Consider the following 230,686-nt stretch of genomic DNA (forward strand, 5'->3'; position numbering starts at 1 on the left):
AGCTAGAGCATGTTGTAGCTGATTTTACTACCCTATTATTATTGGAAGTTGATAGTGAAATTCCTCAACATTTTTTAGCATTTATGAAAAGTTTACAACAGCAATTTCATCAAGATTTAAACTATACTGCTTATTCAGGTGTGAAAATTCAACGGGATTTGGCTAAGTATTATCCAGATGAAAAAGTGTTTGCTCCAATAGTTTTTTCATGTAATTTAGGTGTACCACTTATTAATGAAGAGTTTAAAGATGCATTTGGTACTATTCATTATATGATTTCACAAACGCCACAAGTTTGGTTAGATTTCCAAATGTTTGATATGGATGATGGTTTGTTATGTATTTGGGATGGTTTAGATGATTTATTCCCTTCGGGTTTGCTGGATGAAATGTTTGAACTGTTTATCAAAACTATTCATTGGTTAATTGAAGATGAACAGCATTGGCTCCAACAGCCAACTATCGAAACAAAAGCACAAGAAGTAAGACGTCAATTAATTGATAATGCCACAATAGAAGATAATGCTCAATGCTTGCACACGTCTTTCTTCGAAAAGGCAAAGCAACAGCCACAAGCTATAGCGCTTATAGATGGTATAAGTCATAAAGAAGTCAGTTATAAGACGCTGTCATTACAAGCGGAAAAGGTTGCAACGACCCTATTACATAATGGTTTTAAACAAGGTGATCGAGTAGCGATTTCATTGCCAAGGGGATTAGAGCAAATACAAGCGATTTTAGGAGTACTAGCTATTGGAGGTTGTTATGTTCCTGTACATGTGACACAGCCGAGTGACCGTTATAAAAAAATTATTGAGAAGGCAAATGTTTCTTTTATTCTAACAACGGCCTCCTACGAAGAAAAGTACAAAGATATTGAACAAGTACAAGTTATTATGATGGAACAGATCCATCAATTTGGTCATGTGAAGTTGCCAAAAGTAGACGTAAACAGTTCTGCTTATATTATTTTTACATCAGGTTCAACGGGAGAACCAAAAGGTGTAGAAATTAGTCATAAGGCCGCTTGGAATACAATTGCAGATATTAATAAAAAATATGCCATAAGCAAAGAAGATCGTATTCTAGCATTATCATCATTAGATTTTGATTTATCTGTATATGATATATTTGGTCTTTTAAGTGTTGGTGGCAGCCTTGTCCTTATATCAGACGATACAGCTCGAAACGCTGATATTTGGTTAAAGTTATTATGTAATTACCGTATTACATTATGGAATTCCGTACCTGCTTTATTGAAGATGTTTTTAATAGAGGCCGAGAGCGTAAATATGATTTGTCAAAATTTACGTATTGTGATGTTGTCAGGGGATTGGATTAGTGTAGATATTCCTGAAAGACTGTTAAAAATAGCACCGAAAGGGTTATTAGTAGCAATGGGTGGTGCGACAGAAGCGGCAATTTGGTCCAATTATTATGATGTCAATCATCCAATACCAGCAAGTTGGCATTCAATACCTTATGGAAGACCACTGAAAAATCAGTTTTATAGAATTATTGATAGAAATGGGGAAGACTGTCCGAGTTGGAAAGCAGGAGAGCTGTGGATAGGAGGCGCCGGTGTAGCCAAAGGATACGTAGGAGAGCCACAATTAACAACTGAACGCTTTATAGAAGAGAAAGGTACTCGTTGGTATAAAACTGGGGATATCGGTCGATTTTGGAACAACGGTCTTATCGAGTTTTTAGGAAGAAATGATTCACAGGTAAAGGTACGGGGGCACCGTATTGAATTAGGTGAAATCGAAAGTGCTATTAGAAGTTATGAGATAGTTGAGGATGCTGCTGTCACGGTAAGAGGAGAGAAAACCCAATATTTAGCCGCTTATATTGTAAGTAGTTCTGAAAAAGAACAAGCGCAAACTATTAAATATAATAAACCAATGATTGATTGGTCTTATATTATTCAATTAAAAGAGAATGGGTACTTTACTAAAATTCGTAGTGAGAATGAAAATCATTATCGATTATTGAAGGATTATTGTGAATATCTTACTATGGAAACGATTTGTAAAATACTTGCCAAATTAGGGTTTTCGATAGAAAAAGATGTTCGTTACAATATTTTAAAAATAATAGAGCGAGAAAAAGTTAACAGTAGATATCAAAGTTTAATATATCAATGGTTTAGTTTTTTAGAAAAAAACGATTTAGTATCTTGTGAAGGATCTACTATTCATAATAAACAATGCTTAATCGTTAATAGTGAAGAACGGTTTAGTAGTTTAGAGAAAATGCAAACAACATATATAAGGGATTTTATTTCTGACTTTTTCGAAAAAAGCTATGCGCTTTTAACTGGTGAACTAGAGCCTTTAGAATTATTGCTTCATCATAACATACATCCTTTAGAACAATTGATAGAAACTGCGTCTGGTGGAAAAAACCAGCAGGAATTAATAGCGACTCTGATTCAAACTGTTTTAAATAATCGAATAGAACGTCAAGCACCACTCAAAATATTAGAGGTTGGGGTGCGTCATACGAACACACTTCGTATGCTAGCAGAGACTTTTTCAATAGATGAGATTCATTATACCGCTACAGATGAGTCTAACTACTTTTTAAATCGTGCTAAAAAAATAGTAGGTTTACAGCCCAATATCCATTTTAAAGTACTTGATATAAATAAATGTCCAATTTCTCAAGGCTTTATAGATGGAGAATATGATTTGATTGTGGCGTCTCACTCTTTGCATAGAGCAGCCCATATTAGAAATTCACTTAAAGATCTAAAGAAGCTATTAAAGCATGGTGGACTATTCATTAATTTAGAAATGACAGAGAATAATCCTTTGCAATTAGTCAGTACAGCATTTTTAGAAGATGGTTTTACACATTTTAAGGACGAACGGGAAAAGACATGTCTTCCATTACTATCGGAAGAACGTTGGCTTGCTATTTTTAAAGAGGAGGACTTCACAAATATTAAGTTACAGCCTAATGATACAGCCTTTACTCAGTATTTATTTGTAGCTCAAGTTGAAAGACAATCACTTTCAGAATTCCAGCTAGAGCCACTTAAACATTATTTAGAAAAGCGATTACCAAGTTACATGATTCCGCATGTAATTATTCCATTAGAGGAGTTACCTATTACGGCCAATGGCAAGGTGAATCGAGCGGCATTACCAATCCATGAGATTGAGAAAGTCAATTTAGCTACAAAAGAATTTATTGCACCAGCAACCTCAATCGAACTAAGGTTAGCAGAAATATGGACCGAAGTATTAGGGATAGATGCAATTAGCATACGTGATCATTACTTTGAGCTAGGTGGGGATTCATTATTAGCTACTCAGCTGAGTGCAAAAATAAAAGAGAAATTTGCTGTCAAAATAAGCTTAGAAGCAATCTTCAATCAACCTGTGTTTCAACAGATGGCACTGTTATTAGAGGAGTTGGTGCATCAAAAGATAAACGTGGGAACGGAGAAAAAGCTACCAACTTTAGTGCCTAATGAGCAGGATCGTTTCGAGCCATTTCCATTAACAGAAGTTCAACAAGCATATTGGCTAGGTCGTAGTGGTATTTATGCGTACGGTGATGTATCCACCCACTGCTATTTTGAAATGGATTGCCCAGCTCTAAATCATGTAAGAGTGGAACAAATATGGAATCGACTTATACAATATCATGATATGATGAGGGCCGTCATTTTAAATGATGGACAACATCAACAAGTCCAAGAGTTTGTAGAGTATTATTCCATTGCATCGTACAATCTTACAAATCTTTCAATAGAACAGCAAAAAGAACAGCTTACATTAGTACGAAGGGAGATGGAGCATCAAACATTTAACCCAAGTGAGTGGCCATTGTTTGATATTCGAATATCGACTATTAATGAATATAAAACAAGACTACATATTAGTTTTGACAATATTATTTTTGATGGCTTTAGTATGTTCTATTTATTTAAAGAGTGGAAGCGACTATACGATGATTCTTCAGCAAAACTACAAGCGCTTCAAACTACATTCAGAGATTATATATTGGCTTATGAAAAAATTCAGGAGACAGAAATGTATGAGCAGGATATGCAATATTGGCATCAACGTATTGATCATATGTACCCTGCACCAGATTTACCGCTACTTGATTATAAAGAAGATTTATCTAACTGTAAGTTTACTAGATATGAAGAGAAACTATCTTCACAACAATGGCTAGCCTTAAAGCAATTGGCTGCCAAAATGAACTTGTCGCCAGCCTCTTTGTTAATCGCTGCTTATGCTGAAACTTTAGCAAGGTGGAGTAGTCAACCAAAATTTACAATAAATCTTACTCGTTTCCATCGTGTGCTATTCGAACCGGATGTAGAACAGCTTATAGGAGACTTTACATCGCTTAATCTTTTATCTATTGATATGTCAAAAGGAGAATCTTTTCTAGAACGTGCTAGAAATATTCAAAAGCAACTATTACATGATTTAGAGCATCCTTATGTGAGTGGTGTATATGTAGAGCGTGCACTAGCAAAAAAGTGGAATCGTCAAATGGGCATCATGATGCCATTTGTCTTTACAAGTGGATTAGGGCTGGAAAAAAATAATGGGGCTACAACAATGGGTGGCTATTTAGGAGATATTGTATATGGATTATCTCAAACTCCCCAAGTTTGGCTTGATCATCAAGTTTCAGAGCAAAAAGGTGAACTATGGTTAAGCTGGGACGCAATAGAAGAGCTTTTCCCACAGCATTTAGTCCGTGACATGTTTGAAGCATACAGTAGCATTTTAATAGAACTTGCTACGAAGGAAGATTTATGGAAACAACGAATTGGAAGTCTTGTACGTTTACCATCTCAAGAGCAAGTAGGAAAAATTAAAGGGCAGGACACAGCAATATCAAATGAGACGTTATTAAGTCTTGTTGAAAAACAAATAGCTGAAAATCCTACTAATATCGCAGTGTTCTCAGAAGAAAAAACTATTACGTATCAACAGCTAAGTCATTTAAAAAATCATACTGCTCAATCATTACTTGCACGGGATGGTACTAAAGGGAAATTAGTTGCTATTGTTATGGAAAAAGGATGGGAACAAATAGTTGCTACATTGGGGATTATTAAAGCAGGGAAGGCATATTTACCGATTGATTGTACAACGCCAATTGAACGGATGGAATTTCTTTTAAGAGAGGGAGAAGTTCAATCCATAGTAACACAAGCACATTTACTCACACAGCTACCCTTCCTAAATGATTACCATGTGACGGTCGTTGATTCGGAATGGGCACATCAAGAATGCCTAGTCGATAGTCCTGACTTGTTGCCTTCAGATTTAGCGTATGTCATTTATACTTCGGGTTCTACTGGTAAGCCGAAGGGTGTCATGATTGATCATAGAGGTGCAGTAAATACGGTATTAGATATTAATTATCGACTTGCTGTTTGTACGGAGGATCGTATTCTTGCGTTATCTAACCTAACGTTTGATTTATCCGTATATGATATTTTTGGCATACTTGCTGCTGGGGGTGGAATTGTTATACCACAAGATGAGCATGTAAAAGAACCTGCATATTGGAAAAAATTAATACAAAATCATCACATCTCCATTTGGAATACAGTGCCAGCCTTTATGCAAATGTTGACAGAATATAGTAGAAATATAGAGTCTGCTCAATATCCAACACTAAGGGCTGTGTTGTTGAGCGGTGACTGGATTCCATTAAGCTTACCTACAGATGTTTGGGAAATCGCGCCGAAGACACGGATTTTAGGACTAGGTGGTGCGACGGAGGCGTCTATATGGTCAAATATTTTCGATATACAAACAGTAAATAGGAATTGGAAGAGCATACCTTATGGCAAACCTTTAGCAAATCAATATTACTATATATTAAATGATCAAATGGCAGCCTGTCCTGTGAATGTGCCAGGGAATTTGTATATCGGAGGATTGGGACTTGCTATGGGATATTGGAAAAATGAAGAGCGGACAAATGAGCAATTTTTAATTCACCCAATTACAAAAGAACGTCTATATGCTACAGGAGATTTAGGGCGATATTTACCTGATGGCAATATTGAATTTTTAGGAAGAGCAGATTCACAAATTAAATTAAATGGTTATCGGGTTGAAATAGGTGAAATAGATTATCACCTAGCTAGATTGCCTAATGTGAAGGAAGCGGCAACAATTGTTCTCAAACGTAATGGAGCGACATTATTAGTGGCATATGTAGTATTAGAAGATGAACAAAGTGGTCTAGCTATTGAACAAATCAAAAATTTATTGACACAAAAATTACCTAATTACCTGTTACCTACTGTGTACAAAAATATTGATAAAATGCCACTGTCAGAGAACGGGAAAGTTAACCGTAAACTTTTACAACAGTTACCTTTAGATGAGCAAGAGATGTCACCAAAATATAGAGCACCTTTTACAGAGATGCAAAAAGAAATAGCGAAAATTTGGGAAGCAATATTGTCTTATTCGCATCCTGGAATTGATGATGATTTCTTCGCATATGGAGGTAATTCTTTAATGGCCATTCAAATTATCGGAAAAATAAAGGAGAAATTTAATATAGCACTTTCTATTCAAACATTATTCACTCATTCACGTCTTGAACAACTAGCAGCATTCGTTGAGGAAAACAGTGTCACTATGGAGGAAGGTGCTCTATGATACAATATCACCTTTCTCGAATATTTTTTATGATTGTCATTATGGCCTTTATAAGTGGGTGTAGTGAGGATACAAAAATGACCAACCGTCCTTCACTAAAAATAGGTGTGTTGCGTATCGATGATAGTCTCCCTCTTTATGTTGCAGAGAAGGATCAGCTTTTTCAAAAATATGGTGCCGATGTCGAGCTTATAGAGTTTGGCAGTGCCTCTGATCAATCGAAGGCAATGGAGGCTGATGAGCTAGATGGAATGATGACTGATATGATCGTCCAAAATTTAATAAAAAAGGGGGGCATTGATGTTAAAACGATTGCATTAGCATTAGGTGCGACGGAGAAGGAAGGAAGATTTTTAGTCGTTTCTTCTCCACATAGCTCTATTGTTGAACCAAAGCAGCTAGTAGGGCAATCTGTCATGATCTCTGAAAATACAATGATGGATTATTTAATGGAGCAATATGAACGTCATTTAAAATTAGATTCTTCCGAAATAACGAAAATTCATCTTCCGAATCTTTCATTACGTGTAGATACAGTATTAGCTGGAAAAGAAGCGCAAGTGGCCATATTACCTGAGCCATTGGCAAGCTATGCTGTTGCACAAGGTGCAAATATCGTCATTGATGATACAACACTTGGAGAGAACTTGTCTCAATCAGTCATCGTTATGACACAAAAAAACATAACAGAAAATAGAGCTGTAATTGAAAAATTCCTAAGAGGTTACAACGAAGCAATTAAACAGTTAAATCAGCACCCAGAAAAATACTTTGAACTTGCTTTAAAAGTGTCAAACGTACCGGGAATTTTAAAAGGGCATTATACAGTTCCAGTCTTTACTCCTAATCGTGTGCCAGCACAAGAAAATGTCGAGCGTATATCTGATTGGTTAGTTTCTAGAGGATTATTGGACAAAGCTTTTCCATATGAAGAGCTAGTAGAAACGTCATTGGAAGAACGATAAAAGGGGGATATGTCGTGTATAGAATTCAGCATGTTGACTTAGCGTACAAGACAGCCTCAAGTATGGTAACTGTCCTGCAAAACATTAATTTTCATATATCTTCTGGTGAATGTGTAGCTATTGTTGGTGTTTCAGGTAGTGGAAAATCCTCTTTATTAAAAATTGTAGCTGGCTTGGAGAAACCGAGTAATGGAACCGTTTATTTTGATGGTAAAGAATTGAAAGGGCCACAGCAGGAGATAGCGATTATTTTTCAAAATTACGGCTTGTTTCCATGGAAAAGGGTGAAAGATAATATAGCTCTACCTTTAAAGCTTGCCAAACGACCTAAGCAGGAACGGGAAAGAGAGACACAATTTATTTTATCGCAATTGAATATTCACAATCAGCAGTACAGTTATCCTTTTCAACTATCCGGGGGACAGCAGCAACGGGTTGCAATAGGAAGAGCATTAATCCAAAAGCCAAAAGTTTTGTTAATGGACGAGCCATTTTCAGCGTTAGATATTTTAACGAAGGAGCAATTAATACAGACATTGCAGAAAATACGTCATGAAAGAAATTTAACGATACTATTTGTAACACATAACATTGATGAAGCGTTGATGATGAGCGATCGCATAGTCGTATTTCACGCGAATGGAAAAACAATTGCAGGTACTATTGAGAACGATTATCAAATGGATAAGCGCCACAATCCTGCATTCATGTATCGCCAACAACAACGGATTAAACAATTGTTAAAGGGAGAGCCATGTGAAGAAGACATATAGTATAGTTATCGCTGCCATCATCATTATTTCATTATGGCATCTATCTAGTATCGCATTGAATAAAGCTTTTTTACCTACACCTTTTGAAGCGGGACAATCATTTTTAACAGTCGTAATGAACGGTGAATTAACACAACATTTTGTCATCAGTAGTTATAGAGTTGTTATCGGTATATGCTGTGCTCTCTTATTAGCGATTCCTACTGGATTACTTATGGGATGGAATAAAAGTATAGATCTTTTATTAAGTCCTTTATTATATGTGCTTTATCCTATCCCGAAGGTTGTTTTTTTACCGATTATTCTAGTGCTATTTGGGTTAGGGGATGTTCCAAAAATCATGTTAATTGCCTTTGTTCTTTATTTTCAATTGGTGGTAGTAATTCGTGATGCCGCAAAAGGAATTCCTTATGCTCAGAAACAAGTCATTCAATCATTAAATGCTACAAAACTACAAACACTGTGCCATTTGACACTACCCTATTGCTTACCGAGTGTAATGACTTCCTTGCGAGCTTCATTAGGAACAGCATTAGCAATCCTATTTATAGCAGAAACCTTTGCATCATTTAGTGGATTAGGATATTACATTTTAAATCGAATGGATAGTAGAGATTATTTAGCTATGTATGCAGGTGTAATAGGACTAGCTTTATTAGGTGGAGGGCTATATGCCCTTATTAATATCGCAGAAAACACTAGTTGTAGATGGTATAAATTGATGGCAGATAGCAGCGGTAATTAATAAGGAGATTAACTATGGATATACAAGAAAGTATGATACGTTCAACAATTCAAGGCTTTTCTACTTCTTATTTGCTATATACAGCTTGTGAATTAGGGATATTTGAAGCTTTATTCGATGAACGAAAGCATGTAACGCTATTGGCACAGGAATTATCACTTGACGAAGAAATGCTCTTTCGTTTTATGAGACCATTAGTAGCTTTGAATTATATGGAGGAAGAAAATAATTATTTTAAATTACTTCCTTTAGGAGAAAAATTATCAGGACAAGCAAACGATTCATTAAAGGATTTTCTATTATTCACAGGCAGACAGGCAATGCCTTATTGGTCGAAGCTTTGTGAAGCAATGAAAACGAAGAAAATCCCTTATCAATTAGTAGAGCAACAGTCTTATTTTCAAGCGCAAGTACAGCAAAATGAAAAATTTGAAGTGTTTAATAATATGATGAGTAAAACAAGTGAAGGGCTTCAACTAGAAGCATATTTTGCAGAAAAAAAGGATTGGTACTGCATCAAAAAAATTATCGATGTTGGTGGAGGATCTGGAGAGATAATTGCGAAATTTTTGGAATTTTATCGCAATGCTCAAGGAGTTGTAATAGATCTGCAACATGTACAACAAAAGGCAGAAGAAAAATTGGAGCTTTACGGCATCAACAGTCGATGTACATTTCAGGTAGGAGACTTTTTTCAAGAGATACCTAAATCGGGTGATCTTTATATTCTATCGCGGATTCTCCATGATTGGGAGGATGAAGCAGCAATCACAATTTTAAGTAATATCGCTCAAAGTATGGGCCGAAGTTCTGCACTAACTATTATTGAAAAATTATTACCAGAGGTTATTGAAGGAAATGCCTCGCATTTATATATGACGGATTTAAATATTTGGACGATGTGTGGAGGTAAGGAAAGAACACAATCCCAATTTGAGGCGCTATTTCATCAAAGTGGATTAACGATCAAAGCACTTTATCCATTAAAAGAAGATGACTATCTAATAGAAGTTGTGAAAAAGGACTTCGAATATCAGGAGGGAATATTATAATATGAAAAAATTATTAGAGGAGTATAGCGAGCTGGGAGTGAATCTTTGGGTAGAAGATGGAAAATTACATTTTAAGGCTCCAACTGGTGTACTTACAAATGAACGTAAAGAACGATTAAAAGAATATAAAGAGCAACTTCTTGATTATTTACAGAAAGAACAGCAACCAATTATCCATGATACTGAAAAACGCTATGATTCCTTTCCGCTTACTGATATTCAATCAGCCTATTTAGTAGGTAGAAGCAACAATTATCGTTATGGCGGAGTAGGTTGTAAAGTATATGCAGAACTAGTTGGCACTACTTTTGATCCTACACGGCTTGAAAAGGCATGGCACCAAGTCATAAAGCGACATGATATGCTCCGTGCGATAGTGCATCAGGAAGGTTATCAGCAAGTATTAAAAAACGTAGAGCTCCCAGCTATACAAGTTATTGATTTATCAGATGGAATACCTGAAGTAGCCAATCAACGATTATTACATGTAAGAAATGAGCTATCTGTTAAGCAATATGATCCTGATAAATGGCCGTTATATGACCTAATTCTTACACAGCAAAAAAATCGAAGTATTGTTCATCTATCTATTGATATGTTAATTGCTGATTTTGTCAGTATCAATGTATTAATAGCAGAATTAGAACACTATTACTATACAGAAAATACTCCATTACCAGCTTTAGATATTCAATATAGAGATGTCATGATACAACAATATGAACAAAAACAACACCATCATCGCTCAACTGCCTATGAAAAAGCTAAAAATTATTGGACTAGTCGTTTAGAGACTTTCCCAGAGGCGCCAGAGTTACCCGTTCTAAGCGACAAAATTGATAGCAATACAGTTCGTTTTGAACAATTTAATTTCCTGTTACCTAATCATAAATGGAAGTATTTAAGTCAGAAGGCAAAAGATTATCGGCTAACTCCTTCCAGTATTATTTTGACAGCTTTTGCTGAAATTATTGGCTTATGGTCAAAACAATCTCACTATTGTATGAATATAACGATGCTTAATCGACCTAATATTCATGCTCAAATTCATGATGTAATTGGAGATTTTACGACCATCAATCTGTTAGAAATACATGCAAAAAAAGATAGAGCTTTTTATGAGCATGCGGCTGAAATACAACAGCAGCTATGGACAGACTTAGAGTATCGCGATTTTTCAGGAATTGAAGTATTGCGTGAATTAAAGCGACATCGTAATCGTGATGTTATTATACCGGTAGTTTATACAAGTACATTAGGTGCAGATATGAATAGTCACATGTCTGAAAATGAGCCTAAGTTGAAATTAGCATATAAAATTAGTCAAACACCCCAAGTATGGATTGATTGTCAAGTATCTGAACAACAAGATGGAATATTAATAAATTGGGATGTACGTGAAGGTATTTTTCCAAATGGGTTAATCAATGCAGCCTTTCAATTTTTTGTGGATCACTTAACAAAACTTGCAATTAACGAAACAGCATGGACAGAACGTCAATTATTAGGTTTACCTGAAGCAATGCAAAAGGTTAGAAATGAAGTAAATAAAACAACGATTGATTTACCTAAAGGGTTACTCTATGACAATGTGCTAGATGCTATTGCACAATATCCTAAAAATAGAGCTATTTACGTAGATGGTAAATGTTTTACATATGAGGAGCTCGGTCGTTATGTCTATGCCATTCAACAGGCATTGATTAATAAGGGTGTGCGACAGGGGGATTTTGTAGCAATTGATTTACAGAAGGGTATTTGGCAAATTGCTGCTGTAATAGGAACGTTAACAGCAGGTGGCGTGTATTTACCTTTAGATATTGATCAACCGATTGCTCGTAAAAAAAATATAATAAGCGAATCGCAAACCACTTTTATTTTAGGTCATGCTATCCATAGTGATTTATACGAACAAGAATCTCTTTCCTTTATTGGGGTCGAGCAATTAAACACTGCTTTAGAAGCACAGTTAATTCCTGTACGTGTAGATGTAGAACAGCCAGCTTATATTATTCATACGTCTGGCAGTACAGGAAAAGCGAAAGGCGTTATTGTCAGTCATAGAGCAGCACTGAATACAATACTAGATATGAATCATCGTTTCCATGTAACAGAGCATGATCGAGTTGTAGCAATTGCCAATTTAGCTTTTGATTTATCGGTATACGATATTTTTGGATTATTAAGTGTTGGTGGTAGCGTTATATTACCAGAGCATAAACGTCTTAAAGATCCAAAACATTGGTTGGAGCTTTTAACATCTCATCAAGCCACTATTTGGAACTCAGTACCAGCCCAATTGCAACTTCTTCATGCATACATGCAGGATACGACAACAACTCTTCATAAAAAATTACGTTTAGTATTTTTATCTGGAGATTGGATACCTGTTACATTACCAAAACAAATGGCACATTATTTTGAACAAGCGAAATTTATCAGCCTTGGTGGAGCAACAGAAGCAGCAATCTGGTCTATTTATTATCCAATAGATATAAATACTACCTATAAGAACAGTATTCCTTATGGTAAGCCATTAGCAAATCAATATTTTTATGTGTTGAATAAGGAGCTAGAGCTATGCCCTGATTGGACAATTGGTGATTTATATATTGGGGGAGATGGGCTTGCCACTGGCTACCTACAGGATGAAATAAATACTGCAGCAAAATTTATTGTCCATCCTTACACAGGAGAGCGTTTATATGCAACTGGAGATATAGGGAGATTCCTGCCAGATGGTGTGATTGAGTTTTTAGGTAGAGAGGATACTCAAGTAAAAATTAATGGGCATCGGATTGAGTTAAGTGAAATAGAAAGTTCTATGCAACGTATGCAACAGATAGAGCATGCAGCGGTTATTGCAAGTAAAGAATTTAATATTTCAGCATTCGTGCAAGCAAGGAAAAATACAAATCAAGTAAAAACATTGGTTTCTTCAGAAAGATTAGCACCTGTAGTGAAAAAAGCTGGAGATCAAGCAACTCATAATGTAGATCGAGAGCTATTTGCACAATGGTCAACAATTTCAAATTGGACAGCTGTCCTAGATATTATGAAAACATTCCAAGACTTAGATGTTTTTATAGATGATCGAGAGTTTTCTTTAAGTGAAATACAGCAAATAGTCAAAGTACATCCATACTACCATCAGCTACTAAGAAGATGGCTGAATGTTTTATGTAAAGAAAATCTTATTGAGCAAAATCCAGCAACGTCTAACTATTATCTAATCAATAAAGATTTACCATACAATGCTTCTGAAATCTCATGGCTAAAATGGAGAGAAATTGAAGAAAAAATGCAGTATGGAAAAAAGCTTGTGGATTACTTTGAAGATTCAAGTAAGCATCTTTTAGGTCTACTTCGTGGGGAGATTGATTCGTTAGATTTATTTTTCCCAAAAGGAAGCTTTGATATTGCTTTAGCGGCATACAAAGACAACCTAATTAGTCGTTCATTAAATCAAGTTACAATTCAAGCTGTCCATACAATTGTAGATGAATTTAGAAAGGCTTATCCAGATAAACCGTTCCGAATTTTAGAGGTAGGAGCTGGCGTAGGCGGTGTAAGTTTAGAGTTAATACCAACATTAGATCATAAAAATGTAGAATATGTTTTTACAGATTTATCACAATTCTTTTTAAATGAAGCGCGAAAATCGTTTGAACCTTATAAGTGGGTTACATATGGTTTGTATGATATCAATCAATCCTATTGGTCTCAAGGAATTCAAGCATCTTCCTTTGATCTGATTTTATGTAATAATGTTTTACACAACGCTAAGAAAGCTCCACAAGTGTTACAAACCTTTAAGGAAATGACAGTTGAAGGTGGAGCATTAATAGTAGCAGATACGACTGGGGAAAACTATTCACTTCTTACATCAATGGAATTTCATGCTGGTCTAAATGATTTTGAAGATTTTAGAAAAAACAATGATCAAGTATTTTTCAATCGTGAACAGTGGCATGAGTTATTTGTAGCAACAGAGGTGGAGATAGCCGGTGTATATCCTACAAAAAATGATCCATTATCGGCTGCAAATCAGGCAGTATTTGTCGGTCAGTTTATAGGTGAACGTAAGAGACTTTATGCAAGTGAGGTTCAGCAGCATTTAGAAAGACAACTACCAAAATATATGATACCAGCGCATATTGAAGTGCTTTGTGAACTACCGTTATCTGAAAACGGCAAAGTGGATCGAGGTGCATTACAAAGTCGACTAGAAGCATCCAATCCATTTATCGCACAATCCGGTGAATGTCCGCAGGGTGACTTAGAGAAAAGAATTGCAGAAATTTGGGCGAAAGCACTAAATAGAGAAAGTATTTGGCGCAATGAAAACTTCTATCAAGCAGGTGGCGATTCATTACTAGTTGCACAAGTTGTGGCAGCAATGAGAGACACTCTTTCAGAGGTAGGGCACTGGGAGTGGGATCAGTTAATGGTAGAAATTTTACAAACGCCGACAATTGCAGAGATTGCAGAAAAGATAAGTCACTCGCTTGAAAATCATCAAACCGTGCAGGGTGAAACGGCCTCAGATACAAAAACATCTTTCGTTATTTTAGCTGAAGGAGAAGTTGGCGGAAAAATTAAAGTACTATTCCATGATGGAACTGGGACACTAACACCTTACAATCAATTGCTGCCTTATTTAATAGAAGAACCTGCCCGTAAAGATACGATAGTAGGATTTATTTTTGGCGATGAGGCAGATTATTTAGCCTATACACCAGAAACGCTCATTCAAAATTTAGGGCAAAAATATGCACAACAATTGTTAAAGCTAAACGCTTCAAGCTTTGAATTAGTAGGCTACTGTATGGGTGGGCTAATTGCAATTGAAACGGCAAAGGTGTTACTTGCAGAAGGTGTTCAAGTTGAACCAGTCATTACAATAGATACTACGCCTTGTGATGCAAAGCTTCGAAATGATCTATTAATGGAAAGAACATTTGGTTTATTAATAGGTGCTGATCTTGTAAAAAGCGGTCATGATATCGAGGATGAATTACTTAAAAAAGCATTACATGGTTTGATCAAAAAAGAAGCGAATAATATTACAATTGAAGTTTTATGTAATTTAACCGGAGAGTTTGCACCAATTGCACAATGTTATCAAAAGCTTGCTAGTAAGTCTTCTGAACAGAGATTGGTAGATTTATATACTACCGTTCCAGCTTTGCAAGGTGATATTTCAGCATTTCAAAAGCAACGAATGGAAACGTTATATCAAATTTTCTGTCAAAGCTTTAAGGGTGTTGTATCGTATGGAACCGAGCCTTTCATGGGAGATGTAGTTGCATTTAGCTGTAAAGATAAAACATCTTCTTTTTTACCAGTAATGGGAACAAAAAATGAAGAATTTTGGAAGGAGATTACATTTGGGTATTTGAATATCATTCCTATAAATGGTAATCACATTACGTGCTTGCAGGAGCCAAATGTGAAAGAGACCGCTCAATTGCTGCTTAAAGGAGTATGTCATGAACCATCAATTTAAAATTGGAATTATTGGCTACAATGGGACTGTTGGACAAGCAGCTGTACGATATTTAAAAGATAAATATCCACTTCGCTGTGGTAGTAGAAGTGAGCATAAAGAACATTCTCAATCATATAAATTTATGGAATATATGCAGGTAGATATATATGACCAAATAGCGCTAGAGACATTTTGTACAGGTTGTACAATCGTGTTAAATTGTGCAGGCCCTTCGTATAGCATTATTGATAGAGTGGCACAGGCTGCAAAAAAAACTGGAGCCCATTATGTCGATGCATTTGGTGCAGATTTGTTGGAGAAGAAATTTATGCAGCAGGAGTCAACTAATATAATGATTCTTTCAGCAGGAAGTTTTCCCGGTTTATCTGGGATTCTTCCCTGCCTATTAGCCCAGGAAGGATTTGATCAAATAGATAATATAATTGGCTATGCAGGTGGAGAAGAAGCATATAGTAAAGGCGCAGCTGCCGATATAATGCTTAGTTCCATCTATGGTTTTGGTACAGCGAATGCTTTTTATAAGGATGAAAAAATAGTACGTGATATAGCACAGACGGAAAAAATAAATGTAACAATTAATGGTGAGGAAAATGCAGTTTATGCTCAAAGGTATATAACAAATGAAACAATTCGCCTTGCGAAAAAGCTACATATACCTGAAGCACATTGGCATAATATTTATCCAAATAAGGCTGTTTTTTCGCTATTACAACAGGCGTGTATACTATTAGCGATGAAAAATACGCCAGAGCATTTACACCAAATTGTAGATGATTTGATGGCAAAACTAACTATTTTTCCTGTGCGACAAACATGGTACACGCTTGTCATTGAGATGATTGGAAAGTATCAACAACAGCCAATACGACGACAAGCTCAATTACTTTGTCAAAATAGCTTTACGATTAGTGGAATTATTTGTGCACTATCAGTCGAAGCAATTATAGAAGGGATGATTCAGGAAAGTGGGATTTATTGGGCTTGTGACATATTGAATCCTAGTATTGTCATGCGAGAATTGCATGAGCAGTGTGCGATAGAAGATTTCATCATCACTTCACATACAGAAAATGATGTAAGCTTGGAGGAAGGGATATTATGAGGCCTTTAAGAGTAGTCGTTTGTGGTACGAAATTTGGTGCGTATTATTTGCGGGCAATCTTAAATTTACCATCTCATTATAGGCTTGTAGGTATTTTATCTAAGGGGAGTAAACAGTCGCAAGACTTCGCCAATACATTGAATGTTCCACTTTACACAACTGTAGAAGATATAACAAATGAGCAGGTGGATGTTGCATGCGTTGTTGTTAAATCAACTATCGTGGGTGGAGAAGGGACAAGTATAGCACAAGCATTTTTAGAGAAAGGTATACATGTTATACAGGAGCATCCTGTTCATGAAGATGACTATGTAAAGCTAATTAAAAGTGCGAAAGTAGGTAATTGTAAGTATCACTTAAATAGTTTTTATCCAAATGTAGATGCCGTACATGCCTTTTTACAAACGGCGAAAACATTAAGAGAAGCTAGTGATATTATTTATTTAGAGGCGGCTTGTAGTATCCAAGTATTATTTCCAATGTTAGATATTATAGGGCAAGCCCTTGGTAGTTTACAAACCTGTATACTTGAACCAGTTAATAATCCTACAGAGCATGATCCTTTTTATACGCTATCTGGAAAAATGCGGGATATCCCTGTGACGTTACGTGTTTTCAATCAAATGGACTTAGCTAATCCAGAAAGTAACATTTATTTATTGCACAGAGTGACCTTGGGAACGAATAGAGGGACATTGTATTTGCCGGACCCTCATGGTTCAGTGCATTGGATGCCGTGCATGAGTTCATCATTAAACGAGTCGGCTTTATTAAATAAGAGAATAGACAATCAATTTTTAAGCTACCCCGTAGAGGAAATTGTTTTTACTGCGCAAAACAATAGCTTCGAAGATTTATATAAAAAGATATGGCCTAAAAGCGTCGAACGCTCACTTCTAACATTTTATGAAGATATTCGGAGTCGTACTTACTTTGACCGAACAACACAATACTATTTAACAGCTTGTAAATTATGGAATGATATTGGCAAAAAAATAGGGCCCTCTCAAAAAGTTTGCATTAGGGAACGAGAACCATTAAGAATGAAGGATTTGAAGGAGGATGAAGAATGGGTGTGATGGATGTTAAAAGATGGTTCCCTTTTGTGGACGAGTTAGATTACGAACATAGTAATAAGCTTTTCTGCTTCCATCATGCTGGAGGCAGTGCAGCTGCCTTTAGAAATTGGAAAACATGGGAGCAGAACTTAGCTGTATTTCCGATAGAGCTACCTGGTAAATCAACAAGAATAAAAGAACAGTATATTACAGATTATCTTTATGTGATGCCACAAATTGCAGAAGCAATTCACAAAGTAACACATCAAACGCAAATATATTTTTATGGCCATAGCATGGGAGCTATTCTTGCTTTTAAAACAGCCTGTTTGCTAGAAGAAAAATATAAGAAAAAAGTGAATTTATTAATAGTAGCCGGTCGCCATGCACCTCAAGATCATTTCCCTGATGACTATCAAACATATATGGATGATAGTGAACTAGTTAAAGAATTAATACGAGTAGGGGGTACCCCCAAAGAGCTGTTGGAAAATAAAGAGGTTTTACAATATATTCTACCTATTGTGAAAAATGATTATCGTTTAAATGAGTCTTTTGATTATCGTAATGAATTATTTCATGGTCCGATTGTTGCTCATTGCGGAACTAATGATCCAGACGCATCAGCAAGCGTTATGAAAAATTGGGGAAATGTGACGGCAAATTCCTTTCATTTGAAAGAGTTTTTAGGAAATCACTTTTTCCCATATGAAAATAAACAGGATTATTATAAGGCTTTAGAGCAGGCCTGTATGCAGAGTTCTACTAAGATTTTTATTTAGTAAAAAATACTTTAAAAATGAGGGTATCTTAAAATTAGAGATACCCCGTTTTGTATTCATATAAAGTATCTATTTATTTTGTAAAAGCTGTAATATATCTTTACCAATTTGACCAGGGTTTGACGCCAATATAGGAGAGCGATAATTTGATAAAACAACGACACCTGTTTGTTGCGTTTTATTAAACCCTAGATAACTAGAAAAAGCTTTCGTCGAACCGTTATGCCAAATGATATTGTCCTCAAGAAGCCATCCTAGACCAATACCCATATGTTCCGAAAAAGTTTCAGTAGCTTGATGTGATAATGTATAACCTAAATTTTCATCACTTAAATGTACTTTCATAAATTTTAAAAGATCATTGACAGTTGAACGGACTGCCCCTGCTGCCATAAAGTCATTCATTTCGAGCGGAGGCTTTTTATGTCCAAGAATCGTGTATCCTTGCAATACTGCCTCAGCTTGATCAGAAGGGATAGAGATAAATGTATTTGGCATATCTAAAGGATCTGTTAATCTTTGTTTGATAGCTGTTTCATAATCAGTATGAAGCGTATCGGCTAAAATATATCCTAAAAGTCCCATTCCTACATTAGAATATCTAAATTTAACTTTTGGCTCGTCTGTGTGCGTTTTAAAATAATGTATAGTCTCGTCCAGTGAATATTGACAAAAAGGATCGCGGGGTGTTTGTGCGTCAAAAAGATTGGAAATGTTCTTCAGCACACCTAATCCCGGTAGTCCAGAAGTATGATTTGCTAAACGTTTGAGTGTAACAGGGTGATTATCGGGAATTTCAGAAAAGTATTTGCCAATAGAATCTTCTACATGTACTTTTCCCTCCTGAATCATTTCCCCTAATATGGATGTAGTAAAAACTTTAGAAATCGAACCAACTTCATATATATAAGGCTTTTCTTCCAGCATAAAATTCGAGCCACCGAAAGTAAAAGTAGCTTCTTGGTCTTGAGAAATGATACCGATGGATAAAGCAACATTTGGACGGGTTTTTATATAGGGATAAGCAATTTTAAATATGTCCTTTTTTAAATCATGTAAATCCACAATAATACCTCCATTAAGAACGCTTATTTTTTTCCTGCTCCTCTGAAATAATAAAATGTAATTTCGAAAGTAAATCCTTTAATTGTAACAAGTCCTCTCTATTGAGCTTTGTATAATATTTATAAATAATAGCAAGCTCAATTTCCTCCTGTTTTTGAAAATAAAGATGTCCTCGTTCATCTAGCTCTATAATAACCTCTCTACGATCCTTTTTACTCATGGTTCTTTTTATATAACCTTCTTGCTCCAGCCTATTTACTAGTTGGCTAACAGCACTTGCAGATGTACCCATTAACTTTGCTAATTCATAGGTTTGAAGGGGACCCTTTGTTTGAAGTAGACTTAAAAATACTGCTTGTTTTGTAGTTAATGTTTCATCCAGCAATGAGGAAAATTCTTCGGTTAACTTTAAATTGGTTTCATAATCAACTCGATTAATCTCCTTAATAAGATGTACCAATTCCTTATCCATTCGTTTTACCACCTAAATAATTAATATGTATTAATTATAAATATGTATTAACAATAATGCAATTTTCTTAAATATGCGATTGTAGTTGAAATATGCATAAATATTCGATTGTTCGCATTTTTGACACATCGGAAGATAAAATTCTAATTTTTTAAAATAAACATAAAAATTCAGTTGATTTTATATTTATGCATTTGTTATACTAATCCCAACAGCAACTAAACAAGGAGCGAAGGCTATGAAATTACTCGAGGAAGTACAGTTGAAGTTAGTGTCTAGCTTAAAAGGTAAGGACCTATTAACCTTGCTAGACTATACAAGTGAAGAGGTTCAGCAGTTAGTTGAATTAGCGACACAGCTGAAAATGATTACTAAAGAAGGGAAATGTCCGAAGCTGCTAGAAGGTAAGACACTCGGTATGATTTTTGAAAAACATTCAACTCGTACTCGTATTTCATTTGAAGTAGGTATGAACCAATTGGGCGGCAAAGGTATGTTTATGCATGCACGTGATTTACAGATTGGTCGCGGAGAATCGATTTATGATACAGCACATGTGTTATCAGGTTATTTAGATGGGATTATGATTCGCGCAAATTCTCATGCAATGGTGAAGGAGCTTGCAGAGCATGCATCTATACCGGTTATCAATGGCTTAACGGATATTTATCATCCATGCCAAGCTTTAGCGGATTTAGAAACGATCGCTGAAAATAAAGGTCATCTAAAAGGACTAAAAATTGCATATGTTGGAGATGGCAACAACGTGGCGCACTCATTAGTAGTCGCTTCTGCTCATGTAGGAATGAACGTGGCAGTAGCAACACCAGTTGGCTATGAATGTGATGCAGATGTTATCGCAAAAGCACAGGCTATCGCAGAAGCAAATGGTAGTACTATTATAATTACAAACGATCCTATAGATGCAGTTATAAACGCGGATGTAGTATACGCTGATGTATGGACGTCGATGGGGCAAGAAGAGGAAACTGCAAAACGTCTAGAAGATTTTGCAGGTTATCAAATTAATGATGAACTTGTCGCATACGCAAAACCGAATTATATGTTCTTGCACTGTTTACCAGCTCATCGTGAAGAAGAAGTAGCGTCATCTGTTATTGATGGCCCAAATTCCTACATCTTTGAGCAAGCAGAAAATAGACTCCATGCCCAAAAAGCAGTGCTAGCATCAATTCTAGCTTAATGCAATGAAGTGAACTTTTCGAGCAAGCTAAGCGCTCGAAAACTGACGCCAAGTATTATACTTCTCAGTTAGAGAAATACTATATAGATAGAGTTCATATTGACAACAGGGGGTGTCAATGTGAATGGCATAACAGTGGTTGCAGACAGAGGGATGTAAGCCACGCGTGATGTATGTTATCAAGATGGATGACCACATCGCTACATAATAAAGTAACCTGGGAGACGCTAGGTTACTTTTTTTCTTGTTGCACTGCCTTTCGTGGGTATTTACTTAATTCAGATACATAAGTAAAATATAATACCTAGTTTTCCAATCTTTTATAGAGAATTAAGACAATTATCTATATAATAGGATAAATAAGTAATTTGAGGAGGTCATCAGATGAATATTGACCATATCGAAGCATTTTTATATGTAGTGCATTATAAAAGTATTCATAAGGCCGCAAATGCATTGTTTTTATCTCAACCGACTGTAACGGCGCGTATTAAATCATTGGAACGAGAGTTAAATGTAGAGTTATTTCATCGCGATGGGCGAAGTGTAATATTATCGGATAAAGGCAAGGATTTTGTACCGTTTGCGACACAGATTGTGCAAACCTTCGAACGGGGAAAGAAACAATTAGAGGAAACGAAGGAGTCTGACGAGGTGTGCATTGGTACAAATGGAGTCACAGCACAATATTTTTTAGCTTATGCATTGCCAAAATGGAAGGAAGATTTTCCTCATTTGCGCTTTCAGATTATCACAGGTTCAACAGCAGTGATTTTAGAGAAATTGCAAAGTCATCAAATCCATCTTGGACTAATTCAATACGTACATAGAGAAGGAATTTGCAATGAGCTATTGCTAAGTAATGCTGTTAAACTTGTGATGCATCGCGAGCACCCCTTTATACAACAAAATCTAATGAAAGCAAAGGAACTGGCACAACAGAAAATGGTGTTTTTTGAATGTGGGGCTTTTGATTGGAATTATGTGCATAAAATGTTTGAGGTAGAGGGCGTATCAGCAAATATTGAAGTGCGAACAGATCATTTAGAAGTAGCGAAAGAATTTATTCGTACGAAAGAGTATATGAGCTTCTTACCACACCTTTGTGTAAAAAAGGAGCTTGAAAGTGGGGAATTTGTTGAGATTGATGTTAAGCATTTACTGGATATGAATCAACATATTTTTTTAACGTATAAAAATAAAGAGACGCTGGCACCAGCCTTTTTGAAAACAATATTTGATACAGCTGTGGAATTCGAAAGTATTCAAGAAAATTCGAATTGATAAAATATTTTATAAGAAAGTAAATTTTTTTCTATTATGTAGCCTATTGCAAATTGGATAAATGAACTGTATTATCTTCCTCAATCCTATTTTATTTATAGAAACTATAAATAAAGTATTTTTTTAATCATAAAACATACTTAACCACTATGTTTAGTAAAAATAAAATTTGAGGAGGAACAAATATGGTGAGACAGGACAAAATTCGATTCGGGGCTATTATTCATGGTGTAGGTGGCAATATTTCAGGTTGGCGACATCCTAAGGTGGCTAGCAATCAAAGTGTAAGCTTGCCTTTTTATATTCAGCAGGCACAAAAGGCAGAGCAGGGGAAATTTGATGTTGCTTTTATTGCAGATGGTTTGTTCATCAATGAAAAATCTATTCCCCATTTTTTAAATCGTTTCGAGCCAATAACTATTCTTTCGGCGCTAGCAGTAGCAACTAAAAACATCGGGTTAGTGGGTACTGTATCAACCTCCTATAGCGAACCATTTACAGTTGCACGCCAATTTGCCTCTTTGGATCATATTAGCGGGGGGCGTGCAGGGTGGAATGTCGTAACGACACCATTAGAAAGCACTGCCTTGAACTATAATAAAACAATTGAGCAGCATCCTAGTCACGCAGAGCGCTATCAAATTGCTGAAGAATATTTAGAAGTAGCAAAGGGCTTGTGGGATTCCTGGGAAGATGATGCTTTCGTTGCAGATGTAGAAAATGATGTATTTTTCAATCCTGATAAGTTGCACACATTAAATCATCAGGGTAACTATTTTTCAGTACAAGGTCCGCTAAATATTGCACGCTCTAAGCAGGGGCAGCCCGTTATTTTCCAAGCGGGTTCTTCAGATGCAGGTATTCGATTAGCAGCAAAGGATGCAGACGCGATTTTTACGCACGGTGCGTCGTTAGAAGAGTCACAGAAATTTTATAAAAGGGTAAAGACTGAGGTCGCGGCGTTTGGACGCAATCCAGATGAAGTTAAAATTTTCCCAGGAATCTCTCCGATTATTGGAGATACGCTTGAGGAAGCGGAAGCGAAGTATCAGGAAATCGTTGAGCTTGTTTCGATAGAGCGTGCACTTGCGTATCTTGGTCGATATTTCGATCATCATGATTTTACACAATATGATGTAGATGCTCCGTTCCCAGAGCTTGGTGATATTGGAGCGAACAGTTTTAGAAGTACGACTGATTATATTAAAAAATATGCCAAGCAAGAAGGGCTAACATTGCGACAAGTTGCATTACGAGAAGCAACCCCAAAAACAGCATTCTTTGGTACAGCAGAGCAAGTTGCTGACCTCGTGCAGGAATGGTTTGAGCAAGAGGCGGCTGATGGCTTTATTATAGGCGTTACTGTACCTGGAGCATTGGAGGACTTTGTTGATAAGGTTGTGCCAATTTTACAAGCAAGAGGGCTATACCGTGAAGAATATGAGGCAGACACATTACGAGGTAACTTAGGTTTGCCATTTAAAGAAAGCCATTATGTCAAACAGTCTGTCTAAAAACCTAGTAAATATATAAGAATAAGTGTAATTAAGGAGGCAATGTATGAGCTATTCATTAGGCATATTAGATCAAAGCCCTATTATTGAGGATGCAACAAACGAGCAGACTTTACAAAAAACAGTGGCTCTAGCACAAAAAGCAGAGCAATTGGGCTACTCACGTTTTTGGGTGTCAGAGCACCATAGTACAGATACATTAGCGGGGTCATCTCCAGAGGTATTAGTATCTTACCTCCTTGCTAAAACAAAGTCTATCAATATTGGGTCGGGTGGAGTGATGCTACAGCACTACAGCCCTTACAAGGTAGCAGAAAATTTCCACGTTCTCGCATCGTTGGAGCCAGGGCGAGTTGATTTAGGCATAGGGAAAGCACCGGGTGGTTTACCCCTCTCTACGAAGGCGTTGCAATATGGCACGCTCAATAAAGGCGAAGATTTTGAGGAAAGATTAACATTTTTACAGCAATTAATTGAACAAACAGTACCAGCAGAGCACGAGTTATATGGAATACAGGCAACACCGATTCCAAAGGTAAAGCCAGCATTGTTTTTACTTGGGGCAAGTCCTCAAAGTGCCGCTCTTGCAGGCACACTAGGCATTGCGTTTGTCTTTGCGCGATTTATTAATAGTGATAACGACGTATTAGCACAAGCAGCTACAGCCTATCGCAAGCATCATCCAAACGGTCATTTTGCCGTTTCCATCGCAGCCCTTGCAGCCCCTACAAAAGAGGAGGCGAAAGAGCTTATTGGTGATCAAAAAATTACGAAGGTTCATTTAGCAAGTGGCAAAAGCCTAACATTACAATCGGTAGAGCTAGCAGAGAAATTTGGTCAGGAATCTGGAGAAACATTTACGGTAAAGCAATATGATGCAGATATTTTATATGGTACTCCGGAAGATATTAAAACGATATTAAATGACTATCATGTGCGCTATCAAATTGATGAGTTTATTTTGCATACGCCTGTATTGAAGGAATTTGAACGGGAAAGATCATTTGAGCTATTAAGTCCAATCAATTTACATTTGCAACAAAAAGAAGCGGTAAGCTAAGGAGGAAATAAACATGGCAAAAAATATAGAAGTAATTGTTTGGTCAAAGCAAGGCTGTAGTTATTGTGATGAAGTGAAAACATATTTACCTTCTTTCAGCGGGTATTCAAACACCCGCTGAAAGAAGGTAAAGCCCCCGGCGGATGTCACGGAATCGAAAAGGAGTTCTTAAAGGATGTTAGCCTAAAACCATCGCATCCATGCGATAACGGCTAACTGACCTGCATCGTGCAGGCCTAAGCACAAAGCCGATTCCGGACGCAATTATGCCGAGGCATAATTGATAACAACAAGGAATTTCTTACAAAACAGTGGATGTAACACATAATGACGCATTCCGTGACATCTTAGAAGCAAAATATGGTGTCCGTTATGTTCCGGTTGTCGAAATTGGATCAAATGGTGTCTTTAAAGCAGTAACAGAGATTGGATTGGAGCATTTAAAAGCAGCACTTGCTGTTGATATATCGTCGCATGCATAAGAAGAGAGGGATTTTATGAAAAAATTATCGTTTTATTTACTATTATTGCTAGCTTTACTTTTAACAGCTTGTACAAGTACGGAAAAGTCCGAAGGTGATACTAATGAAAATAATGCAGCACAAGGTGGAAAGGGCGTTCAAAAAATTATTGTTGGTACAGGAACCCAATTTCCAAATATCTGCTTCATTGATGACAAGGGGAATTTAACCGGTTATGATGTGGAGCTTGTTCGCGCCATTGATGAGAAGCTACCAGAATATGAGTTTGAATTTAAAACAATGGAATTTTCAAATTTATTACTAAGTTTAGAGACAAGGAAAATTGACTTTATTGCCCATCAAATGGAAGTCAATAGTGAACGAGAAGAGAAATTCCTCTTTAATAAAGAGCCTTATAATGTATTCCCATTAAAAGTAACAGTCAATGCAAAAAACGATTTTATTCAATCCATTGATGATTTGAAGGGGAAAAACGTTAGTGTTTCACCAACTAGTAACTCTGCTGTCTATATAGAGAAATACAATAAGGAACATAATTTAGGTGCTAATATTGTCTATTCGTCAGGCTCGGTTGATGTTCATAATCAACTTGCAACAGGTCGAATCGATGCAATCATTACAACACCATTTGCAGTAAAGTACTATAACGAAAGCAATAAGGCACAGGAGAAGGTAGTAGGAGATGCTTTATTAAATTCAAAAGTTTACTTCCTATTAAATAAAGACGAGGCTGTCTTACAGGAGCGACTTGATGATGCTATTCGAGAATTGAGGGCAGAAGGCGTCATTAGTAAGCTAAGTAAGAAATGGCTTGGTGACGATTATACGGTAGACTTCTAAATGAATAGGAGAGGGAGAAAGAAGTATGGCTAATGACTTTGACTTCACGCTAATCGCAAAAGTACTTCCAATATTGCTTCAGTATTTACCAGTAACACTCGAAATTTTAGTGTTCGCAACCTTTTTTGGTATGCTGCTTGGTATAGTAATCGCTATACCAAAGCTGCTACACATACCTGTTTTGAAGCAAATTATAACGATTTATATTTCGTTTATTCGAGGTACTCCGATTTTAGTGCAATTGTTTTTAGTATTTTATGGTATACCAGCGTTATTAAAGCTTGTGCATATTGATGTAACAAGAATGGATGCTATGTACTTCGTAATTATTACTTATATGTTGAGCAATGCTGCATCGTTTGCTGAGATTTTTAGAGCGGCTATTTTAACAGTTGATCGCGGACAAATGGAGGCAGCTTATTCAGTTGGATTAAATGGAATACAGTCCTTTCTACGTATTGTTCTCCCTCAGGCGATTCGTGTTGCCTTTCCAAATATGACAAATACGATGATTAGTTCATTAAAGGATACCTCTTTAGCATTTTCAATTGGTGTCATGGATATGGTGGGACGTGGAGAAACACTTATTGCTTCAACGACAAGAGCGCTGGAGATATATTTGGCGCTGTCCATCGTTTATTATGTCATTGTTATGCTGTTAGAAAAGGGTTTAAAGCGAAATGAACGATATCTTAATCGATATATGCCAAAGGAAGCTGCATCTAGCTAGGGGGATATGCTATGACGATAGATTTTGCTTTTATTTTTGAAGCTTTAATAGAAATTAGTAAAGTATTGCCGTTAACTTTGTTCATGGCAGTTACGCCTGTCTTATTGGGCATATTAATCGGCATAATAGTTGCTTTTGTGCGGATACAACAAACGAAAATTCTAGCACCATTGTTGAATTTTTACGTATCTTTTTTTAGAGGAACACCAATCATTATGCATATTATGCTTGTTTATTTTGGCATACCAATTGTGGTTGATGTCATTGCAAAAGCTTTCAAGTTAGAGTTTCAATCAAGCTCTATTCCCATTTTATTTTTTGTTATTTTGGCTTTGACGCTAAGTGCAGGAGCTTATGCCTCCGAAATAATTCGGTCCGGTATTTTAAGTGTACCTAAGGGACAGCTAGAGGCAGCTTATGCAGTCGGTTTAACATTTTCACAGGCGATGCGACGTTATATTTTACCGCAAGCATTTAGTAAATCCATTCCTAACTTCACAAATGTCTTTATAGGTTTCTTACATGCAACGTCACTAGCTTTTTTTCTTTCAGTTAAAGAGTTAACAGGAGTCGCGAATATCATTGCTTCGATTAATTTGAAATTTCTGGAGGCATTTATCGCTGTTGGGTTAATTTATTGGGGTGTTTCAGCTATCGTTGAATGGTTGGCACATCGTATTGAAAAAAGAGTAACTGCCTATAGTAAGGGTGCATTTAAATAGAGTTGATTAAATAGAAAGGGGATAGAACGATGACAGTAGCTGAAATAGTGATTGAGCATTTGAAAGAGGAAGACTATGCAAGTTATTTAGAGGTTCTAGTAGAGAGTTACGCACAATATGAAAAAGAATATGAAAACCCAGAGGACTGGGGTTCATACCTAAGTGATATTCGGGCATCTGTTGGTAATCCTAATGCAGAAACAATTTTAGTGGCAAAGCGTGGCGATGAGATTTTAGGGGGACTGCAATTATTTACAGATTCTGAAAAAGCGTATGGTTTGCCAGAGCTTAACATACAGTCTACCATTGTGCGCTTACTTGGCGTACATCCTAAAGGAAGAGGGCTAGGTGTTGCTAAAAAATTATTGCACGAAAGCTTCGCCTTTGCACGCAATCGTCAGGATCAAGCATTATATTTGCACTCAGGTGATATTATGCAGGCCGCTATTAATCTTTACTTATCGCTGGGCTTTGTAAGAGATGAATCAAAGGAATTTTATAAAGGACAGAAGCTAGTAAAAAGCTTCCGCTATGATTTATAAATAAAGCATAGTAAGTTGTTTATTAAGCGTAATTTCTCGTTTATATGCCATAGGAAAAGGATTTATTGGCCCCTTTTTCTATGGCATTTGCTTTTAAATCAGAGCTTGTGAAATTTTTCCAAAGGCTAAGTATGGGAAAAAGCCTTCAAGGAATCGCTCAGTTGCTGGCATAAAGTAAGAGCCGAAATGGAAATCAGGATCTAATGTCGTAATGATCCATGTTCCGCCGGTAGAGGCGGTATCAATATATAAAACTGCACCACCATCTTCCGTTGTTATTAAAATATCTGCATTCTCAGGAGGCCAGAAAACTCCATGTTGATGCCATGTGCAGTCAGCAAGTGTTAAATAACCGTTAAACAGAGGATGTTCTGGTTTTTGTAATACTAGACCACTTGAAGCATCTTTTTCAAGCCACCACCAAAAATTTGTTGGTCGTTCTTCCCACTGTTGTGCAGGTAGCCAATTCCATGGCTGTGGTCCAAATGCAACTACAATTCCACCTTTTTCAGCAAACGAGTGTATTTTTGACACGCTAGCGAGTAAAAGTTTGTTGTTTAATTGAGAGGGAACAATCAGTACATCTAAGTCGTCGATGTCCGTTTCTAGGAAATCATGGTGATAAATTAATTTTTTTATATATTGATTGAATTTTGGTTCATGAAATGTACGATAATGTGACTCATTACCACTATATATAACACCGATTCTTCTCATAGTTCTGTGCTCTCCTTTAATGATTGTACTTCTGCTTCAAGCCATGTTAAAAATTGTGGGCGAATAAGGTCAGTTGATTTGTTTTCATTAGCATAGCCCAGTAAATCACGTCCTGCATGGACTAAAATAGTACCTTTTGTTGTAGTACGATCTACATATGTAACGGCTTTACCGTTTGAAAAAGTAAGTAATATATCTGCATCTTCTGGTGCATGATGAAAACCACGTGCAAAAAAGCCAGCAACTCCTTTTTTAAATGTCATATCTTCAGTAGTTACATCTTGAAAAATAGCTGAATCTGCAGTTGGAAAAACCTCATAGTCTTTATAATTACGAATAAGCTGTGGCATGAATGGACCACAACCTGGTAGCCATTCACGGAATAGATGGCCACAATACACTACGATTTTCTTCTCTTCCAAAAAGGCAGCAATCTTCTCACGTTGACTGTACAAAAATTCTTGATCAATAAAATTGGGTATTAGGATAACATCCACTTTTTCTAATTTTGCGTATGCAAAATCATATTGATCAATTATTTTTGCCTCATTACCTGTATCTTTTTGCATACGACCATTCACACCGAAAGCATGTCCAGGGTCTAGTTTTAGTATCGAAATTGGGACACTCATATTGATTCCTCCAAAAATAAAAGTTAAGTAATAAATTATATTGAAAAAATATTTTATGCTCTTTGAATAATGTGCAATATTTTCTTAATATATTGGAAACAAAAGGAAGTGCATAAAACTAGTTTGACAATGATAATCATTATCACTATACTGTAGTATGTATTTAGATGCAAATGATAATCATTATCAATGAAATTAAGATAGAAAGAAGGGTTCTCTTTGAAACCAATTGCTTATGTTGGTATTGATATACAATTTTCGAGACTGACAGATGAGGATCGAAGGCGAGGATTAACGTTTTTATATTTATATGATTTACCGTATACCGATTTGCGTGCCTATGCAGGCTTAATTATTACTAATTTAGTAGAAGAGCAATTTTTATTAGATCATAAAAATGTTTTGGATCAATATTTGTCTCAGGGTGGCGTTATTTTTTCACTTACAGAGACATCATTACCTTGGTTAGCGGGAGTTCCTAACTGGAAACGTTCTCCGATTCCATTAAAGGATCGTGAAATAATTATAAAAGAGCCTATACATCCATTGTTTGTAGGTATTGATGCATATGACATTAACTACCGTAAAGGAGTTAGAGGATTTTTTTCTCGTGGTTATTTTGAAAAAACTCCATTACATGCTGAGGTACTTGTGACGGATCAAAGTGGTGCAACTATCATTTATGTGGATCGTGATTCGACCAATGGCACAATTTTTGCTGGTGCAGGGACGGATATCTATCGAGTATTTATTAATGAAGAAAATTCCTCTCGTTATTTAAGTTTGCAAATGCTTTCTTGTATCCGAGAAGAGTACGAGCGCAATCAAGTGAATGGAGTGAAGGAATAATGATTGGTATCGTAACAAATGGATTACCCTTTCAAAAGCGATTTTTTGCAGAGCAGGAATTTCATTATTTATATGATGATATTTTACATATTCGTGAATTGCATCGATATAATTTAGAAAATTATGACATTTTGATTTTATCATGTCGTCTAGATATTCCTCATTTGAAGCGTTATCAATCTCAACTTCTCACATTTATTGAATCAGGTAAGCGACTCATTATGTTTGGTGAGATTTTAGATAATTGGTTTCCTACAATCGATTGGGAGGATTCGGAAGTTAATTTTAGCTGGTGGGTGCGCGACGGTGGCGATTTACCAATGAGTGAGCAAAATATAACACATCCATTATTTAAATTTATAACGCTTGGTGATATGAAGTGGCATTATCATGGTTCATTTTTACCACCAGCTGGTGCTCAATCATTACTCGATATTCCAGGCGGTCGCTCTCTATTTTATATCGACAATGTAAGTTTTAAAGGCGAATTAGTTGTCACAACGCTTGATCCAATGTTTCATATTGGGCTTGGTTTTATCGATCAGTCGAAGCCCTTTTTACATGGAATAGCAAAATGGTTAAGAGAGGAAGAAAATAAATGAAAAAATATGGTTATTTAGCAACGTTAGCATTAACTGCAATGCTAGCAGCCTGTGGCAATCAAGATGGAGGATCAGCATCTAATCAATCTGCTGAAACTTCAAAATCGGAGGTTCAGACAACAGCGGAGGAAAAAATTGTGACGGATCAGCTTGGGCGTGAAGTAAAAGTACCAGGCACAATTGAGCGTGTCGTGACAGGGGGTATTTTACCTTATTTCTCCACATGGTATGTCGCTACAAACTCAACGAAAGAAATTGTTGGTATGCACCCAAATTCGTATAATGCCGCGAAAAATTCAATTTTAGCAAAAATCTCACCAGATGTTTTAAAAGCAGAAACATCCTTTGTACAAAACGGGGAAGTAAATGTAGAAGAATTAATGAAAATAAATCCTCAGCTCTACGTAGAAATTGCAACAGATGAGAATTCAATTAACAAAATCTCTGAAGCAGGAATTCCTGTTGTTGCTGTAAAAGCTATTGATGCAGCAGCTGCTGAGCCTCTAGCAACATTTAATAGTTGGTTGACTTTAACGAGTCAAATAACAGGAACAACTGATCGTGCTGACCACTTCTTAGATGAAGGTAAAAAAGTACAGTCCGAACTTAATGCTAAATTGAAGGATGTTGTCACACAGGACAAGCCACGAGCGATGATTTTACATATGCATAATGATAAATCAATTACTGTCGGTGGTAGAAATTTCTTTGGAAATCAATGGCTTAATGCAACTGGAGCTATAGATGTAGCTGAAAATGATGTAGACGGAAGAAAAGAAGTAAATATGGAGCAAATCTATGCTTGGAATCCAGATATCATTTATATCACCAACTTTACTGAAACGCAGCCAGAGGACTTACTTGAAAACAAGGTGAGTGGACAGGATTGGAGTCAAGTGAAGGCTGTTCAAGAGGGCAAAGTTTATAAAATTCCATTAGGTATTTATCGCTGGTTCCCACCAAGTGGCGATGCGCCATTAATGCTAAAATGGATGGCACAAAAAAATCATCCAACATTATTTGATTATAAAATAGAAGATGAGATTAAAGCGTATTACAAGGACTTCTACGAATTCGATATTTCGGATGATGAAATCCATTCTATCTTAAATCCTTCTTCAGATGCAGCAAAATATTAAGGGTGATTGTAATTATGAAGAAATGGAAAATTGCGCTTTTATGGTTGCTACCGATTTTGGTAGCAATCGTTTCTCTTGGGATTGGTCGATTTGAAGTAGGTTTAGAGCAGATCATTAAAATACTGGCTTCTAAAGTAATTACTGTCGAGCAGACATGGACGCAGATGGAAGAAACTGTAGTTCTGAATATTCGTTTGCCAAGAATTTTACTAGCTTTACTAATTGGTGGTGGTTTATCTATTGCAGGTGCGGGATTCGGGGCTTCACTTGGGATATTATTATTTGGTCAAAATATTTATGCGCAAATGTTGGCACTTATCTTTGGATTAGGAGCGATTGGTTTTACGTATTTAATTGCTGGTGCAAAAAAGAATGCCCCTATTTTTATGTTTGTGTTAGCTGGTGTTGTGACTTCCGCACTTTTTAATGCATTAATATCGTTAACAAAATTTGTGGCCGATCCGGAGGAAAAATTACCGGCAATTACTTACTGGTTAATGGGAAGTCTTAGCACGGCAACCTACAAGGATTTATTTATTGGTGGTCCGCTAATTTTAATTGGAATCATATTACTGTATTTACTACGATGGAGGTTAAATATTTTAACATTGCCTGAAGATGAAGCAAAGTCAATGGGAATTCCAGTTACACGTTTAAAATGGTTAGTCATTTTCGGAGCAACTTTAATTACAGCTGCATCCGTAGCTGTTGCTGGTATTGTTGGTTGGGTTGGTTTAATTATTCCACATGTTGCACGTATGCTTGTCGGAAATAATAATCAATTTGTATTACCGATATCTGTGGCTATTGGTAGTGTTTATCTATTAATAATTGATGATTTAGCTCGTTCATTAACAGCAACGGAAATACCTTTATCTATTTTAACAGCAATTATTGGAGCGCCTTTCTTTGCTTATTTATTACGCCGTTCAGGAGGTGGCTGGGCATGAAAATTGAAGTTATAAACGGTAATTATCATTATGAAAGAAGAAGAAAAAAATTACCTGATTTATATGCACAAGACATCAATTTCTCATTGGAGCCTGGTGAAATAATGGCTATTCTAGGTCCGAACGGAGCAGGGAAAACGACGATGTTAAAATGTATAACAGGGTTACTTGAATGGAAAAAAGGAAAGACTTTAATCGACGACAAACCACTTGCAACATTAAATCGTAAAGAACTATGGAAACGTGTTGGTTATGTACCTCAAGCACATAAAATGGTATTTGGATTTTCAGTAGAAGAGCTTGTCGTAATGGGAAGGGCTCCGTATATTAGCACGCTAGCCCAGCCATCTGTGAAGGATTTGGAAGCCGCTCATCAAGCACTGAAGACGATTGATATTTTACATCTTGCTAAAAAATCATGCAATGAAATTAGCGGTGGTGAGTTGCAGTTAGCTTTAATCGCAAGAACTCTTGTTTCTGAGCCAGAAGTTTTGATTTTAGATGAACCAGAGTCGCATTTGGATATTCAAAAACAAATAGTTATTTTACAAACTATTAAGCGTTTATCAAAGGAACGTGGTATTTCTTGCATCATCAATACCCATTATCCAAATCATGCATTTTATCTAGCAGATCGAGTCTTAATGACAGCAAAAGAAAAAGGGGTCATTTACGGTAACGTACAGGAAGTAATGACAGAAGCAAGGATGAAGGAATTTTTTAATATTGAATTGAAGAAAATTATCTTTGAAGAAGAAGATTATCTGGTCGAAACGATGATACCACGTGCTCTTGGTACGGAGCGTAACAGTCGTTATGATAATCTACAATAATAAACACGGTCTCTCCATTCATGGTGAGATCGTGTTTATATTTAAGTATCTACATTACATGCTGAAAATTTTCCCTGGATTCATAATATTATGTGGATCAAGTGCTGCCTTTATGCTCTTCATCACTAATAGAGATGTTCCGTGCTCTGTAGACTGATATTTCATTTTTCCAATACCAACACCATGTTCACCAGTACAAGTGCCACCACGCAGTAAAGCAAAGTGCACAATATGTTCATTGAAACGATTGGCTTTTGCTTGATCCTCGACATCGTTTGGATCTAACATTAGCAAAGCATGGAAGTTACCGTCTCCAACATGACCTACAATTCCGCCTGGAAGACCAACTTCCTCAAGCTGTTCACGTGCATATATTACGGATTCAGCAAGCATAGATATCGGCACACAAACATCAGTCGACATAAGCTTTTTCCCTGGATAGGCATGGATATATGCATAGGCCAATGAATGACGCGCCTCCCAGAGCTTATTCCGTGCTGCATTGTCTTGTTCAAATTCAACAGTAAGACAGCCAAAGTCCTCAAAAATTTCTCTAGCGAATTCTATATCAGCATGCATACCTGCTTCATTTCCGTGAAATTCTAAAAATAGTGTTGGTTTTTCATCATAGAATGTTTCATTATAAATATTTGCTTGTTTGATAGAGGCTTCATCGACCAGCTCAACACGGCCAATTGAAATGCCCGCTTGTAACAATGCGGTTACTGTACTGACAGCATCGCCAACTGTCGCAAAAACTGCACGTCCCGCCGTTACAAATTCGGGTATACCATAGACTTGTAAAGTTAATTCTGTAAAGCAACCTAGCGTACCCTCAGAGCCAACGAAAAGGCCATTCAAGTGATAACCAGAAGAAGATTTTGCTGCTAAGCTACCGGTATGAATGACTGAACCGTCTGCGAGTACAACCTCTAAATCTCGTACTTGATCGCGCATAACACCATAACGCACTGCTGTTGTACCGCTGGCATTAGTTGCGGCCATTCCACCAAGTGTAGCATCAGCACCAGGGTCAACTGTGAATTGAAGTCCATGTTTTTTTAATTCTTTATTCAATTGGGCACGTGTTACACCCGGTTGTACTTTCACAAGCAGGTCATCTGGTCGAATTTCTAAAATAGCATTCATTTCAGAGAAATCGATAGAAATGCCATTTGCAATGGGAATTGCATTTCCTTCCAAGCTTGAGCCAACACCAAAAGGTACGACTGGTACACGTTCCGTATGCGCAATTCTCAAGATGGCACTGACATCGCCCGTGGAACGAGGAAAGACAACGATATCTGGTAAGCTCATTGTATGATGAGATTCGTCCCTTCCATGTAGCTGTCGCACCGTTTCGTTTGTTGACACCTGTTCTTCAGTTAAAACCTTTTTTAGTTGATTTACTATTAATTCTACAGCAACAGTCATTCCAATCCCTCCTAATTTTCTGATAAGTTAAACTTTATCATGCATTTATTGGAAATGGAATGAACTGTCTATAAAAAATTAGTGAGCAAAGGCTTTTTCAAGTTTTTGAACAAATGCATCCTGCTCAGTAGAACTAGATTGCTGCCACCATTTTTCGAAAAACACACCAAGCCCTGGAAGTAAATGCTCTTCACCACGGCTAATTGCGTCTTCGACAATATCCTTAAATTCGGCCGCTGATTGACCATGTACGTTTGTCGTAATCGCATCTCTTATTTGAAAATTCATCTATTTCGCCTCCTTAATAGTAATTTGTCCAACCTTTTAAGAAATATGTATAGAATTACAGTTAAAAGGTATGATTTTTGAAATATCATATTGTTGTTATGTATAAATATTAAAAAGGACTTATAAAAACTTTCTCATCATATTGACAAAAGGGCTGTTCGACATCCTCGTAGTATAATAACTAAGATAGAGGCACCTAGGAATAATGGATTGTGCACAGTCGATAGGACAATAGGATGACAACACAGCATAATAAACAGTTATCACCTGACCAACCATTTGATGAAGTATTAGAATTAGTCCAGCCGATGATAACGTCGATTTTGTTAAGGTGCCACATTTATAAGGATTTTGAGTATTATCGTCATATAGCATCCATAGCCGTGTGGGAGGCTTGGCGTAAAGCAGATCAATCAAAAGGGCTGTTTTCTGCTTATATTTATACAACCGTTAAAGGAAAAATTTTAAAAGAGCTTTCAAAGGAAAAGAGCTTTGAAAATATGAACACACCTATGGATAATGAAACGATAAATTATATTCGAGATCATGAAATGATTGAAAGAAGTCCAGTTCTTATAGAATGTATTATGTCTCATTTAAAATTTGAAGAAAGAAAAATTTTACTACTTTTTTATGTAGAAGGTTATAGTTATTTGGAAATAGCTAAAGAACTAGGTTTATCTGTGGACGCTGTTAAAAAAAGACGCACAAGAATAATGATTAAACTTCGCGAGTTGTTATATTCTACAGACGAATAGAGCGTTAAAGCATTAAAGGTATGCTAATTTCAAAAAAAATGAATATTGGCATACTTTTTATATTTGCATACAAATTCCAATAAAAATGCTATGATTTGTAATAAGTCAAAAAAAAATACAATTTTTAATTTGATTTTTCCTTTAGATAGATCATATTGCCTATCTAATTTGATATATATTGGTACGGAGGGTTTCTGTTGGAGACAAGGTTGAATCAATTAGAGATAGAAAAGAAAGAGATTTGGTATATAGTATTGCCACTATTGCTAGTCATGCCACTATTAGGTTTAAGTAATCAGGTATTTGGATCTTTTAAGGAAGAAAGTTACATTTGTTTGAATTTGATTATACAAGTACTAATTATTGTTTTTACAATGGCAATTGCTATTCAATCTTGGCTCGTTTTTTCACACATATTATCGAATCAAACATTATACATAGGTAATTTATTTTTTATCATCGCTTTGTTTGAATTAGTGAACTTGGTTATCGCTCAAAATCCAATGGCTGAAACATTATATTTGGAAATATGGTTGGATTTAATAATGCGTTTATGCTTATCAATCGGTTTTCTCTTTATTATTTTAAAGCCAAAAAAACGCTTAACGATGAATGATCGTAATTATACATATAGCAGTTCCTTATTATTTGTACTACTGAGCCTTTTTCTAGTGTATTTCTCTTCAAAAAATTTTTTACTTGAAGAACAATTGTTACTTAAAGCAAACGCTATTGTTCATTTATTGTCTGCTGTCTTACAAGGTGTAACGATAGTGATTTTAAGTAAATATAAAAAAAGGTTGCCTAAACGAGTTATGTGGCTTATTAGCGCAGCAGTTTATTTAATTATTAGTGATATTTTCTTTGCATTCATCAAAGATTTGAAATCAATTTGGGGCTTTTCAGCATTAATTTATCAATTTTTAGCCTTCTACTTTTTCCTAAAAGCAATCTACTATACAACTGTTGAAAGACCATATCAGCAACTTTTAAAAACAAAGCGAGATCTTGAGCATTCACAGCAGGAGCTCCATTTTCAAGCTTATCATGATGATATTACTAAGCTTCCAAATGAACATTTATTATTGAAAACCTTAAAAGAGGATTTACATGATAATAGTCGTCAAAAAGCAATCATTGCAATAGAGATTGATCGCCTTGCTGGTATCCGCTCATCTATAGGTATTAGCTATTCTAATACAATGATGAAGCTCGTGGCTGCGAGAATTCAAGCCATATTACCTCCTCATTATTTTGCTACAAAGCTTCGTGAGGGGCAGTTTATTATTTATATAAATCATGTGAAGACAAGAGAAGAGTTGCTACAATTTTGCTTGAACTTGAAGAGTGCTATGGAAAAACCATTACAAGTACAACTATTTTCACTCAATGGGAATCTTAATATTGGAATTGCGATGCATGAAGAAGATTGCTCAGGTGAAGAGCTTTTAATGCATGCTCAATTAGCGATGCGGGAAGCGAGTCAAATACCTCAAAGATTTCTTTTTTATAAGCCATATATGTCAAATGGCCTTGCTGATCGTTTATTGATTGAGCAAGAACTCCATAAAGCATTAGCTAATGAAGAATTTTACTTGGATTTTCAGCCTCAAGTAAATTTAAAAACGGGTAAAATTGAATCGGTGGAAGCGCTAGTACGTTGGCGTCATCCAACTCGTGGTTTTGTTTCACCTGAATTGTTTATCCCAATTGCAGAAGAATCTGGCCTTATTATTCCATTAGGGAAATGGATTTTAGAGACGGCATGCTTTCAAGCGAATGCATGGAAAGAGCAAGGATTGCCACCAATGAAGGTTGCCGTAAATTTGTCGCTTGGACAATTATTCCAGCAAGATTTAGTGCAAATGGTGCAAGAGATTTTAAAAGGAACAAATTTAGAACCAAAATATTTACAATTAGAAATTACGGAAAGTATGACGATGAATATCGATCAAATGACACAACTACTTCATGAATTAAAGGCAATTGGAATTCAAATTGCTGTTGATGACTTTGGGACAGGGTATTCGTCGCTTTCTTATTTAAAAGATTTTCCGATCGATTGCTTAAAAATTGACCGGGCATTCGTTCGAAATATTCAGCATAATCCAAATGATGAAGCACTCGTTTCCATGATTTTATCAATGGCGAAGCATTTGAGATTAAAGGTTGTTGCTGAAGGAATTGAAGAAGTGGAGCAGCTTGCTTTTCTTATTGACGGTGACTGCGATTATATTCAGGGCTATTTATTTAGTAAGCCGATTTCTGCTGAACAGATATCCAATAACTTCACAGAGTTACACAATCGAGCAAGTGATATTTTAACAGAGTTTAAATACGAAGAGGATTACATAATTTAAAGTTGGGATTATCAGAGATGAGAAGTTGAGCGATGGATAGAAAGGCAAAAGCGACGGAAAGAAGAGTCAAAGTGACGGATAGAGCAGCCAAAATCGTGGATAGAACCATCAAAGTGGCGGATAGAAGTTAGAATGATGAAGTGTTTGATTGGAGTGGAGGCAGGTCGACTCCTTAGGGATCATTGAACGCCCCCCTCAGTAAAGCAATAATAGTTTTTCAACAACATAAAATCTGCTTACTTCATCACTGAAAGTAAGCAGATTTTTATTTGATGTTAAAATTTGAGGTAATCCCTTAGTTTAATGTACGAGGTACTCTTCTTTTAATTCTCCTATGTCCACTTCGGATCGTTCCTCTAAAGAACGACGTAAATGGACAGTTGCAGTTTTACCATCATCATGAAGTTTGTCAATCCAAATAGATACGCCATTATAGCTTACTTCATATTCTTTTGGTGAGGCGACAATTTCTTGTGCACGTGTATGATCCACTTGAAGGCCTCCTTATTTTTTGGTCTTGCCTTCTTTAGTGACTGAATTAATCATGTTCATAAACTCTTGAGAAAATTCTTCACTAGCTTTTTCACTAACTTTGTTTGGCGCTATTTTTTGGTTTTTTGGCGTTTGAGGCAATGACCCTTTGTTGGCGCTTTGACCTTGCTTATTGTCTCTTCCCATGTTTAGTTTCTCCTTTCGTTTTGATATTTCTTAATATGGCTCTGAATTGATTTTTTATCATGGGAAAAACTAGGGAAGATAAGAATTTATTGTAGAAATGTTTAGAACTTTTTGGGTTAATAGCTCATCTGTAAATGTACATATTAAGCAAAAAAGGTGTTACTTTTTAGCTTAATTGCCAAAACCGTCAAAATCAACGTTCTTTTGGCACAAGTGGCGTCGGAACGGAATTCACCCTCGTGTTAATGCTGAGACTTTATTTATAATGAAACCTTTTTGATGGAAAAATCATTATTTAATAACGCCCAGTTTTGTGGGAAAGGAAAACCTAATGCCCAATAGCTAATACCTCGAAGATTATATTCCTTCGTCATGTCAAACTTAGCTTGTGCACTTCTAGCGTCTTCAAACCATACCTCATGATTTTTACCTTGTTCATCAACATAACGGAAATACGGTGACTGTGCGGTCCTATCATATTGAATGGTTGCGCCATGTTTTATTGCTCTGTTAAGGGCTTCTTGAGAGCTGAATGTTTCTGCCTCCTGACCTTTAACATGCGGTAGAAGCCAATCGCGAGCATAAATTTGAAAGCCTAAAAATATTTTGTTAGCAGGCATAACTGATAAAGCATATTCCACAACTTTTCTCATCTCGTTAATGGGTGAAATGGCTTGTGGTGGACCAAGTCGGTATCCCCACTCATATGTCATTAAAATTACAAAGTCTGCAATTCTTCCGTGTGCTTCATAATCATGTGCCTCATATAAAGTTCCCGCCTGCGTTGCGCTTGTTTTTGGAGCAAGTGCTGTTGATACTAGGAATCCTTTTGGATGAAGACGATCAACAGCTAATTGGAGGAAAGTATTGTAATTCTCTCGATCTGCTGGAAGAACGTTTTCAAAATCAACGTTTAGAACTTTATAGCCCTTTTCCTGCATCACTTGCAAAGTATTGTTGATAACCTTCTCCCGTAATTCTGCACTAGATAAAATAACATGTGATAAGTTGGAACCAGCTTCTGTGGAAGAGAAATTCGTAAGTGTCAGCATAGGTGTAATGTTTTTGGCAATAGCTGCATCGATCATTTCTTTATCCTTTATAGACTGTAGTGTTCCATCCTCTTTCATCATATAAGCAAAGGGACTAAAATAAGTTAGTAAATGACCAATCGCGTTAATCGACTGTACAGCTTCTTTAGGCTCTTGATACGTATAAGCATTTACTTCAATGGAAAGCTTTGCTCTCGGAATAATCAAATGCGCACCAGCATAAATCATGTTTGGATCAGAAATTCCATTTTCTAAAACAATTGCTTGAACAGTAGTTCCATATTGTGTAGCAATTTGCGATAGGGTTTCTCCTGGCAGCACAATATGCGTAGTAGGTGGAATAATTATTCTAGTTCCAGGTGTTAAAACATCTGGATTTGTTAAATGATTTTCTGTGATAATCGATTGCATAGTCACCCCGTAATGTTGGGAGATCGACCATAAGGTGTCACCCCTTTTTACAATATGAGTTGTGTAAGGAGAAGGGATAACGAGTGATTGTCCGATTACTAATTGATTTGGATTAGATAAAGCGTTTAATTCGATAATGGAATTGATAGGTACTGAATAGCTGTTTGCAATTTGCCAAAGTGTTTCACCAGCGCTCACCACATGAATAATCATTAGGACACCTCCTTAGTGGTTTCAATATAGCATCATATGTATGAATAAAGAGAATGAGCATTTATCTTTCATTTTTAAGCGATAAAAATTTCAATCTTCATATTCTTTCCAAGTGATATGCATAGGATAAAACATATGCAATGCATCATTTGAGAGAGGAGCTGTATGTTGAAGAAAGTAAAGCTCACAGGGAGAATTGTTACCCCTAAAGATCCGGACTATGAGCAAGCAAGAACAAATAATAACTTAAATGATCCCAAATTTCCGAGTATCATTGTATTTTGTCAAAATACAAAAGACGTTATCAACGCATTAAGATGGGCGAGAGAAAATAATGAACCATTTCGAATCAGAAGTGGGAGACATAACTATGAAAATTATTCATTATTAAATGAAGGTATTGTTATAGATGTTAGTGATATGAATGACATAACAATGAACCGGAAAGATATGACAGCGAGAATTGAAGCAGGCGCTAATTTAGGAAAAGTGTATCGGGTATTATGGGAAAATGGTTTTACAATCCCGGCAGGAACTGAAGGTAGTGTAGGGGTTGTTGGTTTGACGCTTGGTGGCGGAATTGGCATGCTATCGCGTCCATTTGGGCTAACATGTGACAATTTACTTGAACTTGAAATGGTTGTTGCAAGTGGTCATGAAGGCGCAGAAGTAATCCAAGCTAACAAGCAGAAAAATAGTGATTTATTTTGGGCAAGTTGTGGCGGGGGCGGAGGGAATTTTGGCATCGTTACAGCTCTTACATTTAAACTACATCCTATTTCTAATGTATCGATTTTCTCCATTACATGGGGATGGGAAGATTTTGAACGAGCCTTTGACGCATGGCAAAAATGGGCACCATATACAGATGAACGCTTGACCTCACAGATTGAGCTTAAATCTAAGGAAGTGGGTGAAATTGTTGCTCAAGGTGAGTTTATAGGTACAGCATCTGAGTTAAAGAAACTACTCCGTCCTATAAGGAAAACAGGTTCGCCAACGAATATATGGATAAAGGAAGTACCGTATATTAAAGCTGTAGAATTTTTTGACTTACCGAGCGGCAACAAACCAGCCCTTCGTAAAAGATCTGGATCCTTTATTGAAAGGCTATTCCCTCATGCTGCTATTGTAAAAATGAAAGAATTTTTAACGAACGCTCCAAATAGAGATACGACCATTTGGCAGCAATCCCTTAGAGGTGCGGTTAGTCAAATTGCGTCAAGTCGAACAGCTTACTATTATAGAAATGCTTTAATTGCCCAGGAGTATAATACTTCATGGAAAAAGCCTAAAGAAGAAGAAAGAAATATTCAGTGGGTGGAGAATTTAAGAAGGGCTTTGTCACCTTACACTACTGGTGATTATGTGAATTTCCCAGATCGTTTTATAAATGATTGGCCAACTGCCTATTATGGTCGTAACCTTAGAATGCTTAGAGAAGTAAAGGGAAAATACGATCCGTTTAATGTATTTAATTTCCCTCAAAGTATTCCGCCAAATAAAAAATGGCTTTAAATTAATACAAAAAAGAAAGAGCAGGATGCAAACATTACTGCTCTTTTCTTCCGCATTAACTGCTTATAAAAGCCCGGTTGGTGAAGACTATTTTTCTGCAAGTATTTTATTGATCGCGGGAATATCAGCGGGAGCAAAATTAAGATTTAGGAGTTCATTTCGAGGGACCCATTTAATTTCAGTATGTTCTAGCAGGACCGGCTCTCCCTTTGTTATCGACGCTTTAAATGTCTCTAAGCGTACAATAAATTTTTCGTATTCATAAATGGTATCCTCAACCTTTTCCCCAACTTGTATAGAGCAATTAAATTCCTCTAATATTTCACGAGTTAAAGCTTGTTCAGGCGATTCACCCTCTTCGATTTTACCACCAGGGAATTCCCAATAATTTGCTAGCACCATATTAGGATTTCTTAACGCACAAAAAATTTCGTGCTTATCATTTTCAATAATTGCACCTACTACATGTACATTTTTTTTCATTTATTTTCACCCTTAAGTTTATTTATGAATCTTAGCCATCCCAAAAATGGGGAATGTATTGAATTTCTAAAATATTGAAAATTATAACATGTATTTCTGAATTTCCCCATTATCTAGTGGGTAATAATTTGTCTCATATCGTGGGGTTGATTTCCGTTCCGACTGGGCGCATCAAATGAGCCAATTATTGGTCAACAGTAAATAACAATTAAACTGTTTTTTTGCATGACTATGTAATTTATCGTTTTCTACTGTATAATAATGAACAATATATAGGAAAAAGGCGGTACGAGGTACGATGAAAAGAATTGAATCTACGCAAAATGCGTTAGTGAAATATTGGAAGAAGCTTGCGACAACACGTAAAGAGCGTGAAAGATCTGGAGAATTCATAGTAGAGGGATTCCATTTGGTAGAGGAAGCATTAAAAAATAACGAGCAGGTGCTACAGCTAATTGTACGTGAAGGTGTAGATTTACCAATGCTTTGGCCGATTGATAATGTAGCCGTGGTTGAAGTAACAGCGGCTGTTGCCAAGGAGTTTGCTGAAACGGAGACATCTCAAGGTGTATTTGCAGTTTGTAAGCAACCTTTGTTAGAAGAAGATGTAACGGCTTCGTGGCGCAAGGTGCTACTAATTGATGCCGTCCAAGATCCAGGGAATATTGGGACGATGATTCGTACTGCGGATGCAGCTGGTTTGGATGCAGTCATACTCGGCAAGGGCTGTGCTGATCTATATAATCCTAAAACGCTTCGCTCTGCACAAGGCTCACATTTCCATATTCCTGTCCTTCGTGGTGATTTAGAGGAATGGATTGAGCAGCTACAGGACAATGGTGTACCAGTATTTGGAACTGCTTTAGAGGAGGATGCAGTAGTTTATAGTGATATTGAGCATACTGGTGCATTCGCTATAATGATGGGGAATGAAGGTAGTGGCATTCATCCACAACTACTTTCAATGACAGATCAAAATATTATTATTCCAATTTTGGGACAAACGGAGTCTTTAAACGTAGCAGTAGCAACAGGAATCGTTTTATATGGATTTGTTAAGTAGTTAATAAAAGCAATCACAACTGTAATTGCAAGAATATGGTAAAATCGTTAAAATTGCGGCTCATCACCATAACGTGTGGTTGATTTCCGTTCCGACTGGGCGCTTAGTTGTTGCTGTCGCTACGCTTTCGCACAGATAAAACAATTGCTGCCGCTTCGCTTTCGCACAGAGCAAAGCTTCCTGGGGGCGTCCGATGAGCCGCTTCGCTCGCGCTGCTCCTCCAGGGTCTCGGGCCAACAGATGTTTTTTGCGCGAAAGCGAAGCGGCAGCGGCACCGATGTTGGTCACGAAGGCGTTATCACAGGATGTGATGGTTTTAGCCTTCGTTCCTCTATTGCTGATCCCCAAGGAGTCGCCCAGCCTCCACTCCAATCAACTAATATATGGAATGTGTTTTAACAAATGTCATCTGCAACTTTTGGTGATGAGCCTAAAACTGCCGATAGAACCATCAATATCGATGGCAATAGGCACATGGCTCTTGATTTGAATTGGTATAGTATTGTATAATCACATGTAAAATGTATACATGAATACTAAAATGCTTTGACCGGGAAGTAGTAAAGATTGTGAATGGACGACAGGGAGCGCAGGCGGAGATTGAGAGCCAGTGCCGTACCAATGCAGTTTTGAATTCACCCCGAGAGCAGCTACCGGGACCAGCGAAATGCTGTAAAGGTATGCCGGCTTTAATCTAGTCGTTATGTCAATGAAGTGATTGCTAGGAGTTTGCCTTGCAATAACTAGGGTGGTACCGCGAAAATGTCCTCGTCCCTTTTTTAGGGGCGAGTTTTTTTATGCCATCATTTGGCATTTATCTTCATTCAGCAGAAGACTCCCACCATTAATGGTGGTGAGATAAATGCGGATGTGGTTCCTTTTCAGTGGGTGTCCAAATACTTACTGAATGAAGATAAAGCCTCCGGCGGATGTCACGGATTTTCAAAGGAATGAATTGTGCCGGCACAATTCAAAATCCGGACGCAATTACGCCAAGGCGAAATTGATTTAATCAAGGAGGGTTTATTACATGGAAGAGCAATTAAAGCAATTAGAGCAAGAAGCATTTGCTAAAATTGAAGCGGCAGCAAATTTAAAGGAATTAAATGATGTGCGAGTAGCATATCTAGGAAAAAAAGGACCTATCACTGATTTATTAAAAGGTATGGGGAAATTATCAGCAGAGGAACGCCCAAAAATGGGTGCTTTAGTCAATACTGTTCGTGAAAATGTAACTGCTGTGTTAGAGGAAAAAGTAACTGTACTAGAGGAAGCGGCCATTGCTGAAAAATTAGCAAGTGAGTCGATTGATGTCACTTTACCTGGTCGTGAAATTAAAGTTGGGAATCGTCATCCATTAACACGTGTTATTGAAGAAATTGAAGATTTATTTATCGGTATGGGCTATGAAATTGCAGAAGGTCCAGAAGTGGAAAAGGATTATTATAACTTCGAAGCACTGAACTTACCGAAGGGACACCCTGCTCGTGATATGCAGGATTCGTTCTATATTTCCGAGGAAATATTACTACGTACACAGACATCACCTGTTCAAGCTCGCACTATGGAGGCAAAAAAAGGTGAATCAATTCGCATTATTTGCCCAGGGAAAGTATTCCGTCGAGACAACGATGATGCTACACACTCGCACCAATTCATGCAAATTGAAGGGTTAGTGATTGGTGAAAATATTCGCATGAGTGACCTTAAAGGTACGCTTGATACATTAGCGAAAAAAATGTTCGGTGCAGACCGCGAAATTCGACTACGACCAAGCTTCTTCCCATTCACAGAGCCATCTGTTGAAATGGATATTTCTTGCTTCAAATGTGGTGGTTCAGGCTGTAACATTTGTAAAGGAACAGGTTGGATTGAAATTTTAGGCGCTGGTATGGTACATCCAAGAGTACTAGAAATGTCTGGCTATGATCCGAAGAAAGTGTCAGGCTTTGCATTCGGTATTGGTGCTGAACGTATCGCAATGTTGAAATATGGTGTCGACGATATTCGTCATTTCTATACAAATGACTCACGTTTCTTATCACAATTTGAGCGAACAGAGGCGTAAGGGGGATAAAAGATGTTAGTATCATTAGAATGGTTAAAAGATTATGTAAATACACAAGATTTAGCGACTGAGGAGTTAGCTGAAAAAATTACGCGTTCTGGAATTGAAGTAGATGCAGTAATTGACCGTGCTAACGGTATGGATAAAGTTGTTGTCGGCTATGTCGTATCAAAAGAGAAACATCCTGAAGCAGATAAATTAAATATTTGCCAAGTGGATGTCGGTGAAGCTGAACCACAACAAATTATTTGTGGTGCTCCAAACGTTGATGCTGGTCAAAAAGTTATTGTCGCTCGTCCAGGTGCACATTTACCAGGCGGCATTAAAATAAAAAAAGCAAAACTTCGTGGACATGAATCAAACGGTATGATTTGTTCATTACAAGAGTTAGGAATCGAAGGGAAACTTGTTCCTAAAGCTTATTCTGAAGGTATTTATGTGCTTCCTGCTGATGCTGAGGTTGGCTCGGATGCCCTTGCTATTTTAGGTCTACGTGACACAGTATTAGAGCTTGGTTTAACACCAAACCGCTCAGATGCGCTGTCAATGCTAGGCGTGGCGTACGAAGTTGGTGCAATTCTATCTGAAGAAGTAAAGTATCCAGAAATCGCCTACAGCACATCTTCTGAAAAAGCAAAAGACATGTTAAAGCTTCGCGTAGAAGATTTACAAGCAAACCCAATGTATGTAGCAAAAGTTGTGAAAAACGTAAAAATCGCGGAATCACCGATGTGGCTACAAAATCGCTTAATGGCGGCAGGCGTACGCCCACACAATAATGTTGTCGATGTAACGAACTACATTTTAATGGAATACGGCCAACCGCTTCATGCCTTTGACTACGATAGCCTAGCTACAGGTGAAATTGTAGTGCGTAAAGCAACAGAGGGCGAAAAAATTACAACTTTAGATGATCAAGAGCGTACATTAAAAGCAACAGATTTAGTCATTACAAATGGCAAAGAGCCAGTAGCTATCGCAGGTGTAATGGGTGGTGCAAACTCTGAAGTAAATGATTCTACAACAACGGTTGTCATCGAATCTGCTTACTTCGACGGTTTAACTGTACGTCAAACATCGCGTCATCTTGGACTTCGTTCAGATGCTTCTGCTCGTTTTGAAAAGGGTGTTGACCCTAACCGTGTGTTACCTGCTGCAGAACGTGCTGCAGCACTACTAGCTGAACTAGCTGGTGGTGAAGTGTTAGAGGGAACATGCATCGTGGATGAACTAGATAAATCACCAGCACGTGTTGTCGTTTCTCCAGATTTTATTAATGAACGTTTGGGCATGAAAATTTCATTAGAAGAGATGCTGTCTATTTTAGAGCGTCTTAAATTTGGCGTAGAAGCAGCAAATGGTTTACTAATCGTTGATGCATCAACACGCCGTCAAGATATTAAAATTGAAGAAGATATCGTAGAGGAAATTGCTCGACTATACGGCTATGATGAAATCCCGATGACTTTACCAGAGGGAGCAAACCAAGTTGGCCGTCTAACACCGTATCAAGCAAATCGCCGTGTAGTTCGTAATTACATGGAAGGGGCAGGTCTTTACCAAGCTGTCACTTACTCATTAACTTCAGAGGCATTGTCACAACGTTTTGCATTGAAAGCTGAGTCAGTAACACGTTTACTAATGCCGATGAGCGAGGACCGTTCAACACTACGTCAAAGTCTTATCCCGCATTTAATTGAAGCTGCTGCTTATAATGTTGCGCGTAAGGCTGACAATGTGGCATTGTATGAAATTGGTTCCGTATTCCTTGGTCAATCAGAAGAGGGGCTACCAGATGAGGAAGAGAATGTGGCAGCAGTAGTAACAGGAAAATGGCTTGACCATGCTTGGCAAGGTGAGAAAAAAGCAGTAGATTTCTTCGTCTTAAAAGGCATTGTAGAAGGTGTTATAGGTAAGCTTGGTTTAGAGGATCGTATTTCATTTGTGAAAGCGGAAGTAGATGGATTACACCCAGGACGTACTGCTAGCATTCTTTTAGACGGTGAACAAGTCGGCATTATCGGTGGATTACATCCAGCAGAACAAAAAACATGGGGTGTAAAAGACACATATGTAATGGAAATGAATCTAGTTACATTATTAAATGCTACTGCAAAAGAAGCACCTCTTGCTTATACACCAGTGCCTCGCTTCCCAGCAATGTCTCGTGATATCGCACTTATCATGGACCGTACAACAACAGCTGGAGAGGTTATTGCTGCGATTCGCTCAGCAAGTGTGAAATTATTGAAAGACGTTCGTGTATTCGACGTATTTGAAGGTGAAAAAATGGAGGCTGGTAAAAAATCAGTGGCATTCTCCCTAACATACTTCGATCCAGAACGTACATTAACAGATGAAGAGGTTGTTGCAGCACATAACAAAGTGTTAAAAGCTATTGCAACAATTGAAGGCACAGAAGTACGCTAATTTAATAATAATTTTGTAAGCTGTCTCGTAGTGAGGCAGCTTTTTGTTTTGTTAACATCATACAACTGCTACAAGTAGTTTTTGCAGAAAGTGTGAGAGAAGTAAGGCACGGGAGAGAAGATACTCTAAGCTAATTCTCAATTTAAGTTTTTCATCAATATTTAGAAATAACAAAAAATAAAATTTTCATCTATATTATGTGTATAGTAAGTTTTGGATAGAAAAATTTACTATGGGGTGGTAGTTATTATGAAAAATCATCGAAAAAGAAGAGGCTTTTCCGTGCGAGCCCGATTAATATGGGCGTTTACTTTGACACTTTTAATCCCCAGCATTGCTATTGGTACGTTTTCATATTTGAAGGCTTCTGATCAATATTATAAGGAATTAAGTAAAAGCTCACGCGAAAATGTCGATTTATTAAATACACTAATTTCAAATGAGATATCACCTATTCAAAGTGATGTGGAGTATTTAGCTGCTTCTTTTAATAAGAATGTGCAAGATGCAGATGCTTTAAAGGAATTAGAAAAATATAATGCTTTACATAGCAATGTCTCTGTTGTCAATTTGGCAATTGAGGGGCACAAATTTATGCGTGAACCACAAGCTGAATCCTCAACTGATTATGATCCATTTACGCGACCATGGTACTTAACGGCTATTGAATCACCTGGCAAAAACGTTATGATTGATCCATATAAATCAACGATTACAGGTGAATTAATATTAGCAGTATCAGCTGGTTTACAGGATCGTTCAGGAGTTATTTCTATTGGTCTAAATTTAGACGGAATTTCCGAGCTAGTGAATTCAGTGGAAATAGGTGATAATGGCTATGCTACATTAGTAAATGCCAATAATCTTATTATTGCTGATCCACAGTTAGAGGTAGGATCGGAGCTCAAAAAGTCATATATAGAAAAGATGCAAGGAAAAGAAGATGGTAGTTTTACCATTAAGGAAGATGGAAAAGAGTATCAAGTGTTTTTTACTACCAATAAACTAACAGGTTGGAAAATTGTTGGTACTATGGATTTAGCAGATGTAGCAACTGTCACAAAACCAATTTTAACAAACACTATGACAGTCATTGTTATTGCTCTTATCATATTTGGAATCATTGGTGCCTTCATTATAAGATCAATCATTCGCCCATTACAAAAGTTGTCAACAGTAGCTGAGCAGGTAGGAGACGGTGATTTACGTAATTTAATTGAAATTAAAAGACATGATGAGATAGGTAAGTTGGCGGATATATTCAATAAAATGATTCTATCTTTACGTGGTGTAGTTGGTAACATAGGTGAGGAATCAAATCAGTTAGCTGCATCATCGGAGGAACTTACAGCCAGTACATCAGAAAATAAACGAGCTACATCGCAAATTGTTGATTCCATTCAAACATTTGCTGAAACGGTTGATTTGCAAGCCGAAACAATTAATGATAGTACTAACGCTGTACTTGAAATGTCTTCATCCATTCAGCAAATTGCAGTAAAGTCCGATACCGTTAATGAGATGTCGAATAAAGCAATGGAGGCTGTTGTGATAGGAGACAAAACTATTCAAACAGCAATTGGCCAAATGAAAATGATTCAAAGTACTGTCCAAGCACTTGAAAACACCGTACAAACACTAAGTGAACGTTCTAATGAAATCGGACGTATTGTAGAGGCAATTACGCAAATTGCTGATCAAACAAATCTTTTAGCTTTAAATGCTGCAATTGAAGCTGCTCGTGCAGGTGAGCATGGAAAAGGTTTTGCAGTTGTTGCTGATGAGGTGCGAAAACTTGCTGAGCAATCTGCACAATCAACAATGCAAATAAAAGATATCATTGATTATATTCAAGCTGATACAAAACTAGCGGTTGAATCAATGGCTGCTGGTTCAACTGAGGTCGTAAAGGGAATTGATGTAACAAATATGGCAGGAAAGTCATTCAAAGAAATTAGTGATAATGTACAAAGCGTAACCTATGAAATAGGACAAATTTCAGAGACAGCAAAAGTTATTTCTGAACACTCCAATCAAGTGGCAATGGGAATTGAAAGTGTGCTTCAGCGAACAAATGAAAATACAGCAAGTGCACAAAATATTTCAGCCGCAACAGAGGAACAGCTTGCTTCTATGGAAGAAATCGCTGCATCGGCTGAAGCCCTTGCTAAAATGTCTGAAAATCTACAACAAACCATTAGACAGTTTAAATATTAAGCTAAACAAAAATCTGATTATAATAAGTTTTTGATATAAAGAATTTCGCTAACTACAGTAGAGAGCAAGTTGTATAACTTGTAATCTGCTGGAGTATAGCGAAATTTTTTTATTGTCTAGAAGACCAATTTTATTTCATCTTTTTAGCTTTCTCAGTATTCGCAAAATGCCATTTCGTAATGGAACGTAAAAATTCCTCACCTTGCTTTCGCCAAATTCGTGCTGCTAACTGATCTACTTTCGCAGAAGCTCCCTTCAACAACTCTATCCCAGCAATCTCACTCAGTCGATCCATTTCTTTTAAAAATGCAGCACGAGCTAATATCGATGCAGTTGCTATGGAAACATGTAGTTGCTCGGCCTTCGTAGAAAATAGTACGTCCTCTCGAACAATATCTCGTTCATTTTTTAAGTAATTGTAATACACGCCACGTTCCGCAAACTGATCAATCAATATATGTTCTGGTTTTTCGGGTGCCATTTTTGACAGAGCATTTTTAAGTGCCTTATTGTGCATCATAGCTTTCATTTTACCTTGAGAGTAGCCTCGTGCTTGTAATTCGTTATATTTTTCGTTGCGTAGTACAAGCACACTATGGACGCAAGCTGCACGTAAATCTGGCGCTATTTTACGCATGTAATCATCCGTTAGCATCTTTGAATCCTTGACACCAAGTTCGTTTAAAAGCGCAATTTTTGATGAAGGTACGTATACCGCTGCAACTGTTATTGGACCGAAATAATCACCAGTACCCGTTTCATCTGAGCCTAGCACCGACATCGTAGCAAAACCTTCTGGCAGAACGTCGCCCTTTGCTCCTATCGACGATGATTTTTGTGTATTTGTAACTTCTACTTTTCCCCAGCGTGCAGCTTCTCGCTCAGCTCCGCCCCCTTGGAACATTAATTTACCTGATTTGTACATCGTAATTGCTGTATCTGGGAGCTTTGCGGCAAAGATTACACCAGGAGCTTTACGTTCTACAAAGTGGTTTGCATAGTAAGACATCACCTCTTTTTGTTTGTTTGTTGATATGGAAAGTACAATATTTGACATTTACTCGTTCCTTTCTGTCCTCGTTGTTCACAATTTTATACCTTTCATGGTATGATAATAAATAGCTTTTTTGTGTATGCTGCTCACAACCAAAAAATTCGTGAGCACAAAAATTTAAAAGGGGGGTGCGACTATGGAAAATCAAGAAAAGAATAAAATTTCTGTGGAAATCTACGGTCATACATATAAAATGGTCGGCTCTGAATCCATTGGGCATATGCGACTTGTCGCTTCGATTGTTGATGACCGTATGCGCGAAATGAAAGTACATAATCCCTCTCTTGATAGCACAAAGCTTGCCGTTCTTACAGCAGTAAATACGGTTCACGATTATTTACTACTAAAAGAACAAATGGAGCAACTAGAAGAAGAATTGAAAAAATTAAAGGGTTGAAGTGAATGTTAGATTTAATCATATTAGCGGTACTATTAGCTGGTCTCATCGTTGGAGCAAAACGTGGTTTCATTGTACAGATGATGCATATCGTTAGCTTTATAGTGGCACTAATTGTTGCGTATATCTATTATAAACCATTGGCACAAAAATTTGTGTTTTGGGTTCCGTATCCAGGTGTAACGGATTCAGGTAGTCTTGGAGTAGTCATTGATAGCCTGGATTTAGACCGCACTTTTTACCGTGTCATTGCCTTTGCTGTCATTTTCTTTGCGGTGAAAATTACATTGCAAATTGTGGCATCGATTTTTGATTTTATAGCGTATTTACCTGTGTTAGGTACAGTGAATCGTTGGCTTGGGGCATTGTTAGGCATGATTGAAAACTATTTAATTATGTTTATTTTGCTGTACATTATTGCTTTATTGCCAGTAGATTCTATTCAAAGTTTAATGTCAAAGTCGTTGTTAAGTGGTCTTATTTTGGAACATACCCCAATTATTACAAGTATGTTCCAAAACTGGTGGTATATTTATATGCAATAGCAAACTGTGCACTTCTCTCGGTTTTGAGGGAAGTGTTTTTACGATAGGAGGAATTCCCAATGAACAAAAAAACAATTATTCGCACATTTGAAAAAATTGCATTGTATATGGAATTACAAGGGGAAAATTCATTCAAAGTGTCTGCCTTTCGAAAAGCTGCTTCCGCACTTGAGGGGGACGAGCGCTCATTAAGTGAGATGGAGGATGTAACAAAGCTTAAAGGTATAGGTAAAGGTACAGCTGCTGTTATTGAGGATTTAATGACAAATGGTGAATCCAGCTTATTAAAAGAGTTAGAAGAAATTGTACCAAAAGGTTTGCTCCCGTTATTAAAACTTCCAGGCTTAGGTGGTAAAAAAATAGCTAAGCTTCATCAAGAGTTAGGGATTGATTCTGCGGAAAGTTTAAAGACTGCTTGTGAGGAAGGGAAAGTTCGTGAGCTAGCAGGCTTTGCAGCAAAATCTGAAGAGAAAATTTTAAAGGAACTTGCAAATTTAGCAAATCGATCAGAACGTTTGCCGATTTGGCAGCTAGAACCAGTTGTTTTACAAATTGAAGCTCTTCTAGGTAGTATGGAAGAAGTGGAACGTTTTTCTGTTGCGGGAAGCTTCCGTCGTGCAGCTGAAACAAGTAAAGATATTGATTTTATTGTTGTTACTGAAACAGTTGAAGTTGTACGTGAAAAGCTACTGAATGAGCTTTCTGTACAAGAAGTAGTAGCAGCTGGTGATACAAAAATTTCAGTTATTTTAGATCTAGATGAGCCTGTAAGTGTAGATTTCCGATTAGTGAGAGATGCTGAATATGCAACGGCCTTGCATCATTTCACAGGCTCGAAAGATCACAATGTCCGCATGCGTCAAATTGCTAAAGCCCGTGGTGAAAAAATTAGTGAATATGGTGTAGAGCAAGCTGATGGCACTGTATTAACGTTTAAGGATGAAGAGGGATTTTTTGCGCATTTTGATTTACCATTTATCCCGCCTAGCTTGCGTACAGGAACAACAGAATTTGACAAAACGGATGACATAAATAGTCTAGTAAAATTAGAAGAAATTAAAGCAGATTTGCATATGCATACGACATGGTCCGATGGTGCGTACTCTGTAGCTGAAATGGGCGAGGCATTGATTGCGCGAGGCTATCATTATAGCGTTATTACTGACCATTCACAATTTTTAAAAGTAGCGAATGGTCTAACGCCAGAGCGCTTAACAAAGCAACGTCCTGAAATTGAGGCATTTAATGAAGCACATCCGGATTTCCATTTATATGCGGGGACAGAAATGGATATTTTGCCGGATGGTTCCCTTGATTTCGAAGATGATGTACTAAGAGAGTTAGATTTTGTCATTGCTTCTATTCACTCTAGCTTTACACAATCGCAGGACAAAATTATGGCGCGATTACTTACGGCGATGCAAAATCCGTACGTTCATATGATTGCACATCCAACTGGTCGCATTATTGAGGATCGTAATGGCTATAATCCTGATATGGGGCAATTAATTGCGTGGGCAAAGGAATATGGTAAAATTTTAGAGTTAAATGCGAATCCTTATCGTCTTGATTTATGTGTTGAGCATTTAGAAATGGCTTTGGCAGCTGGTGTGCCCGTAGCAATCAATACGGATGCCCATGATATTGCTCATTTACGCTTTATGGATATTGGGGTGCGCTACGCAAACAGAGCATGGTTGAAAAGGGATATGATTGTGAATACATGGACGCGAGAACAATTTGAAGCGTTTATTCGACGAAATAAATAGGTTGAGGAGGTGTTCTCAGTGATCGCAGAACGCGCATTGAAAACACTAGAATATGATAAAGTACGTCAGCAAGTGGCTACATACTGTACTTCTTCAATCGGCAAATCAGCGGTTGATGAGCTTGTACCACAGACAGACTATGAAAAAGTTGTACAATTATTAGAAGAAATGGATGAAGGACTATCCATTTTACGTGTAAAAGGCAATGTACCAATGGGTGGGATTTTTGATGTACGACCAGCTGCAAGGCGTGCACAAATCGGTGGCATGCTTTCAGCAATGGAATTAATGGAAGTTTCAAGTACGATTCGAGCGAGTAGAATTCTTCGCAATTTTATTGAAGATATAGAATCTGAAGAAGTGATTGAAATTCCTCATTTCATCGCCAAAAAGGAAGCAATGCCTGTTTTGACAGGCTTGCAGCATGAAATTAATAACTGTATTGATGACAATGGTTCAGTGCTAGACTCTGCAAGCCAAACTTTGCGTTCAATTCGCCAAACTTTGCGTGCAGAGGAGGCTAAAGTACGTTCTAAGCTAGATAGCCTTATACGTGGGAGCAATGCTTCAAAAATGCTCTCAGATACACTTGTAACGATTCGTAATGATCGCTTTGTTATTCCCGTTAAGCAAGAGTATCGTCATCATTATGGTGGAATTGTGCATGACCAATCATCTTCTGGCCAAACATTATTTATCGAGCCAGATTCGATTGTACAAGCAAATAATGAAATTCATCGATTAAAAATGAAAGAGCAAGCTGAAATTGAACGTATCTTACTTGCCTTAAGTGCAATGGTTGAGGAAGTAGCTCCGGATTTATTTTACTTAGTAAAAGTACTAGGTGAGATTGACGTCATTTTAGCTAAAGGCAAATACGGTCAAGCGAACAAATGTACAATGCCTAAAATGAATAACGACGGCTATATTCGACTTGTGCGTGCACGTCATCCACTTTTACCAATTGAAACGGCGGTTTCTAACGATATTGAATTTGGGAAAGACATTACGGCGATTGTGATTACAGGACCAAACACTGGTGGTAAAACTGTCACTTTAAAAACAGTTGGACTGTGTACTTTAATGGCACAGGCGGGGTTACCGGTGCCTGCACTTGATGGTTCAGAGCTTGCTGTTTTTAAGCAGCTTTTTGCGGATATTGGAGATGAACAGTCAATTGAGCAATCACTGTCGACGTTCTCCTCTCATATGGTCAACATAGTAGATATTTTACAAAAGTTTGATGACGAGTCACTCGTTCTATTTGATGAATTAGGTGCTGGGACAGATCCTCAGGAAGGGGCAGCTCTGGCCATCTCCATTTTAGATGAAGTACATGGTCGCGGCGCCCGCGTTATGGCAACGACGCACTATCCTGAGCTAAAAGCATACGGCTATAATCGTCCAGGAGTTGCCAATGCAAGTGTAGAGTTTGATATTGAGACATTGAGTCCAACATATCGTCTGCTTATCGGTGTACCAGGCCGCTCCAATGCATTTGAAATTTCAAGCCGCCTTGGCTTACCAGAGTCGATTATTGACCGTGCGAAAAGCTTTACAGGTACAGATCGCCATGAGGTAGAGTCAATGATTGCATCACTAGAAGAGACTCGTCGCCAATCCGAAGATGATGCAGAACGCTCTCATGAATTACTATTGGAGTCTGAAGAACTTCGTAAAGAGCTACAAGGAAAACTACAAGCTTACGAGGAACGCAAAGAAGCACTCGATAAAAAAGCGAAAGAAAAGGCTCGTAAAATTGTTGATGAAGCAAAAAGAGAAGCAGAAACAATTATTGCGGAGCTTCGAGAAATGCGCAAAAATGCAGACCAAGTTGTCAAGGAGCATGAGCTTATCGAAGCTCGTAAACGACTGGAAGAAGCTACACCGCTTGAAAACAATAAAGTGCTGAAAAAGGCGGTACAAGTAAAGGCCCGTGCACAAAACTTAGTTGTCGGAGACGAGGTAAAGGTGTTAAGCTATGGACAGCGGGGTACATTGCTCGAAAAAGTATCGAATTCCGAATGGGTTGTCCAAATGGGTATTTTGAAAATGAAAATCTCGGATAGTGATCTGGAGTACATTAAACCAGAAAAAGAAGCTGTGCAACGTATTGCTGGTGTGAAAAATCGCAGCAGCCATGTAAAATTAGAGTTAGATTTACGCGGCGAACGATATGAAGATGCCATTATACGTACGGAAAAATATATTGATGATGCCTTGCTTGCCAACTATGGGCGTGTATCAATTATTCATGGTGTCGGTACAGGTGCATTACGTCAAGGAATTCAAAGCTATTTGAAAAAACATAAGCGTGTAAAATCCTTCCGTTTTGGTGAAGCCGGCGAGGGGGGCTTAGGCGTCACGGTTGTGGAATTGAAATAAGCTGTAAAGGGGACGGAGAAAATGCTGAATTCTAGCTTTTGGCGATATCCAATTATCGAAACGGCAGGATACTTTAGCGTTGTTGTGTTATGTTTAGTCGTCTCGATGGCATTGTTCGAAGTCGTTACGAAATATAAAAATTGGGAAGAGATAAAAAATGGTAATGTCGCTGTGGCACTCGCAACAGGCGGGAAAATACTAGGGATCTGTAATATTTTTCGCTTTTCCATCGCACGCCATAGCACTTTAAGTGAAATGATTGGCTGGGGCCTTTTTGGTTTTACATTACTAATTGTGGCGTATTTCTTATTTGAATTTATGACCCCACGTTTTAATGTCGATCAAGAAATCGCAAATGATAATCGCTCAGTCGGCTTCATTTCATTTACTATTTCATTAGGTCTATCGTTTGTTATTGGGGCAAGTATTGCATAGGAGTGTAATGACATGGAAAAATTAGCGAAAATACTAATCGTTGTCTGCATCGCATTTTTGGCAGTCGGTGTCTATTATATGATGACCGTTTAAGCAAAAAACGCATCCTTTTATGAGGATGCGTTTTTTTATGGGTAAAGAGAAGAACTGCTCGGGAAGCTAGCGACGGAAAGAAGAGTCGAAGTAACGGAAAGAAGCCGGGGAGATGGATAGGAAAGCTCAAGCGACGGAAAGAAGAGTCAGAGCGACGGAAAGAATAGCCGAAGTGACGGAAAGAAGAGTCAGAGCGACGGAAAGAATAGCCGAAGTGACGGAAAGAAGAGCCAGAGCGACGGAAAGAAGCCGGGGCGACGGATAGGAAAGCTCAAGCGACGGAAAGAAGAGCCGAAGTGACGGAAAGAATAGCCAAAGCGACGGAAAGAAATACTCTCGAAAAAAATCATAAGTTACATCCCCCTCACATCAACCTCATCATAAAATACTACTAAAACCTATTAATATTCCGTCATCTATCTAAAAAGTTAGCATTAAAAAATTATTTTTTGAATATAGAAATATGAACCCAGTCTTGTGCAGGAAAAAAGAAAGAATGAATGAGTATTCACACGGCCTACTGATCCAAAATCCTAAGAAAAACAGTTATATAAATGTTGTGAAAAGCATAATAATTAATCGAAAATACATTTATTTTCTATTTTGTGTTTGAAAGAGTATTTCTTTTTCATTATAATTAAAATAAGAGTTTACAAAGTTTGGGACAAAGGGGAGAGGACGTATGACAACAAAACCATGGCTAAAAAATTATCCTGAAGAAATACCATCGTCTTTAACGTTTGAGGAAATTCCTGTGCAAGAGTTTTTGACACGCGCCTATAAAAAGAATCCATCCAAAGTTGCGATTCATTTTATGGGAAAGGATTTGACGTACACCGAGCTATATGAGTCAGCGCTAAAGTTCGCAAATTATTTACAAGCCCTTGGGGTGGAAAAGGGAGATCGAGTAGCGATTATGCTGCCAAACTCACCACAAAGTGTAATCGCTTACTACGGGGCAATGTATGCTGGAGCGATTGTCGTACAAACAAATCCACTTTATACTGAGCGTGAACTTCAATATCAAATGGCTGATTCAGGTGCGAAAGTTATTTTATTGATGGATATTTTGTATCCACGTGTTATGAAAGTCATAAAAGAAACTGCACTTGAAAATGTAATTGTCACAGCTATTAAAGATTATTTACCATTTCCCAAAAATTTAGTTTATCCCTATATTCAAAAAAAGCAGTACGGTTTTAGCGTAAAGGTTGAACATAGTGGTCAAAATCATTTATTTACAGAAATTATGCGCTCTGCGCCCATCAAAACGATTGATATTCCATTTGATTTTGAAGAGGACATAGCACTGCTTCAATATACAGGTGGAACGACTGGCTTCCCTAAGGGTGTGATGCTGACCCATAAAAACTTAATTGCTAATACAACAATGTGTGATGCATGGATGTATAAATGTGTACATGGTGAGGAAACCATTATGGGCATACTGCCATTCTTCCATGTTTATGGTATGACGGCTGTTATCTTATTATCCGTATTCACGCAAAATAAAATGGTGTTATTACCAAAGTTCGATGCAGAGACAGCGTTGAAAACGATTGATAAGCAAAAACCAACACTATTCCCAGGTGCACCGACTTTATATATTGGTTTATTAAATCACCCGGATATTGCAAAGTACGACTTATCGTCCATCAAAGCATGCATAAGTGGATCCGCTTCATTGCCAGTAGAGGTGCAGGAGAAATTTGAAGCGGTAACAGGTGGAAAACTTGTAGAAGGATATGGATTAACAGAAACTTCTCCTGTCACACATTCAACACCTATTTGGGGTAAGCGTGTCATGGGCTCGATTGGTTTACCTTGGCCAAATACGGATTCAATAATTTTACGTACAGGGGATGCTGAGGCGCTTCAGGTCGGTGAGGTTGGTGAAATAGCTGTAAAGGGCCCACAGGTTATGAAAGGCTATTGGAATCGCCCTGAGGATACAGCAGCAGCATTCGTAGATGGCTGGTTTTTAACAGGCGATCTTGGCTATATGGACGAGGAAGGCTATTTCTATGTAGTTGACCGTAAAAAAGATATTATTATCGCAGGTGGTTTTAATATTTACCCTCGTGAGGTAGAGGAAGTACTATATGAGCGCGAGGAAATCCAAGAATGTATAGTTGCGGGCATACCAGATCCGTATCGAGGAGAAACAGTAAAAGCTTATATTGTTTTAAAAGAAGGATATTCGATTACAGAAGACGAATTAAATAAATATTGCCGTCAAAACTTGGCCGCTTTCAAAGTTCCCCGCTATTATGAGTTTAGAGATGAACTACCGAAAACAGCTGTTGGAAAAATTTTGCGTCGAGCATTAGTTGATGAAGAAAAAACAAAATTGGTGAATAAAGAAGCAAAATAAATACGTGATAAAGTATTGACAAGCAAAGATGTAAATTATAATATGAAAATATGAATGAATGACCATTCATATTTTCATATTTTTTTAGGTTACCACGTCATATCCTTAACAATATATCAGTTTGAGATGGCTGGTCATTCAAGGATGACATCATGTATTGAGCATGAATTTAGACGTGTGCAAGTTTTTTTAGGTGGTGATATAGAAGTGAAACGTGATAAGCCAAAATATAAGCAAATTATTGATGCAGCTGTCATCGTTATTGCAGAAAATGGGTATCACCAAGCACAGGTATCGAAGATTGCTAAACAGGCAGGGGTGGCCGATGGAACAATCTATTTATATTTTAAAAATAAAGAAGATATATTAATTTCTGTCTTTAATGAAAAAATGGCTGTTTTTGTAGAGTCATTACAAGATATAATAGAAAATGGAAGTACGTCTAAGGACAAACTTTCACGAATGATAGAAAATCATTTTAATGTTCTAGCGACAGATCGATACCTAGCAACCGTCACACAATTAGAACTACGACAATCGAACAAAGATTTACGACTGAAGATCAATTCGGTGTTAAGAGAGTATTTACAATTACTTGATCAAATTTTAATTGAAGGTATGCTATCAGGTGAGTTCAATCAAACGATGGATGTACGCTTGGCACGTCAAATGGTATTTGGAACAATTGACGAAACCATTACGTCGTGGGTCATGAATGACTATCGATATGATTTGATAGAACAAGTACCAAAAGTTCAGGCGTTAATCCTGAACGGCATTAAAGCTTAAAAGGATGTGGAGAAATGGAATTTCTAAGTTGGAAAGCAGAGGATGGAGTAGCGATTATTACAATTGCACGCCCGCCAGCAAACGCATTATCTCGTGGAATCATTGCCGAAGTAAATGCTGTGCTAGATGCCGTAGAAAATGATGACACAGTACGTGTCCTCGTACTTCATGGTGAAGGTCGTTTCTTCTCAGCTGGTGCAGACATTAAAGAATTTACAGAGGTTACATCTGGTGATGAATTTTCAAAACTAGCAAACAATGGTCAACAAGTTTTTGAGCGAGTTGAATCGTTCTCTAAACCTATTATTGCTGCAATTCATGGTGCTGCATTAGGTGGGGGCCTTGAACTAGCGATGAGCTGTCATCTGCGCTTTGTAACAGAATCTGCGAAATTAGGACTACCTGAATTACAATTAGGTCTTATTCCAGGCTTCGGGGGTACACAACGTCTACCACGATATGTAGGGGTTGCAAAAGCTGCAGAAATGATGTTTACAAGTGAGCCGATTTCTGGTACAGAAGCTGTACAATGGGGTTTAGCGAATCGTGCATTTACAGATGAAGCATTATTGGAAGAAACGCTAAAGGTAGCGAAGAAAATTGCGAAGAAGAGCCCGGTTGCTTTAAAAGCAGCTATTCAAACATTGCAATATGCTAAGCATGCTTCGTTTTATGAAGGTATTGAGGCAGAAGCACAATCCTTTGGCACAGTATTCGTTTCGGAAGATGCAAAAGAGGGAATTCAAGCATTTATTGAAAAACGTGAGCCTGTGTTTACTGGTAAATAATATTCCATCAGTGTCGATAGCGACTTGAAAAAGTGTTATCGACGTTATCGACACTGAAAATATATAATATTTATAAGTTTACTTAGAAATAAAAAACGTTGCAGGAGGTATGGATATATGAATATTTTTGCATTAATTAAACGTACGTTTGATACAGAAGAAAAAATTGTTGTGTCGGGTGGTAAAATCCAAGAGGATGGCGCAGAGTTCATCATCAATCCTTACGATGAATATGCCATTGAAGAGGCAATCCAAGTACGTGACGCTGCTGGTGGTAAAGTAACAGTTGTTTCAATTGGTGGCGAAGATTCAGAGAAGCAATTACGCACAGCTCTTGCAATGGGAGCAGATGAAGCGGTTCTTATTAATACAGAAGACGATCTAGATGAATTGGATCAAAATGCAGCAGCATTTATTTTAGCTGAATATTTAAAAGATAAAGACGCTGATTTAATTTTAACAGGAAACGTTGCAATTGACGGAGGCTCTGGTCAAGTAGGACCTCGTGTTGCAGATTTACTAGGTATTAACTATGTAACAACAATTACAAAACTTGAAATTGACGGAACATCTGCGAAAATTGTACGCGATATTGAAGGTGACTCAGAAGTTATCGAGACATCTTTACCACTTTTAGTAACAGCTCAGCAAGGTTTAAACGAGCCACGTTATCCATCTTTACCAGGTATCATGAAAGCGAAGAAGAAACCGCTTGCAGAACTTGAGTTAGATGATCTAGATATCGATGAAGATAATGTAGAGGTTAAGGTAGAAACAGTTGATATTTTCTTACCAGCTCAAAAGGCAGCAGGGCGTGTTCTTGAAGGCGAACTTTCTGCTCAAGTAAAAGAGCTAGTAAACCTACTTCATACAGAGGCGAAAGTAGTCTAAGTCATCTGATGACACAAATCGAATCTTAAAGGGTAATGGAGGGAATATACTATGACAAAAAAAGTATTAGTATTAGGTGAAGTTCGTGAAGGAAGCTTACGTAATGTTTCTTTCGAAGCAATTGCAGCTGCAAAGCAAATCGCAGATGGTGGTGAGGTTGTTGGTGTTCTTTTAGGGGATGCCGTAGCAAACTTAACAGGCCCATTATTTGAATATGGTGCTGATCGTGTTGTAACGGTGGAGCATCCACATTTAAAACAATATACGTCAGATGGCTATGGTCAAGCATTATTAGCAGTAATTGAGGAAGAAAAACCAACTGGTATCGTATTTGGTCATACTGCAAACGGTAAAGATTTATCACCAAAAATTGCAAGTAAATTACAAGCAGGTCTTGTATCTGATGTAACGTCTATTGAAGGTGCTGGCGATGATGTTGTATTCATCCGTCCAATTTACTCAGGTAAGGCTTTTGAAAAAGTTAAAGTAAAAGACGGTTTGGTTTTAGCCTCAATTCGTCCGAATAATATTGCACCATTAGAAAAAGTAGCCGGTAAATCAGGTGACGTCACTTCTATTGCTGTTGATATTACAAACCTTCGTACAATCATTAAAGAGGTTGTACGTAAATCTTCAGAGGGTGTCGATCTTTCAGAGGCAAAAGTAGTTGTAGCAGGTGGTCGTGGCGTAAAATCTGAGGAAGGCTTTGAACCATTAAAAGAGCTAGCTGATTTACTTGGTGGTGCAGTTGGAGCTTCACGTGGTGCATGTGATGCTGAATATTGTGACTACTCACTTCAAATCGGTCAAACAGGTAAGGTAGTAACACCAGACCTTTACATCGCAGCAGGTATTTCTGGAGCAATTCAACACTTAGCGGGTATGTCAAACTCAAAAATAATCGTTGCGATTAATAAAGATCCAGAAGCAAATATTTTCAAAGTTGCGGACTACGGTATCGTAGGTGATTTATTTGAGGTAGTGCCTCTTCTAATCGAAGAATTTAAAGCGTTACAAGTGAATGCCTAATTAATGATATTTGTCGCAGGGAGGATTTATCTTCCCTGCTTTTTTTGTTGAATTTTTCGATTTTTTAAAGTTATTGCAAAATAAAATGTTGACATAATTAATTTTAGAACGTATAGTGATGAATATTAATTTAACTTTTCAATAATGTTTTGAAACGCAAAGATTAGGAGTAGTAAAAGCTCATTATTTGGTGAAGAGAGCTGCGGGTTGGTGCAACGCAGTCCAATAAGACTTTGAACTTGCCTAGGAGCGGTAAGATAAATGGAATTTGCAGAATATTCTATTTGTTGGACGGTTAACCTTCGTTACTAGGTTTTAAGCAGGGTTCTTAAAGAACCAATTAGAGTGGTACCGCGGTTTGCTTATGGCATATCGTCTCTTCTTTCATTTGATAATGAAGGAACAGACGATATGCCTTTTTTGCTTTCGCTAGGCTAAAGCGCTACATCCTCGAGGTCGCTTCGATCCCTCGGGCAAAAGTGGAGGAGCACTTACTTTTGCTTCGGGCTCTCCAGCGCTTGTCGGATGTAAACGAGCGCTTTAGCGCATTTGTTGATTTTAGGAGGTAAGGAAATGGAAAATGACAATCAGAAATTAAAGAGAACGATGACCTCACGGCATATTACGATGATGGCTTTAGGTGGTGCCATTGGTGCAGGGTTGTTTAAAGGAAGCAGTACTGCCATTGATATGGCTGGGCCATCAGTACTTATTGCGTACTTAATTGGTGGGATTATTCTGCTATTTGTTATGCAAGGTTTAGCAGAAATGGCAGTCCGCAATAGCGAAGCAAGAACATTTAGAGATTTAGTGCAAGCCGTTTTAGGAAAGTATCCAGCTTATTTTCTAGATTGGATCTATTGGAAAATGTGGGTGTTAAATATTGCAGCGGAAGCTGTAGTTGCGGCAATTTTTATTCAATATTGGTTACCGGATTACCCAATTTGGATACTTGCATTATCTGTTTCGGTGTTAGTTACAGCCATTAACTTGTTATCAGTGAAAGTGTTTGCTGAAACTGAATATTGGCTGGCGTTAATTAAAATTACCGTTATTGTGGTGTTCATCATAGCGGGATTAATTTTATTGCTTGTTACTTTTGGTAATCATACAGCTGTTGGTTTTTCTAATTTAACGGAGCATGGCGGTTTCTTCCCGAATGGATCAATGGGATTGATTGCTGCAATGCTTGTAGTTATTTATTCTTATGGTGGTACAGAAATTATTGGTATTACATTAGCTGAAACGAAAAATCCAGAGAAAGTAGTGCCAAAAGCTGTTCGTAGTACATTAGTACGTATTGTGACTTTTTATTTAATTCCTTTCTTTATTATCGTTAGCTTGATTCCTTGGAATGAAGTAAATGGGGTGCCAGAAAGTCCGTTTGTGATGGTCTTTAAAATGATTGGGATTCCTGGTGCTGACCATATTATGAACGCTGTTGTTTTACTTGCCATTATTTCATCAATGAACTCGGGACTTTATGGTTCATCACGTGTTCTGTATACACAAGCTGTAGACGGGCGTGTTCCTAAAATCTTTGCCCATTTATCAAAAAGAAAAGTTCCTGTATATGCCATATTAATGTGTACGTTAGCTTTATATATAGCTGTAATATTTTCTTTATTTGCGGGAAGCAAAACTTTTGATTTCCTAATGGGTTCACTTGGATATACCGTGTTATTTATTTGGCTAATTATTGCGATTGCGCATTTGAAATCGCGTAAAAAACAGCCGGAAAAAACAAGTACCTATGCAGTAAAATGGTTCCCGTATACAACTTGGATAGCTATTATTGCGTTAAGTGCAATCCTGATTGGTATTATTTTCACAACATCTATTATCGTAACAGGTATTACATTAGCTATTTATCTCTTTATTACGTTAACGTATGTCTTTAAAGGTCGTTTTCAAGAAAATGAGACTAAATAACAAATCAACTTAATGCCATTTTCGACCTTGTTTTTCATAAATTATGCATACTAGGCAGATTGTTCGCTCAAGAGAATTTATCCATGCTATACTACAAACATAGTAAGTTTAAGGAGGATTTCAAATGGCAATTGTACATGCAACAGATGCAACTTTCCAAGACGATATTAAAGAAGGGTTAGTACTAGTAGACTTTTGGGCTGCATGGTGCGGACCTTGTAAAATGATTGGACCAGTTCTTGAAGAAATGGACGCTGCAGGTAGTGCGGCTAAAGTTGTAAAAGTAGATGTAGATAACAACCAAGGTACTGCAGCGCAATACCAAATTATGTCTATCCCATCATTACTATTATTCAAAGACGGTGAATTAGTAGATAAAACTGTTGGTTTCCAACCAAAAGAAGCGTTAGAAGCGTTTATCGCAAAACATGCTTAATCTGTAAGAAAAAAAGAGTCAAGCCATCAATAAGATGTGCTTGGCTTTTTTTCGTTATATAATATAGAGATAAAGCGAACGTTATCCTTAGGAATAGGAGACAATAAAGGGACGAACGCGGTTTTAAGAAAAAGGGGGCAGGTAGGCGATGAATGATTTAATTAAACGAAAGCTTGAAATTTTACCAGATCAGCCTGGCTGCTATTTGATGAAAGATCGACAAGGAACCATTATTTATGTCGGGAAAGCAAAAGTGCTGAAAAATCGAGTACGCTCGTATTTTACTGGTACGCATGAAGGGAAAACACAGAGACTTGTAAGCGAAATAGAAGACTTTGAGTACATTGTGACATCCTCCAATATTGAAGCTTTAATTTTAGAGCTTAATCTTATAAAACTACATGACCCGAAGTACAATATTATGCTGACGGATGATAAAACGTATCCGTATCTAAAAATTACAAATGAAAAACACCCACGTCTTATTACAACACGAAAAGTGAAAAAGGATAAGGCAAAATATTTTGGTCCATATCCGAATGCGTATGCAGCAAGTGAGACGAAAAAGCTGCTAGATCGTTTATATCCTCTGCGAAAATGTGTACAACTCCCTAGCAAGGTTTGTTTGTATTATCACATGGGACAATGTCTAGCCCCTTGTGTCAAGGATATTGATGCTGAACTTTACCACGATATGATTGAGGATATGACAAAATTTTTAAATGGTGGGGTTGAGGAAGTCAAAAAGGAGCTAGAGGTAAAAATGCTAGCGGCCGCTGAACATTTAGAGTTTGAGCGTGCAAAGGAATTTCGTGATCAAATTGCACATATCGATACAGTCATGCAAAAGCAAAAAATCGTCTCAAGTGATACAACTAACCGCGATGTATTTGGCTATGCAGTCGAGAAGGGCTGGATGTGTGTTCAAGTTTTCTTTGTCCGTCAAGGAAAGCTCATTGAGCGAGATGTCTCGATTTTCCCAATTTATCAAGAGGCAGAAGAGGAGTTTTTAACGTTCGTTGGGCGATTTTACGAAAAGTTAGAGCACATTAAGCCTAAGGAGATCTTTATCCCACAATCTATTGATGCAGATATTTTAACGGAATTATTAGAAGTTAAGGTACTGACACCAAAACGTGGGCAAAAAAAAGAGCTAGTTGAATTAGCGACGAAAAATGCTGAAATTGCTGTAGCAGCGAAGTTCCAGCTTATTGAACGTCAGGAAGAACGCACTATAGGAGCATGTGAGGCGCTTGGTGAAGCTATGGGCATCTCTACGCCTTTACGGATTGAAGCTTTCGATAATAGTCATATGCATGGGACAGATGCTGTATCTGCAATGGTTGTATTTATCGATGGAAAACCTGCGAAGAAGGATTATCGAAAATACAAAACACGTACTGCTGCGAAGCACGATGATTACGGGGCGATGCAGGAAGTGATTCGTCGTCGATACACACGCGTATTAAAAGATGGTCTACCTTTACCAGATTTAGTACTAATAGATGGTGGGAAGGGGCAAATGGAAGTCGCGCGAGAAGTGTTAGAAGATGAGCTTGGCCTTGTCATTCCAATTGCCGGATTAGCAAAAGATGAAAAGCATAATACGTCACAGCTTCTATTTGGTGATCCACCTGAAGTAATTGCATTAAAGCGAACAAGCGATGGATTCTACTTACTGCAACGAATTCAGGACGAAGTACACCGCTTTGCTATTACCTTCTTACGACAGCAGCACGAGAAGCATGCTATACAATCTGTCCTCGATCATATAGAGGGCATTGGTCCAAAGCGAAAACAGCAATTACTTAAGCATTTTGGCTCTGTCAAAAAAATTCGTGAGGCAAGTATGCAGGCATTACAAGAAGCAGGGATGCCATCTAATCTAGCTAACAATATCTATGCTTATTTTCATTCAATAGAAGACTCCCACCTCTGAAGATGGTGAGATGAATGCAGATGGAGTTCCTTTTCAGTGGGTGTACAAATACCTACTGAATGAAAATAATGCCTCCGGACGCAATTACGCCAAGGCGAAATTGATTTTCTACAAGAGCCATTGTCAAAGGATTAGACATATGCTAAGTTTGTATATAACATTGCCCTTCAATATAGCAATGTTGTATACCGTGCCTTAGTTTTTCAGTAGTTTCTACTATTAAATTGGAAATTTCTTCACTAAGGTTAATTAAATACTTTCACTATTTAGTGATGATAGAGGTGCAAGGTTCAAGAGTAGTACGTTCGAGGACGAACAAGTCCAGTGAAAATGTATGAAAGGGAAGCTTGCCGAAGTGGAGCATCGTTGTTTCCGATGCTGTGCTGGTTTTACATTTAAGAGATGTAAGACTGTCGATACTAATCGTTTCGGAGAGCTATCACACATGCACAAGTTACTTTTATTGTACATGTTATAGGCAGCTTTCACGTTATGTGAGAGCTGCCTTTTTGCTTTCTAGAGACAAACTTTTTTCAAGGCAGTTACCCCCTACCTGAGAGGTGATGTTAAAAAAATTGGAGCGGAGGAAAGTGAGTGCTCGTGTCACTTTGATTTTGCTGCAAAAGTATAGCAACTTTATAATCAGCGAAATGATTTAATACGAAGGAGAATGATAAAGATGGCGAGAATTGTGATGAAATTTGGTGGTGCTACATTAGCATCAACAGAGCACATTCAAAATGTTGCGAAAAAGGCGATTGCAGAAAAGGAAAGAGGTTTTGATGTTGTCGTTGTCACTACAGCTATGAGGGGTATGGCTAAAGAATTAGCAAAGATGGCTCGTGATCTATCAGACAACGCATCTAAGCGTGAACTAGACGCACTATTTTCTACAAGCTCACAACTTACAAGTACATTAGTGGCAATTGCTTTACAGGAAGAAGGATATGATGCTGTGTCATTAACAGGCTGGCAGGTAGGCATTGAAACCGATGCTATGTATAGCAATGCCCGTATTGATGAAATGGATGCTAGTCGAATAGAAGAGCATTTTGTACAGGGGAAAATCGTAATTGTTGCTGGGGGACAGGGTATCGATAATTCACGGAATATTACGACGTTAGGTAAAGGTGGGGCGGAAACGTCGGCTATAGCTATTGCAGCAAAATTGAAGGCGGAGCGGGTAGATATTTACACGAATGTGGATGGAGTCTATACAGCTGATCCAAGTCATGTTGCTAGGGCACGAAAGCTAAAAGAAATTTCCTACGATGAGATGCTAGAGCTATCAAACTTAGGATCACAAATTTTACACCCACGAGCTGTAGAGTTAGCAAAGAAGTTTCAAATCCCAGTTATCATTCGGTCGAGCGAAATAGATACAGTAGGTACTTTATTGAAGGAGGAAGTTGAAATGGAGAAAAATTTAATTGTACGTGGTGTTGCCTATGAGTCAGACGTTATTCGCTTAACAGTTGGTTATGATGCTTATTCCAATGCTTCATTAGCAGATATGTTCACAATACTTGCAGAGAATCGCATAAACGTCGATATAATCGTACAAGCAATAATTGATGGCTTAAAGCCAACTGTATCATTTACCATTTTAAAAGAGGAGTTCGCTGAAGCATTACGTGTCCTAGAAGATAGTAAATTATCATTAGGGTTTAGTTTTGCTGATTTTGAAATCGGCTTAGCAAAAGTCTCTATTATTGGCTCAGGAATGGCATCTAATCCAGGGGTGGCTGCCCGAATGTTTGATCGTCTACGTCGTGAAGGTATCCCTGTAAAAATGGTCAGTACTTCTGAAATAAAAGTTTCTGTCGTTGTTCCTCAGGACGAAATGATTCATGCAGCAAATGCATTACATGATGAATTTAACTTAGAACAAGCGCTTTACATATAATTTTGAATAGGATGTGTCTGTAAAAGGCACATCTTTTTTGTTGTTGAAAAACTATTATGTCAATGAAATTAATATGTCATATTAAATAAAGTAGGGATCTATGGCAAAACGAGGGGGTGATTTCCGTTCCGGCTGGGCTCTTTCCTGGGGGCGTCCGATGAGCCGCTTCACTCGCTTTGCTCGCTCCAGGGTCTCATCTGTGACGCTGATCCCCAAGGAGTAGCCCAGCCTCCACTCCAATCAACTACTTCACTTAGAATGAATCTTCTGGAATGGGCACATCTTTTTTTGTTCACATCAATTTAATATTTTATCCAATTTTATTGTTATATAATAAAATATGACATGTTTTACCAAGGGGAAGGTTGGGGTTTGTATGGTATTATTCGGTTTATTTCAAAAGCCAATGGATGAAAGCGTTGAAAGAGACAATGATTTAGAAATACAAATATTAAAAAAACGAATTCTGGAATTGGAACTTGAGCAGGAAAGCATTGATGTGAAAAATGCGATATTAGACTTTGTACTAGCGCATATGGAGTTAATTAATTTTCAAACGGCTTTAAAGGTTCAAAATGTCTCAACGAGTGTAGGGGATATTTCCGCAATGAGTGAAGAAATGTCGTCAAATACAGAAGAGATGCTTGCGGTTGAGCAAAATGTTAATGCAAATATTCAAGAAATAAAACAGCATTCCATATTACTAGTAGAGGAAATGGAATCATCCATTTCAAAAGGTGAAATGGTTCAGGAGTTGTTGGCTAAAGGAGCTCATTCAACAGAGCAATTAAATGATGAAATGACTAAAATGGACGATATCAGTAAAGGGGTAACCGGGATTGCCGATCAAACACAACTACTATCCTTGAATGCCTCTATTGAAGCCGCGCGAGCTGGTGAGCATGGAAAGGGCTTTAATGTTGTCGCGATGGAAGTAGGGAAGTTAGCCAACAGCTCGAAAGGTTCATTGCAAGAAATGACGAAGATTCGATCAGTCATTGATAAGAAATTACACAATACAATAACAAATATTAAACAAGTCGAACATTATTTAACTGACTTTTTAAGTATCATGAAGAACAATATTGCTAATCTGACTGTAACAAGTAAAAATATTGAAGAAGCAGCACATGGCATTCATCAAATAACAGCCGCATCAGAAGAAAATGTAATAGCAGTAGGTCGTTTAGCGGAAACAACGACGGAACTATCACATACTAGTGACTTCTCGGATATAATACAAAATCAAGTATCTGAAATGTTAAAAGCTATTGTACCGACAATCAGAAAGCCCTCAGAACAAACGGTAGTTAGCCAACTGGCGGCAAGGTTAATGGATCATGCTAGCTTTTTGCGAAATGCTATTCAAAAGGCTGGCCATAAAGAAACTTTAAAGACGCATCATCAATGTATGTTTGGGAAATGGTATTATGGACATTTTGAGGAATATCAGAAATTACCAGAATATCGTCATATAGAACAACCTCATGAATTAGTACATATGGCTGCACAAAAATTAGTGAATGAACTGTCAATTAGTAACTTAGAGGAAATGATTCAACACTCACTTAATATTTTGGAGGCATTTATTTCGTTAATAGATGTGCTCTTAAAAGAAAGACATGCACAACTATAAATATAAAAATGATTTGTGATTATAACGAGGGGTTGATGTCTGTTCCGTCAGGACGCTTTCCTGGGGGCGTCCAGTCTTCACTCCATTAATCTTATATATTTAGCCTATATAAAAAGGATTGTCATCCGTAAATTCGGATGACAATCCTTTTCGTTTTATTCTGTAGGAACGGTGTTCATGATTCTTTCTTTGACGTCCCATTTTACTGTAAATGTAACATTCTGTTGCTTTTCATGTTTTTCATCATAGCATTCTGTTAAATAACCTTTTGTTTGCTGGATTTGTTCAGCTATAAATCCTGCTTCAAGTCTAAAGCTACGAAGACCGATTTGTAACAGTTCTGGATCATTTGTCAATTGAAATAGGCGCCCATCCTTCGATTCTTTCATAAGCTCTAAATTACCCCAACAGGCATCTGCGAAAAATGCGATAAGTTCGTCTTGACTTTTACATGGGAACTTCCGAGCTAGATCTTTTCCTGCCCAGTAAAGGACATCATCTTCGTGTTTACCAAGAATGGAAGATAAAATATAATCGCGAATTATCTCATAGCCAAATGCTGAGATTGTGGGAGATGAAGTGTTTAACATTGAAATCCTTCTTTCTTGGAATTTTCTTAAAATTTGACACTGATAAAGTAAAGATAGATTTTTCGAGAAAAAACGATGCATCACGTACTAGATTCTTTCTTTAATAAGGGATATGAAAAACTCCAAGTTACCTTGACGCTCGTAGCTCTTGAGAGTACAATAAACATGTCATAATATTGTACCATGATGAAATACACAGTCAATGAAGTATCAGTTACAAAATGATGACTTCTTTTGTTGTGCTATTTTAAGTACTAAGGGAGGTAACAGTCTTGTCGAAAGATCGAGAGTTTTTATGGCGTCGCTTACATTCTCTACTTGGGATCATACCAGTAGGTCTGTTTTTAACGATGCACCTGTTCATTAACTTAACAGCAGCAGGCGGAGCAGAAAGTTACAACGCAGCTACCGCAAATATGGAAAAGATTCCATTCCTTATCCTAGTTGAATGGATTGTCATCTATATTCCATTAATGTTCCACGCATTCTATGGTGTCTACATTGCATTCACTGCAACACCAAATACAGGACGTTTCAGCACATACCGTAACTGGATGTACTCATTACAACGTTTCACTGGTGTATTCTTAGTGATCTTCATAGCGTGGCATATTTTCCAAACTCGTATTCAAAAAGCGCTTGGTACAGAAGTTGATTACGATATGATGGCGAATATTGTCTCTAATCCATTCATGCTTGGATTCTACATTGTTGGTATTATATCAGCTACTTTCCACTTATCTAACGGTTTATGGGCATTCCTAGTAAGCTGGGGTATTATACAATCTCCTCAGTCTCAAAAGATTGCTACTTATGTAACAAACATTATTTTCGTAATTCTAAGTGTAGTTGGTGTGGCTGCTATTTTAGCTTTCGTTTAATGTAATAGAAACTACTATAGAGTACATGCAATCATTGCAATTTTTTAAGAGGAGTGAGAAATAATCATGGCGAAAAGCAAAATAATTGTTGTCGGCGGCGGTCTAGCTGGTCTGATGGCAACGATTAAAGCAGCTGAAGTTGGTACAGAAGTTGATTTATTCTCATTAGTTCCTGTAAAACGCTCACACTCTGTATGTGCGCAGGGCGGAATTAATGGTGCGGTAAATACAAAAGGTGAAGGGGATTCTCCTTGGATCCACTTTGATGATACGGTTTATGGTGGGGACTTCTTAGCGAACCAACCACCAGTTAAAGGTATGTGTGATGCAGCCCCTGGTATTATTCACTTAATGGACCGTATGGGTGTAATGTTCAACCGTACACCAGAAGGTCTTCTTGACTTCCGTCGTTTCGGTGGTACTTTAATGCACCGTACAGCTTTCTCTGGTGCAACAACTGGTCAGCAATTACTATACGCACTAGACGAGCAAGTTCGCTCTCACGAAGTAGCTGGTTTAGTGAACAAATATGAGCACTGGGAATTCCTTGGTGCAGTAGTCGATCCTGACGGCGTTTGTCGTGGTATCGTAGCGCAAGATATGCGTACAGAAGAAATCAAATCATTCCGTGCAGACGCTGTTATTATGGCGACTGGTGGCCCTGGTATTATCTTCGGTAAAACAACAAACTCTGTTATTAATACAGGTTCTGCTGCTTCTATCGTTTACCAACAAGGTGCCTCATACGCGAATGGTGAGTTCATCCAAATTCACCCAACAGCGATTCCTGGAGATGACAAAAACCGTCTAATGTCAGAATCAGCTCGTGGTGAAGGTGGCCGTATTTGGACTTATAAAGACGGTAAACCTTGGTACTTCCTAGAAGAAAAATATCCTGCATATGGTAACTTAGTACCGCGTGATATTGCAACACGTGAAATTTTCGACGTTTGTGTAAACCAAAAACTTGGTATCAACGGCGAAAACATGGTATACCTAGATCTTTCTCATAAAGATCCACATGAATTAGATGTAAAACTAGGTGGTATTATTGAAATCTACGAAAAATTCGTAGGTGATGATCCACGTAAATTACCAATGAAAATTTTCCCAGCAGTTCACTACTCAATGGGTGGATTATGGGTTGACTACAACCAAATGACTGAAATTCCTGGTCTATTTGCAGCAGGTGAATGTGATTATTCTCAACATGGTGCAAACCGTCTTGGTGCGAACTCATTATTATCTGCTATCTATGGCGGTATGGTTGCTGGACCAAACGCAGTAGATTATGTTAAACATCTTAAAAAGCATGCTGAAGATCTTCCTCAAGAAGTATTCGATGCTCGCGTTAAAGAAGAACAAGCTAAGTGGGATGCGGTCATGAAAATGGACGGCACAGAAAACGCTTACTTGCTTCATAAAGAGCTTGGTGAAATGATGACAGCTACTATGACAGTAGTACGTTACAACGACCAACTTAAAGATACATTGAATAAACTTGATGAATTCCAAAAACGTTGGGAAAACATTAACATCAACGATACTCAAAAATGGAGTAACCAAGGTGCTCACTTTACGCGTCAGTTGAAAAATATGATTTACCTAGCAAAAGTAATGACAAAAGGTGCATTACTACGTAACGAATCTCGCGGTGCTCACTATAAGCCAGATTTCCCGAACCGTGATGATGAGAACTTCTTAAAAACAACAATTGCGAAGTTTGACCCAACTACTGGTGATCCAATCATCACGTACCAAGAAGTCGACGTTTCATTAATTCCACCACGTAAACGTGATTACTCTGCGAAAGGAGACTAAGAATTATGAATATCGCAGCTAATACTGGAAGAATGGTCAAAGTGGAAATTTTACGTCAAGATACAAAAGGCGGCAATGGCTACTGGCAAAAATTCCAAGTGCCTTACCGTCATGGTATGAACGTAATTTCTATTTTAATGGAAATTCAAAAAAATCCTGTTACTGAAAATGGTGAAAACACTTCTCCAGTAGCATGGGATATGAACTGTCTTGAAGAAGTTTGTGGTGCATGTTCAATGGTTATCAATGGCCGCCCACGTCAATCATGTTCAACTCTTGTTGACCAATTGACTGAGCCAATTAAACTTGAGCCTATGAAAACTTTCCCAGTTATTCGTGACTTACAAGTTGACCGTGAACGTATGTTCAATGCACTTAAAAAAGTTAAAGCATGGGTTCCAATCGATGGTACTTATGATTTAGGTGAAGGTCCACGTATGCCAGAAGGTAAACGTCAATGGGCTTATGAATTATCTAAATGTATGACTTGTGGTGTATGTATGGAAGCATGTCCAAACGTGTCTGAAAAAGCTTCATTCATCGGACCAGCACCATTATCACAAGTACGTCTATTCAACACTCACCCAACTGGTGCAATGATTAAAGACCAACGTTTAAATGCAATCATGGGTGATGGAGGCCTTGCAAACTGCGGTAACTCACAAAACTGTGTAGCTGCTTGTCCAAAAGGTATTCCTTTAACAACATCTATCGCATCATTAAACCGTGCAACTTCAGTGCAAATGTTCCGTAACTTCTTCGGTTCTGACCACTACGTTGACTAATAGTACAAGCTTTACTCCCAAACTCCCTTACACTCAATGTGTGAGGGGGTTTTTTTATGTAGATATTAAATAATTTTGTAGATTAAATATGATGACTTCAATACAGCATAAAAATAGAACGGGGAATGTTGAGTTTTATGAAAAAAGGAGATTTTGAATAAAACGAGAAAAAATCTGGATTTTCTATGATAATATAGTATTTTCCTTTATAATGAATATAAATTCATTTATGACTTGCTAATTCCATCTGTTGTTTCGGGAAGAAGCGAATTAAAATTAGGGGGATGGTTAAGATGAAAGCAAATTATATCGGAGATTTTCAGGAATGGGCAAAGGATTTTGCATTTTTTATTGAGGTCCGTGTACGTTTTTCAGAAACGGATATGTATGGTCATATGAACAATACCGTTAGCTTTACATTTTTTGAACAAGCACGAATCGATTATTTCCGTCATTTAGGTGTTCTAATGCCATCAGCAATTGATGAACATGTAGATGGGATTCCAATTGTAGCCGACTTACAGTGTGATTACGTGAAGCAGGTTTTCTTTGATGATGTGCTAAGAATTTATGCGAAGATAGCGAAAGTAGGAAACTCATCAATGGATATTCATTACTTAGCGAAAAACCAACATGATGAGGTTTGCTTTACGGGGCGTGGTACGGTAGTGCAAATGGACCCTCGAACTGGGAAGAGTGTACCTCTATCTGAAGAATCAAAAACCCAGTTAGCAAACCTAGTATTCATATAGGATAGGAAATGGTTTGCGAAAGTTGTCTGTAGTAAGATTGATTGACAGTAATATTTTTCAACATTATTGCGAAAAAGTCCCTCGGGAAAAGAAGTATAAACAATGATTTCGACGGTTGAAATTGCATTTTTACATAAAATTCATTAATGTATGGAAGCAATTTCCGATTTTTTTAAAGAAACACGAGATATTCATGAAAATAGCCGTCACCGCTCCCCATTCCTTAACATAAGTTACAATACGTGCGGGGGAGGAGGGTGTAACTGAATGAATGGCTCTCATCATCGTTCTCTTTTAACGAACCGAGAACGTGAAATATTTGCGCTTTTATTAGCTGAAAAAACAACGAGGGATATTGCAGAGCAACTTGGTATTAGTGAAAAAACAGTGCGAAATCACATTTCCAATACAATTCAAAAGTTAGGTGTAACGAATCGATCTCAGGCGTTAATTGAGCTGTTACGCTTAGAAGAATTCAAATTAGACTAATTGGACACTTGCTATTTCAGAAAAAAAACGACAAAATAGAACTATTCAACGTATTTTTAGGAGTGAAATAGTTATATGTCGGATGAAGTAACAAAGCACTCACCTGAAACCGTTGCAACGGTTGAAAAGGAATTACGCTATATAGCGGCGATTGTGAAGCAAAAAGGAAGAGAGATTGTTTCTCAATATGCGATTACGCCGCCACAATTTGTTGCATTACAGTGGTTAGAAGAGCTTGGAGACATAACAATTGGCGACCTGTCAAATCGATTATACTTAGCTTTTAGTACAACAACAGATCTAGTGGACCGAATGGAGAAAAATGAATTAGTCAAGCGAATGCGTGACGAAAATGATCGTCGTGTCGTTGTTGTTCATCTTCTCGAAAAGGGCGAACGTATTATTCAAGAGGTTATTGAAAAAAGACAGCAATATTTGCAAGAGAAACTTGTTGGTTTTAATGAACAAGAAGTCGCGCAATTATCAAGCTATTTAGAAAAACTACATGTACACATGAAACAGGATTGAGGCGGAAAGTATGAATGCCCCGATAGGCGTTATTGACTCAGGAGTAGGCGGTTTAACCGTAGCAAAAGAAATAATGAAGCTATTACCAAATGAAACGATCTATTATATTGGTGATACAGCAAGATGTCCGTATGGTCCAAGAACTCGTCAAGAAGTACGAAATTTTACTTGGCAAATGGCAAAAGCACTAGAGAAAATGAATATCAAAATGCTCGTCATTGCTTGTAATACAGCGACTGCAGTAGCACTCGAAAGTTTACAAAGAAATATGCCTTTTCCGGTACTAGGCGTTATTAATGCTGGCGCACGTGCAGCTGTAAAGAAAACGAAGCGACATGAAGTCGTTGTGCTTGCAACAGAAGGAACAATTAAAAGTGGGGCGTATGAGGAAGCCTTACTTTCACTGAATACGTCAACTCATATTATTCCACTTGCTTGTCCTACATTCGTACCACTTGTAGAAAGTGGCGAATATAAAGGTGAATTTGCAAATAAATTAATTGCGGAAGGCTTAAAACCGTTAAAAAATGAACAATTTGATACGGTCATACTAGGATGTACGCACTATCCAATTTTGCAAAAACAAATTGAAACTGTTGTAGGAGAAGAAGTTTTTGTGCTATCTTCCGCTGAGGAAACAGCAAAGGATGTTCAAGAAATGCTTGCATATAATGGTACTTTGGCTGACCCAGACGCTGTGCCTGCTCATAAATTTTATGCAACTGGTTCTGTTCCAATTTTCCGTTCGATTGCTGAAAGTTGGCTTGAGCAAGGTACTCTTTATATAAAACGTATTACATTAAAATAAAAAATCAGCTTAGCTAGGCGCTAGGCTGATTTTTGCCGTTTTTAGCATTGTGCATAAGAGACCGAGCACTTTTTTGAAGGTGAAAATTATGTTAAGATGAGTGCGCGAAAGATTTTAGGAGGAACGAAAACTATGACAAGATTTGATGGAAGAAATATAGATGCACTGCGACCTGTGAAAATAGATAGTGAGTATCTATTGCACCCAGAAGGCTCAGTGTTAATTCAAGTAGGCAATACGAAAGTAATTTGTACAGCAACGATAGAAGATAAGGTTCCTGGGTTTTTACGTGGACAAGGCAAAGGGTGGATCACTGCAGAATACTCAATGCTACCTCGTGCAACGGCACAGCGTACAGCACGTGAATCATCTCGTGGCAAAGTCAATGGCCGCACAATGGAAATTCAACGATTAATCGGTCGTACATTACGTGCTGTCGTTGATTTAGAAGCACTTGGTGAGCGTACTGTGTGGATTGACTGTGATGTGATTCAAGCAGACGGAGGGACACGTACAGCTTCAATAACCGGAGCATTTGTAGCGATGACACAGGCAATTGCTAAGCTTGCAGAAGAAAAACAATTAGCAAAATTCCCGGTAACAGACTATTTAGCTGCAACGAGTGTTGGTATTGTAGAGGATCATGGGGCAATTTTAGACTTAAACTACGTTGAAGATGTCGCTGCTGCTGTAGATATGAATATCGTCATGACAGGAGCAGGACGATTTGTTGAGCTACAAGGGACAGGTGAAGAAGCAACCTTTTCTCGTGAAGAGTTAAATGAACTACTGGCGTTAGGTGAAAAGGGCATTCAACAATTGATTGCACTTCAAAAAGAGACACTAGGTGAATTGGCTAACAAAGTGGGAGGAAATGAATAACATGAAACAAGTAGTCATTGCAACGAAAAATAAAGGAAAAGCAAAAGATTTCGAAGCATTATTTGGTCCACTTGGTTATGAAGTAGTAACGATGTTTGATGTTGCCCCAGAGATGGAAATAGAAGAAACAGGCACTACTTTTGAGGAAAATGCAATCTTAAAGGCAGAAGCATTAGCAAAAGAGCTGGGCACAATTGTTATTGCTGATGATAGTGGCTTAGCTGTTGATGCATTAAATGGTGAACCTGGTGTTTATTCCGCACGTTATGCTGGTGATCATGATGATGAAGCAAACATGGTTAAACTATTAGAAAACCTAAAAAATGTCGAAGATGAAAAGCGTACAGCACGCTTCTGCTGTTGCATCGCTATTGCAGGGCCTGGTTTTGAAACGACAACAGTTTTTGGTACTTGTGAAGGTGTCATTGCACACGAAAAACGTGGTACAAACGGATTTGGTTATGATCCAATCTTCTTTGTCCCAAGCTTAAACCGTATGATGGCAGAGCTAACAGCCGATGAAAAGGGAGCAATTTCCCACCGCGGGAATGCGATTCGTAAGTTGAAGGAACAATTGCCAAGTCTTATAAAATAAGAGGTGATATCCATGCAAATACTGATCATGAGTGATACACATGGGGATAGTAATGTGATTGAAAAAGTTCGTAGCTTTTACCCAAAGGTCGATGCTTTGATTCACTGTGGAGATAGTGAGCTTCCTTTCTCACATAAAGCACTGGAGGGCATGAAGAAAGTACGAGGAAATTGTGACATCGATAAAGCCTTTCCTGATGAAGCAGTATTCGTTTTAGAGGACGTAACAGTCTTTGCAACACATGGCCACTTATTCAATGTTAAAACTTCAATTTTATCATTATCATATCGTGCCAAAGAGGTAGACGCACAAATTGCGTGCTTTGGTCACTCTCATATTCTTGGGGCGGAAATGATTGATAATGTGTTATTTTTAAATCCGGGGAGTTTATTAAAACCACGTGGCCGTAAAGAAAAAAGCTTTGCCCTTGTAGAGGCTGAAGACACGTATTTTGAAGTAAAGTTCTTTACGGATGATAATGACTGTATTTCCACCCACAGGTTTATGCGAAAATGATGTAACAAAAACGCTTAGGTTTTAGAAACTCTAAGCGTTTTTTGTTTTATCCTGGCCTGATTGGTGAAGATTAAATGGTAAAAATGGCTATGAATTGTTTATGATAAAGTAGAAAAAATAAATATAAACGTAACAAAGGAGAAAACATGGACAATACAATAGGATGGAATTTTGATAATAGCTATACCCGCTTACCAAGCATTTTTTATACATCAATCAATTTAAATCCAGTTCGTTCACCAAAGTTAATAATGTTAAATGAATCAGTTGCCAAATCACTTGGATTAAACGTCGATGCTTTGCAAAGCGAGGAAGCGGTAGCAATTTTTGCAGGTAACAACAATCCGACTGGTGGCATGCCCATTGCCCAAGCTTATGCAGGGCATCAATTTGGTCACTTTAATATGCTTGGAGACGGAAGAGCACTGTTATTAGGTGAACAACTAACACCAACTCATGAACGCTTGGATATCGCACTAAAAGGCTCAGGAAGAACGCCTTATTCACGTGGCGGAGATGGCAGAGCAACACTTGGTCCAATGCTACGTGAATATATTATTAGTGAAGCCATGTATGCACTTGGTATTCCAACCTCTCGAAGTTTAGCTGTCGTAACTACAGGCGAAATGGTCCTCCGCGAAACCGAGCTTCCTGGCGCAGTTTTAACGCGTATTGCAAGCAGTCATTTGCGAGTTGGGACTTTCCAATTTGCAGCGAACTTTGGATCAGAGGAGGAGCTAAAAGCTTTGGCGGATTATGCTTTGGAACGTCACTTTCCTAGTGCTGATGTAGCTCAAAATCGTTATCTGACCCTTCTACAGGAAGTTATAAAGAAACAAGCATCTCTCATCGCAAAATGGCAGCTAGTTGGTTTTATTCATGGCGTCATGAATACAGATAATATGACCATTAGTGGTGAAACGATTGATTATGGTCCTTGCGCTTTCATGGATACGTATGATCCAGCGACAGTATTTAGCTCTATTGATCGACAAGGCCGTTATGCATATGGTAACCAACCTAATATCGGAGGATGGAATTTAACACGACTGGCTGAATCATTAATACCGTTAATCCACGAAAATCAGGAAGATGCTATAAAATTAGCTCAAGACACACTACAGCAATATCCTCAGTTGTATTATGCAAATTGGTTAGCAGGTATGCGAGCAAAGCTTGGGATATTCAACGAAGAAGATCAGGATGTGGCACTCATTGAAGAGCTTCTAAAATTGATGCAGCAACATCAGGCAGACTATACGAATACATTTATCGCATTAACCTTCGATAAATTTGATGAATTAACGTTATTTAGTACAAATGAATTTAAAGAATGGCATAAGAATTGGCTTGCAAGACTAGAAAGACAGCAAGAAACAAAAGACATGTCTCAACAATTAATGCGCGATCATAATCCAGCAGTTATTCCACGAAATCACCGTGTAGAAGAAGCATTAGAGGCTGCTGTTGAACAGGGAGACTTTAGCGTAATGGAGCGATTACTGGATGCTCTTGCTCAACCTTTTGCACATTGTAAGGAGCAGCAGGAATATGCAACATTACCAACACCATCTAACCAACCATATCGAACGTTTTGTGGCACATAAGTTGAAAACCGAGGGAATAAAGTTATATTAAATAAAGTATGGCTCTTCGGCAAAGTGAGGGGTTGATTTCCGTTCCGACTGGGCGCTTTGTTGTTGCTGTCGCTACGCTTTCGCACAGATAAAACAATTGCTGTCGCTACGCTTTCGCACAGAGCAAAGCTTCCTAGGGGCGTCGGGGCAACAGGATGTTGGTCACAAAGGCGTTATCACAGGACGTGATGTTTTTAGCCTTCGTTCACCTTCCCGCTTCGCTCCAGGGTCTCATCTGTGACGCTAATCCCCAAGGAGTCGCCCAGTCTTCACTCCAATCAACTAATTCACATAGTATGTATCTTATGTACGAAAGCGAGTAGCCTGAAACGGAAATCACCCTCATTTAAAGAGCATAACATTCACCAAAATTACCTTGACCCATTTTGGTTTTCAACAGTATGAAAACGAAGGATAAATTCTTCGTTTTTTTATTTTGAAAAAATGTCACTACATAAATTCCTGAGCATACGCTATGTATGAATAGTAGTGAAGGGAATGTGTAAAGTGCATAAGTATTCAAAAGGTTGGTTTGTGAAGCAACTTCGAGATCATGGTATTTTGGTGCATCCACAATATAAAAGTCATTTAGGCAATTATAAAGAATCCGAACTGCGCAATTTATATTATCGATATGTTGAAAATGAAACATTAGATTCAGAACAAAAATAGTCATTTTCGTTTGAATAACTCCTTTGTAGGAAAGAATTTAACTACAGAAAGGAGTTATTTTATGTGGAGTAAATCGTGGGTTTTAACGCAAATATGGCAAGATGTGTTGTTTCTACATTGGCCAGTTTCACCTAAGGATTTAGAACAGTACATTCCGCAAGAGCTGCAACTGGATCTCTATGAAAATAACGCTTGGCTTAGTGCTGTCCTTTTTAAAGTAAAAGGACAACGACTGAGATTTCTACCACCATTACCAGGAGTAGGTTCCCATTTGCAGCTTAATGTCCGGACATATGTTACATATAACGGCATGAAAGGTATCTATTTCTTTAACTTAGATGTTACGAATCGTTTTATTGTACAAATAGCTACAAAGGGCAGTTTATCATATCGCCATTCAAAAATATCTATAAAACAAAAAGAGAACCATTTTTCGTTTACAAGTTTATATCACGGTGCACCGGATGAAAGGTTGAAAATTTCATATCAACCGATTGCCAGTGAAATAAGTAGTTCTGTATTTGATAAATGGTTAGTGGAACGTTATCATTCTTGGTCAAAATGGAAGAGTTCTCTAGTTCGCATAGATATAGATCATATGCCATGGCAGCTACAACGTGTTCGTATTAACATTGAAAGCAACTCTTTAGCTCCATTTGTGAAGGAATCTATACAAGGCATCCAACCTATTGCTCATTATTCGAAGAGTAAACAGGCAAGAATTTATTCGCCAAAAGTAGAAACCGGATTCAAAAATGCTTAGTGAATCTGGTTTACTTTTGTTCGTTGATTGAGTAGTTTGACTTATTCTTCATACATCATTTTCTATGTCATCCCACCATCCACTGTTAGATTAATGCCTGTGATGAAATTATTTTAGGGGCTTGATCAATTATGCCTTGGCATAATTGCGTCCGGAATCGGCTTTGTGCTTGGGCCTGCGTGATGCAGGTCAGTTAGCCGTTATCGCATGGATGCGATGATTTTAGGCTAACATCCTTTTAAGAACTCCTTTCCGATTCCGTGACATCCGCCGGAGGCTTTAACTTTTTTCAGCGAGTGTTTGGACACTTGCTGAAAGAAGTTAAATACAAGCAAGCCTGTTCAATGTCTTCAGGTACGCCTACACGCCCGATAAATGTTGCTCGTGATCAATTTTACAGATTTTTCGAACGAGAAAGCCTATGCAGGTGTGGCCCGTCTTTAGAAATAGGATGAAAGTGAGGTCAGACAAGAGCTAGCTTTTGCTACCTTAATTGTCTGAAAGGGTGTTATACTTCATATATATACAAGTAAAAGTCTTTAAAACACGCTTGTTCATTGAAAATTGGATATTGTATAAGGTTCGATAGCCTAATTCATGCTATCGGTAAAACAATATGTGTCGTCAAGAAAAGACGCTAAAACACATCGAACGAAACCAACTATACGCTATAGTAACAGTAGCGTAGCCCTATCTGCTATATGCACTGGATAGGGAGGGGTAATGGGATACCCCAACCTTGAGAGCTGTTCAAAACAGAAATGGACTGCGAACGCTTAGTTACTCAGGAATCCCACTGACATTAGTCAGCTTGTCCCTTTAAGGGTGGGAGTCTCAAGGAGCTGTTCATAATCACCTGTTTCAATCCAAACAGGCGAAATACAATTAACCATAATATTATCTGGACCAAAAGAACGCGCTAAAGCATGTGTTACTGCGACGATACCGCCTTTTGTTGCTGCATAGGCATTCTGTATGGGGCTCAGACATCTCAGCGCTTGTAGGGGCTATAGAAACGATTGAGCCGCCATTGACATTCACTCGCATAACTTTTGCAGCCTCCCTTGAACACAAAAAGACCGCGATCAATTATGCCTCGGCATAATTCCGTGACATCCACCGGAGGCTTTAGGCCAACACGAAGTTGGTCACTCAGTCGTTGCCACAGGACGTGGCGTTCTTAGACTGAGTTCCTCTATTTCAGCGGGTGTTCGGACACCCGCTGAAAGAAGTTAAATTTGTTTGAATCATATCATTCCATTCATCCAATGTTACGTCATAAAGAGATTTATGTTGTAATTTCCCCGCATTATTAATTAAAATAGGGATAGTACCAAAATGATTAATAGCTTTTTGCATTAAAGAAACGATGTCCTGTTCTATCGTAACATCTGTTTGAGCAAAAAGAACTGAATGACCTTTCGCAAGTAAATCATTTTCTAATTGCAGCCCTAATTCTTTATTTTAATCGGCGATAACAACATTGGCACCATTTCATACACAAGCACAATGCCTTTGCCGATTCCTTGTGCACCGCCAGTTACGACGACAACCAAATCTTTAAACATATTGCTTTCTCCAGTTTTATTGCTTTTCATTATTTTAGCAAAAGAAGAGCTGAGAGAGGGCATAATGGGGTACATGAAATCATATAATATTAATAATGAGGCAAACCTTGCCTTCATAGTAAAATTAATGTTGACATTATGATATAAAGCACATATAATAAATATTGTCCTTATAGTCCTTATATGGACTACATAATATCATGTCTCAGTAGCTCAGCAGGATAGAGCAACGGCCTTCTAAGCCGTCGGTCGGGGGTTCGAATCCCTCCTGGGACGTATCAAGGTTCAGATAGAATAAGTTTGAACCAACTGAAAAGCGCCTCAAATCCTTTAATATCAAGGGTTTGAGGCGCTTTTCCTTTTTTTGAGAATACGTTAGAACAGGATAGAAAATGAAAAGTTTCTACACATTTTCTACACAAGAAAAAGTATCACGAAGACGCTTCTAGTCTGTTATTGCACTAAGCCGCTAAAAGGTTAGGATAGCCGTATTCTCATTAAACCACTATTCTTGAATGCCATTCATCATTCTTAATGAAAAAGTTTGTAATTTAGAAGCAGTGGGGCGAGAAATGGAAAAGTGGATTGAATATAACCAAAGGCTCGTAAATTAATTTCCCAACATTCACTTTTCTAGAACTTCTAGGCACAAGTTATAAGTTCGGTGTGGTATCACTTAGGAGAACTGTATTACAAAAAGAATTTATAAGTGATAGCCCGGAAGCCACACCTGCTCAAATTGAAGAACAATTAAAATATATGACAGATGTTTGCGGTATCACAGATTTACAGGCAAAACCAAAAAAATGACTGTTTTCTATAAGATTGTTGCTATTCAACTAACGGTGCAGGTTAGTGAAAGAAACTAGCAAAAAGTTTTATAAATGCTAAAATACCTGCAACAGGTAGTATTCATCGAATTTATATCAGGAAAACAATATTTAGCAGTAAACAAACTTGAGGAGGTATTGTAGTGAACCAACACAAAATGATAATTACTCAGTATAATCCCAAATACGCTGAACAAACAGTGGATATGTGGCGAGATAGTAAGGAACAGGCTATTGGTCAGAAAGAAATTCACAGCTTTGAAAGTTACGTTTATTTTTTAAATCATATATTATCTGAACAGTTTCAAATAGATTTAGCGTTAATTGATGAAAAAGTAGTTGGAATGATTGCCTATAATGAAAGGGAAATAAGCCAACTATATATTCATATAGATTATCAAGGAATTGGTATAGGTCATACATTACTAGATAAAGTAAAAGCGCAATCAAGTGGAAGATTAACATTATACACATTTGAAGTAAATGAAAATGCACAACGATTTTATGAAAAACAAGGATTTGAAATCATAGGTAGAGGACATGAAAATGAAGAAAATTTAGCTGATATTCAATATGAATGGATATCCAAATAAATGATTATCAGGTGCTTTTGTGGTAAAAAAGCTAGAGTTCTTCTTCAACTAAAGGAGTGCTTTTCTTCAAGATGGGATTCCGTAGAGATCCCATCTCTTTCTTATTCAACTAACGGAGCAGGTTAGTTTAACAATGATGTTTAACTTGTGTTCAACAATCGGGCCAGATTGTGGAATAACAACTTTTTACTAAAAAAAAATTAGGCTTAAAAATGTTTTGTTCAACGAATGAATGCTTTAGTGCAATAACAATTTATAAAGCATATAAAACAAATCTAATAAACGTTCAAAATATGATTTTGGTAAGGGTTATCTTAATATTTTTGAAACTTTTATAATTGAATTTGCGTAAGCATAGTAACTAATTATTGCAGGATGGGGATTATTATTTTTGTTTATTATGTAGGATTAGGTATAGGTATATTTTTTATTATAGTTGCATTGATTTTTTTAATGATAATGTCTGTAAAAAGAAAAATGGAATTTGGGCAGACAATTAAAATGCTCGGTGCCTTAATAATGGGACTCTTAATGTTATGGTTAACTATACCTAGTTTGAAATTTATAGTTACGAAAGACTTTGAGGTTATTAACGGACAATGTACTTTAGAAATACGTCAAGATGGTCGTTATACTGATTGGTGGTTTAATATGATTGATACAGATGAAGAATTTTCATTTGTTGAGATGCCGGAACTTGATGCTTATGGAAAAGCATCCCCATATTACTGCGAAATTACAGTGTCTAAAGACCATATGTGGGAAATAGGTTATAAAATTTACGACTTTAAGACAAGAAAGCTTATAGACTCTTATAATGGTGAGTAATAGGTTCCTTGAAAAAGAAGAAGATTATACACGACCAGTTAAATAAACGTTCCTAAATGAAAGTTTGGAAACACACCGAAAAGGCACGGATGTTGTTAAATCAACGTTCGTGCCTTTTTACGAGGACTATTGTTTATACCGCTTTTTATGCAAAGCTATAAACATAGCTACGATAGGACTTTTCGAGATTTTTCAGAGTGTGTTATCTGAATAAAAACCAGTATATAGAGACAATTTATTAAGCTGTATACCAGCGTTTTTTTATCGTTCCTATACTTCAATTACAGGGGCTATATAACAATCGGGCACGATTGTTTAATAAACGTCACTGTTCTTCTTAAACTCCCATGAAAGAACGAAATAATCTTTCATTCTCTGTGGTGTATCACTGGTTTTAGCGCTACATGGATGGCTAACGGGTGCTTTACTTGAAGATCTTTGAGTTGCATAGGCAGCTCTTTTTTTCTTTATTGAACTCCCATGAAAGAACTTAATCATCTTTCATTTTCTGTGGTGAAGAGCTGTTTTTTGCGCTTCATGGATGGCTAACGGGGCAGGTTTGTTCAATAAGAAATCACAAAAGGAATGAGCATTTGCTGTAAAAATAGATTAGATTATTAATGTCTAATAAAAAGTAATGCAAAAAATGAGGCACATTAGAACAAAACTGTTAGTGATAAAAAGTTGATGAGTTTAAGTAAACAGAATTCTACATTGTTCCCAAAAATAGAAAGACCCCTCAAATCTAATTAAGGGGTCTTTCGAAAATTAATTCAAAATAGGCTGCGGAACCATATCCTTTAGTTGAAGGAGCAAAAATTTGAACAAATCTCCATCCGTCAGATGCGTATTGATGAATTATATTTTGATAATCTTCTTTTGGTTTACTACCCCAAGAATTTAGTTCCACTTTAACGAAATAGTATTCGTACATTATTATCACCTCGAAAATTAGTTGACTTAGTTAATATACGAAGAAAGTAGAAGATAGTTTCATAATTGTTGATGTAGTTTATTGAACAATACGTAGACATTATGCAGTTGTTTATTAAACAATCGGGCGCGATTGTTTAATAAGCTTCACTTTTCTTGTTCAACTAACTGGGTGCTTTACTTGAAGACCATTGAGCTGCTTGGACAGCTCTTTTTTCTTATTGTACTAACGAAGCAGGTTAGTGGAAGAAGGAAATTCACTAAATTCTATAGAAGTTAATATATATTTTAAAAATAAAGGTGAGGATATTATATGTGGAAACAAGAGTTTGTAGAAACATCTAGGGGAAGGTTTGAAATCTTCACTAAAGGTATAGGTGAGCCATTATGTGTAACACATTTCTATTCTGAATTTAATGAGACAGGTGATTATTTTGCAGAAACTTTTGTAAGTACAAATAAGGTGATTTTAGTTAATCTCAGAGAAGCAGGAAATTCAGAAAAAGCAACCCAGCCATACGAATTAAGCTTGTTAGAATCTGTTTTTGACTTAGAAGCTATTCGTGAATCACTAGGATTTAATAAATGGGGATTATTAAATCTGTAGTGCAGTCCTATTTGGAGTTTTTTTCATCGAAGTGATCTCCCAAAACGAAAAAGACTACAGAATTTAAATAATGATGACTCTCGATCATTGGAGTGCAATCTTCGAAATTGTCTAATCCAACCTCATAGATATATGGCTTGTCGTGAATGTATTCGATTATGCTTTTCCAATCGATATAACCATCGCCTAATCTTAAGCTATCGTGTTGAAATCCACAGCTATCTACAACGTGTAGATATTTTGTATAAGGTGCTAACTTCTCCATATTGTCTATTAATTTCGCATTGTCTCCTTTGTACGAGATAAAGGCGTGGCTAACATCGTACACAATTTGTAATTGTAAGGGTTCTACAAAATCCTCAACCCATCTAGAGTTAGCTGCTGTAAATAATCCCTCAATGGAATTCTCCCATAAGAAGACCTCTTTGCTGTAAGCTAAGACTTTCGAAATTTCCCCTTTCATTTCATTTACCTTGTTGATGTCATTCGGATCCGAGCCAGCCGGATTCGTATAGTGAGGGTGTATGACACAGTTAATGTCGTGCTTAATACATATCTCAGCAATTATTCGAGTTGATAGGTCATAATAGCTCCGCATTGTAGGATCTCGATGAATGATATCAAGATGCTGATTATTATATTTAATTGGATGGTGTAGTACGCAACGTATACCTAAATCTTTTATCGTCTGTATGGTTTTCTCTAAATGCTGTAGTGCTTTGTGAGGGGTCTGCCTAATTCGGAAATTAAACATAAGTCTTCCGTTAACCAAATATTAAGCGATAAAAAGAAAACTGTAAGACAAGCTGTGGAAGAGATGACGCAAATAGGGCAAAGCGGTGTAACTTATTTTTTCTGGGGAGCCGATACGAAAGAAAACGAAAATGGATTACGAGAACTGTTCCAATCACTTGAAATTGATTTGTGGATCAAAATGCTCGAGCAAACAGAACTCTGCTTCCGTTTAAATGTATTCAAAGATGAAGAGCAAGTTTGGCGACACGAAATGGATTATTTAGACTTCGATTGGATCACAAGGTCCCAGAAAGATATAGAGCTAACAATAGATGTGATTACCGAAATGGAGATAGCCTTAAATGAAACGGGGAATTCCCGAAAAGATAGAAAAAGAGCCTATAATTTAGACATCCAAGAGATGAAGGAAGCGGTTGGAAATTGGTACCTTGAAAATATAACGGTGGATTATGATAGGGTGGAAATGGATCTGAGAAAGGCTGCAACTTCATTTGTGGAAGATGTAGAGAGCTTTATCGAAAAGGGATTGGAGTACGAGAGCTATGAAGGCAGAGTTATTGAAGACGAGGTTTGAGAAATACTAAAACAATCCTTTAGAAACAGCCTAAATAAAAAAGCAGTAGTTCCCTACTGCTAATAACGCATTTTGTCTCTACACAAAAGGATGGGTAAATACCCATTCTTTTGAATAACCTTATATCTACATTATTCATTAGTAAGTAGAGTAAACACATCCAAATACCTGAAATACAAAATATTACCAAATGCATATTCAATTAATGTTCCAATTATTTTATAATTTTAGTAAATATAGGAAAGGGTGTTGATGCTCTATGCGAATTATTTAATTTCATCTTTATCATCAGGTTCTATATATTTTGTCTTTTCTTGTAAATCTCTACTTCTGTTAGTATTGTCAGTTCCTCTAGTAAAATCGTCAAATGGTGTATACATATTGGTGATTTTCTTTTTTCTTACAACAATATTGTATACCCCTAAAATTATTAATCCAATGAAGATTATTCCGATTACAACAACGACGATATTCAAAGTATCCATTTTAAAAACCTCCTTTGTTAATACTAGTGCTAACATCTTCAAAATATTCAATAAAATAGAAGGGTGTGTATAATATGAAGAAAATTCTTGCTTTTTTGTCGGTTCTTCTGTTCTTTAGTGCATTTTCATTAGATTCTGCAAGTGCTACTTGGAAAAACGATTCAAATACTGAGAATAAAGTTACTATGAGTGGTATGGTGCTATATTCTTTTAAATTAACGCTACGTTATGATGAAGAATATACAGCTGGCACAACTAATAATGTTACGTATAGACAATCTTATATAAATGTCGATAGATCTTCACCTTCTGTTAGTTCTGCATCCTCAAACACAAAAGTTTATGATGGCTCTACATTCATTTCGCAAACGAGTCTATTTTCTAGATATTATCCTGACCAAGTGACTCCTACTGGCTCTCAGACATTCAATTATCGCAATTACGAAAGCAAAAGTGTAAAGAAAAATACAGGTAAGTCAACAAATACGAGTGGTGTTGTTATTAGCTGTTCTGACTACGCCCCTTGCACATTCCCAATTAGTGTAACTTTATCATACTAAAATGAAAAGGAGTAGGATAACTATGAAGAAGAAAAAATATATCATCGCTATTCTTACATTTTCGCTTATCTCTGGACTAGTGTTTTTTAAAGTAAATCTAAAAGAAAATGCATCTGCTGATTCAGTGAACTATGAGTCTTTAGCTCAATATGTAAAGAATTATGAGTCAGAGTCCATTCAATCCTTCAAAAAATCTCCTAGTGTAATTGATGAAAAAAAATATGCTGAACAATACTTTTTCAAAAAGTATTTAACGGATGTGAGAGTGTCAGATACAGAAGCAAAAAAACTTGCTTTTGAAAAAGTAATCGAAGAAAAGGCTTTATTTGAAAAAGCAAAAAGCGAAAACTTATTAGCTTCCGAAGTTGAAGCGAAAAAATTGTCTGATGAAGTTAGAAATCTTTTAGTAAGCGAACCTGAAGAAAACAAAGAAGTCATTAATAATGTAAACGACGTCATTAAAGGATTAGGTATCACCGAAGATGAGTATTATAATGATTTTTTAGTTGATAACTATATAACGTCTATATCTATTGATAATTTATATAACAAGGTAACAGAAGGGTATAATGATGAAGAAAAAGAAAGCGTATGGAATGAATTTAAAACGTCTGAAAAAAATAATTACATTGCCGAGAATAAAGAAAGTATTAATGAGTTTTTGACAGTTAATGCTATCAATTAACCCGCAATTAAAGGACTACCTATGGTAGTCCTTTTTAGATTGTATTTACAATGAAGAAAATCCTGATTTTAATAAAATGCAGAAATTGATTGACGAGCTAAAGAATCCTGATTTACCCTTAGAAGCAAGAAAAGAACTTACTAAGGAGAGGACAAAATTATCCTTATTTGATCCTGAAAGTTATGATGATATTTTTTCATCCAATGTACTTAAAAAAATGTCATCTATTAGAATAAATTACTTTAGCAGAGAAATTCAAATTTTTGATGTAACTAGAAAGCTAAAATTAATAAAAGCACCAACATTAATCATTTGTGGTAAATATGATGTACAATGCCCTATTAATTACTCAATAGAAATGAATGCCCTTATTCCTCATTCTACTTTACATATATTTAATAAGAGTAATCATTATCCTTTTTTAGAGGAGGCTGACCGATTTAAGGAAGAAGTAAAAATCTTTCTGAATGGAAAAATTTAGACACTCAACTTAAGTTGGAGTGGAAACTATTCTTTTTGTGGTTTGTGAAGAAATGTACTTAAACTAACGGGGGCTTTACTTCAATAAGGAGTAGAGCCTTTTTCTACTTCAACTAACGGTTTAGTTGAAGAAGAATTGCAAGAAACTTAAATAATCAATTAAACTAACTAGTAATCAATTTGTAGGAGAGAAACGCAATGAGTCAAAATGATAAAAGAAAAATATTTAAATACAATGAAGATGATATTCTAGAGATATTATCAGAATATCTTGGTGATGAAACTGGATTCGATACGTATCAGTCTACAGCTATGCTTTTAGGCACTCCAGGTAAAGACTTAAGATTAGTGGCTGTCATTGGCAACGGAGATGACGATGATATTACCAAGTTAAATTTAGAGGATATTGATAATGAAATAGACTATAACGGGACACATTCTGATTTAGATGGTAGGCTTTTAAGATAATGATATTAAATAAAACGATTCCTTGTTCGACTAACGGTGCAGAATAGTTCAACAAACAAAGAAGTATTTTCATAATAAGTAATTGTTTTTAAAGGAGTTGAAACTCTGATGATTATTAAAATCGTCTTTGATGACAATGTTATTCAATACATTTCTTGCTCAACAAAAGTAGCTAGGAAGATTAACTGTATTCAAGAGGACTTTCTAAATTGGATTTTTGATGAGGAGCAGAATATAAAATATTGGGCTTTAGAGAATGGAGAAAGGAGTCACCCTAACTATGACGCAAATGCCGTTGTTGAATGGTTAAACAATGTAAGATTTAAAAGAGGAATTGCTAAAGCTAAATTAATCACCAACCCTCTATTAATAGTGAAAAAGACATTATATTACTAATTTCATTCTTTAAAGATTGTGCAGAATTGTACTTAAACTCCCTTGAAAATAAAATCTCTGGCACTAAAAAAGTCCATGCTAAAACAAACGCGACCTTTATATTCAAAAAAATGGTAGCGCCTAAAATAGAAATCCATATGCAACAAGACTATTAATTACGTATGGTTTTGTAGAAAAGAAAGCCGCAGTAGACAATATAAGGGAGTGCATCTAGGGGCTAGACTATGCATCCTTACTTTCAAGATATGTTTAATCCTGATGCAATAAGATGGTACAACTATAACTATTATAGTTGAGGCAGGTAGAGACTGCCCTGAAAATGGGCCTGAGCAATTAGAAAAGCTTTTTAAGAGGTAGTTACCTTGAAAGGGATAGGCAATGATTGCTGCCATGAACGTAGCTGTACAATGTGGGAACCTCTCAAATGCAGTGGGCATAAGCTGATAATATATGTCGAATTGAAAGGGTGCTTGTTCATGTTTCCTTATCCTCAATTTCACTATCTCGATTATAGGTCTATGCCCAGTAGTTTTTATTACTCACCTTATTCTGATGGATGGTCGCCCTGGAGCAATAGTGCCATTGAATTTGATGAAAGACACCATTTACCCTCACAGCAAAGGCTTACTTTCGTGCTTGTGCATGGTGCTTGGGCTGATGCTCACTTCTGGGATGGAGTAGCTGCAGAGTTGCGCAGTCGAGGGCATGACGTCTATACGCCTGAATACGCAGGTCACGGCGAAGATCCGAATAAAAATGTCACGCATGCGATGATCACGAAGTCCGTCGTTGATTTTATAACAAAATGGAATCTACGTAACTTTGTTCTCGTCGGGCACAGTTTCGGGGGATCAGTCATCCAAAAGGTTGCTGAACAGGTTCCGGATCGCATAAAGCGACTTGTCTTCTGGGACGCGTTCGTACTGAAAGACGGAGAATCAGTTGCTGACGAATTCTCGCCCCAAATGATACAAGGTTTTGAAGAGCTCAGAGCCAGCTCGAACGACGATACGATTTCCATGCCGTTTTCCCTGTTTCGGGATTCGTTCGTCAATACAGCTACTTTGGAGGAAGCTAAACGGATGTATGAAAGCGTTACTCCGGAACCGGCTAAACCGCTTTTCGAGAAACTGGATCTTAAAAAGTTCTACTCGCTACTTACGCCCAAAAGTTATGTCTATTTCTACCAAGACAACGCATTGCCACGAGGAGATAATTACGGCTGGCATCCGAATATGTCCAGACGACTCGGGCAGTTCCGCCTGATTGTTGGCGACGGTGACCACTTTACAGACACGCGTACAAGGCCGGCAATGGTGGCTCAGAAGTTTTACGAGGCAGGTCGCGACTGACTACTGTATGCAGGATTAAGTTAATGATTAGCTTTAATAAATCATATGAAGACCTCTTCGTGAGGATCAAAAAGAACCAAGTTAGAATCAACTGAAAAGTGCTTTAAATCCTTTGTTTCAAGGATTTGAGGCACTTTTTTTTATCTTGTTCATTCTTAATGTGATTAGATCAACTTCCGGAAAAATGTATTTTATAGCACTTAACCTCTATAGGGTTAATAAATTTTGAAGTTCTCACTACCATCCGTGATGTTTCTTTTGTAAATTAGAATAATTTATATAAAAAAAGGAAAGAAATAGGTGTAAAAATGTTGGAGTTGATCGTTATGGAATTTGATAAAGAGTTAGAAATTTACTGCTACAGCTGTCGTAAAAAAACTGTATTTACACGTAAAGATATGCATAATAAAAGTGGAGTAGATAGTCATTGTAGTGAATGTTCAGGTATTTGGTTTGAATGGCAAAATCGAGCCGTAGAGAGAGAAATGGAAAAGTGGATTGAATATAATAAAGGGCTCGTAAATTAGGATAGTCAATGATACCAGCCTGAATGTCTCAAAAACGAAAGAAGCGAAAACCTATAAAAAGAGTTATAATATAATAGGAAGAAACTCAATAAAGAGAGATGGATTTTAAAATGAATGAACAATTAGTAGATTGGATTACGCGTTTTCAAAAGGAGAAAGATATAGAGGCTCTCGCAAACTTAAAAGACTATTGCTACTATATGATTGAACCTTTAATTGAGGAATTTACGGAGAAATATGGTGAAGATGCTGGGGAGTTATTACGGTTAAAATGGGATAAGCGTTTTTATTTTATTTTTACAAAGTATCAATTAAATGTTGGGCTCCCTTTAGATACTTTCGTTAAAAATACATACCGCTTTTATTTTATGCAGGTTTTAAAAAAGGCTGGTTATTGAATTACATATAGGGAAGTGTTTCAAGTTTGAACATTGCTCCATTAAAAAATCCTTGTCTCGTGTTAAACGCGAGACAAGGATTTTTGTGTTTTATCATGCTCTTAGGCGAGAGATTAACTGCCTGCAAAAGCCTGATGGGTAAGTAGGGGGATGAAGAAACCCGCCCACTGATGAAAGTTTCACTTTATTGATACATAATATCTTCTGCAAGGTGGGTAAATACCTCACCGATAATGGAGTCTTCGTCATAAACGGAAGAACCTGTATTTTCCTCAGGTTGCGCAAATGGAATTTGAGCGATGATACTTGTCTGAAGTTCATCTGCTAATTTTTCGGCGCCACCTTGACCGAATAAATAGTTCTTTTCACCAGTTGAGTTTTCAAAGTAAGCCATGTTTTCAATAACACCAAGAATCGTGTGGTTCGTATGTTGAGCCATCAGACCTGCACGAGAAGCAACATGAGAAGCTGCAAGATGTGGTGTTGTTACAATAATTTCATGTGCTTGTGGAATCATTGCTGCCATATCAATGGCTACATCTCCTGTACCAGGTGGTAAATCTATAAGGAGATAATCTAAATCATACCAATGTGTATTGACAAGGAAATTACGAATCCATTTGTTGAGCATTGGGCCACGCCACATAACAGGTTGGTTTTCGTTTGTGAAAAAGCCCATCGACATGATTTTCACATCATGACTTATTACTGGAATAGCTGTTTGGTCAAGCATTGTTGGCTTTTGTTGAATCTTCATCATGGCAGGAATACTGAATCCATATATGTCTGCGTCTAAAATACCTACACGTTTTCCAAGACGGGCAAGAGCTACTGCTAAGTTAATCGTCACGGTAGATTTACCGACGCCACCTTTACCACTAGTAACTGCTATAAATTTGACACCAGAATCGGGTAGAAGCATTTTAGGCATACCTTTATCCGTAACTTTTTCTGATTTTAAAGAAGCTGTTAAACTACGACGTTCGTCATCTGTCATAGAACCAAATGTAATGGAGACATTTGATGCGCCGATTGCTTTCAACGCTTCTTCAACATCTTGTTGGATTTTGGCTTTCAAAGGACATCCTTGAATAGTCAAGATAATATCAAGTGAGATATCCGTACCATTGACTTGAATATTGCGTACCATATTCAAGTCAACGATGCTTTTATGAAGCTCTGGGTCATCAATTTTCTGTAAAGTTTTTAAAATGTGCTCGTTCGTTAGCATATAAGAAACCATCCTCCTATTTTAGGCCTTTGCCTAGCCCTTTTAAGAAGTGAGCGCCAAAATTCACAGCACGATTAACATCAGGATCGTTTAGCATTTTGAACAGCTTAAAGGCACTAACTTTTTCATCAGATTCAACAGCTTTGTTCGCTTCATCTAAGCCAGTATTTAAGCCTTCAATCAGCTTTGTTGTTGTTTCTGGGTTCAGTTCGGTTAATGCTCCCGCAACACCCATTAAGTTGTTGATGATATTCGTAACAGGCTTACGAGTTAATTGACCAAGAGCAACATGGGTAACCTCTTCTTTTGCTTCTAGTAGTTTTGTAGCTGCTTCTAGTGCTCCAATATCATTTAGTTCTGCCATGATCGTAAAGACTTGGTTAACCATTTCTTCATTCTCAGAAAGAAGTTGCTTTAAATTCTCTAACTTTTCTTCCTTTAGTTGTTCCTCTGTTTTTTGCGCTTTTTGAATTGTCGTAATTGGTGCTGCCATGAACTCACTCCCTTTCGTTAGTTGTTAAGTGAACGTAGCCAGGACGATTCCATTTGCGCTCTACCTCAACACCATTTTGTGGATGACGCTTTTTATAACGCGGGTTTGTTCTAGGAAGTGGCGATTTTCCTTTTTGTTTCAATACTTCTACGCGTACTTTTGTTTGTTTGTACGCCGGTGTCGATGTATTGATGTCTGCAGCTGGGCCCGTTAAGAAATTAATCGCCGAATCTTTGCTAACAGAGTTCATAGGTAAGAAAAGTTCATTTCCTTGTACGCGATCTGTCACTAGGGCATTTAATTTTAATGCGCCTTGAGGAGACACTAAGCGAAGAAGAGCTCCATCTTCAATGCCGCGTTCTTTTGCTAGTTCTGGTGATACTTCAACAAAAATTTCAGGTACTTTCGATTGAATACCTTTTGATTTATTTGTCATATTACCTTCATGGAAGTGTTCAAGCATACGACCGTTGTTAATATGGCAATCATATTGTGCTTCATATTCAACCGGTCTGATCCAATCATTTAAAGCAAAACGAGCTTTTTTGTCAGGGAAGTTAAAGCCATCCTCATATAGTAAAGGTGTGTCTTTACCATCATGGCTACCCCAACAGAAGCTACCCCAATTTTCTAATACATCATAGTTCGCTTGCGAGAAGAATGGAGCAAGACTAGCCATTTCAGCAAAGATTTCACTTGGGTGACTGTAATTCCAGTCAGCACCTAAGCGACGAGCAACTGTTTGTAGGATTTCCCAATCGGCTTTTGATTCACCAAGTGTTGGTAATACTTGATATAGACGTTGCACACGACGCTCTGTATTCGTGAAAGTACCTTCTTTTTCAAGAGAAGGTGCTGCTGGTAAAATAACATCCGCATATTGTGCTGTACGTGAAAGGAAGCAATCTTGTACAACAAAGAAGTCTAATTGTGAAAGTACTTTATCTACATGGTTAGCATCGCAATCTACAAGTGCCATATCTTCCCCAACTAAATACATTGCTTTCATTTTACCTTCCATGATAGCATCTAACATTGCCATATTCGTACGACCTGGTTCAGGTTTGATTTTCACACCATATGCTTCTTCAAATTTCTTACGTGCTTCGTCGTCTATTACTTTTTGATTACCTGGTAATAGATTTGGTAGTGTACCCATATCACAAGCACCTTGAACATTGTTGTGACCACGAAGAGGGTAGGCACCTGCACCTGGACGACGATAGTTACCAGTAGCTAGAAGTAGGTTAGAAATTGCAGCTGATGTATATGAGCCACCTGTATTTTGTGTAACACCCATACCCCAAAGTACACATGTACCGTCAGCATCACGAATCATTTCAGCAACATTTATCAACGTTTCTTTTGAAATGCCCGTTTCTTTTTCTGCATATTCTAGTGTGTATGTTTCAAGTACATCTTTAAAATCATCAAAGAAGTGCACGTTCTCTTTAATGAAGGCTTCATCATGCCAACCTTGATCGATCATATATTTTGTAACGGCCATTAACCATACTTGGTCTGTTCCTTGTTTTGGGCGCATGAAAATATCAGAACGCTCAGCCATTTCATGTTTACGAATGTCGGAAACAATTAATTTTTGACCGTGTAACTTATGGGCACGTTTTACACGAGTAGCTAAAACAGGGTGACCTTCTGCAGGGTTTGCCCCAACAATAATAACAAGGCCAGCTTTTGCGATATCTTTGATCGTTCCAGCGTCGCCACCTATACCAACTGTGCGTAGTAGGCCATCTGTAGCTGGAGATTGACAATAGCGTGAGCAGTTATCAACGTCGTTTGTTTCGAATAATTGACGTGCCATTTTTTGAATTAAGTAGTTTTCTTCGTTTGTAATTTTTGAAGAAGAAATAAAGCCGACAGAACCAGAACCGTGTTCTTTTTGAATGCCACCTAGTTTAGTAGCAATTAAGTCAAGAGCTTCATCCCATGAAGATTCAACAAATGCATCATTTTTACGAATTAATGGTTTTGTAATTCGTTCTTCAGAGTTGATGAAGTCCCAACCGAATTTTCCTTTTACACAAGTAGAAATAGCATTTACAGGACCGTCAGAAGGTTGCACTTTTAAAATTTTGCGGTCTTTTGTCCAAACTTCGAACGAACAACCTACTCCACAGAAAGTACAAACTGTTTTTGTTTTCTTTGTACGTTTACTACGCATAGCAGCCTCGACTTCAGAAACAGCGAAGATGCCGCTATAGCCAGGCTCGACTTCCTTAATTAAACTAATCATCGGATCTAATGTTTCTTGTTTAAGTCCAGTCATAAAACCAGCTTCACCAAGCATTGATTTTTCCATTAATGCGTTACATGGACAAACGGTAACACATTGTCCACAGCCTACACATGAAGAATCGTTAATGGCAACGCCTTCATCCCAAACTACTTTTGGTCTTTCAGCTTCCCAGTCAAGAGATAATGTTTCATTAACTTGGAGGTTTTGACAAACCTCTACACATTGTCCACATGCGATACATTGGTTTGGATCATATCGATAAAACGGGTGAGACATGTCTACTTCGTGTGGTTCAACTTTTGGTTGATAAGGATATTTTTGATGTTCGATTTCCATTAATTCTGCAGTGTTGTGTAATGTACAATTTCCGTTGTTATTATCACAAACAGTACAGTACAGTAAATGATTTTCTAGTAGACGATCCATCGCCTCTGTTTGTGCAGCTTTCGCTTTATCAGAAGTAAGTTGGATATCCATGCCGTTTACTGCTTTTGTTGAACAAGAGCGAACTAATTGTCCATTCACTTCGACGATACATGTATCACAAGTTTCGATAGGATCAACAGATGGTACATGACAAATTTGTGGATGGGCGATGCCATTTTGATTAATGGTATCAAGTATTGTAGCTCCCTCTGCTACATCATACGGTTGGCCATTAATTTTAATTGTAGTCAAAGTATTTTCCTCCTTTTGCTCTTTGAGACTTATTTGACAACAGGTTAATACTTAGGATAAATCGGGAATAGAGTTACGAGTTTTATTTTGATTGTCTGTTATTTTTAAAAAATTGTCTTGTTATAATGTCATTTCCCAATTTGTCCAATTCTACACCAACTTGATGAAGAAACACTTATTACAAGTTGTCGATGTTGATATTGCTCAAAAATAAAAAAATCCACCATGAAAAGGCATGTACTAACATGCTATTTATTCATGGTGGATAAAATTCTTAACAGGCCTTGCTAAAAATTCAATCAACTTTTATTTTTTATTCAATATAACTATAGAATTTAAATATTAAAACCACTATGCCAATAGTTCAAATTTATTTATATGAAACCATGACATAAGAATCAAAATACTTTCATTCCATATGTAATACCAATTATTATAGCCTTTTCAGCCAAAATGGACAATAATTATAATAAAATTTATTAACTGATAATAATTATCATTGGATATTTTCTCTTTAATTTTTATTTAAGTTGCTATATTATTAACAAACTATAAGGGTGACCCCCATGAACATAGGAAAAAAAGATTAATTACGTTGGGAGAATCGTTAAAATGTCAAAAAAAGTGCATGAGTTCAATGACATTATTCGAAAACTACGCAAAGATATATTTGGAAAAGGACCAGAGCGTATTCATACTGTTTTCGTAGAGAACATGGCTGTGTCAACTTTATATGGTAATATCACACCGACAGAAAAATTTATTGCGAGTACGCCTGAAGGGTTAAAAATGGTTCATGCTGCACGTACAAGAATGATTCAAGATTTGTATACTAAATCACCTCCAGAAGGCATGGAAGAATTGATGGGCACTAAGTTACTCCATTTATTTTCAGATATCAAAATTGAAGAAGACTTTGCTATTTCTGTCTTTGTTTTTGAAGATAATATTAGTGAATAAAGGGGATGCCATATGGAACGCGCAGTAGCTAGAGAAATAATACGTGTTGAAGGTAATCAAATCAAAGAAATAGAAGATACTGTTGTCACAGAATATGCGGTCACAGTAAAGATTAATGAGCAAGAATTCGTGACGATGGTTTGCACACCCGAGTATGTAGAAGATATGGTTATTGGCTATTTGGCTTCTGAACGAATTATTCGCGATTACGAAGATATTGAAGCCATTTGGCACCAAGAAAAAGAAGGGTTTGTGCACGTTAAAACAAAGCGTGTGAATCCTTACTTTCAACAAATTCAAAATAAACGTTACATTACTTCTTGTTGTGGCATGAGCCGCCAAGGTTTTGTTTTTGCTAATGATGCATTAGTAGCTAAAAAAATGGAAGGCATTCATGTGCGTATTACAACAGATGATTGTTTTCGTTTAATGCGGGATATGCAAGATTTGGCTGAAACATTTAAACAAACTGGTGGTGTTCATAATGCAGCGCTATGTGATGCGAATGGTGTTTTATTAAGTAGAATGGATATTGGACGCCATAATGCCTTAGATAAAATTTATGGTTATTGCCTAAAAAACAAAATTAGCATTCAGGACAAAATTATCGTATTTAGCGGAAGGATTTCATCTGAAATTTTACTTAAAGTATCGAAAATTGGCTGTGAAATTGTGCTGTCCAAATCGGCTCCAACAGAATTAGCATTGCAATTGGCAGAGCAACTTGGTATTACGACGGTAGGTTTTATTCGCCAAAACACACTTAATATTTATACACATAAAGAACGTATTCACTTACCTATAAATAAAATGAAAGGAAGAGATTAACATTACTAATCTACAAGACCAATTACACAGACCATTAAGAGATTTAAGGATATCAGTGACAGACCGTTGTAATTTTCGTTGTCAATATTGCATGCCTGCAGAAGTATTTGGTCCAGATTATGCTTTTTTACCGTCCGATAAAATATTGAGTTTTGAAGAAATCGAACGATTAGTAAAGATTTTCGTTTCATTAGGTGTGAAAAAAGTACGTATTACTGGTGGTGAGCCTTTACTACGTCGTGATCTGCCGACATTAATTGAACGTATACATCGCATAGATGGAGTAGAGGATATTGCTTTAACGACCAATGGCACATTGTTGAAAAAATATGCCAATGAATTGGCGAGAGCAGGTTTATCACGAGTAGCTGTTAGCCTAGATTCTCTAAATGAGGAAAGGTTTTTCGAGATGAATGGCCATCGAGGAAAAGTGAAAACGGTATTAGAAGGTATAGAAAAAGCGGCAGAAGCGGGTTTACAAGTGAAGATCAATATGGTTGTTCAAAAAGGAAAAAATGAGCAAGATATCATTTTGATGGCAGAATATTTTAAAGAAAAACAGCATATTCTTCGCTTTATTGAATATATGGATGTCGGTAATTCGAATGGTTGGCGATTAGATGAGGTTGTGTCGAAGAAAGAAATTATTGACCAAGTCCACCAATTGTCTCCCGTGCATCCTGTTGACCCTAATTATAAAGGGGAAGTAGCTACACGTTATCAATATGAGGATGCCCAAGGTGAAATTGGCGTGATATCGTCTGTAACAGATTCTTTCTGCTCCACTTGTTCGCGTGCTCGTATTTCGGCAGAAGGAACATTATATACGTGTTTATTTGCAACAGAGGGAACGAGTTTGCGAGAATTGTTAAGGTCTGGGGAAGATGATGAAACGATCACCCAATGCATTTCGAACGTCTGGGAAAATAGAAAAGATCGCTATTCCGATGAACGAAATGAACAGACAATGGAAAAACGGAAAAACTCAAAAATTGAAATGTCACACATCGGTGGTTAGACGAAATAGAGTGGTATTAGTGATTTATGGTAAAAAAAAACAGAAAAAAAACGGCAAAATAATGCCGGGTTTTTTCTGTTTATTTATGCACAAAGTTGCCACTTTTTCCGCCTGTTTTTTGAACAAGGTATGTTTCTTTAATCACCATAGACTTGTCGACGGCTTTACACATATCATAAAAAGTCAGTGCAGCAATGGATACAGCAGTTAGTGCTTCCATTTCGACACCTGTTTTACCACTACATTTCACTGTAGCTTGAATGTGTAGTTCGTAACCAACCTCTGTTTTTGTATAGTCAAATTGAAGATCCGTTCCTTGTAACATAATTGGATGGCACATAGGGATAATATCAGCCGTTTTTTTAGCACCCATAATCCCAGCAATTTGTGCCACTTGCGTTGGGTCGCCTTTTTTTATGCCTCCTTGTTGGATGGCTTGATAGACTTCATCGGATAACGTGATTGTACTGCGAGCGATAGCTGTACGGTTTGTGATTGTTTTTTCTGAAATGTCGACCATTTTAGGACGACCTTCTTCATTCCAGTGTGTAAAATTACTCATTATTATTAGATTTCCTTTCAAATGTTTGTAGCCAATCTTGTTGTGAATTGATATTGATAAATGTTGAGCTATCTTCTTCAAAGGGAACATAACACACTTGAAGTTGCTCTAACAAGACTTTCATACTTCGCTTGTTTTGTTGGACTAATTGCAGTGCTTTTGGTAAAGCACTGCGTCGATATAAAGCAGCAAGAGGTTGTAATCTTGAAGCTTGTTTAGGAACAATCGCCTCATAACGATCATCGATAAATGTGAGCATAGTTTGGACAAATTCTGCATTAATAAAAGGCATATCACTAGCTATTACGAAAAACCACTCTACTTCCGGAAAATTTGTCATTATATTATGCAAGGCAAACAGAGGTCCTTGATGAGGCTGTTTTTCAATAATCCATTGGACATCTTCTTCTACAAACTTCGATTGCAAGCTAGCATTCGTAGCAATAATGAGAGGATGTAGTTGATTTTTTTGTAAGGCTATGAGACTTTGCTTATATAAAGGCAGACCAGCAAATAATTCAAACATTTTCGGTTGACCATACCGAGAAGATTGACCGCCAGCTAAGACAACACCAGCTATTTTCATATGCGATTCAACTCACCGACAAAATGTTGCACAGTAGGAAGAATCAGTTTTGTCATGGCAAGTGTCACGGCATTAGTGGAACCTGGTAGTACATAGATAGCCGTTTTATCGCGACTACCCGCTGTTGCACGACTAAACATGGCTTTTGGGCCGATTTCTTCATAGCTAAGTGTTCGAAATAATTCACCAAATCCCATCATTTCTTTTTCGAAAAGTGGGAGAATCGTGTCGTAAGTTTGGTCTCTCGGTGTAAACCCTGTTCCTCCTGTTACGATAATGGTATTAATGGTAGGATCATCGCACCATTTTTGTACATGGTTTGAGATTTCAAGTGGTTCATCTTTTGACATTCGATAGTCTATTAATTCAAATGAAGCTTCTTGAAGTAATGATTGAATACGCTGACCACCACGATCATCCGCCTTTGTGCGTGTGTCGCTCACTGTTAAAATGGCAGCTCGTATAGGAAGTTCACTATGTGTGGGATGCAAGGTAAATAGACCTCCTTTTATAGAGTTGATTTTTGTTTTTGCTGAAAAACATTGCTTTTATTATAAAGCTATAAATTAAAAGGTCAAACTAAAATTCATAGAAAGAAAGGCAAAAACGTTTATGCATAATAGATATTCTAGACAACAATTATTCAGCCCAATCGGAGAAAACGGGCAGCTAATACTACAACAAAAGCATGTCCTGATGATAGGGGTTGGTGCTTTAGGCAGTGCTAGCGCAGAGGCTCTAGTAAGGGCAGGTATCGGAAAGTTGACGATTATTGATCGTGATTATGTAGAGTGGAGTAACTTACAAAGACAACAACTTTATACGGAACAAGATGCGCTAGAAAAAGTCCCTAAAGTAATCGCTGCAAAAAAACGACTACAAAGCATTAACTCAGAGGTAGAAATTAACGAATATATTTTTGATGCGTGTACAGAGCAAATAATCCCATTGCTTGCAGATGTAGATATTATGATGGATGCAACGGATAACTTTGATATTCGCTTTATGATGAACGATCTTGCACAAAAATATCAAATTCCTTGGGTTTACGGTTCTTGTGTTGGTAGTTATGGTGCTACTTATACAATTGTGCCAGGGAAAACACCTTGTTTACATTGTTTGTTAGCAGCGATGCCCAATACAGGGATGACATGCGATACAGTAGGAATTATAAGTCCAACTGTTCAAATCGTAGCAGCTTATCAAGTAGCTGAGGTATTAAAGTTTTTAGTAGGCGATGAAGAAGCATTACGAAAAAGTTATTTAACTTTTGATGTTTGGCAAAATCAACACTATGAAATAAACGTAGAAAAAATTCGCAATCATGATTGTCCATCCTGTGGCAAAAATCCGAGCTATCCGTATTTATCATATGAAAATCAAACAAAATTAAATGTATTATGTGGTCGCGATGCTATTCAAATACGTCCACCAAAACCAATTCACTACAATTTGGATCAGCTCGCTGTCCAACTTCGTCCCTATGGTGATATTCAACAAAATCCCTATTTACTATCTTGCCAAGCAGAAGATTATCGACTAGTGATTTTCCAAGATGGACGAGTTGTCATTCACGGTGTACAAGATATACAAAAAGCTAAAACCATTTATTATCGTTTATTCGGATAAAAGGAGTGTTCTAAAATGTTAGAAAAAAGAAAACCAATTGCTGTTGGAGAAGCTGTTCAACGTGTCATGGAGTTTGCATTCCATGGAAAAATAGAGGTCGTTTCACTACAGCAAGCACATGGACGTTTTTTAGCAGAAGATGTTGCTGCAGACCAAGATGTACCAGCTTTTGATCGTTCCCCTTATGATGGTTATGCTATTCGCTCGATCGATAGTCAAGAAGCGAATTCAGAAAATCCAGTAACCTTTAAAGTAGTGGGGGAAATTGGCGCGGGCTATGTATTTGAGGGAGAAGTAGGTGATCGAGAAGCGGTGCGTATTATGACAGGAGCTCCTATCCCAAACGGATGTGATGTAGTCGTTATGTTAGAATTAACGCACACATTTGAAGAAGACAATCAATCGTATATGTCGATTAAACGCTCTTATGAAACAGGAACAAATATTTCCTATAAGGGAGAGGACGTTCAAAAAGGCGCAATTCTTATTGAAAAAGGACAATACATCAATCCAGGTGTTGTCGCATTACTTGCTACTTTTGGTTATGATCAAGTACCTGTTTTTCGAAAACCAATCGTTGGCGTTATTGCAACAGGAAGTGAATTACTAGAACCGAGTGATGCTTTGCAGCCAGGGAAAATTCGTAATAGCAATGCCTATATGATAATGGCTCAAATTGAACGTGCTGGGGCAACCGTCAAATATTTTGGTAAATTTAGCGATGATTTAAATTTATGTATTCAAGCTGTCGAAAAAGCTCTTCAGGAAGTAGACATATTGATTACAACAGGAGGAGTATCTGTAGGTGATTACGATTATTTACCTGCCATTTATGAAGCCATTGACGCACAAGTACTTTTTAACAAGGTAGCAATGCGACCAGGTAGTGTAACGACTGTTGCGGCTCGAAATGGTCAATTATTATTTGGACTTTCAGGTAATCCGTCAGCTTGCTATGTTGGTTTTGAATTATTTACACGACCTATTATAAGAACAGCGTTTGGTAATAAGCAACCTCATCTACGTAGAGAGCAGGCTGTTTTAAATGCGGACTTTAAAAAACCGAATCCGTTTACTCGTTTTGTGCGTGCGAATGCTTCTTACGAAAACGGTCAATTAGTTGCAGTTCCTTCTGGGTTCGATAAATCTAGTGCCGTTTCATCCTTAGCGGAGGCCAATTCTTTTATTGTATTACCAGGTGGATCACGTGGTTACGAAAAAGGCATGCAAGTAGTTGTCTTATTGCTAGAAGATTTGCAGGGAAGTGAGTGGCCATGGGACATTATCGAAAAATCTTACAAATCGTAGGCTATCAAAATAGTGGCAAGACAACGTTAATGGAACAACTCATTACACAAGCCACCACAGAAGATTTTCGTGTAGGAACAATCAAGCATCATGGACATGGTGGTATCCCTATGATAGAAAGTTCAAAAGATAGTGTTCGCCATGAGAAGGCTGGCGCAAGTGTAACAGCAGTTGAGGGAGAAGGTACTTTGCGCATGAGTATTCACCAAAGTAACTGGCAGCTTGCTGATATACTAGCTATTTATGAAACATTTAATATGGATATCATTATCATTGAAGGCTATAAAAATGAAGATTATCCGAAGGTTGTTCTTTTGCGCAAGGCGGAAGATGAATCTTTACTACAAAAAGTAAGCAATATCGTCTGTGTTCTTTATTGGCCCACATATCCACTAAATAAACCGTTAGATTATCCAACTTTTTCAATTCAAGAAGAAACGCAGTATATAAAATTTTTAACTTCTTTCATCAGAAGTCTCCCACCTCTATAGTGATGAGATAAATAAGGATTTAAGTTACTTTTCAGCGGGTATCTAAACACCTGCTGAAATATAGGAACTCAGTCTAAGAACGCCACGTCCTGTGGCAACGACTGAGTGACCAACATCATGCTGCTGACGATTCGCTTTCGCGCAAAAAACATTTGTTGGCCTAAAGCCTCCGGCGGATGTCACAGAATCGGAAAGGAGTTCAATATAGGATGTTAGCCTAAAATCATCGCATCCATGCGATAACAGCTAACTGACCTTCGGTGCCGCTGCCGCTACGCTTTCGCGCAAAAAACATCTGCAGGCCTAAGCACAAAGCCGATTCCGGACGCAATTACGCCGAGGCATAATTGATTACAAGAAATGAGGAGAGAATCATGACTACATCGTTGTTTGAAATCATTGATAAACCAATTGATGTTGAAGAAGTTAGACAAAAAGTAACAGATCGAAATGCTGGTGCGATCACTGTTTTCATCGGAACAGTACGTGAAATGACGAAAGGCAAGAAAACACTGCATTTGGAATATCAAGCTTATCCATCTATGGCTATTAAAATGTTCGAACAAATTTCTAAAGAAATACAAGAGCGATGGCCAGAAGCGAAAGTAGCCATTACACATCGTGTTGGTCATTTAGAAATTTCGGATATTGCCGTAGTAATTGCGGTTTCATCACCGCATCGTAAAATAGCCTATGAAGCCAATGAATTTGCTATTGACCGTATTAAACAAATTGTGCCTATTTGGAAAAAAGAGTATTGGGAAGATGAGACTGAATGGATTGGTGATCAATTAGAAAATGTCCCTTATCCAAAAGGAAATCCATCAATAAGTGAGGAGGAATCTTGTGATTAACATATTACTATTTGCTCACTTACAAGAAAGTATCGGTGAGTCAAAATTATGTGTAGACCTGTCAGACCGTACAGTTGGACAAATTAAAGAATGGATGGAAACGCAATATTCACAAGTTAATTTACAACATGTCATGACAGCAGTGAATGAGGAATTTGCAACAGATGCAACGGTTATAAAAGAAGGGGATACAATCGCCTTTATTCCACCCATTAGTGGAGGGTAAAAAGAAAAGATGTAGTTGGTACAGTTTAGTGAACCGACTACATCTTTTATTCTATTTATCCTGAAAAGGCTCGTCAGTAAATGGTTAAAGTTTCACTTTATGCCTTCATGAGATGAACGCCCAGAAGCATAATGAAGGAAATACCTATCATACAAATCACCCATGACCAAGCGAGTGACATGTTACCAGAACCAATCGCCATATAAATAGCAAGTGGCGTAGTTTGCGTTTTGCCCGGAAGGTTTCCAGCAAACATTAAGGTTGCACCAAATTCACCTAAAGCTCGTGTGAAACTTAAAATTCCACCGGAGACAATTGATTTTAATGCAAGAGGGATAGAAATAAAGAAAAAGACTTGCCATTCGTTAGCACCATCAACACGTGCAGCGTTCTCAATGTCCACATCAACAGATTCAAAGCCAGTTCTTGCTGATTGATACATTAAAGGAAATGCAACAACAGTAGAGGCAATGACAGCCGCCCACCAAGTGAACATAACGGGTTGGTTAAAAAGCCATGTAATCAAGTTACCTAGCACACTGTTTTTGCCAAAAATAATAATTAGAAGAAATCCTACTACAGTAGGAGGTAATACTAATGGTAAAAGTAACATTGTTTCTAGAAATAATTTCCCTTTGAAATTACGTTTTGCCATCCATTTACCGAATAGAATACCTGTTACTATGACAATTATTCCTGACACAAGCGCTATCTCAATAGAAAGCTTAAGAGGTGACCAGAAATCCGTACTCATCTATTAATGAGTTCCTTGAAAGCCGTATATTTTAAATACTTTCATCGCTTGATCACTTTGTAAATAGTGATAAAAATCTTCCGCTTCTTTTGCATGCTTACTATCTTTGATAACACCTACAGGATAAATAATAGGTGTATGTGTATCTTCTTTGGCTGTAGCAACGACATCGACTTTTTCTGACACAAGGGCATCTGTTTTATAAACCAACCCTGCATCAACATTTTCAGTTTCTGTATAAGTAAGAACTTGTCGTACGTCTTTTGTATACACTACTTTTGATTCTACATTTTCCCAAAGGTTCATGTTTTTCAATGTTTCTATACCGTACTTGCCAGCAGGAACCGTTTCAGGTGTACCAACAGCAATCTTATCAACTTTTGTTAAGTCTTCAAATGATTGAATATGTTTTTCATTTTTCTTAGGAACGATTAATACTAATTCGTTCGCTAAAAGATCAGTTCCTAGCTTTTTATCGATTAAATCTTTTTGTACTAACTCATCAAACTTATCTTCTGCTGCTGAAAAGAAAAGATCCACAGGAGCACCTTCTAAAATTTGTTGTTGTAAAGCACCAGAGCCACCAAAGTTAAATGTGATTTTAATATTATCGTGTTCATTTTCATAGGCTTTTTGAAGTTCTTCTAATGAATCTTGTAAACTAGCTGCTGCGGAAATTGTTAATTCAACAGACTCGTTTGTTTTGTTGTTGCTCCCTTGACTACCACAACCTGCTAAAATGCCGACCAATAGTAACAATGAAGCTATTAAACTAAAATACTTTTTCACTTTGAATATACTCCTTTTATAACTCGTTATAACAAGACATAACTAATTATAATTAGTTATGTCTAAAAAAGATATACCAAATCGCTAGAAACTTTCAAGATGTTAAAAATATTATAATTAAGTTACTATAGTATCAATAGAAGTAGAAGGGGAGATTTTTTACATGTCACATGAACATTCCTATACGATTGAAGAGGTGGCTCAATTATTAAAAGTTTCAAAATTAACGATCTACGATTTAGTGAAAAAGGGAGATTTACCTATTTTTCGTGTAGGCCGACAAATGCGTGTGGATAGAACCGATTTACAGTTATATATACAAAAGAGCAAGACAGGAGCAACTCCTGCTGCATCTCCTGCCTCGACTACTCCTTCGCCAAAAAATAAAAAAATTATTATTAGCGGACAAGATTTAGCCTTAGACTTATTAGGAAAATATATAGAGAAAAAACAATCAAATAAAGTATTACGCTCACATGAAGGTAGCTTTAATGGTGTCATGGCGCTATATAATGGGGAATGTGATATTGCTAGTTTACATTTGTACGATGGTGATACAGGGAAATATAATACACCTTATTTGAAAAAGATTTTTGTAAGTCACTCTTATATTCTTCTCAATTTGATTTCACGCCGAGCAGGCTTTTACGTTCAAAAAGGAAATCCATTGCAAATTCAATCAATGGATGATTTTAAGAATAAATCACTAAAATTGATGAACCGTGAAAAAGGTTCAGGTGCTCGTACTTTCCTAGATGAACAATTACGTATTCATCACATATCTCCATCCTCAATAGAAGGGTATAACGAAGAAGAAATGAGCCATATAGATGTAGCTTCTGCTGTCGCAAATGGGAATGCAGACATTGGAATAGGCATTGAAAAAATATCAAAACTCATAGAGGTTGACTTTATACCACTTGTTAGAGAACGTTATGATATTGTCCTATTAAAAACACCTGAAAATCAATTGCTGGTTGAATCGGTAAAAGAGATTTTAAATTCACCAGATTTCCAATCAGAAGTAGTTGCACTAGGAGATTATGACGTCACTCAAATGGGACAAGTTATATATGAAACACTTTAATAATGTATGGTGTGAAAAAAACTTGCCGAAAAGGCAAGTTTTTTTACATTATCGGGAAAATTATAATAATACTTCTGTTTCCGCATCAAAAAATAATAGGTGTTGAGGCTGGAGAGAAAGTGTTTCTCCGATTTAAAAGGTATGTTGGCCACTCCATTTAATCGTCCAATCGGACAATGATATACGTTTCATGTCCTAGCTGTTCAATATTTACTATAGGAAGATGCAAAGCGTCTCCTTTTTGGAGATGCTCTGGACGTACGCAAACTGTTAATGGTGTATGTTGAGGTAAACGTGTATAAACATCGGTTGGAAGTTTCATTTTAAATTGATTTTCAATAATAAGCGTAGAATCTTCTAGAACTGCAGTTGCCATGTTTATAGTAGGAGAGCCTATAAAACTTGCAACAAATAGATTTCTAGGTTGATTATACAGTTCTAGAGGTGTTCCAATTTGCTGAATACATCCATTATGTAAAACCATTATCCGATCACCCATGGTCATCGCTTCTGTTTGATCGTGGGTTACATAAATAGTTGTTAAGCCCAATTTTTTTTGTAGTTGTTTGATTTCTGTCCGCATTTGTGTTCGTAATTGTGCATCTAAATTGGATAAAGGCTCGTCCATTAGGCATAGCGGAGATTGGCTTACAATAGCACGTGCAAGAGCAACGCGCTGACGTTGAACTTTTCAAAAAAACGAGGGCTTAGAAGTAAAGCGTACCTCTAGCGGCTCTATGAAAAAGGATTATATGGAAGGTGTAATGACGAATGTTTCGAATCCTAAAAATATTTTGTTTTACTTCTCCTTCTTCTTCTTACCACAATTCAATTCAGCAGATAACAGCTTTGGTTCATGACCATTTCTAATTTTAGGTGCGACATTCTCGATTATTTGTACTCGTATGGTACGTTTGTGATACATATGGAGCAACGTTAGCAACACAAAGCATAGAAAGATAGCAAACTGTTTAATACGATTATGAATAAGGTAGCAGGCGTTGTATTTATTAGTCTTGTCTTGGTCTAAAATTAATGGCAATTGAACCACAATAGATATTTGTCAAAAACTAAGTTACTAACGGGGTGCGTTGATCTAAAAAGATTATCGCACCTTATTAGTTGAACTTATTTAGTGACGTATCAGGTTAGAAAGAAAACTGTTTATTTAATAATTTTCTTTAGTACTAGACAAATGTGTTTTTTTTGTATATAGTAAATGTAATAAAATCGTTTTCAAGAGAACAATAAATTCACATATTACAAAGAGTAATCGTGTTTTATTTGATGCTTTTTGTAATATGTGAATTTTCTTTTGGTAATATGATTTTAATTAATACAATTAATGGAGGTCATTCAAATGACACAAGGTACAGTAAAATGGTTTAACTCAGAAAAAGGTTTCGGTTTCATCGAAGTAGAAGGTGGAAATGACGTATTCGCTCACTTCTCAGCTATCCAAGGTGACGGCTTCAAAACTCTTGAAGAAGGTCAAAAAGTTGAATTCTCAGTAGAAGAAGGCCAACGTGGACCTCAAGCTACAAACATCGTAAAACTTTAATTTTAATGATGTAACCATAAAAAAGGCATCCTTTCATTAGGATGCCTTTTTTTTATGCGAAAAAGAAGTATTGTAATGAAAAAATGGATTGGCGCAACAATTGACAATCACCTATCTGGTATTATGGTAAAAATAATTGGATAGAACGGTGAAATAAAATTAAAAAATGAAATGGTTAAAAAGTATAAAATTGGAATTTGATTTAAATTCAATCGTATACAGAGTAAGAAGCATAAACTTTGAAGAGTAGGGGGATTTATATGAGTAGGAAAAATTTGATAATTATGATAGTAGCATTTATTGTGGAAGTTTTAATTACGTATTTTATTGCTTCATTTTTCTCCGTAAGATTTATTGAGGTAATGTTTTTCACTGGTATAGCTTTTGCTGGAGGCATTTTTTACTTTTCTAGTAGTGGTGGAGCCATTTCTAGGGTATTTGCTTCTCAAGTTAGTGGGCAAACAGGCATAATTCAGAAAAGAGAGCAGTTCACTTATAAAATTGGTCCGATATTTATTACTTCAGTTATATTTTTTTTAATTGGATTAGTATTCTTTCTCCTACTGGTTTGGGGAATAATTCCGCCTAAGGAAGCTTAAATCCTGATTTATCAATGCTATCGGGTGTTCTACTTACCCTAAACCCTATAAAATTGCTGTAAACAAAGCTACGCATGCGGCTTTGTCTACAGGCTCTATCATAAAGATTAATCGCTCAGCATTGCTTTTAATGTTCGTTTTTGCCAGCCTAACTTGAAGTATGCGTATTGTAATACAAAATGCACACAGAAAGCAGCAGGATAAGCTATCCAAACGCCATTTAGCTCGAATGTAGTGTAATGCGATAAAATAAACGCCAATGGTACCTCGACTACCCAAATTGCGATGACTAAGAAAATTGTAGGCCATAAGACAACACCTGTAGCACGCATTGTAGCCGAAACGGTTTGTGTATGGCCAAAAATTAAATAGCTCCAAAATGCGATATATAAATAATCCTTGGCAATAAGTACCGTATCCTGTTTATCAATAAAGAAAGATAAAATAGGCTCTGCAAATAAATACATTATTAAAATAATCGCGCCGCCTAAAATATAGTTAACGAGCACACCGAATTGACGAATTTTTTTAATCATATCCGTAGAGTTTGCCCCTAAAGCCTGCGCCACAAATACAGATGTCGCAATAGAAATGCTCATCGCTGGCACTTGTGCATAGCTAGCGACCTGATTGACAACACCGTAAGCGGCAGTAGCATCGGAGCCGTAAACATTAACGAAGCCAATTACAGCAATTTCAGCTACAGAGATCGCAACCATACTAATGCTCGCCGGAATGGCTAACTTTAATAATGAAGCTAAAATATCCTTCTTTAATTTAAAATGCTGTAATATCGATTTGTCTAAGCGCAAAATATGCTTTGTTTTATGCAGGTAGGCAAATAATAATAACATCGTCACCAGATTGGATAAAACAGAGGCATAAGCAGCGCCGTTTAAGCCAAACTCAGGCAGACCAAGCCAGCCGAAAACTAATGGTGGTAGGAATGCGATATTTAAAATAACACTAATGACTAAAAATAAAAAAGGTGTTTTAGAGTCACCTACACCACGCATAAAGGTTGTGTACACCAAATACCAGAACATAATCGGTAGTGTAAAAAATAAAATTTTAGCATAGCTAATACTCATATCTAAAATATTTGCGGGTGTTTGCATAAAGCGTAAAATCCACTCAATGAAAAAGCCACCAAAAATCGCAACGACAATCGATAATATCGTCGTAAAGGCTAATGTTATCCCTACAACCTCCTTCATCTTCTCGTGATTGCCAGCCCCATACGTTTGCCCTACTAAAATCGAGCTACCTGAGCCAATTCCAATAGCAAATGCCATTAAAAAGAAGAAGAATGGGAAAAATGCTGAAATCGCCGCTAGCGCATCGACACCTAAATTGCGCCCAACGATAAACATGCCAAAGACTTGCCCTAGTGATTGCAGCACATTCGCTAGCATAACAGGGATTAAAAAGTTAAAAAAAGCTTTCTGCAGTTTTTTATCATCATGTAAAATTTGTTGGTCCATTTTTATGCCCTCTTGAGTTTTAATAACCCATTTCCTTTAAAATATGTGATAGCGTGCGCAGGCGTTCGCCAATTAGCTCACCATCCGCACTTAATGCTTGATTAAAGAGCTGAATGTCCTCTTTAATTTGTTCATTTTCCGTACATACTTCCACTGTCATTGCATCCCCCTGTAAGCCAACACGTTTAATAACAGGGTTTTCTTCATCATATAAATGATCGTAGCGATAAGCTTCCTTAAAATAAAGCTGAGACTCACAAACTAAAATAGCGAGATCAAGCACGCGATGAAGTGGCAATTCCTCCGATTGACGTGACCATTTACCACCTGTATGACGCCACACTTTAGCAGAAATATCAACCTTGCCCCTGTCATTCCATTGAGCTAAGCCAAGTGAAAGCCCCTGTGCATCTGTATGATAAGCAGTACGCCCATCAATATCGGCATAATTTTCAGCAACAATAACAGGTTTATGCTTTAAATGTGTAGGTATTTTCATCAATTACAACCCCTTAGTTATTCTTTTAGTAATTTAGTAAATTACTGCATTAGTAAATATAACATTGGACAAATTCGAGAGTCAACTTTTATGTGGGAAATTTTTCATCATATGGATCGCGCATAAACAAGCCTGTTATAAAGGGAAAACGTCAAGATTCTTCGCAATATTAATATGAGAATCACTACTGATTTGTTCGAAAGAATTTTCCGCAGGCCAAAAATGTTATCTCGCAAGACTGCAATGATAAAAGGGGATAGCTACTACGATTTATAAAGAGTAGACCAAATTAATCAAATTGGTTAAAATGGTAATTGATTTATATAATGGAAAATTGATTAAGTAGTATTCTTTGAATGCCGAAAAAACGAATGAAAGAGGGCAATAGAATGAGGATCCGATTTACAAATAATAATTACATAAATACGATTAAAAAAGATGAATTAAATAGACTATCTCCAGATTTATTTTTAGATAAAAATAAACAGGCAAAAGCGAAATATGAAATTAAAAGAGAAGGTGGTTATATTCGTCATTATGTAACTAAATTAGATGGGGAAAGAGTAATGATTAAAGAAACTAAATTACCAAAGGGACAAGATAAAGATCAAAGCACAGGGGAGATGTCAGATGTTCTGAGAGATAACCTATTAAACCAATTTACTAAAACTTTAGATCATCAAACATCTGATGAATTATTAAAAACAGGATTAGCAGGTCAGAAAGCCAAAGAAAAATTAATGTTAGCTTATCAAAATTCAATATAGGTACGTTTAGATATTTAAAAAGGGGTAATTTAGGTGATCATTTATGCAGTTTAAAAAGCGTTTTAGTTTATATTTCTCAGCTTTATTAGTCGTATTACTTATAGGAATTGTTTTGAAAAATGTATTCATAAAAGAAGCAACAGTTAATCCGATAGTAGAAAATGAAGATGGAACAAAACAGCTTATTTTTGATGCAAAGTTAACACGATTAGACGAATCATCAACAACATTTAAAGAATATAATGGAAAGGTCCTAATCGTTAATTTTTGGGCATCTTGGTGTGGGCCTTGTCAAGAAGAGGCTTCTGAATTAAGAAATTTTTATAACAATAAATCTGAAAATGTTGAGCTGTTAGCGATCAATGCAACTTCTAAAGATAGTAGTGAAAATGCCATAAAATTTCAAGAGTCATACAATCTGAATTTCCCTATATTTCTTGATTTAGATGGTACACTTCAAAAATCATTTGAAATATTGGTTTATCCAACAACTTTTATATTTGATGCTAAAGGTATATTAAAGTACACAATAAAAGGACAGATTAATCAAAAAGAATTAAATAAATATATTGATAAACTCTACTAATCTGTATCTGTTCCAGGCATTTATGGTCCAGCTAAAGAGGAGGGGCAAATTTCGGTGTAGAAGCTCCAGAAATGTAAAACTAATTAAGGTGAGGATATAGTGAAAATAGCTGTTATATCAGATATTCATGGAAATAAAGATGCATTAAGAGCAGTGTTAGAGGATATAAAATATAGAAGTATCGATAAAGTTTATAATTTAGGTGATACTCTTTACGGACCGTTATTCCCGTTAGAAACATATGAAATGATAAAGAGTACAGATATTAAAAGTGTAAGTGGAAATTGTGATCGGATATTATTACAGTCTACATCGGAAAATCCGACCGTTCAATATGTATTAGACATGCTCTCAGAAGAACATAAAAGCTGGCTATGTAATCTTCCATTTTCGATTCAGACAGATGATTTTTACTTTTGTCATGCTTCACCTGAAAATGATGAGCTGTATATGTTGAATGAAATTACTCCAAATGGTGTTACTTTGAAACAGGCAGAGGAAATAATGAATTTAGTAAAAGATATTCCTCAAAATATTATTTTTTGTGGTCACTCCCATTTACCAACGATTGTTTATTTACCTAACAACAAAATCATTATTAACCCAGGCAGTGTCGGTTTGCCGGCTTATGAAGAAGTCGAACCGTTTTATTATAAGATTGAATCAGGCACACCATTTGCGAACTATACAGTTGTAGAAAAACGGAATGGTGAATGGATTATTGAGCAGTTGAGCATCCCTTATGATACTACGGAAGTTATTAAACGGAGCGGAGATCAAAATAGATCTGATTGGGCCAGAGCATTAACATGTGGAAGAGTTTAAGGTGGTATTTTTTAAGTTAAAGGACTTGTTGATAAAACATAAAAACAAGTCCTTTATTTTATCATCTTAAATACTGTCGTGAGCTTTGTCTTTCATTGTAATTATCTTTAGTAGGTTCTTCTTTTGGATAAATAAAATAACTAAGGCTTGTACTGTCATTGCTAAGACAAGCAGAATGAAGTGCGAATTGTGGTACAAAATTATCGAAAGAAAATAAAATATTGGTGCAGACGATAAGTACGAAATATATTGGTTTTTAGTTACTAAATAAATAATAGTTGAAATACAAGTTGTCACTAAAAGAAGTTCGAGTAAAATCCCGATTGAAGCACTATCAATATAATATTGTAAATCGTTTATATAGGACATATTAAAAAGATCCTCCTATTTAATAAAATTATTTAACTAAATTGTAACACATTAACAAATTTGGTGTATAGGTGATATATTTAATAATCCCGAAGATGTTTAAAGTTGCAACTTGCTAGATTTTTAAGGGGAATGGTTTATTAATAAGTCGATTGTTGATTGGAGTGGAGACTGGACGCCCCCAGGAAGCTTTGCTCTGTGCGAAAGCGAAGCGTCAGCAACAAAGCGCCCAGTCGGAACGGAAATCAACCACACGCAATGGTGAGGAGCGTCCCTTGTAAACTAGGAAAGTCTTATAGTTCTTCCTGGAAATAAATCTTATAGAATTTTCGATTTGTAGATTCATCGTATCCTACTTCGATGAGTTCATCCACTTGGTCGATATCCTGTACGTTCACCTGGATCTCAATATTAGAATCGAGTTTAATTTTACGTTTATATTTTTTTTCAGCCTTTTCAAGTGCGCTCTCAGAAATAACGGTTTCATAAGGTTTTACCGAATTTATAATAATATCTTTTTGTGTTGGCTCCGCATTTTCAAACACTGTTTCAATATAATTATTTACTTGAAATTCATCTTCATTTCTAAAGTAATCAAGCGTTTTATTTAAAAGCCCCAGTTTCTCAGTATTGGTAAAGCTCTCTTCTTTTAAAATATATTTTTTGCATTCTGTTAATGCTAAATTCGTTTTGTAATAATGTTCATCAGCTGCTTTAATCTTTAAAAATCGTTCTTGCCAGTAGACAATATCTTCTTTCCTTTTCGTTTTCATAAAGACAGCAGGTGCCTTATCCGTCCCCATATCTACGATGATGGCCATGTTATTAATTTTCTTTACATTAATTCCATCAATACCGTTGACAATCATTTTGTTTTGGTCATTTTTCACATCTAAAAACATTTCTTTTTCATCAATTTTAACAATAGCAATTATTTTTTTAGCTTCTGTAGCTAGAAAACAATTGTCAAATAGTCCAATAAACAATTCGCCGCTTTTAATGTTAGGGTGTTGAGATACATTATGTAAGTGTTTAGCGATGTTTATTGATTGTTCATGGAAACTAGTCTCCTGATCAAAAATTGACCTTACATATGTGTACACCTCATTTAACTCAATATTTGTTTCATGGAAAAATTCGTATTGCTGCTCTAAATCGATTTTACTAAACGCTAGCTGTGTAAAAGCTGCCTCTAGCATGACCTCTGGCTGCAAAAATGACTCCTCACCTAACACGAGTGTATCGCTAATAAAATGTATAATATATTGTGCTAACTTACTTTCGCTTACTTCTAACATGTTTTCCACCTTCTAAAATTTCATTGTAGATAATATACCATATCATATTCCTCGTAACATTTTCATATATTTTATTTTTACAAAAAATAAAAAAAAGAACAGTGAATACATGCATTTTAAGAGATCCTTTGGCACATTTGCTGCAGGGGAGACAATTATGTTGGGTTCTCTATTAAGTTGGTGAAATTCCTTTGAAAATGGCACATTAGACGCCCTCAGGGAGCGGAAGTCAACCACACGTATGGTGATGAGCTTAGAAATTATAAGTGTGATGCCATAAATTGACATAAGTGATAGCTAAAGTATACTGGGATTAAACGGAAATGTGCATGAAGAAATCAACGAAGAGAAGAGGTCTTGATATGATCTATAACATTAAACCAATCGCTGTAGTGAGCAATAGCCGAAAAGTGATTGAAGACGACAATTGGGGTGACGTCATTTCTACTATTGCATTAACAAAAGATATTCATGAATCTTCTTTAAAAGGGATTGATGATTTTTCTCATTTAGAAATAATTTTTTATTTTGACAAAGTTGCAGTTGAAAAAATCCAATATGAAGCAAGATATCCAAGAAATAATACGGACTATCCGGAAGTCGGCATTTTTGCACAAAGAGGTAAAAATAGACCTAATAAAATAGGTGTAACGGTTGTAGAATTACTAGAATTAAAGGATAGAACATTAATCGTTAAAGGTTTAGATGCTATTGATGGAACACCAATCATTGATATAAAACCTGTAATGAAAGAGTTTTTACCAAAAGGTGAGATAAAACAGCCACATTGGGCAACTGATTTAATGAAGAATTATTGGGACTAGTATATGTACATGAAAGACTGGACGATCTTTTAAATTTTAATTGTTAAGGAGTGATCATTATGTTTTTAAATCTATATATTGAAACTGAGAGACTAGTAATTCGCCCATATGCTCTAACTGATTTGGATGCATTATATGCAGTGGTTTCTGAGCCTGATTTTTATCGATTTATCCCAGAGGATGTGCCTAGCCGTGATGATGTTCAGCGAACAATAGAGTGGTCCATTCAATGTAACAAAAAAAACACGCCTACTAAAATACATAAGCTTAATCTAGCCATTGTAGATAGGGAAAGCCAAACGTTAATTGGCTATTGTGGCCTTGGTCCAGATGATGTAAAAGAAACTGAGATCGAAATATATTATGGTATTTCGGAAGCTTATAGAGGGCAAGGGATTGCGTATGAAGCGGCACAAGCTTTACTGAAATATGCGTTTAATAAGATTGGTTTATTTAAAGTTATTGCTGTTATTCATCCTGAAAATGTGGCATCTTTACGAATTGTAGATAAACTGGGAATGAACTATGAATATACGTATAACAATCTTAATTCGGAAATGAAGGATTTTGAAGGATTACTTCATTATTCTATAAAAGATTAAAGCGTGGTCCATTTGAGTAGGCCATAAGGATATGGACGAATTTGTCTCTTGACGGTCGATTAAAACGAAAAGAACAGAGTACCAATAGAGTGATTGAATAATTTTACAACGAAGGGGATGGGGAAAATCCCCTTCATATATTTTATAAAATAATGCCTTGCTGATAAAGTAAGCAAATAGCATGGGAACGGTTTTTAGCCTTTAGCTTTTTAATTGCAGATTTTACATATTGATTGATCGTTAATTCGCTTAAATCCATACTATTTGCAATTTCCTTCGTACTGTCTCCGTTAGAAACCTGCATCATAACCTCTAACTCCCGTTTACTAAGAGAAACATCTTTGCTTTTCCCTTTGGATTGAATTAATAAATGTCCAACCATATTACCAAAGCTAGTTAAATCATCTAAAAGCGTATCACTTATTTCTATATCTTCTTCAAAATGAGTGCTACAAATATAACCGAAAACATATGGCCTGATAAATATAGGCACGATTAAAAGCTTGTTATTTTTAGAGGCGACAACATATTTAATACTAATGTTTTTCAAATAATCCATCCCTGTGCAAAACTTTGCTTTTTTATCGACAATGGCAGAATAGATAATTGGAAAACTACGTATCTCCTCTCTAATTTCTCCGATATGGATTCCTTCAGACTCATTTAAATAAATAATGCCTTCAGCAACAAATCCTATTGGAGAATATCTCAATAAATAGGCATCTTTAATAGGGAATGAATTCAAATATACCTGCAAAATGTGTATCAGCAACTCTTCATGATTCGTAAAGTTATCAATAGTGTCAAAATGTTTTTGAATGGTATAAAGATTTGACATGTTGTATCCCCTTTTTTTAAGTATATAATACGCTTGAAATGAGGAATTTTCAATATTTTCTGTAAATTGTAATATTAATGCTAAGATATTCTTTTTTTCTTTAGTCATTAAATTTGTAGAAGTTTATAGGACTGTTTGACAAATTAACGAAGTGGGGGAGGAACAGTGAATGAAAAATCATTCAATCAAAGAGGTAGATGCAATCGTACTTGGTGCAGGGTTTGCAGGACTTTATATGTTATATCAACTAAGGAGTAAGGGGTTTTCTACAGTTGTTTATGAAGCAGGGGACGGAGTAGGTGGCGTTTGGTATTGGAATCGCTATCCTGGTGCTAGATGTGATGTTGAAAGCATCTATTATAATTATACGTTTTCAAAAGAATTGTACGAGGAGTGGAATTGGACATCTAGATTCCCAGAGCAAGAGGAAATATTAAGCTATTTAAACTATGTAGCAGATCGTTTTGATTTGCGAAAGGATGTTCAATTTAATACACGTGTAAATGCTGCACATTTTGATGAAGAGCGTAGTAAGTGGCTTATTCATTTAAATGATGGCAATCAAGTTTTCGCAAAGTATTTCATTACAGGAAAAGGCTGCTTATCGGCTGCAAATATTCCAAATATTAAAGGATTAAATCAATTTAAAGGTAAGTGGTATCATACTGGACATTGGCCACATGAAAAGGTTGATTTTACTGGAAAACGAGTAGGGATAATTGGGACAGGTTCAAGTGGAATTCAAGCAATTCCAGTAATAGCAAAAGAGGCAAAGCATTTAACAGTATTTCAGCGTACACCACAATATACAGTTCCTGCACGAAACCATACTTATGACAAGGAATTTATTCGAAGTACTAAGGAAAACTTTGAAACGTTAAAGCATGCAATGAGGAATTCTATATCGGGTACACCTCACATACAAAATGATCGATCTGCTATGGAGGATAGTGAAAGCAAACGGCAGCAGGTGTTTGAGGATGCTTGGGCAGAGGGTGGATTTGCTTTTGCAATGTCTTATAACGATTTTTTAACAAATGAGCAATCGAATGAACAGGCTGCAGAGTTTATCCGCTCGAAAATCCGTGAAGTTGTCAAAGATCCCAAAGTAGCGGAGAAGCTAAGTCCAAAGTATATGTATGGCACGAAAAGACAAGTACTAGATACCGATTATTTTGAAACGTACAACAGAGAGAATGTTTTATTAGTTGATGTAAAGGAATCACCAATAGAGGAGATAACAGAAGCGTGCATTAAAACAATGAATGGTCAATATGATTTAGATATTATTATTTTTGCTACTGGCTATGATGGTATGACAGGTCCTTTATTTAAAATCGATATTCAAGGAAAAGACGGCCTTGCATTAAAGGATAAATGGGAGAACGGGGCGTCGGTTACAACGTATTTAGGCTTAACGACAGCAGGGTTTCCGAACTTGTTTATGATTACAGGTCCCGAAAGTCCATCTGTGCTTGTCAATATGCCAACTGCTATCGAACAGCACGTAGAATGGATCGCAAATTGCATTGAATATTTGCGTGAGTATAACATTGATGTAATAGAGACCAATATATAAGCAGAGGAAGAGTGGAGTAAGCATAATCGTGAAATTGCTAATGGAACGTTATATGTCAAGGGTGATTCTTGGTACACAGGCGCCAATATAGCAGGAAAGCCTCGAAGCTTTTTAATATATCTTGGCGGATTTGATTATTACACGAAACGCTGTAACGAGATTGCCCAAAATAATTATGAAGGCTATACGCTGTTGAGATTAAAAACAATATCGTAACTGATGATACGAGGAAGGGGGAAGTACAATGGAACAACAGGTAGTAATTATTACGGGGGCAGGTAGTGGTATCGGAAGAGAGACTGCTAAACTTTTAGCAAAAAAGAATACAGCGATTGTTTTAGTAGATTTTGATGAAACAAATGGACAGGAGACCCTAGAAGCGGTAAAGGAACATAATCAACATGTTATTTTTGTACATGCGGATGTGTCCAAAAGTCAGGACGTTAAGAAATATGTCGAAGTGGCCAAGGGAAATTTCGGGAAAATTGATGCTTTCATTAATAATGCAGGTGTATTAAGCCCGCCATCTTTATTAGGAGATTTAGAGGAAGAAAGTTTTGATAGGATAATAGCCGTTAACCTTAAAGGTGCTTTTCTAGGTCTAAAATATGTATTAAAAGAAATGGAGCAACAAAAATCAGGAGTTATTGTGAATACTGCTTCTGCAGCAGGCATTCAAGGGCAGCCATATTTAGGAGGCTATGCAGCAAGCAAACATGGTGTCATTGGACTAACAAAAACAGCAGCCATCGAATATGGATCTAGTGGAATAAGAGTAAATGCTATTTGTCCTGGTGGTGTAATAACGAATATGACGAAGGGAATTGAGACGAGTTCAGAGGAAAATGGACCGATGCGAAGACTTGCAACAGCAGATGAGATTGCAAATGTGATAGGTTTCTTAATTTCAACGGATGCATCTTATGTAAATGGTGCAGTTTTGACGATTGATGGTGGATTAACTTCTTAAAAATCATAAAAAAATTTTCATGATGAAAGGATGAAATGAATGGAAAACCGTATTGATCCAGAACTAAGAGAGACGTTATCGCTATTCCCACCTTTAGATTTAGACAATGTAGATGCTACTAGAGAAGGAATGACTGCTACTGCTCAACCTGCTCCAATAGCTGACAATATTTCTGTTGAAAATAAAATGATTCAAGGACCAGATGATAATGATTCACTGCGTATAAGAATTTATAAACGGAAGGGAAAAATAGGGGATTTGCCGGCGCTTTTATGGATTCATGGAGGGGGATATGTAATAGGTGCTCCAGAGGGTGACGATTTACTATGTCAACGTTTTGTGAATGAAGCAAATTGTATTGTAGTATCAGTGGACTATCGACTTGCACCTGAATATCCTTATCCAACGCCACTTGAAGATTGTTACGCAGCATTAAAATGGGTGGCTGATAATGCGAAAGATTTAGGTTTTGATAGTACTCGTATTGGTGTAGCAGGGGCAAGTGCGGGAGGTGGGTTAACAGCAGCATTAGCATTATTGGCTCGTGATAGAAATTATCCAAAGCTTAGTTTTCAAATGCCACTTTACCCGATGATTGATGATCGTAATAATACACCTTCTGCATTGGAGATTACAGGACATATGGTTTGGAATCATGATTTAAATCAAAAGGGCTGGGAAATGTATTTAAATGGGGAGAATGGTAGTGATAATGTGTCACAATATGCTGCAGCTGCAAGAGCAGAAGACTTATCTGGTTTACCATTTACTTATACTTGTGTTGGTCAATTAGATCCATTCCGTGATGAAACATTACAATATGTAACGAGGCTATGTCATGCTGGCGTTGATGTTGAATTCCATTTGTATCCTGGCTGTTATCATGCCTTTGAAAGCTTCGTTCCAACAGCGGCAATTAGTCAAAGAGCAGCAACAGAATATGTTGAAGCCGCTAAATATGTTTTAAATCGTGATGTTACTGTTCATTTATAGTTTAAATAGCTTGACCCAAAAGTAAAAAGAATCTGCGTACATTAAAGTATGCAGATTCCTTTTTTTATACAGTCACCTTGTTGATTACTGTGGAATAGATTGCGCTTTATCGATAATTTCTTGTGGGATGTCGATTGTTTTTAGGTGATTGAAATCAGTGTACGTCACAACTGATTTTGTTTTCATTGATAGTTCTTGATCTTCAACTTTCATTTTCAAATCGAAATTCATATCCATTTTATTTGTATCGAAAGTCTTTTTATCGATTTGTAGAATGTAGTGTATTTTATCGATTGTTAAGTTATCAAGTGGATTTTCTTCAAGACCCATATCTTTCATTGATTTGTTAATTTCAGAATCGATAAGTTCTTTAAATTTATCGCCCTTAGCGTCTAAAGTTAAGATATATGAATCATCTGTTTGTTCGAATTTGAAATCTTTGATAAAGTTTTTAAGCTGTTCTAATTGTGCCTTAGCGTCTGCAGATGATGCAGTTTGTTCCATCATTGTATCAAATTGCGCATCTGGCAATTTGTACCAAGCGTTAGTATCTTCATTCTTCATGAAAAAGCCTTGGTCTTTCTTCATGTACATATCAATCGGCATTTCCGTATTTTTTTGACCTTCACTAGCCATATCTGGCATTGTCATTGAACCTGATAAGTGCATAGCAATTGGATCGGTAACTACATCCATATCCATTTTTGAATCGATGGTAAACTCCATAGATTGTTCACCTGATCCAACTTTGGATTCTTGAGTCATATCCATTTTTGCACTCGTGCTTTTAATGTCAGCTTGGCGCTCTACCGCTTTTTCATACACTTGCTCTAAAGTGAGTTTACTTGTATTAGTTGTGTCTTTCTTTGGGGTAGCGCTACTGTTACAAGCTGCTAGCGTCAGTGCTAGTGCTCCAACACTTAAAACTTTTAAAAATTTGTTCATTACTTTCATCTCCTATTCTTGGTAAAAACATCAACTACTAGTATACATTAGTATAAAAGTAAAAGTTTCATTATTTAAAAAAACAGTACCAATTCGATTTTAAAATAATAGTAAATGCCCAACGTATGTCAATATTTATAAGCCTTCTTGCTCATGATAAGTTGCAGTAAAATTGGTTCATGAATATTAATCGATGATCAATAAATCTGTTGTTAGCTATTGTAAAATATTGCAATGGTGTTAAGACAATAAACTATCACACTAGTAGATTAGTTGTTGGCTAGAGGATTCTAATGATTTTACGTTGTAGCAAGGGAGTATGACGGACATTGCTGAGCCTGAAAAGCCGTTCTGTTGATTGCCTATACAACTTTTAAAAAATCAGTGATTGCTATGTTTGCATATAAGAAGAGTAGGGGGAGTGTTGTTCGATTTTGAGTGGAGTCTATTTTCGATATTGAAATAAAAATATTTACAAAAAGAAAAAGCCGAGAAAATGATGTCATTTTCTCGGCTCTGTTTATCAATTATAGCCCCAGATCATTGCGAATAATGTACCTAAGATTGTAACAACACCTACGAATACTGAGTATAAAATCGTTGTATATAACGTTTTCTTGTCTTCAGATTCACCGATGTGCATGAATAATACTAATTGTACAGTTGCTTGTGCAAGAGCAGTCACTAGTAAAACACCAAATGCCATGTTAAATGACATATCAAATTTAACAACAGATAAAGCTACAACTGTTAGTAATAGTGAGAAGCCGAAGCCCATCACATGTTGTTTTGGGAATAATTCCTTCATCAGCTAATCAGTCCTTTCAAGTAGACGAAGCTGAAGATGAAAATCCAAACAACGTCTAGGAAGTGCCAGTACAGTGAGAAGATGAACGCTTTGTTAGCCGTTTGTGGGTTTAAACCACGGCTTGCTACTTGGATTAAAATTGCAACGCCCCAGAAGAAACCGAATGTTACGTGGGCACCGTGCGTACCAAGTAAAGTCATTAATGCAGATAAGAATGCACTTGTTTGAATTGTTGCACCTTCATCAACATATGTGACAAATTCATCGATCTCAATGCCTAAGAAGCCAAGACCTAATAGAAGTGTGATGATGAAAAATGCCATCATCGCTTTTTTATTGCCAATGCGCATTGCATGAACACCAAGACCAATTGTGAAACTACTTGTTAATAATAAGAATGTTTCCCATAATACTGGTGTTAATTCAAAAATTTCAGCGCCACTTGGGCCACTACCTGTACGTGTATGAAGAGTGAAATACACTGTAAATAGTGTGGCGAATAATACGATTTCGGCGCCAAGGAAAATCCAGAAACCGAAAATTTTCAGGCGATTTTCCTCTGTACTATATTCTAATGGAAGTGAAGAATCGATTTTCATATTATTTATCACCTCTCAAACTTTTCTCAGTTGCCATAACTTCTTCAACTGAAATGTAACGACCATGATCTTTTTCAAATGAACGATGAATCATAAAGCCAAATACACCAATCATACTAATGATGGCTGGAATCCATAGATTAAATACAGCGAAGAATGCTGCAAGGAAGAAGAATCCACTCATCCAGAATGGTGTGCCAGTGTTGTTAGGCATGTGAATTTTTTCAATTTTACCTGCTGTAATATCGCGACCTTCTTTTTTCGCGAACCAGAATTCATCTAAACGTGTAACAGTTGGAACTACTGCAAAGTTATATTCTGGTACTGGAGAATGAGTAGCCCATTCTAGGGTACGACCATCCCAAACATCTGCTTTTTCATTACGTGGCATATGTTTCCAGCTGTAGTAAATGTTATATACGATTAACGCAAAGCCGACAGCAAGACCAACGCCACCGATGAACGATAGCATGTTCAATGGACCGTAGCCAGTAGACTCAGAGTAAGTGTACATACGACGAGCGTAACCATCTAAACCTAAAATGAATAGAGGGAAGAATGTTACGTTAAAGCAAATTGCGATAAACCAGAAAGCAGTTTTACCTAGTTTTTCATTTAAACGGAAACCGAACATTTTTGGCCACCAGTAGTGGTAACCTGCAAGTACACCAAATACTGTACCTGGAATTAATACATAGTGGAAGTGGGCAACTAAGAACATCGTATTATGATATTGATAGTCAGCACTTGCCATTGCTAGCATTACCCCTGTAACCCCACCAATTGTGAAGATTGGAATAAAGCCAAGTGCATAAAGCATAGGAGTTGTAAATTGAATTTTACCGTGTCTCATTGTGAGCAACCAGTTAAATATTTTAACCCCTGTCGGAACAGCGATTGCCATTGTTGTAATAGAGAATACGCTGTTTACCATTACACCGTGACCCATTGTATAGAAGTGGTGGGCCCATACTACGAATGATAGTAATGAAATAACGACCATACTCATAACCATTGATTTATAGCCGTATAAGTTTTTACGTGCAAATGTCGCAATGATTTCAGAGAAAATACCGAAAGCAGGTAGGATAACGATATAAACCTCAGGATGTCCCCAAACCCAGAATAGGTTGGCCCAAAGCATATCCATACCACCATTTTGCATTGCAAAGAATTGTGTACCAAATTGACGGTCTAACATCATTAATGCAAGTGCAACAGTTAACACTGGGAATGCAAATACGATAATAACGTTTGTAATTAAAATTGACCAAGTGAACATTGGCATTTTCATTAATGTCATACCAGGTGCACGCATTTTAATGATTGTTGCGATGAAGTTAACACCAGTCATTAACGTACCAATCCCTGATAATTGTAAAGCTAAAGAATAGTAGTTGCCCCCAACAGATGGACTAAATTCTGTCCCAGATAGTGGGAAGTAAGCTGTCCAACCAGCATCAGGTGAACCACCAATGATAAATGATAGGTTTAGTAAACCGCAACCAGCTGCAAATAACCAGAAGCTGACTGCATTTAGACGTGGGAATGCAACGTCACGTGCACCAATTTGTAGTGGGATAACAATGTTCATTAAACCAATTACGAATGGCATAGCCATGAATAAAATCATTATTAAACCGTGTGTTGTGAAAATCTCATTATAGTGTTGTGCATCAAGAAGTCCGTTATCAGGAACTGCCGTTTGTGCACGCATTAACAATGCATCGATACCGCCGCGGAATAGCATCAAAAGTGCTGTAGCGATATACATAATACCGATTTTTTTATGGTCAACAGTTGATAGCCAGTTTTTGTAGAAATAGCCCCATTTTTTGAAATACGTAAGGCCAGCTACGATAACCACTGCTCCAACTACGATACTAATAGCTGCCGCTAAAATCATCGGTTCTTGCATAGGATGGAATACTTCTTCCATACTCATTGGATGCGCTCCTTTCGGGTTTAAAAATTAATGTGAATGTGTTGCTTCAGAATTTTCTTGTGAATCAGAATGATCCCCATGGTTCATTTTGCTATGATCCATGTCTCCCATTTTCATGTGTTCACTGTGTTCCATTGGAGCTGGACTAAATTCTAAGTGTGTAGATGAATAGCTTGAACGACCAACGTGTTCTGCTTTTAATAGTTCATCAAATTTTTCTTTTGTTAATGGTTTTTCGTTTGCTTTTACATCAGAAGCCCATTTGTCGAAGTCTTCTTGTGTCATAGATTGCGCTTCAAATTCCATTTCAGCAAATCCGCGACCACTAAAGTTAGAGTTACGGCCCATAAATGAACCAACCTCATCTGCAGCAAGGTGAATAGTTGTTAACATGTCACTCATCGCGTATTTTTGACCAGCTAATTGAGGAATCCAGAAACTTGTGATTGGTCCGAATGAGTAAAGTTTGAACTCAATTGGACGGTCAGTAGGAATATTTACATAGTTTACAGTTTCAATCCCTTGCTCTGGATAGCTAAAATGCCATTTCCAGTTAGAGGAAGATGCGTAAATAACAAGTGGCTCTTTATTGTCATAACCTGCTGGTTGAGCCTCTACTGTACTCGTTGATCTTACAGTAACAATTGCTAAGAATGCCACGATGATAATAGGGATAACTGTCCATGTAATTTCAAGTAAATGACTACCCTCTTCGTGAGGAGGCTCATAATCGGCAGGTGTTTTTGAAGCACGGTATTTTGTTAGCATAAATGCTAAAAGCACGTACACGACTAGTAATATAAAGGCCATTGTAATAATGGATAAAATAATTGTGTCTGATAATGTTTTGGCATTTGGCCCTTTTGGATCAAAGATTGTTAGGGGTTCACAACCAGCAAGAATTGCAAGCGCTCCAAATGCAACAAACATTAAACTTAACTTTTTCTTCATGTTTGACTCCTTTCTATAAAACGGCTATTCATAAATTTCATGTATTTTTGTATAGATTCGAATTTATAAATAGTGGGTAATAAGGTCACCTCTTTTAGTTGTTGTACCAATCAAATAATCAGAAATACTAACAATGGCATGGTTCAATATGAAACATTGAATCTAGTATTTGATTGGTCTAGTGCAAGCGTTCGCAAAATCATTAATCTGTGTAATCGATTTCTAGACAATGTGTCATAATCGATCGACACAAATGTCGTTGTTGCACATTGGATTATACGCCCCGTTTTAAAGAAAAAAAATTATTTTTTTATATTTTTAATAGTAAACTAGGGACGAATATGAACATTTTTTGAACAAAAATCGTTATTTCAATATTATTATTTTTGCGTTTAATTAAATAAACACTGTTGAAACGTTGAAAACACTGAGTTTCTTGTGTTTAACTAAGTAAATAGTTTTTTTTGTGAAAATATCATTTCACATTTTAGACGTCATTTTGTAATAAAATCGCTGTTATGTTAAGGTGTTGAATGCTTTTTTGTTGCGTTTTTTAAAAAGATGAGTACACGGAAAGTGAAATTATGGATATATCAGGATGAACTATCAATGTAAGGGATGAATGGAAAGGGGTATTTCGGAAACTAATATTAATTATGTTAATATAATTATTAACTTCCATAAATTGTATTCCTAATGTTTTATCTGAAAAGTAAAAATAGCAAACTAAGGATATCCTTGGTTTGCTAAATTTGGTTATGAAGACGAAAATAAATGTTCTAAGCAGAGAGAAAATGAAATTTACCTTTATTCGGCGCAATAAATTAATTTTAAGCTCCGAGCTTTAGCCATTTCGCTACTTGTCCATAGATGGTATTTTGAAGTTTTGGAGCTAAGTTATTCATCTTTAAGGCAAAATACAATGTTTTCATTAAATTTAATGTACATGTACGTCCACTAAAAAAGGCTTCGTTATAGCCCTGGGTCACTAAATGCATTTCAAATTTATCAAATACCTGTTCGACAAATTCTATTAATGCTTCCTCGGAGTAGTCACGAGCTAGTAACGCTTCAATTATATTAACTAAGCGTTCCTCTTCATCGTTGACAAAGACAGTATCTTTCCAAGTAACAAGTTTCAATGCATGCAAGATTAAAGGCGCATGCTGCAAATCAAATTTAGGATGTTTAATCGTCATTGCTGCTAAATCTGCACCATGTGCAATGCTATGAGCCCAGCCTTTATCATGAATATGACCTCTTGTATCTTTTTCCAAAAATAAATAGCGACCAATCTTTTGAAAGAAAATTTGTAGACGTTCATCATTTAAAACTAGTAGTTCGGCATCTTTTGCGAGAATGCTGGCTACAAGTAAAGCAGAAAAAGAACGTGTAAAGACGCTATCTGTCAATTCTTCACCTATGTTTAAATATAAAAAATCCTCGCCTATTACAGTATCAAATAAATATTGTAGCTGTTCGGTGCTCAGTAAATTGTCGCTAAGTATATCAATGAAAGTACGATAAATTAATTTGTCTCGTAATTCAGCATCTGGTGAACCGATGTGCGTTAACATTTCTTGTAACAACCAATCGCCCTTTAGCAACATAAATTCTTGTCGTGCTGAATGTGTCATAGTGGAAAATGATTGTAATGTATTTTTGATATCCATATGTAATTCCCCCGAGGTTAAGTTAATTCTATTAATTCTCTATAAGAGCATTCTTTTCGAAGTGTTCCTTGAGGATCACTTTGCTTTGGTATTACTTTTATAACTATGCGTAGACATAGTAAAAATGCTTATATGGAGCTAGGTCTTTTTATTATAACGCTTCAACGATAAATTTGTTGATTTGTAAAGTTTTCTAGTGATATAGAAGTATATTCGCAATGGGAATTCCAGAATCAACAGAAAGTTGATATGATAGACAAGCAACAAAAAGGGAAAGGCTTATTAAAGGAGCACACAATAAAAGACATACCTATAAGTTTTGAGTAATATACCAAAGATACAAGCTTTGTGAAGTGGTTGATTGGAGTGGAGACTGAGCGACTCCTTGGGGATTAGCGTCACAGATGAGACCCAGCAGCGAAGCGAAGCGGCTCATCGGACGCCCCCCAGGAAAGCGCTCAGTCGGAACGGAAATCAACCCCTCGTTTTGCCAAAGAATCTTTAATGACATCATAAAAGACATACCTAATTAAGTATGTCTCATCCTAGTTACAATATAACGGCTGACTTTATACCGAGCGGCCATTCAGTAAAGGTATTTTGATTGGTTTTTAATTCAACAAGAATATTTGCGTTTTTAATGGCATCGATTAGCCATTCACTATAATGAAGATTGGGTTGAGAGTGCTGTAAGATTCGTTGCATATCTTTTTTGTCGATACTTAGAAGTTTATAGTTGCATTCAATGTGTACATTTTGGGGAATAATAAAAAGTGACTCATGTTGGTGTCCAATTGAAATGGAGCCAGGAATGTGACCCTGGATACTTATAATATGTGTAATCGCTTCTTGCGTGTATAAATCAATCTTTGTCCGTGTGAGTATTTCAAATTCAATCGGATAATCCTTCTGATGGGGACCGTCCGCTGTTGAAAACGAAACAACTTTAATTGATAGTGCCTCAAACATAGGAGAGATGCTACTACCAAATTCGTTAACTGTATCCATTAATTGCATGTATTCCACTCCTTGTGAAGAACTTTTTCTTAAATTACAGACGAAGCCAGTAATAAATAAAAGATATTATTAATTATAATACAATTTATTACAAAATATGAAATACTAAAGCAATGATTTTTGTGAAAATTAAGTAGGGAATAAATCCGTTGGTATATATTGCGATTTCCGGAAGAGTTGAAAATGAAATTGATTAAAACGCGAATCATCTAATGAGGTTGATTGGAATAAAGGCGGGGATCGTCCTAGATGAGACCCTGGTGAGAGCCAGTAGAGGAACGAAGGCTAAAGCATTAAGACCTGTGATAATGTCTTCGTTGACCAACCCAAAGCATCTCATCGAACCTCATTGTAAAGCGCTCAGTCGAATAAGGAAATCAACCACATGATATGATGATTTATATAGGAACTAATAAGAAAAATAGTGGTAAAGAGGTGAGAAAAATGACAAAGCGAAAACGACATGTTATAAAACATGACAATATTGTTGTTTTTCCAGGTGCTGTTCAGACATTAATACGTGAAGGACATATGTATGCGGAAAATTATCAATATGAAGAGGCTGTGGCAAGCTTTGAAAAAGCATTTTTATATGAAGCTGGAGATGAAATTGCATTAAGTACCTATGCGTACGCTTTATATGAATTAAAAGCATACGAGAAAGTTAAAAGTGTTTGTGAGCAATTGTTTGCTATGGGAACGTCATTGTATGTGGAAGTAATGGAACTGTATGTTACTGTATGTATGCAGTTAAAGGAATATCATCAAGTAGAGTCGTTAATTACGACATTAATTGAAGAAAATGTACTTCCGGAAGATCAGCTCGAGAAATTTGAACGCTTAAGAAGCTTGAATCAAGAGGTTGCTAGTAATCTCCAAAAAAAAGAGGATGCAAAACGATTTTTAGAAGAGCAAGAATATGAACTTTCGAAATTTAGTGCATTAACGCCAGATGAACAATCTATTCGACTGCATCGTTTAATGGATACGAATGTACGACAATTAAAAACAGCATTGAAAGCTATTATAGAATGTCCAACGATCCATCCATTTGTTCAGAGCTTAGCATTAATCTTATTAGTGGAACAAGAAGTGTCAATAGAGATTGCTATCTCAAAATTTAACGAAACAAAAATTATTAATCCTAGCAATTTAGTCCTACCAAATCAGTTACCTCAGTATAGGGAGGTAAAAAAAATAATTGAAAATAAATTAGAGCAAGACCCATCAACGTTGGAAATGGTACAATATTTAATGGCGAAGCATGCTATTGTAACGTATCCGTTCGAATGGCGCCCATTCGAAGCTGATGATATTGCTTATAGTTATATTGACTTTGTACAATCTATGCTCGGGAAAGTACAGGAAATGAAGTATGAAATCATTGACTTTTTACAAATGTTAGAAAAATTATCAGAACTCCATGAAGTATGAAATAAGTTGAAACTATACGCATCTATGTTATACTAAAATGGTTGTCAAAATCGTAGTTACGAATGAATTGTCTAACAATAAACTTGATCATTTATTTGGAGGTATTTATACATGTCAGCAAAATGGGAAAAACAAGAAGGTAATATCGGTACTCTTACAATTGAAGTACCTGCTACAGAAGTAGACGCAGCAATGGACCAAGCGTTCAAAAAAGTTGTCAAACAAATTAACGTACCAGGTTTCCGTAAAGGAAAAATGCCTCGTAAAATGTTTGAACAACGCTTTGGTATCGAATCATTATACCAAGATGCATTAGAAATCATCGTTCCGGATTCTTATGCAAAAGCTATCGATGAAGCTGGTATTATGCCAGTTGATTACCCAGAAATTTCTGGTACAGAAAACTTCGAACACGGTAAAGATTTCGCATTTACTGCTCAAGTAACAGTGAAACCAGAGCCAAAACTTGGTGAGTACAAAGGTTTAGAAATTACGAAACTTCCAGTAGAAGTTACTGATGAAGAAGTAGAAGCACAAATTCAAGACCAATTAGCTCGTAAAGCAGAGCTTGAAATTAAAGAAGATGAAGCTATCGTAGAAGGCGATACAGCTACTATCGACTTTGAAGGTTTCGTAGGTGAAGAAGCATTTGAAGGTGGTAAAGGTGAAGACTATGCACTAGAAATCGGTTCAGGCTCATTCATCCCAGGCTTTGAAGAGCAACTTGTAGGTACGAAAACTGGCGAATCTAAAGACGTAATTGTTACTTTCCCAGAAGAATACCATGCAGCTGAATTAGCTGGTAAAGAAGCTACTTTCAAAGTAACTGTAAAAGAAGTTAAAACAAAAGTTCTTCCAGAATTAAACGACGAATTCGCTAAAGAATTAGACCCAGAAGTTGAGGGTGTTGAAGCTTTACGCGCTAAAATCAAAGAGCAAACTGCTGAACAAAAACAAGCAGAATCAGATGCAGCACTTCGTGATGAATTAGTAGAAAAAGCTGCTGAGAATGCAGAATTTGAAGTACCTGCTGGTATGATTAACTCTGAAACTGATCGTATGTTACAAGAATTTGGTCAACGTTTACAAACGCAAGGTATGAACTTAGACCTTTACTATCAATTCTCAGGTCAATCAGAAGAAGATTTACGTGGACAAATGAAAGAAGAAGCAGAAAGCCGTGTACGTGTATCTTTAACACTTGAAGCAATTGCTGAAGCTGAAAAAATTGAAGCAACTGAAACTGATATCGAAGCTGAATTAGAAAAAATGGCTGCTCAATTTAACATGACTAAAGAGCAAATTACAGGTGCTTTAGGCGGCACAACAGTTCTTGAAAACGACATTAAAATTCAAAAAACAGTTGAATTTTTAGTAGAAAACGCTAAAATTACTGAATAGGATTTTTTTGTAACTGGATAGAAAAATGAAAACAAGGTACGGCATTAAACCGTGCCTTGTTTTATCACATATTTTTTGTTTAGGTTAAGCTAGATTCCCCTTTAGGTTTAGTTCAGTTAATTATATTATTAAGATGACGACTACTATCACCGTAAAAAGTATCCTCCAAAAGGAAGTGCTTTTTTGATAAGGGGATAGGCAAAGCCTTTACACTTCTCTAATACATAGTATTGTTTGACTTTTTACACGATGCTAAAATTTGACTTTATTCAGCAGAGATAAGGCTTATGGATATCTCAATTCTTCCAAACGAGGAACAACTAAATACATCCTCTTCTGAATGAAGTTAAGCCTCTGGCGAATGTAATAGATTTTAAAGAAATTCAAGTTGCTTATTTAAGGATCTGTAACTTGTTCTACCAGTTATAACAGTAAAGTCACAAGCCAAATATCAAGTGACGAGGGTCAGGGACTTGACGAAACGAAAGGTCTCTGGTCGCTAGAGGTTTCTGAAGAATCAGTCAGTTACGCACATGGGAACAAAAGATATAATTGGTAAATTTGTCAAGAAATAAATAGCAGCTTTGCGGTAAATGTCAGTGTTTCTGTACTATGCATGTAGTAAATTTTTTTAAAATCTCGAACCATAAACGCCGTGGTGTAAATGGATGCAGACAATTTATTTGATAATGATTCAATAATCTTGTAAGATTGTTGCTTGAATAGGGGTGAAACATATTGTTCAAATTTAATGATGAAAAAGGCAATTTAAAATGCTCATTCTGTGGAAAGCCACAAGAACAGGTACGTAAACTAGTTGCAGGTCCTGGTGTTTATATTTGTGATGAATGTATCGAGCTTTGTTCAGAAATCGTTGTAGAGGAACTGGGCGTTGAAGAAGAAATTGAGTTTCAAGATATTCCAAAACCGAAAGAAATCTTATCGATTTTAGATGAGTATGTAATAGGACAAGAACGTGCTAAAAAAGCTTTAGCAGTTGCGGTTTATAATCACTACAAACGCATTAATACGAATAGTAAAATTGATGATGTAGAATTAGCAAAATCGAACATTGTGTTAATCGGCCCAACTGGTAGCGGTAAAACTTTATTAGCCCAAACATTGGCGCGTATATTAAACGTTCCTTTTGCTATTGCTGATGCTACTTCTCTAACTGAAGCTGGCTATGTGGGTGAGGACGTTGAAAATATCTTATTAAAATTAATTCAATCAGCGGATTACGATATCGAACGTGCTGAAAAAGGGATCATCTATATTGATGAAATCGATAAAGTTGCACGTAAATCTGAAAATCCATCCATTACACGTGATGTATCTGGTGAAGGCGTACAACAAGCACTTCTTAAAATTTTAGAAGGTACAGTTGCGAGTGTCCCACCACAAGGCGGCCGCAAGCATCCTCACCAAGAGTTTTTACAAATCGATACGACAAACATCTTATTTATTGTGGGTGGAGCTTTTGATGGAATAGAATCCATTATTAAACGTCGTCAGGGTGAAAAAGTAATTGGCTTCGGTTCAGATCCTAACAAAATTGAGATGGATGAAGGCTCAATTATGGCTAAGTTGATTCCAGAGGATTTATTGAAATTTGGTTTAATTCCAGAATTCATCGGTCGATTACCAGTACTTGCAAGTCTTGAGCAATTAAACGAGGCTGCGCTTGTACAAATTTTAACGGAGCCCAAAAATGCACTAGCTAAGCAATATCAAAAAATGCTTGAACTAGATGGTGTTGAGCTTGAGTTTGATGAAGGTGCGCTTTCTGAAATTGCAAAAGAAGCAATTGAACGAAAAACAGGTGCACGCGGTCTTCGTTCAATTATTGAGTCAACAATGCTTGAAGTAATGTACGAACTACCTTCACGTGAAGACGTGAAAAAATGTATCATTACAGCAAAAACAATTACGGATAAAGAAAAACCGAAATTGCTTCTTGAAGATGGCACTGAACTCGATGAAGGTAGCGACACAAAAACTTCAGCATAACGAACAGACGGGGCTGTCTATTGTTATGAGATAAAGAGTAATTTAGCTGACTTCGATTGTGCAATATTCGCACATATCGACAGTCAGCTTTTTATTCATTCATTCATACATAAAGCCAACTGTAATTAGATGAAATTTTTGGCTCGATTGATTAACTAGTGTGAATCAGCTTTTTAGACACATACTAGTAGCGCGGGAGTGTATAAGAAAATTTTGACGGAGGTGAATACTCGCATGGTAACAATACAAAAAACAACAAATGTACCATTATTGCCTTTACGTGGACTTTTAGTATACCCGTCGATGGTGTTACATATTGATGTGGGTAGAAATCGTTCTGTAGCGGCGCTAGAACAAGCAATGTTAGAGGACCAATTGATATTATTGGTAACACAAAAAGAAGTGCATGATGAACAGCCTGATGAGCAAGATTTATATCCAATTGGTACGATGGCATATGTCAAACAGATGCTGAAATTACCAAATGGGACATTGCGTGTTTTAGTGGAAGGTGTAGCGCGTGCAACATGGTCTAACTATCGGGCGTTAGAAAAATATACGATTGCTGACATCGATGTTAAGGAAGAAACCATCGATAAGGATGTTGAAACACAGGCTTTAATGCGTACGTTGTTAACGTATTTCGAAAGATACGCGAAAGCCTCCAATAAGATTACATCTGAAACCATTAGTACTGTGGCAGACATTGAAGAGCCCGGTCGTTTAGCAGATATCATTGCATCGCATTTACCATTTAAGATTGCTGATAAACAAGAAGTATTGGAGATGCTCAGTGTAAAGAAGCGTTTAGATCATTTAATTATTCGTTTACATGACGAGCAAGAAGTACTTGATCTTGAGAAGAAAATTAATACAAAAGTTAAGCAATCCATGGAGCGTACGCAAAAGGAATATTACTTACGTGAACAAATGAAAGCTATTCAAACTGAGCTAGGAGACCGTGAAGGGAAAACTGGCGAAGTAGCTGAATTACGAAGACGTATTGACGAAACAGGAATGCCTGAATCAACGAAAGAAGCAGTGCTTAAAGAGTTGGATCGCTATGAGAAGTTACCAGCGGCTAGTGCAGAGAGTGGCGTAATTCGAAACTATATTGATTGGATCGTATCACTACCTTGGACAAATGCGACTGAGGATCGCATGAATATCGCACATGCAGAGGACATTTTAAATCGTGATCATGACGGATTAGAAAAAGTAAAAGAACGTATATTAGAATATTTAGCTGTACGTCAGTTGAAAAAATCGTTACGTGGACCAATATTATGTTTGGCAGGCCCTCCAGGTGTCGGTAAAACGTCATTAGCTCGGTCTATTGCAGAAAGCTTGGATCGTAAATTTATCCGTATTTCATTAGGTGGGGTACGTGACGAATCAGAAATTCGTGGTCACCGTCGTACGTATGTTGGGGCAATGCCAGGTCGTATTATCCAAGGGATGAAAAAGGCAGGGACGATTAATCCTGTGTTCCTTCTAGATGAAATTGATAAAATGTCTAATGACTTAAGGGGAGATCCTGCAGCAGCAATGCTTGAAGTTTTAGATCCGGCTCAAAATAATACATTTAGTGATCATTACATCGAAGAACCTTATGATTTATCAAATGTATTATTTATAGCAACTGCCAATGATTTAAGTACAATTCCTGGGCCGTTACTGGATCGTATGGAAGTAATCTCAATTGCTGGTTATACAGAAATTGAAAAAGAGCAAATTACGAAAAATCATTTAATACCTAGACAGTTAAAAGAGCATGGCTTGAAAAAAACACAAGTTATTATTAAAGATGAAGCAGTAGTAGATATCATCCGTTATTATACTCGTGAAGCAGGTGTTCGTGGACTTGAACGTCAAATCGCAACCCTATGTCGTAAAATCGCTAAGATCATCGTTTCTGGTGAGAAAAAACGAGTAACAGTTAACTCGAAATCATTAGAGGATTTACTCGGCAAGCATCGTTTCCGATATGGACAAGCAGAAGAGGAAAATCAAATCGGTGTAGCTACTGGGCTTGCTTATACAACTGTGGGTGGTGATACATTACAAATTGAGGTATCATTAACACCTGGAAAAGGAAAATTGCAGCTAACTGGGAAGCTAGGCGATGTCATGAAGGAATCAGCTCAAACCGCGTTATCGTATGTCCGTACAAAATCGGAAGAGCTAAAAGTGGATGCAGAATATTTTGAAACACATGATATTCATATTCACGTTCCAGAAGGAGCTGTGCCGAAAGATGGACCTTCCGCAGGTATTACTATGGCAACAGCAATTGTTTCCGCAATTTTACACCGTCCAATACGCCGTGAAGTCGGCATGACAGGTGAAATTACATTACGTGGACGTGTACTGCCAATTGGTGGATTAAAGGAAAAAACACTCAGTGCGCATCGAGCGGGCTTAACGACAATTATTTGTCCGAAAGATAATGAGCGAGATATTGAGGATATTCCTGGAAGCGTACGCGAACAACTAACATTTAAACTAGTGTCATCGGCTGATGAAGTATTAGCCTATGCACTGGACGGAGGTTTTTAAGAAATGAAAGTCCATAACGTCGAAATGGTCATAAGTGCTGTAAGACCAGACCAATATCCAGAAGATGGACTGCCAGAATTTGCACTAGCCGGTCGTTCAAATGTGGGGAAATCCTCATTTATTAACCGAATGATCGGTCGTAAAGCTTTAGCACGTATTTCTTCTAAGCCCGGAAAAACACAAACGCTTAATTTTTACAAAATTGAAGAGCAATTGTTTTTTGTGGATGTACCGGGCTATGGCTATGCAAAGGTTTCAAAAACTGAGCGTGAAGCATGGGGAAAAATGATTGAGCGTTACATCACAGGGCGTAATGAATTAAAGGCAGTCGTACAAATTGTTGATTTACGTCATCCCCCTACAGCTGATGATCGCATGATGTATGATTTTTTAAAGCATTACAATATTCCTTGTATTATCATTGCAACAAAAGCAGATAAAATTCCAAAAGGTAAATGGGATAAGCATAAAAAAGTCGTGAAAGAAACGCTAGACATGGAAAAAAATGATCCTCTTATTGTCTTTTCTTCAGAAAAAGGAATTGGTTTTGAAGAAGCTTGGCGTACAATCGAAAATAAAATGTGATAAAAAAACATCTATTGAGTCTATTATTTAGGACAGTAGATGTTTTTTTATTAAAAATGGGGGGAATCGCTTGATGAATGAAACAACTGACCGATAAATTAAATAGGAGGTGGACTAGATGGATATCGCAGCTTTATCAATGGCAATGAATCAAGCAACTTTAATGCAAAATGTATCTCTAGCTGTTACGAAACAAGCAATGGAGATGCAACAGCAAAATACAGAACAATTAGTTGAAATGTTAGATGCTCCACATCCGACAGCAGGACATACAATTGACGTTCAAGTATGATGTAGGGAAGGTAGCTTGAAATTGGAAGCTACCTCTATCTTTGTGTCTATCGGTAGATTCATCTTCTTTAAGCAATTTAAGTCGCTTTTCACGGGGTGTCCAAACATCCGCTGAAAGAAGTTAAAGCCTCCGGCGGATGTCACGGAATCGGAAAGGAGTTCTTTGTGCAAGCACAAAGCAGATTCCGGACGCAATTATGCCGAGGCATAATTGATAAGTAAGTAAAAGCACTAAAATGTAACTTTTTGAATAGGAAAAACTACCAATAGTACGATATACTATTTTTAATAACATTTTTTTAGGAGGCGGGATTTGTTGAAGAAGATTCCATACATACTAATGATTGTGTTACTAGCGGTTCTCGGATTTTCATCAAATCAAACAGCGCATGCTGCCCAAATGGTGACTGGAACCTTTGTCGATGTAACATTTTCAGAATATGCAAATTCAAACGGAGTAATAGAAAAAAAGCTTAGTAAAATTACTTTACAAAATGAAAGCGGTCGTCAAGTTACATATAATATAAACGATAGTGCCCGCCTGTATATTAATAATACAGTGACAACAATCGAAGGCTTTAAGATGGGAATGAAAGTAGAAGCGGAAATTTCTCTTCGCAGCGTTGTTGAGCTTCGAGGTACTTCTAATTCTACAAATGAAACAGAATCTCCAACAGTTGCACAAAATACTAAAACACTTGCTGGAGTAGTGACAAGTATAGATCCAAATGGACTATTCATTATGCTGAAGCCAGATATCGGAGAGGAAACAACCTACTATATAAATAAAGATACAGCATATCAAAAAAATTCCTCGGCTGTCGATATTAGCGCTTTATATGTGGGGGATCGTGTTAAGCTTAGCCTTAAAAATCGAAACACATCCATTGTCACAAAAATAGACATTAGTGAGACGGGTACGTTAGTTGAAAACCTGTATAAAGGTGAGATACAGACGGTTAATGCCAATGCAAATAAATTAACTGTCAAAAATCAACATGCTTTTATCAATTGGCAATTTGGATCTGATACAACAACGGCTTTATCAACGATGGATTTTTCATCGAAGGTTCCGATCTATGTTGGAAATACTAAAATTGATAAAGGTCAGTTGAAAAATTACATTGGCAGTGAAGCATATTATGCAACAGTGAAACAATTTGGCAAAGAAGTGATTGAAAAAATTGTTGTCTTGAAAAACAACGAGCGAACTTACTACGAGCCTATGCTTTCTGTCGATGCTAAATATCAATTATTAAAACTTAAATCTGCTGGTACAATATACTTCCACGATGGAACGATTTTAATTAGAAATGGTCGTTTAATTGAACCTACTGGCTTATTAGCTTATGGTACAGCCTTTGTTATTTCGGACGGTGCTGCACGTGATCATTATGCCCAAGTTGTGCAAGTAACGAGTGATAGCTTTATGTCACCAAACTTAGCAGGTCATGAGTTATATTATGGACGTTTATCACAAGCAGATGGCTATTTAGTCGAAATTGATGATGCGATGAAGATCGAGTCAAATGTCTTCAAGAAAACAGAACGTACTGTACTATCTGTTAGTAATTCAACAAAGGCAATAGTAGATGATGGTAACAAAATATATAGTGTCATTCCTGATATTGAGCTTCATTTATATGAAGGAGAATATGGATACTTCTATGTGAAGGATGGTCATGTGCAGGCCCTTCATATTCTTAATAAAGCGAAGCCTGTTGCACCATTAATGTTAACTGGTAAACTACAGTCAGTTAAATCGAAATACCCAGCTGTCATCAATGTGAAGAGCGTTAGTCAATGGCAAAATGGTCGCTGGTATGAAGCTGGTGAAATGGTTGATATGAATATTGACCAAGCTACAATTATTAAAGCTGGTAAAGTTATTCAAGCATCTGATTTAAAACCTTCTGATCGTTTAGTAGTCTTATCAGATCGTTTTGTCAAAGCTCATTTAATATTAGTTGATTAATCAATTTAGAAGTCTGTGAGTCTTCTGCGAGTATATTTACGACGAAGGTATTCAGCTTAAGCGAATTTAGAGCTTGCTTATGATGAAAAATTTTGTCGCCCTACGAGTAGAAGACGAGCAGATATTAACCTTATATTTTTCAGGTGTGTTGATTAGGAAAAAATAAGTTTATTAATAGGATTTTTTTGCTTATAAAGCCAATCTTCTGCTGAATGTAGTAGAAAAAATGGTTGATCAACACATCTCATTATTTTGTAATGTTGAAGAAATTATTGACAGCTCCAGATGCGGATATGTATGGAATGAAAGAGAGGGACAACAAAAGAATGCGAAAACATTTATCTAAAATAATGTTAGTAGTTCTTGCTGTATTTGTTATTGGAGCTACTATCCCAGAAAATGCATCAGCTGCTTCATTAGAAACAACAGGTGCTGTAAAAAATGAATATACATATGAGGAAGCTGTTTTCATTACAGGAACACCCATTATATTTAAAGGCACTAGTAAAGACATTAAAATCACACAAAAAGAATCTAAAGGAAAGTTAACGGAAACACATAGTTTAAAGCTAACAGCAAGTAACGGTGCTACATTGATACGAAATATGGCCTATGAATCTGATGTTGTAGATTATGCTACGATTGGTCAAAAAACATCGAATGGTGTAGTGAAAAAGTATACGGAGAAAATTGTTGCTGGGAAAATAACTTATACATTGGTAGATTACCAATTTTCACAAGGTACTGTAACAGACAATCGTGCAGCCTCTGATTATTACTCAGGTAATGTGATTTCAAGAAAAACATATGCCTATCAAACTGGGACTGGAAAAAATGCAGTCCAAAATACTGTAACAATTGATACTGATAGTCGTCATGCTGGCTATGAAAACTTCTGGGGAGCATCAGAAACACAAATTACAGAAGCTGTTTATAACTATAGCGATGGTAAGACAAGCCATGTGAAAAATCGTTTATCTACAAGCAAATCACGCGTACTAAACTATGAAGAAAACCTAGGTAGTTTAGGGAGCTTTGATGGTGGATATGCGGTAGTAAGTGAAAAGGATGTTATTTCTGAATATACGTATGATTTAGCCTCTGGGCAAAAAGGTACTGTTGACTTAGATAAAGCATACATGCCGACAATTGAACGTTTAATCATTCCTAAGTTCCGTGATGTATCAAACCATAACGCGAAAGGAGCTATTGAAAAATTATACTCTTTAGGTATTTACTCTGATGCAAGTAACTTCTTCTCACCAAATACACCTATGAAGCGTATTGATTTTACAACGGCAATTGGTAAAGCGGTTGACTTACGTGTTATGGAAGAACCGAAAACGAAAAAATCGACATCAGCAACTAGTATTTTTAAAGATGTTAAACGTACGGTAAAAGATTATGCCTATATTGAGTCTGCTTTTAAAAAAGGAATTATTAAAGGTGTAACACCAGAGTATTTCAAACCTGATAATCAAATTACTCGAGCTCAAGCAGCGACGATTTTTGTACGTGCATTAGGACTTGAAAATAAGGCGCCAGATCCAGGCTATGTGACGAAGTTTAAGGATGATGCGCAAATTCCTGACTATTCAAAAGACGGAATATACATTGCAAATGAATTAGGCTTAATGACTGGTGACCCTGTAACAGGTCGATTTAATCCAAATCAACCATTAACGCGAGCACAAGCATCATTAGTGTTAGAACGTTTCTTGAATTATTTGGAAAGTGACTTAAAACAAAACTATCGAGATGACATATTGTTCTTTAACTAAAGAAAGGACTGAAAAATAAATGACGTATGCCAAAAAAGCATTTCTATCCCTGCTTTGTTTCGTACTAGTCTTGATGACAGCAACTCCAGCTGTGACTAATGCCGCTACTACAATTAATGATGTACCAACAAATAATGGTAAATACAAAGCTATTTCATGGGCAGTCGATAATGATCTACTCTCATTGAATAGCGCTAATAACTTTTTACCTAATGATCAAATAACTGATCAAGAGCTTGTTGTAATGTTTGCAAAGCTTGATAAAAACTATGCATTAACATATAACGACAGTGTCGCTTATAACTTCTATAGTGATTTTTATTTACCATTTAATGGTACATACGCAACGGCCAATCGTTCGAAAGCTGTTACACGTGGACAATTTGCGCGTATATATGCTGCCTTTAAAGGCTTAGATTTAGATGAGCCTCAATCGGTTCAATATTTATACACAAATGATATTTCAACTGGAAGCACTGGTAAAAAGACATTTGCCGATTTCAATCCTTCTACAAAGCTAACTCGTGGAGATATTGCTGAATTTTTATATCGCGGTGTACAAAACGGTAACTTTGCTGTACTAGGATTAAAACGTGCTGCAACAGGTCGTGATAACGATAAAATCACATTACCTCCAGGATTCATGGGCTCAAACAACGCAGAATTCGAAGAGCCAAAGGATAATTCTAATGATTTTACTGGACCAGAGTATGTTAATAATGCTCTACAAAGTATTGATGTTGAAAAACCAGATTTAATTGCAAATGACCAAGATTCAACGCTCATTACTGTATCTTTAAAAGCTTGTAATGGTGATCCAATACCTGATGATAAATCTTATACATTCCGTGTAACATCATCATATGGTGCAAAAATTGTTGACACATCTGGTGAAGCCGTTCGTAATGTACAATCAGATGGCTCTACTGTCTCTGCGATTGTGATAGCACCAAAATTAACAAAATCTGTACGTGATACAATTACATTTGAGCTTATTAACAACACAGATCCGGGCATGAAATGTCTTGTAGGCGAAAAACTAAATGCACATGTCCGTTACTTACCTCAGCCGGAAATGCGCATTGATTATCAAGTGTATGATCCAGCAAACACGGATGATGACAATGGAAATGTCACACCTCCATATGTACCATATGAAAAATTACCTGAGTTCTTTACAGAAAACATTATTAACGTTCATTGGATTGATCCAGAAGAAAAACTATTTAGTATTGGACAGCAAACGAATGTGAATATTTTAGGAAATGTTGTAAATAAATATTTACAATATGGTGGCAGTGATAAAAATTACCCTGCATTAGGCTATGAAAATGCCATTTTACAGTTTGAGAACTATAATATTTCAGTTTGGTTATTCGAAACAATTATTCAAAAACGCTTGAAGGATTCTATTAATGATACGATTGAAATTATGTATATGATTTCAGATGATGGGCGTCCAATTTATCGTATTCAAGGAATTGATGATGCGATTGCCTCACAGGTTGAGAACATTAATCCAGTCGGTTCTATTATTCAACTTATGGGCTATTTGCCAGACGAAAAACAACTGACGCTTGAGCATTATGATAGTGTCATGAAAATTTATGCTATTTTCACAAACTTGAGTAACTATGATCGAACAGTATTATTAAAATACCAAGGTGGTAAATTGCTCGGTCAAGTAGAAGCCTATAAAAAACGAGTGGAAGCATTAAAGGAAAGTGCGGATGCGGCATCAAGACCGTCTGGTAAAGATCGTTATACAAAGGTAATGGTTACATTAGTAAGACCAGGTGGAGAAATTATTACTGACTATCAAGGAACAGTAAAAATTAAATTTGATGGTGTTGAGAAAACAGCTTCATTTGTTACAAATACTTCGGATTATTTAAATAACACAGGAAGCCCAGGGACAGCTGTAGCATACTTTGACTCAGTTATTTATGGGAAATCTAAAGCTGAAGCTACATTAGTTAATAAAATAGATCCTCGTTATGCAACAATATTGAAGGATTTAAAAGATAAAACAATTACAAAGGAAATTTTCACAAATCCTTACTTTAGTAAAAATTCTTGTTCTTTAGCAACAGAAGTCGCTTACGTAGTTGATTACTCTGCTTCCATGAAAGCTTCTGACCAAACAAATTATCGCGGTAAGAAAATGATGGAAGTAATCAATCAAATTAAAGCTAAAAATAATATTGTTATTGAAACAAATACAAAAGCTACTGTTCTTGGAGAGGGCAGTACAGACAACGTCTTGAAAAAAGATCTATATAAAGCATCGAAAGAGAAAGGTGCCACAGATATTTTTGCAGGTATAGATCTCGCTCTGTCTAAATTCTCCAATGATTCGAAAACCTCAAAATCTATAATTGTCGTATCCGATGGTAAAACAAGTAAATCGAAAATGACAAAAGTACTGAACGATGCAAAAAATAAAGGGGTTAAGGTTTACACTGTAAGTATGGGTAAAAAATCACAAGTCAATGATGCAATTTTAATGCAACTGGCTACTGAAACTGGTGGTACTTATTACCACGCTAACGATAACTTACAATTACATCAAGTTTTCCAAAAAATTATTGATTCAATTTTATGTAAAACTTCGTCGTCAAGTTGTGTGAATCCTGAAAATTTATTTGAAGAAGCGACAGTAACTTTACGCAAAGGCAATATTACAATGAATGCAAGAATTGATGGTAATTGTTCAAATGTTGCAAAGGTTAATGTACGATTCCCTTCTTTAAGTGGAGATGTGCAATTTGAATTGAATAAGCGTAGTGATAGTGTCTACATGCTAACAAAAACAGTTCAAACAATGCAGGACTTCAAAGTTAATAATGAGATTGAATTTGTAGCATACGATAAAGACGGTAAAATTATAGCTACAAAAACCGTGACAATCACAGATTAATAGATAAAATTGTATTTTTAAGCTGAACTAATTCTAACAATTAGTTCAGCTTTTTTTGATATTAGAAACTATAGCATTCACTAAAACGTGGGGTTGATTTCCGTTCCGGCTGGGCGCTTTGTCGCTGACGCTTCGCTTTCGCACAGAGCAAAGCTTCCTGGGGGCGTCCGATGAGCCGCTTCACTCGCGTTGCTCGCTCCAGGGTCTCATCTGTGACGCTGATCCCCGAGGAGTCGCCCAGCCTCCACTCCAATCAACTTATCCTCATCATACATTTTAAAAAATTTTTTATTCTAACTTTCGGTAATGAATTCTTCAATTAATAATTTTAATAAATTCGGGAAAATTACATAAAAATATTTTGAGGTGAAGACAAATGAACAGAACTGTTTATCCTCTTTTCTTAGTTTCATTTTATACATTTTGTTTAATAATATTACATGCATCTGCAAAGGATAAACTCAGTCCATATGAAGAAACATATCCTGAAATAGGATATAAATCGGTAGAAGAAGCAGCAGATGATTTTGAACAACAAGAAATATGTATTAAAAACTATTGAATTAAAAAATGGAAATATAGCAACCTATATGAATATTTTAGGTTTTAATGTACTTGTTTTCTATAGAGACAATTTGCAGTATATGATAAGTATTGATAAATGAGTTGCAATTAAAGTGACACCAAAAACTTTAGTAGACATAGCCAATTCTATTGATTATTAAATGGGAACGATAATTTTGATGTTCGACTTACAGAGGTTCGTTGAAATAATAAAGTGAAGCTAGCCTTGTTAAAAATAAATCAACAAATGCTATTTTTTTATAATTAAATAACAATGGGGCTGTTTTAAAATCTATTTAATAGTATATATTTTTTTATGCCCATTTTTATGATTGTAGCGGAGGGCTACTCGACTCCCGCGGGAAAGCGAGACAGACGAGACCCTGCACGGAGCGAAGCGGCTCGACGCTCGCCCGCAGGAAACGAGTAGCCTGTAGCGGAAATCATTGTCTTCTAATTAATAGAAGTAGATGAAGATGGTTAAACAATATATCCTAATTCTTTATAAAATTTCTGGACAAACAATAAATTTGAAACCGAACGTATAATTTGCTAAACTTAGATTATAATAATTCTAATGTAGATGAATTTCAGTTCTTCATGACATGTTCACAAATTATTGATGAACTATTGTCGAACTGTGCTATAATGGGATTTGTCAATTAGAACGTGAGAGGTGTTATTCATGCATACCATCGTAGTAGGCTTGAATTATAAAACGGCGCCAGTTGAGATTCGTGAAAAGTTATCATTCATAGAGAGTGAACTACCACAGGCAATGGAAGCGCTGCAAAAGCAAAAAAGTATATTAGAAAACGTTATTGTTTCGACATGTAACCGTACAGAAATATATGCAGTAGTTGATCAATTGCATACTGGACGCCATTTTGTTAAACAATTTTTAGCAAATTGGTTCGACCTGTCTGTGGAGACATTTTCTTCGTATTTAACAATTCGTGAAGAAGATCAGGCAATCGAACATTTATTCAAAGTGACAGCTGGAATTGATTCGATGGTACTTGGCGAAACACAAATTTTAGGACAAGTACGAAAAAGCTTCTTAAGTGGACAAGAGATTGGAACAACTGGAACGGTATACAATCAGCTATTTAAACAAGCAGTGACATTTGCGAAGCGTGCACATAATGAAACGGCTATCGGTGAAAACGCGGTATCTGTCTCTTATGCAGCAGTTGAATTAGCGAAGAAAATATTTGGATCTTTACAACGTAAACATGTAGCAATTTTAGGTGCAGGAAAAATGGGGGAACTTGCTATTGAGAACCTTTACGGTAGCGGTGTAGGAAAAGTAACCGTAATTAACCGTACGTTCGAAAAAGCAGAAAGTCTGGCAGCTAAATTTGACGGTGAAGCAAAATCTATGAAGGAACTACAATGTTCGTTATTAGAAGCGGATATTTTAATTACGTCTACAGGTGCAACAGATTATGTAATTGACTATGAATTGATGCAATTTGTTGAACGTTTGCGTAAAGGTAAACCATTATTTATGGTAGATATTGCAGTGCCACGTGATATCGATCCACGTGTTGGAGATTTACCAAATGTTTTCTTATATGATATAGATGATTTACAAGGCATCGTCGAAGCAAACTTAGCAGAACGTGAACGTGCTGCTGCTGATATTTCTTCGATGATTGGCAAAGAGGTTGTGCAATTTAAAGATTGGGTTGCGACTCTTGGCGTTGTCCCTGTCATCTCGGCTTTACGTAAAAAAGCGAATCATATTCAAGAAGAGACAATGATTAGTATCGAAAATAAAATGCCGGATTTAACGGATCGAGAACGTAAAATTTTAAGTAAGCATACAAAGTCTATTATTAATCAATTGTTAAAAGAACCAATTTTACAAGCTAAGGAAATGGCAAATTCACCAAAAGCAAATGAACAGTTACGTTTATTCCAACAAATTTTCGGTATTGAGGATGCTGTGGAAGCTGAAGTTACTGCGATGACAGAACAAGAGCTTGAACGCAAAGAGCGCTTACAGTCGTCACAATCTTCTACTGAACCAAAGTATTCTTTCTAACTTCTTTCAGCAAATCTCTTTTGTAGCGAAAGCAAAGCGTCAGCTACAGAAGTCTCCCACCTCTATAGGTGGTGAGATGAATGCAGGTTAAAGTTACTTTTCAGCGGGTGTCCAAACATCCGCTGAAAGAAGTTAAAGCCTCCGGCGGATGTCACAGAATCGGAAAGGAGTTCTTAAAGGAAGTTAGCCTAAAATCATCGCATCCATGCGATAACGGCTAACTGACCTGCATCGTGCAGGCCTAAGCACAAAGCCGATTCCGGACGCAATTATGCCAAGGCATAATTGATAGATGTCTATGTGTTCGCGGTGCAACTTTAGAAAAGTTGCCCTTCGAGCTTTTTTCCGCGAACGAGATTTTCTACTGATTTTTAAATGAGGCGTTTTCGTATCTGTATGGTAAACTAAGGATACGAAAACGTTTTTTTTTCTAGGCTAAAGTACACTACTTTAGCACTTTCAATATAAAGAAGGGATGTCTATTGGCTGATTTGACAATGACAAGGCTCTATGAAGTAATGATCGTCTTGTATGCGATCAGTCTAGTATTTTACTTTACTGATTACTTTTATAAGCAAATACGAGCAAGGCGAGTTGCTTTTTGGCTTGTTTCATTCGTATGGATAATACAAAGTGCCATTATTTTATTAACTTTTGTGGAAACGAAGCGTTTTCCGATTTTATCCTTGTCAGAAGGGATTCTCTTTTATTCCTGGCTGCTCGTGACATTGTCTATTATTTTGCACTGTATTGCACGAGTTGATCTACCGGTATTTATTATTAATATACTAGGATTTTTATTCGCTAGTATCTTTACTTTTATGCCGAAACGGCCGACAGGAGTAGTTAGTGATACTTTAATTTCGGAATTGCTTTTTATTCATATATCATTTGCCATTTTATCTTACGCAGCGTTTTCTTTAACATTTGTTTTTGCGATATTGTATTTAGTATTATATCGTTTGCTGAAAAAGAAAAAATGGTCACATTTATGGACAAGGTTGCCATCACTACAGCAGACGAGCAACTGGATGAATGTTTCATTTTACATTGGTATTCCAGTGTTATCTGTAAGTTTAGTTTTAGGGTTTGAATGGGCACTACTAACGCTAGAGAGTTTTTCAATTTTTGATGCGAAGATTATTGGGTCCTTTATTATTTTAATTTTGTATTGCTTTATATTGTATGTGAATCGTAAAGGTAAACTGACAGGGACAACTTATGCGTGGGTACATATATACGCTTACCTATTAGTTGTTGTTAACTTCTTTTTAGGAAGCAGTTTATCACGATTCCATTTATGGTATTAGAAGAGAGGTTGAAGACTGTTGAGAAAAATTATTGTAGGTTCTAGAAGAAGTAAGCTAGCTTTAACACAAACAAATTGGTTTATCAATGAGTTAAAAGCTGCTGGTGTTCCATTTGAATTTGAAGTGAAAGAAATTGTCACGAAAGGTGATCAAATTTTAGATGTGCAGCTATCTAAGGTTGGTGGTAAAGGGCTTTTCGTAAAAGAAATTGAACAAGCACTTTACGACAAAGAAATTGATTTTGCTGTTCATTCTATGAAGGATATGCCTGCAGTACTGCCTGAAGGATTAGTCATTGGCTGTATTCCACCACGTGAAGATGCGCGTGATGCATTTATTTCAAAAGGACATGTGAAATTTGCCGATCTTCCAGCAGGAGCTGTAGTTGGGACAAGTTCTCTTCGTCGCAGTGCTCAACTTTTAACAGTCCGTCCAGATATAGAAATTAAATGGATTCGTGGAAATGTAGATACACGCTTAGCTAAACTTGAAACTGATGAATACGATGCTATTATTTTAGCAGCAGCTGGACTAAAACGCCTTGGCTGGAGCGATGATGTAGTTACTGAGTTTTTATCTGTAGAGGATTGTCTACCAGCAGTAGCACAGGGTTCTCTAGGTATTGAATGCCGTGGAGACGATACGGAGCTATTAACGGAATTAGGCAAGTTAACAGATAGCCTAACATGGAAAGAAGCACATGCAGAACGTGCTTTCCTAGCGGCTATGGATGGTGGCTGCCAAGTACCTATCGCAGGATACGCAAAGTCTAACGGGGAAGAAATTACATTAACTGGTCTTGTTGCTGCACCAGATGCTTCAGTTGTTTATAAGGAAACGGTTGTGGGCACTAATGCGGAAGCAGTTGGGAAAGAGCTTGCTGAGATTTTAACAAAGCAAGGAGCCTTTGAATTAATTCAACGAGTAAAGGCAGAGCAAGATGCAAAATAATTTACCTTTAGAAGGTAAAACTATTATTTTGACAGGTACATCTAAGACGACAACAATAATAGATGACATTACAGCTTTAGGTGGCCATGCAGTAATTGCCCCATTGATTGAAACTTGCGAGCTGATTGATAGTAACGACGATGTGCAGTTAGAGTTTGCACGTCAATTTGAATGGCTCATTTTTACGAGTCAAAATGCGGTAGAAGCTTTTGCTAGCAAGATGCGCCGATTTAATGTAAATGCAGCGCATTTTCCAGGGAAAATTGCTTCTATTGGTACTAAAACTACTACAGCCTTAGAAAAGCTAGGATTCCATGTGAGCTTTATGCCTTCTATATTTAGTGCAGATGTATTTGTTCAAGAATTTCCTAATGTAGCAGGTAGCAATCCTACGTGTCTATTTATTCGTGGAGAAAAAGCGAAAAAGACATTAAAGGAAGGGCTACCCTTTAAATTGAAGGAATGGACAGTTTATGAAACGATTGAGCGACATGATCAAATACAATTAATGATTGAATGTATCTGTGCGAATAGTGATGTCACAGTGATTTTTGCTAGCCCTTCCGCGGTTGATGTCTACGCCAAGGATGTAGCTTCGGTAGTTGGTTGGAGGGCAGTGCGTGTAGCAGTAATCGGTCATATTACAGAAGCAGCTATTTTAAATCACGGTGCTATTGTAGATGTTATGCCGAGCGTATATACAATGCAAGCAGTTATCGAGGAAATAACGAAAGTAGGAGAAAGAAAATGACAAAATTACAATTTCAGAGACATCGTCGTTTGCGTGCAAACGTTGCTATACGATCAATGGTAAAAGAAACATACTTACACAAAGAGGACTTAATTTATCCAATTTTCGTAATGGAAGGCGAAAATATTAAAAACGAAGTATCTTCTATGCCGGGAGTTTTTCAATTTTCATTAGATAAACTTGAAGCTGAGATTGATGAAGTTGTTGCTTTAGGTATTCCTGCGGTTATTTTATTTGGCTTACCTGCAGAAAAAGATGCAGTCGGAACTGGTGCATTCCATGATCATGGTATTGTGCAAGAAGCAACACGACTTATTAAAGCTCGCTACCCAGAGCTTTTAGTTATTGCAGATACATGCTTATGTGAATTTACAGATCATGGTCACTGTGGCTTAATTGAAGGCGATCAAATTTTAAATGATCCTTCATTAGATGTTTTAGCACGTACAGCAGTATCACAAGCAAAAGCTGGTGCGGATATCATCGCTCCTTCCAATATGATGGATGGTTTTGTGGCAGCGATTCGTGCAGGACTAGATGAAGCAGGCTTTGAAAATGTTCCGATTATGTCATATGCCGTAAAATATGCATCTAGCTACTATGGTCCATTCCGAGAAGCGGCTGATGGTGCGCCTCAATTTGGTGATCGTAAATCATACCAAATGGATCCATCGAATCGTATGGAGGCATTCCGTGAAGCAGAGTCGGATATTGCAGAAGGTGCAGATTTCTTAATCGTTAAGCCAGCTCTAAGTTATTTAGATATTATTCGTGATGTAAAAAATAACTTTACATTACCGATTGTTGCATACAACGTTTCTGGTGAATATGCAATGATTAAAGCAGCGGCTATTAATGGCTGGATTGAAGAGAAAAAAGTAGTGCTTGAAACGTTACTTAGCATGAAACGTGCAGGCTCAGATTTAATCATTACGTATCATGCTAAAGATGTTGCACGTTGGTTGGAGGAGAAATAAATGACGCGTTCTTACGAAAAATCAAAACAAGCTTATGCTGAAGCAATTAACTTAATGCCAGGTGGCGTTAGTAGCCCAGTACGTGCATTCAAATCCGTAAATATGGATCCAATTTTCATGGAGTCTGGTCACGGTGCTATTATTAAAGACATCGATGGCAATGAATATATTGATTATGTATTATCATGGGGACCTCTTATTTTAGGTCATACGCATCCAGAAGTTGTAAAAGCAATTGCAGAAACAGCAGCGAAAGGCTCTTCGTTTGGAGCACCGAGCTATACAGAAAATCGATTAGCTAAATTAGTATTAGATCGACTTCCTGGTATGGAAATGATTCGCTTCGTGTCTTCTGGGACAGAGGCTACGATGTCTGCTTTACGCGTAGCTCGTGGTGTTACAGGACGTGATAAAATTTTGAAATTTGAGGGTTCTTATCATGGTCATGGAGATTCCTTACTTATTAAAGCAGGCTCAGGGGTAGCTACATTAGGCTTACCTGACAGTCCTGGTGTCCCAGCGGATATTGCACGTAATACGTTAACAGTAGCGTACAATGACTTAGAAGGGGCAAAACTAATTTTCGAAAAGTTTGGTTCAGAGCTTGCAGCAGTAATTGTTGAGCCAGTTGCAGGAAATATGGGCGTTGTACCTCCACAACCAGGCTTCCTACAAGGTTTACGTGAATTAACAAAGGAACATGGATCATTGTTGATTTTTGATGAAGTTATGACAGGCTTCCGTGTTGACTATGGCTGTGCACAAGGTTATTTTGATGTAACACCAGATATGACAACATTAGGAAAAGTAATTGGCGGTGGACTTCCTGTTGGTGCATTTGCAGGGAAAAAGGAAATTATGGAGCAGGTAGCACCAGCTGGTCCAATCTATCAAGCTGGAACATTGTCAGGGAATCCATTAGCAATGACAGCAGGCTATGAAACATTATCTCGCCTTGATAATAGCTCTTATGAATACTTCAAAAAGCTAGGAGATCAATTAGAGGCTGGTTTCCGTGAAGCAGCAACGAAATACAATATTCCACATACTGTGAATCGTGCTGGTTCAATGATAGGTTTCTTCTTTACGAATGAAGATGTTATTGATTTTGATTCAGCAAAAACGTCTGATTTGCAATTATTTGCTGAATACTTCCGTCTAATGGCAGAGGAAGGTATTTTCTTACCGCCATCTCAATTTGAAGGTTTGTTTATTTCCACTGCACATACGGAGGAGCATATCGCAAAAACGGTTGATGCCTTCCATAAAGTGTTTGCACAATTAGCAAGATAACAGGTTGATACAAAATAGCATGCTAGAAGTATTTTCTGGTATGCTATTTTTTTGTTGTTAAAGTAATGCAATATGCCTTTATCTGCAATGGCTTATATTTTTACGGTTCATCACCAAAAGTTTTGGATGACTTTTGGTAAAACGTCTACTATGTAAATAAGTTGATTGGAGTGGAGGCTGGGCGACTCCTTGGGGATTAGCAATAGAGGAACGAAGGCTAAAACCATCACAGACAAAGCGCCCAGTCGGAACGGAAATCAACCACACGTTTTGGTGATGATCCATTTTTACCCGTTAAATGACAATGAATGTATGATCGTTACCGCTTTAAAAAATTTTATTAAAATTATAACTTTCAGCATAGCCAAATCGTGGGCAAAATCGTATATAATATAGCTATTCGTAAAAGAAAGTAGTGAATTGATATGGCAACTGGCACACATATGGTCGAAGTACCCGTAGGAATTGAAAATGTATGGGATTTCGTCAGTGATATGGAAAAATGGGCAAAGCTTGTCCCAGGTTATAATGCACATGAAATGATTGATGAAAAACATTCAAATTGGACGTTTAAAGGCAATGTTGGTGTACTGAAAAAAACAGTACAAGTAGAGATTACTATCTTAGAATGGGCAGCGCCTACAAAAGTAACATTCGAATTAAAAGGACTTTCTGACAACTTTTCAGGAAACGGTTATTTCCAAGCAGAAAGTATTGATGCAGAAAATACAAAGATGACAGGCTTCTTAGAAGTAACAGCGGGAGGATTAGCTGGTCCTATTTTAAATCCAATCTTTAAGCCGATCGTACCAAAAGCAACACAAATGTTAACAGATCGTGTGGCAAATAAAATTAAATTGGTGAATGTATAATTCTGCTGTTGTAACAACAGTAAAAAGGCATGCTAGAAGGTTTCTAGTATGCCTTTTTTTAGGCTCATCATCATAACGTGTGGTTGATTTCCGTCGCCAAGGCGAAATTGATTAATCAACCTTTAGCATACTATCCTTCGGAGCTTCATATGATGCAAGGGGAGGGATTATTATCGAACACAAAACTTGGAATATGAGTGAAACTTTTTGTTTTCCTGGTTATGGCTGCCCAACGGAAATAGCAGCTGTACAAATTAAGCCGCGATGGCAGACAATGCAGTTAGAAGATTCTCTACGATTAATGGGTATTTATCATATCACAGCACATGTTCGCTTTGATTTTCAAGACATGCAAGCTTTCCTGGATGATGAAGAATTAGTACAAATCGATGCGCTAGATATTCAAGGGGATACTGGTTATTTTGAGTATGCAGTTCCTTTAAATGTGGATTTACCAACGGATGCAGCTATTGAAGATTTAATGGTAAAGGATATTCGGCCTATATTGACTAATCAGATGTGTCAGCTCGAATGGACAGTTACAAGTGTGTTTAATGAGCTTGAGCCAGCATTTGAAAAAGCTCATGTTTTAGAAAAACAGCCTGTCACTGTCAATGCCTCAGCTCAAATAGAGAAGATTGCTCATATAGGAGAAACGACACAGGTAAAACAACCTGCAGCTGTAGTAGCTTCAATTCAAGAAGAAAAACCTGCACCTGTAGTGGCCTCAGTACAAAAACCAGCAGTAGTAGCTTCAACACAAGAAGAAAAATCAACAACATCCATAAAAGAGGAAAAATCAAAGGTCGTAACATTTGCAGCACCAAAGGAAAAGTCTGAAGCTGTAGTGGCTTCAGACAAAAAAGAAAAACCTGCACCAGTTGAGCAAAAAACAGTGTTGAGGGAATCCTCAAGTCATATTGTAGTCCGTGAATCCAGCTCCTGGCATGAAGTTCCATCGATGATTTGGGATTTAACGGAGGACTATACACCGCTAAAGGTTCGTGTTTCAAATGACATCACTCAAAAGTAAATAGCATAGAAGTAGCAGGAGCAATAAGATGATAAAATCTCCAGATGTTGGAATGATGATGACACGTATAAACTGAAAAACACAAATAGGTACAATTATCGTTTTGCAATAAAAACGAAATTGTCGTAACCATGGTGGTAAAAGCCAAGGATTATACTTACGTCGTCGCATTTGAATTTTCACTTCCTTTTCTAGTAGTGCTTCCTAAAAAATGACTAAATCACTTGAAAAAATGCACGATTTTGCGGTACAATGTGAAAAAGTCGAATATAGATGCTATGACAGGGAAGAGTAAATTATTAGTACATTTTAAGAGAGGAAACGGTAGCTGAAAAGTTTCTATTTGTACCTAATTGAATGTAGCCCTCGAGCAGCTTTAGTGAACTAACAGTAGTTAAAGCCGGTTAAACACCGTTACCGAATTGAGAGCCAGTAGTAAAAGGTTTAAGCAAGTAGTACATTTTTTTTCTGATGAAATGTGTGACAGCTTAACTCGCCTCTGCTGGAATTAAAGGTGGTACCGCGAACTTAAACTCCTTCGTCCTTTTAGACGTTAGGAGTTTTTTTTATTTTCATTAATCTTCTGGTAAATGTGCCTCTACCTGAGACATAAAAACAGAACGATTGGTACGATCTCACACCGGTAAAATTAATAAATCAACAGGAGGAGTCAAAATGACAGAAAACATTTCAATGCCTACAAAATATGATCCGCAGTCCATTGAAGCGGGTCGTTATGAATGGTGGTTACAAGGGAAATTTTTTGAGGCGCAGCCTACAAGTGAAAAGGAGCCTTATTCTATCGTTATTCCACCACCGAATGTAACAGGTAGACTACATCTTGGCCATGCTTGGGATACAACATTACAAGATATTTTAATTCGTATGAAGCGCATGCAAGGTTATGATGCACTTTGGTTACCAGGAATGGACCATGCAGGTATTGCGACACAAGCAAAAGTAGAAGCAAAACTACGAGAAGATAATATTACACGTTATGATTTAGGTCGTGAAAAATTCCTCGAAAAAACATGGGAATGGAAAGAAGAGTATGCTGGGCATATTCGTGATCAATGGGCGAAGCTTGGTCTTGGATTAGATTATTCTCGTGAGCGTTTCACACTCGACCAAGGTCTTTCTGATGCAGTTAAAACTGTTTTCGTTCAATTATATGAAAAAGGTTTAATTTATCGTGGCGAACGCATTATTAACTGGGATCCTGCTGCAAAAACAGCATTATCAGATATTGAAGTTATTTATCAAGATGTTCAAGGTGCATTCTATCATATGAAGTACCCATTAGCTGATGGCTCAGGATATGTGGAAGTTGCGACTACACGTCCTGAAACAATGCTAGGAGACTCTGGGGTAGCCGTTCACCCGAAAGATGAGCGCTATCAACACTTAATCGGTAAAACAGTTATTTTACCAATCGTAGGCCGTGAAATTCCTATCGTAGCAGATGACTACGTAGAAATGGAATTTGGTACTGGGGTTGTAAAAATGACACCAGCACACGATCCTAACGACTTTGAGGTTGGTAACCGCCACAACCTAGAACGCATTCTTGTCATGAATGAAGATGGTACAATGAACGAACTTGCTGGCAAGTATAACGGTATGGATCGCTTTGAATGCCGTAAGCAAATTGTAGCTGATTTACAAGAAGCGGGCGTGCTTATCCGTATTGAAGAGCATACACATTCAGTAGGTCACTCTGAACGTTCTGGTGCTGTTGTAGAACCATATCTTTCAGCACAGTGGTTCGTAAATATGCAACCACTCGCTGATGCTTCACTTGCTCTTCAAAAAGATGAAGAAGGGCAAGTAAACTTCGTACCATCTCGTTTCGAAAACACATATTCTCGCTGGATGGAAAACATTCGCGACTGGTGTATCTCTCGCCAGTTATGGTGGGGTCATCAAATCCCAGCTTGGTATCACAATGAAACAGGTGAAATTTACGTAGGAAAAGAAGCACCAGCAGATGCAGAAAATTGGACACAAGATGAAGACGTATTAGATACATGGTTCTCGTCAGCACTATGGCCATTTTCTACAATGGGTTGGCCAGATGAGACAAACGAAGAATATAAACGTTACTATCCAACAAGCACACTTGTAACTGGTTATGATATTATTTTCTTCTGGGTTTCTCGAATGATCTTCCAAGGTCTTGAATTTACAGGTCAGCGCCCATTCAAAGATGTATTAATTCACGGTTTAGTACGTGATGGTGAGGGGCGTAAGATGAGTAAATCACTTGGCAATGGTGTAGACCCTATGGACGTTATTGATCAATATGGTGCCGACTCATTACGTTACTTCTTAGCTACTGGATCTTCACCTGGTCAAGATTTACGCTATACAACTGAAAAAGTAGAAGCAATTTGGAACTTCTCTAACAAAATTTGGAATGCCTCTCGTTTTGCTTTGATGAACATGGAAGGTATGACATTTGATGAAATCGACTTAACTGGTGAAAAATCAGTTGCCGATAAATGGATTCTAACTCGCTTAAATGAAACAATTGAACGTGTAACATCTCTTGCAGAACGCTACGAATTTGGCGAAGTTGGCCGCGAGCTTTATAACTTCATTTGGGATGATTTCTGCTCTTGGTATATTGAAATGGCGAAATTACCGTTATACGGTGAAGACGAAGCAGCTAAGAAAACAACTCGTTCTATTTTAGCTTACGTTTTAGATCAAACTATGCGTCTATTACATCCATTCATGCCATTCATTACAGAAGAAATCTGGCAGCACTTACCTCATGAAGGTGAATCAATCACAGTGGCAGCATGGCCAACTGTACGTACGGAGCTTCATTTTGCAGAGGAAGCGGACAATATGAAGCTCCTAATGGATATTATACGTTCAGTACGTAATATTCGTGCGGAAGTAAATACACCTATGAGCAAAAAAGTGCCGCTATATATTTCAGCGAAGGATGCTGCAACGGCTACAGTACTTGAAGCCAATAAAGCATATTTAGAAAAATTCTGTAATCCAGAAACGCTAACAATTGGAGAAAGTTTAGAAGCTCCTGGTCAGTCAATGACAGCAGTAGTTACTGGAGCTGAGCTATTCCTACCGCTTGTTGGACTAATTAATCTAGAAGAAGAAATTGCTCGTCTTGAAAAAGAATTAGAGAAATGGGCAAAAGAAGTCAAACTTGTAACTGGTAAGTTATCGAATGAGAAATTCGTGTCCAAAGCGCCAGAAGCATTAGTGAATGCAGAACGTGAAAAATTAGCCGATTACGAAAGTAAACATTCGGTTGTATTAAAACGTTTAGAAGAACTGAAAAATATGTAACCTTTGGACAGCGGATGGCGAAAGTCATCCGCTGTTTTTTATCTTCATCTTGCAAATGTTTTTTGTAGCGACAGCATACCAAGGCGAAATTGATTTTATATGCAACTGTGTTTTTTTTAGCTTTCATTCGTAGTACAAGAATTTTTTTCGAAATGTATGTGTATCAGGCGCTACTTATACTAAAATAGAGATATTGTAGTAAGAGGGAGTGTTTCTTTTGTTTAAAACGATGAAAGAATGTACAGATTTTATTTTTACGTTAAAGGCAGTTGATCATAAACGTGCACCGCTCGTATTGATGCGAGAGGTATTAGCACTTCTTAATAACCCACAGGATAGGTTACGAGCTATCCATTTAGCAGGCTCAAATGGAAAGGGATCAACAGTGAATGCGCTAAGAGAAATGTTACAACATGCTGGGTATAAAGTTGGCGCCTTTACTTCACCCCATTTAGAGCGTGTTAATGAACGTATGACTATTAATGGAATTCAAATTTCTGATGAACAATTTTTACACTATATGAACAAAATTGCTGAGATAATTGAGACACATTATGAAGGTGACTTTCCGAGCTTTTTTGAAGTTGTAACACTTATTATGTTCCAACATTTTGCGGATCAAGAAGTGGATATTGCGCTGATTGAAACAGGACTGGGTGGACGTTTAGACGCTACGAATGTCATTACGCCCCTAATTTCAATTATTACAACGATTTCACTAGAACATACTGCGTTTTTAGGAGATACATTAGCAAAGGTAGCGTTTGAGAAGGCGGGCATTATTAAAGAAAATATACCTGTTGTAGTGGGTGTTAAAAGTGAGGAGGCACTTACTGTTATCGAGGAGGTAGCAAATGAGCGTCATGCCTCATGTCTTGTTTTAGGGAAGGACTTTACGGTTGAACACATTGAACAAGGTACTAATATACAGCACTTTAATTACCGAAAAGCAAATGTGGAGATGGTAGCTGTCCCATTAAAAATGGCTGGGCCGCATCAAATAAATAATGCAAGCCTTGCGATTACAGTAACCCTGACGTTAAGAGAGAATGGAGCCATTGACATTTCAGATGAATCAATTCGTCAAGCTTTGACAAAAGCTCAGTGGGCAGGCCGTTTTGAGCAATTACCGGCCAATATTATATTAGACGGAGCACATAATTCTGAAGGAACTGCTGCACTAATTCAAACACTTAAAACGGTCTATCCACATCAAAACTATCGATTTATATATGCAGCATTATCGGATAAAGATCATGCGAAAAGTATTGCTTTAATGGATAGTGTTGCTACATCAATTGCATTTACACAAATTGAGCTCCCGAATGCTATGCCTGCTGATCAATTAGCTGCATTATCTACAAATACGAACAAAATGTATAATGCGGATTGGCGTGAAATGGTTCAAACGATGCTGCATCAAAGAAATGATGAAGATGTTATCGTCATTACAGGCTCATTGTATTTTATAGCTGAAATACGACAATGGCTACAGGGGGAACAACGATGATCCCGAAATTGAATAACTACAAGGAAAAGTGGAACGTTCAGAGTGATGATGTTATTAAACCTGGTCTAACAGCGATTGAAGAGGCATTGGCACGAGTAGGTAATCCAGAAAACAAATTGCAAGTCGTGCATTTAGCAGGGACTAACGGTAAAGGCTCTACACTTACATTTCTAGAATCTATCGCCAAAGAACATGGCTTACGTGTTGGTAAATTTATGTCTCCTTGTATTGTGGACGTGCATGACCAAATTCAAGTAGAGGGTCAAGCTATTTCAGAAGAGGAAATGAATGATGTATTCCAAAAAATGCAGGCAGCCGGACTAAGTGGGAAACTAACAGATTTTGAACTGTTAACTGTTGCAACATTTTTACATTTTGTTGCTAGTAATGTAGATATTGCGCTTATTGAAGCAGGTATGGGGGGCTTACTCGATAGTACGAATGTGGTTACACCAATTGTGTCAATCATACCGAGTATCGCATTAGAGCATACGAATTATTTAGGAAATACGATTGAAAGTATTGCCTATCATAAAGCAGGAATTATTAAGCCATATCGTCCAGTTATTATCGGTGATCTACCGTTAGAAGCGAAGAATATAGTCTATCAGGAAGCTCAAAAAAAACATTCATCCGTTTTTGAGCTAAATCATCAATTTTATGTGGAACAAGAGAATGATGGAGAGAGCTATGGGCATAATGACAACGGCTCCCGTATAACAAAGCTTACACGCACAATGAAGGGAGCTCATCAGGCGAATAATATGGCACTAGCTATTACAGCCTTTTTTGAAGTGGTGACCTCATTGCAGTTACAAGTTAGTAAAGAAGCTATTCAAAAAGCTGTGAAAAACGCAACCATTTTAGGACGTTTTGAAGAAATTATGCCTTATATTTTTTTAGACGGTGCGCATAATCCAGCGAGTGCTGAGAAATTAATAGAAACGATTAAGCAGGAGTTCCCAGATGAGCAGATTACGTTTGTAATGGGTATTCTTGCTGATAAGGCTGTAAAAGAGATTTTGCAACTACTTGAGCAGGTAAGTGATTGTTTTTACTTTGTTGATTTCAATAATCCCCGTGCGATGGCTGCTCACGACATGCTTGAGCTGTCCAACGCCTCTCATAAAACAGTTTTAGAAGATTATGTGCAATTTTTAAAACTACAGTCAGAAAGTAAATCGAGAACTATTGTATCGGGTTCGTTGTATTTATTAACGGAAGTACGTAGTAGATTAAAAAATATTTAACATATAGTTGTTCGGAAAATATATTTACAATAAAGAATCAGGTACTCATTAAAAAATGAGTCCTGATTTTTTTATTTAGTGTGAAAAATAATTTATACGATGGACTATTTGAGTAAAATTGTTCTTTGATCTTTTTTCAGGCGTGTTGATTAGGGAAATATAGGTTTTTATGGGCTGATAAAAGGATTTTTTTGTTGATATTTTGCTAATGTATGCCCATTTTAACTGATTGTAGCGTAGGGCTACTCGACTCCCGCGGGAAAGCGAGACAGACCAGACCCTGCACGGAGCGCAGCGGAGGAAGCGGCTCGACGCTCGCCCGCAGGAAGCCTTGCTCTGCGCGAAAGCGAAGCGTCAGCGACAAAGCGAGTAGCCCGTAGCGGAAATCAGAGCCTTCTAATTAATTAGAGTGGATAAAAATGGTTAATAAACACGCTTGATCTTTTTTGTTTATAGTAAACCTTTCGTTACAAAAATATTTAATTTTGCAGTAAAACTTCGAAAATAACTATTAAATCAAAATGTAGTAAATTCGCATTTACACATCCTTTTATACATATACTTATATATCAAATTGAAACAATATCGTCTTTTCTAAATTTACTTTGATACGTTGGAGAAAGAGGTGATGATCGAATGAAAATTGTCAGTCATGTGATGAAAAAACAAGTATTTCGAGCGATGGTTATTGGAGGTATAGTCGGACTTTTTGGTGTAGCCCTTTTTTTAGGTATTCTTCAAGCAAGTACTAAATTTTCGTTAAAAAATGATAGCCCTGAGGTAGCCAATAAAAGTAATAATGGTAATTCAGCCGGAGAAACAATTCCAACAGCGGGAGGAGCAACAAACGGACCCATGTTTTTTGCAAGTCAAGCAGGGGTCTATTCAAATTATGAAAGTGCGAGCTCGTTTGTATCCGAACATCCTACATTAAAAGAAAGTGCCGTTGTCGAGGTTGATGGAAAATTTTATGTTTGGACAAGTGTGGTAACAGATGAAAATCAGCTTGTCTTTTTAAAAGATCCTGCAACCTTTAAAAAAGCATTTACTTTGAGCGGTGACAGTTGTAAGGAGGCAACGATTGCAGAACTTCCATCTGTACTAGCTGACAAAAATGCAACAAAATTAAATTTTAAGGATAAATCGAAGGATTCTACGTTGCCTGCTGATTGGCAATCTATTGGAGCGGCAGCCTCGTCTATTTCAACCGATATCAGCATCGTTCGCTTACAAGTTTTTGCCCATTACAAATCGAAAAATGCTTGTCTTCAAGTGAAATTTTAAGCACAAAAGATTGTGAAATAAGCATTATCTTGATTTTTAGAAAATTTTCAAATCCCCAATTCTCCGTTATGATAACTAATAAGGAGGAATGGTCAGATAATGTTTAAAACAAATCACAAGCTAGTGCTTGCTTCAGCTTCACCACGACGAAAGGAATTGCTTGCTATGCTATCACTTCCATTCGACATAATAACTAGTGAAGTAGAAGAGACAAGCGTTCAGGCAACTACAATGCAAGATTATGTAAAAGGTGTAGCTCTTTTGAAAACACGTGATGTGGCGAAAAAAGCTCCAAATGCAACAATTATTGGAGCAGATACTATTGTTGTTTATGCTGATGAGCTACTCCACAAACCAAAAAATCGTGAGGAGGCAATTTCTCACTTATTGCGTTTATCAGGTAAGTGTCATGCGGTCATGACAGCTGTTGCCATTATTGAACCTAACGGTAATGAAACTATATTTGTTGAAGAGACAAATGTTGTCTTTCATCATTTATCGCAGGAGCTCATCGAAGCATATGTAGATTCGGGAGATCCATTTGATAAAGCAGGTGGTTATGGCATTCAAACTGCTGGAACCCTTCTAGTAAAACGAATTGAAGGTGATTATAACAATGTTGTCGGCTTACCACTTGCAGCGTTGTTTACGCAAATGGTAGCACTCAATATTATCCAATTTGCGAAGGAGTGAGACTTTTTTGCCAAATGATGTTTTACCAAGGACGATGATACGAGACGTTAATATAGAGGATCGACCTCGTGAAAGACTACGGAGACAAGGAGCTATGAGTTTATCGAATCAGGAGCTACTGGCTATTTTACTAAGGACAGGCACTAAAGAAGAGTCTGTTCTTGTACTTGCCAATCGCGTACTAAGTGTTTTTGAGCGTTTACATCATTTGAAACATGCAACAATAGAAGAAATGGTTGCTATTAGAGGAATTGGTGAGGTTAAAGCCATTCAATTATTAGCGGCAATTGAACTCGGTAGACGTCTCGCACAGAAACATAGCGATGAAAAATATACGATTCGTTCACCTCAAGATGCCGCTACCTATTTAATGCCTGATATGACTTCACTGAACCAGGAGCATTTCGTAGTTCTTTTTCTAAATGTAAAAAATCAAATTATTCATAGACAGACGATTTTTATAGGCAGTCTAAATGCTTCAATTGTTCATCTATAAAATAAAAAAGAAGAAAATCCAGTGGTTTCAGGCGTTAGATATGCGTTGAGATTTCATTAAGTGACCAAAAAGTGACCAATGTTATAAAATATTATCAAATTTCGAAACTTCTTTTAATTTATCTTCGTTGGTTAAGTGACTGTATGTTTGAATTGTTTGACGAATGTCCGAGTGACCAAGCTGCTCTTGAATCACCTTAAAGTTCGAGTTTTTAGCAACCATAAAACTAGCGAATGAATGTCTTAAACCGTGGAAATTGATGTAAGTAAAATTATTACGTTCTAATAATTTTCTCCATTCGTTTGTAATACTATTTAAATGATTTGGATAACCATATGGATTTGTATAAATCAAATCAATTGGTTCTCCTTTTTCATCTAATGCAGGTTCCCAGGCACTTCCGCATTGTTCTTTTAATTGTCTATGCTCTTCGGTAAATTCTTTAATCTCCTCCATGAATTTAGAAGGCACCATTACTGTTCTGGCTTGTCCGTTTTTAGGAGGTCCTAATAAAAATTTTTTATCTTCTTGGTCGTAATGTAATTGAGCATCGATTAAAATTGTATTATTTTTAAGGTCTATACAGTGGTGGCGTATTCCTAAGATTTCAGAACGTCTTAGTCCGAGTACAGCCGCCATTTTAATTGCTATTTTTTGTTTTAACTTAACTTTATCTAATATTTTGAACAAGTTAATTAGTTCTTCTTCTGTATAGTAATATTTTTCGCGATTACGTTTACCATCATTAGGCTCTTTAATACCAGTCATTGGATCATCATCTTTGTGTATCATTTTCCAAGTGATGGCTTTTGTGAAAATGCTTTTTAGAATGAGATATTTACCTTTGAGATTTTTTCTACCCTCAGATATCTCGTGAGCAAAAAATTCCTCAATATGAATAGTTTTGATTTTATTTAATTTCATATTTTTAAAATAAGGAATGATATAATTATTTGCAGTGGTGCTATAAGTTTGATATGTGCGTATACGTAAATTTTTCTTCACATGTAATTCCATCCATTTATCTGTAACAAATGCTTCAAATGTAATGTTATCTAAATGAACGTTTTTATTTGATGTTGCTACCTCTAACTCAAATTCTCTAATCGCTTTTTTGATTGCACGATCAGACAAACTTTTCATACGAGTAGTTTTCGTAAAGCGAATTCTCTTACCTCTCTCATCGTATCCTTCTTCTACAGTGATTTTTATACGATCTTCTCCTTTTTTTGTAGGTTCCAAAATCTCGTAGCTAGCCATGTACATTCCTCCTTAAATTGTAAGAAAGAGTAGCCAAAAAGCTACTCTTTTTTGATTTTAGAAAACGTTTGGCCAAACGTCTAAATCCTATCGATTTTAGTTTTCATTCTTAACTTGTTTCGCGCCTTTGTGAAGCTAATGACTTTCTTGCTTTTTTCTCAGCTTCTAACTCGCGACGATAGCTTCCTAATTCAGCCTCGATTTCATCCTCGACTGTGGCAGCCGTTTCGGAGCGGTTGCTAAACAATTTTTCTACGTGATGGAGTAACGTTTCGCGTACATCTCGATCAAGATCCATATAACCTTTCATGATAGCGATCTCTAATTCCGTGAGATTGCTTTTTTTTGCGTATTCATCCAGTGAAAAAGTTTCAGACTGAACAAACATCTCACCCTCACCAGTTCGAAACCATGTTTCGTTGACGTTATAAATGGAGCAAACAGTCTTGATATGCCTATCCAATATTTCACGTTTTCCCACTTCTAACATTGCTAAAGTAGATTGTCCCATGCCTAGTGATTTTGCGAAATCTGCTTGATTTAATTTAGTGTACTCTCTTATTTCTTTTAATCTTTCAAACATGTCTACACCTCCTTATACATTCAAATTATCACAAATGAAATTATTAATCAATTTTTATTATATTAAATCATTGACATAAATTTCGTTTGTGATAATATGTGATTAATAGTTATCACAAATGAAATACAAGAGGTGGAGCAGATGAACGAAGTAATTTGCAATATAAACGATAAGCCAGCCGTTGAACAAATTCACGCGTTTTTAAGCACGTTGACGGAGCAACAGCAACATGAATTTCTTCTAATGATACAAGGTGCTCAAATTACGATGCGTTTAATGAAAAAAGAACAAGGTGAGTGTATTGCTTAAAAATTGAGTGGATAAATTAATTGGTTTGAAATGAATAGATACTAGGTTTAGGAAGAGGGATCTTGATGAGAAGAGTAAGGACAATAGATAAATTATTAGAATATCTAGATTCTGTTGAATGTCCGATTGGAAAATCTACTATCAGTAAATTAATTAAAGAAGAAAAGATTCCGCATATCAGAATTGCCGATAGAATTTTAATTTTTGATTTAGATGATATCGACAAATGGTTAGGAGGATCAATGCAAGAATACAAAGCAAATTAAATCATCAACATGCAGTAAGTTAGACGTTTGTGAGGTACAAAGCTCGCTCACGTCAAGCAGTTTGTAAAAGGTTGGTTAGCCGTTCCTCTAAGGACTTTACACTTACAAGCTGCTTGATGTGAAGTCATCTTCATACATAACTAATCAAAGCGCTGTGATACCGAGCCAATGACGGTATAAATCATATTCGGACTTATAGCTTAAATGACGGTAGCAACGTTAATAAGAATGTGAGTGAGGTGAGAAGTGTGGAAGGTAAATCGAATAGAGTAGATAAAAGTTTTTTATCCGAATGGATTGAAAAAATTACGAATACACAACAAGAACATATTGCATTGTTGTTAATTCATTTAAAAGAAAAATCAAACAGGTATATCGATTTAACACAAGAATTAACTCGTATAAAAAAATCATTGAGCTACAATTCAGAAACACAAAACTTAGTACATCTAGTGGATATGGCAATTTCTAAAATTGAGGATGAAAAAAATGCCCTCCATATACAGAGGGCGGATGATTAATGATTTTCAATTCTTGTAACAGATTTTGAGTTATAAATAACCGATGGAATATCAATTTCGAAAAAATACTCGGAATTAAAAAGTAATTCAAGGATGCTTGGAATTAAACCATCATGAGTATGACCCCATAGTTCAAACGTATTGCTTTGAGAAGCGTAGTTTAACTTTTCTTTCTCGTTATTGATAGATTTAATACTCATAAAAAGTTGTCCTTCTTTTACTTCTATAGATTTTCCATCAGAAAAATAAATAGTTGCAATATCCATTTTTATCACCAACCTTTCTAGGTGAATTATACCAAATAACCAAAGCGCTGTGATACCGAGCCAATGACGGTATATAGGTCCTTATAGCTGATATGACGGTAGCAACATTAATCAATTAGAAAGAGAGGCGAGATCTTTGGAAAAAGATAAAAAAACCTCACAAGTTGCTGGAACAACAAGTGAGGAGAAGGAAAACAAACACTGTAACTCTGTAGAAGTTGAAAAGGGACTTATTGGTACTCGAATAACTTTGAATCAAGCGCGTGAATGCGTGGGTTTAGAAAAAGTAGAAGATACACAGATGAATCAATTATTAGTGAAGCATAATATAATATCCGGTTAATTTAGTATGGTTCTCAGCTGACACTAATGCCTCAAAGTATATGTTCAAAAGTTTACAAGTTTCTGGGAGGATTTGAATTAACTCTTCTCCTGTAATATCCATTGAAAAATAATTGTTTAATGTACGTGTTAATTCAATAGAGCTTATTTTGTTAAATTTTTCTCCTAAAAATAGCATGTTGTATTTATCCATAGTTTCATGCCAATCTGACGATTTTGAATGTATCGATAAGCTAGCTTCACGTAGTTCTAACAATGCATTTTGGAGAAGTTCATTTTTTGTCATATTTATCACCTACCTTTCTGCTAATAGTTTAACAGAAAGGTAGAACTTAGGAGGAGTAAGGATGATTGAACAGCTACAACAAGCGTACGAAGCGGGTCTGAAAAATCTAGTGTTCGTGAATTTTTCAACTAAGTCAGTTGTTGGAGGTGATGGGATGAAAGAAAAGGATTTAATAGAATTGGAACTTTCAAAAGAAATAGCATGTTGTGAGGATGTTATGACAGCGATTAATTGGCATTTGCGTGATGGTGATTATGACTCAGTGAGGGAACGTATAGCAGTATTACAAGAAAGTGTTTCTAAAATCGAGCACCTAGAAAATCAGATTAAAGCACAACGTCGTAACAATTTATTTGAGACTGCTAAACGATTATGCAAACAAGGAAATCCAGCGAAAGTAGTTAAATTAAATGCAAATCCAAGTTTATGACATAAAAAACTGCTTAATCGTTGTAGCGATTAAACAGTACGGTCTAAAGCGTCAGATTTAGATTAATCCGATTATAACAAGAAGCGGATAAAGTGTCTAGCAAGGCTTATCCAAATGATGGACAAGTCATTAAAAATCAATAAGGGGGTACATTCCATTGAAAAGACCACGCAATTTAACAAGACAGGAAAAAAGAATATATAGCTAGTTTTCGTTTAAATCAAAAAGTTAACGGATAGTTGGTTGATTGTTCATCGTGAAACAGGACGACCACGTACTATCCCAGCACCGTAATAAATGAATGAGCTTGAAAAGGGGTGAACAAAGTGACTAAAAATCCTTATGACTATTACATTACAGATGATGATTATGCAATAGCTAAAAGGAATGGCATTAGTCGTGAATGTGTAAATGATCGTATCAGGGGACGTGGATGGAGCAAAGAAAGGGCGCTTAATACACCTGTCCAAAAGAAGAATAGGTTTTCAAGAGAAATTTTGGAAAAGGCGAAAAGCAATGATATACAGTTACAAACTTTTCGTGAGCGAGTTAGAAGAGGATGGGATATAGAAAGTGCAGCGACTGTACCACCTATTCCCCGCGAGGAAAGAGTTAAACGCTCTGTTTCAACAAGAAGAGTTTATCCTGTAGAAATAATCAATCTAGCAGATAGTAACGGGATATCTTACGGCACTTTTAAAAATAGGGTGAAAAAATTAGGCTGGGATATAACGACAGCAGCTACAAAGCCTATCATGACCAAACAGGAGGCTTTAGCTTCTGCTAGGAAAAAAAGTTCATTCCATATGGGTGTTGAAATATTTTGGAACACAAAACAGAAAAAGAAGCCTTTGTGAGCAATCGCAAGGGCTTTAAAAAAAGTAAGTAATACTAATTCAAAACATAAAAAAACGCCGTACCCACCTGACCAGTTAGTACGGCTCATTTGACTTTTGCCAAATATCTTATAGCTAGTATAGCAACCTTCATGGCAAATAGTCAATTACGTCCTTGTAATGGATATTAGGTTTACGACCACAATCCAAAACTAACAAGGTTAATAGATTATTAACGCAATGGGAGAGAGTAGCCATGAAGAATAAAAAGCATAAGGTGAAACATGTTTTAGCAGCATACGAAGAAGAGTTTGGTGAGTCAGAGCTTACGGAAATGCGCGAGGATAGCTTACTAAACAAAGTTATTGCTGGGTATCGTGTGAAAAGTATTTGGAGTGGTCCTGTTTTAGAGATAGAAGCGTACCCGTATTGGAAGATACCTCAAGGGAAACGTGTAAAGAGGGATAAAAATAGCAGCAAGGCACAAGCAAAGCTGAATGAAAAAAATAGACAAAAACATGTAGCAAGATTGATAAGTGTGAACTTTAGAAACTATCACGATTTATACATGACAATTACGTATGATAGCCACAATGTACCAGAAGACCATGCGCAAGCTAAAAAGGATATGCAGAACTACATCAGACGATTGAAGAATTGGCTAAAGAAACAAGAGCAATATGCTGATTTTGAGTTGAAATATATTTATACAACAGAACATACGCGTAACGGCGAGAAGGTGCGTGCACATCATCATATGGTGACTAACTTTCCTGATAGAGAAATGGCTGAATTTCTGTGGAATAGAGGGAGGGCGAGTTCGGATCGTTTAGATTCGAGAGGTGAGAGTTTCAAGCCGTTAGGAACGTACTTGGTTAAAGAGCGAGGGCCAAAAACGATGAAGAGCTATACACCTAGTCGTAATCTCAAAAAACCTAAAGTAACCGTGTCGGACACGAAGTTAACGCGTAGACGTGCTGCTAAAATCGCAACAGAAGAAATTAATGCGCAAGAGATTTTTGAAAAGATATATAAAAATTATCAATTCAAAAATATGAATGTGTCATTTTCGGATTACGTAAGTGGTGCGTATATTCAGGTGGAAATGATGCGGATAGATACAGTGGAAACATTAGTAGAAAAGAAAAGGAGATTGGATATATGAAAATTATTAGCATAATCAACCTTAAAGGCGGAGTGGGTAAAACCGTATCTGCTATAAATATTGCCTATACATTAGTGGCAGCACATGGCAAAAAAGTGCTTTTGATTGATAACGATAAACAGGGGAATACCTCTAAATTTTTTGATTTGCATAATGACGATGATAAGAGTTTAGCAGATTTGCTGACAGATAGAGAGTGCAGCATAAAGAGCGTTATTAAGCTTACGACATACGAGGGGCTAGACATTATTCCCGCTAATATGAATTTGCTACGAGCCAACAAAGAAATACTACTAGACGTATCGCGCCCACAACAAACTAGACTACGTAAAGCCTTAGCGCAGTTAAATAATGAATACGATTATTGCATTATTGATAACGCACCAGACATTAATATGACAGTCATTAACGCTCTTGTAGCTTCTGACGACGTATTGGTGCCAATTAAAGTGGATAAGTTTGCGTTTGATGGTTTAGAGCTACTGGTGGATCAAATAGAAGATGTCAAAGAGTTTAACGACAACATTGTTTTTAAAGGCTGCTTCATTACGATGTTCCAGAAAAATGGTGTAAATGTTCAGGGGAACGAATATTTGGCTTCATCCACAAGTTATCCACTTTTCCACACTGTCATTAGAAAAACGGTAAAGGTAGATGAAACAACATTCATTGGAAAACCACTCCTAGACTACAAGAAGTCAACTGCTGGACAAGACTATGAAAAATTGGTCAAAGAATACCTAGAAATGTGCTAGTTTCGGACACAAAAAGGAGGGACGAACACATGAAATTCAATCTAAGCCAGCTAATGAATGAGAAGTCAAAAGAAGCGGTGGAGAATGAAGGGTTTGCTTTCAAGATAGAGCATATTTCGATTGAGAAGTTAAGACCATCCGAAATGAATAAGTACACCGTTGAAGATGTAGCAGAGCTTAAAGCCAGTATTGAATTAATGGGGCTTCAACAAAACTTGTTAGTTCGTGAGCGGGATAGAGGTTTCGAGGTCATAAGTGGTCACCGTAGATTAAAAGCTATGCAAGAGTTGTATTCAGAAGGAAATGAACAATTTAAAAAGATACCATGCAAGATTATGAAATCAATGGACGATATTCAAGCTGAATTGCAACTCATATTAGCCAATTCCACAGCTAGAGAATTAACCGATGCTGAAAAAACCTATCAAGCAGCACGACTACAGGAGCTACTTAATAATTTAAAGAAAAGTGGTTATCAAATATCAGGGCGAAAACGAGCGATCGTTGCGCAGCTCATGAAAGTATCTCCTGCGCAGGTTGCACGTATGGAAAGCATCAATAAGAACCTTACAACAGAGTTAAAAGAGGAATTTACCAAGGAAAACATCAATATTACAACTGCCTATGAGTTGTCACGCCTTCCAGAAGAAAAACAACAAGAGGTGTTAGTCGAGCAGCGAGAGGAAAGTAAACCACTTACGCCAGCTATAGCAAAAGAGAAGCGGCAGGAAGTCATTGAGTCGGAACAAAAAGAAAAACCTATGACGCATGAATTAGACAGCTATCCAGATGAATTTGAAGCGGTAATAAAAGGGTTGAAAACATTTGTATGTGGTTTCAATAACAGAAACTTCCGAGTAGGAGACAAATTGAAAATAAATGAGTTTGATCCTGAAACTATATTGTATACAGGCAGTTCGGTAGAGGTTAGAGTCATTTACTTACAAGAAGGCGGAGAAAACGGCATTCCAGAAGATTACGTCATCATGAGCATTAAAAAAATTAGATAACAATAAGCGCTCATATATTGAGCCGCACTTGCAGAAAGGATTGAAAGCATTGAGAAAAACATATAGCAGAAGTCACGCTAATAGAGGCGCGAAGTTAGAAATTTTAGTAGAAATGACAAATAACCAATATCGAAACGCTTGGTTAGCAGATATTAGAAAAGTACCTACGCCAGTAAAAATTTTAAATACTGAAGGAAACAAAGTAACAGGACATCTTGATACACCGACATGGGTTGACTATAGCGGCATTTATGAAGGACATTCAATCATCTTTGACGCAAAGGAAATCAAGTTAAAACGTTTCCCTTTGAAAAACTTATCACCACATCAATATCAGCTATTGAAATCATGGAATAAGCATGGAGCAGTTGCATTTTTATTAGTGGCTTTTTGGTTGGAAGGTAAAAATGAGCCAGAAATTTATGTGTTGAGTTTCAAACAATTAGAAGAGGCATATGAAAACCAAAATGCTGGACGAGGTTCTAAATCAATCTCGCTCGATTTCTTTAGAGAAAACTGTAAACGTGTGAAATCGGGAAACGGCATTCCTGTTGATTATTTAGCAGCGCTCAATTTAGATCGGTCGAAAAAGTTAGTGCAGCAATAAGGTGTAAGGAGCGTGTTGGGTATGTCCTTAATTCAACAGTTAAATATTTTTGATTGTGATACTAGCATTCAACAGAATGATTGGATATTTCAACGGTTAGAAGCTTTGCAAATCGAGCGAGCATTACATGTAGGAGAACTGCAAATTAGCAGAACTGAAAGATTCTATGTCGTAGAAAAAGAAGCGGAATTTGAAGAGGTCTTTAGGGATATCGAACGTTGTTATGAATTTATAAATCGAAATTTATCACATTAAAAATTTTGTAAAGGGTGAATCATGATGGCTGAACCATATTGGAGTGCTAAACATGGTGGATATATCAAGTGTCCTGTCGAGGATTGCAACCATATAGGTATTATCATCACGACAGCACACTGTCGATTAGCGCATAACATGACACGCGAAGAAGTGCGAAAGAAATACGGTCTTCCGATAAGTGTATCGAAACTAAATCGAAAGCAGATTGAAAGTTTGAAAGGAAAAGTGAATCAAAGGGGAGATCACTAATGATAGATATAAGAACAAAACGACTAGTGAAAACGCGGAAAGAGCATACGTGCTTTGGTTGTACAAAAATCATAGACAAAGGTAAAAGTGCGGTAGCTTGCACTGCCAAACAAGACGATCAGCGCATGAATTTTCATTTGCACGAGGAATGTAACAAAACAATCATAAAGGATAATTGGTTTTCAGGAAGCGGTCTATATTATGGCTGTATCAAAGAAGCGAAGAAAACATTAGAAGACGCAAACAACATTAAATTCACTCCTGATGAAACACTACCTTTCTCTATGATGAAATTTAACAACAAGGCGGGGGTATAAGTATTGAAATTTAAAAAATGGTTGGCGTTGCCGCTGAAAAGACGATTAATGGTAATTAGTAATGCAATTAATTCAACTGGATTTTTTAAACGATGAAAATTAAGTAATAATCGAAAGATATTGTGCAGTAAGGGGTACAAGTTGTTTTTAAAGTTAAAGTTGGATTTTATAAAGGGAGAGTCAAAAGTCGTTGGAGCTGTAATCAACAGCTCCTCACATGATAATGTTCTGTATAGCTTTTTTACTCAAATTCAAAACGCATAGTATGGCTCATATCTTTGAAACCTTGTTTTTCATATAAAGTAATTGCGCCAATATTTTCAGATAATACGTTCAACTCCAAGTAATCCAAATTACGATTTTTCGCCCATTTTTTCGCTTCTAATAGCAAAAATGAACCAATACCTTGATTTTGATGTTGGTTTCCAACAATTATATCTGTAATAAAGGCATATTTATGTTCAACCAGACATGAATATGGTGGAGTCATTATTTCTTGAATGAGCAAAAAACCAACAGTACAGTTATCTATTTCAACTATTAAAATATCTGATTCTTTTTCATTAATTGTATTCTTAATAAACTCTACATCCTGCTTTGCAGGCTTTATATATTTTGGTTGTAAATTTGACATTCCTAAAAAAAGCTCTTGATATAAAACTTCAATTTGATGAATCTCATCTAGTGTAGCAATCTTTATTTTCATATTATACCTCCATTGAGTTTTTTATAGTTAGAAGAGTGACTAATCCAATAATCTAAGCTCTTAAATAACATTCTACAATATTCAGAAATTTATAGACACAATACTTTAAATTTGTTTCTTATAATTAATATAGTTCTGGAGTGCCTAAATTTGATGTGATACAGGTTGAATAACTACACTTAACATTAATGATGTTGAACAATGTGAAGATCGTGTCGGAAAGAAAATGTTCAGTAAAAATTTGTGAGTTATTAGTGAATTTAGATAACTTATCAACTTCTTCAGGAGTAATATTTTTAACCTTATATGAAATGACTGCCTTATTTGAAATCACTTTATACTTTTCTGAAGATTCACCAGGCGGTATACGAAAAGTGATGTTAATTAGTTTAAATGGTGGATTGTGCGCACCTTCAAAAGAAATAACCCTTAAACTAACATCATAGTAGTCATTTTGTCTATTTCTTTCAATTTTTTCGATTCTTCCATAATCGAATAATTGATTATCACCGTATGAAGACATTGTTTCAAGAATTGGTAGACCTAATTCACGTAAAAAGGCTAATTCTATCACACTCGGGGGTTGATCTTGAGGAAAATATTCTATATCTGATTTAGCAAAAGCGGAATTTATTGCCGGGAAACTCATTAAAAGTAACGAAATGATTATTATTTTTCTCATATAAAAAATTCCTTTCAGTATTTGTTCTTGTTATTTGCAAATACAACAATTTTATGTATCTGATTTCGAATAAAAATCAAATTAAACTTACTGAACATTATGAGGAAAATGAAAAACCCCAGTTTATACTGGGGAGACGGTTTGTCAGATTTAATAAATATTATTTTTCTGGATAATCTACATGTAATGGTGGTGGAACTAACCAACCTTTAGTCTTATTAAGACGTAGTAGTTTAGCACCGAGTAGAGCTTTTGCTGCATGGAATTGACCATACATTAAAGCAATATCTTCTCGAGTTGAAGTGCCCATTGCTTGACTGCATGCAACTAATCCAGCAGCAAGGTCTACTGACAGTGCAGCACTAATTTCTGGATCATTAAATTTTGCTCCAGGAGGAATGTCTTCAATTCTTGCTACTGGACGCTCGGGTGGTGCAGGAGGTAAGCCAACGCCGTTAGTTTTTAATACCTTTTCTAACGGTTTCACTTCGTCTCTTAAAAGTTGGATGATATCTTCAATAATTTTTCTTGAATCTTCATCACCAGCGTGATTATAAAATGTTTGATATCCGGCAATTAAGCCATTATTTGTTGCTAGATTTGTCCAGACACTAAAGACTTCACCATAATGTAATGGTTCATCTTTTGGATTTCCACTAAGTATACCCATACTACACTTCCTTTTCTAATTTCTCGCCATTTTTCAAACAAGGATAGTATGGATGAAATAAAAAAAAAAATTCATAAATAAATCAACATTAATGAAGATTATTGTAACAAACAAACTTTTTATTATGTATTAGCGGGATAGCGTTGTGCAAGTACAACTTGGGGCGATGCAATGCAACAGGTTGCTATCCCAAAATGAATATATGTAATTTAAGTTGAAAACATTACAACAATAAAAATGTGTGTAAAACGATGAAAAAAACCATCTCCTTAAGGGAAATGGCGAAATTAGCAAATTGAAAATTGGAAAAATGAGTGATGTGTTATATTAAATGCTTTCTCTATGAATATATCTAGGTTTTTGCCATCTAATTAAAAATAACTATATTCAAAAGGGTCACTTGAGGCAGAGTGACCCGAAGCCAATAAATTTTAAAAAAGGTGCAGAGCTAAGCAAATTTGCTTAACACTTTTATAAATATGTAGTAATAGCAGGTTTTGTATAGTGGATGACCTAGGAAATCGAATTGAAAATAAAAAACCATAACGGTGAGGTCGTTACAGTTTTAAGGTAGTGTGTGTGAAATATTTTTTCTGAACAATATGAGAATTAATCGAAAGATATCGTTCAGTAAAGGAAGAGTGCATAATTATGAAAAGAAAAAAGGAGTAATTCCTGCGCAAAAGGTTAATCACTCCTAACTATGAAATCTATTGAAGTTTTGAAATAAAGAGAGTTTTATATCTCTAGACAATTGGACTTAACATTTTAAGGATAATAGAAGCGTTTACGTTTGTTTGTGTGCCTCCTGCTAAAGTTTGAAGGATTACTGCTGCGGCAGAAGAATGATTCCTAAGTGTAAGAAACCCGCTGGATGGTATAGAAATTATTACCTGACCTGTGTTTTGTTGAGTACCAGCTCCTGAACCATAGACTGCTTGCGTAACCGGTGCACCATTTAAAAATAGTGTGAATTGGTTAGGTTCAACACCTGATACGATGAAAGTAACCTCGTAGATTCCTGGTCTAGTAACAAAAATTTGAGAGGTTCCTGGAGCATGCGTAATCCCCGGTGTAACTATACCTGTTGAATCAAAAATAATATCTGCCTCTACAGCTACAGTTTCAGCACCTAGATTATAGATATAACCAAATTCGCAAAGACCACTACATGCTGTTGGTGTTACAGGAATAGCACCAGTAATTCCACAGAGATCTAAGGCTGTGAATGGTCCTATTTGGCTTCCGCATAAGCAGGAACGTTTATTACAGTTACTACAGTTATCCATTTTTTCACCTCCATTTGTAGTATTTTATTCGTATGAAAAATGAAGTAAAGGGCAATAGGCTACAATCAATTAATAATTTAAACTTCATTATTGGTGTTCTGTTTTACAGAAAATTGGTAACATGGTTTAAATAATTTATATAAAGGTTACTGCACATTTTGAGCAAAGAAACTATAAAAGGGTCACCAGGTTGGAGGCGACCATTAAATCTGAAATGTTAATACTCTCTATGCATGAAAGTAGCGCCGATAATAATTAAAAGAATAAATAGAACAACAATTAAGGCAAATGTTGAACCATTACGATGTCCGCCACCGTAATAGCAGCCATCATTTATGCCACCAACATTTCCATAGTATCCCATAAATATCCCTCCTTTCTACAATATATAATATGTTAGCTGTAGAGAAGGAGTGGGGTGTTAAACGGCATTAAAAAATATATTTTTGTGAGATAAGACAATAAAAAAGGGTCACTTGGGATAGGAGTGACCCTTGGTAAAAAGTTTCGGATGTGTAAGGCTAAATTAGCTTTACCTTACTATTATTATGATGTGATAGCCATGTTTGTATAGTGAATTGCCTGTGAAATAGATTTAAAAATAAAAAAACCGTAGCGTCGTATATAATTCCAACACCTCATCATCTGACAGGTTGGATATTTTATTAATTAAATGAAATTTTGAGGAACACATTCACGAACACCAGAATTTCTCAAGGAGTTAAATAAAGCTGCACTGATTCTTAATAAAACATTGTTATCAGTTCCATTTTCTAAATCATAGATTACGAAGTATGAATTATCTACTGAAAAAATACATTTTCGTTCTAATTTAAATCCAGGTGGTACAGTTGGAAGTTTAAATACAGGTACAATCACAGGTGTATCTCCTTCATCTCTGATAAAATTGAAAGTTTGTTGGTCAATCTCATAGATATTAACTGGATCAATCTCCACACCTTGAGCTGGAATTGTAATTTCATCTTCAACTAATAGGAAAAAGCGTTCGTTTCGAAAATTGAAAAGACTTCTCGCTCCAATTACAAATGATGCCATTTTATATTCACCTCCTATTCTATAGAATATTGTATTCATATCGAATACAGTTGTTTGGACAAAAAGGAAGGTGGAGTGAAGATATAGTAAATATTATTTTTTCAATACTTATAATTAGCCATTTTGTTTCTAGACCGATGTCTATCCTATAGGGTACTTTTGAGTAAAGTAACTATAAGAGGGTCACTTGGGATAGAAGTGACCCTTAGTAACAAGATTCGGAGGTGTAAGGCTAAATTAGCTTTACATTACTATTAATATGTCGTGATAGCTATATTTGTATAGTGAATTGCCTGTGAAATAAATTTAAAAATAAAAAAGCCGTAGCATCGTAACACGCTATAATAATTGGAGGTGTGCTAATGAGTAGTATCGCACAAGAACAAATAGCTGCAATAGCTGAGGTAGCCATTGCAAAGTTTAATGAACTTCAACAAGAAGAAAAAACTAAGAGATTGGATAGACGGCTTTTTAATACGAGAATATTGTTGAAAAATTATCGTCATTTAAAAGTGTACTGTAATGAAATGAAAGAGAATATGGATTTAGAAGATGGGGAGCAAGAGGAAATAATCACTCCTGATAAAGAATACCTTACATTAGAATCCATAAAAAGAAGCGAAGCTCGTACACTTGCTATGATGCGGTTCATAGATAATATGATTAAAGTCTATGAAATGGATTGCAAACACTTAGGAGCAGAAGCGGTACGAAGATATGAAACACTAATGCATTTTTATATAAAAGATGAAAAAATGACATACGTTGAAATAGCAGATTTGCATAATGTTCATGAACGTACAGCACAAAGGGATCTGAAAGAGGCGATTCACTCGATGTCAGTACTTTTATTTGGTACAGATGGGTTGCGGTTACAATTATAGTCGTGTCGTAAAGATGTCGTTTTAAGTGTATTTTAAATATTGTATAGTGTAAATGTAGAGTAATTAGATTTACTTCACATCTATAGTCTTCCAACTAAATAGACGTTCACTGGTACGTCAACACTACTGAGTCACATCTAACAAGGTGTGGCTTTTTTTATGCCTTGAGAAGTTGAGTGCAAAATTGAAAGAGGAAAATTTAAAAGGATCACCCGGAGGATAGTGACCCTTAGTAAAGGTTTGAAAGTGTAAGGTTAAATTAGTATTACCTTACAGTAGTTATGAGCATTATAGGCGGTATTGGGTATTAGTAACCTCTATGCATGAAAGTAGCGCCGACAATAATCAGAAGAATGAATAGTACAACGACTAAAGCGAATGGGTTTCGTTCGCGACGCTCTTCGCGAAATTCTCCGCAGTATTCCATAAAATATCCCTCCTTTCTATAATATATAATATGTATAGTTTTCAAAAGGGATTGCGATATTTATCTTAGGATGCGTTAGAAAAATGTTTAAAAATAAATATGTTAAAAATAGGTATACACTATCAAGAAAAAATATTAGATGTTAGCTAAGTCATATCCAATCGGGTATGGCTTTTTATTATGCCTTGAGAGGTGGTGTGTTCATGCATAAAACCATATCTAAAAGCGTGCGTAGAGCTAGAAAGCAACGTTATAAAAGATTGAGGGAATTACGTAAAGCACGTGATATAGCTAGTCAGGATGCAGTATTGATAAGACGTCGCAAGAAAGAAGTTTGGAAGTTAAAAGATATAGTTACACATTTTCAACATAGAGAACCTTATTTATTCCTAGATGATTTAGCGAAAGAGATATTTAATGCAGATGGTTTTTGGTTACGTCGGGCAACTAAACCACCAAGCAAACAGTTGTAGCTAAAAATTAAATTGCGGAGAGATGAACAATGATTAATGAAGCACGCAAACAAGAACTGATACAGCATATCCTTACTGGTGAGCTAATGAAGTTCTATAAATCAAATGAGTGGATGCAGTTACGACAAGAAGCTTTGAAGCGTGATAACTATGAATGTCAGTTATGTAAAGCAGCTGGTCGCTATCACAAAGCAGAGAATGTTCACCATTTAAAAGAAGTAAAGAAACATCCGCATTTGTCATTGACTCTAAATAACCTACAATGCCTATGCATTAAGTGTCATAACGAAGTACATGATCGATTAGAAGTCACGCAGAAGAATAAATTTTATCAGGATGAGAGGTGGTAGCAGCATGACGTTTGACGAGGCGATTGAGAGTAATGTAACAATCATTGTTATGGATAGTTATCAAGCGATTAAATTAAAAAAAGTATTTCCTAAAGGGAAATTTATGAGTGTTAATACACAAAATCCAGATGGACTACGAGGAATATACATTGCTGAATCGATTCGATTCCATCCAAATATAGAACGAATAAAGAAAGCTTGCCATTACTGGAGAGTGTATTTTGGTAAGGTTCCTGAAGTGTGAGGTGGTAGGGATGCAACTTACTGATGGCACATGGACATATGATACAGATATTATCGATGCTGCAGCTACAAATGAGTGTCGTGATTGGTATGAGCGAGACATGCTGAACGCCTTTACTCGTTACGCCTACTATCGATACAAACAGATAAGAGATTGTGTCAATGCTCGTAAGTGCAAGCACATGACGATTGAGAAGGTACGAGAACAATTGAAAGCGCATGATAAACTTCAGTTCACATGTAATTTGTTATCGATTTCGACAGAAGAAATTTGGTACATCATTGACTTCGCTGATCAGCATTTGAAATACGTAAAATAAATACCCCCCGGTCAAAAAAATTCGGCTTTTTTAAGGGATTCGTTCAACGGGTAGGGTTCATGGGAGAAAATATTTTTTGATTTTCCACGTAGTAATTGCACCCTATGTAAGCGTGCATAAATATTCATGAAGGAAGGTGGGCGGTGAGGATGCATGAAACATGAAATGGCGTATGAAGATTGGCTAAAAGGCATGAAATACAAGGACATTGCTGAAAAATATGGTGTGAAAGAAAACACAGTTAAGTCATGGTATAAAAGATACAATTGGAAAGAAAAAAAGGAAAATAGTGCACACGAAAGTGTGCGTGTTGAGATAGTCGATGCACCACCGTCCATCGAATTAGTACCTAGTCATAATAAATTACGATTACTGATTGAAAGGGATCTAAAAGATCAACTCAAGTTGCGAGGTCTTGATCAATCATATTACATTGATTTAGTCGATGATTATATGGCCCTTTGGGATGTTAAAAATCTCTTAATCGAGGATATTAATGAACGTGGTGTCGTTGTACCTGGCATGTACGTGGAAAAGAAGAATGATAGCGTAGCTGAATTGAATAAGACAAACGCACAAATGTTACGCATACTCGCTGAACTGGGATTGAAAGCAGCGGATATGGAGAATGTGGATGATGAAGATGACGAATTATAAATATCATCCTTACATCGATGATTATATTAACGGTGTCAGAAGCGGAAAGTATATCGTATCTGAAAATGTCAAATTGCTTGTAGAATTAGTGGATCGTAAGCTGCAACAGCCAAATGTAAGTATTGAAACGAATGAAATAACAGAAGCGAAGGAATTTATTGAACGCTATTTCCCATTCAAACTGTATCCAGCACAGCTATTTGTGTTGGCATGTATGGTTGGACTTTTCTATGAAGATGGGACATTAGTATTTAATGAATTCTTTTTAATGTGGGGACGTGGGGCAGGCAAAAACGGTTTTATTGCTGCTATCAGTAAATACTTTATAGCAAAGCAAGGCGTCAGAGGGTATAACGTTGACATTGTTGCAACCTCTGAAAAACAAGCAAAAACCTCGTTTAATGATGTATACGACATTTTAGATGATCGTAAAGAAAAGATGAAGAAACACTTTAAGTGGACCAAAGAAGAAATTAAGCATATAAAATCAAAATCGATATTAACTTATCATACGAATAATGCCAAAACAAAGGATGGATTGCGTCCAGGTGCGATAATTTTTGATGAGGTCCATGAGTATGAGTCGTATGACAATATCAAAGTATTTACTTCAGCTCTTGGTAAAGTGCCACTGGGAAGACGTATCTATATCACAACTGACGGATATGTACGTGGTGGTGTACTCGATGATTTTAAAGCTGAAGCAGACATGATTTTGAAAGGAGAGCTTCCTAACTCGCGAATGTTCCCGTTTCTTGCACATCTTGACGATGAAGAGGAAATGCATGATGTGACCATGTGGGAAAAGGCGAATCCAGGAATCAACTTTTTACCACATTTAAAATCAGAAATGCTGCTAGAGTATGATAATTTAAAAACTAGACCTTCTTTACGAATTGAATTTATAACGAAACGTATGAACATGCCATTTATGTTGTCCGCAAATGGAGTTACGGATTGGCCGAAGTTAGAAGCGGCTAGTAAACCATTGCCAGACCTTACAGGGCTAGAATGTATCGGTGGAGTTGACTATGCAGATATACGTGATTTTGTTGGTGTAGGATTGCTATTTAAACATGAAGGAAAACGTTTTTGGATACATCATACTTTTATCAATCATCGTAGTTTAAAGTTGTATGATTTTAAAGTTGATATTGATTTGGCGGTGCAGCAAGGACTAGCCACTATTATTTATGAAGAAACAAATAGTCCGGAAAAAATCGCCAATTGGTTCGTTGAACAGTCGAAAAAATATCGGATAAAAACCGTTGCAGCGGACCATGTAAAATTTGCTCATTTAGAAGAAAAATTTAAAGACTATGGGCTAGATCTTATTAAGGCGCGCAAAGGTTCACTAACTCACACGATATTAGAGCCAGTTATTGAAGAAATGTTCTCACATGAAAAGATACTGTGGGGAGATGATTTCATGATGCGCTGGTACACGTGGAATACGTATGTGAAACGAGATGGAAAAGGAAATATTACTTATGAAAAAATTGAGCCGGAGTTACGAAAAACTGACGGCTTTTTTGCATTCTTGCACGCGCTGCAGCATGAAAATTTATTAACTGAAAAGCGAATTATCACAAAAGAAAATGTTTCAAAAGCATTTAAAACATACAGCTATTAGGAGGTGAGAGTATTGAGTATGTGGCAATGGGTTAAGAGGTTTTTTAAAAAAGGGCAATTAGAAAGCTTAAAAGATTGCTATTATGAACTGTCAGCTGAGTATTATTACAAGAAACTAGCTGTAGAAACATGTGTAAACTTAATCGCTAATGCCTTATCAAGATGTGAAATTAAGACATTCAAAGAAGGTAAAGCGCACAGAGGAAACATGTACTACGCTTTAAATGTGCAACCAAACCAAAATCAAAATGCAACTGCTTTCTTTCATAAAGCAATCAGAAAGCTTATCTATGATGGCGATTGTTTAATTATTATGCAGAATAACAACTTCTATATAGCTGATAGCTTTAATGTGGAAGAGTTTGCATTCTATGAGAATAAATATTCAGGTATCCAAATTGGTGACTTAACGATGGACAAGACATTTATAGAATCCGAAGTCATTCGTTTGAAGTTGACTGATACAAAAATTCTATCTGTCATAAATGATTTGTATGAATCTCATGGCAGAATGATTGAGGCAGCTAAGAGTTACTACAAGCTTAAAAATAATAAGCGTGTATTAGTAAAAGGTGATTTTTTAAGACCACAAGACGATAAAACGCAAGAAGCAATTGACGATATGTTTGAAACACAATTGAAAAATTGGTTTGATCCAGATAAGAAAAGCGTTGCTTTCCAACTACAAGAAGGCTTTGAACTTGAAGATATGTCAGACGCTAAAGTCGGATTAACAATTGACAGTCGAGACATTAGTAATCTTATAGATGACATTTTTAATTATGTGGCGATGGCATTTCATGTACCACGTGGTCTACTCAAAGGTGATTTAGCGGACATCGATAAACAAACGGACAACTTTATTATGTTTGCCATCAACCCGCCAGCTAAAATGACAGAGGATGAATTTAATCGCAAGGCCTATACAAAAGATGATTATCTCAAACGGACATATTTGAAAATCGATACATCAAAAATTAAAATCACAGACATCGTACAATTGGCCACCGCCTTTGACAAAATGTTCGCAATGGGTGTTTATACAATCAATAATATTCTAGAAGAACTGGGGCATGAGCCTGTGAACGATGAAATTGCAGATAAGCGTCATGTTACGAAGAATTATCAAGATGCAGAGACTGCACTAAAAGGAGGTGAAACTTAACTTGAAAAATCGTTTTAAGCAATTTAAAAATCAACAATATGCTGAACAAATTCCAGAAATTAAAAAGCAACTATCAGCAAAAAATATCAATGCATCCACAACTGAAATTGTCATCTATGGCGATATTGGGGAGAGCTGGTGGTACGATTCTATTTCAGCGAGTGACATCGATGCATTATTAAAAGATGTAACGACTGACAACATTACAGTTCGTATTAACAGTCCTGGCGGCGATGCTTTTGACGGTATTACGATTTATAATCGTCTGAAGGATCATAATGCAAAAGTGAAAATTATTGTGGATGGTTGGGCATGTTCAGCAGCTTCGATAATCGCAATGGCTGCAGACGAATTAAACATGAATACAGGCTCGATGTTGATGATTCATAATGCTTCGACAGGCATTTGGGGTAACAAAGAAGCTTTAACTAAAGAAGCTGAATTATTGACCAAACTAGACGCGTCTATTGTTGATGTATATTTATCTAAAGCTCAAGCGACAAAAGAAGAAATATCTACTATGATGGACAATGAAACATGGTTCACAGCAGATGAAGCTATCGCTATTGGTTTTGCATCATCTACAGTTGTGGAAGACCCAGCCGATGACGACAAAACCAAAACAGATGCAGAAGCATTTAAAAATAGTGTTCTTGCTCAATTTAAACAAGAGCCAGCCCCAAAACAAAATATTTTAACAAAATTCCAACGCAACTCAGATGAGTAGGCGTTTTTATTTTACTCAAAAATAGGAGGTCATTTATATGACAGGTATTAAAAATTTAGATAATGAACCAAAAGTTATCGAAAATAAAGAAGCTCAAGTGGCCGCTTTAAAAGCAGCATTTGAAAGCGCTGATCCAAACGAAGTTGCAGCTCGAATTGTTGAGAATTATGAAAGTAATATGCTACATTTCCAAGATTTAATGAACACGACAATTCGCGAGGCCAATCGTGCAAACGAGCAACAATGGGACAATGCTGTATTAGCATCACGAGGCATACGTACATTGACGACAGAGGAAAAGAAATTTTATAACGCTGCAATTGATGTGCAATCATTTGACGGTGTAGCTACATTAGTACCACCAACTGTATATGAACGCGTATTCGAAGATTTAGCAATGGACCATCCATTATTGTCTCGCGTTAATTTTCAGCGCGTCGGTGCAACTACGCAATGGGTAGTGCGTAAGGAAGGGGCAACAACAGCCTTCTGGGGAGATGTGTGCGATGAAATCAAAGAAATGGTTGACCACGGATTTGAAACAATTGAGCAAGGTATGTATAAACTTTCTGGCTTTTTAGTTGTCTGCAAAGCAATGTTCGAACTTGGACCTGAATGGTTAGATCGTTATGTACGTGCGTTTTTAACAGAAGTTATTTCAACAGAGTTAGAAAATGTCATTGTTAAAGGGACAGGTAAAAAACAACCGATCGGTATGATTAAAAATTTAGCAGGTGCTATTGTGAATGGCGCATATCCAGATAAAGCCAAAGTGACTTTGAATGTTTTCACACCGCAAGAAATCGGTGAAAAAATCTTGGCACCTACAACAAAAGGCGGTACACGTAGTTATACGGGCGTTTCATTAATCATTAATCCGTTCGATTATGCGACAAAATTATTTGCGTATGGGGCAAAGCAACGCGATGACGGTTCTTGGACACATAATAATTTTGCTATTCCTGGTTTGGAAATCATTCAATCGCCAGCTGTCCCATTGAATACAATGATTTCCGGTAAACCGAAAGATTATTTCATGGGGGTAGCTGGTGAAACAAAATTAGAATCTACTGACGTATTACGCTTAATTGAAGATCAACGTTTATATTTAACTCGTCAATTAACAAATGGTCGTCCACTTGATAACGATTCGTTCATCGTATTTGATATTACAAATATGGCTATCAACAACACGACCACAACAAATACACCTGATACACCTTAATCTAGGAGGGATATAAAGTATGATCACAGCAAAAGTAGTAAATCCATTTAAAGCACTTGAACATGATGGCCATATGTATAAGGCTGGTAACACATATCCAGCTGAAGGCTTTACGGCAGATGAGGAACGTGTTTATTTTTTAACAGGTGTGCATCCTAAGTACAAAAAAATCTATCTAGCAGAAGTTATGATTGCCAAGCAGGAAGAACCGAGAGAACAAGTGTCAGAGTTCCCAAAACATGTAGGCGGCGGGCGTTATGAGTTGTCCAACGGCGAAAAAGTAAAAGGTAAAGAGGAAGCTATTGAGGCTGAAAACGCACTAAAAAGCGGTGAATAATCATGCCTGAATTACTTAAAGAATTAAAAGGTCGTTTACGAATTACCTGGGATGATGAAGATCCTGAATTAGAACGTATCATTAATAGGGCTAAGTCTTACTTCGAGAAATTGACGAGTAAGACTTTTTCTTTTGGATTAGACACATGGGAAACAGAGCTATTATTAGAGCGCTGTCGCTATGTTTATAACAATGCAGCAGATGAATTTGAGAAGAATTTTGCAGATGAACTCAAGCGTCTAATACTACATGTCGCTTTAGAAAAGAGGGCTGTCGATGGCGAACAAGAAGATCCGTGATGTTTTAAACGACGGTTATATTCAATATGGTACGAAGGAAACTGGACGGTCCGCGAAGAGAAAACGAATCGGTGAAAAATTTGTTCCAATGGGTCGGCTTGCTTATCAAGAAATGTCGTGTCGTGATGAAGATTATGAAATGGCAAAAGTATTAAGTGCTGTTTTGAGCTTGAAAATTCGCACTCTCTGCCCTCCTCAATTACGCAAATTTGATAAAAGTAAATTAAAAGTCATTGTGGAAGGGACAGAGTACGATGTCATAAAGGTAGATAGTGATCGTGAAAAAACGTATCTCTATTTTTATTTACAGGAGGTGGGAGTACATGAGCAAAACGAAAACCAAGATGCAGGAACAGATTGACGCTTTACTTACAGTGTTAAACACCTTTGATATTCCTGTTTTTGAAGATGATCTAGCAGAGGATGAAGAGGCGCAATTTAAGAAAAATAACTATCATTTCTTTGTTTATGAAACAGGTGACATGAATAAAAATGATGATCAAAAGACTATTAGTCAAGATGTAGTTATCTATTACTATTCAGAAAACCGTGACGATATTGACGAACGTACTGTTGATATTATTATAAAACTTTCTCATATACCTCGTATGTCTTTGAAACGTACACAAAAACAAAGATTAAAAAGAAAAGATACGGATAACTATGTTGATAGAGTTGTATTTTTGTATCAACGAAGAATTGTAACTGGGTGTGTTGAATTATGAGGTCACTAGTTGAATTTGATGATTTAACTTCTTTGGAAGAAAAAATTAGGGCGTTACCAGGTCGGGCTGAGAAAGCCATTAACAAAGTGCTACACACGGATGCTATTGAGATTGCTACAAAAGAAATGTCCAATCTTTTACCCGTTTCAAATGTTGCTAATAAGAGACACGCGAAAGAAAGTAATTGGTCAACAAGTGAGGAACATAATTTGGGGTTTGTTGTGAAAACAAAGGGAGGAGCCGCCAATAAAAAAGGTAGTTTTGGTTACTTGGTTTTCCCTGATGAAGGTCGAGGACCATCGAATCCCTGGGCACAGCATTTTAGTGATCGTTCATTACAGAAATCAACGCCTAAAATTTTAGAGAAATTACATGGCGCATTAGAAGAATTAATAGAGGAGGGCTTATAATGCCAAATCAAGTAATTGAGCAATTTGATGCGTGGAATATCAAAAACGCATCGATTCAGTTTATGAAAGGAAACAAACAAGAACCAGGAACAAAATTTGGTTGTGTGGGTACGATTGCATCTGAACCTGAGACAACCGTTTTATCGAAAAAATGTGGTCGTGCAACAATTGCGGAGAAAACCGTTACACTAAAGCTAAATGTAACAGTTAGTGCCCATGTACCTGTACAAGTTTTACGTGACTATTTCGGTTTATCTAATGAGGATTTAAAGCCTGGTATCTATAGTTATGGCTCCAATTCATTGGGTAAAGACTTTGTATTTACAGCTGATGTGGTAGATGAATTTGAGGACCTCACAAAATTAATCGCATTCCCTAAAGCATCTAATGCGGGTGGCTTTACCATCAACATTGATACGTCCCAAGAAGAGTTAGCGATGCTTGAACTAGCATTTAGTGCAGTTGCTGATGCACATGGCCAATTCTACTATGAGGCGATTACAGCTGAGTTAGAAGATCCAGAAATTGCGGAAACTTGGCATACAAACTTCACACGAAAATTAGTTGAAAAAACTGAACCAGATACACCTTAATGAGCACCGCCTATTGTAGCTTTGTAAAAAAGATTGATTGTTTATAATAAAGAGTGATAACAATTATCTCTTTAGTTAGAAGTGATTTTCAATTAGATATTTATGTTGAATTTGAAAGATTGTGAAGAAATGTACTTAAACTAACGGGGCAGGTTAGTTCATTAAATGATGATAAATAAACTGTTGTAATATTTAACTTATTTTGGACATCTCTTATAATGGAGGTGTTTATTTGAAAAAAGGTGCTGAAAGCAATAGGCTACTTTATTTAGCATTATGTTTTCTTGTTTTAGGAACCATTGTTTATGGTATCCTTCAGTCAAAGGAAACTGATAGTTTAAGCGAGAATTCCTTTTTATCTACGGCAGTACATTATAGTTTAGATAACAATGGCTCAATTTCAAATACTGAAAAAAAAGAAGTAGCACACTTAATGCACGAGACTAACCAAATTTCAAAGGTTCAAATTTATAATGTAAAGGATATACCTCTTGAAAATGTCTTTAATTATGTAGATAATACAAAATCCGATTATGAGTTTAGTCGAGAAATATGGACATCAAATTTGTTGTTTGTTAAGATACTACCTTCGGGAAGTGGGCGTGGTGATTGGTACGTGATAACGGAAAGAAGAAGTTTTCATACCGCAAGTATGTTATGTTTATTTTTAGGTGGGTTTCTTTATTTTATTTTATTTTCTATTTGGGCAATGAAAAATGCCTATCACCAAAATAGACTAAAATTTAGGTGGGTTCTTGCATTTATGTTATTTAACGTTGTTGGATACTTAATCTTCCTTTCAACTAATAAAAACCGTACAAATTCAAATCGTAGCTTTGTTTAATTATTATTGAACTAATGGGGTTCTTTAGTTAAATTTTGATTCACGAAATATCAAACCAAGTTGTACAAAAAAGGTACTGCAATTGCAGTACCTTTTAATATGCTAATTAATTGTATTTTTAACCTGCGATTTTGCTTTTTGTACTTCAAAACAGAACCCGTTAGTGTTTAGCAAGTTTTTTAATAAGCTTCACGTTTCTTATTCAACTCCCATGAAAGAACTTAATCATCTTTCATTTTCTGTGGTGAAGAGCTGATTTTTGCGCTTCATGGATGGCTAACGGTGTGCTTTAGTTGAATAAGAGCTGCTAAAAACTCGTCAAATTTTATTATAAAAACTTGATACTAAATTACCAAAAAAAGAAAGCATGTTGATCAATTTTTATTCAATATGCTTTCTTTTATTTACTATAAAAACTGATTTTTAGAATTACTTTTAATCAAACTTTATTCCAAACCAACGCCCCCGAATTGGAGGTGTTTTATTTTTGAATAGATGGAGGAGAATCACATGAAAATTCAAAAGGTCGAATTAAAAGAAGTGGAAATTGTCACAGTTGACGGTGAGTTCGAAAAGCGATTTGTTAACGAGAAAGTACATCCAGCCTTTTTAACGAACGCTGCCGTGAAAAAAGGTTATGATACAGGCCTATTAGAATCGAGTTTGTTTGAGGATTTACTGAAAATTAAGGGACTTGAAACACTTATTACTCAATCCGATGAAGAAGCTTCCCTTGAGTTATTGAATGCTTTTGATGAGCAAAAATTAATTGCTGTTATTTATCTAGCTGCAATTGGCGCCAATAAAAATCTTGGATTATCCTTTGATGAATTTTTAGAAATGTACCATTATTCATTAACAGATACAATCCAACTTTATGCTAATTTGATTGTTGATTTAATGAGTGAATCGAATGAATTTGCTAAAGCTTTACACAAACAAACGAAAAAGTCCAAAAAAAAACAACACCACCAAAGCTAATCATCAAGCATGTGGAGGACCTTTACACACTCTACGTATTAATAGCAGGTATCGACCCAGAAACCTTTTGGCATGGTCCAATAGCAACAGTAGAGCGTATTTATGCGAATAAACTGGCGTTTGATGGGTGGAGTAATAGCCTGATAGGAGAGTGAGTATATGGCTAACAATAACAATGAAGTCAAAATAACCTTCAAGGCATTTAACCAAGAATTTAATAAATCAATGACGGAAATGAACAAAGAAACAACATCATTACGTCAACAGATGAAGCTCCAGCAAGAACAGATGAAACACAATGCTTCTGAGACTGAAAAGTTAGAAGCGAAAATGAGTGGTCTACAACAAATTTATGAAGTGGCAAAACGTAAAACAGAAGAAACCACAGCAACTTTAGCACGTGCAAAAAATCTATGGGGTGAAAATTCAGAGGAAGCAAAAAAACTAGAGGAACAGCTTAAACGTAATCAAATTGCTGAACAACAAGCAGCCAATGCCATCACAGGAACAGAACAAGCCTTACAACGTGCTAAGCAAGCTCAAGCTGATCAAACGGAGTCTTTACGACAATTACAAAATTTATTTTCAGTCACTGGCCAATCGGTTGGTGATTTTTCTGATTTATTGGGTCGAGATTTAACACGTGCTATCCAAAATGGTTCTGCCAGTGCAAAAGAATTAGATACTGCATTCGATAAAATCGCACGCTCATCATTAAATGCAGGTCGTGATATAACAGAGTTGCGAGCATCCATTCGTTCGTTAGACAGCGGTTCTTCTGTTGAACAAGTTCGACAAGATTTAGCTCGATTGGGACAAGAAGCAAATGAAGCTGAACAAGAAGTGAATGGTCTTGGGGATAGCTTAAAATCCATGGCAGGTGCAGCGACTGCGGCTATTGGCGTAGGCACAGCAGTATCAGCAGCGTTAGAAAGCGCTAGTTTGGATACGTCTATTAAGATTTCTTTTGATGTACCTGAATCATCAAGAGAAACCGTTAGACAGGCTGTGCGAGATGTAGAAGCGTACGGTGTTGATGGAGAAGCCTCACTCGAAGGAGTTCGAAGGCAATGGGCTTTAAATAAAGATGCTACAGATGCGGCTAATCAAGAAGTAGTAAATGGTTCAGCTGTCATTACCAGAGCATATAGTGGAATCGATTTTACTGAACTGATTCAAGAAACGAACGAAGTTGGCAAAGCGCTTGGTATATCCAATATCGAGGCAACCAACTTAATTAGTCGTTTATTGAAAATCGGTTTCCCGCCTGAACAGCTCGATATTATAAGCGAATATGGCGGACAGCTAAAACGAGCGGGCTACAATGCTCAGGAGATTGAAACTATCTTAGCGAGAGCTGCTCAAGAAAAAAGCTGGAATATCGACAACTTGCTAGATGGCTTGAAAGAAGGGCGTATTCGCGCTGTTGAAATGGGCAACGGATTGAAAGAATCCATGAAGGACGCTATTCGTGATGTTGTTGGTGATACGCAAAAAATGTCAGATGAACAACTTTCCGCAATGGAAGCTAACTTTTCTAAGCAAGAAGATGCCCTAGCAAAATCGTTAAGTAATCGAGAGAAGGCCATCTCCAAGGGGCATGCTCAACAACAAAAAGCTTTAGATAAACTGTTACAAAATGAGCATGACGCTGTATCTAAAAGTTATGATCAGCAACAAAAAGCACTAGAAAAAAAATTAAGTGCTAGTTATGATGCTACGGTTAAAAGCTATGAACAGCAACAAAAAGCATTGGAAAAAAGATTAACTGCTGAAACTGAGACATTAACTAAAAATCAGCAAGAACAGTTACGTCAGCTTGAAAAAGCGCAACAAGAAGAGTTGAAAATTTTTGAGAAAAACTCTCAAGAAAAAATAAAGCTCATAGACAACGAATACAAAGAGCGCATGAAGCTTATTGATGAAGAAAAGTATAATCAGTTAAAAGCTTTAGACAATCAAATAAATTCATTAAATGCTAAAACCGAAGCTGAAGATAAAGCCATTAAGAAGCAAGAAAACGCACAGAAGCGTGCTGAATTAACCTTACGTGTAAATAATGCGAAAACGAACGCGGATCGCCAGAACGCAATGCGAGAATTACGTGATTTTGAAGAACGGTTACGTCTTGAAAAAATCAGAGAAGACCGGAAAGAACAAATTGAAGTTATAAAAGGTCAAAAAGATGCTGTAAAAGAAGCATCGGATTCTAAAAAAGAAGCGCTTAAAACAGAGACGGATACTCGAAAAGAGCAACTTTCAGAGCAAATTGCAAACGAAAAAGAATCGTTAAAAAGTGGATTTGATGAGCGGAAAAATGCATTAAAAGAAATGCAAGCAGCTGAAAAAGCAGCCTTACAAGAACGGCATAACGCTCAAAAAGAAGCTTTTCAACAACGCAAACAAGAGGAATTAAAGGTACTTAGTGAATCTAATAAGGCACAGATTGATGCGTTACGCGAAGTGAATCAGGCGAAATTATCGGCACTTCAAGAAGAACATACTAATCGTAAAGAAGCACTTAATGAGAGATTAAGTGACGAAATGGATGCTGTAAGAGAAGCGCACAAAGCTGAATTAAATTCATTTAAAGCCATGAATGCCGAAAAGTTAGCGATAGCGAAAGACCCTCCTGACAGTGCTGCTGTACAAGCTTTATTCTCTCAGTTAGAGGGATGGGGGAAAGCGATTGCTAAAGGTGGCGAAGAAGGTTCAAAGGCATTTTCCGAAATGGCACAATGGTTATCCCAAATCGAAGATGCTACTTTACGTGAAACGATTGGCGTTGAAATTTTCGGGACTATGTGGGAAGATCAGGGCGACGCAATTGTTAGTGTGCTAGATGATGTGGCTAATGGACAGATTACTGTTGCTGAAGGCCAAGCAGAAATTAACAAAATGACGGAGCAAGTCAATGCTGATCCAATGACAGAGTTGAGACAAGCTGTTTCAGATGTAAAAGAAGCACTTGAACCGTTGTTAGGTGTTATTGCCGAAGTAGTATCGAGTATTGCTAGTTTTGCAAAAGAAAACCCAGTGTTAACATCTACCATTGTAGCTATTGTCGGTGCTATTGGCACATTAGTAGGTGCATTTACCGCACTCAGTCCAGCGATATACACCATAACCACCTTGTTTGGTGGTGGTAAGGGTGGTGCTGGCTTTGCTTCGATTTTAGGTAAACTCATTCCGGTCATTGCTAATCTAGCCTCGAAAGTCTTACCAGCTTTAAGACTTGCTTTTGGTGCTTTAACAGGACCAATTGGTATCGCGGTCACAGCGTTAACCATAGCGGTTCCGTTAATTATTGAAAACTGGGATTCTATAGCGGAATTCTTCACTGATTTATGGGATTTTATTATTGGCGTTTTCAAAAAAGCTGGTGGCGCTATAGCCGACTTCTTGAAGGAAAACTGGAAAACCATCCTTGCTGTCGTTACTGGACCAGTCGGCATAATGGTAAAAACAATTGTCGAAAATTGGGACACGATAAAAAGAAAGACGGTTGAAATTTTTACAGGTGTCTCCAACTTCTTTTCGAATATATGGTCAAAAATTTCTGATATAGCCAAGACTGTTGTTGACAAAATCAAAGGATTCTTTTCGTTCAGTGATTTGCTTGGGAAGGTCAAAGAAAAATGGGATTCTATTTATTCGGCAATTAAGACACCAATAAACAAAGCGAAAGATGCCGTTAAAAAAGCAATCGATGCTATAAAGGGATTCTTTAAATTCGATTTTAATTGGCCAAAGCTCAAGAAGCCTAAATTTAGTATTAAGGGATCTATCAATCCATTAGATTGGTTCGGTGAAGGGCTTCCTAAAATCGATATTCAATGGCATGCAAAAGGTGGCGTGTTTAATAAGCCGACATTGTTTAATACAGGAAATGCATTACACGGGGTAGGAGAAGCTGGTCCAGAAGCTATTTTACCTCTTAATGAGCGAGTGTTAGGCGCAATTGGTAAAGCCATATTTGATGCAGCTGGTGGAGGACGACAAGAACCACAAGTAATTCACAATAATTATGAACGCATGTTAGAAGGCGCGCAGTTTATCATTCGTGAAGAAGCTGATATTAAGAAAGTTACACGTCAAATTTATGAGCAACAGCAACGTGATCGAAAGGGGAAATAGTATGTGTAACATCACATTTAAAGGAATACACTGTTCGCGATTGGGGCTTGAGGTTATGGACACTGAGAGACCCATTTTCGGTGAATTTAGTGATTCGTTTATTAAATTACCGAAGGTTAGCGGCAGTGTATTAGTAGCTGATAATAGTGAAAGTGATATTGAGATTCGCATACAATGCCTACTTACACCGTTGCCAGGTCAAACCTATTATGATGCTTGTCGGGCATTACGTAGTTATTTTAAATCATCACAGAAAGAGCGATTGATTTTTGATGAAGATCCAAAGTGGGCATACATGGCTAAATTTATTTCTAGTGAAGATTTTGAGCGTATCGTGAACGAAGGGTTATTTTGGGCAACATTTCGTTGTTCACCTGATATGGTGGCCGTATGAGTTACGATATTAAGGTTTTAAATCATAGCAATTTATCGCTCATTGGTACGCTTGAAAATGTCATTAACGCAGAGATTTATGAAGTCATCAATGACCAGTACACTGCTGACATACAAATGGCTGAAAATATATTCCCTTCTTTTGTACACTATCCAAATTTAGTGGAAATGGATGGGGATTATTTTATTATTGCTGGAGTAGACAAGCAGCGTGATAGAAGTAAAGAAATCAAGCTCATACTTGAGCATGTAAGTTATGAATTAAATAATCCTTCAGATGCACCATTTGTTGCAGAAGACGAAGAGGAATTTTATGAGGGGTCACCAGGAAGCATCATTTCTCAATGTTGGGGAATGGACGGTTTTCAAATTGTCGATTTGGCAGGTGGTTATTATTACTACAGGCCAAGCGCTAAAGGTGGTCGGAGTCGCATTAATGAATTTGCACGCCAAAACGGGTTAGAAGTTGAATATAACAAGTTTGTCATTACGATTCATAACCGACGTGGTGCCAATAAAAACCTAGTGTTAGAGGTTGGAAAAAACATTCAATCGATTACACAAAAAATTGATTTGAATGATAATTTTTCGATTGAATATGCACATGAAGTAGACATTATCGATTTTAGTAAAATGTCTGGCTCTCAACAGCAAGCAATTGTTTCAGCTGATCTTGGGGATACCGTTCGCATGATTGATACAGATTTAGCCATTGATGCAACGGAACGTATCGTAGGTAAGCGTTATAATCCTTTATTTAAAGAAGTACCCAAGCTAGATGTAGGGCAAGTTATACGTGATATTGTAAATGTCATGAATGAAGATAAGGAAGATGAAGAGAAAGAAGATCCTACCTTAAATTACTTTTTGCAGAGCTGGCAAATTGGCAAGGTTAATTGTATGGCTCTTAGTGGCATCGAACTTGGCGAGGAAGACATCTTACCTGACAATATATCTACCTCTATTGATTATTACATCCAAGGTGAATTTAAAGGAATGTCTTTGAAGGTTAAGCCTCAATACAGCAAGTACCATGTGTATATTGGGGAGTGGTATGAGGACAACCAATATGAGGAATATAAACTTGAGAAAATAGCTGACGTCATGAGTAACTGGACATTTCCAAAACCTAAAATGCAAGCAATCAGTATTACCATAAGTGAAGTGCCTCTCGAACAACTTAATCCAGAGATTCACAAAGTAAGAGATTATGCAGTGAAATTTAATAAAGTTTATATTGACCCATTACGTGAATTTAAAATTGGTAAGAAAAACATGTTAGCCAACAGTAGCTTGTTAATTGATACGGAAGGGGAAGACTTAGAGCTTGATGATTTTTCGGTAAAGTTAAACTATCACCTGATGCAAGAATACGGGGGTATTAAATTATCATTAAGGCGTGAATTTAGTAATTATAAAGTAACTATAATGACGTTCAGCTCCGATGGTGTTCCATTAGTGTACGATTACGAAACTATAAGAGATCAGCTACCCAATTGGAAACTGCCACGTGAAGATGCAGAATATTTATTAGTTTCTGTTTCAGAAGTACCTAAATCGCAATTTGATCCAACTGTTCATAAAAATGTGGTGTATGGCGTTGCGTTCGAAAAAATTCCGTTTGAACCACTTTACGAGTTACGTATTGGAGAAGTGAATTGTTTACAATTAAATGGTGTGTTGGTACCTGATAATCCTTCATTAAACGTCATCCAAGCAGAAATATTTTATAAAGAATTACTGGAACACAATGGATTCCGCTTGACGTTATTAAGAGAATTTCGTTCTTATTACGTTGGTATACGTACTTACAGCAGTAAAGGTCAAAGAACAGACAGATCGTACGAGGATATCGTAGGTTGGACTTTCCCACGCAAAAACGTGATGTACATTGTTATCAGCATCCTTGAAAAACCACCTTCACAATTTGATTCGACAAAGCACAAGCAAGCTTGGTACGCAGTTAGATTTACAGAACAAAATGATGAGATTTTTGACCCTGGTTTACTTGGACCAAAATATTATTTAGAGTCGGAAACTGTATTAGCAGGTAATGAAGGGGCTGAATTTCTTTTTACAGCTGCCTATGATTCAGTAGTTAGTGTGACTACGGGAATTGGCCAAGTAGAGCAAACAGAGCCAATAACAGCACTATGGGAATTAATTAAAGATGATGCAGAAGATAAATATATAGGAGTAAAAGTTAATTTGATAGGATTGGAAAGTGGAAATTTAAATATAAGTGTACAAGCCATGTGTCAAGAGGGAACTGAAGAGGAAGAAGAAGAAGAAGAAGAAGAAGAAGAAGGTGATGTTAGTGGCTGATGGTTTATTCGGTGGTGGAAATGGTTCTGAACTAAATCCCTTTCTTGTAGAGGATTTAGGTGATTTTTTAGCTATTAGAAATTTCATAGACACCACCGGTATATTAGCATTTAAACAAATAGCAGATATAGATTTAAAAGGCATAACTGACTTCGAATATTTTAATTTACCTTCAGTAGACTTGATGTACGATGGCAGTAACCATCAAATAAAAAATCTTTTTTATCACAGCACTAATGATTCAGCCTGTATTTTCTACATGGTTTCTTCTATAAAAATGAGTAATGTTATTTTTAAAAATATTAATTTGAAAAGTGATTTTTCCGTAGGAATAGTAGGCTATATAAGTGATACAACATCTAAAGGACATAAATTCGAAAATGTACGTGCATTAGATTCTACTTTTATTTCAAATGGTAACTCATCAGCTCTTTTGATAGCTGTAAGCTCAAATTTAGGCACTGGAGATTTAGAATTTATCAGATGCTCAGTAAAAAATTGTGTCATTAAAGGCTATTACGTTACTGGGATAGCCCATACCTTAACATCTCATAAGATAACAATAAGTCAGTGTGAGATATTAGATTCTTCATTTGGTGCTTACACTAACGGATATTTGTATACGAGTTTTTTTATCTATGCATCACAAGGTAATGGCATAGATGACGTACTTGTAGAATTTAGTAATTGTTATGCAAAGGGTAATTCCATTGACATGTCAAATGTGACAGATACTTTGTATGCTTCTGGATTTATTAATTCATATCGAAATTGGTATAACTTTCAAAATGGTAACACCTATATTGAAATTAACCAATGCTACTTAGACAACGACTTGGCAATTACCCACCAAAAAACAGATCCATTTAGTTTCGGGATATATTTTGGTGGATTTGCTGGTAATGCTGCTTGGGATAATCAAGGCAGTTTAAATATCTGTGACAGCTTTTTGCTTGGTAATGTTGATATTTCGCATACCGATCAAATCGGTTGGGGCATTGTCGGTGAAGCTATGGTAGGTATAGCTCCTTCTAAATTTCAACTCAATATCATTAACACTAAGAAAGTAGACATTTTTTCGTTACCTAGTAATCAACCTTATAATAGCGGAGCAGACAATCAAATACCAAACACCGTAAAAATCGGTCAATCCAAACAAAAAAGCACTTATATCGATGGTGCATCATGGGATTTTAACGACATTTGGAGCATTCGCGAAAATGTATCTACTCCGACATTTAAGCTAAAAAGAATAACTAAAAAGTGCATACGAAGACCAATACCAAATTACAGATGGAAAACTGGAAACTGAAGGAGAGGGGGATTATGTTTAGTGGTGGAACTGGTACAAAAGATGATCCATTTTTAATTAAAACAACACAGGACCTTATCAGTGTACAGAATAAAAATATAGAAAACCCTAAGTATTATTATAAACAAGTGGCGGATATCGATTTATCAGGTGCTGAATGGGTACCTATAGGCGGCGGTCAAGGCCAACCGTTTTATGGTACCTATGATGGTGGCGGGTATAAGATAAATAATTTAACAATCACTGACGATATTATGTATCCAGCTTTTATAAGCATAGCAGTACAAGCAACACTTATAAATATCACAATTGATAATGCATATATCACCAACACGAAATATAACTGGATAGCTATTTTAGCATCACAAACACAAGATTGTACAATTACCAATTGCCATGTAACAGGTAAAATGGAATCCACAAATGAAAATAGTAGTACAGGTGGTCTAGTAAGTTCAGCTGGTAAAGGAACAATAATAAGTAAGTGTTCTGCTAATGTGGATATAACAGCAGGGTTGGCTGGTGGATTAGTCTGCTATTCCTATGCTGTTATAAAAGATTGTTATGTTATAGGCAGAATTGGTGGCGTACAAGATGAATACGAGTCAGATGATAAATTCTTATATGCCGGAACATTTGCTTACTATCTATACAGTGGTAGTGTCGAAAATTGTTATACGAGTGTAGAGATGTATGACTATTCATGGCGTAAGAAAACGTTATTTCTGTTTGCTGATAATACCGGTGCAGAGATAAAATCCTGTTATTGTGATGTAACGCTAGGTATTACTACTCAAAATTGGTCTAGCGAAAGTAATTATGTTAAAGATATTTTTATAAGAGGTACGGATAACAATTTATATGTAAATTACAACTTTCAAAATAGTAAAGACTATGACTATTGGGACCCTGCATGGAATAGTACAGGTCCTCCTTCATGGTGGCCAGAACCATTTTATAGGGCACAGCCTATAACAGGTGAAGTATGGTCAAATTTCTGGAAGCAAGTAACATCAGAAACACACCCCAAAGCACGTACAACTACAGAAATGCAAACACAATCAACATTTAATGGATGGGATTTTGATACGGTTTGGACAATAGATGAAGGTAGAGATTACCCTCGATTTAAGTTAAAAATTACACAAATAAAATGCAAACGGATGTCATTAACAAACTACGGAAGGTGATAATATGACGAAAATTAATCAAGAAAAGTTAATCCGTGATGCATTGGGAAGTCCTATACCTAGTCAGTATTGGGATCATGCAAAGCAAGTTTTTATAGTACCAGGTGGTGAAGGTGTTGATTTTACAAAATTGAAGCTTATACGAGACGCTTTGGGCTATCCTATTCCTCAATTCTATGATAATGAAACTGGCGTATTCTCAGCTATTACAATCGGAACTAACAATACTTCAAAGTCAGATGGAACAATGGTATTAGACGGTTCAACCGAGAGTAATTGGGTAAAGCGATATGGATATGCTATGCATGTAGATAATGAGCATACTTTACATGCTAAACAAGGTATTACTGCAGTAAGTAATGGTACGGCAACAGCTATTAGGAATAACAACATTAGACCTTTTATTTTGAAAAATAGACAAATACTCACTATGTTTGTGTATGTTGAAAACAGCAAGAATGTCACAGGACTCGCTATTTATTTAGCAAATGATATTGAATATGCTTCATATCGTAGTTATGAATTTGGCGCAAATACATTAGTTGAAGGCTGGAATGAACTTCGTATTGATTTAAATAGCCAGACTGAAAATGAAGGCCCCTTTGATTCGAGTGTTAAATCTGTACAACTCGTCGTCGTTGCTAGAGAAGAAATGATTTCAAAGGTAACGTTTGATTCTATTTTTGTAGGGGAAGCAACTAAGAAGCCGTCTGTGATATTTACATTTGACGATGCATGGACTAGCCAATATGAATTAGCATTTCCAATGATGCTTGAGCGAGGCTTTAAAGGAAATATAGGGGTTATTTCGAATTGGGTAGGTAAAGAGGTCGACATTATGACAGAAAGTCAAATTGAAGAAATGTATCGTTATGGATGGGATATGTTCAATCACACCGCAAATCATCCCAATCTTACAAACGTTTCAGTTGAAACTGCAGTGAATGAAATATTGTCATGTAAGAGATGGTTAAATGAACGAGGTTATGACAGAGCTTCAAATATCTTAGCCTATCCTTACGGTGGCCATAATAAAGAAATAGTAAAAGCTTTACAGCCACATTTGCACTATGCCAGAACGTTAGTTGAAGGATTAGAGCCTACTTTTCCATTAGAAGTATTGAAAGGAAAGACGAAAAATGTACTTACACTTCCAGCTGCAACGGTAATAAATTATGTCGATCAAGCCATTACAACACAAAGTACATTAGTTTTTTGTTTGCATAAAATCGGCACCGAGCAAGATGAATGGGGAACTACCTATAATCGAAGTGATTTCGCAACGCTATTGGACTATATTTATGAGAAAAAAGATTTAATTGATGTCAAAACTATTTCAGAATGGGTATCTGAAAATAAAAGCTAGAGCAAACGCAAGCAGAAGCTTAGCGTTATTTTTATTGTCTAAAATCCCAAACGCTTGGGAATTTGCCTTCCACAATCACTTGTAGAGGGCTTTTATTATGCGAAAAAGGAAGGTGTCTTATGGGAGATGATTTAGTAAGAGATGTATATGAGCGCTTAGGGGCTATTGGTGAAAAGTTAGACGGTATTAATCATATTCGTGATACAGCAAATCGAGCTGAAGATAAAGCAGATGAAGCTCTAGCAAGTACGAAAAGTGCACATAAACGATTAGACAAAATTGACAAAGTAATTTGGTGGGCATCTACAACAATTATTGGAGCTGTAATTTTAGCATTATTAGCCCTAGTCATTAAAACAAATTAGGAGGTTTTGAGAGTGAAAATTAACTGGAAAGTACGTATTAGACACAAACAATTTTGGGTGTCTTTAATAGCATTACTATTAGTACTCGCTAATCAAATAGCGGGCGTTTTTAATGTCGATATTACGATTTACAACGGCCAAGTAACAGCTATTTCAGAGACGATTCTGAGCATTTTAGGTTTGCTTGGTATTATCATTGACCCAACAACAAAAGGAGTTTCAGATAGCCAATTAGCAATGGATTATAACAAACCAAAGGATGATGCAAAATGAATACAAGCGTAACTACTACATGTCGAGATCTTACTGAACTTTTAACGCCAGCACAAACAGCTTGTAGATTACTATTCCAAGAGTGCTACAAGGCTGGTATAAAGAACATCTTTATTACTGAAACGTATCGCTCTCAAGAACGCCAGAATTACCTATATGCGCAAGGACGAACACGACCAGGACAAATTGTTACCTGGACATTAAACAGTAATCATAAATCACGTCTAGCATGGGATATCGCTGTTGGTCCTCCGCAATCATTATATGATGTGACAACGCTTAATCGAATAGGTGCTATTGCACGTAAGTTAGGCATTACATGGGGCGGTGATTGGGTAGGTAGTATTGACCGACCGCACTTTGAAGTTAAGTCAAGTTGGAAGATACCGAAAGGCTATAAATTAGAAGGACAAGTAATCGTTCCGAGTAACAGCAAATTGCAAGTTCAATTAATTGTGGAAGACAAAAAGGAGGAAATTAAAGTGACAAATACAAAATGGAATCCAGGTTCACCAACTATGAAAACAGAGGCAGAAAATTACATTGAACAGGCGGTAAAAGACGGTATTATTCAAGCTATACATTTGAAGGACTTACAAAGTGGGGCAATGTCAATTGATCGTTTAATAGGGTTGTATATTACTATTCAACAACGTAGAAGTAAATAAAGCTTCTTAATTATTGTAGGCACTGAGAAATTATAGGGATAAAAATTATTCACAATTTCTCAGTGTTTTGCCAAATCTTATTTTAGTGAATATTTACCAATGTATAACTGATACTCCATACAATTAATATAAAAGTTACTATAATAATACTCGTCTCAGTAGTTGTATCATCTTGTCCTTTGATTATTTTTTTTAAGAGTTTAATAAGATAGAAGCTAAATAAAAATCCGTATATTGGCATTAAATAAATACTACTAAAAGAAAATAATGTTTCCATTACCAAAACCTCCTTTTATATACTTTTATAATAAACTACTATGACCTAAAAAAAACTAGTTCATTTCTACCAAATTGAAAATTTATAACCAATAATGTAATATTTTGTTTATAATGGGTTTATAAAACCAAGGAGGTATTTAAATGAAGAAAAGTGTTATTTCGGTATTTTTTGGCGTTGTTTTTATGTTGATTTTAGGATTCAACCATGAAGTTGAAGCTGCAGAAAATGGTCTTACTTTAACAGATTCTGAAAAGGAATACTTATATGGATTGGATTTTAGTGAGACAGAAGTAGAAAATATACCATATGAAGAAGCGAAGTTTCTAATTGAAAATGAAGCTGAAGTTTTGACAAGTTTCCAAGAGTTTTATAGTTTTGAAGAGGATTCAAATAGTTTATCGGAAATTACTTCTTTTGGTAGTATTCCAAGTGCAGATTTAAATTTTTCAGGGCAAATTTTGAAGTTGAAAGATAGTTCTGAATCAGGCTATAATGCGTTTTATGCAATTGGTAGTTTTAGATGGTTAAATAAACCTATTTGGGCTTTAACAGATAAAATAACGATTGGTTTCCCATCAAGTCTTGGTGTTTATATGCCAGCAGACAAATCAGGTAAACTTAAAGGTTTTAACTCAACATATGCTCTATACAATACTTCGACTGGAGGAACTATTCAAATGTCATCTAGTACTACACCATCAACTTGGGATCCGTCTGGAGGAGTAGCGGGTGCGTATGATCTTAGTGGAACTATAAATAAATTTCAAACACATGAAGGTACTATTTCTCAAACATTCTATATTAAATCTTCATCATCAGGTAAAGCAACAGTTAAGTTCGAATATGGTCACAAGAAAATTACAGGTACAGTAGGTATATCAGTACTTCCATCTGTTGGGTTAAGTATTTCACCTGATCAAAATAATATTGATATTAGAAGTTATGGTGCGAGCTTTAATTATTAATTAAAAGAGAATATCTTATGAAATTTACCAGGCAAATAAAGCCTGGTTTTTTTATTTCCAACAATTTCTTCTTGATGTAATGCAAATGTTTGTACTATCACAATAACGAACATGCGTTCTGTTTGAAGGTGGAGAATGATGAAAGAACAACTGATTAAGGTAATGCAGCGTAATCAACTTTTAAATATGATGTCATGAAGCATCATGAATTGTTAACAGCATTGGAAGTAAACAGATGCGTGAGAATTTACGTAGGGTATTAGGGTGTGTATCGTACGTAGATAAATGAATATGAGTTTATTTATTATTAATTACAAAGAAGTTTAACACCAATTTAACACCAATCGACTTTTTAATGATAAAAAAGCACCTTAACTAATATGGTTAAGATGCTGTATAAATCTTGATATAACAATATTTAGAGTAAAAGCCGCGTATGCCGTAGTTAGTTATTATAGAAAGTTTCAAACCACAATTCCTCAAAATTAATGGTCAACTTATGTTTATAAAGGTAGTGTGCAGCCATTAAAAAGTGACTAAAAAAGTGACCAACTAAACAAGTTTAAGTAGATATAAACATTATTTAATACTCATTATTTTTAATAGAATGGCATAAGATAAGCGTTCTAACAATAAAGTAAGTATCAATAAAATAGAAAAACTTCTATATTAATAAATGCTTCAATCGTCCATCCAAGGGAGATTTTTCGCGAGGCTGTAAAAAGATCTGCGGCCTCTATTATTTGTGCGCATAATCATCGTGCAACACGTTCGTAACTAAAAAGGTTGCGCATGCTGTCCGAACGTCAAGTTGACAAGTAAGAGAGTCGTGAACTCTTCACTCGATAGGTGGAATGATAGGGTAACGCCTTGAAACGTCTACTCTAATACTCCGACATGCGTTATTCGAATGTGTATAAGAATAAGGTGTGAAGCTCGGTGAAGTCGGCTGAATGTTACCGTAGTGCCAATCTAATTGGTAACCGAAAGCTAACTAGAGGTAGTTGGTGTAACGGATAGGTCGGGAGTCGTTAAAACTTAATATGGTGAGAATGTGGTAAAACACTGACGAACTAGCGAACGAAATGTCTGTAAGTGTGACTATTTAGAAATGAGTAGACTTGATGAAAATTCAAGTGCGTTTCCGTGGGCGAGTAAGTATGGTGGTTTCGAAAGCTCCATGCATCGTTACAGGCGATGGAGAGGACGCCAGGCAAGAGCTAGCACCTAAGTTAAGTATTGATAGGGTTAAGGGAACGTGGAAAGCTATCAACATGAAGAGTACACACTTGATGAAGTGTTAGGAAGGAAAGGAATGTATCTATAACTTCCTTTTATGATAGTGAGAGTAGAGGCAGGAGTAATGAAGTTTCTGTAATGGAAATGGAACAATAGCCTCAAGTCGTTTCGTCTAAACTATTTTAACTCAATCATTTCAAGGATTCTCGTATGACTAAAAAAGGTCACGAGCCATGATTGGAGCGTGATAGACCTTGAGCGAAAACTTTAAGAAAATCCCTAGACTGAAAAACACAAGGTTACGACATGCAGAGTACTATGGTATGACTGAAACCTTTGATGAACTTTATGCAAAAAGTAAGGATAACCAAAAATTTAATAACCTTATGGCTATCATTACTTCAGACAATAACATCCTACTAGCCTATCGAAATATTAAACGAAACAACGGAAGTGCCACGGCTGGAGTAGATGGAGTAACAATAAACGATATTGAAAAGCTGGATAAGCATGAGTTCATAAAAATGGTAAAGAAAAGATTTACACATTATAATCCTCGAAAAGTAAGACGTGTGGAAATTCCAAAACCTAATGGGAAAACTAGACCATTAGGTTTTCCATCAATGTGGGATAGAATTGCACAACAATGTATTTTGCAAGTATTTGAACCTATATGTGAAGCTAAATTCTATAAATATAGTTTTGGATTTAGACCGACAAAATCAGCAGAAAATGCGATAGCCGCATGTGCGGGGCGAATAAATAATAATAAAATGCAATACGTTGTGGATGTGGACATTAAAGGTTTCTTTGATGAAGTGAAACATTCTAAACTAATGCAACAAATTTGGACAATGGGCATTCAAGACAAGCAACTTCTAGTCATTATCCAGAAAATGCTAAAAGATCCTATTATTTTACCAAATGGTGAAATTGTACATCCGACAAAAGGAACGCCACAAGGTGGAATACTTTCCCCTCTATTAGCGAATATCAATCTGAATGAATTTGATTGGTGGATTGCGAACCAATGGGAAAGTAAAAAGTGTCGAACGATTAATGATTACCTTAATAAGAAAACTGGATTGTATAGTCATCAATATCGCTATAGGCAACTTAGAAAAACTTCCAAATTAAAAGAAATATATATTGTTCGCTACGCTGATGATTTTAAAATTTTTACTACAACACGTTCAAATGCTGAGAAAATTTTCATTGCAAGCAAAATGTGGCTAGAAGAACGGTTAAGCCTTCCTATTTCTGAAGAGAAATCTCAAATTACAAATCTGAAAAGGAAAAGTAGTGAATTTCTCGGTTTTGAACTGAAAATGGAACGAAAAGGATATGACCGTTTTGGACGCAGAAAATATGTTTGTCAATCGCATATAACAGAAAAATCACGGAAGAGGATTAATCGACAACTCAAAGACCAAATTAAGCTCATGCAAAAAGTACCCAACGGAAACGAATTAATCAAAAATGTTCGTATCTATAATAGCATGGTTATTGGTATTCATAATTACTATCAAATCGCAACACAAGTAAACGATAGTCTAATGCCAATACAATATCAACTTACACAAGTAGAACGGCATCGATTAAAAGAATTTTCGTTGAAGAAAACAACCAATTACCCAATTAATGATAAAGGCATTAAACCTTATTTAAAATCTGAGATGACAAGATATATAAATGGATATCCTCTTATTCCTATTGGGTTCATCAAAACTAGAAATGCATTAATGCCAAAAAACGGTGTCAATAAATTCACCAAAGAAGGACGGGAACTAATTCATCGAGAACAAAAGTCTGTTCCGAAGTGGCAAGTACAATGGATTAGAGAACATCCTGTCGTTAATGAACGAGCAACTATAGAATTTAATGATAATCGGATATCGCTGTTTATAGCCCCAAATTGGAAATGTGGAGTAACAGGGGAAGAATTAATTCTAACTGAAATGGATTGCCATCATAAAAGATTATGGAGTGAAACGAAAGATGATAGATACTCTAATCTAATTCTAATTACTAGAGATGTTCATCGGCTAATCCATGCCACTAATACAGAAACTATCCAAACATATCTTGAATTTCTCAAATTAAATAAGGAACAAATTGAGAAAGTAAACAAACTAAGGTTGTTAATTGGGAATGAAGCAATAAAATAGGGATGCAAATTAGATTTAGTAGATTGAGGTAAATGAAATAGTAGGCAAACGATGGAATGCCGTGTGCGATGAAAGTTGCATGCACGGTGTGGAGCAGGGGAAAAGGTAGAGATTACTTCAAAGCCTTACCTATTGCTATCTAGTGGCGTACCAACACCCAGTGATGAGGATATTGAAGTGACGAGAAGGATTATAGAGGCTGGTTATATTATTGGCATTGATTTAATAGACCATATTATCATCGGTGATCATCAGTTTATTAGTTTGAAAGAAAAAGGATATTTTTAATTCCATTCAGCGGGTGCCAAACATCCGCTGAAATAAAGGAACTTAGTCTAAGAACGCCACGTCCTGTGGCAACGACTGAGTGACCAACATCATGTTGGCCCAAAGCCTCCGGCGGATGTCACAGAATCGGAAAGGAGTTCTTTGTGCGAGCACAAAGCCGATTCCGGACGCAATTATGCCGAGGCATAATTGATCTCTGCAATATATTTTGCAGAGTTTTTTTGTGGAAATCTTTAGAGTTTGTTGAAGTATCAGGTCCATCACCAAAAGTTGTGGATGATTTTGTTAAAACGTCTACTATGTAGATAAGTTGATTGGAGTGGAGACTGGGCGACTCCTTGGGGATTAGCGGCTCATCGGACGCCCACAGGAAGCTTTGCTCTGTGCGAAAGCGAAGCGTCAGCAACAAAGCGCCCAGTCGGAACGGAAATCAACCACACGTTTTGGTGACGATCCAAGTATCTATACGATTTAGAATTGTAAAGCAGTTGCCGAATCATTTCGGGAAGCCTTACAGTGTTCTTTGTTTCCAAAAATTGGTGAAGAATCAAATCACTTTATTATTTTAAAAATAAATATTTTGTATTTTTTTGCGAAAAGCTAAAAATAAAAACGAACCTTTTTTTATAGAAAACGTTATTGTATTCGTAGAAATGTCTATAATATTCACAAAAATTGGTAGCCTATTACACGTTGTCTTACAAGAATAAAAATTATATGCTAATCTATACGTACTGTTTTTGTTTAGGAGGGAATTAAAATAGTATCTTTTCCGCGAGAAGAGGTATGTGGCACTACAAATTCTTGCGTTTTTCCGTTATAATGAAAGGTATGATTTTATTTTTATTCAGAAAAAGACTCTCACTCCAAAAGGTGTGAGATAATTGAGGGTGTAGTTTTTTTCAGTAGGTGTCTAACACTGAGTGAATGAAGATAGAGCTTCGGGTGTAAACACGCCTGGGCGTAGTTGATGTCAACGAAAGTATGGCTTAAATAGAAAGGGAGTACACAATTTGTTTGGATTAGGAAGTAAAGATGTCGGGATTGACCTTGGCACAGCGAATACATTAGTGTTTATTAAAGGGAAGGGAATCGTTTTACGCGAACCTTCAGTCGTAGCAAAAAATACAAAAACTGGAGACATCGTTGCAGTTGGTAATGATGCGAAAAATATGATTGGTCGTACACCTGGCTCAATCGTAGCAATTCGTCCAATGAAAGATGGCGTTATTGCTGATTTTGATATTACTACAGCAATGATAGAATACTATTTAAAAGAAGCTTGTAAAAATTCTGGTGGTAATTGGAAAAAGCCGAATGTTATGATTTGTGTGCCTTACGGTATTACATCGGTTGAACAACGTGCGGTTATTGATGCTGCTCGCCAAGCAGGTGCTAAAGACGCATTTACAATTGAAGAGCCATTTGCAGCAGCAATCGGTTCGAACTTACCAGTATGGGATCCAACAGGGTCAATGGTCGTTGATATCGGTGGTGGTACAACAGAGGTAGCAGTTATTTCATTAGGTGGTATTGTAACAAGTGAATCCGTGCGTGTTGGCGGGGATGCAATGGACCAATCCATCATTTCGTATATTCGTAAAACATACAACTTAACAATTGGTGAACGTACTGCAGAAGCAGTGAAAATGGAAATTGGTACAGCGTTGGCTGAGGGTCCAGAAGATAAGATGGAAATTAGAGGACGCGACCTTTTAACAGGTTTACCTAAAACAATCGAAATTTCTTCACAAGAAATTTCTGAATCTTTACGTGAAGCGGTAGCATCTATTATTGATGGTGTTCGAAAAACGCTTGAACAAACACCTCCTGAATTATCTGCAGACGTAATGGAGCGCGGAATTGTACTAACAGGTGGTGGAGCGCTATTAACGAATTTAGACAAAGTTATTAGCCAAGAAACTAATATGCCAGTATTTATCGCAGAAGATCCACTGGACTGTGTTGCTATTGGTACAGGTAAGGCTCTAGATCATATTGATTTAATTCGTCAACAACAAGTTAAAGGTTAAGGAGGTTGAGGCAATGCCACAGTTTTTTTTCAATAAGAAATTAATTTTGCTACTCGTGGGCATGGTTTTTCTTGTGGCATTGATTAGCTTCTCATTACGTGAACGGACGAAAGCAACTTTACCAGAGCAAATTATTAAAGACACTGTCGGCGTCGCACAATCTATTGTTGCGAAGCCGGCGAATTATATTACTGGTGTTTTTAATAGTATTGATTCCCTCTTAAACACGTACGAAGAAAATAAACGTTTAAAAGCGCGCTTAGAAGAATTTGCAGCTGTACAAGCTGAGGCATCGGACTTGAAATCTGATATTAAAAAGTTTCAAGAACTCACGGATAAATCGGAAAGCTTAAAAGCATATGATCCGATTCATGCCACAGTTATCGCTAGAAATCCTGATCAGTGGGAAGAAAAAATTATTTTAGATAAAGGATCTTCACACGGTGTGGAAAAAAATATGGCAGTTATGACAGCGAAAGGGTTAGTCGGTAAAGTTACTTTAGTGACACCTTTCACCTCTGAGGTAGAGCTTTTATATACAAATAATCCAAATTATCGTGTTTCTGCGATGGTTCAAGGAGATAAACAAGCATACGGTTTAATCGAGGGCTATGATAAAGAGCGTAATGAACTCATTATGAAGCGAATCGATTCAAGTTTAACAGTTAAAAAAGGTCAGCAAGTAGTGTCATCAGGACTTGGCGGTATTTTCCCTAAAAATGTGCCAATCGGAGAAATAACTGAAGTAAGTACAGATGATTTTGGCTTAACAAAAATGGCCTATGTAAAACCATCTGCTGATTTTTCAATTTTAGACTATGTTGTTATTGCTAAACGTTCCGCTACTGTGATAGATGGATCTGATGGTAATACATCGAACGAGGATTTAACACATCCACAAAAGGGTAAAGAGGAGGCGGAATAATGGTTCGGTTTCTCATCCCTACTGTGGCAGTTTTACTATTTTTACTAGAACCAGAGTTTGCTATGCTTTCACCAATTGAAGTAAAAGGGCAAATCTTTTATTTAGTTCCGAGATTTTTAATCTTATATTTAATATTTATATCCATTTATTACAGCCGTCAACGAGCGGTAATGTATGGACTTTTTTTTGGTGTCTTGTATGATGTGTTTTACATTGATATTATTGGATTATATTCAGTACTGTTTCCGCTTATTTGTTTTTTAGCAGGATCTATTGTGAAAGTTATTCATCAGCACTTAGTTGTGACAACGACGATTTCAGTTGTTTTAGTAGCAATTTTAGAATTTATACTCTATCAATTCTTCTATCTTATCGACTTTACAACGATTCCATTATCGGATTTCTTACTTTCACGACTACTGCCAACGATCATTGCTAATGCACTATTTTTAATGATTCTTGGTTGGGCCTTCAAGTATCTAATTAATGCGCGTGTCTTACAGAGAGCACGTGAAGTTTCTTAACAAAGAGCAACGTGGGGTGAGGCATTCATGAAAAAACAGTTAGTTAATATGAAGGGAACAAAGGATGGATTTGTTCTTCGTTTAGACGATCAATGTGCGTATGCCGATTTAGTAGAAGAGATGAAAAAGAAAGTTTCAGAGAGCGGTATCGATAGCAAAGTAGATGTACAATTATATTTGGGCTATCGATACTGTTCTGATGAACAAATCAAAGAGCTTATTAAAATTGTTCAGGAAACTGAGCAACTAATCGTTTCAAAGGTGCAAAGTGAAGTACTGACTGTCCATGAGAGCAACCAGAAAAGGATTGAAAGTCAACAAGATACATATATAGGTGTGGTCAGATCGGGGCAAGTTCTGCGTTCGGCAGGAGATATTGTTATCGTAGGGAATGTCAATCCGAACGGACGTGTAGAAGCGGGTGGCAATGTGTATGTCCTAGGTAAACTCAAAGGAATTGCGCATGCTGGTGTTCATGGTAATAAGGAAGCAATCATTGCAGCATCTCGTTTTGAAGCTACTCATATCATGATTGCTGATCAGGTTCAGGTAATGTCAGACGAACATGTAAAAGTAATTAATCAGGAAGAGATGACTTGTGCATTTATTGGCTATGAAGGGCGTATTACGTACGATCAAATTCAAGCGTTAAAAAATATTCGACCATTGTTAAATGTGTCTAGGGGAGGTAGCTAGTGTGGGAGAAGCGATCGTCATAACTTCAGGTAAAGGCGGTGTCGGAAAAACTACGACAACGGCTAACCTGGGGACTGCATTGGCTCTACAAGGTAAAAAAGTATGTCTAGTAGATACTGATATTGGCCTGCGTAATTTAGATGTAATTTTAGGTCTTGAGAATCGAATTATCTATGATTTAGTTGATGTTGTGGAAGGGCGCTGTAAGATTCATCAAGCGTTAATAAAAGATAAACGTGTAGATGAGAAATTATTTTTATTACCTGCTGCTCAAACGACAGATAAAAATGCTGTTAAACCTGAGCAAATGAAGAACTTAGTAGAAGAATTAAAAAGAGATTATGATTATGTTTTAATAGACTGTCCAGCGGGCATTGAACAAGGCTATCGCAATGCTGTTGCTGGTGCAGATCATGCAATTGTAGTAACAACGCCAGAAATCTCTGCTGTGCGTGATGCAGATCGAATTATCGGCTTACTTGAACAGGAAGAAATTTCTGCACCTAAACTAATCATTAACCGCATTCGCCAGCATATGATGAAAAGCGGTGATACGTTGGATGTGAATGAAATTACAACACATTTGTCTATCGATTTATTAGGGATCATCGTAGATAATGAAGGGGTTATTTCATCATCCAATAAAGGTGAACCAGTAGTAATGGATCCTACTAATAAAGCATCTTTAGGCTATCGTAATATTGCCCGTCGAATACTTGGAGAGTCTGTGCCACTTATGGCAATTGAAGATGAACATAAAGGTGTATTTTCAAAACTAAAAGCGTTATTTTCAAGATAATCATCAGCCTTTTCGTGCATTTGTACGAGAAGGTTTTTTTCTTGTGCATGAATGGACATGCAATCTCATATAGTGTGAAAAAAGGATGAGGGCTTGTTTAAGATATGGAAATGGTTGGTCACAATACTGCTTGTGGCTGCAATTATGCTCGTAATTCGTTTAGAGGATCAAGGTGTATTGGAAACACCAGTGCGAAAACTAGTTACAACATCAGCAGATTTAACCTATTTAAGTGAGCTCGGACAAAGTTGGCTAAATAAAGAGGATACAACAATTTTGGTATCGAGCGATGTTGGGCAAACTGAATTATTATCATTTGCCAATGCGCAAGTTTTTAAGGAAGGTTTTTTATTGCAATATGACATGGGCTTACCTGTTTATGCTGGAAAGAATGGTCTTGTCGTTTTTACTGGTCATACAAAATATACTGGTAAAACAATGACGATAAGCTATGATGATGGTACAACAGTATCCTATGGTATGCTGGATAGTTTAGCACAACTTCCATATACAACAGTGCAAGCAAATGATTTAATCGGCATGAAAGAGGCGGGACAACTCTATATCTCGATTGAAAAAGATAAGACAAATTATAGTTTAGAGCAGATTGTACAATGGCTTGAAACAGCGGCGTCCAATGAAAATTAAACTGCATCTTCTATGTATCCCTCTCGTATTTTTAATGATTTTTACTGGCCAAATTGCTTATTACGCCATTATTTTATCTTCGTTATTATGGCATGAAGCTGGTCATTTGTTAACGGCAATGCTTTGTGGTGTTAAGGTAAAATCATGCGTTATTACACCTTACGGAGGGGAAATAGAATTTGAAAATCCAGCGGTTGTGCCTGCAACGTCACTCCTTTGGATTGCCTTAGGGGGACCAATCGCTACAATATTAGGGATTGGCCTCGCTTTTTTTATGCCAGAACTGCTTGCTACTAAGCTTATTAATGTGCAACTTGTGCTATTAGCAATCAATATTTTACCGATTATTCCGTTGGATGGTGGCAGAATATTTTTAGCGTGCTTATTTTTATTCCATCCTAGTGTTCGTGCGTTTGAATATTACTACTGGCTTTCTCTCATAATTGCTTTTATACTATTTATGATAACTTTATGTTACCTCCCACAATCTATTTTTTTAGCAATTCTATGTTTATTTATATGGCTTCAAGTGTTAAAAGAATGGAATTATCGAAAATATCGTTTGGCATTTGAGAAATATGTAATGAATAGATTGACTTAAAAAAAATGGTGTGGTAATATTTTAATGTTATTGTTTGTAGCACCTGTGCTACTGCAACCGCACTGGAAAGGTTTAAGTATCGTATGATCACCTTTATAAACAGGCGAGTCTGAGTCTAAGAGGAGGTGCAGTAAAATGTACGCAATTATTGAAACTGGTGGTAAACAAATCAAAGTAGAAGCTGGTCAAGAAATCTATATTGAAAAATTAGGTGTAGAGGCTGACGAGGTTGTAACTTTCGATAAAGTTTTATTCGTTGGTGGCGAAAACGTTAAAGTTGGAGCTCCATTCGTAGAAGGCGCTACTGTAACAGCTAAAGTTGTGAAAGAAGGCCGTGCGAAAAAAATCGTTGTTTTCAAATTGAAAGCTAAAAAGAACTACCGTCGTAAACAAGGTCACCGTCAACCTTACACAAAATTAGTTGTTGAAACTATCAACGCTTAATTGTGAGGTGTAGCGAATGATACAAGTTACGATTCATCACGATGAAAATAGACATGTGTCTGCATTTGAATTTTCAGGACATGCGGAATACGATGAATCTGGTAAGGATTTAGTATGTGCAGGGGCATCTACAATTGCCATAGGTACGGTAAATGCTATTTATGCACTATTACAATTACAGCCAGAAATCGAACAAGCTGCTGAAGGTGGAGGCTATCTTAAGGTAGATTTACCGTCAGATTTAGAGCCTGAGATTGATGCAAAACTACAGTTAATTGTTCAAGTAATGACTGCCCAAGTGTATTCAATGGTGCAAAATTACGGACAATACATCCAAATCAACTACAACCAAGTAGGAGGTGGAACACGATGAAATTATTATTAGCATTAGACCTTCAACTTTTCGCATCTAAAAAAGGTGTAGGTTCTACAAAAAACGGACGTGACTCTGAGTCAAAACGTCTTGGTGCTAAACGTGCTGATGGCCAATTCGTAACTGGTGGATCAATTCTTTACCGTCAACGCGGTACAAAAATTTACCCAGGTACAAACGTAGGTCGTGGTGGTGACGATACACTATTTGCTAAAGTTGACGGCGTTGTTAAATTCGAACGCTTAGGTCGCGATCGCAAACAAGTATCTGTATACCCAGCATCACAAGAAGCTTAATCTTCAAAAAAGATAACATAAAGCGGAGGACTGCATTTATTGCAGTCCTTTTTTGGGCTAAATTTCAAATTCTTTCAGCAATTATTTTCGTAGCGAAAGTGAAACGTCAGCTACAAATGTCTTTTGTACCGAAAGCGTAGCGACAGGTACAGAAGTCTCCCACTTCTATAGGTGGTGTGATGAATGCGGTTTTAAGTCACTTTTACTTTTCGGTGGGTGTCCAAACATCTGCTGAAATAGAGGAACTCAGTCTAAGAACGCCACGTCCTGTGGCAATGACTGAGTGACCAACATCATGCTGCTGTCGCTACGTTAGCACTACGCTTTCGCGCAAAAAACATCTGCCGCTGACGCTTCGCTTTCGCGCAAAAAACATCTGTTGGCCTAAAGCCTCCGGCGGATGTCACGGAATCGGAAAGGAGTTCTTAAAGGATGTTAGCCTAAAATCATCGCATCCATGCGATAACGGCTAACTGACCTGCATCCAGCAGGCCTAAGCACAAAGCCGATTCCAGACGCAATTATGCCGAGGCATAATTGATTAAAGAATTAAGGGAAAAATACAGCAAAACTTGTTATACTAGTAAGGATAACTTTATTGGAGTGAATGGGATGAACAATCAATCACTAACCATTAGTGAAGTATTACGTTTTGCAAATCATGATTATGTGAATCAGCTTCAGCTTATTCGCATGAATTTAGATTTAGGTAGAATTGATGAATCAAAAAAACTTATTACAGAGTATTCAGAGCAATTACAAGTATTTTCTATCCTTAATCGTCTACAATTACCCCAAACAATAGAATGGCTGCAAACAGCAGGCTGGCGCTACCCTTCATTACCAATGAAGCTAAGCAATGAGATAAAAAAGCCTGTCACAAATACTATTGATTCGGAAGTTGTAGATTACTTAAACAAAACAGTTATGCATGTTTATGATACATTAGATCCATTTACAGAGCAGAGCTTAGTGCTCGATGTACGTGTTGACGATCATACATTTGCCGTGACATTCACGTTAAATGGGCTATGGAGTGCTGATGCATTCACCGAAAAAGGTTTGAAACAATTAGACATTCAAACAGTGGAAGAGACAAATACGTCTTGGATATATGTATTGAGTGCAAGCAGGGAGTGAAATAAATGTTTGTCGATCACGTCAAGATTTATGTAAAAGGTGGCGACGGTGGGGATGGAATGGTAGCCTTCCGTCGTGAAAAATTTGTACCGAATGGTGGTCCAGCTGGTGGCGATGGTGGTCACGGTGGGAATGTTGTCTTTCAAGTTGAAGAAGGTCTTCGAACGTTAATGGATTTCCGCTACAAACGCAACTTCAAGGCTGACCGTGGTGAGCATGGTATGAGTAAAGGGATGCATGGTAGACGTGCAGATGATTTAATCGTTAAAGTACCACCGGGCACGGTTGTAATGAACGAAGAAACAGGCGTTGTTATTGCGGATTTAGTCGAGCATGGTCAACAAGCGATTATCGCAAAAGCTGGTCGCGGTGGCCGCGGGAATTCCCGCTTTGCAACACCAGCCAATCCTGCTCCAGAACTTTCTGAAAAAGGTGAGCCAGGACAAGAATTAAATGTTATATTAGAGTTGAAAGTACTAGCAGATGTAGGATTAGTTGGCTTCCCAAGTGTAGGTAAATCAACATTATTATCTGTTGTTTCTGCGGCAAAGCCAAAAATAGGTGCTTATCATTTCACTACAATCGTACCGAACTTAGGAATGGTTGAAACAGATGATCATCGTAGCTTTGCAATGGCCGATTTACCAGGTTTAATCGAAGGTGCGCACGAAGGTGTTGGTCTAGGTCACCAATTCCTCCGTCATATTGAACGTACACGTGTTATCGTACATGTAATTGATATGTCGGGTATGGAAGGGCGCGATCCTTATGAAGATTACTTAACAATCAATGATGAGTTAAAACAATATAATCTTCGTTTAACAGAACGTCCACAAATTATTGTGGCAAATAAAATGGACATGCCAGATGCAGAGGAAAACTTAGAAATTTTCCGTGAAAAAGTGGGCGAAGATGCGAAAATCTTCCCAGTATCAGCGGTTTCTCGCCAAGGTTTAAAGCCGGTATTATTTGAAATTGCCGACTTACTGGAAGTGACTCCTGAATTCCCATTATTCGAAGATCTAGATGAAGAATCAGATGCAACGGTACTTTACAAACACCAATCTGAAGCAGATTCAATCGAAATCTCTCGTGATCCTGATGGTACATTCATTCTTGGTGGATATGCGATTGAGCGTATCTTCAAAATGACAGACTTCAGCCGCGAGGACGGTGTACGTCGTTTTGCACGTCAATTACGTGGTATGGGCGTCGATGAAGCATTACGTGAACGTGGTGCACAAAATGGAGATATTGTACGCTTATTGGAATTCGAATTTGAATTTGTCGACTAAGAATAGGTTTTAGGGGGAAGCGTATGAAGAATGTTGCGAATCAGCGATATTATTTAGTTCGTGAAGATGTTTTAACGGATGCTATGCAAAAAACTTTGGAGGCGAAACACTTACTTTCAAGTGGTTCGGTATCTTCCATTTGGGATGCGGTAAAGCAGGTGGATTTATCGCGTAGTGCGTTTTACAAATATCGTGATGCTGTATTTCCTTTTCATTCAATTGTACAGGAACGCATTTTAACAGTCTTTTTACAGCTTCAGGACCGTAAAGGAACACTTGCAAAGCTTTTAGAAACAGTGACAATTACGCATTGCAATGTACTGACTATCCATCAAACAATACCGATTCAAGGACGTGCTAATGTTACATTGTCATTAGATGTCACTAGTATGACATGTGAACTTGATGATTTAATACAGCAACTCAAACGTTTAGATTTTGTAGAGTCAGCGGAAGTAATTAGTTCTGGTGCATTGTAATGACAGAAAGCAAGCTTGAATTTTTGACAGAATGTAAATAAGCTCAAAAGGAGCAGTCCCATGTGATGAAATGATCACTTCATGGGACAGCTCCTTATTCTATAACAAAAAATAAAGACTATCACAAAAAATTCTATAATTTGATTTAAGAGGTGCGGCAATCGCCGGAGCATTTAGGAAAGCTTCACATTATGCCTTTGCCTAACATTTGATGTAGAAATATAAAGTGAATTTCGTGGATTGAAAATTCTGAATTTTTTCATTAGTGAAATTTAGGGAGAAGTTGAGGATAACATTTGTTAGAACGTTGTCATGTATATAAGTTGATTGGAGTGGAGACTGCGCGACTCCTTGGGGATCAGCGTCAAAGATGAGACCCTGGAGCGGGCAAAGCGAGTGAAGCGGCTCATCGGACGCCCCCAGGAAAGCGCGCAGTCGGAACGGAAATCAACCCCACGTTATGGTGATGAGCCATTTTAATATAAAATCAAAAGCTACAAGTTGTAGTGAAGGAGGTAAATGTAATGACAGAGCAACGATGGGAAAAACGAATAGGATATTTAGGACCGGAGGCATCATTTACATACTTAGCAACAAAGGCAACCTTTCCGAATGAGTGGCTTGTCTCTTGTGCTACAATTCCAGAATGTATCGAGGCAGTAGCAAAGGGGAAGGTAGATTTAGCAGTTGTACCACTGGAAAATGCTTTAGAAGGCTCTGTATCGTTAACGCTCGATTATTTATTCCATGAGGCGACTTTATATGTTACAGGTGAGCTTCAGTTAAAGATACAGCAACATTTAATGGTCAATAAAGCGCAGAAGGACAATTGGGAGGAGATTACAGGTGTTTATTCGCATCCGCATGCACTAGCCCAATGTCATAAATACTTATTTTATCGTTTCAGCCATGTTCCTTTACATCAAACGACATCAACAGCAGCGGCCGCAAAATTTGTTTCCGAAAATCCAAATGAGTGCATTGCGGCAGTTGGAAATGCAGCGGCAGCAGATAAATATGGCTTAGAAATCGTTCAACCTAATATTCATGATTTCCATTTTAATCATACACGTTTCTTCGTATTATCTAAGCAAAATATACGATTACCACAAGAATTATCAGATGGACAGGCAAAGACAACTTTCATGATTACATTGCCAATGGACCGTTCAGGGGCATTACATCAAGTATTATCAGTATTTGCATGGCGACAGTTGAACTTAAGTAAGATAGAATCAAGACCATTAAAAACGGGCTTAGGTGATTATTTCTTTATGATTGATGTATTGGCAGATGAAAAGGAGCCTATGATGCGTGGGGCTATGGAAGAACTAGCTGCACTTGGTTGCAAGGTGAAGTCACTTGGTACATACTTTACTTATCTAACATCGGACGAGTAATCAATTTCGCCTTGGCTAGGAGGAATCATTGTGGGTGGTATTATTTTGTTTGACGGAGTGTGCAATTTTTGTGATAGTAGTGTGCAATTTATTATCAAATATGATCAGGCAGCTTATTTTCAATTTGCTGCTATTCAAAGTGATGCAGGGCAGGCATTACTTGCACAATACGAGGTACCAGAAAATATAGATAGTGTCATGTTAATTGAGCATGGAAAGGTATATTTTGAATCCACAGCAGCACTTAAAATCTGTAGGAGATTAGATAGTTTTTGGCCTGTCTGCTATATTTTCATCCTTATTCCTCCATCTATACGAAATATAATATACCGAATATTTGCTAAAAATAGATATCGTCTTTTCGGACGAAGAGAAATATGTTTATTGCCAACACCTTCACAACTAAAAAGATTTCTCTAACTCTGAAGCTATCCAATTTAAGTGGATAGCTCTTTTTTAGAGGGAACTGCAACAGTAATTCACAAGAATAACCAAATAAATAAGGAACAACGGAAATAAACCATGAAAATTTAATCATAATTGTATAGCAAATCATTTAAAAATGCCCTAAACGTTTGCGTATGATTGTGACTTGAAAATATTTAAAAGGATTTTTAACTTCTTTCAGCAGAAGTTAAATTATTGATCTACAATTAAATAGCCTTTTTTTTGTAAAGTAAGCTCAATTAAATCTAAAATTTCAACAGAAGGAGCAGAAATAACATGAAGATGTGTACCACCTGTTAGTTCGGATAAATAACTTGCCTGTGTTTCGTTGACGCGTTGAATAAATTTTTTTATCTCATGACGATTAGCGACCATAATAGATGCGGTAATTTCTCCATAAATAGGATGTTCAACAATAACATTTTTTACTGTACCACCGCAATCAACTATTGTTATAAGTTCGTCTTCAGCATCCTCTGCAGTGTGGAAGCAAGGAATTGTACGTTCAACAGTTTGATGTAATTGTTCCTGATGCATATAAATATATCCTTGGCTAGTTGCAATAATAGGTTCATTTCTAGCCTTTAATAATGTCATATCATTGACAATGACTTGTCTAGAAACATTAGCGAATTTAGCTAGGTCCGTCCCAGTTATAGGTGCTGTGCTTTTTTTAAGTTGTGCTAGGAGTTGCAGTCGGCGTTCTTCGCCTAACATTTTTTTCATAAGAGATCACCTCTGCCTGTAATAAAGGAAGCAGTTTTCCTTAAAAACTAGTGTACCATGAAGCACTTCCAACATGCGTGAAATTTTTGTATCCAAATGAAACATTGAACATATGATACGAAGAGAGGAAGGGAGGAAAAAATTGCGTATTCATATTGTCCAAAAGGGAGACACGTTGTGGAAGATTGCGAAAGAGTACGGAGTTTCGTTTGAAGATTTAAAGCGGCTTAATGCCCATCTTGCTAATCCAGATTATATTGTACCGGGCATGGAAATTATCCTACCTGAAAAAATACACAAAGAACCACATAGAGAACATCATCGAGAAACAGATTGGGGAATGCATAGAGAAGGGGGACATAGAGAAGGACATAGGGAATCACATAAAGAGGGACATAAGGAACACATGCACAAAGAACATATGCACAAGGAGTCACCTACAAAGCACGTTAAAGAAAAAGAGGTTCAAAGACCAATGCCACCACCAATTATTGTACCACCACCACCAATGCCAGAACCACGGATGATTCCAATTCCTTATCCAATGCCAATGCCGATGCCTCAGCCAGCGCCTGTTGAGCTTAGCTGGAATCAACAAGTTGTCATGCCAAGTGTAGAGCAAACTGTATCTCCAATTCAAATTCAACCACAACCACAGCCTGTAGCCCAACCGGAGGCGCCACCACCAATGCCAATGCCGCAACCGATTTTTATCATGCCACAAATGCCAGCACCACAAATGCCAGCAGTACCACATTGTGCAAGCTGCCATCAACCAGTGCATCATCATATGTGGTGGCCAATGCCGATGCACATGCCGATGCAGATGCCAATGCAGATGGAGCCACAAGTTGAGGCTTATACTATGCCAGAACAACCAACATCATGTGAAATGCCATGCGAAAAAGTTGCTGGGGCGGAGGAGTTCTTAGAATCTAGTACATCTCCATTCTTCCCTATGAAACCTGAATTTCAGCCGATGCCGGAAATGATGCCGGAGATGGAACAGCCATGTGGTTGTCATGCACAACCAGTCATGATGCCGAATTGGCAAATGGACCCATGTTTCTGTCCACCGCCATGTCCACCACCATGCCCAACGCCATGTCCATCACATTGCCATATGCCACAATCTTCGGTAGGACCATGGATGACACCGCACTTTTTCCCAGGCGGGATGACGCCTTATCGATGGTAAAAAAGCGTATATCATTGAAGAAGTAAAGTCGAATATTTGGAAGTATAAATATCAATCCAATAATTATTTTGTGAAACGAGCAAAGCAGATAGAAATAGCTGAAAAGGTGAGAGTTATTCATCGACAGCTTGGACATCTGGAACCCTCGCTGATCTTACCTTTAATGAAAAGTGATGATGAGTATTTAATCGTGCAAGATTGGCAAGAAGGAAGTCATAGTGCTAATTTTGCACATGAAAAGGATCGGAAGGAATCACTCAAGTTATTAAATACGTTACATGATACACATAAAAAAATTGCTTGGCAGCGGGTGCCAGGCTTGCACACCTATTCACAGCTTTTAAAATGGCAAATGCGTCATATGCGTTTTAAAAGCAGACGGAATGATTTTCGTGCATTTTTAACAAAAGAAGAAATTGATCAAATTGTACATTATAGTGAGAAATCGTTACAGCTAATCGCTCAGGAAGATGTACCTGAAAAAGAAATAACGCTTTTACACGGAGATGTCGTACATCATAATTTTTTATGGTGCTCAGATGGGAAATTACGTTTAATTGATTTTGATTTGGCTCACCTTGGAGAAGCGGATGATGAATATATTTTATGGTTACATCGTGTATTGCCAGCTGTAGATTATGACCTTGGTAAAATATTTGCAGAGCTACCAGAGATGAAACGATTAGATAAAAGAAAGCTACATCGATTAAAATATCCGAATGAGCTATTACGTGAATGGCTTTTTGCAGTAGATTTACCATTAGATCAACAGCTTGTATTTTTAGATTATTTAGTGCCATTTACAAAACGAGCTCTCACATATTGGCCGAAACTGTGGTACGATATTGATAAAATGATAAAGAAATGACCGTCTTTCGGCGGTCATTTTTGTATGTGAACGACTACTTGTGTTATTTCTTATAGTCGAGCATTCGTTCGTAATATGCTATAATCGAAGACGATGATTGTGAGGGATTATAGAATGTATGATTATTTAAAAGGACAAGTAAAGCGTATAACTCCTGAGTATATCGTCCTTGAACAGCAAGGGATTGGCTGGCAGCTAAATACACCAAATCCATTTGCGTTCCGGACTTCTGCCCTTGAACAACAAATTTTTGTTCACTTGCATGTACGTGAGGATGCACAAGTGTTATATGGCTTTCCAAATTTAGACCAACGAGAGCTGTTTCGTAAACTTATTTTAGTGTCGGGAATTGGACCGAAGGGGGCACTTGCTATTTTAGCTACTGGGAATCCACAACAGGTTATCAGTGCCATTGAACGAGAAGATGAATCGTTTTTAGTAAAGTTTCCTGGTGTGGGTAAGAAAACGGCACGTCAAATGATTCTAGATTTAAAAGGTAAACTTGGCGGATTGTTGGAGACTATTGAGCTACCAAGTACAGAAGATGAGCTACCGTTATTTGGTGTGAATCCATATAAACATGAGCTTGAAGAAGCTATTCTTGCCTTAATGGCACTTGGTTATTCTGAAAAAGAATTAGAAAAAATACGTCCACGGCTCGAAGAAAACGACAAGCTTGAAACAACAGATGCATTTATGAAACAAGCTTTACAATTGCTATTAAAGTTAAAATAGTGAAAGGGGGGGAAGTACATGTCTGAGCGTATGATGGCTAGTGAGGCAGGTAGCTATGATGAACAGTTTGAATTATCTTTACGGCCACAAAGATTAGCACAATACATTGGTCAACATAAGGTAAAGGAGAATTTACAAATTTTCATTGAAGCGGCAAAGCTTCGTCAGGAAAGTTTAGATCATGTGCTGTTATATGGACCGCCTGGACTTGGTAAAACTACCTTAGCTGCTGTTATTGCTAATGAAATGAATGTCAATGTGCGCATGACTAGCGGCCCTGCGATCGAGCGCCCTGGAGATTTAGCAGCTATTTTAAGCTCACTGGAGCCAGGGGATGTGCTATTTATCGATGAAATCCATCGCCTGCCTCGTGCAATAGAAGAGGTGCTTTATCCTGCCATGGAGGACTTTTGTTTAGATATTGTCGTTGGTAAAGGCCCTGAAGCACGTTCTGTTCGACTTGATTTACCGCCATTTACACTCGTTGGTGCAACAACAAGAGCTGGCGCATTATCAGCACCTTTAAGGGATCGCTTTGGCGTGTTATTGAGATTGGAGTATTATGATAATACGTCACTTGCAGAAATAGTTGTACGTAGTGCGCATTTGTTTGATGTTGAAATTGAGCAAGTAGCAGCACTTGAAATGGCGACACGCTCGCGTGGTACACCCCGTATCGCTAACCGTTTGCTTAAACGAGTACGAGATTATGCACAGGTGCTTGGAGATGGTATGATAACGGAGGGACTTGCTAAGCAAGGGCTTGAGCTATTACAAGTCGATCCTAGAGGGCTTGACCATATTGACCATAAACTAGTGACCAATATGATTGAGCGCTTCCGTGGTGGCCCTGTAGGCTTAGATACGTTGGCAGCATCTATTGGTGAGGAACGCGTAACGATAGAGGATGTGTACGAGCCATATTTGATGCAAATTGGCTTTATACAGCGTACGCCACGTGGACGTGTGGCAACACATTTAGCCTACGAACATTTTGGATATGAATATCCCCAACAAACCTAGAAGAAGGAAGTATTTTCATGCGTGTAGAAGATTTTGATTTTGAATTGCCAGAAGAGCTTATTGCACAAACACCACTTTTGGACCGTACAGCTAGTCGTTTAATGGTAGTGACGCCAGGCTCGAAAAATGTTGAGCATCATCATTTTGCTCATATTTTAGATGAGCTACAAGCTGGAGACTGCCTTGTGTTAAATGATACAAGGGTCTTACCAGCGCGTTTAATGGGCGTTAAGGAGGAAACTGGTGCTCATATAGAGGTACTGCTATTAAAGCAAATGGCAGGCACAGATGAATGGGAAACACTTGTTAAACCAGCTAAACGTGTAAAAGTCGGCACAGTTGTAACATTTGGAGATGGCTTACTGACAGCTACTTGTACAGGAGAGCTTGATCATGGTGGACGTACATTTGAGTTTAAATATAATGGGATTTTTTATGAAATTTTAGAGCGACTTGGTGAGATGCCACTACCTCCATATATTCGTGAAAAATTAGAGGACAAGGATCGTTACCAAACCGTTTATGCAAAAGAGCGTGGCTCAGCTGCAGCACCAACTGCAGGCCTGCATTTTACAGAAGAATTACTAGAGCGAGTAAAAGCAAAAGGGGTCGAAGTTGTATTTATCACGTTACATGTGGGACTTGGAACTTTCCGTCCTGTAAGTGTAGATTCAATTGAAAATCACGCAATGCATTCCGAATTTTATAGTGTAACGGAAGAAGCCGCATCTATCATAAACCGAGTAAAGAGTAACGGTGGAAAAGTGATTGCGGTTGGTACAACCTCTACACGTACATTAGAAACTATCGGCTCTAAATATGAAGGTGAAGTGCGAGCAGAACAAGGTTGGACGTCTATTTTCATTTATCCAGGATATGAATTTACGGTTGTGGATGGTTTAATCACAAACTTCCATTTACCAAAATCGACCCTTGTAATGCTTGTTAGTACACTTGCGACAAGAGATACAATTTTAAGTGCTTATCAACAAGCTGTAGAAGAAAAATATCGCTTCTTTAGCTTTGGTGATGCTATGTTTATTCGTCCAAAAGGAGAATAAAGAAAAAAATCGGAGTACTGTTTTTACTTTAGATAAGAGAGGAATTTTTTATAATATGACACAACCAGCAATTCGTTATGAGCTACTTCATACTTGTAAGCAAACAGGAGCACGCCTTGGCATCGTGCATACGCCGCATGGCTCTTTTGAAACGCCAGCATTTATGCCTGTTGGTACACAAGCAACTGTTAAAACCATGTCACCTGAGGAATTAAAAGAAATGAATGCAGGTATTATTCTGTCAAATACGTATCATTTATGGCTCCGACCAGGTAATGATATTGTTAAGGAAGCAGGGGGCTTGCATAAATTTATGAACTGGGATCGCCCGATTTTAACAGACTCAGGTGGTTTCCAAGTGTTCTCACTCAGTCAATTCCGTAAAATCGAAGAAGAAGGGGTTCATTTCCGCAATCATTTGAATGGGGACAAATTGTTTTTAAGTCCAGAAAAGGCGATGGAAATTCAAAATGATTTAGGTTCGGATATTATGATGGCTTTTGATGAATGTCCACCTTACCCTGCGACATATGACTATATGCTGCAATCAGTAGACCGTACAACACGTTGGGCTAAACGTTGTAAAGAGGCACATAATCGTCCAGAAGAACAAGGTTTATTTGGTATTATTCAAGGGGGAGAATACGAGGATTTACGCCGTCGTTCTGCAGAAGCTTTAGTAGAGCTAGATTTCCCAGGTTATGCAATTGGAGGGCTATCTGTTGGTGAGCCTAAGGACGTTATGAACCGAGTATTAGAGTTTACAACACCATTAATGCCAACTAATAAACCACGTTATTTAATGGGTGTCGGATCACCTGACTCATTAATCGATGGTGCTATTCGTGGTATTGATATGTTTGACTGTGTATTACCAACACGTATTGCCCGTAATGGCACATTAATGACATCTGAAGGTCGTTTAGTTGTTAAAAATGCAAAATATGCACGTGATTTCGGGCCAATTGATCCGAACTGTGATTGTTATACATGTAAAAACTATTCACGCGCCTATATCCGCCATCTAATTCGTACGGAAGAAACATTTGGCATCCGTTTAACGACTTACCATAACTTACACTTCCTATTGAAACTAATGGAGCAAGTGCGTGAGGCAATCCGTGAAGATCGTCTTGGTGATTTCCGAGAAGAATTTTTCGAGAAATATGGCTTTAATGGACCAAATGCAAAGAACTTCTAATATTTAGAAAAAAGATCATGTGAATTTGTGTGATTTGTGAATATTTCTAGCAAATTATTGTCTATCATAGAAAAAATATTAATAATATAGAAAAATTTTAGGCTTGTCCATCGCTTTTTTAGGGTGGAATAGTCTATACTAAAAAAGTGAGAATTAGAAAGGGGGCAAGAAGAATTATGAATACATCATCATTACTACAATTTGCACCAATATTATTAATGTTCGTTGCAATGTGGTTTATTTTAATCCGCCCTGCTAAAAAGAGACAGCAGGAAACACAAAGTATGCAGAGTAATTTGCAACGTGGAGATAAAGTTATTACAATCGGTGGCTTACATGGTGAGATTGACTCAATTGAGGACACAACTATAACATTAAAAATCGCAGACAATGTGCGCGTAAAATTTGATCGTCAGGCAATCGGACGTAGTGTTAATAACTAATATTAGGTCTTAAAGGCGTTGTCCAACATTAGTGGACAACGCCTTACACCATATAAATAGCTTTGTCAAAATGCAGGAATTCATTTTTGACAAGGCTTTTTTTGTATAAAAAGTAACGTACACGGTCACCTTATTATATGGGGGTGACTGCATGGAAGAATATTTAACAATTATTTTTAGAACATGCTTTTTATATGTGTTTATCCTAATAATTTTTCGTTTAATGGGTAAACGTGAGGTCGGTGAATTATCTGTAATAGATTTAGTTGTATCCATTTTAATGGCTGAGGTTGCTGCATTTGCACTTGATGATTTCGAAAGCCCTTTATTTAGTGTGATTTTACCAATCATCATATTGTTTTTCATTCAAATAACAACTGCATATATTTCACTCAAAAGTAAAAAATTCCGTGACCTAGTTGATGGTGATCCAGTATTACTGATAAGAGATGGTGTCATTTTAGAAAGTGAAATGCGCAAGCAACGCTATAATTTAGATGATTTGTGTCAACAATTACGCGAAAACGGAAATGCTTCCGTTACAGATATTGCTTATGCTTATCTAGAGCCCTCGGGCAATCTGTCTGTATACCAAAAAGATGAAAAGGCATTTGTTTACCCACTGATTATCGACGGTGATATTCAGGATAGGCATTTACAGGTATTGCATAAAGATGCTGATTGGTTAATGGCAGAGCTTGCTAAAAATAAAATCACGGATAGTAACACTGTATTTTTTTGTGTTTGGGAGGAAGATCGGCTCCATATCCAGCTGAAAGAATCTTAAACTTTCTTGGCCAACTTACGAAGGTAGCGCAAATCAGTTATGCGTAACTGATTGGAAAATAGTAAAAAAGTAAATAGTAAAAACAGGGTTACACAACTACTTAAAATAAAAGGCAGTGGCATCATTTGCATCAGGAAATACTGAGTAACACAAACAGCTATAAAGCAGCTATATGGAACAACAAACATTCTAAAACTAGCACGCAAATTTTTGCGCTGTCTTACTGTTGCAATATGCAAAAATGAAGTTAATAAAACGCCAAAGCCAATTGCTACAACGGCACCTTTTTCCTGTATACCAGGCTGAGAAGCAAGTACGAACATGACAAAGAGCTTACCAAGACCACCGTAAATGGAGTTCATCATTGCTGCGCGAGCCTCACCGATTGCTTGTAATATAGAGTGCAATGGACTTTGTATATAATAAAAATAAAAAATAGGCGCTAATATTTTCACATAACCACGATTTTCTTCTAAGTGAAAGAGCTTCACAGCTAAGTCGTCTCCATGAACGAAAAAGTACGTAGCAGCAACACAGCCCACTAATGATGAAAGTCGTAATGATACAGAAATGCGTTCTTGTAGGAGCGGAATATGCTGGCGTGCAACGGCGTCACTAACAGCTGGTATAAGAACGATCGAAAGTGCTGCAGACACAAATGCTGGGAATAATAATAGAGGGACTAGTACACCCGAAATAACCCCATATAAAATTGTTGCTGCTGAAGCTGTCAATCCAGCCATAGTTAAAGCCTTTAAAAAAATGATAGGTTCTAAAAACCAAGTAAAAGATCCAAATAGTTTGCTTCCAGCAGAAGGAAGGGCAATTCGTAACATCGGGGAGGCAGGATAAGCCTCGATTTTGTTTTTTCGTGTCAATAATTTTTTCTTTGAAACAATATAATGTATCCACAAATACAAGAAAGCAACGACTTCAGCTAGAAGCGTAATACCCATAGCAGAGGCTGCTGTAATGGCAGCATTATCATAGGCAGCCACAAAAGGTAGTGTAAATGTGATGAAGCTAATGCGGATAATTTGTTCAATCATTTGAGCCCAAGCTGTCGGTGTAATTTTTGCAATACCCTGTAAATAAGCGCGCAATAATCCAGAACCAACTGAAACTGGTACAGCAAAGAGTGCAATCCAAAGCGTAAATGTTGTTTGTTCATTATGTAAAAGCGTAGTCGAGATATATGGTATTGT

General features: G+C 36.9%; 226 protein-coding genes, 1 tRNA gene, 5 pseudogenes, 1 riboswitch and 3 other annotated features (2 of these 236 only partly in view). Of the genes and pseudogenes, 181 read left to right on the forward strand and 51 right to left on the reverse strand.

All coding sequences use genetic code 11. The features are described from left to right. The 9 genes in view from ABH968_RS00250 to ABH968_RS00290 are tightly spaced (at most 14 nt apart) and all read left to right on the forward strand, a layout consistent with a single transcriptional unit that may run on beyond the window. On the forward strand, positions 1-6,662 hold the 3' portion of the coding sequence (locus tag ABH968_RS00250; RefSeq protein WP_370041500.1) for an amino acid adenylation domain-containing protein. 1,141 nt of this gene lie to the left of the window's left edge; only the last 6,662 of its 7,803 coding nucleotides appear in the window; its start codon lies off the left edge, out of view; the stop codon is at positions 6,660-6,662. After that, positions 6,659-7,627, forward strand: a complete 969-nt coding sequence (locus tag ABH968_RS00255; protein WP_370041502.1) for an ABC transporter substrate-binding protein — start codon at positions 6,659-6,661, stop codon at positions 7,625-7,627. Before ABH968_RS00250 ends, ABH968_RS00255 begins: the two co-directional genes overlap by 4 nt. 14 nt (positions 7,628-7,641) lie before the next feature. Next, positions 7,642-8,400, forward strand: a complete 759-nt coding sequence (locus ABH968_RS00260) for an ABC transporter ATP-binding protein (RefSeq protein ID WP_370041504.1) — start codon at positions 7,642-7,644, stop codon at positions 8,398-8,400. After that, the gene (locus ABH968_RS00265; RefSeq protein ID WP_370041506.1) at positions 8,384-9,145 is read left to right on the forward strand and encodes an ABC transporter permease; all 762 of its coding nucleotides are present in this window, start codon (positions 8,384-8,386) and stop codon (positions 9,143-9,145) included. Before ABH968_RS00260 ends, ABH968_RS00265 begins: the two co-directional genes overlap by 17 nt. 14 nt (positions 9,146-9,159) lie before the next feature. Then, positions 9,160-10,197, forward strand: coding sequence for a methyltransferase (locus ABH968_RS00270; protein ID WP_370041508.1), 1,038 nt, complete (start codon positions 9,160-9,162; stop codon positions 10,195-10,197). A 1-nt stretch (position 10,198) separates the two neighbouring features. Then, a complete protein-coding gene (locus ABH968_RS00275; RefSeq protein ID WP_370041510.1) occupies positions 10,199-15,706 on the forward strand; it encodes an amino acid adenylation domain-containing protein in 5,508 nt (1,835 codons plus the stop codon). Then, complete coding sequence (locus tag ABH968_RS00280) at positions 15,690-16,811, forward strand: saccharopine dehydrogenase NADP-binding domain-containing protein (RefSeq protein ID WP_370041511.1); 1,122 nt, start codon at positions 15,690-15,692, stop codon at positions 16,809-16,811. The genes ABH968_RS00275 and ABH968_RS00280 overlap by 17 nt, the downstream gene beginning before the upstream one ends. Further along, positions 16,808-17,890, forward strand: a complete 1,083-nt coding sequence (locus ABH968_RS00285) for a Gfo/Idh/MocA family oxidoreductase (protein ID WP_370041513.1) — start codon at positions 16,808-16,810, stop codon at positions 17,888-17,890. Before ABH968_RS00280 ends, ABH968_RS00285 begins: the two co-directional genes overlap by 4 nt. Then, entirely contained in the window at positions 17,890-18,651 is a 762-nt protein-coding gene (locus tag ABH968_RS00290; RefSeq protein ID WP_370042158.1) for a thioesterase II family protein, read from the forward strand. Before ABH968_RS00285 ends, ABH968_RS00290 begins: the two co-directional genes overlap by 1 nt. A 69-nt stretch (positions 18,652-18,720) precedes the next feature. On the opposite strand, the gene ABH968_RS00295 is transcribed toward ABH968_RS00290, so the two are convergent. Then, positions 18,721-19,716, reverse strand: coding sequence for a serine hydrolase domain-containing protein (locus ABH968_RS00295; RefSeq protein ID WP_370041514.1), 996 nt, complete (start codon positions 19,714-19,716; stop codon positions 18,721-18,723). Positions 19,717-19,729: 13 nt separating this feature from the next. Further along, positions 19,730-20,188, reverse strand: a complete 459-nt coding sequence (locus ABH968_RS00300) for a MarR family winged helix-turn-helix transcriptional regulator (RefSeq protein WP_370041516.1) — start codon at positions 20,186-20,188, stop codon at positions 19,730-19,732. Between the two features lie 238 nt (positions 20,189-20,426). On the opposite strand from ABH968_RS00300, the gene argF reads away from it, so the two are divergent. The 9 genes from argF (at position 20,427) to ABH968_RS00345 (ending at position 28,566) form a co-directional block, all read left to right on the forward strand. After that, positions 20,427-21,392 (forward strand): ornithine carbamoyltransferase, encoded by a 966-nt coding sequence (argF, locus tag ABH968_RS00305; protein WP_370041517.1) that lies wholly within the window; start codon positions 20,427-20,429, stop codon positions 21,390-21,392. Between the two features lie 384 nt (positions 21,393-21,776). Continuing rightward, positions 21,777-22,676 (forward strand): LysR family transcriptional regulator, encoded by a 900-nt coding sequence (locus tag ABH968_RS00310; protein WP_370041519.1) that lies wholly within the window; start codon positions 21,777-21,779, stop codon positions 22,674-22,676. 185 nt (positions 22,677-22,861) lie between these two features. Next, positions 22,862-24,190, forward strand: a complete 1,329-nt coding sequence (locus ABH968_RS00315; RefSeq protein WP_370041521.1) for an LLM class flavin-dependent oxidoreductase — start codon at positions 22,862-22,864, stop codon at positions 24,188-24,190. A gap of 46 nt (positions 24,191-24,236) precedes the next feature. Then, entirely contained in the window at positions 24,237-25,250 is a 1,014-nt protein-coding gene (locus tag ABH968_RS00320) for an LLM class flavin-dependent oxidoreductase (protein ID WP_370041522.1), read from the forward strand. Positions 25,251-25,546: 296 nt separating this feature from the next. Beyond that, a complete protein-coding gene (locus tag ABH968_RS00325; protein ID WP_370042160.1) occupies positions 25,547-25,732 on the forward strand; it encodes a glutaredoxin family protein in 186 nt (61 codons plus the stop codon). 15 nt (positions 25,733-25,747) lie between these two features. Then, positions 25,748-26,572, forward strand: coding sequence for a transporter substrate-binding domain-containing protein (locus ABH968_RS00330; protein WP_370041523.1), 825 nt, complete (start codon positions 25,748-25,750; stop codon positions 26,570-26,572). Positions 26,573-26,597: 25 nt separating this feature from the next. Beyond that, entirely contained in the window at positions 26,598-27,302 is a 705-nt protein-coding gene (locus tag ABH968_RS00335; RefSeq protein WP_370041525.1) for an amino acid ABC transporter permease, read from the forward strand. Positions 27,303-27,313: 11 nt separating this feature from the next. Continuing rightward, positions 27,314-28,024, forward strand: coding sequence for an amino acid ABC transporter permease (locus ABH968_RS00340; protein ID WP_370041527.1), 711 nt, complete (start codon positions 27,314-27,316; stop codon positions 28,022-28,024). Positions 28,025-28,053: 29 nt separating this feature from the next. Next, positions 28,054-28,566 (forward strand): GNAT family N-acetyltransferase, encoded by a 513-nt coding sequence (locus ABH968_RS00345; protein WP_370041529.1) that lies wholly within the window; start codon positions 28,054-28,056, stop codon positions 28,564-28,566. A 93-nt stretch (positions 28,567-28,659) separates the two neighbouring features. On the opposite strand, the gene ABH968_RS00350 is transcribed toward ABH968_RS00345, so the two are convergent. Together ABH968_RS00350 and ABH968_RS00355 are read right to left on the reverse strand one after the other, a co-directional pair. Next, positions 28,660-29,283 carry a hypothetical protein gene (locus ABH968_RS00350; protein ID WP_370041531.1) on the reverse strand — a complete coding sequence of 208 codons (624 nt, stop codon included), beginning with the start codon at positions 29,281-29,283 and terminating at the stop codon, positions 28,660-28,662. Beyond that, positions 29,280-29,915, reverse strand: coding sequence for a hypothetical protein (locus ABH968_RS00355; RefSeq protein WP_370041533.1), 636 nt, complete (start codon positions 29,913-29,915; stop codon positions 29,280-29,282). The genes ABH968_RS00350 and ABH968_RS00355 overlap by 4 nt, the downstream gene beginning before the upstream one ends. 219 nt (positions 29,916-30,134) lie before the next feature. On the opposite strand from ABH968_RS00355, the gene ABH968_RS00360 reads away from it, so the two are divergent. From ABH968_RS00360 to ABH968_RS00380, 5 genes are read left to right on the forward strand one after another with little or no spacing between them, the layout of a single operon-like run. After that, the gene (locus ABH968_RS00360) at positions 30,135-30,764 is read left to right on the forward strand and encodes a hypothetical protein (protein WP_370041534.1); all 630 of its coding nucleotides are present in this window, start codon (positions 30,135-30,137) and stop codon (positions 30,762-30,764) included. Next, on the forward strand, positions 30,764-31,366 hold the full coding sequence (locus tag ABH968_RS00365; RefSeq protein ID WP_370041536.1) for a hypothetical protein: 603 nt from the start codon (positions 30,764-30,766) through the stop codon (positions 31,364-31,366). The genes ABH968_RS00360 and ABH968_RS00365 overlap by 1 nt, the downstream gene beginning before the upstream one ends. Then, positions 31,363-32,505 (forward strand): ABC transporter substrate-binding protein, encoded by a 1,143-nt coding sequence (locus ABH968_RS00370; RefSeq protein ID WP_370041538.1) that lies wholly within the window; start codon positions 31,363-31,365, stop codon positions 32,503-32,505. Before ABH968_RS00365 ends, ABH968_RS00370 begins: the two co-directional genes overlap by 4 nt. A gap of 14 nt (positions 32,506-32,519) precedes the next feature. After that, complete coding sequence (locus ABH968_RS00375; RefSeq protein WP_370041540.1) at positions 32,520-33,455, forward strand: FecCD family ABC transporter permease; 936 nt, start codon at positions 32,520-32,522, stop codon at positions 33,453-33,455. Further along, the gene (locus ABH968_RS00380; protein ID WP_370041541.1) at positions 33,452-34,288 is read left to right on the forward strand and encodes an ABC transporter ATP-binding protein; all 837 of its coding nucleotides are present in this window, start codon (positions 33,452-33,454) and stop codon (positions 34,286-34,288) included. Before ABH968_RS00375 ends, ABH968_RS00380 begins: the two co-directional genes overlap by 4 nt. Positions 34,289-34,342: 54 nt before the next feature. Here the strand turns inward: ABH968_RS00380 and ABH968_RS00385 are convergent, their stop codons facing one another. Both ABH968_RS00385 and sspI read right to left on the reverse strand, forming a co-directional pair. Further along, the gene (locus ABH968_RS00385; protein ID WP_370041543.1) at positions 34,343-35,722 is read right to left on the reverse strand and encodes an FAD-binding oxidoreductase; all 1,380 of its coding nucleotides are present in this window, start codon (positions 35,720-35,722) and stop codon (positions 34,343-34,345) included. Positions 35,723-35,800: 78 nt separating this feature from the next. After that, positions 35,801-36,010: a small acid-soluble spore protein SspI gene (sspI, locus tag ABH968_RS00390; protein WP_370041545.1), complete on the reverse strand. Its 210-nt coding sequence runs from the start codon at positions 36,008-36,010 to the stop codon at positions 35,801-35,803. A gap of 236 nt (positions 36,011-36,246) precedes the next feature. Here sspI and ABH968_RS00395 point away from each other — a divergent pair, with 236 nt between their 5' ends. Both ABH968_RS00395 and ABH968_RS00400 read left to right on the forward strand, forming a co-directional pair. After that, positions 36,247-36,768: a sigma-70 family RNA polymerase sigma factor gene (locus tag ABH968_RS00395; protein WP_370041546.1), complete on the forward strand. Its 522-nt coding sequence runs from the start codon at positions 36,247-36,249 to the stop codon at positions 36,766-36,768. Positions 36,769-37,016: 248 nt separating this feature from the next. Continuing rightward, positions 37,017-39,128, forward strand: a complete 2,112-nt coding sequence (locus ABH968_RS00400; protein ID WP_370042161.1) for a bifunctional diguanylate cyclase/phosphodiesterase — start codon at positions 37,017-37,019, stop codon at positions 39,126-39,128. Between the two features lie 300 nt (positions 39,129-39,428). On the opposite strand, the gene ABH968_RS00405 is transcribed toward ABH968_RS00400, so the two are convergent. From ABH968_RS00405 to ABH968_RS00415, 3 genes are all read right to left on the reverse strand, one after another. Beyond that, positions 39,429-39,620: a small, acid-soluble spore protein, H family gene (locus ABH968_RS00405; RefSeq protein WP_370041547.1), complete on the reverse strand. Its 192-nt coding sequence runs from the start codon at positions 39,618-39,620 to the stop codon at positions 39,429-39,431. Between the two features lie 12 nt (positions 39,621-39,632). Then, complete coding sequence (locus ABH968_RS00410) at positions 39,633-39,806, reverse strand: hypothetical protein (protein WP_370041548.1); 174 nt, start codon at positions 39,804-39,806, stop codon at positions 39,633-39,635. A gap of 260 nt (positions 39,807-40,066) precedes the next feature. Continuing rightward, positions 40,067-41,482, reverse strand: coding sequence for a LysM peptidoglycan-binding domain-containing protein (locus ABH968_RS00415; RefSeq protein ID WP_370041549.1), 1,416 nt, complete (start codon positions 41,480-41,482; stop codon positions 40,067-40,069). Positions 41,483-41,650: 168 nt separating this feature from the next. On the opposite strand from ABH968_RS00415, the gene ABH968_RS00420 reads away from it, so the two are divergent. Continuing rightward, the gene (locus ABH968_RS00420) at positions 41,651-43,000 is read left to right on the forward strand and encodes an FAD-binding oxidoreductase (protein WP_370042163.1); all 1,350 of its coding nucleotides are present in this window, start codon (positions 41,651-41,653) and stop codon (positions 42,998-43,000) included. An 87-nt stretch (positions 43,001-43,087) separates the two neighbouring features. Here ABH968_RS00420 and ABH968_RS00425 read toward each other — a convergent pair whose 3' ends face one another. Beyond that, entirely contained in the window at positions 43,088-43,483 is a 396-nt protein-coding gene (locus tag ABH968_RS00425) for a (deoxy)nucleoside triphosphate pyrophosphohydrolase (RefSeq protein ID WP_370041551.1), read from the reverse strand. 298 nt (positions 43,484-43,781) lie between these two features. On the opposite strand from ABH968_RS00425, the gene ABH968_RS00430 reads away from it, so the two are divergent. The 4 genes from ABH968_RS00430 (at position 43,782) to ABH968_RS00445 (ending at position 51,261) form a co-directional block, all read left to right on the forward strand. After that, positions 43,782-44,546: a TrmH family RNA methyltransferase gene (locus ABH968_RS00430; RefSeq protein WP_370041553.1), complete on the forward strand. Its 765-nt coding sequence runs from the start codon at positions 43,782-43,784 to the stop codon at positions 44,544-44,546. Positions 44,547-45,576: 1,030 nt separating this feature from the next. After that, a complete protein-coding gene (pheS, locus tag ABH968_RS00435; RefSeq protein ID WP_370041555.1) occupies positions 45,577-46,614 on the forward strand; it encodes a phenylalanine--tRNA ligase subunit alpha in 1,038 nt (345 codons plus the stop codon). Between the two features lie 12 nt (positions 46,615-46,626). Further along, entirely contained in the window at positions 46,627-49,044 is a 2,418-nt protein-coding gene (gene pheT / locus ABH968_RS00440) for a phenylalanine--tRNA ligase subunit beta (RefSeq protein ID WP_370041557.1), read from the forward strand. Between the two features lie 249 nt (positions 49,045-49,293). Further along, the gene (locus ABH968_RS00445; RefSeq protein WP_370041559.1) at positions 49,294-51,261 is read left to right on the forward strand and encodes a methyl-accepting chemotaxis protein; all 1,968 of its coding nucleotides are present in this window, start codon (positions 49,294-49,296) and stop codon (positions 51,259-51,261) included. A gap of 130 nt (positions 51,262-51,391) precedes the next feature. Here the strand turns inward: ABH968_RS00445 and rnhC are convergent, their stop codons facing one another. Continuing rightward, a complete protein-coding gene (gene rnhC / locus ABH968_RS00450; protein WP_370041561.1) occupies positions 51,392-52,318 on the reverse strand; it encodes a ribonuclease HIII in 927 nt (308 codons plus the stop codon). A 133-nt stretch (positions 52,319-52,451) separates the two neighbouring features. Between rnhC and zapA the strand changes: the two genes are divergently transcribed. The 15 genes from zapA to ABH968_RS00525 all read left to right on the forward strand — a co-directional run bounded on the left by zapA (position 52,452) and on the right by ABH968_RS00525 (position 71,659). After that, on the forward strand, positions 52,452-52,712 hold the full coding sequence (gene zapA / locus ABH968_RS00455) for a cell division protein ZapA (protein ID WP_370041563.1): 261 nt from the start codon (positions 52,452-52,454) through the stop codon (positions 52,710-52,712). Positions 52,713-52,717: 5 nt separating this feature from the next. Then, on the forward strand, positions 52,718-53,257 hold the full coding sequence (locus ABH968_RS00460) for a CvpA family protein (protein WP_370041565.1): 540 nt from the start codon (positions 52,718-52,720) through the stop codon (positions 53,255-53,257). A 59-nt stretch (positions 53,258-53,316) separates the two neighbouring features. Next, positions 53,317-55,026 (forward strand): DNA polymerase/3'-5' exonuclease PolX, encoded by a 1,710-nt coding sequence (gene polX / locus ABH968_RS00465; RefSeq protein ID WP_370041567.1) that lies wholly within the window; start codon positions 53,317-53,319, stop codon positions 55,024-55,026. 18 nt (positions 55,027-55,044) lie between these two features. Beyond that, positions 55,045-57,411, forward strand: a complete 2,367-nt coding sequence (locus tag ABH968_RS00470; RefSeq protein WP_370041569.1) for an endonuclease MutS2 — start codon at positions 55,045-55,047, stop codon at positions 57,409-57,411. Between the two features lie 21 nt (positions 57,412-57,432). Continuing rightward, complete coding sequence (locus ABH968_RS00475; protein WP_370041571.1) at positions 57,433-57,846, forward strand: DUF350 domain-containing protein; 414 nt, start codon at positions 57,433-57,435, stop codon at positions 57,844-57,846. A 775-nt stretch (positions 57,847-58,621) separates the two neighbouring features. After that, positions 58,622-60,313 (forward strand): AMP-binding protein, encoded by a 1,692-nt coding sequence (locus ABH968_RS00480; RefSeq protein WP_370041573.1) that lies wholly within the window; start codon positions 58,622-58,624, stop codon positions 60,311-60,313. Between the two features lie 207 nt (positions 60,314-60,520). Beyond that, positions 60,521-61,102: a fatty acid metabolism transcriptional regulator FadR gene (locus tag ABH968_RS00485; protein WP_283869093.1), complete on the forward strand. Its 582-nt coding sequence runs from the start codon at positions 60,521-60,523 to the stop codon at positions 61,100-61,102. Positions 61,103-61,116: 14 nt separating this feature from the next. Further along, a complete protein-coding gene (locus ABH968_RS00490; protein ID WP_370041575.1) occupies positions 61,117-61,890 on the forward strand; it encodes an enoyl-CoA hydratase in 774 nt (257 codons plus the stop codon). A 117-nt stretch (positions 61,891-62,007) separates the two neighbouring features. After that, the gene (locus tag ABH968_RS00495; protein WP_370041576.1) at positions 62,008-62,781 is read left to right on the forward strand and encodes an electron transfer flavoprotein subunit beta/FixA family protein; all 774 of its coding nucleotides are present in this window, start codon (positions 62,008-62,010) and stop codon (positions 62,779-62,781) included. Between the two features lie 51 nt (positions 62,782-62,832). Beyond that, positions 62,833-63,810: an electron transfer flavoprotein subunit alpha/FixB family protein gene (locus ABH968_RS00500; RefSeq protein ID WP_370041578.1), complete on the forward strand. Its 978-nt coding sequence runs from the start codon at positions 62,833-62,835 to the stop codon at positions 63,808-63,810. A 150-nt stretch (positions 63,811-63,960) separates the two neighbouring features. Then, positions 63,961-64,193: a binding site (T-box leader), on the forward strand. Between the two features lie 190 nt (positions 64,194-64,383). Further along, positions 64,384-65,742: an amino acid permease gene (locus tag ABH968_RS00505; RefSeq protein ID WP_370041580.1), complete on the forward strand. Its 1,359-nt coding sequence runs from the start codon at positions 64,384-64,386 to the stop codon at positions 65,740-65,742. A 124-nt stretch (positions 65,743-65,866) separates the two neighbouring features. Then, complete coding sequence (trxA, locus tag ABH968_RS00510; protein ID WP_370041582.1) at positions 65,867-66,178, forward strand: thioredoxin; 312 nt, start codon at positions 65,867-65,869, stop codon at positions 66,176-66,178. 148 nt (positions 66,179-66,326) lie between these two features. After that, complete coding sequence (uvrC, locus tag ABH968_RS00515) at positions 66,327-68,117, forward strand: excinuclease ABC subunit UvrC (protein WP_370041583.1); 1,791 nt, start codon at positions 66,327-66,329, stop codon at positions 68,115-68,117. Between the two features lie 268 nt (positions 68,118-68,385). Then, positions 68,386-68,564: riboswitch (Lysine riboswitch) on the forward strand. A gap of 232 nt (positions 68,565-68,796) precedes the next feature. Continuing rightward, entirely contained in the window at positions 68,797-70,023 is a 1,227-nt protein-coding gene (locus ABH968_RS00520) for an aspartate kinase (protein ID WP_370041585.1), read from the forward strand. Positions 70,024-70,399: 376 nt separating this feature from the next. Continuing rightward, positions 70,400-71,659 (forward strand): methyl-accepting chemotaxis protein, encoded by a 1,260-nt coding sequence (locus ABH968_RS00525; protein WP_370041587.1) that lies wholly within the window; start codon positions 70,400-70,402, stop codon positions 71,657-71,659. Positions 71,660-71,814: 155 nt separating this feature from the next. Here ABH968_RS00525 and ABH968_RS00530 read toward each other — a convergent pair whose 3' ends face one another. Then, positions 71,815-72,249, reverse strand: coding sequence for a YslB family protein (locus ABH968_RS00530; RefSeq protein WP_370041589.1), 435 nt, complete (start codon positions 72,247-72,249; stop codon positions 71,815-71,817). A gap of 272 nt (positions 72,250-72,521) precedes the next feature. Here ABH968_RS00530 and ABH968_RS00535 point away from each other — a divergent pair, with 272 nt between their 5' ends. From ABH968_RS00535 to ABH968_RS00595, 13 genes are all read left to right on the forward strand, one after another. After that, the gene (locus tag ABH968_RS00535) at positions 72,522-73,130 is read left to right on the forward strand and encodes a succinate dehydrogenase cytochrome b558 subunit (protein WP_370041590.1); all 609 of its coding nucleotides are present in this window, start codon (positions 72,522-72,524) and stop codon (positions 73,128-73,130) included. 66 nt (positions 73,131-73,196) lie between these two features. Beyond that, a complete protein-coding gene (gene sdhA, locus ABH968_RS00540) occupies positions 73,197-74,951 on the forward strand; it encodes a succinate dehydrogenase flavoprotein subunit (protein ID WP_370041592.1) in 1,755 nt (584 codons plus the stop codon). A gap of 5 nt (positions 74,952-74,956) precedes the next feature. Further along, positions 74,957-75,736: a succinate dehydrogenase iron-sulfur subunit gene (gene sdhB, locus ABH968_RS00545; protein WP_370041594.1), complete on the forward strand. Its 780-nt coding sequence runs from the start codon at positions 74,957-74,959 to the stop codon at positions 75,734-75,736. A 293-nt stretch (positions 75,737-76,029) separates the two neighbouring features. After that, positions 76,030-76,488: an acyl-CoA thioesterase gene (locus ABH968_RS00550; RefSeq protein WP_370041596.1), complete on the forward strand. Its 459-nt coding sequence runs from the start codon at positions 76,030-76,032 to the stop codon at positions 76,486-76,488. Positions 76,489-76,755: 267 nt separating this feature from the next. Continuing rightward, the gene (locus ABH968_RS00555; protein ID WP_004226437.1) at positions 76,756-76,977 is read left to right on the forward strand and encodes a helix-turn-helix domain-containing protein; all 222 of its coding nucleotides are present in this window, start codon (positions 76,756-76,758) and stop codon (positions 76,975-76,977) included. A gap of 75 nt (positions 76,978-77,052) precedes the next feature. Continuing rightward, positions 77,053-77,505, forward strand: coding sequence for a MarR family winged helix-turn-helix transcriptional regulator (locus ABH968_RS00560; RefSeq protein WP_323653188.1), 453 nt, complete (start codon positions 77,053-77,055; stop codon positions 77,503-77,505). Positions 77,506-77,515: 10 nt separating this feature from the next. Continuing rightward, on the forward strand, positions 77,516-78,313 hold the full coding sequence (racE, locus tag ABH968_RS00565) for a glutamate racemase (RefSeq protein ID WP_370041598.1): 798 nt from the start codon (positions 77,516-77,518) through the stop codon (positions 78,311-78,313). Positions 78,314-78,445: 132 nt separating this feature from the next. After that, positions 78,446-79,195 carry a ribonuclease PH gene (rph, locus tag ABH968_RS00570; RefSeq protein ID WP_370041600.1) on the forward strand — a complete coding sequence of 250 codons (750 nt, stop codon included), beginning with the start codon at positions 78,446-78,448 and terminating at the stop codon, positions 79,193-79,195. Position 79,196: 1 nt separating this feature from the next. Next, positions 79,197-79,790: an XTP/dITP diphosphatase gene (locus ABH968_RS00575; RefSeq protein ID WP_370041602.1), complete on the forward strand. Its 594-nt coding sequence runs from the start codon at positions 79,197-79,199 to the stop codon at positions 79,788-79,790. 12 nt (positions 79,791-79,802) lie between these two features. Further along, on the forward strand, positions 79,803-80,306 hold the full coding sequence (locus ABH968_RS00580) for a metallophosphoesterase (protein ID WP_370041604.1): 504 nt from the start codon (positions 79,803-79,805) through the stop codon (positions 80,304-80,306). A 146-nt stretch (positions 80,307-80,452) separates the two neighbouring features. Then, a complete protein-coding gene (locus tag ABH968_RS00585; RefSeq protein WP_370041605.1) occupies positions 80,453-81,913 on the forward strand; it encodes a protein adenylyltransferase SelO in 1,461 nt (486 codons plus the stop codon). A 528-nt stretch (positions 81,914-82,441) separates the two neighbouring features. After that, the gene (locus ABH968_RS00590; RefSeq protein ID WP_370041607.1) at positions 82,442-82,615 is read left to right on the forward strand and encodes a DUF2639 domain-containing protein; all 174 of its coding nucleotides are present in this window, start codon (positions 82,442-82,444) and stop codon (positions 82,613-82,615) included. A 61-nt stretch (positions 82,616-82,676) separates the two neighbouring features. After that, on the forward strand, positions 82,677-83,378 hold the full coding sequence (locus ABH968_RS00595) for a YqjF family protein (protein ID WP_370041609.1): 702 nt from the start codon (positions 82,677-82,679) through the stop codon (positions 83,376-83,378). Positions 83,379-84,217: 839 nt separating this feature from the next. Here the strand turns inward: ABH968_RS00595 and ABH968_RS00600 are convergent. After that, a pseudogene (locus ABH968_RS00600) lies at positions 84,218-84,467 on the reverse strand (SDR family oxidoreductase); the annotation flags it as partial. A 111-nt stretch (positions 84,468-84,578) separates the two neighbouring features. Then, positions 84,579-84,827 (reverse strand): SDR family NAD(P)-dependent oxidoreductase, encoded by a 249-nt coding sequence (locus tag ABH968_RS00605; RefSeq protein ID WP_370042165.1) that lies wholly within the window; start codon positions 84,825-84,827, stop codon positions 84,579-84,581. Positions 84,828-85,148: 321 nt separating this feature from the next. Here ABH968_RS00605 and ABH968_RS00610 point away from each other — a divergent pair. The 3 genes from ABH968_RS00610 (at position 85,149) to ABH968_RS00620 (ending at position 87,197) form a co-directional block, all read left to right on the forward strand. Continuing rightward, positions 85,149-85,222: transfer RNA gene (locus tag ABH968_RS00610), tRNA-Arg, on the forward strand. A 697-nt stretch (positions 85,223-85,919) separates the two neighbouring features. Further along, positions 85,920-86,369, forward strand: coding sequence for a GNAT family N-acetyltransferase (locus tag ABH968_RS00615; protein WP_370041611.1), 450 nt, complete (start codon positions 85,920-85,922; stop codon positions 86,367-86,369). Between the two features lie 375 nt (positions 86,370-86,744). Continuing rightward, positions 86,745-87,197, forward strand: a complete 453-nt coding sequence (locus ABH968_RS00620; protein ID WP_370041612.1) for a hypothetical protein — start codon at positions 86,745-86,747, stop codon at positions 87,195-87,197. A gap of 745 nt (positions 87,198-87,942) precedes the next feature. Here the strand turns inward: ABH968_RS00620 and ABH968_RS00625 are convergent. Then, positions 87,943-88,131: a DUF4177 domain-containing protein gene (locus ABH968_RS00625; RefSeq protein ID WP_370041614.1), complete on the reverse strand. Its 189-nt coding sequence runs from the start codon at positions 88,129-88,131 to the stop codon at positions 87,943-87,945. Between the two features lie 312 nt (positions 88,132-88,443). On the opposite strand from ABH968_RS00625, the pseudogene ABH968_RS00630 reads away from it, so the two are divergent. After that, a pseudogene (locus ABH968_RS00630) lies at positions 88,444-88,722 on the forward strand (alpha/beta fold hydrolase); the annotation flags it as partial. A gap of 22 nt (positions 88,723-88,744) precedes the next feature. On the opposite strand, the gene ABH968_RS00635 reads toward ABH968_RS00630, so the two are convergent. Continuing rightward, the gene (locus ABH968_RS00635; RefSeq protein WP_370041616.1) at positions 88,745-89,491 is read right to left on the reverse strand and encodes a TIM barrel protein; all 747 of its coding nucleotides are present in this window, start codon (positions 89,489-89,491) and stop codon (positions 88,745-88,747) included. Between the two features lie 63 nt (positions 89,492-89,554). Here ABH968_RS00635 and ABH968_RS00640 point away from each other — a divergent pair, with 63 nt between their 5' ends. Beyond that, positions 89,555-90,067 carry a hypothetical protein gene (locus tag ABH968_RS00640; RefSeq protein WP_370041618.1) on the forward strand — a complete coding sequence of 171 codons (513 nt, stop codon included), beginning with the start codon at positions 89,555-89,557 and terminating at the stop codon, positions 90,065-90,067. 266 nt (positions 90,068-90,333) lie between these two features. On the opposite strand, the gene ABH968_RS00645 is transcribed toward ABH968_RS00640, so the two are convergent. Then, positions 90,334-90,552, reverse strand: a complete 219-nt coding sequence (locus ABH968_RS00645) for a DUF3951 domain-containing protein (RefSeq protein WP_370041620.1) — start codon at positions 90,550-90,552, stop codon at positions 90,334-90,336. Positions 90,553-90,626: 74 nt separating this feature from the next. On the opposite strand from ABH968_RS00645, the gene ABH968_RS00650 reads away from it, so the two are divergent. The 8 genes from ABH968_RS00650 to ABH968_RS00685 all read left to right on the forward strand — a co-directional run bounded on the left by ABH968_RS00650 (position 90,627) and on the right by ABH968_RS00685 (position 95,418). Then, positions 90,627-91,112 (forward strand): hypothetical protein, encoded by a 486-nt coding sequence (locus ABH968_RS00650; RefSeq protein ID WP_370041622.1) that lies wholly within the window; start codon positions 90,627-90,629, stop codon positions 91,110-91,112. Positions 91,113-91,134: 22 nt separating this feature from the next. Next, positions 91,135-91,797 carry a hypothetical protein gene (locus ABH968_RS00655; protein WP_370041624.1) on the forward strand — a complete coding sequence of 221 codons (663 nt, stop codon included), beginning with the start codon at positions 91,135-91,137 and terminating at the stop codon, positions 91,795-91,797. 76 nt (positions 91,798-91,873) lie between these two features. Further along, positions 91,874-92,278: an alpha/beta fold hydrolase gene (locus ABH968_RS00660; protein WP_370041626.1), complete on the forward strand. Its 405-nt coding sequence runs from the start codon at positions 91,874-91,876 to the stop codon at positions 92,276-92,278. A gap of 197 nt (positions 92,279-92,475) precedes the next feature. Next, positions 92,476-92,745, forward strand: coding sequence for a hypothetical protein (locus ABH968_RS00665; RefSeq protein ID WP_370041628.1), 270 nt, complete (start codon positions 92,476-92,478; stop codon positions 92,743-92,745). A 108-nt stretch (positions 92,746-92,853) separates the two neighbouring features. Beyond that, complete coding sequence (locus ABH968_RS00670; protein WP_370041630.1) at positions 92,854-93,141, forward strand: hypothetical protein; 288 nt, start codon at positions 92,854-92,856, stop codon at positions 93,139-93,141. Positions 93,142-93,617: 476 nt separating this feature from the next. Continuing rightward, on the forward strand, positions 93,618-94,493 hold the full coding sequence (locus ABH968_RS00675; protein ID WP_370041632.1) for an alpha/beta fold hydrolase: 876 nt from the start codon (positions 93,618-93,620) through the stop codon (positions 94,491-94,493). 326 nt (positions 94,494-94,819) lie between these two features. Then, positions 94,820-95,020 (forward strand): hypothetical protein, encoded by a 201-nt coding sequence (locus ABH968_RS00680; RefSeq protein WP_370041634.1) that lies wholly within the window; start codon positions 94,820-94,822, stop codon positions 95,018-95,020. Between the two features lie 110 nt (positions 95,021-95,130). Continuing rightward, entirely contained in the window at positions 95,131-95,418 is a 288-nt protein-coding gene (locus ABH968_RS00685; RefSeq protein ID WP_323651375.1) for a hypothetical protein, read from the forward strand. A 184-nt stretch (positions 95,419-95,602) separates the two neighbouring features. Here the strand turns inward: ABH968_RS00685 and ABH968_RS00690 are convergent, their stop codons facing one another. Genes ABH968_RS00690 through fdhF form a run of 3 tightly spaced genes read right to left on the reverse strand, consistent with a single transcriptional unit; the run spans position 95,603 to position 100,080 of the window. Further along, a complete protein-coding gene (locus ABH968_RS00690) occupies positions 95,603-96,649 on the reverse strand; it encodes an Mrp/NBP35 family ATP-binding protein (RefSeq protein ID WP_370041636.1) in 1,047 nt (348 codons plus the stop codon). 16 nt (positions 96,650-96,665) lie between these two features. Next, positions 96,666-97,142 carry a helical membrane plugin domain-containing protein gene (locus ABH968_RS00695; RefSeq protein WP_370041638.1) on the reverse strand — a complete coding sequence of 159 codons (477 nt, stop codon included), beginning with the start codon at positions 97,140-97,142 and terminating at the stop codon, positions 96,666-96,668. 4 nt (positions 97,143-97,146) lie between these two features. After that, entirely contained in the window at positions 97,147-100,080 is a 2,934-nt protein-coding gene (gene fdhF / locus ABH968_RS00700) for a formate dehydrogenase subunit alpha (protein WP_370041640.1), read from the reverse strand. Between the two features lie 612 nt (positions 100,081-100,692). On the opposite strand from fdhF, the gene ABH968_RS00705 reads away from it, so the two are divergent. From ABH968_RS00705 to moaA, 3 genes are read left to right on the forward strand one after another with little or no spacing between them, the layout of a single operon-like run. Continuing rightward, the gene (locus ABH968_RS00705; RefSeq protein ID WP_049667590.1) at positions 100,693-101,040 is read left to right on the forward strand and encodes a Na-translocating system protein MpsC family protein; all 348 of its coding nucleotides are present in this window, start codon (positions 100,693-100,695) and stop codon (positions 101,038-101,040) included. 12 nt (positions 101,041-101,052) lie between these two features. After that, positions 101,053-101,868, forward strand: a complete 816-nt coding sequence (gene fdhD / locus ABH968_RS00710; protein ID WP_370041642.1) for a formate dehydrogenase accessory sulfurtransferase FdhD — start codon at positions 101,053-101,055, stop codon at positions 101,866-101,868. A 1-nt stretch (position 101,869) separates the two neighbouring features. Then, entirely contained in the window at positions 101,870-102,886 is a 1,017-nt protein-coding gene (gene moaA / locus ABH968_RS00715; protein ID WP_370042167.1) for a GTP 3',8-cyclase MoaA, read from the forward strand. 79 nt (positions 102,887-102,965) lie between these two features. On the opposite strand, the gene moaC is transcribed toward moaA, so the two are convergent. Genes moaC through ABH968_RS00730 form a run of 3 tightly spaced genes read right to left on the reverse strand, consistent with a single transcriptional unit; the run spans position 102,966 to position 104,525 of the window. Next, positions 102,966-103,448, reverse strand: coding sequence for a cyclic pyranopterin monophosphate synthase MoaC (moaC, locus tag ABH968_RS00720; RefSeq protein WP_370041644.1), 483 nt, complete (start codon positions 103,446-103,448; stop codon positions 102,966-102,968). Then, positions 103,441-104,034 (reverse strand): molybdenum cofactor guanylyltransferase, encoded by a 594-nt coding sequence (locus ABH968_RS00725; protein ID WP_370041646.1) that lies wholly within the window; start codon positions 104,032-104,034, stop codon positions 103,441-103,443. Before ABH968_RS00725 ends, moaC begins: the two co-directional genes overlap by 8 nt. Continuing rightward, positions 104,031-104,525: a MogA/MoaB family molybdenum cofactor biosynthesis protein gene (locus ABH968_RS00730; protein ID WP_370041647.1), complete on the reverse strand. Its 495-nt coding sequence runs from the start codon at positions 104,523-104,525 to the stop codon at positions 104,031-104,033. The genes ABH968_RS00725 and ABH968_RS00730 overlap by 4 nt, the downstream gene beginning before the upstream one ends. 121 nt (positions 104,526-104,646) lie before the next feature. Between ABH968_RS00730 and ABH968_RS00735 the strand changes: the two genes are divergently transcribed. The 5 genes from ABH968_RS00735 (at position 104,647) to moaD (ending at position 108,542) form a co-directional block, all read left to right on the forward strand. Beyond that, complete coding sequence (locus ABH968_RS00735) at positions 104,647-105,663, forward strand: thiazole biosynthesis adenylyltransferase ThiF (RefSeq protein ID WP_370041649.1); 1,017 nt, start codon at positions 104,647-104,649, stop codon at positions 105,661-105,663. A gap of 15 nt (positions 105,664-105,678) precedes the next feature. Then, positions 105,679-106,971 carry a molybdopterin molybdotransferase MoeA gene (locus ABH968_RS00740; protein WP_370041651.1) on the forward strand — a complete coding sequence of 431 codons (1,293 nt, stop codon included), beginning with the start codon at positions 105,679-105,681 and terminating at the stop codon, positions 106,969-106,971. Next, the gene (gene mobB, locus ABH968_RS00745) at positions 106,932-107,462 is read left to right on the forward strand and encodes a molybdopterin-guanine dinucleotide biosynthesis protein B (protein WP_370041653.1); all 531 of its coding nucleotides are present in this window, start codon (positions 106,932-106,934) and stop codon (positions 107,460-107,462) included. The genes ABH968_RS00740 and mobB overlap by 40 nt, the downstream gene beginning before the upstream one ends. A gap of 374 nt (positions 107,463-107,836) precedes the next feature. Further along, on the forward strand, positions 107,837-108,316 hold the full coding sequence (locus tag ABH968_RS00750; protein WP_370041654.1) for a molybdenum cofactor biosynthesis protein MoaE: 480 nt from the start codon (positions 107,837-107,839) through the stop codon (positions 108,314-108,316). Next, positions 108,309-108,542 (forward strand): molybdopterin converting factor subunit 1, encoded by a 234-nt coding sequence (gene moaD, locus ABH968_RS00755; protein WP_370041656.1) that lies wholly within the window; start codon positions 108,309-108,311, stop codon positions 108,540-108,542. Before ABH968_RS00750 ends, moaD begins: the two co-directional genes overlap by 8 nt. Before the next feature lie 97 nt (positions 108,543-108,639). Here moaD and modB read toward each other — a convergent pair whose 3' ends face one another. Then, positions 108,640-109,296 (reverse strand): molybdate ABC transporter permease subunit, encoded by a 657-nt coding sequence (modB, locus tag ABH968_RS00760; RefSeq protein WP_370041658.1) that lies wholly within the window; start codon positions 109,294-109,296, stop codon positions 108,640-108,642. Positions 109,297-109,299: 3 nt separating this feature from the next. Continuing rightward, positions 109,300-110,085 (reverse strand): molybdate ABC transporter substrate-binding protein, encoded by a 786-nt coding sequence (gene modA, locus ABH968_RS00765; protein ID WP_370041660.1) that lies wholly within the window; start codon positions 110,083-110,085, stop codon positions 109,300-109,302. A 163-nt stretch (positions 110,086-110,248) separates the two neighbouring features. Between modA and ABH968_RS00770 the strand changes: the two genes are divergently transcribed. Next, a complete protein-coding gene (locus ABH968_RS00770; protein WP_370041662.1) occupies positions 110,249-111,172 on the forward strand; it encodes a substrate-binding domain-containing protein in 924 nt (307 codons plus the stop codon). Between the two features lie 157 nt (positions 111,173-111,329). Here ABH968_RS00770 and ABH968_RS00775 read toward each other — a convergent pair whose 3' ends face one another. Next, positions 111,330-111,656: an ATP-binding cassette domain-containing protein gene (locus ABH968_RS00775; protein ID WP_370041664.1), complete on the reverse strand. Its 327-nt coding sequence runs from the start codon at positions 111,654-111,656 to the stop codon at positions 111,330-111,332. An 876-nt stretch (positions 111,657-112,532) separates the two neighbouring features. On the opposite strand from ABH968_RS00775, the gene ABH968_RS00780 reads away from it, so the two are divergent. Then, positions 112,533-112,733 carry a cold-shock protein gene (locus ABH968_RS00780; protein ID WP_053484870.1) on the forward strand — a complete coding sequence of 67 codons (201 nt, stop codon included), beginning with the start codon at positions 112,533-112,535 and terminating at the stop codon, positions 112,731-112,733. Positions 112,734-112,993: 260 nt separating this feature from the next. After that, positions 112,994-113,332 (forward strand): hypothetical protein, encoded by a 339-nt coding sequence (locus ABH968_RS00785; RefSeq protein ID WP_370041666.1) that lies wholly within the window; start codon positions 112,994-112,996, stop codon positions 113,330-113,332. Between the two features lie 107 nt (positions 113,333-113,439). Here the strand turns inward: ABH968_RS00785 and ABH968_RS00790 are convergent, their stop codons facing one another. Continuing rightward, the gene (locus ABH968_RS00790; protein WP_370041668.1) at positions 113,440-114,816 is read right to left on the reverse strand and encodes an MATE family efflux transporter; all 1,377 of its coding nucleotides are present in this window, start codon (positions 114,814-114,816) and stop codon (positions 113,440-113,442) included. A 19-nt stretch (positions 114,817-114,835) separates the two neighbouring features. Continuing rightward, positions 114,836-115,315 carry a DUF6530 family protein gene (locus tag ABH968_RS00795; protein ID WP_370041670.1) on the reverse strand — a complete coding sequence of 160 codons (480 nt, stop codon included), beginning with the start codon at positions 115,313-115,315 and terminating at the stop codon, positions 114,836-114,838. A 356-nt stretch (positions 115,316-115,671) separates the two neighbouring features. On the opposite strand from ABH968_RS00795, the gene ABH968_RS00800 reads away from it, so the two are divergent. From ABH968_RS00800 to ABH968_RS00810, 3 genes are all read left to right on the forward strand, one after another. After that, positions 115,672-116,082: a hypothetical protein gene (locus tag ABH968_RS00800; RefSeq protein WP_370041672.1), complete on the forward strand. Its 411-nt coding sequence runs from the start codon at positions 115,672-115,674 to the stop codon at positions 116,080-116,082. A gap of 43 nt (positions 116,083-116,125) precedes the next feature. Further along, positions 116,126-116,668 (forward strand): TlpA family protein disulfide reductase, encoded by a 543-nt coding sequence (locus ABH968_RS00805; RefSeq protein ID WP_370041674.1) that lies wholly within the window; start codon positions 116,126-116,128, stop codon positions 116,666-116,668. A 99-nt stretch (positions 116,669-116,767) separates the two neighbouring features. After that, entirely contained in the window at positions 116,768-117,493 is a 726-nt protein-coding gene (locus ABH968_RS00810) for a metallophosphoesterase family protein (protein ID WP_370041676.1), read from the forward strand. A 66-nt stretch (positions 117,494-117,559) separates the two neighbouring features. Here the strand turns inward: ABH968_RS00810 and ABH968_RS00815 are convergent, their stop codons facing one another. Both ABH968_RS00815 and ABH968_RS00820 read right to left on the reverse strand, forming a co-directional pair. Continuing rightward, a complete protein-coding gene (locus ABH968_RS00815; RefSeq protein WP_370041678.1) occupies positions 117,560-117,862 on the reverse strand; it encodes a hypothetical protein in 303 nt (100 codons plus the stop codon). A gap of 293 nt (positions 117,863-118,155) precedes the next feature. Continuing rightward, the gene (locus ABH968_RS00820) at positions 118,156-119,160 is read right to left on the reverse strand and encodes a nucleoid-associated protein (RefSeq protein WP_370041680.1); all 1,005 of its coding nucleotides are present in this window, start codon (positions 119,158-119,160) and stop codon (positions 118,156-118,158) included. A 362-nt stretch (positions 119,161-119,522) separates the two neighbouring features. On the opposite strand from ABH968_RS00820, the gene tsaA reads away from it, so the two are divergent. Continuing rightward, positions 119,523-119,984, forward strand: coding sequence for a tRNA (N6-threonylcarbamoyladenosine(37)-N6)-methyltransferase TrmO (gene tsaA, locus ABH968_RS00825; RefSeq protein WP_370041682.1), 462 nt, complete (start codon positions 119,523-119,525; stop codon positions 119,982-119,984). Positions 119,985-120,043: 59 nt separating this feature from the next. Continuing rightward, positions 120,044-120,586 carry a GNAT family N-acetyltransferase gene (locus ABH968_RS00830; protein ID WP_370041683.1) on the forward strand — a complete coding sequence of 181 codons (543 nt, stop codon included), beginning with the start codon at positions 120,044-120,046 and terminating at the stop codon, positions 120,584-120,586. Between the two features lie 142 nt (positions 120,587-120,728). Here ABH968_RS00830 and ABH968_RS00835 read toward each other — a convergent pair whose 3' ends face one another. Beyond that, entirely contained in the window at positions 120,729-121,424 is a 696-nt protein-coding gene (locus ABH968_RS00835) for a response regulator transcription factor (RefSeq protein WP_370041685.1), read from the reverse strand. A 169-nt stretch (positions 121,425-121,593) separates the two neighbouring features. On the opposite strand from ABH968_RS00835, the gene ABH968_RS00840 reads away from it, so the two are divergent. The 3 genes from ABH968_RS00840 to ABH968_RS00850 all read left to right on the forward strand — a co-directional run bounded on the left by ABH968_RS00840 (position 121,594) and on the right by ABH968_RS00850 (position 124,966). Then, the gene (locus ABH968_RS00840; RefSeq protein ID WP_370041686.1) at positions 121,594-123,003 is read left to right on the forward strand and encodes a flavin-containing monooxygenase; all 1,410 of its coding nucleotides are present in this window, start codon (positions 121,594-121,596) and stop codon (positions 123,001-123,003) included. Between the two features lie 244 nt (positions 123,004-123,247). Then, positions 123,248-123,973, forward strand: a complete 726-nt coding sequence (locus ABH968_RS00845; RefSeq protein ID WP_370041688.1) for an SDR family NAD(P)-dependent oxidoreductase — start codon at positions 123,248-123,250, stop codon at positions 123,971-123,973. Between the two features lie 39 nt (positions 123,974-124,012). Further along, a complete protein-coding gene (locus tag ABH968_RS00850) occupies positions 124,013-124,966 on the forward strand; it encodes an alpha/beta hydrolase (protein WP_370041690.1) in 954 nt (317 codons plus the stop codon). Positions 124,967-125,050: 84 nt separating this feature from the next. Here the strand turns inward: ABH968_RS00850 and ABH968_RS00855 are convergent, their stop codons facing one another. The 7 genes from ABH968_RS00855 to ABH968_RS00885 all read right to left on the reverse strand — a co-directional run bounded on the left by ABH968_RS00855 (position 125,051) and on the right by ABH968_RS00885 (position 132,904). After that, positions 125,051-125,911, reverse strand: coding sequence for a DUF6612 family protein (locus ABH968_RS00855; protein WP_370041692.1), 861 nt, complete (start codon positions 125,909-125,911; stop codon positions 125,051-125,053). A 523-nt stretch (positions 125,912-126,434) separates the two neighbouring features. Further along, the gene (gene qoxD / locus ABH968_RS00860; RefSeq protein WP_370041694.1) at positions 126,435-126,719 is read right to left on the reverse strand and encodes a cytochrome aa3 quinol oxidase subunit IV; all 285 of its coding nucleotides are present in this window, start codon (positions 126,717-126,719) and stop codon (positions 126,435-126,437) included. Further along, positions 126,719-127,318, reverse strand: a complete 600-nt coding sequence (gene qoxC, locus ABH968_RS00865) for a cytochrome aa3 quinol oxidase subunit III (protein ID WP_370041695.1) — start codon at positions 127,316-127,318, stop codon at positions 126,719-126,721. The genes qoxD and qoxC overlap by 1 nt, the downstream gene beginning before the upstream one ends. Before the next feature lies 1 nt (position 127,319). Further along, complete coding sequence (qoxB, locus tag ABH968_RS00870; RefSeq protein WP_370041696.1) at positions 127,320-129,263, reverse strand: cytochrome aa3 quinol oxidase subunit I; 1,944 nt, start codon at positions 129,261-129,263, stop codon at positions 127,320-127,322. A gap of 27 nt (positions 129,264-129,290) precedes the next feature. Continuing rightward, entirely contained in the window at positions 129,291-130,214 is a 924-nt protein-coding gene (gene qoxA / locus ABH968_RS00875; protein WP_370041697.1) for a cytochrome aa3 quinol oxidase subunit II, read from the reverse strand. 830 nt (positions 130,215-131,044) lie between these two features. Further along, positions 131,045-131,887, reverse strand: a complete 843-nt coding sequence (locus ABH968_RS00880; protein WP_370041699.1) for a DUF2785 domain-containing protein — start codon at positions 131,885-131,887, stop codon at positions 131,045-131,047. Positions 131,888-132,436: 549 nt separating this feature from the next. Then, entirely contained in the window at positions 132,437-132,904 is a 468-nt protein-coding gene (locus ABH968_RS00885) for a hypothetical protein (protein WP_370041701.1), read from the reverse strand. Positions 132,905-133,348: 444 nt separating this feature from the next. Here ABH968_RS00885 and ABH968_RS00890 point away from each other — a divergent pair, with 444 nt between their 5' ends. The 24 genes and pseudogenes from ABH968_RS00890 to radC form a co-directional block, all read left to right on the forward strand. Then, complete coding sequence (locus tag ABH968_RS00890) at positions 133,349-134,338, forward strand: hypothetical protein (protein WP_370041703.1); 990 nt, start codon at positions 133,349-133,351, stop codon at positions 134,336-134,338. Between the two features lie 111 nt (positions 134,339-134,449). Further along, positions 134,450-135,739, forward strand: coding sequence for a trigger factor (tig, locus tag ABH968_RS00895; RefSeq protein ID WP_370041705.1), 1,290 nt, complete (start codon positions 134,450-134,452; stop codon positions 135,737-135,739). Positions 135,740-136,477: 738 nt separating this feature from the next. After that, positions 136,478-137,749 (forward strand): ATP-dependent protease ATP-binding subunit ClpX, encoded by a 1,272-nt coding sequence (gene clpX / locus ABH968_RS00900; protein ID WP_053484851.1) that lies wholly within the window; start codon positions 136,478-136,480, stop codon positions 137,747-137,749. A 234-nt stretch (positions 137,750-137,983) separates the two neighbouring features. Next, complete coding sequence (gene lon, locus ABH968_RS00905; protein ID WP_370041707.1) at positions 137,984-140,308, forward strand: endopeptidase La; 2,325 nt, start codon at positions 137,984-137,986, stop codon at positions 140,306-140,308. 3 nt (positions 140,309-140,311) lie between these two features. After that, positions 140,312-140,893: a ribosome biogenesis GTP-binding protein YihA/YsxC gene (yihA, locus tag ABH968_RS00910; RefSeq protein ID WP_370041709.1), complete on the forward strand. Its 582-nt coding sequence runs from the start codon at positions 140,312-140,314 to the stop codon at positions 140,891-140,893. Between the two features lie 118 nt (positions 140,894-141,011). Continuing rightward, entirely contained in the window at positions 141,012-141,185 is a 174-nt protein-coding gene (locus ABH968_RS00915) for a YjfB family protein (RefSeq protein WP_012295488.1), read from the forward strand. A 315-nt stretch (positions 141,186-141,500) separates the two neighbouring features. Continuing rightward, positions 141,501-143,159, forward strand: coding sequence for a hypothetical protein (locus ABH968_RS00920; RefSeq protein ID WP_370041712.1), 1,659 nt, complete (start codon positions 141,501-141,503; stop codon positions 143,157-143,159). 326 nt (positions 143,160-143,485) lie between these two features. Next, a complete protein-coding gene (locus ABH968_RS00925) occupies positions 143,486-144,940 on the forward strand; it encodes an S-layer homology domain-containing protein (RefSeq protein WP_370041714.1) in 1,455 nt (484 codons plus the stop codon). A gap of 19 nt (positions 144,941-144,959) precedes the next feature. Next, the gene (locus ABH968_RS00930) at positions 144,960-147,860 is read left to right on the forward strand and encodes a vWA domain-containing protein (RefSeq protein ID WP_370041716.1); all 2,901 of its coding nucleotides are present in this window, start codon (positions 144,960-144,962) and stop codon (positions 147,858-147,860) included. 376 nt (positions 147,861-148,236) lie between these two features. Further along, positions 148,237-148,422, forward strand: a complete 186-nt coding sequence (locus ABH968_RS00935) for a hypothetical protein (RefSeq protein ID WP_370041718.1) — start codon at positions 148,237-148,239, stop codon at positions 148,420-148,422. A gap of 687 nt (positions 148,423-149,109) precedes the next feature. After that, on the forward strand, positions 149,110-150,474 hold the full coding sequence (gene hemA / locus ABH968_RS00940; protein ID WP_370041720.1) for a glutamyl-tRNA reductase: 1,365 nt from the start codon (positions 149,110-149,112) through the stop codon (positions 150,472-150,474). A gap of 482 nt (positions 150,475-150,956) precedes the next feature. After that, on the forward strand, positions 150,957-151,784 hold the full coding sequence (locus ABH968_RS00945) for a cytochrome C assembly family protein (RefSeq protein WP_370041722.1): 828 nt from the start codon (positions 150,957-150,959) through the stop codon (positions 151,782-151,784). Between the two features lie 18 nt (positions 151,785-151,802). Beyond that, on the forward strand, positions 151,803-152,735 hold the full coding sequence (gene hemC, locus ABH968_RS00950) for a hydroxymethylbilane synthase (RefSeq protein ID WP_370041724.1): 933 nt from the start codon (positions 151,803-151,805) through the stop codon (positions 152,733-152,735). Then, entirely contained in the window at positions 152,725-153,486 is a 762-nt protein-coding gene (locus ABH968_RS00955; protein ID WP_370041726.1) for a uroporphyrinogen-III synthase, read from the forward strand. The genes hemC and ABH968_RS00955 overlap by 11 nt, the downstream gene beginning before the upstream one ends. Next, positions 153,483-154,463 (forward strand): porphobilinogen synthase, encoded by a 981-nt coding sequence (gene hemB / locus ABH968_RS00960; protein ID WP_370041728.1) that lies wholly within the window; start codon positions 153,483-153,485, stop codon positions 154,461-154,463. Before ABH968_RS00955 ends, hemB begins: the two co-directional genes overlap by 4 nt. Beyond that, a complete protein-coding gene (hemL, locus tag ABH968_RS00965) occupies positions 154,464-155,756 on the forward strand; it encodes a glutamate-1-semialdehyde 2,1-aminomutase (RefSeq protein ID WP_370041730.1) in 1,293 nt (430 codons plus the stop codon). It abuts the gene before it with no gap. 425 nt (positions 155,757-156,181) lie between these two features. Continuing rightward, a complete protein-coding gene (locus ABH968_RS00970) occupies positions 156,182-156,628 on the forward strand; it encodes an SRPBCC family protein (RefSeq protein ID WP_370041732.1) in 447 nt (148 codons plus the stop codon). A gap of 274 nt (positions 156,629-156,902) precedes the next feature. Continuing rightward, positions 156,903-157,661 (forward strand): valyl-tRNA synthetase, encoded by a 759-nt coding sequence (locus tag ABH968_RS00975; RefSeq protein ID WP_370041734.1) that lies wholly within the window; start codon positions 156,903-156,905, stop codon positions 157,659-157,661. A gap of 269 nt (positions 157,662-157,930) precedes the next feature. After that, positions 157,931-158,210 (forward strand) — a binding site (T-box leader). A 126-nt stretch (positions 158,211-158,336) separates the two neighbouring features. After that, positions 158,337-160,982, forward strand: coding sequence for a valine--tRNA ligase (locus tag ABH968_RS00980; protein WP_370041736.1), 2,646 nt, complete (start codon positions 158,337-158,339; stop codon positions 160,980-160,982). Between the two features lie 217 nt (positions 160,983-161,199). Continuing rightward, on the forward strand, positions 161,200-162,492 hold the full coding sequence (locus ABH968_RS00985; protein ID WP_370041738.1) for a bifunctional folylpolyglutamate synthase/dihydrofolate synthase: 1,293 nt from the start codon (positions 161,200-161,202) through the stop codon (positions 162,490-162,492). Continuing rightward, the gene (locus ABH968_RS00990; RefSeq protein ID WP_370041740.1) at positions 162,489-163,742 is read left to right on the forward strand and encodes a bifunctional folylpolyglutamate synthase/dihydrofolate synthase; all 1,254 of its coding nucleotides are present in this window, start codon (positions 162,489-162,491) and stop codon (positions 163,740-163,742) included. The genes ABH968_RS00985 and ABH968_RS00990 overlap by 4 nt, the downstream gene beginning before the upstream one ends. Before the next feature lie 636 nt (positions 163,743-164,378). Further along, positions 164,379-165,026 (forward strand): hypothetical protein, encoded by a 648-nt coding sequence (locus ABH968_RS00995; RefSeq protein WP_370041742.1) that lies wholly within the window; start codon positions 164,379-164,381, stop codon positions 165,024-165,026. A 99-nt stretch (positions 165,027-165,125) separates the two neighbouring features. Beyond that, positions 165,126-165,719 carry a Maf family protein gene (locus ABH968_RS01000; protein WP_370041744.1) on the forward strand — a complete coding sequence of 198 codons (594 nt, stop codon included), beginning with the start codon at positions 165,126-165,128 and terminating at the stop codon, positions 165,717-165,719. A gap of 34 nt (positions 165,720-165,753) precedes the next feature. Beyond that, positions 165,754-166,209, forward strand: a pseudogene (radC, locus tag ABH968_RS01005) (RadC family protein); the annotation flags it as partial. Between the two features lie 87 nt (positions 166,210-166,296). Here radC and ABH968_RS01010 read toward each other — a convergent pair. Then, positions 166,297-167,475, reverse strand: coding sequence for a tyrosine-type recombinase/integrase (locus ABH968_RS01010; protein WP_370041746.1), 1,179 nt, complete (start codon positions 167,473-167,475; stop codon positions 166,297-166,299). Positions 167,476-167,584: 109 nt separating this feature from the next. Next, on the reverse strand, positions 167,585-168,058 hold the full coding sequence (locus ABH968_RS01015; RefSeq protein ID WP_370041748.1) for a helix-turn-helix domain-containing protein: 474 nt from the start codon (positions 168,056-168,058) through the stop codon (positions 167,585-167,587). Positions 168,059-168,199: 141 nt separating this feature from the next. On the opposite strand from ABH968_RS01015, the gene ABH968_RS01020 reads away from it, so the two are divergent. The 3 genes from ABH968_RS01020 (at position 168,200) to ABH968_RS01030 (ending at position 169,154) form a co-directional block, all read left to right on the forward strand. Continuing rightward, entirely contained in the window at positions 168,200-168,367 is a 168-nt protein-coding gene (locus ABH968_RS01020; RefSeq protein WP_370041750.1) for a hypothetical protein, read from the forward strand. A gap of 65 nt (positions 168,368-168,432) precedes the next feature. Further along, entirely contained in the window at positions 168,433-168,633 is a 201-nt protein-coding gene (locus ABH968_RS01025; RefSeq protein WP_370041752.1) for a helix-turn-helix transcriptional regulator, read from the forward strand. Positions 168,634-168,881: 248 nt separating this feature from the next. Continuing rightward, positions 168,882-169,154, forward strand: coding sequence for a hypothetical protein (locus ABH968_RS01030; RefSeq protein ID WP_370041754.1), 273 nt, complete (start codon positions 168,882-168,884; stop codon positions 169,152-169,154). On the opposite strand, the gene ABH968_RS01035 is transcribed toward ABH968_RS01030, so the two are convergent. Further along, positions 169,151-169,420: a hypothetical protein gene (locus tag ABH968_RS01035; RefSeq protein WP_370041756.1), complete on the reverse strand. Its 270-nt coding sequence runs from the start codon at positions 169,418-169,420 to the stop codon at positions 169,151-169,153. The genes ABH968_RS01030 and ABH968_RS01035 overlap by 4 nt on opposite strands. 136 nt (positions 169,421-169,556) lie before the next feature. On the opposite strand from ABH968_RS01035, the gene ABH968_RS01040 reads away from it, so the two are divergent. After that, a complete protein-coding gene (locus ABH968_RS01040) occupies positions 169,557-169,763 on the forward strand; it encodes a hypothetical protein (RefSeq protein ID WP_370041758.1) in 207 nt (68 codons plus the stop codon). On the opposite strand, the gene ABH968_RS01045 is transcribed toward ABH968_RS01040, so the two are convergent. After that, a complete protein-coding gene (locus tag ABH968_RS01045) occupies positions 169,734-170,048 on the reverse strand; it encodes a hypothetical protein (protein WP_370041760.1) in 315 nt (104 codons plus the stop codon). The genes ABH968_RS01040 and ABH968_RS01045 overlap by 30 nt on opposite strands. Positions 170,049-170,109: 61 nt before the next feature. On the opposite strand from ABH968_RS01045, the gene ABH968_RS01050 reads away from it, so the two are divergent. The 9 genes from ABH968_RS01050 to ABH968_RS01090 all read left to right on the forward strand — a co-directional run bounded on the left by ABH968_RS01050 (position 170,110) and on the right by ABH968_RS01090 (position 175,675). Further along, positions 170,110-170,478, forward strand: coding sequence for a hypothetical protein (locus ABH968_RS01050; protein ID WP_370041762.1), 369 nt, complete (start codon positions 170,110-170,112; stop codon positions 170,476-170,478). Positions 170,479-170,804: 326 nt separating this feature from the next. Continuing rightward, entirely contained in the window at positions 170,805-171,335 is a 531-nt protein-coding gene (locus tag ABH968_RS01055) for a hypothetical protein (protein ID WP_370041764.1), read from the forward strand. Between the two features lie 235 nt (positions 171,336-171,570). Further along, positions 171,571-172,479 carry a rolling circle replication-associated protein gene (locus tag ABH968_RS01060; protein ID WP_370041766.1) on the forward strand — a complete coding sequence of 303 codons (909 nt, stop codon included), beginning with the start codon at positions 171,571-171,573 and terminating at the stop codon, positions 172,477-172,479. Next, positions 172,476-173,234, forward strand: a complete 759-nt coding sequence (locus tag ABH968_RS01065) for a ParA family protein (RefSeq protein WP_370041768.1) — start codon at positions 172,476-172,478, stop codon at positions 173,232-173,234. Before ABH968_RS01060 ends, ABH968_RS01065 begins: the two co-directional genes overlap by 4 nt. Positions 173,235-173,263: 29 nt before the next feature. Next, complete coding sequence (locus tag ABH968_RS01070) at positions 173,264-174,244, forward strand: ParB/RepB/Spo0J family partition protein (protein WP_370041770.1); 981 nt, start codon at positions 173,264-173,266, stop codon at positions 174,242-174,244. A 49-nt stretch (positions 174,245-174,293) separates the two neighbouring features. Next, entirely contained in the window at positions 174,294-174,851 is a 558-nt protein-coding gene (locus ABH968_RS01075) for a Holliday junction resolvase RecU (RefSeq protein WP_370041772.1), read from the forward strand. A 21-nt stretch (positions 174,852-174,872) separates the two neighbouring features. Then, positions 174,873-175,106, forward strand: coding sequence for a hypothetical protein (locus ABH968_RS01080; protein ID WP_370041774.1), 234 nt, complete (start codon positions 174,873-174,875; stop codon positions 175,104-175,106). 24 nt (positions 175,107-175,130) lie between these two features. Further along, on the forward strand, positions 175,131-175,358 hold the full coding sequence (locus ABH968_RS01085; protein ID WP_370041776.1) for a hypothetical protein: 228 nt from the start codon (positions 175,131-175,133) through the stop codon (positions 175,356-175,358). Then, a complete protein-coding gene (locus tag ABH968_RS01090) occupies positions 175,358-175,675 on the forward strand; it encodes a hypothetical protein (RefSeq protein ID WP_370041778.1) in 318 nt (105 codons plus the stop codon). Before ABH968_RS01085 ends, ABH968_RS01090 begins: the two co-directional genes overlap by 1 nt. A gap of 241 nt (positions 175,676-175,916) precedes the next feature. On the opposite strand, the gene ABH968_RS01095 is transcribed toward ABH968_RS01090, so the two are convergent. The 6 genes from ABH968_RS01095 to ABH968_RS01120 all read right to left on the reverse strand — a co-directional run bounded on the left by ABH968_RS01095 (position 175,917) and on the right by ABH968_RS01120 (position 180,078). Next, positions 175,917-176,381, reverse strand: coding sequence for a GNAT family N-acetyltransferase (locus ABH968_RS01095; protein WP_370041780.1), 465 nt, complete (start codon positions 176,379-176,381; stop codon positions 175,917-175,919). A 124-nt stretch (positions 176,382-176,505) separates the two neighbouring features. Then, complete coding sequence (locus tag ABH968_RS01100; RefSeq protein ID WP_370041782.1) at positions 176,506-177,063, reverse strand: hypothetical protein; 558 nt, start codon at positions 177,061-177,063, stop codon at positions 176,506-176,508. 160 nt (positions 177,064-177,223) lie between these two features. Next, on the reverse strand, positions 177,224-177,733 hold the full coding sequence (locus ABH968_RS01105) for a DUF3231 family protein (protein WP_370041784.1): 510 nt from the start codon (positions 177,731-177,733) through the stop codon (positions 177,224-177,226). Between the two features lie 746 nt (positions 177,734-178,479). Continuing rightward, on the reverse strand, positions 178,480-179,022 hold the full coding sequence (locus ABH968_RS01110) for a collagen-like protein (protein WP_370041786.1): 543 nt from the start codon (positions 179,020-179,022) through the stop codon (positions 178,480-178,482). A gap of 217 nt (positions 179,023-179,239) precedes the next feature. Then, complete coding sequence (locus tag ABH968_RS01115; RefSeq protein ID WP_370041788.1) at positions 179,240-179,386, reverse strand: YjcZ family sporulation protein; 147 nt, start codon at positions 179,384-179,386, stop codon at positions 179,240-179,242. A 305-nt stretch (positions 179,387-179,691) separates the two neighbouring features. Beyond that, a complete protein-coding gene (locus ABH968_RS01120; protein ID WP_370041790.1) occupies positions 179,692-180,078 on the reverse strand; it encodes a spore coat protein in 387 nt (128 codons plus the stop codon). Between the two features lie 362 nt (positions 180,079-180,440). Between ABH968_RS01120 and ABH968_RS01125 the strand changes: the two genes are divergently transcribed. Then, positions 180,441-180,962 carry a hypothetical protein gene (locus tag ABH968_RS01125; protein WP_370041792.1) on the forward strand — a complete coding sequence of 174 codons (522 nt, stop codon included), beginning with the start codon at positions 180,441-180,443 and terminating at the stop codon, positions 180,960-180,962. 307 nt (positions 180,963-181,269) lie between these two features. Here the strand turns inward: ABH968_RS01125 and ABH968_RS01130 are convergent, their stop codons facing one another. Continuing rightward, entirely contained in the window at positions 181,270-181,389 is a 120-nt protein-coding gene (locus ABH968_RS01130; RefSeq protein ID WP_370041794.1) for a YjcZ family sporulation protein, read from the reverse strand. A gap of 203 nt (positions 181,390-181,592) precedes the next feature. On the opposite strand from ABH968_RS01130, the gene ABH968_RS01135 reads away from it, so the two are divergent. The 45 genes and pseudogenes from ABH968_RS01135 (at position 181,593) to ABH968_RS01355 (ending at position 221,412) form a co-directional block, all read left to right on the forward strand. After that, positions 181,593-181,862 carry a hypothetical protein gene (locus tag ABH968_RS01135; protein ID WP_370041796.1) on the forward strand — a complete coding sequence of 90 codons (270 nt, stop codon included), beginning with the start codon at positions 181,593-181,595 and terminating at the stop codon, positions 181,860-181,862. Between the two features lie 86 nt (positions 181,863-181,948). Next, complete coding sequence (locus ABH968_RS01140) at positions 181,949-182,212, forward strand: HNH endonuclease (RefSeq protein WP_370042169.1); 264 nt, start codon at positions 181,949-181,951, stop codon at positions 182,210-182,212. A 4-nt stretch (positions 182,213-182,216) separates the two neighbouring features. After that, on the forward strand, positions 182,217-182,456 hold the full coding sequence (locus ABH968_RS01145) for a hypothetical protein (RefSeq protein ID WP_370041798.1): 240 nt from the start codon (positions 182,217-182,219) through the stop codon (positions 182,454-182,456). 10 nt (positions 182,457-182,466) lie between these two features. Beyond that, positions 182,467-182,775, forward strand: a complete 309-nt coding sequence (locus tag ABH968_RS01150) for a hypothetical protein (RefSeq protein WP_370041800.1) — start codon at positions 182,467-182,469, stop codon at positions 182,773-182,775. Between the two features lie 153 nt (positions 182,776-182,928). Further along, positions 182,929-183,432, forward strand: coding sequence for a helix-turn-helix domain-containing protein (locus tag ABH968_RS01155; protein ID WP_075807304.1), 504 nt, complete (start codon positions 182,929-182,931; stop codon positions 183,430-183,432). Beyond that, positions 183,410-185,065, forward strand: coding sequence for a terminase TerL endonuclease subunit (locus tag ABH968_RS01160; RefSeq protein WP_370041802.1), 1,656 nt, complete (start codon positions 183,410-183,412; stop codon positions 185,063-185,065). Before ABH968_RS01155 ends, ABH968_RS01160 begins: the two co-directional genes overlap by 23 nt. Before the next feature lie 12 nt (positions 185,066-185,077). Then, positions 185,078-186,229, forward strand: coding sequence for a phage portal protein (locus ABH968_RS01165; protein WP_370041804.1), 1,152 nt, complete (start codon positions 185,078-185,080; stop codon positions 186,227-186,229). Between the two features lies 1 nt (position 186,230). Further along, the gene (locus ABH968_RS01170) at positions 186,231-186,956 is read left to right on the forward strand and encodes a head maturation protease, ClpP-related (RefSeq protein ID WP_370041806.1); all 726 of its coding nucleotides are present in this window, start codon (positions 186,231-186,233) and stop codon (positions 186,954-186,956) included. 37 nt (positions 186,957-186,993) lie between these two features. Beyond that, positions 186,994-188,181, forward strand: coding sequence for a phage major capsid protein (locus ABH968_RS01175; protein WP_370041808.1), 1,188 nt, complete (start codon positions 186,994-186,996; stop codon positions 188,179-188,181). 19 nt (positions 188,182-188,200) lie between these two features. After that, positions 188,201-188,518, forward strand: coding sequence for a hypothetical protein (locus tag ABH968_RS01180; protein WP_370041810.1), 318 nt, complete (start codon positions 188,201-188,203; stop codon positions 188,516-188,518). Positions 188,519-188,520: 2 nt separating this feature from the next. After that, positions 188,521-188,817: a phage head-tail connector protein gene (locus ABH968_RS01185; protein WP_370041812.1), complete on the forward strand. Its 297-nt coding sequence runs from the start codon at positions 188,521-188,523 to the stop codon at positions 188,815-188,817. Beyond that, entirely contained in the window at positions 188,795-189,178 is a 384-nt protein-coding gene (locus ABH968_RS01190; protein ID WP_370041814.1) for a phage head-tail adapter protein, read from the forward strand. Before ABH968_RS01185 ends, ABH968_RS01190 begins: the two co-directional genes overlap by 23 nt. Next, positions 189,141-189,542, forward strand: a complete 402-nt coding sequence (locus tag ABH968_RS01195) for a hypothetical protein (protein WP_370041816.1) — start codon at positions 189,141-189,143, stop codon at positions 189,540-189,542. The genes ABH968_RS01190 and ABH968_RS01195 overlap by 38 nt, the downstream gene beginning before the upstream one ends. Then, positions 189,539-189,952 (forward strand): hypothetical protein, encoded by a 414-nt coding sequence (locus ABH968_RS01200; protein ID WP_370041818.1) that lies wholly within the window; start codon positions 189,539-189,541, stop codon positions 189,950-189,952. The genes ABH968_RS01195 and ABH968_RS01200 overlap by 4 nt, the downstream gene beginning before the upstream one ends. Continuing rightward, complete coding sequence (locus ABH968_RS01205; protein ID WP_370041820.1) at positions 189,952-190,545, forward strand: phage tail protein; 594 nt, start codon at positions 189,952-189,954, stop codon at positions 190,543-190,545. Before ABH968_RS01200 ends, ABH968_RS01205 begins: the two co-directional genes overlap by 1 nt. A gap of 232 nt (positions 190,546-190,777) precedes the next feature. Beyond that, positions 190,778-191,389, forward strand: a complete 612-nt coding sequence (locus ABH968_RS01210; protein ID WP_370041822.1) for a hypothetical protein — start codon at positions 190,778-190,780, stop codon at positions 191,387-191,389. A 510-nt stretch (positions 191,390-191,899) separates the two neighbouring features. Next, positions 191,900-192,370, forward strand: coding sequence for a hypothetical protein (locus ABH968_RS01215; protein ID WP_370041824.1), 471 nt, complete (start codon positions 191,900-191,902; stop codon positions 192,368-192,370). 159 nt (positions 192,371-192,529) lie between these two features. After that, on the forward strand, positions 192,530-196,507 hold the full coding sequence (locus tag ABH968_RS01220) for a tape measure protein (protein WP_370041825.1): 3,978 nt from the start codon (positions 192,530-192,532) through the stop codon (positions 196,505-196,507). A gap of 1 nt (position 196,508) precedes the next feature. Further along, positions 196,509-196,901: a distal tail protein Dit gene (locus ABH968_RS01225; RefSeq protein WP_370041826.1), complete on the forward strand. Its 393-nt coding sequence runs from the start codon at positions 196,509-196,511 to the stop codon at positions 196,899-196,901. After that, a complete protein-coding gene (locus tag ABH968_RS01230) occupies positions 196,898-199,225 on the forward strand; it encodes a hypothetical protein (protein ID WP_370041827.1) in 2,328 nt (775 codons plus the stop codon). The genes ABH968_RS01225 and ABH968_RS01230 overlap by 4 nt, the downstream gene beginning before the upstream one ends. Continuing rightward, complete coding sequence (locus tag ABH968_RS01235) at positions 199,218-200,537, forward strand: hypothetical protein (RefSeq protein ID WP_370041829.1); 1,320 nt, start codon at positions 199,218-199,220, stop codon at positions 200,535-200,537. The genes ABH968_RS01230 and ABH968_RS01235 overlap by 8 nt, the downstream gene beginning before the upstream one ends. A gap of 14 nt (positions 200,538-200,551) precedes the next feature. Beyond that, entirely contained in the window at positions 200,552-201,727 is a 1,176-nt protein-coding gene (locus ABH968_RS01240; RefSeq protein WP_370041831.1) for a hypothetical protein, read from the forward strand. 4 nt (positions 201,728-201,731) lie between these two features. Next, entirely contained in the window at positions 201,732-203,093 is a 1,362-nt protein-coding gene (locus ABH968_RS01245; RefSeq protein ID WP_370041833.1) for a polysaccharide deacetylase family protein, read from the forward strand. A gap of 119 nt (positions 203,094-203,212) precedes the next feature. Beyond that, positions 203,213-203,458 carry a hemolysin XhlA family protein gene (locus ABH968_RS01250; protein ID WP_370041835.1) on the forward strand — a complete coding sequence of 82 codons (246 nt, stop codon included), beginning with the start codon at positions 203,213-203,215 and terminating at the stop codon, positions 203,456-203,458. 12 nt (positions 203,459-203,470) lie between these two features. Further along, positions 203,471-203,731: a phage holin gene (locus tag ABH968_RS01255; protein ID WP_370041837.1), complete on the forward strand. Its 261-nt coding sequence runs from the start codon at positions 203,471-203,473 to the stop codon at positions 203,729-203,731. Then, complete coding sequence (locus tag ABH968_RS01260) at positions 203,728-204,399, forward strand: M15 family metallopeptidase (protein ID WP_370041839.1); 672 nt, start codon at positions 203,728-203,730, stop codon at positions 204,397-204,399. The genes ABH968_RS01255 and ABH968_RS01260 overlap by 4 nt, the downstream gene beginning before the upstream one ends. Before the next feature lie 420 nt (positions 204,400-204,819). Next, the gene (locus ABH968_RS01265) at positions 204,820-205,644 is read left to right on the forward strand and encodes a hypothetical protein (RefSeq protein ID WP_370041841.1); all 825 of its coding nucleotides are present in this window, start codon (positions 204,820-204,822) and stop codon (positions 205,642-205,644) included. A 672-nt stretch (positions 205,645-206,316) separates the two neighbouring features. Further along, positions 206,317-206,403 (forward strand): annotated as a pseudogene (locus tag ABH968_RS01270) (JAB domain-containing protein); the annotation flags it as partial. Positions 206,404-207,137: 734 nt separating this feature from the next. Then, positions 207,138-209,051 carry a group II intron reverse transcriptase/maturase gene (ltrA, locus tag ABH968_RS01275; RefSeq protein WP_370041843.1) on the forward strand — a complete coding sequence of 638 codons (1,914 nt, stop codon included), beginning with the start codon at positions 207,138-207,140 and terminating at the stop codon, positions 209,049-209,051. A 141-nt stretch (positions 209,052-209,192) separates the two neighbouring features. Then, positions 209,193-209,339: pseudogene (locus ABH968_RS01280) on the forward strand (JAB domain-containing protein); the annotation flags it as partial. Positions 209,340-210,352: 1,013 nt separating this feature from the next. After that, positions 210,353-211,372 carry a rod shape-determining protein gene (locus ABH968_RS01285; RefSeq protein WP_370041845.1) on the forward strand — a complete coding sequence of 340 codons (1,020 nt, stop codon included), beginning with the start codon at positions 210,353-210,355 and terminating at the stop codon, positions 211,370-211,372. Between the two features lie 13 nt (positions 211,373-211,385). Beyond that, the gene (gene mreC / locus ABH968_RS01290; protein ID WP_370041847.1) at positions 211,386-212,297 is read left to right on the forward strand and encodes a rod shape-determining protein MreC; all 912 of its coding nucleotides are present in this window, start codon (positions 211,386-211,388) and stop codon (positions 212,295-212,297) included. Beyond that, positions 212,297-212,821: a rod shape-determining protein MreD gene (gene mreD / locus ABH968_RS01295; protein ID WP_370041849.1), complete on the forward strand. Its 525-nt coding sequence runs from the start codon at positions 212,297-212,299 to the stop codon at positions 212,819-212,821. Before mreC ends, mreD begins: the two co-directional genes overlap by 1 nt. Before the next feature lie 27 nt (positions 212,822-212,848). Next, complete coding sequence (gene minC, locus ABH968_RS01300) at positions 212,849-213,517, forward strand: septum site-determining protein MinC (RefSeq protein ID WP_370041851.1); 669 nt, start codon at positions 212,849-212,851, stop codon at positions 213,515-213,517. A gap of 1 nt (position 213,518) precedes the next feature. After that, positions 213,519-214,316: a septum site-determining protein MinD gene (gene minD / locus ABH968_RS01305; RefSeq protein WP_370041853.1), complete on the forward strand. Its 798-nt coding sequence runs from the start codon at positions 213,519-213,521 to the stop codon at positions 214,314-214,316. Positions 214,317-214,409: 93 nt separating this feature from the next. Then, positions 214,410-214,964 carry a peptidoglycan DD-metalloendopeptidase family protein gene (locus ABH968_RS01310; RefSeq protein WP_370041855.1) on the forward strand — a complete coding sequence of 185 codons (555 nt, stop codon included), beginning with the start codon at positions 214,410-214,412 and terminating at the stop codon, positions 214,962-214,964. Then, the gene (locus ABH968_RS01315; protein ID WP_370041857.1) at positions 214,954-215,565 is read left to right on the forward strand and encodes a zinc metalloprotease; all 612 of its coding nucleotides are present in this window, start codon (positions 214,954-214,956) and stop codon (positions 215,563-215,565) included. Before ABH968_RS01310 ends, ABH968_RS01315 begins: the two co-directional genes overlap by 11 nt. Positions 215,566-215,610: 45 nt before the next feature. Continuing rightward, positions 215,611-215,686: a sequence feature (ribosomal protein L21 leader region), on the forward strand. A 14-nt stretch (positions 215,687-215,700) separates the two neighbouring features. Next, positions 215,701-216,009 carry a 50S ribosomal protein L21 gene (gene rplU / locus ABH968_RS01320; protein ID WP_370041859.1) on the forward strand — a complete coding sequence of 103 codons (309 nt, stop codon included), beginning with the start codon at positions 215,701-215,703 and terminating at the stop codon, positions 216,007-216,009. Between the two features lie 16 nt (positions 216,010-216,025). Continuing rightward, positions 216,026-216,382: a ribosomal-processing cysteine protease Prp gene (locus tag ABH968_RS01325; protein WP_370041861.1), complete on the forward strand. Its 357-nt coding sequence runs from the start codon at positions 216,026-216,028 to the stop codon at positions 216,380-216,382. Further along, positions 216,379-216,678: a 50S ribosomal protein L27 gene (gene rpmA / locus ABH968_RS01330; protein WP_053484817.1), complete on the forward strand. Its 300-nt coding sequence runs from the start codon at positions 216,379-216,381 to the stop codon at positions 216,676-216,678. Before ABH968_RS01325 ends, rpmA begins: the two co-directional genes overlap by 4 nt. A gap of 612 nt (positions 216,679-217,290) precedes the next feature. Further along, positions 217,291-217,818 (forward strand): Spo0B domain-containing protein, encoded by a 528-nt coding sequence (locus ABH968_RS01335; protein WP_370041863.1) that lies wholly within the window; start codon positions 217,291-217,293, stop codon positions 217,816-217,818. A gap of 5 nt (positions 217,819-217,823) precedes the next feature. Then, complete coding sequence (obgE, locus tag ABH968_RS01340) at positions 217,824-219,113, forward strand: GTPase ObgE (protein WP_370041865.1); 1,290 nt, start codon at positions 217,824-217,826, stop codon at positions 219,111-219,113. A gap of 23 nt (positions 219,114-219,136) precedes the next feature. After that, positions 219,137-219,592, forward strand: coding sequence for an ACT domain-containing protein (locus tag ABH968_RS01345; protein ID WP_053484814.1), 456 nt, complete (start codon positions 219,137-219,139; stop codon positions 219,590-219,592). Positions 219,593-220,116: 524 nt separating this feature from the next. Further along, positions 220,117-220,992 (forward strand): prephenate dehydratase, encoded by an 876-nt coding sequence (pheA, locus tag ABH968_RS01350; protein ID WP_370041866.1) that lies wholly within the window; start codon positions 220,117-220,119, stop codon positions 220,990-220,992. A gap of 30 nt (positions 220,993-221,022) precedes the next feature. Beyond that, positions 221,023-221,412, forward strand: a complete 390-nt coding sequence (locus tag ABH968_RS01355; RefSeq protein ID WP_370041868.1) for a thiol-disulfide oxidoreductase DCC family protein — start codon at positions 221,023-221,025, stop codon at positions 221,410-221,412. A 219-nt stretch (positions 221,413-221,631) separates the two neighbouring features. Here ABH968_RS01355 and ABH968_RS01360 read toward each other — a convergent pair whose 3' ends face one another. After that, the gene (locus ABH968_RS01360) at positions 221,632-222,165 is read right to left on the reverse strand and encodes a transcription repressor NadR (protein WP_370041870.1); all 534 of its coding nucleotides are present in this window, start codon (positions 222,163-222,165) and stop codon (positions 221,632-221,634) included. 142 nt (positions 222,166-222,307) lie between these two features. On the opposite strand from ABH968_RS01360, the gene ABH968_RS01365 reads away from it, so the two are divergent. The 8 genes from ABH968_RS01365 to ABH968_RS01400 all read left to right on the forward strand — a co-directional run bounded on the left by ABH968_RS01365 (position 222,308) and on the right by ABH968_RS01400 (position 229,481). Continuing rightward, positions 222,308-223,363 carry a LysM peptidoglycan-binding domain-containing protein gene (locus ABH968_RS01365; protein ID WP_370041872.1) on the forward strand — a complete coding sequence of 352 codons (1,056 nt, stop codon included), beginning with the start codon at positions 222,308-222,310 and terminating at the stop codon, positions 223,361-223,363. Positions 223,364-223,433: 70 nt separating this feature from the next. Next, positions 223,434-224,231, forward strand: a complete 798-nt coding sequence (locus tag ABH968_RS01370; protein ID WP_370041874.1) for a phosphotransferase — start codon at positions 223,434-223,436, stop codon at positions 224,229-224,231. A 114-nt stretch (positions 224,232-224,345) separates the two neighbouring features. Next, positions 224,346-224,966 carry a Holliday junction branch migration protein RuvA gene (gene ruvA, locus ABH968_RS01375; protein WP_370041875.1) on the forward strand — a complete coding sequence of 207 codons (621 nt, stop codon included), beginning with the start codon at positions 224,346-224,348 and terminating at the stop codon, positions 224,964-224,966. 18 nt (positions 224,967-224,984) lie between these two features. Continuing rightward, positions 224,985-225,989 (forward strand): Holliday junction branch migration DNA helicase RuvB, encoded by a 1,005-nt coding sequence (gene ruvB / locus ABH968_RS01380; protein WP_370041877.1) that lies wholly within the window; start codon positions 224,985-224,987, stop codon positions 225,987-225,989. Positions 225,990-226,006: 17 nt separating this feature from the next. Continuing rightward, positions 226,007-227,050: a tRNA preQ1(34) S-adenosylmethionine ribosyltransferase-isomerase QueA gene (gene queA / locus ABH968_RS01385; protein ID WP_370041879.1), complete on the forward strand. Its 1,044-nt coding sequence runs from the start codon at positions 226,007-226,009 to the stop codon at positions 227,048-227,050. Between the two features lie 55 nt (positions 227,051-227,105). Continuing rightward, positions 227,106-228,251: a tRNA guanosine(34) transglycosylase Tgt gene (gene tgt, locus ABH968_RS01390; RefSeq protein WP_053484805.1), complete on the forward strand. Its 1,146-nt coding sequence runs from the start codon at positions 227,106-227,108 to the stop codon at positions 228,249-228,251. 176 nt (positions 228,252-228,427) lie between these two features. Next, on the forward strand, positions 228,428-228,694 hold the full coding sequence (yajC, locus tag ABH968_RS01395) for a preprotein translocase subunit YajC (RefSeq protein ID WP_370041881.1): 267 nt from the start codon (positions 228,428-228,430) through the stop codon (positions 228,692-228,694). Between the two features lie 151 nt (positions 228,695-228,845). After that, the gene (locus ABH968_RS01400) at positions 228,846-229,481 is read left to right on the forward strand and encodes a DUF421 domain-containing protein (protein ID WP_370041883.1); all 636 of its coding nucleotides are present in this window, start codon (positions 228,846-228,848) and stop codon (positions 229,479-229,481) included. On the opposite strand, the gene ABH968_RS01405 is transcribed toward ABH968_RS01400, so the two are convergent. After that, on the reverse strand, positions 229,478-230,686 hold the 3' portion of the coding sequence (locus ABH968_RS01405; RefSeq protein WP_370041885.1) for a putative polysaccharide biosynthesis protein. 309 nt of this gene lie beyond the right edge of the window; 1,209 of the gene's 1,518 nt are visible here — the last part of the coding sequence; its start codon lies beyond the right edge, outside the window; its stop codon occupies positions 229,478-229,480. The two genes, ABH968_RS01400 and ABH968_RS01405, sit on opposite strands and share 4 nt — an antisense overlap.

It is taken from the genome of Lysinibacillus sp. RC79, assembly GCF_041262405.1.
In the GTDB taxonomy this organism is placed as follows: Bacteria; Bacillota; Bacilli; order Bacillales_A; family Planococcaceae; genus Lysinibacillus.

Excerpts from the sequence above, each read along its gene's own strand:
- ABH968_RS00255 (WP_370041502.1), top strand. The coding sequence starts at position 6,659 with ATGATACAATATCACCTTTCTCGAATATTTTTTATGATTGTCATTATG.
- ABH968_RS00270 (WP_370041508.1), top strand. The coding sequence starts at position 9,160 with ATGGATATACAAGAAAGTATGATACGTTCAACAATTCAAGGCTTTTCT.
- ABH968_RS00275 (WP_370041510.1), top strand. The coding sequence starts at position 10,199 with ATGAAAAAATTATTAGAGGAGTATAGCGAGCTGGGAGTGAATCTTTGG.
- ABH968_RS00280 (WP_370041511.1), top strand. The coding sequence starts at position 15,690 with ATGAACCATCAATTTAAAATTGGAATTATTGGCTACAATGGGACTGTT.
- ABH968_RS00285 (WP_370041513.1), top strand. The coding sequence starts at position 16,808 with ATGAGGCCTTTAAGAGTAGTCGTTTGTGGTACGAAATTTGGTGCGTAT.
- ABH968_RS00290 (WP_370042158.1), top strand. The coding sequence starts at position 17,890 with ATGGATGTTAAAAGATGGTTCCCTTTTGTGGACGAGTTAGATTACGAA.
- ABH968_RS00300 (WP_370041516.1), bottom strand. The coding sequence starts at position 20,188 with ATGGATAAGGAATTGGTACATCTTATTAAGGAGATTAATCGAGTTGAT.
- argF (WP_370041517.1), top strand. The coding sequence starts at position 20,427 with ATGAAATTACTCGAGGAAGTACAGTTGAAGTTAGTGTCTAGCTTAAAA.
- ABH968_RS00310 (WP_370041519.1), top strand. The coding sequence starts at position 21,777 with ATGAATATTGACCATATCGAAGCATTTTTATATGTAGTGCATTATAAA.
- ABH968_RS00315 (WP_370041521.1), top strand. The coding sequence starts at position 22,862 with ATGGTGAGACAGGACAAAATTCGATTCGGGGCTATTATTCATGGTGTA.
- ABH968_RS00320 (WP_370041522.1), top strand. The coding sequence starts at position 24,237 with ATGAGCTATTCATTAGGCATATTAGATCAAAGCCCTATTATTGAGGAT.
- ABH968_RS00330 (WP_370041523.1), top strand. The coding sequence starts at position 25,748 with ATGAAAAAATTATCGTTTTATTTACTATTATTGCTAGCTTTACTTTTA.
- ABH968_RS00335 (WP_370041525.1), top strand. The coding sequence starts at position 26,598 with ATGGCTAATGACTTTGACTTCACGCTAATCGCAAAAGTACTTCCAATA.
- ABH968_RS00340 (WP_370041527.1), top strand. The coding sequence starts at position 27,314 with ATGACGATAGATTTTGCTTTTATTTTTGAAGCTTTAATAGAAATTAGT.
- ABH968_RS00345 (WP_370041529.1), top strand. The coding sequence starts at position 28,054 with ATGACAGTAGCTGAAATAGTGATTGAGCATTTGAAAGAGGAAGACTAT.
- ABH968_RS00350 (WP_370041531.1), bottom strand. The coding sequence starts at position 29,283 with ATGAGAAGAATCGGTGTTATATATAGTGGTAATGAGTCACATTATCGT.
- ABH968_RS00355 (WP_370041533.1), bottom strand. The coding sequence starts at position 29,915 with ATGAGTGTCCCAATTTCGATACTAAAACTAGACCCTGGACATGCTTTC.
- ABH968_RS00365 (WP_370041536.1), top strand. The coding sequence starts at position 30,764 with ATGATTGGTATCGTAACAAATGGATTACCCTTTCAAAAGCGATTTTTT.
- ABH968_RS00370 (WP_370041538.1), top strand. The coding sequence starts at position 31,363 with ATGAAAAAATATGGTTATTTAGCAACGTTAGCATTAACTGCAATGCTA.
- ABH968_RS00375 (WP_370041540.1), top strand. The coding sequence starts at position 32,520 with ATGAAGAAATGGAAAATTGCGCTTTTATGGTTGCTACCGATTTTGGTA.
- ABH968_RS00380 (WP_370041541.1), top strand. The coding sequence starts at position 33,452 with ATGAAAATTGAAGTTATAAACGGTAATTATCATTATGAAAGAAGAAGA.
- ABH968_RS00385 (WP_370041543.1), bottom strand. The coding sequence starts at position 35,722 with ATGACTGTTGCTGTAGAATTAATAGTAAATCAACTAAAAAAGGTTTTA.
- sspI (WP_370041545.1), bottom strand. The coding sequence starts at position 36,010 with ATGAATTTTCAAATAAGAGATGCGATTACGACAAACGTACATGGTCAA.
- ABH968_RS00395 (WP_370041546.1), top strand. The coding sequence starts at position 36,247 with ATGACAACACAGCATAATAAACAGTTATCACCTGACCAACCATTTGAT.
- ABH968_RS00410 (WP_370041548.1), bottom strand. The coding sequence starts at position 39,806 with ATGGGAAGAGACAATAAGCAAGGTCAAAGCGCCAACAAAGGGTCATTG.
- ABH968_RS00415 (WP_370041549.1), bottom strand. The coding sequence starts at position 41,482 with ATGATTATTCATGTGGTGAGCGCTGGTGAAACACTTTGGCAAATTGCA.
- ABH968_RS00425 (WP_370041551.1), bottom strand. The coding sequence starts at position 43,483 with ATGAAAAAAAATGTACATGTAGTAGGTGCAATTATTGAAAATGATAAG.
- ABH968_RS00430 (WP_370041553.1), top strand. The coding sequence starts at position 43,782 with ATGAAAAGAATTGAATCTACGCAAAATGCGTTAGTGAAATATTGGAAG.
- pheS (WP_370041555.1), top strand. The coding sequence starts at position 45,577 with ATGGAAGAGCAATTAAAGCAATTAGAGCAAGAAGCATTTGCTAAAATT.
- pheT (WP_370041557.1), top strand. The coding sequence starts at position 46,627 with ATGTTAGTATCATTAGAATGGTTAAAAGATTATGTAAATACACAAGAT.
- ABH968_RS00445 (WP_370041559.1), top strand. The coding sequence starts at position 49,294 with ATGAAAAATCATCGAAAAAGAAGAGGCTTTTCCGTGCGAGCCCGATTA.
- rnhC (WP_370041561.1), bottom strand. The coding sequence starts at position 52,318 with ATGTCAAATATTGTACTTTCCATATCAACAAACAAACAAAAAGAGGTG.
- zapA (WP_370041563.1), top strand. The coding sequence starts at position 52,452 with ATGGAAAATCAAGAAAAGAATAAAATTTCTGTGGAAATCTACGGTCAT.
- ABH968_RS00460 (WP_370041565.1), top strand. The coding sequence starts at position 52,718 with ATGTTAGATTTAATCATATTAGCGGTACTATTAGCTGGTCTCATCGTT.
- polX (WP_370041567.1), top strand. The coding sequence starts at position 53,317 with ATGAACAAAAAAACAATTATTCGCACATTTGAAAAAATTGCATTGTAT.
- ABH968_RS00475 (WP_370041571.1), top strand. The coding sequence starts at position 57,433 with ATGCTGAATTCTAGCTTTTGGCGATATCCAATTATCGAAACGGCAGGA.
- ABH968_RS00480 (WP_370041573.1), top strand. The coding sequence starts at position 58,622 with ATGACAACAAAACCATGGCTAAAAAATTATCCTGAAGAAATACCATCG.
- ABH968_RS00490 (WP_370041575.1), top strand. The coding sequence starts at position 61,117 with ATGGAATTTCTAAGTTGGAAAGCAGAGGATGGAGTAGCGATTATTACA.
- ABH968_RS00495 (WP_370041576.1), top strand. The coding sequence starts at position 62,008 with ATGAATATTTTTGCATTAATTAAACGTACGTTTGATACAGAAGAAAAA.
- ABH968_RS00500 (WP_370041578.1), top strand. The coding sequence starts at position 62,833 with ATGACAAAAAAAGTATTAGTATTAGGTGAAGTTCGTGAAGGAAGCTTA.
- ABH968_RS00505 (WP_370041580.1), top strand. The coding sequence starts at position 64,384 with ATGGAAAATGACAATCAGAAATTAAAGAGAACGATGACCTCACGGCAT.
- trxA (WP_370041582.1), top strand. The coding sequence starts at position 65,867 with ATGGCAATTGTACATGCAACAGATGCAACTTTCCAAGACGATATTAAA.
- uvrC (WP_370041583.1), top strand. The coding sequence starts at position 66,327 with ATGAATGATTTAATTAAACGAAAGCTTGAAATTTTACCAGATCAGCCT.
- ABH968_RS00520 (WP_370041585.1), top strand. The coding sequence starts at position 68,797 with ATGGCGAGAATTGTGATGAAATTTGGTGGTGCTACATTAGCATCAACA.
- ABH968_RS00525 (WP_370041587.1), top strand. The coding sequence starts at position 70,400 with ATGGTATTATTCGGTTTATTTCAAAAGCCAATGGATGAAAGCGTTGAA.
- ABH968_RS00530 (WP_370041589.1), bottom strand. The coding sequence starts at position 72,249 with ATGTTAAACACTTCATCTCCCACAATCTCAGCATTTGGCTATGAGATA.
- sdhA (WP_370041592.1), top strand. The coding sequence starts at position 73,197 with ATGGCGAAAAGCAAAATAATTGTTGTCGGCGGCGGTCTAGCTGGTCTG.
- sdhB (WP_370041594.1), top strand. The coding sequence starts at position 74,957 with ATGAATATCGCAGCTAATACTGGAAGAATGGTCAAAGTGGAAATTTTA.
- ABH968_RS00550 (WP_370041596.1), top strand. The coding sequence starts at position 76,030 with ATGAAAGCAAATTATATCGGAGATTTTCAGGAATGGGCAAAGGATTTT.
- ABH968_RS00555 (WP_004226437.1), top strand. The coding sequence starts at position 76,756 with ATGAATGGCTCTCATCATCGTTCTCTTTTAACGAACCGAGAACGTGAA.
- ABH968_RS00560 (WP_323653188.1), top strand. The coding sequence starts at position 77,053 with ATGTCGGATGAAGTAACAAAGCACTCACCTGAAACCGTTGCAACGGTT.
- racE (WP_370041598.1), top strand. The coding sequence starts at position 77,516 with ATGAATGCCCCGATAGGCGTTATTGACTCAGGAGTAGGCGGTTTAACC.
- rph (WP_370041600.1), top strand. The coding sequence starts at position 78,446 with ATGACAAGATTTGATGGAAGAAATATAGATGCACTGCGACCTGTGAAA.
- ABH968_RS00575 (WP_370041602.1), top strand. The coding sequence starts at position 79,197 with ATGAAACAAGTAGTCATTGCAACGAAAAATAAAGGAAAAGCAAAAGAT.
- ABH968_RS00580 (WP_370041604.1), top strand. The coding sequence starts at position 79,803 with ATGCAAATACTGATCATGAGTGATACACATGGGGATAGTAATGTGATT.
- ABH968_RS00585 (WP_370041605.1), top strand. The coding sequence starts at position 80,453 with ATGGACAATACAATAGGATGGAATTTTGATAATAGCTATACCCGCTTA.
- ABH968_RS00590 (WP_370041607.1), top strand. The coding sequence starts at position 82,442 with ATGTGTAAAGTGCATAAGTATTCAAAAGGTTGGTTTGTGAAGCAACTT.
- ABH968_RS00595 (WP_370041609.1), top strand. The coding sequence starts at position 82,677 with ATGTGGAGTAAATCGTGGGTTTTAACGCAAATATGGCAAGATGTGTTG.
- ABH968_RS00620 (WP_370041612.1), top strand. The coding sequence starts at position 86,745 with ATGGGGATTATTATTTTTGTTTATTATGTAGGATTAGGTATAGGTATA.
- ABH968_RS00625 (WP_370041614.1), bottom strand. The coding sequence starts at position 88,131 with ATGTACGAATACTATTTCGTTAAAGTGGAACTAAATTCTTGGGGTAGT.
- ABH968_RS00635 (WP_370041616.1), bottom strand. The coding sequence starts at position 89,491 with ATGTTTAATTTCCGAATTAGGCAGACCCCTCACAAAGCACTACAGCAT.
- ABH968_RS00640 (WP_370041618.1), top strand. The coding sequence starts at position 89,555 with ATGACGCAAATAGGGCAAAGCGGTGTAACTTATTTTTTCTGGGGAGCC.
- ABH968_RS00645 (WP_370041620.1), bottom strand. The coding sequence starts at position 90,552 with ATGGATACTTTGAATATCGTCGTTGTTGTAATCGGAATAATCTTCATT.
- ABH968_RS00650 (WP_370041622.1), top strand. The coding sequence starts at position 90,627 with ATGAAGAAAATTCTTGCTTTTTTGTCGGTTCTTCTGTTCTTTAGTGCA.
- ABH968_RS00655 (WP_370041624.1), top strand. The coding sequence starts at position 91,135 with ATGAAGAAGAAAAAATATATCATCGCTATTCTTACATTTTCGCTTATC.
- ABH968_RS00660 (WP_370041626.1), top strand. The coding sequence starts at position 91,874 with ATGCAGAAATTGATTGACGAGCTAAAGAATCCTGATTTACCCTTAGAA.
- ABH968_RS00665 (WP_370041628.1), top strand. The coding sequence starts at position 92,476 with ATGAGTCAAAATGATAAAAGAAAAATATTTAAATACAATGAAGATGAT.
- ABH968_RS00670 (WP_370041630.1), top strand. The coding sequence starts at position 92,854 with ATGATTATTAAAATCGTCTTTGATGACAATGTTATTCAATACATTTCT.
- ABH968_RS00675 (WP_370041632.1), top strand. The coding sequence starts at position 93,618 with ATGTTTCCTTATCCTCAATTTCACTATCTCGATTATAGGTCTATGCCC.
- ABH968_RS00680 (WP_370041634.1), top strand. The coding sequence starts at position 94,820 with ATGGAATTTGATAAAGAGTTAGAAATTTACTGCTACAGCTGTCGTAAA.
- ABH968_RS00685 (WP_323651375.1), top strand. The coding sequence starts at position 95,131 with ATGAATGAACAATTAGTAGATTGGATTACGCGTTTTCAAAAGGAGAAA.
- ABH968_RS00690 (WP_370041636.1), bottom strand. The coding sequence starts at position 96,649 with ATGCTAACGAACGAGCACATTTTAAAAACTTTACAGAAAATTGATGAC.
- ABH968_RS00695 (WP_370041638.1), bottom strand. The coding sequence starts at position 97,142 with ATGGCAGCACCAATTACGACAATTCAAAAAGCGCAAAAAACAGAGGAA.
- ABH968_RS00705 (WP_049667590.1), top strand. The coding sequence starts at position 100,693 with ATGTCAAAAAAAGTGCATGAGTTCAATGACATTATTCGAAAACTACGC.
- fdhD (WP_370041642.1), top strand. The coding sequence starts at position 101,053 with ATGGAACGCGCAGTAGCTAGAGAAATAATACGTGTTGAAGGTAATCAA.
- moaC (WP_370041644.1), bottom strand. The coding sequence starts at position 103,448 with ATGAGTAATTTTACACACTGGAATGAAGAAGGTCGTCCTAAAATGGTC.
- ABH968_RS00725 (WP_370041646.1), bottom strand. The coding sequence starts at position 104,034 with ATGAAAATAGCTGGTGTTGTCTTAGCTGGCGGTCAATCTTCTCGGTAT.
- ABH968_RS00735 (WP_370041649.1), top strand. The coding sequence starts at position 104,647 with ATGCATAATAGATATTCTAGACAACAATTATTCAGCCCAATCGGAGAA.
- ABH968_RS00740 (WP_370041651.1), top strand. The coding sequence starts at position 105,679 with ATGTTAGAAAAAAGAAAACCAATTGCTGTTGGAGAAGCTGTTCAACGT.
- ABH968_RS00750 (WP_370041654.1), top strand. The coding sequence starts at position 107,837 with ATGACTACATCGTTGTTTGAAATCATTGATAAACCAATTGATGTTGAA.
- modB (WP_370041658.1), bottom strand. The coding sequence starts at position 109,296 with ATGAGTACGGATTTCTGGTCACCTCTTAAGCTTTCTATTGAGATAGCG.
- ABH968_RS00770 (WP_370041662.1), top strand. The coding sequence starts at position 110,249 with ATGTCACATGAACATTCCTATACGATTGAAGAGGTGGCTCAATTATTA.
- ABH968_RS00775 (WP_370041664.1), bottom strand. The coding sequence starts at position 111,656 with ATGGTTTTACATAATGGATGTATTCAGCAAATTGGAACACCTCTAGAA.
- ABH968_RS00780 (WP_053484870.1), top strand. The coding sequence starts at position 112,533 with ATGACACAAGGTACAGTAAAATGGTTTAACTCAGAAAAAGGTTTCGGT.
- ABH968_RS00785 (WP_370041666.1), top strand. The coding sequence starts at position 112,994 with ATGAGTAGGAAAAATTTGATAATTATGATAGTAGCATTTATTGTGGAA.
- ABH968_RS00790 (WP_370041668.1), bottom strand. The coding sequence starts at position 114,816 with ATGGACCAACAAATTTTACATGATGATAAAAAACTGCAGAAAGCTTTT.
- ABH968_RS00795 (WP_370041670.1), bottom strand. The coding sequence starts at position 115,315 with ATGAAAATACCTACACATTTAAAGCATAAACCTGTTATTGTTGCTGAA.
- ABH968_RS00800 (WP_370041672.1), top strand. The coding sequence starts at position 115,672 with ATGCCGAAAAAACGAATGAAAGAGGGCAATAGAATGAGGATCCGATTT.
- ABH968_RS00805 (WP_370041674.1), top strand. The coding sequence starts at position 116,126 with ATGCAGTTTAAAAAGCGTTTTAGTTTATATTTCTCAGCTTTATTAGTC.
- ABH968_RS00815 (WP_370041678.1), bottom strand. The coding sequence starts at position 117,862 with ATGTCCTATATAAACGATTTACAATATTATATTGATAGTGCTTCAATC.
- ABH968_RS00820 (WP_370041680.1), bottom strand. The coding sequence starts at position 119,160 with ATGTTAGAAGTAAGCGAAAGTAAGTTAGCACAATATATTATACATTTT.
- tsaA (WP_370041682.1), top strand. The coding sequence starts at position 119,523 with ATGATCTATAACATTAAACCAATCGCTGTAGTGAGCAATAGCCGAAAA.
- ABH968_RS00830 (WP_370041683.1), top strand. The coding sequence starts at position 120,044 with ATGTTTTTAAATCTATATATTGAAACTGAGAGACTAGTAATTCGCCCA.
- ABH968_RS00835 (WP_370041685.1), bottom strand. The coding sequence starts at position 121,424 with ATGTCAAATCTTTATACCATTCAAAAACATTTTGACACTATTGATAAC.
- ABH968_RS00840 (WP_370041686.1), top strand. The coding sequence starts at position 121,594 with ATGAAAAATCATTCAATCAAAGAGGTAGATGCAATCGTACTTGGTGCA.
- ABH968_RS00845 (WP_370041688.1), top strand. The coding sequence starts at position 123,248 with ATGGAACAACAGGTAGTAATTATTACGGGGGCAGGTAGTGGTATCGGA.
- ABH968_RS00850 (WP_370041690.1), top strand. The coding sequence starts at position 124,013 with ATGGAAAACCGTATTGATCCAGAACTAAGAGAGACGTTATCGCTATTC.
- ABH968_RS00855 (WP_370041692.1), bottom strand. The coding sequence starts at position 125,911 with ATGAACAAATTTTTAAAAGTTTTAAGTGTTGGAGCACTAGCACTGACG.
- qoxD (WP_370041694.1), bottom strand. The coding sequence starts at position 126,719 with ATGAAGGAATTATTCCCAAAACAACATGTGATGGGCTTCGGCTTCTCA.
- qoxC (WP_370041695.1), bottom strand. The coding sequence starts at position 127,318 with ATGAAAATCGATTCTTCACTTCCATTAGAATATAGTACAGAGGAAAAT.
- qoxB (WP_370041696.1), bottom strand. The coding sequence starts at position 129,263 with ATGAGTATGGAAGAAGTATTCCATCCTATGCAAGAACCGATGATTTTA.
- qoxA (WP_370041697.1), bottom strand. The coding sequence starts at position 130,214 with ATGAAGAAAAAGTTAAGTTTAATGTTTGTTGCATTTGGAGCGCTTGCA.
- ABH968_RS00880 (WP_370041699.1), bottom strand. The coding sequence starts at position 131,887 with ATGGATATCAAAAATACATTACAATCATTTTCCACTATGACACATTCA.
- ABH968_RS00885 (WP_370041701.1), bottom strand. The coding sequence starts at position 132,904 with ATGCAATTAATGGATACAGTTAACGAATTTGGTAGTAGCATCTCTCCT.
- ABH968_RS00890 (WP_370041703.1), top strand. The coding sequence starts at position 133,349 with ATGACAAAGCGAAAACGACATGTTATAAAACATGACAATATTGTTGTT.
- tig (WP_370041705.1), top strand. The coding sequence starts at position 134,450 with ATGTCAGCAAAATGGGAAAAACAAGAAGGTAATATCGGTACTCTTACA.
- lon (WP_370041707.1), top strand. The coding sequence starts at position 137,984 with ATGGTAACAATACAAAAAACAACAAATGTACCATTATTGCCTTTACGT.
- yihA (WP_370041709.1), top strand. The coding sequence starts at position 140,312 with ATGAAAGTCCATAACGTCGAAATGGTCATAAGTGCTGTAAGACCAGAC.
- ABH968_RS00915 (WP_012295488.1), top strand. The coding sequence starts at position 141,012 with ATGGATATCGCAGCTTTATCAATGGCAATGAATCAAGCAACTTTAATG.
- ABH968_RS00925 (WP_370041714.1), top strand. The coding sequence starts at position 143,486 with ATGCGAAAACATTTATCTAAAATAATGTTAGTAGTTCTTGCTGTATTT.
- ABH968_RS00930 (WP_370041716.1), top strand. The coding sequence starts at position 144,960 with ATGACGTATGCCAAAAAAGCATTTCTATCCCTGCTTTGTTTCGTACTA.
- ABH968_RS00935 (WP_370041718.1), top strand. The coding sequence starts at position 148,237 with ATGAACAGAACTGTTTATCCTCTTTTCTTAGTTTCATTTTATACATTT.
- hemA (WP_370041720.1), top strand. The coding sequence starts at position 149,110 with ATGCATACCATCGTAGTAGGCTTGAATTATAAAACGGCGCCAGTTGAG.
- ABH968_RS00955 (WP_370041726.1), top strand. The coding sequence starts at position 152,725 with ATGCAAAATAATTTACCTTTAGAAGGTAAAACTATTATTTTGACAGGT.
- hemB (WP_370041728.1), top strand. The coding sequence starts at position 153,483 with ATGACAAAATTACAATTTCAGAGACATCGTCGTTTGCGTGCAAACGTT.
- hemL (WP_370041730.1), top strand. The coding sequence starts at position 154,464 with ATGACGCGTTCTTACGAAAAATCAAAACAAGCTTATGCTGAAGCAATT.
- ABH968_RS00970 (WP_370041732.1), top strand. The coding sequence starts at position 156,182 with ATGGCAACTGGCACACATATGGTCGAAGTACCCGTAGGAATTGAAAAT.
- ABH968_RS00975 (WP_370041734.1), top strand. The coding sequence starts at position 156,903 with ATGCAGTTAGAAGATTCTCTACGATTAATGGGTATTTATCATATCACA.
- ABH968_RS00980 (WP_370041736.1), top strand. The coding sequence starts at position 158,337 with ATGACAGAAAACATTTCAATGCCTACAAAATATGATCCGCAGTCCATT.
- ABH968_RS00990 (WP_370041740.1), top strand. The coding sequence starts at position 162,489 with ATGATCCCGAAATTGAATAACTACAAGGAAAAGTGGAACGTTCAGAGT.
- ABH968_RS00995 (WP_370041742.1), top strand. The coding sequence starts at position 164,379 with ATGAAAATTGTCAGTCATGTGATGAAAAAACAAGTATTTCGAGCGATG.
- ABH968_RS01000 (WP_370041744.1), top strand. The coding sequence starts at position 165,126 with ATGTTTAAAACAAATCACAAGCTAGTGCTTGCTTCAGCTTCACCACGA.
- ABH968_RS01010 (WP_370041746.1), bottom strand. The coding sequence starts at position 167,475 with ATGGCTAGCTACGAGATTTTGGAACCTACAAAAAAAGGAGAAGATCGT.
- ABH968_RS01015 (WP_370041748.1), bottom strand. The coding sequence starts at position 168,058 with ATGTTTGAAAGATTAAAAGAAATAAGAGAGTACACTAAATTAAATCAA.
- ABH968_RS01020 (WP_370041750.1), top strand. The coding sequence starts at position 168,200 with ATGAACGAAGTAATTTGCAATATAAACGATAAGCCAGCCGTTGAACAA.
- ABH968_RS01025 (WP_370041752.1), top strand. The coding sequence starts at position 168,433 with ATGAGAAGAGTAAGGACAATAGATAAATTATTAGAATATCTAGATTCT.
- ABH968_RS01035 (WP_370041756.1), bottom strand. The coding sequence starts at position 169,420 with ATGGATATTGCAACTATTTATTTTTCTGATGGAAAATCTATAGAAGTA.
- ABH968_RS01045 (WP_370041760.1), bottom strand. The coding sequence starts at position 170,048 with ATGACAAAAAATGAACTTCTCCAAAATGCATTGTTAGAACTACGTGAA.
- ABH968_RS01050 (WP_370041762.1), top strand. The coding sequence starts at position 170,110 with ATGATTGAACAGCTACAACAAGCGTACGAAGCGGGTCTGAAAAATCTA.
- ABH968_RS01060 (WP_370041766.1), top strand. The coding sequence starts at position 171,571 with ATGAAGAATAAAAAGCATAAGGTGAAACATGTTTTAGCAGCATACGAA.
- ABH968_RS01065 (WP_370041768.1), top strand. The coding sequence starts at position 172,476 with ATGAAAATTATTAGCATAATCAACCTTAAAGGCGGAGTGGGTAAAACC.
- ABH968_RS01070 (WP_370041770.1), top strand. The coding sequence starts at position 173,264 with ATGAAATTCAATCTAAGCCAGCTAATGAATGAGAAGTCAAAAGAAGCG.
- ABH968_RS01080 (WP_370041774.1), top strand. The coding sequence starts at position 174,873 with ATGTCCTTAATTCAACAGTTAAATATTTTTGATTGTGATACTAGCATT.
- ABH968_RS01085 (WP_370041776.1), top strand. The coding sequence starts at position 175,131 with ATGGCTGAACCATATTGGAGTGCTAAACATGGTGGATATATCAAGTGT.
- ABH968_RS01090 (WP_370041778.1), top strand. The coding sequence starts at position 175,358 with ATGATAGATATAAGAACAAAACGACTAGTGAAAACGCGGAAAGAGCAT.
- ABH968_RS01095 (WP_370041780.1), bottom strand. The coding sequence starts at position 176,381 with ATGAAAATAAAGATTGCTACACTAGATGAGATTCATCAAATTGAAGTT.
- ABH968_RS01100 (WP_370041782.1), bottom strand. The coding sequence starts at position 177,063 with ATGAGAAAAATAATAATCATTTCGTTACTTTTAATGAGTTTCCCGGCA.
- ABH968_RS01105 (WP_370041784.1), bottom strand. The coding sequence starts at position 177,733 with ATGGGTATACTTAGTGGAAATCCAAAAGATGAACCATTACATTATGGT.
- ABH968_RS01110 (WP_370041786.1), bottom strand. The coding sequence starts at position 179,022 with ATGGATAACTGTAGTAACTGTAATAAACGTTCCTGCTTATGCGGAAGC.
- ABH968_RS01115 (WP_370041788.1), bottom strand. The coding sequence starts at position 179,386 with ATGGGATACTATGGAAATGTTGGTGGCATAAATGATGGCTGCTATTAC.
- ABH968_RS01120 (WP_370041790.1), bottom strand. The coding sequence starts at position 180,078 with ATGGCATCATTTGTAATTGGAGCGAGAAGTCTTTTCAATTTTCGAAAC.
- ABH968_RS01125 (WP_370041792.1), top strand. The coding sequence starts at position 180,441 with ATGAGTAGTATCGCACAAGAACAAATAGCTGCAATAGCTGAGGTAGCC.
- ABH968_RS01130 (WP_370041794.1), bottom strand. The coding sequence starts at position 181,389 with ATGGAATACTGCGGAGAATTTCGCGAAGAGCGTCGCGAACGAAACCCA.
- ABH968_RS01135 (WP_370041796.1), top strand. The coding sequence starts at position 181,593 with ATGCATAAAACCATATCTAAAAGCGTGCGTAGAGCTAGAAAGCAACGT.
- ABH968_RS01140 (WP_370042169.1), top strand. The coding sequence starts at position 181,949 with ATGAAGTTCTATAAATCAAATGAGTGGATGCAGTTACGACAAGAAGCT.
- ABH968_RS01145 (WP_370041798.1), top strand. The coding sequence starts at position 182,217 with ATGACGTTTGACGAGGCGATTGAGAGTAATGTAACAATCATTGTTATG.
- ABH968_RS01150 (WP_370041800.1), top strand. The coding sequence starts at position 182,467 with ATGCAACTTACTGATGGCACATGGACATATGATACAGATATTATCGAT.
- ABH968_RS01155 (WP_075807304.1), top strand. The coding sequence starts at position 182,929 with ATGAAACATGAAATGGCGTATGAAGATTGGCTAAAAGGCATGAAATAC.
- ABH968_RS01160 (WP_370041802.1), top strand. The coding sequence starts at position 183,410 with ATGATGAAGATGACGAATTATAAATATCATCCTTACATCGATGATTAT.
- ABH968_RS01175 (WP_370041808.1), top strand. The coding sequence starts at position 186,994 with ATGACAGGTATTAAAAATTTAGATAATGAACCAAAAGTTATCGAAAAT.
- ABH968_RS01180 (WP_370041810.1), top strand. The coding sequence starts at position 188,201 with ATGATCACAGCAAAAGTAGTAAATCCATTTAAAGCACTTGAACATGAT.
- ABH968_RS01185 (WP_370041812.1), top strand. The coding sequence starts at position 188,521 with ATGCCTGAATTACTTAAAGAATTAAAAGGTCGTTTACGAATTACCTGG.
- ABH968_RS01190 (WP_370041814.1), top strand. The coding sequence starts at position 188,795 with ATGGCGAACAAGAAGATCCGTGATGTTTTAAACGACGGTTATATTCAA.
- ABH968_RS01195 (WP_370041816.1), top strand. The coding sequence starts at position 189,141 with ATGAGCAAAACGAAAACCAAGATGCAGGAACAGATTGACGCTTTACTT.
- ABH968_RS01200 (WP_370041818.1), top strand. The coding sequence starts at position 189,539 with ATGAGGTCACTAGTTGAATTTGATGATTTAACTTCTTTGGAAGAAAAA.
- ABH968_RS01205 (WP_370041820.1), top strand. The coding sequence starts at position 189,952 with ATGCCAAATCAAGTAATTGAGCAATTTGATGCGTGGAATATCAAAAAC.
- ABH968_RS01215 (WP_370041824.1), top strand. The coding sequence starts at position 191,900 with ATGAAAATTCAAAAGGTCGAATTAAAAGAAGTGGAAATTGTCACAGTT.
- ABH968_RS01220 (WP_370041825.1), top strand. The coding sequence starts at position 192,530 with ATGGCTAACAATAACAATGAAGTCAAAATAACCTTCAAGGCATTTAAC.
- ABH968_RS01225 (WP_370041826.1), top strand. The coding sequence starts at position 196,509 with ATGTGTAACATCACATTTAAAGGAATACACTGTTCGCGATTGGGGCTT.
- ABH968_RS01230 (WP_370041827.1), top strand. The coding sequence starts at position 196,898 with ATGAGTTACGATATTAAGGTTTTAAATCATAGCAATTTATCGCTCATT.
- ABH968_RS01240 (WP_370041831.1), top strand. The coding sequence starts at position 200,552 with ATGTTTAGTGGTGGAACTGGTACAAAAGATGATCCATTTTTAATTAAA.
- ABH968_RS01245 (WP_370041833.1), top strand. The coding sequence starts at position 201,732 with ATGACGAAAATTAATCAAGAAAAGTTAATCCGTGATGCATTGGGAAGT.
- ABH968_RS01250 (WP_370041835.1), top strand. The coding sequence starts at position 203,213 with ATGGGAGATGATTTAGTAAGAGATGTATATGAGCGCTTAGGGGCTATT.
- ABH968_RS01260 (WP_370041839.1), top strand. The coding sequence starts at position 203,728 with ATGAATACAAGCGTAACTACTACATGTCGAGATCTTACTGAACTTTTA.
- ABH968_RS01265 (WP_370041841.1), top strand. The coding sequence starts at position 204,820 with ATGAAGAAAAGTGTTATTTCGGTATTTTTTGGCGTTGTTTTTATGTTG.
- mreC (WP_370041847.1), top strand. The coding sequence starts at position 211,386 with ATGCCACAGTTTTTTTTCAATAAGAAATTAATTTTGCTACTCGTGGGC.
- mreD (WP_370041849.1), top strand. The coding sequence starts at position 212,297 with ATGGTTCGGTTTCTCATCCCTACTGTGGCAGTTTTACTATTTTTACTA.
- minC (WP_370041851.1), top strand. The coding sequence starts at position 212,849 with ATGAAAAAACAGTTAGTTAATATGAAGGGAACAAAGGATGGATTTGTT.
- ABH968_RS01315 (WP_370041857.1), top strand. The coding sequence starts at position 214,954 with ATGAAAATTAAACTGCATCTTCTATGTATCCCTCTCGTATTTTTAATG.
- rplU (WP_370041859.1), top strand. The coding sequence starts at position 215,701 with ATGTACGCAATTATTGAAACTGGTGGTAAACAAATCAAAGTAGAAGCT.
- ABH968_RS01325 (WP_370041861.1), top strand. The coding sequence starts at position 216,026 with ATGATACAAGTTACGATTCATCACGATGAAAATAGACATGTGTCTGCA.
- rpmA (WP_053484817.1), top strand. The coding sequence starts at position 216,379 with ATGAAATTATTATTAGCATTAGACCTTCAACTTTTCGCATCTAAAAAA.
- ABH968_RS01335 (WP_370041863.1), top strand. The coding sequence starts at position 217,291 with ATGAACAATCAATCACTAACCATTAGTGAAGTATTACGTTTTGCAAAT.
- obgE (WP_370041865.1), top strand. The coding sequence starts at position 217,824 with ATGTTTGTCGATCACGTCAAGATTTATGTAAAAGGTGGCGACGGTGGG.
- ABH968_RS01345 (WP_053484814.1), top strand. The coding sequence starts at position 219,137 with ATGAAGAATGTTGCGAATCAGCGATATTATTTAGTTCGTGAAGATGTT.
- pheA (WP_370041866.1), top strand. The coding sequence starts at position 220,117 with ATGACAGAGCAACGATGGGAAAAACGAATAGGATATTTAGGACCGGAG.
- ABH968_RS01360 (WP_370041870.1), bottom strand. The coding sequence starts at position 222,165 with ATGAAAAAAATGTTAGGCGAAGAACGCCGACTGCAACTCCTAGCACAA.
- ruvA (WP_370041875.1), top strand. The coding sequence starts at position 224,346 with ATGTATGATTATTTAAAAGGACAAGTAAAGCGTATAACTCCTGAGTAT.
- ruvB (WP_370041877.1), top strand. The coding sequence starts at position 224,985 with ATGTCTGAGCGTATGATGGCTAGTGAGGCAGGTAGCTATGATGAACAG.
- queA (WP_370041879.1), top strand. The coding sequence starts at position 226,007 with ATGCGTGTAGAAGATTTTGATTTTGAATTGCCAGAAGAGCTTATTGCA.
- tgt (WP_053484805.1), top strand. The coding sequence starts at position 227,106 with ATGACACAACCAGCAATTCGTTATGAGCTACTTCATACTTGTAAGCAA.
- yajC (WP_370041881.1), top strand. The coding sequence starts at position 228,428 with ATGAATACATCATCATTACTACAATTTGCACCAATATTATTAATGTTC.
- ABH968_RS01400 (WP_370041883.1), top strand. The coding sequence starts at position 228,846 with ATGGAAGAATATTTAACAATTATTTTTAGAACATGCTTTTTATATGTG.